The 170,205-nt window shown below is 61.2% G+C and carries 151 protein-coding genes, 4 tRNA genes and 4 pseudogenes; 66 read left to right on the top strand and 93 right to left on the bottom strand.

Features of this window, described 5'->3' with window-relative positions; genetic code table 11:
* Positions 1 to 570: 570 nt before the first annotated feature.
* Positions 571 to 817 (top strand): annotated as a pseudogene (locus HUS66_RS18115) (transposase); the annotation flags it as partial.
* A 249-nt stretch (positions 818 to 1,066) separates the two neighbouring features.
* Here HUS66_RS18115 and HUS66_RS10500 read toward each other — a convergent pair.
* From HUS66_RS10500 to HUS66_RS10490, 3 genes are read right to left on the bottom strand one after another with little or no spacing between them, the layout of a single operon-like run.
* On the bottom strand, positions 1,067 to 2,260 hold the full coding sequence (locus HUS66_RS10500) for a hypothetical protein (protein ID WP_175070859.1): 1,194 nt from the start codon (positions 2,258 to 2,260) through the stop codon (positions 1,067 to 1,069).
* Positions 2,253 to 3,164 carry a hypothetical protein gene (locus tag HUS66_RS10495; RefSeq protein ID WP_175070858.1) on the bottom strand — a complete coding sequence of 304 codons (912 nt, stop codon included), beginning with the start codon at positions 3,162 to 3,164 and terminating at the stop codon, positions 2,253 to 2,255. Before HUS66_RS10495 ends, HUS66_RS10500 begins: the two co-directional genes overlap by 8 nt.
* A complete protein-coding gene (locus HUS66_RS10490; RefSeq protein ID WP_175070857.1) occupies positions 3,164 to 3,946 on the bottom strand; it encodes a glycosyltransferase domain-containing protein in 783 nt (260 codons plus the stop codon). The genes HUS66_RS10495 and HUS66_RS10490 overlap by 1 nt, the downstream gene beginning before the upstream one ends.
* 198 nt (positions 3,947 to 4,144) lie before the next feature.
* Here HUS66_RS10490 and HUS66_RS17825 point away from each other — a divergent pair.
* Positions 4,145 to 4,355, top strand: a pseudogene (locus HUS66_RS17825) (IS481 family transposase); the annotation flags it as partial.
* 30 nt (positions 4,356 to 4,385) lie between these two features.
* On the opposite strand, the gene HUS66_RS10485 reads toward HUS66_RS17825, so the two are convergent.
* Positions 4,386 to 5,544, bottom strand: a protein-coding gene (locus tag HUS66_RS10485) for an IS3 family transposase (RefSeq protein ID WP_175070856.1) whose coding sequence is annotated in 2 segments (ribosomal slippage) — positions 4,386 to 5,280 and positions 5,279 to 5,544 — 1,161 coding nt in all. Because the reading frame shifts where the segments join, the coding sequence is not laid out codon by codon here.
* A gap of 90 nt (positions 5,545 to 5,634) precedes the next feature.
* Here HUS66_RS10485 and HUS66_RS10480 point away from each other — a divergent pair.
* Positions 5,635 to 5,970 (top strand): annotated as a pseudogene (locus tag HUS66_RS10480) (transposase); the annotation flags it as partial.
* On the opposite strand, the pseudogene HUS66_RS10475 reads toward HUS66_RS10480, so the two are convergent.
* From HUS66_RS10475 to HUS66_RS10390, 18 genes and pseudogenes are all read right to left on the bottom strand, one after another.
* Positions 5,967 to 6,956, bottom strand: a pseudogene (locus HUS66_RS10475) (DDE-type integrase/transposase/recombinase). The pseudogenes HUS66_RS10480 and HUS66_RS10475 sit on opposite strands and share 4 nt — an antisense overlap.
* Positions 6,957 to 7,068: 112 nt before the next feature.
* A complete protein-coding gene (locus tag HUS66_RS10470; protein ID WP_175070854.1) occupies positions 7,069 to 7,884 on the bottom strand; it encodes a sulfotransferase family 2 domain-containing protein in 816 nt (271 codons plus the stop codon).
* Positions 7,885 to 7,893: 9 nt separating this feature from the next.
* A complete protein-coding gene (locus tag HUS66_RS10465; protein ID WP_175070853.1) occupies positions 7,894 to 9,219 on the bottom strand; it encodes an oligosaccharide flippase family protein in 1,326 nt (441 codons plus the stop codon).
* Positions 9,216 to 9,764 carry a dTDP-4-dehydrorhamnose 3,5-epimerase gene (gene rfbC, locus HUS66_RS10460; protein ID WP_175070852.1) on the bottom strand — a complete coding sequence of 183 codons (549 nt, stop codon included), beginning with the start codon at positions 9,762 to 9,764 and terminating at the stop codon, positions 9,216 to 9,218. The genes HUS66_RS10465 and rfbC overlap by 4 nt, the downstream gene beginning before the upstream one ends.
* 5 nt (positions 9,765 to 9,769) lie before the next feature.
* Entirely contained in the window at positions 9,770 to 10,648 is an 879-nt protein-coding gene (gene rfbA / locus HUS66_RS10455; RefSeq protein ID WP_175070851.1) for a glucose-1-phosphate thymidylyltransferase RfbA, read from the bottom strand.
* Between the two features lie 13 nt (positions 10,649 to 10,661).
* Positions 10,662 to 11,558, bottom strand: a complete 897-nt coding sequence (gene rfbD / locus HUS66_RS10450; protein WP_175070850.1) for a dTDP-4-dehydrorhamnose reductase — start codon at positions 11,556 to 11,558, stop codon at positions 10,662 to 10,664.
* Positions 11,555 to 12,643 carry a dTDP-glucose 4,6-dehydratase gene (gene rfbB, locus HUS66_RS10445; RefSeq protein WP_175070849.1) on the bottom strand — a complete coding sequence of 363 codons (1,089 nt, stop codon included), beginning with the start codon at positions 12,641 to 12,643 and terminating at the stop codon, positions 11,555 to 11,557. Before rfbB ends, rfbD begins: the two co-directional genes overlap by 4 nt.
* A 208-nt stretch (positions 12,644 to 12,851) precedes the next feature.
* Entirely contained in the window at positions 12,852 to 13,631 is a 780-nt protein-coding gene (locus HUS66_RS10440) for a Wzz/FepE/Etk N-terminal domain-containing protein (protein WP_175070848.1), read from the bottom strand.
* Between the two features lie 274 nt (positions 13,632 to 13,905).
* Entirely contained in the window at positions 13,906 to 14,340 is a 435-nt protein-coding gene (locus tag HUS66_RS10435; protein ID WP_175070847.1) for a low molecular weight protein-tyrosine-phosphatase, read from the bottom strand.
* Positions 14,341 to 14,603: 263 nt separating this feature from the next.
* A complete protein-coding gene (sthA, locus tag HUS66_RS10430) occupies positions 14,604 to 15,995 on the bottom strand; it encodes a Si-specific NAD(P)(+) transhydrogenase (protein WP_175070846.1) in 1,392 nt (463 codons plus the stop codon).
* A gap of 64 nt (positions 15,996 to 16,059) precedes the next feature.
* A complete protein-coding gene (nqrM, locus tag HUS66_RS10425; protein WP_175070845.1) occupies positions 16,060 to 16,314 on the bottom strand; it encodes a (Na+)-NQR maturation NqrM in 255 nt (84 codons plus the stop codon).
* Positions 16,315 to 16,718: 404 nt separating this feature from the next.
* A complete protein-coding gene (nqrF, locus tag HUS66_RS10420; RefSeq protein ID WP_175070844.1) occupies positions 16,719 to 17,951 on the bottom strand; it encodes an NADH:ubiquinone reductase (Na(+)-transporting) subunit F in 1,233 nt (410 codons plus the stop codon).
* A gap of 38 nt (positions 17,952 to 17,989) precedes the next feature.
* Entirely contained in the window at positions 17,990 to 18,610 is a 621-nt protein-coding gene (nqrE, locus tag HUS66_RS10415; protein WP_175070843.1) for an NADH:ubiquinone reductase (Na(+)-transporting) subunit E, read from the bottom strand.
* Positions 18,611 to 19,279 (bottom strand): NADH:ubiquinone reductase (Na(+)-transporting) subunit D, encoded by a 669-nt coding sequence (locus HUS66_RS10410; RefSeq protein WP_175070842.1) that lies wholly within the window; start codon positions 19,277 to 19,279, stop codon positions 18,611 to 18,613. It abuts the gene before it with no gap.
* 3 nt (positions 19,280 to 19,282) lie between these two features.
* Complete coding sequence (locus tag HUS66_RS10405) at positions 19,283 to 20,062, bottom strand: Na(+)-translocating NADH-quinone reductase subunit C (protein ID WP_175070868.1); 780 nt, start codon at positions 20,060 to 20,062, stop codon at positions 19,283 to 19,285.
* Positions 20,059 to 21,285 (bottom strand): NADH:ubiquinone reductase (Na(+)-transporting) subunit B, encoded by a 1,227-nt coding sequence (locus tag HUS66_RS10400; RefSeq protein WP_175070841.1) that lies wholly within the window; start codon positions 21,283 to 21,285, stop codon positions 20,059 to 20,061. The genes HUS66_RS10405 and HUS66_RS10400 overlap by 4 nt, the downstream gene beginning before the upstream one ends.
* Positions 21,285 to 22,637 carry a Na(+)-translocating NADH-quinone reductase subunit A gene (locus tag HUS66_RS10395; RefSeq protein WP_175070840.1) on the bottom strand — a complete coding sequence of 451 codons (1,353 nt, stop codon included), beginning with the start codon at positions 22,635 to 22,637 and terminating at the stop codon, positions 21,285 to 21,287. The genes HUS66_RS10400 and HUS66_RS10395 overlap by 1 nt, the downstream gene beginning before the upstream one ends.
* 488 nt (positions 22,638 to 23,125) lie before the next feature.
* Complete coding sequence (locus tag HUS66_RS10390) at positions 23,126 to 24,589, bottom strand: glyceraldehyde-3-phosphate dehydrogenase (RefSeq protein WP_175070839.1); 1,464 nt, start codon at positions 24,587 to 24,589, stop codon at positions 23,126 to 23,128.
* A gap of 416 nt (positions 24,590 to 25,005) precedes the next feature.
* Here HUS66_RS10390 and mfd point away from each other — a divergent pair, with 416 nt between their 5' ends.
* Positions 25,006 to 28,452, top strand: a complete 3,447-nt coding sequence (gene mfd, locus HUS66_RS10385; protein ID WP_175070867.1) for a transcription-repair coupling factor — start codon at positions 25,006 to 25,008, stop codon at positions 28,450 to 28,452.
* A 40-nt stretch (positions 28,453 to 28,492) separates the two neighbouring features.
* Positions 28,493 to 29,632, top strand: a complete 1,140-nt coding sequence (locus HUS66_RS10380) for a L,D-transpeptidase family protein (protein ID WP_175070838.1) — start codon at positions 28,493 to 28,495, stop codon at positions 29,630 to 29,632.
* 171 nt (positions 29,633 to 29,803) lie between these two features.
* Here HUS66_RS10380 and HUS66_RS10375 read toward each other — a convergent pair whose 3' ends face one another.
* The 3 genes from HUS66_RS10375 to HUS66_RS10365 form a co-directional block, all read right to left on the bottom strand.
* Complete coding sequence (locus HUS66_RS10375; RefSeq protein ID WP_092524239.1) at positions 29,804 to 30,073, bottom strand: Lpp/OprI family alanine-zipper lipoprotein; 270 nt, start codon at positions 30,071 to 30,073, stop codon at positions 29,804 to 29,806.
* Between the two features lie 198 nt (positions 30,074 to 30,271).
* Entirely contained in the window at positions 30,272 to 30,850 is a 579-nt protein-coding gene (locus HUS66_RS10370) for a L,D-transpeptidase family protein (RefSeq protein WP_175070837.1), read from the bottom strand.
* A gap of 37 nt (positions 30,851 to 30,887) precedes the next feature.
* Positions 30,888 to 32,603: a putative bifunctional diguanylate cyclase/phosphodiesterase gene (locus HUS66_RS10365; RefSeq protein ID WP_175070836.1), complete on the bottom strand. Its 1,716-nt coding sequence runs from the start codon at positions 32,601 to 32,603 to the stop codon at positions 30,888 to 30,890.
* 205 nt (positions 32,604 to 32,808) lie between these two features.
* On the opposite strand from HUS66_RS10365, the gene HUS66_RS10360 reads away from it, so the two are divergent.
* Positions 32,809 to 33,282 carry a potassium channel family protein gene (locus HUS66_RS10360; protein WP_175070835.1) on the top strand — a complete coding sequence of 158 codons (474 nt, stop codon included), beginning with the start codon at positions 32,809 to 32,811 and terminating at the stop codon, positions 33,280 to 33,282.
* A gap of 204 nt (positions 33,283 to 33,486) precedes the next feature.
* Here HUS66_RS10360 and HUS66_RS10355 read toward each other — a convergent pair whose 3' ends face one another.
* The 4 genes from HUS66_RS10355 to topA all read right to left on the bottom strand — a co-directional run bounded on the left by HUS66_RS10355 (position 33,487) and on the right by topA (position 37,573).
* A complete protein-coding gene (locus HUS66_RS10355; protein WP_175070834.1) occupies positions 33,487 to 33,999 on the bottom strand; it encodes an NYN domain-containing protein in 513 nt (170 codons plus the stop codon).
* 23 nt (positions 34,000 to 34,022) lie between these two features.
* Positions 34,023 to 34,259 (bottom strand): hypothetical protein, encoded by a 237-nt coding sequence (locus HUS66_RS10350; protein WP_175070833.1) that lies wholly within the window; start codon positions 34,257 to 34,259, stop codon positions 34,023 to 34,025.
* A 213-nt stretch (positions 34,260 to 34,472) separates the two neighbouring features.
* On the bottom strand, positions 34,473 to 34,934 hold the full coding sequence (locus HUS66_RS10345) for a DUF6586 family protein (RefSeq protein ID WP_175070832.1): 462 nt from the start codon (positions 34,932 to 34,934) through the stop codon (positions 34,473 to 34,475).
* On the bottom strand, positions 34,931 to 37,573 hold the full coding sequence (gene topA, locus HUS66_RS10340; RefSeq protein WP_175070831.1) for a type I DNA topoisomerase: 2,643 nt from the start codon (positions 37,571 to 37,573) through the stop codon (positions 34,931 to 34,933). Before topA ends, HUS66_RS10345 begins: the two co-directional genes overlap by 4 nt.
* A 408-nt stretch (positions 37,574 to 37,981) precedes the next feature.
* Here topA and pyk point away from each other — a divergent pair, with 408 nt between their 5' ends.
* Entirely contained in the window at positions 37,982 to 39,439 is a 1,458-nt protein-coding gene (pyk, locus tag HUS66_RS10335) for a pyruvate kinase (protein ID WP_175070830.1), read from the top strand.
* Between the two features lie 104 nt (positions 39,440 to 39,543).
* Positions 39,544 to 40,023: a methylglyoxal synthase gene (locus HUS66_RS10330; RefSeq protein ID WP_175070829.1), complete on the top strand. Its 480-nt coding sequence runs from the start codon at positions 39,544 to 39,546 to the stop codon at positions 40,021 to 40,023.
* 89 nt (positions 40,024 to 40,112) lie between these two features.
* On the opposite strand, the gene HUS66_RS10325 is transcribed toward HUS66_RS10330, so the two are convergent.
* The 3 genes from HUS66_RS10325 to HUS66_RS10315 all read right to left on the bottom strand — a co-directional run bounded on the left by HUS66_RS10325 (position 40,113) and on the right by HUS66_RS10315 (position 46,103).
* The gene (locus HUS66_RS10325) at positions 40,113 to 42,506 is read right to left on the bottom strand and encodes a DUF3141 domain-containing protein (protein ID WP_175070828.1); all 2,394 of its coding nucleotides are present in this window, start codon (positions 42,504 to 42,506) and stop codon (positions 40,113 to 40,115) included.
* 335 nt (positions 42,507 to 42,841) lie between these two features.
* Complete coding sequence (oadA, locus tag HUS66_RS10320) at positions 42,842 to 44,677, bottom strand: sodium-extruding oxaloacetate decarboxylase subunit alpha (RefSeq protein ID WP_175070827.1); 1,836 nt, start codon at positions 44,675 to 44,677, stop codon at positions 42,842 to 42,844.
* Between the two features lie 10 nt (positions 44,678 to 44,687).
* Positions 44,688 to 46,103, bottom strand: a complete 1,416-nt coding sequence (locus tag HUS66_RS10315; RefSeq protein WP_175070826.1) for an acetyl-CoA carboxylase biotin carboxylase subunit — start codon at positions 46,101 to 46,103, stop codon at positions 44,688 to 44,690.
* Between the two features lie 235 nt (positions 46,104 to 46,338).
* On the opposite strand from HUS66_RS10315, the gene HUS66_RS10310 reads away from it, so the two are divergent.
* The gene (locus HUS66_RS10310; protein ID WP_175070825.1) at positions 46,339 to 47,334 is read left to right on the top strand and encodes a LysR family transcriptional regulator; all 996 of its coding nucleotides are present in this window, start codon (positions 46,339 to 46,341) and stop codon (positions 47,332 to 47,334) included.
* Between the two features lie 79 nt (positions 47,335 to 47,413).
* Here the strand turns inward: HUS66_RS10310 and dcd are convergent, their stop codons facing one another.
* Together dcd and apbC are read right to left on the bottom strand one after the other, a co-directional pair.
* Positions 47,414 to 47,980 carry a dCTP deaminase gene (gene dcd, locus HUS66_RS10305; RefSeq protein ID WP_092524265.1) on the bottom strand — a complete coding sequence of 189 codons (567 nt, stop codon included), beginning with the start codon at positions 47,978 to 47,980 and terminating at the stop codon, positions 47,414 to 47,416.
* A 142-nt stretch (positions 47,981 to 48,122) separates the two neighbouring features.
* Positions 48,123 to 48,944, bottom strand: a complete 822-nt coding sequence (gene apbC / locus HUS66_RS10300) for an iron-sulfur cluster carrier protein ApbC (protein WP_282848633.1) — start codon at positions 48,942 to 48,944, stop codon at positions 48,123 to 48,125.
* Between the two features lie 329 nt (positions 48,945 to 49,273).
* Between apbC and HUS66_RS10295 the strand changes: the two genes are divergently transcribed.
* Complete coding sequence (locus HUS66_RS10295) at positions 49,274 to 49,924, top strand: phosphoribosyltransferase (RefSeq protein ID WP_175070823.1); 651 nt, start codon at positions 49,274 to 49,276, stop codon at positions 49,922 to 49,924.
* A gap of 67 nt (positions 49,925 to 49,991) precedes the next feature.
* Positions 49,992 to 51,758, top strand: coding sequence for a chloride channel protein (locus HUS66_RS10290; RefSeq protein WP_175070822.1), 1,767 nt, complete (start codon positions 49,992 to 49,994; stop codon positions 51,756 to 51,758).
* A 251-nt stretch (positions 51,759 to 52,009) separates the two neighbouring features.
* Here HUS66_RS10290 and HUS66_RS10285 read toward each other — a convergent pair whose 3' ends face one another.
* The 4 genes from HUS66_RS10285 to HUS66_RS10270 all read right to left on the bottom strand — a co-directional run bounded on the left by HUS66_RS10285 (position 52,010) and on the right by HUS66_RS10270 (position 55,197).
* Complete coding sequence (locus HUS66_RS10285; protein WP_175070821.1) at positions 52,010 to 53,095, bottom strand: hypothetical protein; 1,086 nt, start codon at positions 53,093 to 53,095, stop codon at positions 52,010 to 52,012.
* A gap of 125 nt (positions 53,096 to 53,220) precedes the next feature.
* A complete protein-coding gene (gene arfB, locus HUS66_RS10280) occupies positions 53,221 to 53,646 on the bottom strand; it encodes an alternative ribosome rescue aminoacyl-tRNA hydrolase ArfB (RefSeq protein ID WP_175070820.1) in 426 nt (141 codons plus the stop codon).
* A gap of 89 nt (positions 53,647 to 53,735) precedes the next feature.
* Positions 53,736 to 54,701 carry a magnesium/cobalt transporter CorA gene (gene corA / locus HUS66_RS10275; RefSeq protein WP_175070819.1) on the bottom strand — a complete coding sequence of 322 codons (966 nt, stop codon included), beginning with the start codon at positions 54,699 to 54,701 and terminating at the stop codon, positions 53,736 to 53,738.
* Positions 54,702 to 54,768: 67 nt separating this feature from the next.
* Positions 54,769 to 55,197, bottom strand: coding sequence for a DCC1-like thiol-disulfide oxidoreductase family protein (locus HUS66_RS10270; protein ID WP_282848629.1), 429 nt, complete (start codon positions 55,195 to 55,197; stop codon positions 54,769 to 54,771).
* A 112-nt stretch (positions 55,198 to 55,309) separates the two neighbouring features.
* On the opposite strand from HUS66_RS10270, the gene HUS66_RS10265 reads away from it, so the two are divergent.
* Positions 55,310 to 56,224 (top strand): YihY/virulence factor BrkB family protein, encoded by a 915-nt coding sequence (locus tag HUS66_RS10265; protein ID WP_175070817.1) that lies wholly within the window; start codon positions 55,310 to 55,312, stop codon positions 56,222 to 56,224.
* Here the strand turns inward: HUS66_RS10265 and HUS66_RS10260 are convergent.
* The 6 genes from HUS66_RS10260 to HUS66_RS10235 all read right to left on the bottom strand — a co-directional run bounded on the left by HUS66_RS10260 (position 56,208) and on the right by HUS66_RS10235 (position 61,545).
* Positions 56,208 to 56,666, bottom strand: coding sequence for a TerB family tellurite resistance protein (locus HUS66_RS10260; protein ID WP_175070816.1), 459 nt, complete (start codon positions 56,664 to 56,666; stop codon positions 56,208 to 56,210). The genes HUS66_RS10265 and HUS66_RS10260 overlap by 17 nt on opposite strands.
* Positions 56,667 to 56,761: 95 nt before the next feature.
* Entirely contained in the window at positions 56,762 to 57,523 is a 762-nt protein-coding gene (locus tag HUS66_RS10255) for an ABC transporter permease (protein ID WP_175070815.1), read from the bottom strand.
* On the bottom strand, positions 57,520 to 58,446 hold the full coding sequence (locus HUS66_RS10250) for an ABC transporter ATP-binding protein (RefSeq protein WP_175070814.1): 927 nt from the start codon (positions 58,444 to 58,446) through the stop codon (positions 57,520 to 57,522). The genes HUS66_RS10255 and HUS66_RS10250 overlap by 4 nt, the downstream gene beginning before the upstream one ends.
* Before the next feature lie 109 nt (positions 58,447 to 58,555).
* Complete coding sequence (locus tag HUS66_RS10245) at positions 58,556 to 60,499, bottom strand: ABC transporter ATP-binding protein (protein ID WP_175070813.1); 1,944 nt, start codon at positions 60,497 to 60,499, stop codon at positions 58,556 to 58,558.
* A 43-nt stretch (positions 60,500 to 60,542) separates the two neighbouring features.
* Entirely contained in the window at positions 60,543 to 60,749 is a 207-nt protein-coding gene (locus tag HUS66_RS10240) for a DUF6494 family protein (RefSeq protein ID WP_175070812.1), read from the bottom strand.
* 517 nt (positions 60,750 to 61,266) lie between these two features.
* Complete coding sequence (locus tag HUS66_RS10235) at positions 61,267 to 61,545, bottom strand: peptidylprolyl isomerase (protein WP_175070811.1); 279 nt, start codon at positions 61,543 to 61,545, stop codon at positions 61,267 to 61,269.
* A 366-nt stretch (positions 61,546 to 61,911) separates the two neighbouring features.
* On the opposite strand from HUS66_RS10235, the gene HUS66_RS10230 reads away from it, so the two are divergent.
* A complete protein-coding gene (locus HUS66_RS10230; protein WP_175070810.1) occupies positions 61,912 to 65,055 on the top strand; it encodes a transglycosylase domain-containing protein in 3,144 nt (1,047 codons plus the stop codon).
* 55 nt (positions 65,056 to 65,110) lie between these two features.
* Here the strand turns inward: HUS66_RS10230 and HUS66_RS10225 are convergent, their stop codons facing one another.
* The 8 genes from HUS66_RS10225 to HUS66_RS10190 form a co-directional block, all read right to left on the bottom strand.
* A complete protein-coding gene (locus HUS66_RS10225) occupies positions 65,111 to 65,386 on the bottom strand; it encodes an amphi-Trp domain-containing protein (RefSeq protein WP_175070809.1) in 276 nt (91 codons plus the stop codon).
* Positions 65,387 to 65,451: 65 nt separating this feature from the next.
* Positions 65,452 to 66,807, bottom strand: a complete 1,356-nt coding sequence (locus tag HUS66_RS10220; protein ID WP_175070808.1) for a metallophosphoesterase family protein — start codon at positions 66,805 to 66,807, stop codon at positions 65,452 to 65,454.
* Positions 66,808 to 66,928: 121 nt separating this feature from the next.
* Positions 66,929 to 67,681, bottom strand: coding sequence for a histidine phosphatase family protein (locus tag HUS66_RS10215; RefSeq protein WP_175070807.1), 753 nt, complete (start codon positions 67,679 to 67,681; stop codon positions 66,929 to 66,931).
* Positions 67,678 to 68,667, bottom strand: coding sequence for an NUDIX domain-containing protein (locus tag HUS66_RS10210; protein WP_175070806.1), 990 nt, complete (start codon positions 68,665 to 68,667; stop codon positions 67,678 to 67,680). Before HUS66_RS10210 ends, HUS66_RS10215 begins: the two co-directional genes overlap by 4 nt.
* Before the next feature lie 26 nt (positions 68,668 to 68,693).
* Positions 68,694 to 69,860, bottom strand: coding sequence for an HprK-related kinase B (locus tag HUS66_RS10205; protein ID WP_175070805.1), 1,167 nt, complete (start codon positions 69,858 to 69,860; stop codon positions 68,694 to 68,696).
* Complete coding sequence (locus HUS66_RS10200; protein ID WP_175070804.1) at positions 69,857 to 70,741, bottom strand: GAK system ATP-grasp enzyme; 885 nt, start codon at positions 70,739 to 70,741, stop codon at positions 69,857 to 69,859. Before HUS66_RS10200 ends, HUS66_RS10205 begins: the two co-directional genes overlap by 4 nt.
* Positions 70,734 to 72,377: a phosphotransferase gene (locus tag HUS66_RS10195; protein ID WP_175070803.1), complete on the bottom strand. Its 1,644-nt coding sequence runs from the start codon at positions 72,375 to 72,377 to the stop codon at positions 70,734 to 70,736. The genes HUS66_RS10200 and HUS66_RS10195 overlap by 8 nt, the downstream gene beginning before the upstream one ends.
* Positions 72,358 to 72,858, bottom strand: a complete 501-nt coding sequence (locus HUS66_RS10190; RefSeq protein WP_175070802.1) for an NUDIX domain-containing protein — start codon at positions 72,856 to 72,858, stop codon at positions 72,358 to 72,360. Before HUS66_RS10190 ends, HUS66_RS10195 begins: the two co-directional genes overlap by 20 nt.
* A gap of 142 nt (positions 72,859 to 73,000) precedes the next feature.
* Between HUS66_RS10190 and HUS66_RS10185 the strand changes: the two genes are divergently transcribed.
* Positions 73,001 to 74,206, top strand: coding sequence for a GAK system CofD-like protein (locus HUS66_RS10185; protein WP_175070801.1), 1,206 nt, complete (start codon positions 73,001 to 73,003; stop codon positions 74,204 to 74,206).
* Positions 74,207 to 74,392: 186 nt separating this feature from the next.
* Here HUS66_RS10185 and HUS66_RS10180 read toward each other — a convergent pair whose 3' ends face one another.
* The gene (locus tag HUS66_RS10180; RefSeq protein WP_175070800.1) at positions 74,393 to 74,662 is read right to left on the bottom strand and encodes a hypothetical protein; all 270 of its coding nucleotides are present in this window, start codon (positions 74,660 to 74,662) and stop codon (positions 74,393 to 74,395) included.
* Between the two features lie 308 nt (positions 74,663 to 74,970).
* On the opposite strand from HUS66_RS10180, the gene metG reads away from it, so the two are divergent.
* The 10 genes from metG (at position 74,971) to HUS66_RS10130 (ending at position 86,154) form a co-directional block, all read left to right on the top strand.
* A complete protein-coding gene (gene metG / locus HUS66_RS10175; RefSeq protein WP_175070799.1) occupies positions 74,971 to 77,037 on the top strand; it encodes a methionine--tRNA ligase in 2,067 nt (688 codons plus the stop codon).
* 271 nt (positions 77,038 to 77,308) lie between these two features.
* Positions 77,309 to 78,874 (top strand): GGDEF domain-containing protein, encoded by a 1,566-nt coding sequence (locus HUS66_RS10170; RefSeq protein ID WP_175070798.1) that lies wholly within the window; start codon positions 77,309 to 77,311, stop codon positions 78,872 to 78,874.
* Positions 78,875 to 78,992: 118 nt separating this feature from the next.
* Positions 78,993 to 79,583, top strand: a complete 591-nt coding sequence (gene rsxA / locus HUS66_RS10165) for an electron transport complex subunit RsxA (RefSeq protein ID WP_175070797.1) — start codon at positions 78,993 to 78,995, stop codon at positions 79,581 to 79,583.
* A gap of 3 nt (positions 79,584 to 79,586) precedes the next feature.
* Positions 79,587 to 80,222, top strand: a complete 636-nt coding sequence (rsxB, locus tag HUS66_RS10160; protein WP_175070866.1) for an electron transport complex subunit RsxB — start codon at positions 79,587 to 79,589, stop codon at positions 80,220 to 80,222.
* Positions 80,215 to 82,035, top strand: coding sequence for an electron transport complex subunit RsxC (gene rsxC, locus HUS66_RS10155; protein ID WP_175070796.1), 1,821 nt, complete (start codon positions 80,215 to 80,217; stop codon positions 82,033 to 82,035). The genes rsxB and rsxC overlap by 8 nt, the downstream gene beginning before the upstream one ends.
* A complete protein-coding gene (locus HUS66_RS10150) occupies positions 82,032 to 83,114 on the top strand; it encodes an RnfABCDGE type electron transport complex subunit D (RefSeq protein ID WP_175070795.1) in 1,083 nt (360 codons plus the stop codon). The genes rsxC and HUS66_RS10150 overlap by 4 nt, the downstream gene beginning before the upstream one ends.
* The gene (gene rsxG, locus HUS66_RS10145) at positions 83,111 to 83,872 is read left to right on the top strand and encodes an electron transport complex subunit RsxG (protein WP_254628788.1); all 762 of its coding nucleotides are present in this window, start codon (positions 83,111 to 83,113) and stop codon (positions 83,870 to 83,872) included. Before HUS66_RS10150 ends, rsxG begins: the two co-directional genes overlap by 4 nt.
* The gene (locus tag HUS66_RS10140) at positions 83,869 to 84,573 is read left to right on the top strand and encodes an electron transport complex subunit E (protein WP_175070794.1); all 705 of its coding nucleotides are present in this window, start codon (positions 83,869 to 83,871) and stop codon (positions 84,571 to 84,573) included. The genes rsxG and HUS66_RS10140 overlap by 4 nt, the downstream gene beginning before the upstream one ends.
* Before the next feature lie 74 nt (positions 84,574 to 84,647).
* The gene (gene nth, locus HUS66_RS10135) at positions 84,648 to 85,286 is read left to right on the top strand and encodes an endonuclease III (RefSeq protein ID WP_175070793.1); all 639 of its coding nucleotides are present in this window, start codon (positions 84,648 to 84,650) and stop codon (positions 85,284 to 85,286) included.
* A 55-nt stretch (positions 85,287 to 85,341) separates the two neighbouring features.
* Positions 85,342 to 86,154, top strand: a complete 813-nt coding sequence (locus HUS66_RS10130) for a YdcF family protein (RefSeq protein WP_175070792.1) — start codon at positions 85,342 to 85,344, stop codon at positions 86,152 to 86,154.
* Here the strand turns inward: HUS66_RS10130 and HUS66_RS10125 are convergent.
* On the bottom strand, positions 86,151 to 86,894 hold the full coding sequence (locus HUS66_RS10125) for a GntR family transcriptional regulator (protein ID WP_175070791.1): 744 nt from the start codon (positions 86,892 to 86,894) through the stop codon (positions 86,151 to 86,153). The genes HUS66_RS10130 and HUS66_RS10125 overlap by 4 nt on opposite strands.
* Before the next feature lie 161 nt (positions 86,895 to 87,055).
* Positions 87,056 to 87,742, bottom strand: coding sequence for a TetR/AcrR family transcriptional regulator (locus HUS66_RS10120; RefSeq protein WP_175070790.1), 687 nt, complete (start codon positions 87,740 to 87,742; stop codon positions 87,056 to 87,058).
* 200 nt (positions 87,743 to 87,942) lie between these two features.
* On the opposite strand from HUS66_RS10120, the gene xdhA reads away from it, so the two are divergent.
* The 4 genes from xdhA (at position 87,943) to guaD (ending at position 94,236) form a co-directional block, all read left to right on the top strand.
* On the top strand, positions 87,943 to 89,448 hold the full coding sequence (xdhA, locus tag HUS66_RS10115; protein ID WP_175070789.1) for a xanthine dehydrogenase small subunit: 1,506 nt from the start codon (positions 87,943 to 87,945) through the stop codon (positions 89,446 to 89,448).
* Entirely contained in the window at positions 89,432 to 91,921 is a 2,490-nt protein-coding gene (xdhB, locus tag HUS66_RS10110; protein ID WP_175070788.1) for a xanthine dehydrogenase molybdopterin binding subunit, read from the top strand. The genes xdhA and xdhB overlap by 17 nt, the downstream gene beginning before the upstream one ends.
* Positions 91,908 to 92,807: a xanthine dehydrogenase accessory protein XdhC gene (gene xdhC, locus HUS66_RS10105; RefSeq protein WP_254628787.1), complete on the top strand. Its 900-nt coding sequence runs from the start codon at positions 91,908 to 91,910 to the stop codon at positions 92,805 to 92,807. Before xdhB ends, xdhC begins: the two co-directional genes overlap by 14 nt.
* An 85-nt stretch (positions 92,808 to 92,892) precedes the next feature.
* Complete coding sequence (gene guaD, locus HUS66_RS10100; RefSeq protein WP_175070787.1) at positions 92,893 to 94,236, top strand: guanine deaminase; 1,344 nt, start codon at positions 92,893 to 92,895, stop codon at positions 94,234 to 94,236.
* 28 nt (positions 94,237 to 94,264) lie between these two features.
* On the opposite strand, the gene HUS66_RS10095 is transcribed toward guaD, so the two are convergent.
* Positions 94,265 to 94,879 (bottom strand): hypothetical protein, encoded by a 615-nt coding sequence (locus HUS66_RS10095; protein ID WP_175070786.1) that lies wholly within the window; start codon positions 94,877 to 94,879, stop codon positions 94,265 to 94,267.
* Positions 94,880 to 95,043: 164 nt separating this feature from the next.
* A complete protein-coding gene (locus HUS66_RS10090; protein ID WP_175070785.1) occupies positions 95,044 to 95,703 on the bottom strand; it encodes a LysE family translocator in 660 nt (219 codons plus the stop codon).
* A 116-nt stretch (positions 95,704 to 95,819) separates the two neighbouring features.
* Between HUS66_RS10090 and HUS66_RS10085 the strand changes: the two genes are divergently transcribed.
* Positions 95,820 to 96,713, top strand: coding sequence for a LysR substrate-binding domain-containing protein (locus HUS66_RS10085; protein WP_254628786.1), 894 nt, complete (start codon positions 95,820 to 95,822; stop codon positions 96,711 to 96,713).
* A gap of 102 nt (positions 96,714 to 96,815) precedes the next feature.
* On the opposite strand, the gene HUS66_RS10080 is transcribed toward HUS66_RS10085, so the two are convergent.
* The 7 genes from HUS66_RS10080 to HUS66_RS10050 form a co-directional block, all read right to left on the bottom strand.
* Positions 96,816 to 97,700 carry a hypothetical protein gene (locus HUS66_RS10080; RefSeq protein ID WP_175070783.1) on the bottom strand — a complete coding sequence of 295 codons (885 nt, stop codon included), beginning with the start codon at positions 97,698 to 97,700 and terminating at the stop codon, positions 96,816 to 96,818.
* A 13-nt stretch (positions 97,701 to 97,713) separates the two neighbouring features.
* Positions 97,714 to 98,712, bottom strand: a complete 999-nt coding sequence (locus HUS66_RS10075) for an adenosine deaminase (RefSeq protein ID WP_175070782.1) — start codon at positions 98,710 to 98,712, stop codon at positions 97,714 to 97,716.
* Between the two features lie 106 nt (positions 98,713 to 98,818).
* A complete protein-coding gene (gene cydC, locus HUS66_RS10070) occupies positions 98,819 to 100,519 on the bottom strand; it encodes a thiol reductant ABC exporter subunit CydC (protein WP_175070781.1) in 1,701 nt (566 codons plus the stop codon).
* Positions 100,520 to 100,558: 39 nt separating this feature from the next.
* Entirely contained in the window at positions 100,559 to 102,247 is a 1,689-nt protein-coding gene (cydD, locus tag HUS66_RS10065) for a thiol reductant ABC exporter subunit CydD (protein WP_175070863.1), read from the bottom strand.
* Between the two features lie 4 nt (positions 102,248 to 102,251).
* Positions 102,252 to 103,253 (bottom strand): cytochrome d ubiquinol oxidase subunit II, encoded by a 1,002-nt coding sequence (gene cydB / locus HUS66_RS10060; protein ID WP_175070780.1) that lies wholly within the window; start codon positions 103,251 to 103,253, stop codon positions 102,252 to 102,254.
* A gap of 3 nt (positions 103,254 to 103,256) precedes the next feature.
* Complete coding sequence (locus HUS66_RS10055; protein ID WP_175070779.1) at positions 103,257 to 104,672, bottom strand: cytochrome ubiquinol oxidase subunit I; 1,416 nt, start codon at positions 104,670 to 104,672, stop codon at positions 103,257 to 103,259.
* A gap of 212 nt (positions 104,673 to 104,884) precedes the next feature.
* Positions 104,885 to 105,871: a calcium/sodium antiporter gene (locus tag HUS66_RS10050; RefSeq protein ID WP_175070778.1), complete on the bottom strand. Its 987-nt coding sequence runs from the start codon at positions 105,869 to 105,871 to the stop codon at positions 104,885 to 104,887.
* A 195-nt stretch (positions 105,872 to 106,066) separates the two neighbouring features.
* Between HUS66_RS10050 and HUS66_RS10045 the strand changes: the two genes are divergently transcribed.
* The 5 genes from HUS66_RS10045 to HUS66_RS10025 all read left to right on the top strand — a co-directional run bounded on the left by HUS66_RS10045 (position 106,067) and on the right by HUS66_RS10025 (position 112,566).
* Positions 106,067 to 107,401 (top strand): paraquat-inducible protein A, encoded by a 1,335-nt coding sequence (locus HUS66_RS10045; protein WP_254628790.1) that lies wholly within the window; start codon positions 106,067 to 106,069, stop codon positions 107,399 to 107,401.
* Positions 107,391 to 109,055, top strand: a complete 1,665-nt coding sequence (gene pqiB / locus HUS66_RS10040; protein ID WP_175070776.1) for an intermembrane transport protein PqiB — start codon at positions 107,391 to 107,393, stop codon at positions 109,053 to 109,055. Before HUS66_RS10045 ends, pqiB begins: the two co-directional genes overlap by 11 nt.
* Positions 109,056 to 109,072: 17 nt before the next feature.
* Positions 109,073 to 109,681 carry a PqiC family protein gene (locus HUS66_RS10035; RefSeq protein WP_175070775.1) on the top strand — a complete coding sequence of 203 codons (609 nt, stop codon included), beginning with the start codon at positions 109,073 to 109,075 and terminating at the stop codon, positions 109,679 to 109,681.
* A 171-nt stretch (positions 109,682 to 109,852) separates the two neighbouring features.
* Positions 109,853 to 111,193, top strand: a complete 1,341-nt coding sequence (locus HUS66_RS10030; RefSeq protein ID WP_175070774.1) for a DEAD/DEAH box helicase — start codon at positions 109,853 to 109,855, stop codon at positions 111,191 to 111,193.
* Positions 111,194 to 111,345: 152 nt separating this feature from the next.
* Positions 111,346 to 112,566, top strand: a complete 1,221-nt coding sequence (locus HUS66_RS10025; RefSeq protein WP_254628785.1) for an MFS transporter — start codon at positions 111,346 to 111,348, stop codon at positions 112,564 to 112,566.
* Between the two features lie 158 nt (positions 112,567 to 112,724).
* On the opposite strand, the gene HUS66_RS10020 is transcribed toward HUS66_RS10025, so the two are convergent.
* The 4 genes from HUS66_RS10020 to HUS66_RS10005 form a co-directional block, all read right to left on the bottom strand.
* A complete protein-coding gene (locus HUS66_RS10020; protein WP_175070773.1) occupies positions 112,725 to 112,919 on the bottom strand; it encodes a hypothetical protein in 195 nt (64 codons plus the stop codon).
* Between the two features lie 15 nt (positions 112,920 to 112,934).
* On the bottom strand, positions 112,935 to 114,143 hold the full coding sequence (locus HUS66_RS10015) for a YeeE/YedE family protein (RefSeq protein ID WP_175070772.1): 1,209 nt from the start codon (positions 114,141 to 114,143) through the stop codon (positions 112,935 to 112,937).
* Positions 114,144 to 114,218: 75 nt separating this feature from the next.
* Positions 114,219 to 115,175 carry a sulfurtransferase gene (locus HUS66_RS10010; RefSeq protein WP_175070771.1) on the bottom strand — a complete coding sequence of 319 codons (957 nt, stop codon included), beginning with the start codon at positions 115,173 to 115,175 and terminating at the stop codon, positions 114,219 to 114,221.
* A 149-nt stretch (positions 115,176 to 115,324) separates the two neighbouring features.
* Positions 115,325 to 116,002, bottom strand: coding sequence for a glutathione S-transferase family protein (locus HUS66_RS10005; RefSeq protein WP_175070770.1), 678 nt, complete (start codon positions 116,000 to 116,002; stop codon positions 115,325 to 115,327).
* A gap of 174 nt (positions 116,003 to 116,176) precedes the next feature.
* Here HUS66_RS10005 and HUS66_RS10000 point away from each other — a divergent pair, with 174 nt between their 5' ends.
* From HUS66_RS10000 to HUS66_RS09985, 4 genes are read left to right on the top strand one after another with little or no spacing between them, the layout of a single operon-like run.
* Complete coding sequence (locus tag HUS66_RS10000) at positions 116,177 to 116,551, top strand: response regulator transcription factor (RefSeq protein WP_175070769.1); 375 nt, start codon at positions 116,177 to 116,179, stop codon at positions 116,549 to 116,551.
* Complete coding sequence (locus HUS66_RS09995; RefSeq protein WP_175070768.1) at positions 116,548 to 118,707, top strand: 3'-5' exonuclease; 2,160 nt, start codon at positions 116,548 to 116,550, stop codon at positions 118,705 to 118,707. The genes HUS66_RS10000 and HUS66_RS09995 overlap by 4 nt, the downstream gene beginning before the upstream one ends.
* Positions 118,704 to 118,898 carry a hypothetical protein gene (locus HUS66_RS09990; RefSeq protein ID WP_175070767.1) on the top strand — a complete coding sequence of 65 codons (195 nt, stop codon included), beginning with the start codon at positions 118,704 to 118,706 and terminating at the stop codon, positions 118,896 to 118,898. The genes HUS66_RS09995 and HUS66_RS09990 overlap by 4 nt, the downstream gene beginning before the upstream one ends.
* A gap of 24 nt (positions 118,899 to 118,922) precedes the next feature.
* Positions 118,923 to 121,724: a sensor histidine kinase gene (locus HUS66_RS09985; protein ID WP_175070766.1), complete on the top strand. Its 2,802-nt coding sequence runs from the start codon at positions 118,923 to 118,925 to the stop codon at positions 121,722 to 121,724.
* Positions 121,725 to 121,763: 39 nt separating this feature from the next.
* On the opposite strand, the gene HUS66_RS09980 is transcribed toward HUS66_RS09985, so the two are convergent.
* The 3 genes from HUS66_RS09980 to HUS66_RS09970 all read right to left on the bottom strand — a co-directional run bounded on the left by HUS66_RS09980 (position 121,764) and on the right by HUS66_RS09970 (position 124,601).
* Complete coding sequence (locus HUS66_RS09980; RefSeq protein WP_175070765.1) at positions 121,764 to 122,909, bottom strand: DUF294 nucleotidyltransferase-like domain-containing protein; 1,146 nt, start codon at positions 122,907 to 122,909, stop codon at positions 121,764 to 121,766.
* 120 nt (positions 122,910 to 123,029) lie between these two features.
* Entirely contained in the window at positions 123,030 to 123,323 is a 294-nt protein-coding gene (locus HUS66_RS09975; RefSeq protein ID WP_175070764.1) for an HlyU family transcriptional regulator, read from the bottom strand.
* A gap of 57 nt (positions 123,324 to 123,380) precedes the next feature.
* The gene (locus HUS66_RS09970; RefSeq protein ID WP_175070763.1) at positions 123,381 to 124,601 is read right to left on the bottom strand and encodes an argininosuccinate synthase; all 1,221 of its coding nucleotides are present in this window, start codon (positions 124,599 to 124,601) and stop codon (positions 123,381 to 123,383) included.
* A gap of 206 nt (positions 124,602 to 124,807) precedes the next feature.
* Here HUS66_RS09970 and rnt point away from each other — a divergent pair, with 206 nt between their 5' ends.
* Positions 124,808 to 125,473: a ribonuclease T gene (gene rnt, locus HUS66_RS09965; RefSeq protein ID WP_175070762.1), complete on the top strand. Its 666-nt coding sequence runs from the start codon at positions 124,808 to 124,810 to the stop codon at positions 125,471 to 125,473.
* Between the two features lie 131 nt (positions 125,474 to 125,604).
* Here the strand turns inward: rnt and grxD are convergent, their stop codons facing one another.
* Complete coding sequence (gene grxD / locus HUS66_RS09960; RefSeq protein WP_175070761.1) at positions 125,605 to 125,955, bottom strand: Grx4 family monothiol glutaredoxin; 351 nt, start codon at positions 125,953 to 125,955, stop codon at positions 125,605 to 125,607.
* A gap of 152 nt (positions 125,956 to 126,107) precedes the next feature.
* Between grxD and argF the strand changes: the two genes are divergently transcribed.
* Positions 126,108 to 127,028 carry an ornithine carbamoyltransferase gene (argF, locus tag HUS66_RS09955; protein ID WP_175070760.1) on the top strand — a complete coding sequence of 307 codons (921 nt, stop codon included), beginning with the start codon at positions 126,108 to 126,110 and terminating at the stop codon, positions 127,026 to 127,028.
* A gap of 151 nt (positions 127,029 to 127,179) precedes the next feature.
* On the opposite strand, the gene HUS66_RS09950 is transcribed toward argF, so the two are convergent.
* Positions 127,180 to 127,255: transfer RNA gene (locus HUS66_RS09950), tRNA-Ala, on the bottom strand.
* A gap of 336 nt (positions 127,256 to 127,591) precedes the next feature.
* Between HUS66_RS09950 and uvrY the strand changes: the two genes are divergently transcribed.
* The 8 genes from uvrY to nadB all read left to right on the top strand — a co-directional run bounded on the left by uvrY (position 127,592) and on the right by nadB (position 134,186).
* Complete coding sequence (gene uvrY / locus HUS66_RS09945) at positions 127,592 to 128,239, top strand: UvrY/SirA/GacA family response regulator transcription factor (RefSeq protein ID WP_175070759.1); 648 nt, start codon at positions 127,592 to 127,594, stop codon at positions 128,237 to 128,239.
* Between the two features lie 58 nt (positions 128,240 to 128,297).
* Entirely contained in the window at positions 128,298 to 130,112 is a 1,815-nt protein-coding gene (gene uvrC / locus HUS66_RS09940) for an excinuclease ABC subunit UvrC (protein ID WP_175070758.1), read from the top strand.
* 62 nt (positions 130,113 to 130,174) lie between these two features.
* On the top strand, positions 130,175 to 130,723 hold the full coding sequence (gene pgsA / locus HUS66_RS09935) for a CDP-diacylglycerol--glycerol-3-phosphate 3-phosphatidyltransferase (RefSeq protein ID WP_175070757.1): 549 nt from the start codon (positions 130,175 to 130,177) through the stop codon (positions 130,721 to 130,723).
* Between the two features lie 75 nt (positions 130,724 to 130,798).
* Positions 130,799 to 130,873: transfer RNA gene (locus tag HUS66_RS09930), tRNA-Gly, on the top strand.
* Between the two features lie 28 nt (positions 130,874 to 130,901).
* A tRNA-Cys gene (locus tag HUS66_RS09925) sits at positions 130,902 to 130,975 on the top strand.
* A gap of 29 nt (positions 130,976 to 131,004) precedes the next feature.
* Positions 131,005 to 131,091: transfer RNA gene (locus HUS66_RS09920), tRNA-Leu, on the top strand.
* Positions 131,092 to 131,448: 357 nt separating this feature from the next.
* The gene (locus HUS66_RS09915; RefSeq protein WP_175070756.1) at positions 131,449 to 132,591 is read left to right on the top strand and encodes an FUSC family protein; all 1,143 of its coding nucleotides are present in this window, start codon (positions 131,449 to 131,451) and stop codon (positions 132,589 to 132,591) included.
* On the top strand, positions 132,588 to 134,186 hold the full coding sequence (nadB, locus tag HUS66_RS09910) for an L-aspartate oxidase (protein WP_175070755.1): 1,599 nt from the start codon (positions 132,588 to 132,590) through the stop codon (positions 134,184 to 134,186). Before HUS66_RS09915 ends, nadB begins: the two co-directional genes overlap by 4 nt.
* A 626-nt stretch (positions 134,187 to 134,812) precedes the next feature.
* Here nadB and HUS66_RS17820 read toward each other — a convergent pair.
* A complete protein-coding gene (locus HUS66_RS17820; RefSeq protein ID WP_282848605.1) occupies positions 134,813 to 135,106 on the bottom strand; it encodes a succinate dehydrogenase assembly factor 2 in 294 nt (97 codons plus the stop codon).
* A gap of 202 nt (positions 135,107 to 135,308) precedes the next feature.
* On the opposite strand from HUS66_RS17820, the gene HUS66_RS09900 reads away from it, so the two are divergent.
* Genes HUS66_RS09900 through lapB form a run of 3 tightly spaced genes read left to right on the top strand, consistent with a single transcriptional unit; the run spans position 135,309 to position 137,143 of the window.
* Positions 135,309 to 135,605 carry an integration host factor subunit beta gene (locus HUS66_RS09900; protein WP_112054876.1) on the top strand — a complete coding sequence of 99 codons (297 nt, stop codon included), beginning with the start codon at positions 135,309 to 135,311 and terminating at the stop codon, positions 135,603 to 135,605.
* Positions 135,606 to 135,655: 50 nt separating this feature from the next.
* Positions 135,656 to 135,961: a lipopolysaccharide assembly protein LapA domain-containing protein gene (locus HUS66_RS09895; protein ID WP_112054877.1), complete on the top strand. Its 306-nt coding sequence runs from the start codon at positions 135,656 to 135,658 to the stop codon at positions 135,959 to 135,961.
* Positions 135,962 to 137,143: a lipopolysaccharide assembly protein LapB gene (lapB, locus tag HUS66_RS09890; RefSeq protein ID WP_175070753.1), complete on the top strand. Its 1,182-nt coding sequence runs from the start codon at positions 135,962 to 135,964 to the stop codon at positions 137,141 to 137,143.
* A 4-nt stretch (positions 137,144 to 137,147) separates the two neighbouring features.
* Here lapB and pyrF read toward each other — a convergent pair whose 3' ends face one another.
* The gene (pyrF, locus tag HUS66_RS09885; protein WP_175070752.1) at positions 137,148 to 137,846 is read right to left on the bottom strand and encodes an orotidine-5'-phosphate decarboxylase; all 699 of its coding nucleotides are present in this window, start codon (positions 137,844 to 137,846) and stop codon (positions 137,148 to 137,150) included.
* A gap of 261 nt (positions 137,847 to 138,107) precedes the next feature.
* Between pyrF and HUS66_RS09880 the strand changes: the two genes are divergently transcribed.
* A complete protein-coding gene (locus HUS66_RS09880) occupies positions 138,108 to 138,389 on the top strand; it encodes a ComEA family DNA-binding protein (protein ID WP_175070751.1) in 282 nt (93 codons plus the stop codon).
* Between the two features lie 78 nt (positions 138,390 to 138,467).
* On the opposite strand, the gene HUS66_RS09875 is transcribed toward HUS66_RS09880, so the two are convergent.
* Positions 138,468 to 139,229, bottom strand: coding sequence for an SDR family oxidoreductase (locus HUS66_RS09875; RefSeq protein ID WP_175070750.1), 762 nt, complete (start codon positions 139,227 to 139,229; stop codon positions 138,468 to 138,470).
* Between the two features lie 342 nt (positions 139,230 to 139,571).
* Between HUS66_RS09875 and HUS66_RS09870 the strand changes: the two genes are divergently transcribed.
* From HUS66_RS09870 to HUS66_RS09855, 4 genes are all read left to right on the top strand, one after another.
* The gene (locus HUS66_RS09870; RefSeq protein WP_175070749.1) at positions 139,572 to 140,093 is read left to right on the top strand and encodes an FxsA family protein; all 522 of its coding nucleotides are present in this window, start codon (positions 139,572 to 139,574) and stop codon (positions 140,091 to 140,093) included.
* A gap of 230 nt (positions 140,094 to 140,323) precedes the next feature.
* Positions 140,324 to 140,617 carry a co-chaperone GroES gene (locus HUS66_RS09865; RefSeq protein WP_092524417.1) on the top strand — a complete coding sequence of 98 codons (294 nt, stop codon included), beginning with the start codon at positions 140,324 to 140,326 and terminating at the stop codon, positions 140,615 to 140,617.
* A gap of 71 nt (positions 140,618 to 140,688) precedes the next feature.
* Positions 140,689 to 142,335 carry a chaperonin GroEL gene (gene groL, locus HUS66_RS09860; RefSeq protein ID WP_175070748.1) on the top strand — a complete coding sequence of 549 codons (1,647 nt, stop codon included), beginning with the start codon at positions 140,689 to 140,691 and terminating at the stop codon, positions 142,333 to 142,335.
* 238 nt (positions 142,336 to 142,573) lie between these two features.
* Positions 142,574 to 143,323, top strand: a complete 750-nt coding sequence (locus tag HUS66_RS09855; RefSeq protein WP_175070747.1) for an RNA methyltransferase — start codon at positions 142,574 to 142,576, stop codon at positions 143,321 to 143,323.
* 178 nt (positions 143,324 to 143,501) lie between these two features.
* Here HUS66_RS09855 and HUS66_RS09850 read toward each other — a convergent pair whose 3' ends face one another.
* The gene (locus HUS66_RS09850; RefSeq protein ID WP_175070746.1) at positions 143,502 to 144,863 is read right to left on the bottom strand and encodes a Na+/H+ antiporter family protein; all 1,362 of its coding nucleotides are present in this window, start codon (positions 144,861 to 144,863) and stop codon (positions 143,502 to 143,504) included.
* 411 nt (positions 144,864 to 145,274) lie between these two features.
* Here HUS66_RS09850 and HUS66_RS09845 point away from each other — a divergent pair, with 411 nt between their 5' ends.
* Positions 145,275 to 145,736, top strand: coding sequence for a phosphate-starvation-inducible PsiE family protein (locus tag HUS66_RS09845; RefSeq protein ID WP_175070745.1), 462 nt, complete (start codon positions 145,275 to 145,277; stop codon positions 145,734 to 145,736).
* Positions 145,737 to 145,854: 118 nt separating this feature from the next.
* Here HUS66_RS09845 and HUS66_RS09840 read toward each other — a convergent pair whose 3' ends face one another.
* The 10 genes from HUS66_RS09840 to HUS66_RS09795 form a co-directional block, all read right to left on the bottom strand.
* Entirely contained in the window at positions 145,855 to 146,805 is a 951-nt protein-coding gene (locus HUS66_RS09840) for a branched-chain amino acid transaminase (RefSeq protein WP_175070744.1), read from the bottom strand.
* 76 nt (positions 146,806 to 146,881) lie between these two features.
* Positions 146,882 to 148,009, bottom strand: coding sequence for a class II histone deacetylase (locus tag HUS66_RS09835; RefSeq protein WP_175070743.1), 1,128 nt, complete (start codon positions 148,007 to 148,009; stop codon positions 146,882 to 146,884).
* Complete coding sequence (locus HUS66_RS09830; RefSeq protein WP_175070742.1) at positions 148,006 to 148,947, bottom strand: ornithine cyclodeaminase family protein; 942 nt, start codon at positions 148,945 to 148,947, stop codon at positions 148,006 to 148,008. The genes HUS66_RS09835 and HUS66_RS09830 overlap by 4 nt, the downstream gene beginning before the upstream one ends.
* Before the next feature lies 1 nt (position 148,948).
* Positions 148,949 to 149,305 (bottom strand): RidA family protein, encoded by a 357-nt coding sequence (locus HUS66_RS09825; protein ID WP_175070741.1) that lies wholly within the window; start codon positions 149,303 to 149,305, stop codon positions 148,949 to 148,951.
* A gap of 161 nt (positions 149,306 to 149,466) precedes the next feature.
* Positions 149,467 to 150,501: a histone deacetylase family protein gene (locus HUS66_RS09820; RefSeq protein WP_175070740.1), complete on the bottom strand. Its 1,035-nt coding sequence runs from the start codon at positions 150,499 to 150,501 to the stop codon at positions 149,467 to 149,469.
* 33 nt (positions 150,502 to 150,534) lie between these two features.
* Positions 150,535 to 151,812, bottom strand: coding sequence for a TRAP transporter large permease (locus tag HUS66_RS09815; RefSeq protein WP_175070739.1), 1,278 nt, complete (start codon positions 151,810 to 151,812; stop codon positions 150,535 to 150,537).
* Positions 151,809 to 152,381, bottom strand: coding sequence for a TRAP transporter small permease (locus tag HUS66_RS09810; RefSeq protein ID WP_175070738.1), 573 nt, complete (start codon positions 152,379 to 152,381; stop codon positions 151,809 to 151,811). The genes HUS66_RS09815 and HUS66_RS09810 overlap by 4 nt, the downstream gene beginning before the upstream one ends.
* A gap of 80 nt (positions 152,382 to 152,461) precedes the next feature.
* Positions 152,462 to 153,538: a TRAP transporter substrate-binding protein DctP gene (dctP, locus tag HUS66_RS09805; RefSeq protein WP_175070737.1), complete on the bottom strand. Its 1,077-nt coding sequence runs from the start codon at positions 153,536 to 153,538 to the stop codon at positions 152,462 to 152,464.
* A gap of 233 nt (positions 153,539 to 153,771) precedes the next feature.
* The gene (locus HUS66_RS09800; protein ID WP_175070736.1) at positions 153,772 to 154,554 is read right to left on the bottom strand and encodes an AraC family transcriptional regulator; all 783 of its coding nucleotides are present in this window, start codon (positions 154,552 to 154,554) and stop codon (positions 153,772 to 153,774) included.
* 87 nt (positions 154,555 to 154,641) lie between these two features.
* Positions 154,642 to 154,827: a hypothetical protein gene (locus HUS66_RS09795; RefSeq protein ID WP_175070735.1), complete on the bottom strand. Its 186-nt coding sequence runs from the start codon at positions 154,825 to 154,827 to the stop codon at positions 154,642 to 154,644.
* Between the two features lie 303 nt (positions 154,828 to 155,130).
* On the opposite strand from HUS66_RS09795, the gene HUS66_RS09790 reads away from it, so the two are divergent.
* Positions 155,131 to 156,078, top strand: a complete 948-nt coding sequence (locus HUS66_RS09790; protein ID WP_175070734.1) for a 2-dehydropantoate 2-reductase — start codon at positions 155,131 to 155,133, stop codon at positions 156,076 to 156,078.
* 23 nt (positions 156,079 to 156,101) lie between these two features.
* Here HUS66_RS09790 and HUS66_RS09785 read toward each other — a convergent pair whose 3' ends face one another.
* Positions 156,102 to 156,995 carry a helix-turn-helix transcriptional regulator gene (locus HUS66_RS09785; RefSeq protein ID WP_175070733.1) on the bottom strand — a complete coding sequence of 298 codons (894 nt, stop codon included), beginning with the start codon at positions 156,993 to 156,995 and terminating at the stop codon, positions 156,102 to 156,104.
* Between the two features lie 160 nt (positions 156,996 to 157,155).
* Between HUS66_RS09785 and HUS66_RS09780 the strand changes: the two genes are divergently transcribed.
* From HUS66_RS09780 to HUS66_RS09745, 8 genes are all read left to right on the top strand, one after another.
* Positions 157,156 to 157,887, top strand: coding sequence for an ABC transporter permease (locus HUS66_RS09780; protein ID WP_254628784.1), 732 nt, complete (start codon positions 157,156 to 157,158; stop codon positions 157,885 to 157,887).
* Positions 157,884 to 158,615 (top strand): ATP-binding cassette domain-containing protein, encoded by a 732-nt coding sequence (locus HUS66_RS09775; RefSeq protein ID WP_254628783.1) that lies wholly within the window; start codon positions 157,884 to 157,886, stop codon positions 158,613 to 158,615. Before HUS66_RS09780 ends, HUS66_RS09775 begins: the two co-directional genes overlap by 4 nt.
* A 49-nt stretch (positions 158,616 to 158,664) precedes the next feature.
* A complete protein-coding gene (locus HUS66_RS09770) occupies positions 158,665 to 159,489 on the top strand; it encodes a substrate-binding domain-containing protein (protein ID WP_175070732.1) in 825 nt (274 codons plus the stop codon).
* Between the two features lie 294 nt (positions 159,490 to 159,783).
* A complete protein-coding gene (locus HUS66_RS09765; protein WP_175070731.1) occupies positions 159,784 to 160,953 on the top strand; it encodes an isovaleryl-CoA dehydrogenase in 1,170 nt (389 codons plus the stop codon).
* 105 nt (positions 160,954 to 161,058) lie between these two features.
* Positions 161,059 to 162,681 carry a carboxyl transferase domain-containing protein gene (locus HUS66_RS09760; protein WP_175070730.1) on the top strand — a complete coding sequence of 541 codons (1,623 nt, stop codon included), beginning with the start codon at positions 161,059 to 161,061 and terminating at the stop codon, positions 162,679 to 162,681.
* A gap of 150 nt (positions 162,682 to 162,831) precedes the next feature.
* Positions 162,832 to 163,656, top strand: a complete 825-nt coding sequence (locus HUS66_RS09755; RefSeq protein WP_175070729.1) for an enoyl-CoA hydratase-related protein — start codon at positions 162,832 to 162,834, stop codon at positions 163,654 to 163,656.
* The gene (locus tag HUS66_RS09750) at positions 163,653 to 165,728 is read left to right on the top strand and encodes an acetyl/propionyl/methylcrotonyl-CoA carboxylase subunit alpha (RefSeq protein ID WP_175070728.1); all 2,076 of its coding nucleotides are present in this window, start codon (positions 163,653 to 163,655) and stop codon (positions 165,726 to 165,728) included. The genes HUS66_RS09755 and HUS66_RS09750 overlap by 4 nt, the downstream gene beginning before the upstream one ends.
* A gap of 147 nt (positions 165,729 to 165,875) precedes the next feature.
* On the top strand, positions 165,876 to 166,775 hold the full coding sequence (locus HUS66_RS09745) for a hydroxymethylglutaryl-CoA lyase (protein WP_175070727.1): 900 nt from the start codon (positions 165,876 to 165,878) through the stop codon (positions 166,773 to 166,775).
* 191 nt (positions 166,776 to 166,966) lie between these two features.
* Here HUS66_RS09745 and HUS66_RS09740 read toward each other — a convergent pair whose 3' ends face one another.
* From HUS66_RS09740 to HUS66_RS09720, 5 genes are all read right to left on the bottom strand, one after another.
* Positions 166,967 to 167,314, bottom strand: coding sequence for a DUF3024 domain-containing protein (locus HUS66_RS09740; RefSeq protein ID WP_175070726.1), 348 nt, complete (start codon positions 167,312 to 167,314; stop codon positions 166,967 to 166,969).
* A 71-nt stretch (positions 167,315 to 167,385) separates the two neighbouring features.
* Positions 167,386 to 167,844 (bottom strand): hypothetical protein, encoded by a 459-nt coding sequence (locus tag HUS66_RS09735; RefSeq protein WP_175070725.1) that lies wholly within the window; start codon positions 167,842 to 167,844, stop codon positions 167,386 to 167,388.
* Positions 167,837 to 168,517: a S1C family serine protease gene (locus HUS66_RS09730; protein ID WP_175070724.1), complete on the bottom strand. Its 681-nt coding sequence runs from the start codon at positions 168,515 to 168,517 to the stop codon at positions 167,837 to 167,839. The genes HUS66_RS09735 and HUS66_RS09730 overlap by 8 nt, the downstream gene beginning before the upstream one ends.
* Before the next feature lie 89 nt (positions 168,518 to 168,606).
* Positions 168,607 to 168,978, bottom strand: coding sequence for a hypothetical protein (locus HUS66_RS09725; RefSeq protein WP_175070723.1), 372 nt, complete (start codon positions 168,976 to 168,978; stop codon positions 168,607 to 168,609).
* Position 168,979: 1 nt separating this feature from the next.
* The gene (locus HUS66_RS09720) at positions 168,980 to 169,477 is read right to left on the bottom strand and encodes a hypothetical protein (protein WP_175070722.1); all 498 of its coding nucleotides are present in this window, start codon (positions 169,475 to 169,477) and stop codon (positions 168,980 to 168,982) included.
* Positions 169,478 to 170,205 lie beyond the last annotated feature (728 nt).

Below are 170,205 nucleotides of genomic sequence, written 5' to 3'. Positions count from 1 at the left end.
CCAACAAGGGAAGGCCATGCGGGTCGGGGGGACAATCTGTTTTGATGATTTACGGACTTATAGCTCCGGCGTCGACAGCCTAAACCTTGCCACCTGGCATCTTCATCTAAGCTTAGCCGCCTAGTTGCAGATGAGCATTCTATCAATGGCCCCCTGAACAGGTCTCGTGATCGCTGATAAACCGATTTCCGGGAGATCGGTGCATGCAGCTGTCGCATGAGACGATCTATCACAGTCGCTTCATTCAGGCGCCTTGCGTACTAATGAAGGAGCCGATGCGACACTTGAGGACCCGCCGAATGATACGCCGGTCCAGGTTGGCGAGTAGCCAGTCACGTGGCCAGATCAGAGAAGCCGTCTCCATACGAGCGAATACCAGAAGTGAAGGATCGAGCCATTCCGGGGCATGGGAAGGGCGACTTGATCACGGGCTCCAAGAACTCGCATATCGCCACATTGGTCGCGCGTCACTCCCGCATTACATTATTGGTCCAGATGGCCGGTAAGGACACGGGCAGCGTAATTGACTGTCTTGTGAGATAGGTCTCAAAGCTTCCCGATTCTCTAAAAAAGTCGCTGACATGGGATCATCGCGGTGCCCAGCTTGCTGATGACAAAACATTTACAGTGACGACCAGTATACAAATTTATTCTTGTGATGTTCAAAACCCATGGCAACGCGTGACCAGTGAAAATACGAACCGGATCTTGAGGCAGTATTACCCGAAAAGGACTGGGCCGCTCTGCCTTAACACAACAAGTCCTCAATTGGGTTGCAAGCAAGCAGAATGAGCGACCCAGGAAAGCTCTGGCTTAAGGACACCCGCAGAGGCCTTATCACTACCATTGCATTGATCGGCTGAGCGTAAGAGCTACAATCTACAGAAACAGACCCATGGCGACCTCAAGTTTAAAGGGCAAAGCTTTTGTAGAGTCCGCGGGCCGACCTAATATTGGGAAAGCGCAGGAAGATTGCTCAGAAACCCTGCAAGCAGATACTGAGCGCATCTCTTTAACATAAAGCGAGAGCCTGCAATAAAATACTTATATAATATAATATGCCGAGTTAAGAATATGCAGATTCACGCCTCCCCAAAGCCCCCTGGAGCATAAATAACAAAAGGACAAAAGGAACAAACCTCACATAAGTAAACACATAATAACCAACAGAAAAGGACAATAATGCCAAAATTATTAAAGAGCTTAAAAAATACCTAGAATCAATGTTTTTATACAAAAAATCAATGCATAGGAAATAAAAAACAACCGCCCCAAGAAAACCATACTTTAACAAAGAAAGAATATAGTCTGAGTCAGAGTAAAGAAACAAAGGGCTATAAGAAAAACCGATCCCTGACATTGGGCTTTCTAGGATATATTTTATATTATTTTCCAATGCCGAGGACGAATACCTGGAAATAACACCAGAGGTACTGCTCCCCACAACCTTTTCGAAGACAAAGTTAAACCAGCCAAAGAAAACCCCCAAAAAAACAAATGTAGATAGGCAAAAAAATACAAACAAATAAAGAAAAGATTTTGATTTAAAACGACTCGACAACCACACGTAAGAATAACTAACAAAGGATAGCATCAGAAAAAATGCAGAGGAAGCTGATTGTAAATTAGTCAAAAATACAATAACCGAAAACACAATAAAAATATTAATCAAGCGAGACCCTTGCATTTTAGCTTGGATATATACAGCCAACAAGCCAATTAAATAGAAATACATTGCCGCAATGGAATGAGAGCCGAATATTGAGACCGGCTTACCAAGCTCTATCATTCTCGGGACTAAATCCGCATAGCCGTAACTGTAAAAACCTACAACAAATTCAGTTAAAGGTTTTATTTTCAGCAAAATAGAGTATCCCAAGAAAATTACAAAAAAGGAAGCAATATAATAAACCCTCAAAACTCCAGACATCTTCAAGCTTATTTTCGAGCTAGTAGAAACCAGAAAAATTAGCGGAAGCAGATAGAATATCTGGCCCCATGCATAAGAATCAAATTCAGAAATAAGCGTATAAAACACTATCAACGAAAGAAGTAAAATAGAAAGAGACAATCTTGAGAGCAAGAACACCAGCTTACCCTTAGTAACTAGCATTAGCAGCAAAATAAGATTGACTAATGCAGCACCGGCCGGTAACAAAGGGTTAATATCACCCATGAGGGATGTTGGAAATAAAAAAGAAACCACCAGCAATAGATTAGTAAAGCAGCAAGAGGCCGGACATGCCAAAATTTTACTCATTCTCCAAAACCTTGTCCATCATTGATAACGGGGAGTAGCGTTCTAGCACGTGCTCTTCTACTGGCGGATATTCTTTTTCAACGAAGTTCCTCATCGCTTCTTTATCAAAAACATCATTTTCTATAACAAACACCCTTGCAGGATCATAAAAATCATAATTAATAACTTCCTTATTATTAGTAACCAACTTCTTGCTTAAAAAAATTGACTCCAAAGCTCTCATAGTCAACCCAGACTGACCCTCTTGGTTTATTTCCAAGATGATAGCACTATTGGTCACAGCTTTTACCACCTCTTCATATGGCATAGGTTTATTTACGTATAGCTTCGAATGCCGTACTGAAGTTTTATCCGGAACAACGAAAAATTTGGACTCAATTCCTAGAGACTCAAAAGACCGAGAAAGCTCTTCAACCAAGCTAATCCTACCCTTGTCTTTCCCAATAAAAAAACACCCCTCCCCTTGAACATCAGTGCCCAGCCCCTCCCCATAAACAAAAACCTGATCAAGCATCCCTATATTATATTTTTTACTTTGCATATGGTCAAAAGTATAAACTCTATCAAAAACGCATTTGGCTTCAGAGACAAAATCTTCACCTACAGTATTCCTAACAATCAATATCTTTTTTTGATCTCTTTTTTCTATAGACTCTATATAAGAAAAAAAGTTTGAATCTTTGCATATAATAACATCACCACTCGCACTCCCCCTCAACTTGATGCGAACATAAGTCTTAACCACCTCTCTCTTTAACCTGTGAAAAGAAAAATAATTTGCGACAAGGTAGACAATCTTAAGCCAAGAAGGAAGCACAATGTTATCCGCAAAATACTTTTCCCTAACCCCGTCTATCATTACTTTATCGTAATCACTACTCCATCCAACAAAAAAAACCTTCATCACCTCACACCTCTTCTCTTAAACCTTTTCACCACTATATATAGATTAGCGGCCTGACTTATCAAAACCGCAATTGGTAGCAAAAAAAGACGGGTAACTATTTTTTTAATGATTTTTTTTCTAGACTTTTTGTGGAATCTATAAGAATAATAACCACTTCCGGAGCGTGCCATAGACGGACTCAAGACATTATAAGAAACCGAAAACTTCCAAAGGGAATACATCAATGACAGCTGATCTCTTCTTATTCCGTTGCTATACTCTGATAGCCAAAACTCCATTGCTTTAGCGACATTAGAAACATTGTGATTTCGATAAATTATATTAGCCTCGACAAACGACTGATCAATATAGCCATCTTCTTCATACTTGATCTGCTGTTTGTAAAACTTGATCGCATCTGTAACACCAATTTTCGAATACTTAACCATCGGTGCAAATTCATCATAGACGGACGCTGCACGATGATGAGCATGAAGTGCCATATCCGACGATAACAATATATCAGAAACAAAACCACTAATCGGAAGTTTTATATCAATATTCCCATCTATATACACACTCATCTTATATTTAGAAAAAAACTCATGCGGAAGCATCTTGTAATATCTGTTTTCAGCCGAATCAGTAAGAAACTTTTTTTCAACTACCACAACCTCCCAACCCTCAGCTTCAATTGGTCGATCGGAGAAGAGAATATAATCGACATATTCATCCGATGCGACTTTAGGAGGCAAATCATAACCACCAAATATTGCTGTATATACCACAATATTATTCATTAAAAACAAAACCCAGGAAGTTGAAAACTAAAAAAACCCAATCAATGCCAAAAAAGCCTAGGTGTCGGCTCCAATGTGATTGACCACATGCTTGGTAAATAACTAGGTGTCGGGTCCCCGATGATCGAATCGCCTATAGAAGTTATCCTCTGCTAGCCGCCAGAAAGCTTCTTGAGCAATTCATTCGGGAGCAGGTTCATGGACATCAAGCTGCATAAACAAGCTACTACTACACCGAAGATCCGTGCCGAGATCTAGGAAGCCCCTCCAGCATCACAGATAGCGAGTTGGCCCGCCAATATGGCGTCGCCACCGCACCATCCGGCGCTGGCGGTACCGTGACGATGTCCAAGGCCGATCTCACACGCGGCACAACCTGCTGGCCACGCTTACGCCCGAGCAAGAGGAGTGGTCTTACCCAGCAAACGTGGACACCGATCTAAGCGATCATACAGGCCTCGAAGGCCTCTGGGCTGATCATCCCAATCGCACTATGCCGGCGCTGCCGATTGTAGTCTATCTCGATATACTCGAACACTTGCCGCCGCATGGCATTCCGGGTTTCGAAACGCTCACCATGGGTCGCCTCAACCTTCAGGCTATGGAAGAAAATCTCGGCACAGGCGTTATCGTAGCAATTGCCTTTGGCGCTCATGCTGCACGTGAGTTCATATTTCATGAGCAGTGTCTGGTACAGAGTCGAGCAATATTGGCTGCCACGATCGAAATGGGTGATCACTCCCTGGGGCGACTTTCGCCGAGACAATGCCATTTTGAGGGCGTCACCCGCCAGGTCCGCCGTCATCCGTTCACTCATGGCCCACCCGATCACTTTGCGCGAGTAAAGGTCGATCAGCACCGCCAAGTAGAGCCACCCCTCAGAGGTCGCTAGGTACGTGATGTCGCCGACCCATTTCTGGTTGGGCCCCTTGGCGGTAAAGTCTTGTTCCAGCAGGTTGGGTGCCACTGGAAGAGAGTGCCTCGAGTTCGTCGTCGCCTTGAACTTGCGTGCCTCCTTGGCACGAAGTCCCTGACGTTGCAGGCTAGCGGCGACCGTCTTGCGGTTCACGGACAGACCATCGTCAATGTGATCCAGTACCAACCTGGGAGCACCTGAGCGTCCTCTCCGCCGCTGGAAAACCTCCGCCACTCGCTGGTCGAGAACAGCCTGCTGACGGCGTCTTAGGGAGGGTGTGCCACCCCGTTTACACCAGCCATAGCAGCCACTGCGCGCGACGCCAAGCGCCTTGCAGATTAGCTGGATGTGGAGCGCATGACGATGGCCGTGGATGAAGGTGTACTTCACTTCAGGTTTTTCGCGAAGTACACCGCCGCTTTTTTATGATGGACATTTCCTCCGATATTTCAGCGAGTTGCCGGTTCATCCGGGCGTTTTCATCCGCTAGTGATTGCTCACGCTCAAACGAACTCTTTTTCTGCTGAACCTTGGCGCGCCACTGGTAAAGCTGGCTTTGTAAACCCAGCTCACGAGCAGCGGCGGTGACGCCTACGCGATCAGCGAGGGAAAGTGCCTCCTCGCGATAGGCATCGGAGTAATGGGTACGTTGTTTCTTCATCGGAGTAGCTTGCCTAGCCATAGGACACCTCGTTCAGTGTACTTCCTTAACGGGATGTCCACTGTTGCTGGGCAAGATCACTTCATCACCGCCATGGAACACTTTCATCTGCCTGGAAGCCGTGGCAGACCACGTAAACGCTGTCGCTACATTGTGGCGGACAAGGGCTATGTCAGCGATCCGCTTCGCCGCTACTGCGACCGGCACCGTATGAAGCCGGTCATTGCCCGGCGCAAGATGAAGCGAAAACCGCGTCCTGGCGCCTCTCGGGGCTTCGACAAGCCCCGTTATCGAGAGCGAAACATCATCGAGCGCTGTTTCGGGTGGATCAAGGAACTGCGCCGCGTCTGCACCCGCTACGACAAGTTGGCCAGCAGCTTCAGAGCGATGGTATGTCTGGCCTGCATAGATCGCTGCTTACGTGCCGACTTTCCAGACAGAACCTAGATGTCGGGTCCCGTGTGATTGACCACTCGCTTGGTAAATAACTCAGGGTGCTTGGTCTGCCATTCTTTCATCACCTCAATCGGCGATTGATGGTGCAGCGCCTTCTGCGGAATATGGTGACTGTACAGCCACGTATAGCGCTTCAGCGTCTGCTCCAGGTCCTCGCCTGAGGTATAGCGCCGAGTCGCCAGCACATCGCTGATACGGCCGTTGAAGCGCTCCACCATACCGTTTGTCTGCGGCCTTCCCGGCTTGATCAGACGGTGCTCGATGCCAAGGGCATGGCACTCCTGGTCAAACGGGTGGTTCCCGCTGGGCTTGCGCTCACCCGCTCGTGTGAAGCGATCGGTGAATGACTTGCCGTTGTCGGTTAGTACCGTCTGGACCTTGAAGGGAGCCTTCGCCTCCACCCGCTTCATGAACGCCCGCGCATCCTTCGCGGACTGGCTGCGTCTCACCTCCAGGTGGACCCAGCGCGTGGCGCGATCGATGGCGACGTACAGGTAGCGTTTTTGCTCCTCGTCGGGCATCTGGGGCAGGTGCTTGATGTCGATGTGCACGTAGCCCGGCTCATAGTCTTTGAAGGGCTTGTGCCGGGGCTTCTCATCATCGCCCGCGTCCCGTCGAGCCAGCTCTGCCAGTGTCGGCACCTCGCGCCGCTGGAGCATGCGATGCAGACCAGAACGCGACAATCCAGGATTGAGGAACTCGCGCGCCACGACGAGCAGATCATCCAGGCCGAGGCGCAGGAATTCGCGCGCGGCGATCAGAACCTCTTCCTGTTCGGAAGTGAGCGTGGCCAGCAAGTTGTGACGCGTGTGCGGTCGGTTTTTGACATCGTCACGGTACCGCCAGCGCCGGATGGTCGCGACGGCGACGCCGTACTGGCGTGCCAGCTCGCTGTCGCTGATGCTGGAAGGCGCTGCCTAGATCTCGGCTCGGATCTTCGGTGTGGTGGTCGCCTGTTTATGTAGCTTAATGTCCATATCCTTGCTCCCGGATGAACTGTTGAAGAAGCTCCTTGGCGGCCAGCAAAGGATAACTTCTATAGCTCACCTGATCATCCGGGACCCTACACCTAGATATCTTTATAAGGCTTCACCTGACCGTACTATTGACCTGAGTATACAGCGCAATATCTTTCGCGTAGTAGTCCCTAATAAAATCCTGCACGTAGCTCGAATCAAACAAGACATTCATTCGATGGTCTCTGTGCATGTATACTTGCTTACGGACCTGCTGCTTTACACCTTCAGGCAGCAACCGGCTGACCTGTTTGGACAACGGCCTTGACGTTTCGATCATCCAACGAAGAAAGTCGTTGCGAAAGACAAATGACTGGTTAGCCCGTCGCTGCACTCCTCGCGAGTGACGGTCCTTCCCCATTGAGTGGCCCACATGCTGGCCAACAGCTTCAAGCAGAAGATCAACATTATCAACCGTATATAGCGAGTCAATGATCTTTTCGCCGTCCAACTCAATGTAATCTATCTGCTTCTGAAAGTGGATATACTCCGGCGGTAAAAGGTGGTTACTCCTTGGCACTTGGGACAAATAGGCGATGCTCTCATCGACGGCCTTCCTAATATCATCGACACTACAACGGTGAATGGGCTGATCGCTGTACCTCTTCAAGCGCTGCGACACCGACGAGGAAAACCGAGCGAAGGGATCACGCACCACGGCGAAGGACCAGTAGTTTGTAACGGCTTTGAACTCTTCTTCGAAGTGCTCCCTGAGCGTAAACAACGGTATGTGAACATAATCCAGGTTACCCAATAACGGGTGGACGGCAACACGACCGGTATGTGCACCATTGCAGTCATCAAATTCCAGCAGAGGATTGCGAATTGTCGTTCCTGCGCACTTCGGGATATGGATAAAAGCGAAGCGATGTGTATTACTGATAATCATACTGTTCCTTTACAAAGCCGAGGGCCGGAACCCCATCCGCTGAATGAAGCGGATGGCGAGCACGGCATTCCACGTCACAAGGCCGATCGTCACCGCCAGCGCCGCGCCCACCGCACCAAAGGGGGGAGTCAGGGTAACGGCCGCCAACACAGTGGCTACCAGGGCGGTAACATGCCCGAGCAGGGTATCGCGCTCATATCCAGTCATGGTTAGGAACAAGCCCACCGACCCAAATGCCACGTTTACAAGCTGCCCCACTGCCAGGATCGCCAAAGGCCAGACCGCTACGTCGGTGTAGTCTTCACCAAAAATCAGATTGATAATCGGTTCCCCAAAGAAGATAAGCGGAATAGCAACCGGCAGCGCAGCGACCAACGCGGCCCGTGCTGACTGTCGTGAGAGATGCTGCAAGCGTGATATATCTTTGTCCCGGTTGGCTCGGGTGATGTGGGGTCCGAGCACCATGTTGACGATGGTCAGAGATAATGACACAAACATTGCGCCGTTCTGAGCAACCCTAAACGCCCCCACTTCGGTATCTGATCCAAGCCATCCCAACACCAGAATGCCAATCTGTGCATTGAAGGTACTGACTATTGCCAGAAAGGTGAAAGGCAATAGTGCCCCACCCCATTCACCATTCAAATACACTGGCTTCGCATCCGCAATCTGCCTTGGGCGGCATCTAAAGAATAACCACAACCCCAGAGCGAGCGACAAGGTAGTTACCACCACCTGGCTGGCCAGTGCGGTAGCGGGGTTAAGTAGTCCCGTTAATAAAAGCCCGCTCACTATGACCAGGTGCAAGCTAGGGCGTACAAGGAGTTCAGGAATCTGAGCGAAGATGATCTTACGCAATCCTCTCAGAATACTAGTCCTCAACGCATTAAGTCCCAGCAGTGGCAATAGCGGGCTAGCGAGGAACAGTAGTGTCCAGTGATCATTCACTACCCAGCTCGCATTTCGAGCGGCCAACATAGCGATGATCACCATCAACAGAATTGATCCAAGGATCACCCACTGGTGGGCACGCTTAAGCAGGCCCCGAAACAGCCCCCACTCTTCACCGTGATGAAACTTCGCCACTTCACGAGTCACCAGTTGACCGAGACCGGGGCCTACCGGCAGTACCAGTAGAGAGAGCACTGCCATGACAAATGAGTACTGGCCGTAGCTTTCCGGCCCCAGTCCACGAGCCAGCAAGACGGAAGCGACCAGCGTCAGCGGCAGCGAGAGCAACTTGAGCCCACCCACCCCCAAGGCACCGCGTACGAGTTGTGCCTTGAGAGCATTACCGCGGCCAAGGGCATACAGCCGCTGTAATGCGGCGGTCACTCGAAGCACTCCGCTTGGACAAAAGCGACACCTTGGCGATCCTTCTCCGAGACCAGAGGTTCAACGTTATCCGAAAGCGGCCAGGTAATGGCCAAGCCTCGGTCGTCCCAACGAATACAACGCTCAAACTCGGGAGCGTAGAAATCCGTGCACTTGTACTGGAAATCCGCAGTGTCACTAATTACGTAAAAGCCGTGGGCGAATCCGGGCGGCACCCAAAGCTGGTGTTGATTTTCTTCCGAGAGCACCTCCCCAACCCACTCGCCGAAGGTGGGCGAGCTCTTGCGCAGGTCCACCGCCACGTCGAACACCTCGCCGCGGGTGACGCGCACCAATTTGCCTTGGGGCTGTTTCATCTGGTAGTGCAAGCCGCGCAGGGTATGCTGCACCGAGCGGCTGTGGTTGTCTTGCACGAAGTTATCTTCGATGCCGGCCTCGGCAAATACTTGGGCGTTCCATGTTTCCATGAAAAAGCCGCGTTCATCACCGAACACCTTGGGTTTGATCAGTTTAACGTCGGGGATGCGAGTCTCGATCACGTCCATTCGACTCAGGCCTCCTGCTCGGCGATTTGCGTGAGATAGGCGCCGTAGCTGTTCTTCTTCAACTCATCGGCTTGGGCTAGCAACTGGTCGCGGTTGATGTATCCCATGCGGTAAGCCACTTCCTCCAGGCAGGCCACCTTCAAGCCCTGGCGCTTCTCCAGAGTCTCGATGAAGCTAGAAGCCTCGTGCAGGGAGTCGAAGGTGCCGGTATCCAGCCAGGCGTAGCCACGCCCCAGCAGCTCGACTCTAAGATCGCCGCGCTCCAGGTAGGCCTGGTTGACGCTGGTGATCTCAAGTTCGCCGCGGTGCGAGGGCTTGACCGCCTTGGCGATCTCGACGACCTCGTTGTCGTAGAAGTACAGGCCGGTCACCGCGTAACGCGATCTCGGCTTCTCCGGTTTCTCCTCGATGGAGACTGCACGCTTATCCTCATCGAATTCCACCACGCCGAAGCGCTCAGGGTCGGTGACCTGGTAACCAAACACCGTAGCGCCGCTAACCCGGGCGCTGGCCGCCTGCAACTGCTTGGAGAGGCCGGGGCCGTGGTAGATGTTGTCGCCGAGCACCAGACATACCGGATCGTCGCCGATGAACTCCTCACCAATTATAAAGGCCTGAGCCAGTCCGTCGGGGCTCGGCTGCACGGCGTAGCTGAGCGTGATGCCGAACTGGCTACCATCCCCCAGCAGCCGCTGGAAACCTTCCTGATCCTCAGGAGTGGTAATAATCAGGACCTCCTGTATACCAGCCAGCATCAGCACCGAAAGCGGGTAATAGACCATCGGCTTGTCGTACACCGGAAGCAGTTGTTTGGAGATGGCCTTGGTGATGGGATAGAGACGCGTGCCGGAGCCGCCGGCGAGGATAATGCCTTTGCGAGCCATATCGGGTCCTTACTTAACGCTGAGTTTCGAGAAGTACGCGGGCGGCGCCTTGCTGCCAAGTGGGCAGGGTGAGGCCGAAGGCGTTTTCCAACTTGCTAGTGTCGAGCCGAGAGTTGAGCGGACGCGTCGCGGGCGTGACCCATTCGCTGGTAGTGATAGGAGTAATTCGACCAGGGGTAGCCTGGATTTCGGCTCCCTGCCCTTGCAGCCACTCAGCGATGAAAGTGGCGAAACCGTGCCAGCTGGTCTCGCCGCCTGCCGCCAGATGATAAAGTCCCTGCTTTGAAGCATCACCAAGGGTCTGGTGTATGGCGTGGGCCGTCACATCAGCGATCAGCTCAGCGCCGGTGGGCGCCCCAACCTGGTCGTTGATCACCTTGAGGGCGTCGCGCTCGCGAATCAGCTTGCCCATGGTGGCCAGAAAGTTACTGCCAAGGGCGGCATAGACCCAGCTGGTGCGAAAGATCAGCTGCTGACAGCCGCAGGCCTGAATAGCCTTTTCACCGGCTAGCTTGCTGGCGCCGTAGTGATTTACAGGCCCCGTAGTGTCAGTTTCCCGCCAGGGGACATCGCCGCTGCCATCGAACACATAGTCGGTTGAGTAGTGCACAAGCAATGCATCCAGCGCCCACGCCTCCTCCGCTAGCACGCCGGGAGCCTCGCCATTGATACGACTAGCCAGTTCGTGCTCATTCTCGGCACGGTCTACGGTAGTATAGGCTGCGGCATTGATGATGACTTTAGGCTTAAATTCGCGCACAGTGCGGCGCAAGCCATCAATATCTGCCAGATCACCGGTTAGACCGTCGCGACCATAGCGATCTAAGGCAATGAACTCGCCCAGGGGCGCCAGGGATCGCTGGAGTTCCCAGCCCACCTGTCCGTGCTTGCCGAACAGCAACATCTTCATACTGAAATACCTGTTCCCAGCCTTTCGCGTTGATAGCTGCCGTCTTGGACACGCCGGCACCACGCGAGGTTATTTAGGTACCATTGCACCGTCTTGCGAATACCGCTCTCAAACGTTTCCTCGGGCCGCCAGCCAAGCTCACGCTCAATCTTGTCTGCGTCGATGGCATAGCGCAGGTCGTGGCCAGGCCTGTCAGCAACATAGGTAATCAGATCATGATAATGCGTGAGGCTAGGCACTTGCTGGGCAAGCGTACTACCCACCGGAGCCAGTTCGTCGAGAAGGCTGCAAATAGTATGCACAACCTCGATGTTCTGCTTCTCGTTGTGGCCGCCGATATTGTAAGTCTCCCCAACTCTTCCTTCCGTCACTACCTTGTAAAGTGCCCGAGCGTGGTCGTCTACGTATAACCAGTCGCGGATCTGCTCGCCCTTGCCATAGACAGGCAGTGCCTTGCCTTCCAACGCATTGAGGATCACCAGCGGGATCAGCTTCTCGGGGAAGTGATAGGGCCCGTAGTTGTTGGAACAGTTAGTGATCAGCGTGGGCATGCCATAGGTGCGCTGCCAGGCACGTACCAAGTGATCCGAACTAGCCTTACTGGCGGAATATGGCGAGCTGGGGGCATAGGAGGTTTCTTCGGTAAACAGTCCCTCCGGCCCCTCCAGGTCGCCATACACCTCATCGGTGGAGATATGGTGGAAGCGGAATGCTTGCTGACGTTCACTATCCAAGCCATTCCAGTAAGACCGCGTCACTTCCAGCAAGGTGTAGGTGCCGATGATATTGGTTTCGATGAACGCTGCTGGACCATCGATGGAACGGTCGACATGGCTCTCAGCGGCCAGGTGCATCACTGCATCTGGCTGGTGCTCACTGAATAGCCGCTCGAGCTCATCTCGGTCGCAGATATCCACCTGTTCAAATGCGTAGCGCTCACTGTCGCTGACCTCGGCCAGCGATTCCAAATTTCCGGCGTAGGTCAGCTTATCGACATTGACCACGCTGTCGGCAGTGTTAGTGATGATATGGCGAATCACAGCTGAGCCGATGAAGCCCGCGCCGCCGGTAACCAATAACTTCATAGCTTTCCTATTCATTAAAAACACTGGCTGAACAATCAAAAAATCACAAAAAAGTGAGCAGCCACCTGAGACACATCACATTTTTATCAATTTTTTATTTCGCCAAAACCGTCACATCTTTATAAAAAAGCCTCATATTTCTATGAGGCGATTCCCGTAACCTGCTGATTTTATTGACCACCACCGATAAGGGCGGTTATCAGTGGCATTAGAGTTCCTGTTGTTTAAGGCTGCTGCAGACAAGACCCGCAAACTGCATAAGGAAGACACCCATTACAGACAGCATTCCGCCCAGTACCAAGGCGAGTGCCATTATAAGCGTACGGCTTGTACCTGTTTTTTCTAGGCTCTGCTGTGCCGTCTGCGCGATTCGGCCATCCTTGAGTAAGCCAAGGCGATCCTTGGTCATCGCAATCTGCTCGGAATAGCTGGCCAGGAGATCTGCTGCACTAGGCGATGCAGATTGCTCGGCGGCTTCAAGTGAATCTTGCAGGCTTTCCAGGCGGCTCTCGAGGCTAGCACGCTGTCGGTCGACCAAGGCCTGCTGGTTGCTTGCGATGTTATCCAACAGAGCACTGTGCATCTTTTCTACCAAGGCCGAGTTGGCTTCTGAAGCCTGTGAGGTAATTTTCACTAGCTGAGTATCCTCAGGCGTCGACAGGTCCACAGCAAAAGGGAGCGATTCTAGCCCTGACTGCTGGAGGAGCTCACGCGTCACGGGAGCTACGGCGAGACTCTGTGCCTTGGCGATGACGGTGTTCGCCGACTCCAGCGCCCGTTCGGTACTCCCCTCCCCTACTGGGGCTTGCTCAGCCACATCGTAAACCGATACATAGCTATAGGTCGGTGTCATGGTCAGCACGTAGGCGAACGCTGCCAGCACTACCACCGCGAAGATAATGGCCATTGCCTTCCAGCGGCGCACCAGAATGGCCGCTAGGTCGACCAGGGATATTTCGTCATCGTAGGAAGAGCGCTGCTCTGTCATTGATCGGTTACTCGTTAATTAGCTATTTATTCATGCGGCGAGCAGGCACGCTACCGCCCGGGGATTACCTGGGCGTGTTCCCTAACCCTATGATTCATATTGGCTTGCGCAGACCTGCCGCAGTTTGCGCATTGTATGCTGATTGTCGATCAAGCTCTAGACGACAATGGTGAGAAAAGGTAGCGAATGGGGTTGCTAATCGGCGACATATGGCCGAAACATCAATCAGTTATGATTGTTATGTTACCTCTTGCCCTTCTACCACGGTTCTTGGCTAGAGCTTTTCGGCCCACGCTTGAGCGGCATGCCACAGCTGTCGGTGAACGTGCTGGAAGGCTTGCTCGCTCTTACGATAGGGGTCGGGGATCTCCGCTGCTTTGCTTTCCAACCAGTGCCCGAACAGCATCGTCTTGCCGAGCGCTGCCGGTGACAACTCGCCTACGGCTAGGCGCTGGCCATGGCTCATCACCAGCACTAGGTCGGCCTGTTGCAGCATTTCATGGGTTAGCTGGCAAGCCACATGGCCAGTCACGTCTAGCCCTACGGCCTCCGCCAGCTGCCTTGCCGTGGGATCTACGCCCTTGCCGACCATGGCCCCCAACCCCGCCGACTCAATACGCTTGCTTGGGCATAGCTGCTTGAGCATGGCGGCCGCCACCGGGCTACGGCAGATATTGCCGGTACATACCACCAGAATATGCTCGATCATGACCTGAACTCCCAGGCACTGTTAGATGAAGATACCGACACTCCCGGCACTTCCGTCAGTAATACTCCTGCAGACGGCCATGTCATGTCTGGATTATAGCGAGCCCGATGGGCCACTGTGTCGGCTTGAAGGCGGGCGAAAATCGAGACACCTGGAGAACGAAACCCAACTTGTGCTTTGCCCTGAACATGATGCATAAACCCCGGCTCTTGGGTCGGGGTTTATGCTTGAGCTCAGGTAGGGGTCTCGGTAATCGGCCTCGGTCAAAACAGGCGATTGAGACCGTTCTGCGCCGCTACCCGATAGGCCTCGGCCATAGTCGGGTAGTTGAAGGTGGTATTGATGAAGTACTTGAGGGTGTTGGCCTCGCCCTCCTGCTGCATGATCGCCTGGCCGATGTGTACGATCTCGGAGGCCTGGTCGCCGAAGCAGTGAATACCGAGAATCTCGAGGCTCTCGCGGTGGAAGAGGATCTTGAGCATGCCCACGGTGTCGCCGGTGATCTGCGCGCGGGCGGTGTCCTTGAAGAAGGCCTGCGCGACTTCGTAGGGCACCTTGGCGGCAGTCAGCTCGCGCTCGGTCTTGCCCACCGAGCTGATCTCGGGAATGGTGTAGATGCCGGTCGGCACGTCATCGACGAAGCGGAAGTCCTCATCCAGCAGGTCGTCGCTTGCGTTGCGGCCTTGGTCGTAGGCGGCACTGGCGAGGCTCGGCCAGCCGATCACGTCGCCCACCGCATAGATATGCGGAATGGCGGTACGGTAGTGGTTATCGACCTGCAACTGGCCGCGGCCGTTGGCTTCCAGGCCGATGTTCTCGAGCCCGAGTTGATCGGTGTTACCGGTGCGGCCGTTGGCCCACAGGAAGGCATCGGCACGCAGCTTCTTGCCGGACTTCAGATGCACGACGACGCCGGACTCATCGCCCTCTACCCGCTCATAGTCTTCGTTATGACGGATCAGCGCGCCGTGGTGGCGCAGATGGTAGGACAGCGCGTCGCTGATTTCGTCGTCGAGGAACGACAGCAGCCGGTCGCGGGAGTCGAGCAGGTCGACTTTGACGCCGAGGCCGGAGAAGATCGAGGCGTACTCGCTGCCGATCACGCCGGCACCGAAAATAATCAGGGTGCGTGGCGTGTGCGACAGCCCGAGCACGGTGTCCGAGCAGTAGATGCGCGGATGACGGAAGTCGATGTCTGCCGGGCGATAAGGTCGCGAGCCGGTCGCGATGACGATTTTCTGGGCGTTGATTTCCTCGACGCCTTCGTGGTTATCGCGCACCAGCAGGGTGTGCTCATCCTTGAAGCGAGCCAGGCCAAAGAACACATCGATGCGATTACGGGCATAGAAGGTAGTACGCATTTCGACCTGCTGGTCGATGGTCACCTGGGAACGCTGCAGCACCTTGGGAAACGAGAACCAACGCGGCTCACCGATATCGCGAAACATGCGGTTGGTGTTGAAGGCCATGATCTGCTTGACCTGATGGCGCAGCGCCTTGGAGGGGATGGTCCCCCAGTGGGTGCAGTTGCCACCCACGGACTGCTGCTTTTCGATGATCGCCACGCGTTTGCCATGCTTCGCGGCGTTGATCGCGGCGCTTTCGCCCGAGGGACCGGTACCGATCACCACCACGTCGTAATTATGAACTGCCATCGTTTCTCCTAACGCTGAGGGTCCCGTCTATATCTATCTTGTGCGACTGAATGCGGCCAGTGGCTCAGCGCCGGGTGGCGTCATAGCCAAGATCGGCGCCACGGCTCTCGTCGCTGGCACGGCGGGCACTGGTGGTCTTTTGGTTTTCTTCTTCGCAGACCTTGTCGTTGCCGCCGCAAATATCGCAGCCATTCTTGAGGCCCAGGTTATTGAGCCCGCCGCAGGAACCGGCAATCGGCTTGCGGCCGAGGATAACGCCGATCGCCATGGCGGCCATCAGTAGCAGCATGAAACCGAATACTAGAAGCCAGATCGTCATGAGAGTCTCCTTGGCTGCCTCTGGAGGTATCTGTCCAAAGCGAGGCAGGCGATGGGGAGTGAATGAATGTCACGAATGAAAGGACTGTCCCTACTGCTATCCCTATTACTATCCCTATTACTATCCCTGTATCACTGTGACCTCGGCTGGCGGCACATCATTCCTGTTGTCGTCAGGCGAGGTAACAGTCGGGCAAAGGGCGATAGGTGAAAAGAAGCAGGGCCGGCCCAGTGGGCCAGCCCTGTATCGCAATGGCCTATTTCATTGGCGTGGCGTTTACCGGCGGCAACGCTGCGCGAGGGCGCTGTTAACCCCTCCTTGGGCGCTACCTAGGCCATCCATGGCCAAGGACCCTCGCTGCGCCTTGCCCCCGGTACCCAGCCACCGAGTTTGGCGATGAATGCTTAGCCGCCGAAATCGTCCAATGCGATGTTCTCGGGTTCGACGCCCATATCCAGCAGCATCTTGATCACCGAGGCGTTCATCATGGGCGGCCCACACATGTAGTACTCGCAGTCCTCGGGAGCCGGATGGTCCTTGAGGTACTTTTCATAGAGCACGTTGTGGATGAAGCCGGTCGGGCCTTCCCAGTTGTCTTCGGGCAGCGGATCCGACAGCGCCAGGTGCCACTCGAAGTTGTCGTTCTCTTCGGCCAGTTGGTCGAACTCTTCGTTGTAGAAGGTCTCGCGCCAGGAGCGCGCACCGTACCAGAACGAGATCTTGCGCTTGGAGTTCAGGCGCTTGAGCTGGTCGAAGATGTGGCTGCGCATCGGTGCCATGCCGGCACCACCGCCAACGAAAACCATTTCGGCATCGGTGTCCTTGGCGAAGAACTCACCGAAGGGCCCCATCACCTGTACCTTGTCGCCCGGCTTCAGGTTGAAGACGTAGGTCGACATCAGGCCCGGCGGATGATCGGTGCCGGGCGGTGGCGTGGCGATACGGATGTTGAACTTGAGCAGGCCGTACTCTTCCGGGTAGTTGGCCATCGAGTAGGCGCGGATGACCTCTTCGTCGCTCTTGTGGGAGACCTTGAACAGCTCGAACTTCTCCCAATCGCCCCGGTACTCTTCTTCGATATCGAAGTCGGAGAACTTGATGTCATAGGGCGGCGCCACCAGCTGCACGTAACCACCGGCACGGAAGTCGACTTCCTCGCCTTCGGGCAGCTTGAGGTTGAGCTCCTTGATGAAGGTCGCGACGTTGGGGTTGGAGGTGACCTCGCACTCCCACTGCTTGACGCCGAAGACCTCTTCGGGGACCTCGATCTTCATGTCCTGCTTCACCGGCACCTGGCAAGAAAGGCGCCAGCCTTCCTTCTTTTCACGCATGGTAAACGCGGATTCTTCGGTTGGCAGGATCGCCCCGCCGCCGTCGGGCACACGGCACTTGCACTGGGCACAGGAGCCGCCACCGCCGCAGGCCGAAGACAGGAAAATGCCGTTGGCCGCCAGGGTTTGCAGCAGCTTGCCGCCCGCCTGGGTGCTCAGGGTGTACTCGGGATCGCCATTGATCTCGATGGTCACATCGCCGCTGCTGACGAGTCGGCTGCGCGCGGCGAGGATGATCCCCACCAGGCCGATAACGACCACGGTGAACATGACCACGCCGAGCAAGATGACAGTTGTATCAACCATGTCGGGTTCCTATTGGTGTTCGTTGCCTGAGGCGGGCCTCAGAGCTGGATACCGGAGAAGGACATGAAGCCTAGCGACATCAGACCCACGGTGATGAAGGTGATGCCCAGGCCCTGCAGACCCGCCGGCACATCGCTGTACTTGAGCTTCTCACGAATCCCGGCCAGGGCGGCGATGGCCAGCGCCCAGCCCATGCCTGCGCCGGCACCATAGATGACGGATTCGCCGAAGTTGTAGTTACGCTCGACCATGAACAGCGTGCCACCCAGGATGGCGCAGTTCACGGTGATCAGCGGCAGAAAGACGCCGAGAGCGTTGTAGAGCGACGGTACGAATTTATCGAGGAACATCTCGAGAATCTGCACCAGTGCGGCGATGACGCCGATATAGCTCAGCAGACCGAGGAACGACAGGTCGATGTTTTCGGCGCCGCTGATTCCGGTCCAGGACAGCGCCCCTTCCTCGAGCAGATAGGTAAGGATCAGGTTGTTGACCGGCACGGTGATCGCCAGTACCACGATCACCGCGATGCCCAGGCCAATCGCCGACGAGACCTTCTTGGACACGGCGAGGAAGGTACACATGCCCAGGAAGAAGGCTAGGGCCATGTTCTCGACGAAGACCGCCGAGATGAACAGGCTGAGATAATGTTCGAGCATTTACACGGCCTCCTTCGGTTGGGTGTTTTCCTTCATCTTGAACTCGTTTTCTTCAACCTGCTCCGGCTGTACGCTGCGCAGCACCCAGATGAACAGGCCAATGACGAAGAACGCGGAAGGCGGCAGCAACATCAGGCCGTTGGGCACGTACCAGCCACCGTCCTGGACGGGGGTCAGGATGGTAATGCCAAACAGGCTGCCCGAGCCCAGCAGTTCACGGAAGAAACCGACGATCAGCAGAATCACACCATAGCCCAGGCCGTTACCCACACCATCGAGGAACGACAGCACCGGGCCATTCTGCATGGCAAAGGCCTCGGCGCGGCCCATCACGATGCAGTTGGTGATGATCAGACCGACAAACACCGACAGCTGCTTGGACATCTCATAGGCATAAGCCTTGAGCACCTGATCGACCACGATCACCAGTGAGGCAATGATGGTCATCTGCACGATGATGCGGATCGAGGACGGAATATGGTTGCGGATCAGTGAGACGAACAGATTCGAGAACGCCGTGACCGCGATAACCGCCAGCGCCATGACCAGCGATACACTCATGCTGCTGGTCACCGCCAGCGCCGAGCAGATCCCGAGGATCTGCAGTGCGATCGGGTTATTCTTGAAGATCGGCGTGATCAGCACGCCTTTAGGGGTTGCGGCTGACATATCTTAGGCTCCTTCCGCTGAGTCACGGATCTTGGCGAGGTAGTTGCCGAAGCCGGCATCACTTAGCCAGAACTGCACCAGGTTGGTCACGCCCTTACTGGTGAGCGTAGCACCCGACAGGGCATCGACTTCTGTCGCGCCGCTGGCACCGCCCTTGACCAGGGCGATCTCTGGGGCACCCTCGCCCACATCACCATCGGCGTACACCTGCTTGCCTTCCCACTGAGCCTTCCACTTCGGGTTATCCACTTCACCGCCCAGCCCCGGTGTCTCGGAGTGGGAGTAGAAGGTAATGCCTTCAATGGTATTGGCATCGCCATGCAGCGCCAAGTAGCCACGCATCAGACCCCATAGGCCCTGACCACGTACCGGTATAATGATCTGCTCGGGATTTTGCGGATCCCCGACCAGATAAACCACCGAATAGTTTTCCTGACGCGACAGGCCGGCGATATCTTTCTCGCCAGACAGTGTGCGCGATTGGGCCGGGTCACGCGAAGCGGAGAACTGATCATAGGTCTCCGGATCCACCGCATCCGTGTATTCACCGGTGCGCAGGTCGACGGCACGCGCGGTCACCTGTTCGAACTGCTTGGTAACCGACTCGCCTGCCTCATAGAGGCCCGCTACCTGGAGGATGTTCGACTTGCGGTCGGCCTCCTGGTTGAACGCTTGCTGCGGGCGCAATGCGACCGCGGCAGTGGACACGATCACCGAGCAGACGATGCACAGCGCGAAGGCGACGATCAGCGTCTTCTTGATGGAGTTGTTACTCGCCATCAGGCACTCTCCTCAGCCATGGCACCAGTACGCTGCTGGCGGCGCTTGATGTTGGCCTGGACAAAGAAATGGTCAATCAGCGGGGCAAACAGGTTGGCGAACAGAATCGCCAGCATGATGCCCTCGGGGAAGGCCGGGTTCACGACACGGATCAGCACCGTCATCACGCCGATCAGTGCGCCAAAGGCCAAACGCCCCTTGTTGGTCATGGAGGCGGAGACCGGGTCGGTCGCCATGAACACCATGCCGAAGGCGAAGCCACCCACTACCAGGTGCCAGTACCAGGGCATGGCGAACATGGCATTGGTATCGGAGCCGATGGCATTGAACAGCGAGCTGGTCGCCACCATGCCGAGGAAAACGCCCAGCATGATGCGCCAGGAGGCGATGCGGGTCCAAAGCAGCACGGCGGCACCAATCAGGATCGCCAGCGTCGACGTTTCACCGATGGAACCCGGGATGTAACCCAGGAAGGCATCCATCCAGCTGAACTGAGTGGACAGCGCCGACATACCGCTCTGGTAAGCGGTGGACAGTGCCGTGGCACCGGTATAGCCATCGGCCGCGACCCAGACGCTGTCGCCCGAGATCTGCGCCGGATAGGCGAAATACAGGAAGGCACGACCGGTCAGTGCCGGGTTGAGGAAGTTCTTGCCGGTACCGCCGAAGATTTCCTTGCCGATCACGATGCCGAAGGTGATACCCAACGCCACCTGCCACAGCGGAATGGTCGCCGGCAGGATCAGCGCGAACAGCACCGAGGAGACGAAGAAGCCTTCGTTGACCTCATGGCCGCGCTTGATGGCGAACAGCACTTCCCAGAAGCCGCCCACCACGAAGGTCACCAGGTAGATCGGCAGGAAGTAGGTCGCACCCAGCACGAAGTTGGACCAGACGCTGCTTACATCATGGCCACCAGCCAGCAGCATCAGGATGGCTTCGCGCCAGCCGCCCATGGAAGCATAACCGTCGGCAATGGCGGCATTGGCCTGCCAGCCGGCATTCCACATGCCAAAGAACATCGCCGGGAAGGTGCACATCCAGACGGTGATCATGATGCGCTTCAGATCGACACCATCACGGACGTGAGCCGTGGTCTTGGTGACGCTGGGCGGCGCATAGAAAATCGTATCGACGGCTTCGAAGAGCGGATAGAACTGCTCGTACTTACCACCCTTGTGAAAGTGCGGCTCGAGATTATCGAGTGTCTGTCGGATTCCCATCATCAGGCCTCTTTCTCGATGGTAGTGAGGTTGTCACGCAGGATGGGACCGTACTCATATTTGCCCGGGCACACGTAGGTGCACAGCGCCAGGTCCTCTTCATCCAACTCCAGACACCCCAACTGCATGGCAGTTTCAATGTCGCCGACGATCAGCGAACGCAGCAGTTGGGTGGGCAGGATATCCAGCGGCATGACGGTCTCGTAATTGCCAACCGGCACCATGGCACGCTCGGAGCCATTGGTGGAGGTGTCGGGGGCATACTTCTTGAGGCCGAGAATCTTCGACAGATAGATACCCATGACCGAGTGCCGGTTGGCACCGGGCGACAGCCAGCCCATGAAGGCCCGCTTGTTGCCCTCTTCCAAAAGGCTCAGCTGGTTGTGGAAACGCCCCACATAGCGCAGGGCGCCCTCGGCGATAGAGCCGGCGAATACCGAGCCAGAGATCACGCGTGTATCGTCAGGCGACTTGACCTCGCCGGCCAGCAGCTCTTCGGTGCTGGCACCGATGCGAGTGCGCAGCAGGCGCGGGTTTTCGGCACGCGGACCGCCAATCGCGATCACGCGGCTGACGTCCAGCTTGCCCTCTGCGAACATCTTGCCGAAGGCGATCACGTCCTGATAGCCGATGTGCCAGACCTTCTTGTTCAGGGCCACCGGTGACAGGTAATGAATGTGGGTGCCCACCAAGCCGGCCGGGTGCGGACCGCCGAAACTCTCGACCTGCACCTGCTCGACGTTGCTGCCGGGCAGGTTGGCGTCAGGTGCCTGACAAAGAAAGACCTTGCCTTCGGTGAGCCTCGACAACACCTTGAGACCGTTCTCGAATGCCTCGGGCGCCTCATTGATGATGACGGCAGGATCCGGGCTTAGCGGATGGGTATCGACCGCAGTCACGAAGATGCTTTCCGGCACCCCATCGAGTGTCGGCGTACGTGAGAACGGGCGCGTGCGCAGTGCCGTCCAGAGACCCGACTCGACGAGCTGGTCCACCACCACCTGACGGTCGAGGCTGTCGAGCTTACCGGCGCCATGGGCGGTGAACTCGACGGCCTCTTCCTCATTTTCATCAACCTTGATCACCACGGACAGCAGCTTGCGCTTCTCCCCGCGATTGATCGCTACGACTTCACCCGCCGCCGGCGCGGTGAACCGCACGCCGTCGATCTTCTTATCGGTGAAGAGCAGCTGGCCTAGTTTGACGCTATCCCCCTCCCGGACCTCCATGGTCGGCTTCATGCCAACGTAGTCGGTGCCCAGGATGGCCACGTGACGAACCGGGCGCGCATCCTCGATGCGCTGCTCGGGCGCCCCCGCGATGGGGAGATCCAGGCCTCGTTTGACTTCGATCATAGACTCGCCCAGTTATCGGCTCTGATGTGTCAGGAAAGAGGTTCGAAACACGCGTTAGCCCAGGGCCAGTGGATTGGCGCCAAGGATTACGGTCACGGCGTTCGAATTCTTTTCTTATCAGAAGGTTGTCAGTTCGGCCCGCGACGCGCGGACCGCCCCTAAAATCTCGGTCATTATAATGACATGCGAAACGAAAGGCCACACGGCCTAAGGTAGCAGGCAGCCAGGGGGCAACAACGCAGACGCTCTTCAGGGAAGGAAAGAGAGCATTTTTATCAGATGGTTAGGAGAAATCGCCAGGGGAGAAAAATCTGCCGAGTATAGCCAGTCCAGTCACACAGACGAGCGAAACAGGCAAGCGAGGCGGGAAGAATAGCGAGCGTTAGTTGCCACGCGACGCAGGAATCACAAATGAGCACCGAGGAGGAAAGCGCCCGAGCCTTGGGCTCGGACGCACGATGCTGTCAGTAAATGCGGTCTCGGTGCGTTTAATCCCGGTTCATCGGGAAAGCCAGAAAGCTGACGTTGGACATGTGCTGCAGAATGCGTACCACCTGGCAGCTGTAGCCGAACTCGTTGTCGTACCACACATAGACAACGGCATTCTTGCCATCGGCGATGGTGGCTTTGGCATCGACGATCCCGGCATGACGATTGCCCACGAAGTCGGACGAGACCACTTCCGTGGAATCCACGAAGTCGATCTGCTTCTGCATCGGCGAGTGAATCGCCATGCGGCGCAGGTAATCGTTGAGCGCCTGAGCGTCGGTTGCCTGATGAAGATTCAGGTTCAGGATCGCCATCGAGACATTGGGGGTCGGCACACGAATGGCATTGCCGGTCAGCTTGCCAGACAGCTCCGGCAGTGCCTTGGCCACCGCTTTGGCGGCGCCGGTCTCGGTCAGCACCATATTGAGCGGCGCACTGCGGCCGCGACGATCACCCTTGTGATAATTGTCGATCAGGTTCTGATCGTTGGTGTAGGAGTGCACGGTCTCGACATGGCCATGCTCGATGCCAAACTTGTCGTTGAGCGCCTTGAGCACCGGCACGATGGCGTTAGTGGTACAGGACGCCGCGGACACGATGCGATCTTCACGCGCGATATCGGTGTGGTTGATGCCATATACCACGTTCTTGACATCGCCCTTGCCCGGCGCGGTCAGCAGCGCCTTGGACACGCCTTGGCAGGCCAGGTGCTGCCCCAACCCTTCTTCATCGCGCCACATGCCGGTGTTATCGACCACGATGGCATTGTCGATGCCATAGGCGGTGTAATCGATTTCGCTGGGCTGGTTGGCGTAAATCACCTTGATGTAGTTGCCATTGACGATCAGGGCGCTGCTGTCGTGATCGACGCTGATGGTACCGGAGAAGGGCCCGTGAACGGAGTCGCGACGCAAAAGGCTGGCCCGCTTCTCGAGATCCTTGGCCAGGTCGCCCCGCCCCCGCACCACAATGGCCCGCAGGCGCAGCAGATTACCGCCGCCGGCCTTCTCGACCAGGATGCGCGCCAGGATACGGCCGATGCGACCGAAGCCGTACAGCACCACGTCCTTGGGCTCGCCATTGCCCTTCACCTTGCAGTGAGCGCCGACGATCTCGGCAAGCTCCTGCTCGAGGAAGGCGCTGACATCATCGGTCTCGCTATGCTTGAAGGCCACGGCCAACTTGCCGATATCGACGTGAGCCGGCCCCAGGTTCAGCTCGGTCATCGCCTTGACCAGCGGGAAGGTATCCTGCACGGAAAGCTCGGTGCCCTCGACCTTCTTGACGAAGCGATGATCCTTGAGGATGCGAATTACCGACTGGTTGATCAGCGAACGGCCGAACAGCGAGGTAACGATGTTGTACTGACGATACAGCCGGCCCAGCAGCGGAATCATTTCCTCGGCCAGGGCTTCGTTGTTCTGCCATTCCTCAAAGACGGTATCGAGCATCTGCTGAGTCACGTAGGGCCTCTCTTGATGAGCATCGCGGTGAGATGGCGTTTTGCATGCCTCTCATCGCCGGTAGCCGTAGCTGTTTGTCGCGACGGTTGGGCTGCTTGTCGCTACTGATGGATAGCTGCCCATTGACGACGGCTATACAGCTACTGATGAATAGGTGGGCGAAGTGCCGATACGAAAGACGTATCGACATAAAAGTTGGAGGCATTATCCGAGTCGGTGGTAATGACCGCAATTACTGGATGGTCGCAGGCGCTGTAAGGTAATTACAGAAACGGCGACTTGACTACAAACCCGAAATCGGCGGGTCAACGGCTCCCCTTCCGAAGTCGCGCCTGGCCCGCTAGAGTGGAGCGCCTATGGACGCGTTCCACGCGCCCTCACCCATTCCGCTTCCCGGTTGCCATCAAGACGACACCATGCCGCATTTTTCACCGCTCGACCCGCCTCGCCCTCAAGGAGTGCGCGATACGCTCTATTGGCAGGCCCCGCAAGGCAGCGCCTCACCGCTTGCCCTGGCGCGGCTGGCCGATGATGCGCCCTTGATGATCATCACCGCCGACACCGCCAGTGCCCAGCGCCTGGAAGACGATCTGCGCTTCTTCGCCAAGGTGCCGGTCATGCCTTTCCCGGACTGGGAGACTTTGCCCTACGACAGCTTCTCCCCTCATCAGGACATCGTCTCGTCACGTCTTCGCACGCTGAGGAGCCTGCAGCAGGCCAGCGAAGGCATCGTGATCGTGCCGATCAACACCCTGATGCAGCGCCTGCCGCCCACCGAGTACATCGCCGGGCAGGTGCTGACGCTCAAGGTCGGCATGACGATCGATCGCGAGGCCTTTCGTGACACCCTGTCTCGGGCCGGTTATCGAGCGGTGGAAACCGTCTACGAGCCTGGCGAATATGCCCTGCGCGGCGCGCTGATCGACCTCTTCCCGATGGGCAGCGATGCACCGCTGCGCCTGGACCTGTTCGACAACGAACTCGATACCCTGCGTCACTTCAACCCGGACACTCAGCGTAGCGAGGATAAGGTCGGGGCCGTCGAGCTGCTGCCGGCCCACGAGTACCCGTTGACCCGCTCGGCCATTGCCTGCTTCCGCGAAGGCTTCGAGACGCTGTTCGACGTCGACCCGCGTCAGTGCCCGCTCTACAACGATGCCCTCAAGGCGATTCCGTCTCCCGGCCTCGAGCAATACCTGCCGCTGTTCTTCGAAGAGACCGCCACCCTCTTCGACCATATGGTAGAAGGCACGCGGGTTGCCCTGCTGCCCGACGTCTTCGAAGCCGCCGAGCATCACTGGGCGTCGATCGAGAGCCGCTACGAGAACCTAGGGGTCGACCCAACGCGGCCGCTGCTTCCACCGCACCGGGCGTTCGTCCCGGTGGCCGAGGTCTTCGCGGCCATCAAGCAGTCGCCGCGTGTGCAACTGGTCAGCGCAGAGCATCCGCATGCGCGGCTCAGCAACACCTCGCCTCCCCCCGCGGTGACCGTCAATGCGCGCACCCAGCAGCCGCTGGCCGCCCTGTCACGCTACCTGGAGGCTGAACCGCTGACACGGGTGCTGTTCGTTGCCGAGTCCCGTGGCCGTCGCGAAGCACTGGAGGAGACCCTTGCCCCCCTGGGGCTACACCTGCCTCATGTCGATGGCTGGCAAGACTTCCTGGCCAGCGATCATCAGCGAGCGATTACTGAAGGCGCCCTGGATGCAGGCCTCGCCATCAATGAGCCGGGCATTGCGGTCATCACCGAAACCGAACTCTATGGCGAGGTGGTACGCCAGAGTCGTCGCCGCGAAAAGGCCACCGACGACAGCGAACTGGCCATACGTCATCTCTCCGAACTGCACCCCGGCTCCCCGGTGGTTCACCGTGCGCATGGCGTCGGTCGCTACCTGGGGCTGGAGACGATCGAGGCCGGCGGCCAGGCCGCGGAGTTCGTGGCGCTCGAGTACGCCGATGGTGCCCGCCTCTATGTGCCGGTCGACAGTCTGCATCTGATCTCCCGCTATGCCGGCGCCAGCGATGAGCTGGCCCCGCTGCACAAGCTGGGTTCCGACCAGTGGGAAAAGGCCCGAAAGAAGGCCGCCGAGAAGGTCCGCGACACTGCCGCAGAGCTGCTCGACGTCTATGCGCGTCGCGAAGCGCGGGAAGGGTTCGCCTGCGATCTGCCGGAAGCCGAATATGCCCGCTTTGCCGCCAGCTTCCCTTTCGAGGAAACCCCGGATCAGCGGGCCGCCATCGAGGCGGTGATCGGCGACATGACAGCCCCACGCCCGATGGATCGCGTGGTCTGCGGCGATGTTGGCTTTGGCAAGACCGAAGTCGCCATGCGCGCCGCCTTCCTGGCCGTCAATGCGGGGCGCCAGGTGGTGGTACTGGTGCCCACCACCCTGCTCGCCCAGCAGCACTACGACAACTTCCGCGACCGCTTCGCCGATACGGCAGTGCAGATCGAACTGATCTCTCGCTTTACCGGCGGCAAGAGCCAGGACAAGACCCTGGAGCGCATTCAGGAAGGACGCGCCGATATCGTGATCGGAACCCACAAACTGCTGTCCAAGAGCATGAAGCTTCCCAAGATGGGGCTGCTGGTCATCGACGAGGAGCATCGTTTCGGGGTATCCCAAAAGGAGCGCCTCAAGAGCCTGCGCGCCGAGGTCGATATCCTGACGCTCACCGCCACCCCCATTCCACGGACACTCAACATGGCCATGAGCGGCATGCGCGACCTGTCGATCATCGCCACACCGCCGGCCAAGCGCCTGTCGGTGAAGACCTTCGTCCAGCAGCGTAACGAGCCGGTGATCAAGGAAGCCATCCTGCGCGAGATCCTGCGCGGCGGTCAGGTTTATGTCCTGCACAATGAGGTCAAGACCATCGAGACCACCGCCGAGCAGGTCCGCGAACTGGTGCCCGAGGCGCGGGTCGGCGTTGCGCACGGCCAGCTGCCCGAGCGCAGCCTGGAGCGGGTCATGTCGGATTTCTACCACAAGCGCTTCAATGTGCTGGTCTGCTCGACCATCATCGAGACCGGCATCGATGTGCCCAGCGCCAATACCATCGTCATCGAACGGGCCGACAAGTTCGGCCTGGCGCAGCTGCACCAGCTGCGCGGCCGCGTCGGACGCAGCCACCACCAAGCCTACGCCTACCTGCTGACGCCGCCTCCGCGCAACATGACCAAGGATGCGATCAAGCGACTGGAAGCGATCAGCGAAGCGGAGGATCTGGGAGCAGGCTTTACGCTGGCCAGTCACGACATGGAGATTCGCGGTGCGGGCGAACTGCTCGGCGATGAGCAGAGCGGCCAGATCGAGACCATCGGCTACAGCCTCTATATGCAGATGCTGGACCGAGCAGTGAAGGCCATTCGCGCCGGCAAGACCCCCAACATCGAGGCGCCACTGGACGAAGGCGTGGAGATCAAGCTCAATCTGCCGGCACTGATTCCCGATGACTACCTGCATGATGTGCAGCAGCGCCTGGTGATGTATAAACGCATCGCCAGCGCCGAAAGCGCCGCCGAACTCAAGGAACTTCAGGTAGAACTGATCGACCGCTTCGGCTTGCTGCCGGCACCGCTCAAGACCCTGCTACGCCAGACGCGTTTGCGTCATCGAGCGGAACAGCTTGGCATCACCCGGCTTGAGGCCGGAGAACAACGTGGGCGAGTCGTCTTTGGCTCGGGTACCGCGGTCGACCCGATGACCCTGGTCTCGCTGATCCAGAAGGATCCCGTCCACTATCGCCTCGATGGCGCCGACACCCTGCGCTTCGAGGCCGACATGGCCAATGAGGAGGCCCGCTTCCAGGCGGTGGAAGGCCTTCTCGAACGACTCAACCGCAAGACTGAGGCGGCCTAGGCACTCCTGCCCGGCCGAAATCATGATGAGCAACGTAACGATGGCAAGATCACACCCCCCCGGCGCCGCAGGATCCGAGCGCACCTCCCGCTGGCGATTGACCATGGCAGGCTTGTTGCTGGCGCTACCGCTGTCGCTGCTGGCATTTGACGCCCAGGGCGCGGACGAGCCCGCCGCGAGCGAAGAGGCAGCCACCGAGGCCGAATGGCCCCAGGGCCACTATCCGCTGCCCGAAGAGGGCGACATTATCGGTGAGACCACCACTGTCATCACCAAGGCGTCCGACACCCTGCTCGACATTGGGCGGCAACACGGCATCGGCTATGAAGAAATGCGCCGCGCCAATCCGGACGTCAACGTCTGGTACCCCGGAGAAGGCACCGAGCTGGTGATCCCCTCACGCTTCATCCTGCCCCCCGGTCCCCGGGAAGGTGTCGTGGTGAACGTGGCCGAAATGCGCATCTACTTCTTCCCGGAGCCCAAGGATGGCGAAACGCCTCATGTCGAAACCTATCCGGTTAGCGTAGGCCGCATGGACTGGAAGACGCCGCTGGGCACCACCTCGATCACCCAGATGGTCAAGAACCCGGCCTGGTATCCCCCCCAGTCCATCATCAAGGAACATGCCGAGGACGGCCGCGGCAAACTGCCCAGCGTGGTACCTGCAGGCCCTGACAATCCCTTGGGGTCGCGCAAGATGCGTCTCAATATCCCGGGCTATCTGATCCACGGCACCAACCGTCCAGACGGTATTGGCATGCGCGTCACCCATGGTTGCATTCGCATGCTGCCGGAAGATGTGGAAGCGCTCTTCGAAAAGGTCGGCGTCGGCACCAAGGTCCGCCTGATCAACGAACCCTTCAAGCTGGGCTGGTCCGATGGCACGCTTTACGTTCAGGCCTACCCGTATCTGGATGAAGAGGATGGCACCACCGTCGAACGCATCACCAATGCGCTGGCTCAGGTAGACGAAGCCGTGGAAGGGCTCGACTACCCGGTTGACTATGCCCGCCTGCGCGACGTGGTCGAAGTACCCGGCGGCCTGCCGGTGGCGCTTGAATACACGGCTCCTCCCGAGCATGAGCGCAGCCCGAAGACGCTCTACGACCGCCTGGAGCTGATTGCGACCGAGACGACCGTCAATGTGCAAGCGGCACACGCCCTGATCGATCAGAGCTGAACGTCATACTAACGCCATACTAACGTCATACTAAGGCCGCCAGAAGGCGGCCGACTGCCGACGGATGCTGAGGGCGTTGCTCGCCCATAAACGACAAAGGCCCTGCCAGATGGCAGGGCCTTTGCGTTGCGACCCGAGCTGCCTAAGCGACTCGGGTCTGCGACTGCATGCTTATTTGCGCATGTTGCGCTCGAACATGCGGTCCATAGCCTGACGGTTTTCCTGGGCCATTTGCATGGCTGCCTGGGCGTCGCGCTGGGCTTGGTTGGCAGTGTTCAGGGCACGGTTAGCAGTGCTGTTGGCCTGAGCGGCATCTGCCTTGGCTTCCTGCGCAGTCGTGCGGACTTCTTCCAGAGCACCGGTAGAGGCACAACCGGCCAGCACGGCCAGAGAGGCAGCAGCGGCAGTCAGCTTCAGGGTGTTAGTGATGGACTTCGACATGGTGTTCTCCTTGAGGGTCTTCCTTGGTTCGATCGGGCATACCTGATGTGACTCAGGCCCCTGCTCGTTTCTGTTTCGATGCAGGGCGCTGCCGCGACAGGTCGACTTTGGCAAGCCAGAGCCGCTAGGTCAATCGCCATTTCATTATAGACACAACTTGTTGTCTATACAGAAGAACAGCGACATCCGACCTGAAGATTAGCGGATCACTACGCGCGTGCCAATCGTCACCATGTCGGCAAGGTGATCAATTTGCGAATTGGTGACCGCCACACAGCCCTGCGTCCAGTTGAAGCGGCGATGAATCTCGGGATCCGCCTCCCCAAGGCCATGGATACCGATATAGCCGCCCAACACCGTATCCTGCGGCGGCGCTCCCGTTCGACGAAGATCGCTCATGAAGTCACCATATTCACGCGCCGTCATCATACCGGCCTCCCATGCTTCACGGGCATGCTCTGCGGTGGGAAAGTCAATCCCCAGGAAAATGTGAAAATCACTGTCAAACTTGACGCGGTTGATGCGGAACACACCTGACGGGGTCGAGCTGTCGCCCTGGCGACGAAGCCGCTTCACGCCGCCACGCCCCACCGACACCGGCGCGAAGCGCTCGAGCATCCGCTCGCCGCGATAGATGCGTAGACTCGACGAAGATTGATCGATCAGCAGCCAAAGTTCATGTGGCCCGGGGTTAAGAAATGCCGGGCTCTGCACGGCCCCCAAGGCGGTACCGAGCGGCAGCAGCATCAGAACGAGGAGCAAAATCAATCGGGGCATAAGGAGGCTCGTGATACGAATGGCTGAAGAACCGGAATCAGAGGGTTCTACCGGATTCTACCGCCGATGACAACGCCCACCGCTGGCTATGCATGAAATCGCCACACCAGCTCTCATAATCGCCAATGGCCAGTGCCGGCGAATACAGGAACCCCTGAGCCTGATCGCAACCCAGCTGGACAAGAATGTCGTGCTGCCCACGGGTTTCCACGCCTTCCGCCGTTACCACCAACCCCAGGGCATGGCCCATATCGATCATGCAGCCCAACAACTTTCGCGCATGGACGTCATTTTCCAGGTCCATCACAAAAACACGATCGAGCTTTAAACCGCTCAGTGGCAGGTGACGCAGATACTGGAAAGAAGAAAAGCCAGTTCCGAAGTCATCGATACTAACGCCCACGCCCAAGTCACGGATGGCGCGGATCGCCCTGCTACCATCCTTTATGTCGGCCATGAGGGCACTCTCGGTGATCTCGACTTCCAATCGCGAGGCCGGCGCCGCTTCTTGATTGATCAGCACCCTCAGCATTTCGATCAAGTCGTTATCGAGCAGGTTTCGCGCTGACACATTGATGCTGACCCCGCCTGGTACCTGAGTCGCCATGGTCAGCGCCTGCTCGGTGACAAAGCGTGTTACCGGCGTGATCAAGGTGGTTTTCTCGACCTTGGGCATGAAATGTCCAGGATAGATCAGTTGTCCATCCTCTTGCCTCCAGCGAATCAGCCCCTCGCAGCCACAGACGCTATTATCCGCCAGCGATATCTTGGGCTGAAAGTGAAGCTCGAACTGGTTGTTTTCCAGACCCTGACGCACCCGAGAGATCAGCCATATCGCCTGCATCGTCCGCTTGCGGTAGGCCGGCACATAGGCGCTGTAACTGCGCTGCTGATTGGAGGCCTCAAACATGGCCACCCGCGCTTCATGAATCAACTGACGCGCATCCTGGGTGTCCGGCACCGACAGTGTATATCCGAGTATTAACTGCGCTCGCATTGGCATCTGCTGAATGACCAGGTTCTCCTCTCCCGCACTCAGCACGTCTTGCGCCACTTTCTCGAGCGCTTCGTGGCCTACATTGGTGAGAAGCAGCATCAGCTCAGGCCCGTTGAACCGATAGATTCGAGCCTGGGCATTCAACACAAGATCCAGTCGCTGCCCGATCGCCGACACCAGTTCATCGGAAGCATCGGCACCGAGCGTCTCCAGCAGATCGACGATGTCGGTGATCCTTACCACCATCAAGCCGAGGGGCTCGCCCGCACTATCCTCCAGCTCTTTGCTCAAGTCCTCTTCAAGGGCCAGATAGTTGGGCAGTCCGGAGCGCGAATCGATGTAAGACGCTTGCAGGGAATGTCGCTTGACCGCATGCAGCCGCTCGAACAAACCGCCCGCCACCCCACCCAACAACAGGTAGAGCCCCAGACGAACCAGCCAGTTCGTGGCCGGCTGGAGCTCACCGGTGGCGACATTCAATGGCATCAACGCCATCAGTAAACCGACTAAACAGGCACTCAACAGAGCGCCAGCCAGCTGATACCAGGCCGCCGCCAGGATCACCGGGATTAGCATCAGATAAGGGTAAGCGTAGGCCGTGCCACCGGTGAAATAGACAATCAGCCACCCCACAGCGACCAATACCGCCAAGGCCGTCAGCCGAAGAGTATGCTGTGCTGTGGCCGACAATTTGAGCCATTGCTTATGGATACTGGCTGGACGAATCATCTGACGGGGCAGTATTGATTGAGACATTCCTTGTCGCTCTTTTGGCCCGGAACGGCCCCCCACCCGGCAACGACTGGCCACCAAACATGAGAGGGTAATATTGGATATCGACAACTTCCAATCTGAACTTTAATCACGGCACGCCTCGTGATCCGACATTGGCCACAGATCGTGCCTGAAGCATCCAGGGTGTAGGCTATAGCCTTTTCCAAGCACCTGGCCCGGAGAAGGGATGGAGTTCACCTTGCTGGATGCCTTACTTGCCCCTGGACACCTGATGGTGGTGCTGGCGACCCTGCTGACCGTCGTGCTTTGCGTGCTGCTGCACTATGAGGTATCGATGGCCCTGAGCCGGCGGATGGAGCGCTCCACCCGCTCGCAGCGCCAGCGTTTCCTGACGCTGATCTTTGGCCTTATGTTGACGCACATTGCCGAGATATGGACCTTCGCCGCCACCATGAGCCTACTGCTGGAGGTTCCCGGCAGCGGCGACGTGATCGGCATCAAGGCCCCACGGTTCCTGGATTTCGTCTACCTTTCGGCGACCAATTTCACCACCCTGGGCTATGGCGACATGGTCCCTACCGGCCCCATCCGCTTCGTAATGGGCACAGAGGCGCTCACCGGCTTCGTACTGATCACCTGGTCGGCCTCACTGACGTTTTTGGAAATGCAGAAGCACTGGCGCACCAACCGTAACGACTAGGGCGCTACGGCCAACTGGCTCTCGGCCCGCCGCTTACAGCAGCCTGCAAGGGCGCCGCATGTGCAGTATAGCCACTGATAAGGAGTCATTAGCGGATGACGTCTTAGGGGGCGGGTTCTTGCTGGGTGGGTTCTTGCTGGGTGGGTTCTTGCTGGGCGGGTTCTTGATAGGCGAGCTCTTGCACAAGAGACCTTGCAGATCTGCTCAATTCGATCCCGGGGCGCCCAGCAGCAGATCGCTATCGATAGCCACGAAGGTTGTGGCGGCCTGGATCAGTGTATCCGCCGTCAAGGCTGGCACGCCGTAGACATCGACGCTCACGCCGTGACGCTCGCGCATGCGGCTGACCAGCAGATCGAAGTCGCCGTCACCGGACACCAGCACGACATGATCGACGTCGGCGGCCGCTTCGATGGCGTCGAGCGCCATGCCCACGTCCCAATCACCCTTGGCAGAACCATCTCGACGCTGAATGAAGGGCTTGAGTTTCACCTCGAAACCGATGTTGCGCAGGATGTCCTGAAACTGGCGCTGTCGGGGATCGCCACGATCCACCGCATAGGCGTTGGCCACTACCACCTCGCCAAGCGCGGTGAGCCGCGCCCAGAAGGCGTGATAGTCGAAGTGGCGCCCGAAGGCTTGGCGAGTGGTGTAATAGACGTTTTGCACGTCGACGAACACGGCGACGCGGGGTGCGTCGCCTGGCGATGTGGCCATTGGCGGCCCTCATTGTGCAGTGCTCAGTGCATGGTGGCGGGGACTTCCGGCTCGTCGCTCTCTTCCTGCCACAGCTTGCTACGGGTAATGGCATGGTCGATCATCTCCCGCGCCACTTCGAAACGGCTCTGGCGCAAGAGCTCGCCGGCTTCCTCGGAGAAGTTGATGCGCAGCAGCGGCTCGCCTTCGCCCTCGGCGTGGCGTAGTACGATCTCACCGTCGTTAAGTTCGACGATTTCCAGAACAGCGGTCTCTGACATTCTGGATGAACCCTCCAGCTGATGGGGCAATAAAAAACGACCACGGCGATCATCCATGGTCGTTGTCGATAGTGCTAGACTACCATTATAGGGGCCGAGACGTCATCTGAGATTCCGCCTGGCGCGCTGATGTACTGAGCCAAGAAGCGACGTATAAGAAGCGACGTATAAGCAGCGCCGCTTATCCAGCGGATGAGCGCCACGGCGAGGCCGCTACCACTCGACGCTGGTTTCCCGCAGCCGCGCCAAGGTGGCCTTGAACTCGGCGAGACAGCCAGCGAGCGCCTCCCCCAGGGGGCGCTGCCCGGCCACGGCGATGGTCATCGGACCTGCTTCCTCGCGCCGGGCCGCGCCATCCACGCCGTGCAGCGCCTCGAAGCGACCCAGCAGCCAGGCAAGCCAGCTATCCGGCTGGGCCGCAAGCTCGGCAAGCTGGGTAAGCTCCGCCACTGGCCGGGCATCGCCAACCAATAGCGTCTGCCAGTCATGACGGGCCAGCCGTGCATGTTCGGTCAACTCACGCAGCGCCGAGTTCAGGGCCAGTTCCAGCAGGGCTAGCGCCCCCTCTTCACTGGCCAAGCGACGCGACAGGGCGTGCTCGTCATCTCCCGCCGGCACTGCCAATAGCAGTTCGGCCTGGTATAACAGTTGATTCGTGCGTCCGCTCGGGGTCATTTGCGCTTGTCCTCGACCTGCCACTTGCCTGCATCGAAGGTTGCCTTCCAACCGGTAGCCTTGCCCTCCTCGTCGGTCATCACGAACTGCGACTTGGTCTTGCGCGAGAAGCGAATCTGGGTCGGGCGACCGTCCGGGTCCTCGCTCGGCGCCTTGAGCAGGAAGTGATACTTCTCGGGCAGCTCCTCGGCATGGGCTTTGAGTTCGCGCACCAGCGGTGGGCGTGTCTCGCGATTCTTGGGAAACTGGCTGGCGGCCAGGAAGAGCCCGCTGGCCCCGTCGCGCAGCACATAATGGTCCTCGACCTTTTGACAAGCCAGCTCCGGCATGGGGATCGGGTCCATCTTGGGCGGCGCCACTTCACCGCTGCGCAACAGCTTGCGGGTATTCTTGCAGGTATCGCTGGTACAGCCGAAGTACTTGCCGAACCGCCCGCTCTTGAGCTGCATCTCGGCGCCGCACTTGTCGCACTCGATGACCGGACCTTCGTAGCCCTTGATCTTGAAGTGGCCCTGCTCGATCTCATAGCCGCCACAGTCGGGGCTGTTGCCGCAGATGTGCAGCTTGCGCGTCTCGTCGATCAGGTAGCTGTCCATGGCCGTGCCACAGATATCGCAGCGATGCTTGGCACGCAGGGCATCGGTTTCGGCCTCTTCGCCGGCATCGGCGGCCACGGCCTCATCGCCAGGAATCAGGTCGATGGTGGTCTTGCAGCGCTCCTTGGGCGGCAGATTGTAGCCTGAGCAACCCAGGAAGACGCCGGTCGAGGCGGTGCGAATCTGCATCTTGCGTCCGCAGGTCGGGCAGTCGATATCGGTGGGCACCGGCTGGTTGGGCCGCATACCCTCTTCGCTCTCGGCCACCTCGAGTTCTTTACGAAACTCGCGGTAGAAGGCATCGAGCAACTCGCGCCAGTTGCGTTCGCCTTCGGCCACCTCATCGAGGTTGTCTTCCATGCGCGCCGTGAAGGAAAAGTCCATCAGATCCGGGAAGGACTCGCTGAGCCGCTCGGTGACGATGTCGCCAAGCTTCTCGGCGTAGAAGCGCCGGCTTTCGAGCTTGACGTAGCCGCGATCCTGAATGGTCGAGATGATGGCAGCATAGGTCGAGGGGCGGCCGATGCCGCGCTTCTCGAGCTCCTTGACCAGGCTTGCCTCGGTGAAACGAGCGGGCGGCTTGGTGAAGTGCTGCTGGGGATCGAGCGCCTCGAGGTGCATCGGCGTGCCTTCGGCCAGATCGGGAAGCGACTGATCCTCTTCCTTCTTGCCGGCAGGCTTCATGACCCGGGTATAGCCGTCGAACTTGAGCACTCGGCCCTTGGCCCTGAGCTCATAGCCATCGACTTCAACCGTCAAGGTGCTCGACAGGTATTCCGCCGGGGTCATCTGACAGGCCACGAACTGGCGCCAAATCAGCTCATAGAGGCGCTCCGCGTCGCGTTCCATGCCCACCAGATCGGTCGCCTTGTAGGCCACGTTGGAGGGACGAATGGCCTCGTGCGCTTCCTGGGCCCCCTCCTTGCTCGAATAGCGATTGGGCGACTCGGGCAGATAGCGCGCGCCGAACTCCTCATCGATATGGCCACGCACCGCCTCGATGGCATCCTTCGACAGGTTGGTCGAGTCGGTACGCATGTAGGTGATGTAGCCCGCCTCATAAAGGCGCTGGGCCATGGTCATGGTCTTCTTCACCGAGAAGCCCAGGCGGCCGCTGGCGGCCTGCTGCAGGGTCGAGGTGATGAAGGGCGCATTGGGCTTGGAGCGCGTCGGCTTGTCTTCGCGACCCGTAATGGCAAGGGAGGACTTCCTGAGCGCCGCAATGCGATCCATGGTCTCGGCTTCGCTGGTAGGACGAAATGCCTTGCCATCCTGACGCACCAGCTCGAAGCGAATCGGCTCTCCGCCTTCCTTCACACCACTGGCCGTGAGATCGGCATGCACGTCCCAGAACTCTTCTGGGACGAAGGCGCGAATTTCACGCTCGCGCTCGACGATCAGGCGAACCGCCACCGACTGGACACGACCGGCGGACAGGCCGCGAGCGACCTTGCTCCATAGAAGTGGCGAGAGCATGAAGCCCACCACCCGATCGAGGAAACGCCGCGCCTGCTGCGCCTCGACCCGTGGAATGTTGAGCTGGCCCGGGTCCTGGAAGGCTTCCTGGATGGCGTTCTTGGTGATCTCGTTGAAGACCACACGCTTATAGCGCCCGGCATCGCCACCGATGGTTTCCTGCAGGTGCCAGGCAATGGCTTCCCCTTCGCGGTCCAAGTCGGTCGCGAGATAGACGGCATCGGCTTTTTCGGCATGCTTCTTGAGCTCGGCGACCACCTTTTCCTTGCCGGGAAGGATGTCGTAGTTCGCTTCCCAATCATTCTCGGGGTCGATACCCATCCGTCGGATCAGCTGATCCCAGGCCTTGCGCTTCTTATAGACTGCCTTTTCGTCCGGGGACATCTTGCGGGTCGCGGCCGCCTGGCGAGCGCGCTCCTTGGGATCGCTGGATGCCTTACCCGAGCCGCTGGTCGGCAGGTCGCGAATATGACCCACGCTCGACTTCACGATGAAATCGTTGCCGAGATACTTGTTGATCGTCTTCGCCTTGGCTGGCGACTCGACGATGACCAGTGACTTGCCCATAGTACTCCAAAGTAGTGTCAGCCCGGGCCCGGAGCCCCGAGGCAATATCCGTATGCCAACATCTATTAGCGGCTTAAAAATGCGCCTACCCTACCCCAGCGCTTGGTGCGGCGCCAGTCATCTGGCCGACTCGTCATTTGACCCTAGACCGCGCTTCAGGGCCTCGGCAAGGTTTCGCTCGTCTTTATCAAGGCTACTCGAGCTGTCATCTTGACGAGGTAGGCTGTAGAAAACCTGTTTGGACAGCGAAGAAATGTCAACGCATCCACCAGGCTTTTCAGCCGGCCGGGAGCATGGTGTACTATGATGTAGTAAAATCACTACATGGCAATTCGCCACTAGTATCCAGCCCCGCTTCACGGTCGCCATCGAGCACCGTAAGCCAAGCTAACTCGTCAGGAGAGACGCATGTCGAATGCCCTTAACGGCCCTATCCGCCGCACCAAGATCGTCGCCACGCTGGGCCCCGCCAGCGACCGCGAAGGCGTGCTCGAGGAGATGATCGCTGCCGGTGTCGACGTCGTACGACTGAACTTCTCCCACGGTTCGGCCGATGATCATCGCCAGCGCCTGAGCCGTGTCCGCGAGATTGCCAATCGACTCGGCAAGAGCGTTGCAGCCCTTGGCGACCTGCAAGGTCCGAAGATTCGCATTGCCCGATTCGCCGACGGCGCCGTCAACCTGGAAGAAGGCCAGCCCTTCGTGCTGGACGTTTCCATGGACAGCAACGCTGGCGATGCCCAGCGAGTCGGTTGCGACTACAAGTCGCTTGCTGAGGATGTGGCCGCCGGCGACATGCTGCTGCTGGATGACGGCCGCCTGGTGCTTGAAGTGGAAAAGGTCAGCGCTCCCGAGGTGCACACCAAGGTGGTGGTGGGCGGCAAGCTTTCCAACAACAAGGGCATCAACAAGCAGGGGGGCGGCCTCTCTGCCGCGGCCCTGACCGACAAGGACAAGGCCGACCTCAAGACCGCCATCGATATCGGCGTTGACTACTTGGCGGTTTCCTTCCCCCGCTCTGCCGCCGACATGCTCGAAGCCCGCGAGCTGTTGGGCGACGCCGGCAAGGAAATCGGCCTGGTCGCCAAGGTAGAGCGCGCCGAAGCCGTCGCCGATGACGAAACCCTGGACGGCATCATCCTGGCCTCCGAGGCGGTCATGGTGGCGCGTGGTGACCTGGGCGTCGAGATCGGCGATGCCCAGTTGATCGGCGTGCAGAAGCGCATGATCAAGCGCGCGCGCAGCCTCAACCGCGCCGTGATCACCGCTACTCAGATGATGGAGTCGATGATCTCTGCCCCACTGCCGACCCGCGCCGAAGTCTTCGACGTGGCCAACGCCGTGCTCGACGGCACCGACGCAGTGATGCTCTCGGCAGAAACCGCCGCTGGCGACTACCCGGTCGAGACCATCGAGGCGATGAATCGCCTGTGCCTCGGCGCAGAGCGCGAGCGTAGCGCCCAGGAATCTGGGCACCGCATCCACGAAGGCTTCAGCAAGACCGACGAGACCGTGGCGCTGTCGGCGATGTATGCCGCCAACCATCTCAAGGGCGTCGCCGCTATCGCCTGCATGACCGCCACCGGCTATACCCCGCTGATCGCGTCGCGCATCCGCTCGGGGCTGCCGATCATCGGCTTTGCGCACAGCCCCATCGCTCAGCGCCGCATGGCGCTATATCGCGGTGTGGTCTCGCTCTATTTCAACTCGGACGGCATGAATCCCAGCGAGCTGAACGCGGCGGCGATCAAGGAGCTGACCGATCGCGGCATCGCCCAGAGTGGTGATTACGCTATCCTGACCCGCGGCGAGCATATGAATGCTCACGGCGGCACCAACACCATGCAGATCCTGGAAGTTCAGTAACGGTCGCCAGCCGTCGATAGCCCAACAAGAGCGACCGGCTAGAACTGGCAGCGGAACGGTCAAGAGAACGGCCAAGAAAGCGTGGCCAACAGAGGAAAGGACCCATGAGCGAGCAACGCCCTGGACAGCAGACGACCCGCACCCTGCCGCGACGCAAGCGTATCGCCCTGATCGCCCACGATGGCAAGAAGGATGAGCTGCTCGTCTGGGCGAGGCGCTGGCAGGACACCCTGGCTGACCACCAACTGGTGGGCACGGGCACCACCGCCAAACGGGTGTCGAAAGAGCTGGGGCTCGAGGTCGAAGGCCTGATGAGCGGCCCGCTGGGGGGCGACCAACAGATCGGCGCCCGCATCACCGAACAGGGCCTGGATCTGCTGATCTTCTTCTGGGACCCCTTCGCGCCGATGCCCCATGACCCGGACGTCAAGGCACTGCTTCGCTTGGCGGCACTCTGGAACATCCCGGTGGCCTGCAACGCTGCCAGCGCGGACTTCCTGATCAGCTCGCCCTACGTGGGGGAAGCGTTCGACATCGGCATCCCGGATGCTGGAGGCTGGGTATCGGCCCGTGTCGACAGCTAGCCCAGCTGATATTCCGGCTCCATTCGACCCGAATCGCCCTCAACGCAAAAGCGCCGCCACATGGGGCGGCGCTTTTGTCTAGCGGGTGTTCAATCTGTTCCCTGGGGCTTCTCTGCATCCTTGGCGGCTTTCGACGCTGTCGAGCCCTGCGACTTGGCGCCGGTCTGCTGTTCGGCTTTGGCAGACGACGCTGAGCTGGCCTGCGGCTCGCGCTTCTCCTGCTCGGGCGCCGGCCGCTCGCCGGTGACAGACTCGGAGCCGACAGGCTCTGCCTTTGCCACTGGTGATGAAACCGGGCGCGCCTGGTCAAAGCACTCACGGATGGTCTCCAGGCGCTTCGCCGCTCGCTCGCCCGGTGTGCCGCTGGCCGTCAACACATGCTCGATATGCGCCAGATGCGCGTCGATTTCCTGGTTCGTGGCGCCTGCCAACATGTCAGGCAGCACCTTCAACGCCTGGTGACGGTCGAGCTTGAGAATGAAGAACTGCTCACGCACTAGGGCCTTGAATTCGGCGATCTTGAGATTCGGCTCGAGCTCTTCGCGACTTGCCCGCAGGCGCTTGAAATTTCGTTCGTCGGTGGCGGGAGCGCCGCCCAGGACATAAATCATCGAGCGCATCACCGCGGCATGGGGACCACCCTGATCGACACGCCCCTGCAGCTCTGCCTTGCGGCTGGCAACGAAACGCTGGTGCTCGGGTTCGATGCCCGGACGCCGCCGCACCGGCTCAACGTCCACGCCCAGTCCTACCATGGTTTGCAGCCAGCGCTGGCCATAGAGCTCTTGAAACAAGCGCTCAGTGGACTGGTCGCGCACCTGCTGATAGGCCTGCAGAGACGCCTCGACCTGATCGGACAGCGTAAATTCCATCTGCCGCCAGGTGTTATCGCTTCCTACCTGATGACGATCGGCCCTGATGCGTTCAGCCAGTACCGGGACCGGCACCATCAAGGGGTTGCGGTCGGAAAACAGCTTGTAGCCCAGGCGTATCGGGTGCATGCGACGAATCCAACGAGCGGCAGAGGGAGTCATCACCGCCCGCAGCCAGGGCTGCACCAGCATCTGGTAGATGCCAAGGTTGATCTCAGATACCCGCGCCACGGTAGCGAAACGGCGCTCGTCCTCGGCATGCGGCTTCACGATGGCATTGATGTCATCGATGCCGCGCTGGCTGAACTCGAGCAGGTAATCGCCGTCGACATGCACCGCCTCGGCGGCACCGCGCGACGCGGTCTCCGTCACCGTGGTCTCGTAGAGCCCCGGGGGCAGCACATCGATATAGTCCATGTTGGCGGTGAATTCGGCATGCTCCTTGCGCGACACGCTGCCCGACACGAAGATCCCCAGATGACCGGTGGTGTCATGCTGGCAATAGACGATGGTCTGACCGTTGGCAACGATATCGTCGGCATCGCCATAGAGGTCGCTGATCCAACCCAGTGCCTGAGGCGGCGGCGTGATGTCATCCCCCTTAGAGCAGAACACCACGATCGGTGAGCGTACATTGCGCAGATCGATACGCCGGCCATCCCTAGTGGTCAGGCGCGCATTGCTCAGCCGGTTGCCGACGAACAGGTTATCGACGATGTACTGGATCTCCTCGGATCCCAGCACCACATGCCCACCCCACCAGCGCTCGAACTGCAGGTAGCGCTCGGCTTCACTATCGATATTGGCATAAAGGCGGTACTGCTTGGTCCAGAGAGTGTTGGCCGGATTGAGCTTCTCGAAATTCTGGACCAGCAGCGCTCCATCGAAGAGTCCGGCGCCCAGATCACCAGCCAGCGCCGTCGTCCAGCTGCCACCGTTCATGCCGCCGGCATAGCGCATGGGGGCCTTGCCCCGCTCACCGGCCCAGTAGGACAGCGGAGCGCCAGCGATCAGAATCGGGCCGAAGCAATCGGGCTCCAGGGCGGCAGCCATCATGATCTGCCAGCCGGCCTGACAATTGCCGACCACCATCGGTTTCTCGGTCAGGTGGTCATGGCGCGCGATCACTTCCCACAGGAAGGCGATCTCGGCATCCACCACGTCCTCGACCGTCTGCCCGGGTACCGGAAATGGCAAGAAACCGATGAAGTAGCAAGGATGCCCGGCACGCAGCGCGACACCCAGCTCGCTGTCAGGCTTGAAGCCACCGATGCCCGGGCCATGGCCGGCGCGGGGATCGACGACCACGAAGGGCCGCATATCCGGATCGATATCGACTCCTGCCGGCGGCAGGATGCGCATCAGTTCGTAGTTCACCGGCCGCGGTAGATCGCGACCGTCCATGATCAACTCTGACTCGAAACCCAACACATTGGGTTTGGTCTGCTCCATGTGCTCGAGATACTGGTTGCCTCGCTCACGCATGACATCCAGGAACAGCACCTGTCGCTCGACGGTGTCGCGCCAATAATCCATGGCGCTCCGCCCGAACCCCAGCGGATCGAAAAAAGATAAAGCCGTGTTAGTCATGGCGTTATAGGCAGCAAGCATACGGTTCTCCCGATAGTCGTTGGGATGCAGGCCGTTCAAGGCCATGCTGCGATGCAAAATAGACTAGCGCGAATGCCTGCCACCTGTCACTGACTGGCGGCAGGCATACTGCAGCAGCAAGACTCTCATCTTCGATGACGCCACCACGCTTGCTATCGACAACGGCTACCGACTGGTCAAGTACGAGCTGGCCAAGTGCTTATTCCTACTGACCTTTGCCGCCGCCATCCCGGCCAACGTCTCCGCTGGCTCGGCTTGCGACTATTGGCCCTCTATTGTCCGGCTCTTTACTGCACGGCCCTCTGCTACACGCCCCCCTGCGACGGGGGTCGGCATCACTCGATCTCGATCAGCACCTCGCCCGGCGTCACTCGGTCACCCTTGGCTACGTGAATCGCCACCACGCTGCCGGCCTGGCGGGCGTGTACCTCGGTCTCCATTTTCATGGCTTCACTGATCAGCACCGGCTGGCCGGCCTCGACGCTATCGCCAACGGCCACCAGCACCTCGACGATATTGCCCGGCATGGCGGTGGTCACGTGCCCCTTGCCGGTAGCGCGAGCACGACCGCCTTTCCCACCGGCGCCAGCGTCATAGCTGTCGCGGGCTTCGAAAACCACCGACTCCGGCATGCCGTCCAGTGTCAGGTAGACCTGACGCTTGCCGCCAGCATCGCTGCCCACGCCGGTGATCTGCACCTCGTAGGACTCGCCGTGCACATCGATCACGAACTCGGTCGGCGTGGCCTCGGTGACCGGGCGCTGGGCATCGCTCGCCACCGGTGCCGGCATCGGCTCGGGCACCAGGCTGCCATCGCGACGTCCCTTCAGAAAATCGCGCCCCAGGTCCGGGAACATGGCATAGGTCAGCACGTCCTCTTCACCTTCGGCGAGCTCGCCGATATCGGCGGTGAGTCGCGCCATTTCCGGCCCCAGCTGGTCGGCCGGACGCCCTTCCTCGACCTGTTGGTTGCCGACGGCACGCTTGCGCAGTGCCTCATCCACCGCTGCCGGCGGCTGGCCATAGCCGCCCAGCAGGTAGCGTTTGACCTCGTTGGTGATCGACTTGTAGCGACTGCCAGTGAGCACGTTCATCACCGCCTGAGTGCCGACGATCTGCGACGTCGGGGTGACCAGCGGTGGATAGCCCAGGTCGGCGCGCACCCGCGGAATCTCGGCGAACACCTCGCGGATCTGCGACAGGGCGTTCTGCTCCTTCAACTGGTTGGCCAGGTTGGACATCATGCCGCCGGGCACCTGATTGATCTGCACCGCCACATCCTCGCGGGTGAACTCGCTCTCGTAGCCCGCATACTTCTTGCGCACTTCGCGGAAGTAGTCGCCGATATCCTTGAGTGCTTCCAGATCCAGCCCCGTGTCGTAGGGGGTGTCCTTGAACGCTGCCACCATGGCCTCGGTGGACGGATGACTGGTGCCGCCGGCAAAGGCCGAGTTACAGGTATCGATATGCCGACAGCCGGCCTCGACCGCCTTGAGGTGACACTGGGCCGACAGCCCCGAGGTGGCATGGGCATGCAGATGCACCGGCACCTCGACGGCCTCGACCAGCGCTGCCACCAGGTCATAGGTGGCATAGGGCGTGAGCACCCCCGCCATGTCCTTGATGGCGATGGAGTCGGCCCCCATTTCGACCAGCCGACGTGCATCCGCCACATAGCGCTCCAGGGTATGGACCGGACTGACCGTGTAGCACAGCGTACCCTGGGCATGCTTGCCACTGGCCTTGACGGCGCGCATCGCGGTCTCGAGATTGCGCAGATCGTTCAAGGCGTCGAAGACGCGGAAGATATCGACGCCGTTGTCGGCAGACTTGGCGACGAAGCGTTCCACTACGTCGTCGGCATAATGGCGGTAGCCAAGCAGGTTCTGACCGCGCAACAGCATCTGCAGCGGGGTGTTGGGCATCAAATCCTTGAAGGCACTCAGCCGTTGCCAGGGGTCTTCCTTGAGAAACCGCACGCAGGCATCGAAGGTCGCCCCGCCCCAGACTTCCAGGGAATGGAAGCCGATAGCATCGAGAGACGCGCAGATCGGCAACATATCCTCGGTGCGCAGGCGTGTGGCGATCAGCGATTGATGGCCATCGCGCAGCACCACATCGGTGAGGTTGACGGCATCGGCGGCGGCAGAGGAAGCAGTTGTCGTCGTCATGAGATTCTCCTTAGAGGCCGGCGTGGGCGGCGATGGCGGCGGCAATCACCAGGGCCGCCTCTTCGGGGTTGCGCTTGACCGAGTACTGCAAGAGCTCGGGATGGGCCGGCACGAAACCGGTATCGAAATGTCCGCTACGAAAGTCCGCGTGGCGCAGGATTTCCTCGTAGTAAGGCGCCGTGGTCTTGACGCCCTGCAGACGCATGTCATTGAGCGCGCGGATGCCTCGGTCGAGGGTCTCTTCCCAGCTCAACCCCCAGACCACCAGCTTCAGGCACAGCGAGTCGAAATAAGGGGGGATCTGGTAGCCGGTATAGATGGCAGTATCGGTGCGCACCCCGGGACCACCGGGCGCGTAGTAGCGCGTGATGCGCCCGAAAGAGGGCAGAAAATCGTTCTTGGGGTCTTCGGCGTTGATACGAAACTGGATCGCATAGCCGTGGTAACGAATGTCTTCCTGGCGAAACGACAACTTGTGGCCACTGGCGATACGCAGCTGCTCACGGACGATATCCACCCCGGTGATGGCTTCGGTAATGGTGTGCTCGACCTGGACCCGAGTATTCATCTCCATGAAGTAGATTTCATTGCCCTTGACCAGGAACTCCACGGTACCGGCGTTTTCATAGCCCACGGCCTTGGCCGCGCGCACGCCCAGCTCGCCGACATAGGCGCGCTGCTCTGGCGTCAACTGAGGACTTGGCGCGATCTCGATCAGCTTCTGGTTACGCCGCTGAATGGAGCAGTCGCGCTCGAAGAGATGGATCACGCTGCCATGCTTGTCGGCAAGGATCTGCACCTCGATGTGATGCGGGTCGACCACGCACTTCTCGAGAAACACATCGGCAGAGCCGAAGGCCTTGGTGGCCTCGGATACCACTCGCTCCCAGGCCTGCTCGAGCTGTTCCGCGCTGTCGCAGCGGCGAATGCCTCGGCCACCGCCGCCGGAGGTCGCCTTGAGCATGACGGGATAGCCGATGCGATCGGCCTCCTTGAGAGCAGCGGCACAGTCTGCCAGGTTGCCCTCTGAGCCAGGAGTAACCGGCACTCCCGCATCGCGCATGGCCCGCCGGGCGGCGGTCTTGTCGCCCATGCGGGCAATGACTTCGGAGCTCGGACCGACAAAGGCGATGCCGGCTTGCTCACAGATGCGGGCAAACTCGTCGTTTTCGGATAGAAATCCATAGCCGGGATGGATGGCATCACAACCGGTCTCGCGGGCAAGGTCGACTAGACGCCGTGGGTCAAGGTAGCCCTCTAGGGGATCATCGCCGACCTGATAAGCCTCGTCGGCCCGCTTGACGTGCAGGGCAAAGCGGTCGGGTTCAGTGTAAATAGCCACCGAACGAATGCCCAGCTCAGCACAGGCCCGCTCGATGCGCACGGCAATCTCGCCGCGGTTAGCAATCAATAGTTTCTGGAACACGGGTCGAACCTCCAGGGTTACGGGTTGCGTCCTGAGCGGGCCTGCGAAACACTCGAAAGCCCCCGGAAGGTCGACATTCTCCCTCCCATGTCGCTTCCAGCGGCTCACGGGTGTCCAGCCACCCCCGTTGCAGGACGTTTTTTCACGCTACCGGGTGTCGAACCAATAGAAAAATTGATATTTTTTTGCCAACCTATAAGCTATACCTTATAGCTAGACCTTTGCGGGAATGCCGATGACTCGACCCAGTCTGCTCAATCGCCTGACGTTTCGTCAGTTGCAGGTCTTTCAGGCCGTGCATCGCCAGCAGTCTTACTCCCGGGCCGCCGAGCAGCTAGGCCTCACCCAGCCCGCGGTGAGCGCCCAGATCCGACAGCTCGAGCAGGCGCTGGAGCAGCCGCTGTTCAAGTATGCCGGCAAGACCCTGCACGTACTGCCAGCCGCCGATGCGCTGGCCGCCTCAGTGACCTCGATCTTCGGCCAGGTGTCGAGCCTCCAGATGGAGCTCTCCGAGATCGCCGGCACCATTCGCGGCGAGCTCAACCTGGCCGCGGTATCCACCGCCCAGTACGCGGTGCCTCATATTCTGGCCCGGTTTCGCGCCCGCTACCCGGAAGTCACCATTCGACTGCGCGTCTGCAACCGCAGCCAGGCCCTCGAGCGTCTGGCCGAACGGCGCGACGACCTGGTGATCATGGGCATGGTGCCCCAAGATGCCCAACTGGCCTTCATGCCGATACTGGACAACGAGATGATCCCGGTCGTCTGGCCAGGCCATCCGCTGCTGACGGCCGACAAGCCGAGCCTCGAGGACTTTGCGCGCCACTATGTGCTAATGCGCGAACCCGGTTCCGGGACGCGGACCGCCTTCGAGGAGTTCGCCGCCAGGGAGCGGGTGTCGCTGCCGCATACCATCGAGCTGGGTACCAACGAGGCGATCAAGCAGGGCATCATGGCGCACCTGGGCGTCGCGGTATTGCCGCGATTGGCCGTGCAGCTGGAAATCGCTTCCGGACTGCTGGCATCGCCCAAGCTGCCCGGCTTTCCGCTCAAGCGCTCCTGGTGCACCGTCTACCCCAAGGACCGGCCGCCCTCGCCGGTCACTGAGCTTTTCCTGCGCTGCGTGCGAGAGCTGCTGCCCGAGCTCAATCGCCACTTTAGCGGGCCTCTCGAACCCATGCCGGGCCACGGTGTGGTCTGTCTACCGGCGGTGGATAGCCAGCAGTTCTAATCTGCCCCTTGCAGACATCAAAAAGCCGGGCTTCAAAAGCCCGGCCTTGCTGTGTCGTCATGCAGTCCGTGTTGGCGTATCAGGTCCGCGGCAGGGTGACACCGCGCTGCCCCATGTATTTGCCGCCCCGATCCTTGTAGGAGGTCTCGCAGACCTCATCGGATTCCAGGAACAGCATCTGCGCGACACCCTCGTTGGCGTAGATCTTGGCCGGCAGATTGGTGGTGTTGGAGAATTCGAGCGTCACGTGCCCTTCCCATTCCGGCTCCAGGGGTGTGACGTTGACGATGATGCCACAGCGGGCGTAAGTGGACTTGCCGAGGCAAATGGTCAGCACATTGCGCGGTATGCGGAAGTACTCCACGGTGCGAGCCAGGGCAAAGGAGTTGGGCGGGATCACGCAGACATCCCCTTTGACGTCGACGAAGCTCTTCTCGTCGAAGGCTTTCGGGTCGACGACCGCCGAATGGATGTTGGTGAAGACCTTGAATTCATCGGAGCAGCGCACGTCGTAGCCGTAGCTGGACGTGCCGTAGGAGATCACCCGCTGCTCGTTGACGTAGCGCACCTGATCCTCCATGAACGGTTCGATCATGGCGTCACTGGCGGCCATGCGACGGATCCAGTTATCGGACTTGATGCTCATCGGGGATTCCTTGAGGTGCGTCGAGGGTGAAGGGCAAAAAACAGGGCCGTAATCATAACGGCCCTGACGGCGTTCCAAAAGACTTGGCTGCAGCAAGCCCTTATGACCAGGTAACGCTAAAGCGTTTCTGGCCTGAGCAGACCTAGTCGCCGAAGGAGATGTTCGGCCCCTCGGCTTGCTGGGCGGTAACGCCCTCGACCACGGCTCGCGCCACCTTGCGGAAGGTTTGCGCCACCTCGCCCTCGGGCTCGGCGACCACGGTAGGACGGCCGCCATCCGCCTGCTCGCGGATGCCAAGGCTCAACGGCAACTGACCCAGCAGCGTTGTCTCGTACTGTGAGGCAATGCGCTCGCCACCGCCAGCGCCAAAGATCGGCTCCTGGTGGCCACACTCCGAGCAGACATGCAGGCTCATGTTTTCGACGATTCCCAGCACCGGCACATTGACCTTGCGGAACATCTCGATGCCCTTGCGCGCGTCCAACAGTGCGATGTCCTGCGGAGTCGTGACGATCACCGCTCCATCGACCTCGACCTTCTGGGCCAGCGTCAGCTGGATGTCACCGGTACCCGGCGGCATGTCGATGAACAGATAGTCGAGATCGTCCCAGGCGGTCTGGTTGAGCATCTGCTGGAAGGCACCGGCAACCATGGGCCCGCGCCATACCATCGGCTCTGTGATATCGACCAGGAAGGCCATCGACATCGCCTGGATGCCATGAGCCTCGAGAGGGGCGAATTGGTTATCCCCTACCTGGTGCGGCCTCACGCCCTCACCGATGCCCAGCATCTGCGCCTGGCTGGGACCATAGATATCGGCATCCAGCAGGCCGACTCGATAGCCTTCGGCCGCCATAGCCAACGCCAGGTTGGCGGTCACAGTGGACTTGCCAACGCCGCCCTTGCCCGACGCCACGGCGACGATATGCTTTACACCCTCCATTACGATCTTCTCCTGTGTCATTGATCGTCGGCATCGCATGCCGCCATGGGGCGAGTATAACCCGCGTGCCCCGGCCAATCCCAAGCAGACTAGTCAACTTTTCGCCTGCGGATTTCTACGCAAGGCACGGCACGTAAACGAGCCCGCTTGATCGCCAGTTTCGGATCCAAGCCCTTATCCAAGACCTTATCCAAGACCTTGGCAAAACCCTGGCTTGGCCTCTGCCCCAACCCGCTGATCGAAACGTTGGCCTAAACGCTGACCTAAACCCTGTCCTAAACCCTGACCTGCGCTTTGTTCTATGCCATTTGTCCTATGCTGATGGGGACACCCAGCGAGACGGCTATGACATGCTCTTCCGGGACCGCCAAGATGCCGGTTGGCAGCTCGCCAACGCTCTACATGACTATCACCAACCACTGGTGCTTGGCCTGCCTCGCGGCGGTGTGCCGGTGGCATTCGAGGTGGCGCAGGCATTGGGCGGCGAACTCGATGTACTGGTAGTGCGCAAGCTGGGCGTGCCCTGGCACCCGGAGCTTGCCATGGGCGCCATTGCCGGCAACGGCATCTGCATCCTGAATCACGAGCTGATCGCGCGTCTCGGCATCGGCAAGGAGCGGCTCAACGCCATCATTGCCGATGAAACCCGCGAGCTGCAACGACGCGAGCTGGCCTATAGAGGTCACCGACCGCCACCTCGCATCACCGGGCGCAGCGTCATCGTGGTCGATGACGGCCTGGCCACCGGGGCGACCATGCAGGCTGCCGTGGAAGCCGTGCGAAAAGATGCACCTGGAGAGCTGGTGGTGGCGGTGCCGGTGGCGGCTGCCGACAGCCTGGCCGCGATCGACAGATTCGCCGATCGAGTCGTCTGCCTGCATGCGCCACGGGATTTCATGGCGGTTGGCCAGTGGTACCAGACCTTCGGGCAAACCAGTGATGAAGAGGTGATTGCGCTGCTGGCCCGGGCGGCCTTGCCTCGGTCATCACCGCCTCCCTAGCCCCGGCTGCGACCATCGCGAGGCTCAGCCGCTTGCCGGATGCCCGGGGGCGACCTACACCTTGTAGATGAACACCTCCTCTGCCGGCCGCCCCAGCCGCCCCAGCCGCCCCGTGCGGCTGGTGCACTTCCTGGGCCTGGTACTGCTCGGCGGGCTGATCGGAGCCACCGCCGCTCTGTTGGCCATGGCCTTCGTTGCCGGCGTGCTGTGGCTAAACGATCTGCTGTGGATCTCAGCGGACAGTCGGCGTCATGCCGCCTCTTCGGCAGTGCTCGTCATCGCCACCCTCACCGTCCCCACCCTTGGCGGCCTGCTCGTCGGCCAGTTTCACCGTCTGCTGGCCGAGCGCCGCGCCCAGGGGCCGAGTGACGTGATTGCCGCCGTTCAGACCCGCCGCGGCCGGCTGCCGATCCGCGCCAGCATTCTCTCGACCCTCAGCGCCCTGTTGGCATTGGGCAGCGGCGCGTCCGTTGGGCAGTACGGGCCACTGGTGCACCTGGGGGGCACGCTGGGCTCTCTGGCGGCGCGGCTGCTGCGACTCTCCCGGGTCGGGGACAACATCGGTATCGCCTGCGGGGTCGCCGCCGCCATAGCCGCGACCTTCAATGCCCCGCTGGCCGGCATCGTCTTCGCCCATGAGGTGGTGCTGCGCCACTATGCCCTGCGCGCCTTCGCTCCCATCGCCGCCGCCGCCATCGTCGCCCATGTCCTGGCCAACAGCCTGCAGGCCAGCGGCCCATTGCTACGGATCGGCGAAACGGCCATTCCCCATGCCTGGGAATATGCGGCCTTCCTGGTGCTCGGCGGCCTCGGTGCACTGGTCGCCGGCGCCTATATGGGCGCCATCCTTGCCGTGGAACGCCAGGCCAGCCGTCTGCCGGTGCCTGTTTCGCTGCGCCCGGCGCTTGCCGGCGCGATGCTCGGCGTGACCGCCCTCTGGGTACCGCAGATCCTCGGCATCGGCCAGGAAACCCTGCGGCTGGCCACCGTCGCAGGCGCCTACGCCCTCGACGATCTCGCGCTCCTGCTCATCCTCAAGCTCGCCGCCACGGCGCTGTGCCTGGGGCTGGGGTTCAGCGGCGGCGTGTTCAGCCCCGCCCTGCTGATCGGCACCCTGTTCGGTGCCCTTTATGGCCATGTGACACTGATGGTGGTGGGCGCCAGCCAGGAGACCTTCGTGTTCTATGCCGTCTGCGGCATGCTGGCGGTCACCGCCCCGGTGATCGGTGCACCATTGGCGAGCCTGCTGATCGTCTTCGAGCTCACCGGCAACTACGCACTGACTACCGCGGCGCTGGCCAGCGTGACCCTGGCCAGCCCGATCAGCGCCCAGTTGTTTGGCCGCTCGCTGTTCGACATCCAGCTCGCCAGGCGCGGGCTGGACCTGTCGGCCGGACGCAGCCGAGCCATGCTCAAACAGGCCAGGGTCGATGTTCATCTGACCCGTGACTGCGTGACCCTGTCGCCACAGACATCGGTGGTCGTGGCGGTGAGACATATCTGCCATGCCGACCACGCCGAGGCCCAACTAGCCGATGCCGACGGCCGCCATTGCGGCAGCGTGACGCTCGCCAGCCTGGAAGCTGCCCGGGAGGATGGCCATGGCGATGTACCGGTGGCCGACTTCATCAGCCCAGCCCGCCCCACGCTGGCCCCCGACGATTCGCTTTGGGATGCCATGGCCGCCCTGGAACACTTCAGTGGTGAAGCGCTGGCCATGGTCGATCATGAGGCCGACGGCATCTTTCTCGGCGTGGTCTACGAGGACTCCATCGCCCGCGCCTTCATGCGCTCCAGCAACGAGCTCCGCGACGAGGAGAACAGCCATGGCTGACCATCAGCAACGACCGTCAGTGCCCATCGCCTAGGCGTGCCGCCCGTCGGGCGAGACAAGCCCAGGCACCAGACACGACACGGCCCCCTGGAACAGGAGGCCGTGTGTCTTTCGATGAGTGCTTCAAGCACAGATACTTCGATCACTTGTGCTCAAAGCTCGCTCGGTGCACGTTCGAGTGCTGGATGCATCGGCGTTAAAGGCGAGAGGGCGTTAAAGGCGAGAGAGCACCAAATGCGGTGCTGCCCAGCTCACTGTTCGGCCTCAGGCTCCTGCTCGATTTCCGTCTGATTGCTCTTCGTTTCCGCTTCTTCCGCCTGAGCCGCCTCCTGCTTCGTGGCACCCTCTGCACCCTCTGCGGAGGACGTCTCAGCGGAGGATGTCTCTGTGGAGGACGCCTCTGTGGAGGACGCCTCTGTGGAGGACGCCTCTGCGGAAGATGTCTCTGAGGAAGGCGTCGCTTCCTGCGCAGCAGCCTCGTCCGAGGCCTCGCGCTTCTGGGCGTCCTGTGCCGAGGAACCCACAGAGACCTGGCTTAGCTCATCACGCCATTCGGCGAGCTGCGCCTCGAGACGATCCAGCTGATTCCGTCGCGCATCTGCCTGATCGCTCAGCTCGGCAATCTGCGTTTGCAGGCTGTCGCGCTTCTGCTGAGTAGCGTCGAGCTCATTGAGGGCCTGGGTCAGGTTTTCATCGACATGGGCAAAGGACTGCTCGGCAGCCGCGATCTTGCCCTCTAGCGCGGCGGACTGCTCTTCGCGGCTGGCAATTTCTTGCTCGAGAGCGTCGCGACGTTCTTGCAGAGACGCAATGTTGCTTTCGAGCTCTGCCTGGCGCCCTTCAGCATCGGCAATGGCACTGCGGCTCTCTTCGAGGGTCGCCTGGGCCTGATCGCGTTCCTTGACGGCCTGCTCTACCTGATCGGAAAGGGTTTCGTACTCGGCCTGACGCGAGGCGATCGTGGCGTCCAGTTCATCGATCTGCGCCTGGCGTTCCTCGAGGGTCGACGTCATGGCATCCTGACGGGACTGCGCTTCGCTGACGCTTTCCTCGAGGTTTGCCAGACGCGTCTTGGCGGCTTCAACCTGGCTATTCAGGTCCGAAAGGGCCGCCTCTGCAGCGTCAATGGAATCATAGGTCTCGCTGAAGGAGGCGACACGGTCGCTCAGTGTCTGCCGTTCGCTTTCAAGCTCTGCCACTCTGGCCTCGAGCCGCTCACGCTCGCTGCTGGCACTGGAGCTGGCATAGAAGGCATAGAGCACCACCAGCACCAGCAGCACGACCAGCGCCTTGACCCGGTTGTCTTTCAGTAGATCACCTACCGATTGATCCGCCATCTTATCGTCTCCTGTCAGCCCCACTGATTATTGATCAGCAAGGCAAATGAAACATCGCAGTCCCGTGGGCCACGGGCCGAGCCTACAAGATAGGGGATACCAGCGTTGACTGCCATGCGGCGGAATCAGTCGATGGCCTGGCGGCTCACTTTGCCACGCAGGGCCTTGTGCTTGCCACGCTGCTTTTTTTGCTCGATGCGTCGCTTCTTGGCCCCCTTGCTGGGCCGAGTGGGCACACGTTTCTTGGGGGCGTAGAGCACGCGTTTGATCAGTGACTTGAGACGCGCCAGCGCCTCCTGGCGGTTACGTTCCTGGGTACGGTGCTCCTGAGCCTTGATGATCACCACGCCGTCGCGGCTGATGCGCTTGTCCCGAAGTGCCAGCAGCTGCTCCTTGACGCCTTCCGGCAGTTGAGAGGCACGAATATCGAAACGCAGATGAATCGCCGAAGCGACCTTGTTGACGTTCTGCCCGCCGGCGCCCTGGGCGCGAACGGCCTGCAGCTCCAGCTCATCGTCGTTGATCACAATCTGTCGCGATACTTCCAGCATTAACATGAGTCCTTATAGCCGGCGTGTTTATCCAGACGCGTACGCCCAGCGTGGTTATCCGCCGCTGATGTATTGATGCTCCCGTCGACCTAGAGCCAACCTGCCCGACGAAATCGCCAGTGCAGGCCCCCGCAGGCAAGCCCCATGATCGACAGAGCGAGGGGGTAGCCGAGTCGCCAGTCCAGCTCTGGCATATGCTGGAAGTTCATTCCCCATATACCGGCCAGAATGGTTGCCACGGCGAATATTGCCGCCCAGGCGGCAAGCCGCTTGTGCACCTCGCTTTCATCGATGGCCACCATCGACAGGTTGACCTGGATGGCCGTGATGATGGTTTCGCGGATGGTGTCGACCCCGACCTCGATACGGTGCAGGTGATCATACACGTCGCGGAAGTATTCGCGGGTATTGAGGCACAGTGCAGGCACACGACCGCCGGTCAGATGAGCCGTGGCCTCGGCTAGGGGCGTTACGGCGTGCTTCAACAGCATGGTGCGACGCTTGAGTTGGTAAAGACGCTCGAGGCTCATGCGCGCCGTTCCCCGGGTGAATATCTGATCCTCGATATTCTCGAGTTCATTTTCCAGCGACTCGACCACCGGGAAGTAGCGATCCACCACGGCATCAAGCAGCGCGTAGAGCACGAAGGCAGGCCCCTGCTTGAGCAGGTGGGGCTCCCTTTCGCAGCGTTCTCGCACACCAAGGAAACCTTGGGAGGCATGCTGTCGAACCGACAGCACAAAACGCTCGCCGAGGAACACCGCCACCTCACCCTCATCGAATTCACCATCGACCAGGGTAATCGGCCGCATGATGCAAAAAAGTGCCCTGCCATATTCCTCGATCTTGGGGCGCTGCTGGCCATGCAGGGCATCTTCGACGGCCAGCTCATGCAAGTCGAAGATCTGCTCGAATCGCCGGAACTCCTCGGGGTCCGGATCATGCAAGGCGACCCACACGAAGCAGTTGGAGTGCTGCATGGCCTCGGCGATATCATCGGTATGGATATCCCGCTGGCGATGCCCGTGTTCATAGGCGACACAGTTGACGATCATCGGCTAGCTCCTGGCTGGATCCTGAATAGACCACGGCATAGACACCAATAAGGCAATGGCCCCACGCTTACCCATCATCTTCTCCGCCCCGACAGGGGCTCGAGACGCGTTGCGAACGTCGCAGCGATGGGCGTCGCAGCAGCCAAAGAGCAAGTCGACGCAAGCCGCGCAGCAATGGATACCAGCCCCTGGCACGCCACCGGCCGCTAAAAAGGTGACGATTCAGTCGATTGAAGGCGCCCACCGGGCTGCTCAACATGGCCAGCACCCGCAGCGCCTCGGCGCCGTGATACCACTGACTCTCAAGGCGCAGCACCATGCCCTGATCGAGGTCGAAGCCGAGGGCTCGCACCTCGTCGATCACCGGGTCATCGCCACGGGCATCGACCAGGCGCATTTCGCCCACGGTGTCTTTCAACCGCATCCAGCAAACATAGCGGGTGCAAAAGGGGCACTGGCCATCGTAGACCAGCAGGTTGGGGGTATCGGCTGCCACGTATTTTCCTCCTGACACAGCTGGCAGCGGTCGCTCGGATGGCCGTCGGCGTGCCGCTGCGCTTATGATGGCATTGATCGCTCCACTCGCCGACCTCACAAGGACGTTGTGCATGCCGAGTCACCTCGCCGCCCTGCCCCGCCTGATTTCTCGCTTGGCGCATTTCGCCCGGCGAGTGCTGATGGCTTTCTTTCGTAACCGGGGCATCCTGCTGGCCGGCGGCGTGGGCTACAATATCCTGCTGTCGATCGTGCCACTCTTTGCGCTTCTCTGCGTGCTGCTGACTCATGTGGCCGACGAGCAGCATCTGCTCGAAGTGCTGTCGATCCAGGCGCGTCACCTGACACCGGCGCATGCCAGCGTCCTGCTCGATGCAGTGCAGGCGCTGCTGGAATCGCGGGATGCCATCGGGCTATTCGGCATTCCGGTGCTGCTGATTTTCAGCTCCTTCGCCTTTCGCATGCTGGAGGACTGCATGGCGATCATCTTCCATCACCCGGACTATCAGGAGAAACGCAGCGTCTGGGTGTCCGTGCTGCTGCCCTATGCCTTTATTCTGGTGCTAGGCACCGGGCTTCTGGCCCTTACCCTGCTGGTATCGATGATCGGCGCCCTCAACAATGCCATGCTGGCGATCTTCGGCGTCAGCCTGCCGCTAGCAAGCCTTTCGGAGCCGGCCCTCAACCTGATCAGCTTCCTGGGCCTGTTTGCCATGTTCAGCGCCATCTACAAGGTGCTGCCGGTGGTGCATATCGCACTGCGCAGGGCTCTGGTCGGCGGCTTTGTGGCGGCGTTGCTCTGGGAGGGAGTCCGCCAGCTGCTGGTGGTCTATTTCGCCAGCCTGTCGCTGGTCAATGCGGTTTATGGCTCGCTTGCCACCATCGTCATCGTGCTGCTGAGCCTCGAGGTCGGCGCCATTATCCTGCTGCTGGGTGGGCAGGTGATCGCCGAGCTCGAGCGCAATGACCGCGCCGACTTGCCTTGGTACCAGGACCCGCCCCGAGACGCCGTCAGTGCGTCCCGCTGAGGGCCTCCTGCACACTGAGTTTGGCGCGGATGAAATCGCTGTGCCTGACGTACAGCAGATCGGCCAGGCGCCGAATACGGTGCTCCTCTAGCGGGCTCAGCTCACCATCAGCATAGGCCAGCTGCCACATCAAACGGATCAACTCCGCCCGCTGTTCATAGCCATAGCGATCCTTGATCAGGCTGACGAACTGATAGTGATCGACCGCATGCTCGACTTCCTGCCGAGCCAGTGTCATCAACTCGTCCACGGCAGCTTCGTCGAGCGAGAAATGACGCAGCAGCATACCGCGAAGGGCATCGAGCTCACGGCGATCATGGTGGTAGTCGGCACGGACCACTTCGCACAGCAGTGCGGCGGTTGCGAGCTCCAGGGTCGGCCCTTCCTGCTCAGCTGAGCTAGCCAAGGTGCGGTTAAAGAACTGCTGAATGGCCTCAAGCATGGGCTAGTCTCCTAGGATTGATAAGAGGGCTTCATCGCGCCCTTCACGATTGCGACCGGCAGCCCGGCGGGGAAGTTCAGAAACCGGCCAGCCGCCTAGGGCTTGAGCCGGTAACCACTGCGAAACATCCAGCTGACCACCGCGAGACTGACGGCGAGGAAGGCCACCACCACCGCGAGGCTCGCCGCCAGGCTGACATCGCCGACGCCATAAAAGCTCCAGCGAAAGCCGCTGACCAGATAAACGACCGGATTGAGTAGCGTTACGCCTTGCCAGAACGGCGGCAGCATGTCGATGGAATAGAAAGTGCCGCCAAGGAAGGTCAGCGGCGTGATCACCAAGAGCGGCACCAGTTGCAGCCGGTCAAAGCCTTCGGCCCAGATGCCGATGATGAAACCGAGCAGACTGAAGGTAAACGCCGTCAGCACCAGAAACAGCAGCATCCAGAATGGGTGAGCGATCTGGAGCGGGACGAAGAGCCCCGCCGTGCCCAGAATGATCAGCCCCAGGAGAATCGACTTGCTGGCTGCGGCTCCTACGTAGCCCATCACGATTTCCATATAGGACACCGGCGCCGAGAGCAGCTCGTAGATGCTGCCCGAGAAGCGCGGAAAAAAGATCCCGAAGGAGGCATTCGAGACGCTCTGGGTCAGCAGCATCAGCATGATCAGGCCCGGCACGATGAAGGCGCCGTAACTGATCCCTGCCACTTCGGTGATCCGCGAGCCGATCGCCGAGCCGAACACCACGAAATAAAGAGACGTCGAGAGCACCGGCGAGACGATACTCTGCAGCAGCGTGCGCCGGGTGCGGGCCATTTCCGAGCGGTAAATGGCCGCCATGCCGCGAAGATTCATGGGTTCTCCCTTACCAGGCTGACGAAGATGTCCTCGAGCGAGCTCTGCTCGGTATGCAGGTCCTTGAACTGAATGCCGGCCTTCCTGAGTTCCTCGAGCATGCCAGCGATGCCGGTATGCTCCTGCTGAGTGTCATAGCGGTAGACCAGCTCATGGCCGTCGTCGGAAAGCGTCAGCGGATAGTCAGACAATGCATTGGGCAGCGAGACCAGCGGCTCGAGCAGTTCCAGGGTCAGTTGCTTGCGTCCAAGGCTGCGCATCAGGGTCTGCTTGTCCTCGACCAGGATGATCTCACCGCGTTGGATCACGCCGATGCGATCAGCCATCTCCTCGGCTTCTTCGATGTAATGGGTGGTGAGGATAATGGTCACCCCGCTCTCGCGCAGGCCACGCACCACCTCCCACATTTCGCGTCGTAGCTCGACATCGACACCCGCAGTGGGTTCGTCGAGGAACAGGATCTTCGGCTCATGCGACAGTGCCTTGGCGATCAACACTCGCCGCTTCATGCCCCCGGAAAGCGTGATCAAGCGGTTGTTGCGCTTTTCCCACAGCGCCAGCGAGCGCAGCACCCGCTCGATATGAGCGGGATCGGGCGCCTTGCCAAAGAGCCCACGGCTGAAACTTACCGAATTCCACACCGTCTCGAAGGCCTCGTTGGTCAGTTCCTGAGGCACCAGGCCGATCCTCGCCCGGGCCGCCCGATAGTCGCGGATATTGTCATGGCCATCGACCAGCACCGCCCCCGACGTGGGGTTGACCAGGCCGCAGATAACGCTGATCAGCGTGGTCTTGCCGGCACCATTGGGGCCTAACAGGGCAAATATCTCCCCGGCCTTTACGTCGAGGTTGACACCGGTAAGCGCCTGGAACCCTGAGGCATAGGTCTTGGACAGGCCGGTGACGCTGATCGCCGACGGCATGGCAGCATTCTGCTCTGAAGGTAAGGACGAGGATGCAGGTCGGGGTGAAGTCAATGGGTGCGGCTCTCCTTGGCGGCTGGTTGAATCCATGTTGAGGCGTTATCTCCACTCAGTCAGGGTCCGTCGACAGCTCGGCGGCTGTCGCATCGCCGGTGCTGGGCGGTGCGGCCTCTGTGGGGGCATCGAGCCCCAGAAAACCACCTGACTGGCGTTGCCAGAGGCCGGCATAGGTACCGCCATGGGCGAGTAGCTCGTGATGAGTACCAGACTCGACGATACGCCCCTGTTCCATGACCACCAGCCGATCGAGCATGGCGATGGTCGAGAGTCGATGGGCGATGGCGATCACCGTCTTGCCCTCCATCAGTGCATAGAGCTGTTCTTGAATCGCCGCCTCGACCTCTGAGTCGAGCGCCGAGGTGGCCTCGTCGAGCACCAGAATCGGCGCATCCTTGAGCAGTACTCGAGCGATGGCGATGCGCTGACGCTGACCGCCGGACAGCTTGACACCGCGCTCGCCGACATGGGCGTCGTAGCCGGTGCGGCCCTGAGGATCGGAGGCCTGACGGATGAAGGTATCCGCATGGGCGCGCCTGGCCGCGTCGATGATCTCTTCCTCGCTGGCATCCGGACGACCGTAGCGAATGTTGTCGCGAATCGAGCGATGCAATAGCGAGGTGTCCTGGGTCACCATGCCGATCTGACGGCGCAGCGAGGCCTGGGTTATCCCGGCGATATTCTGACCGTCTATCAGAATGCGCCCTGCATCAATGTCGAAGAAGCGCAGCAACAGGTTGACCAGAGTCGACTTGCCCGCACCGGATGATCCCACCAGCCCCACTCGTTCTCCCGGGCGAAGCGTCAACGATAGCTCGTCGAAGACGGCGGCTTCCCGGGCGGCGCCCTGGGTCGCGTTGACACTGGCGACCTGAGGGCCATGACCATAGGCGAAGGTCACCTTGTCGAAGCGGACCTCGCCCCGCTCAACGCTCAGCTCCGGCGCACCGGGAGCGTCGCTGACGGCCTGGGCCTGGGCAATGGTGTTGATGCCGTCCTGCACGGTGCCGAGATTCTCGAACAAGCCGGCGACTTCCCATAGAATCCAGTCGGACATCATGCGCAGGCGCATCACCAGGCCGATGGCAACGGCGATGGCCCCCAGCGAGATCAGCGACTGGTGCCACGCCAGAATGGCGACCCCTGCCATGGACACCAGCAGCAACGAATTCAGGGTCTGCAGGGTGACCGTCAACTGGGTGACCAGCCGCATCTGGCGATGAACCGTGGCCATGAAGCCGTCCATGGCACCGCGCGCATAGGCCTGCTCAGCCTGGGTATGGGCGAACAGCTTGAGGGTCTGGATGTTGGTATAGCTGTCAACGATGCGGCCGGTCATCTGGGCCCGGGCATCGGCCTGAGCCATTGAGATATGCTTGAGACGTGGCACGAAAACGCGCATCAGTACCAGATAGCCGCAAAGCCAGATGACCAGCGGGGCCATCAGCCAGGCTTCGCTGCGCCCTACCAGTATCAGGGCGCCGGTGAAATAGACCACCACATAGACGAAGACGTCCATCAGCTTGACCACCGTCTCGCGGATGGCGAGTGCGGTCTGCATGACCTTTTGCGAGACCCGTCCGGCGAATTCGTCCTGAAAGAACGGCAGGCTCTGCTCAAGCAGGTAGCGATGGGCCAGCCATCGCACCCGCATCGGGTAATTGCCGAACAGGCTCTGGTGGGTGACCAGCGACTTGCCGAGCACCAATAGCGGGAAGGCCACCAGCGCCAGTGCCGCCATGCCCAGCAGGCGCCCGCCATGGTCGGCGAAGAAGCTCGCCCGGTCCGCCTGAGCCAGCCAGTCGACGAGCTCGCCCATGAAAGCGAAGAACACCACCTCGACGACGGACACCAGCGCGGCGAGCAGCGTCATCGCCAGCAGCAGCGGCAACAGTGGTCGCGAATAGTGAAACAGAAAGGCCAACAGTCGCCGGGGTGGCGTCTCCGGCACGGCCCCGGGATAGGGGTCGATCAGCGACTCGAAAAAACGAAACATGGCTCCCCTCGACGGTTGGCCGTGATTGGCGCGTTAGCGCACGTCACTCCAGCGTGATCTGGCCGTCCACATCGACCTTCAGCTTGAGGCCGGCGATCTCGAGCGTCGCCTTGGCCGCGAAGGTCTCGTTGCCCTGGATGCGCCCCTCGGCAATGGCCTGATCCACGGCCTGCTCGATCTCGCGCTGAGAGTTGATGCCGACCTGCTTGAGAAACTTGCGAACACTGAGATTGAAGGTTTCTTCGTTCATGATGCGCTTCCTGAGTGATGGACCACAAGGCAAGGCGAGACCATCGCTGGTCAATGCGCTTCGCCAGCTCGACTGACGCTGTTGCATGGCGCTGATCCAGAAATGCCACGCTGGCCAGATAAGCCACTGCCGTTATAGCACGCCCCATGGTGTCGCGCCTGGCCAACCAGGTTGGGCTACTATCCACGCTCATCGTCGCTATTCATCACCAACGGTCATCACCAACGATTCATCACCACCATCGATCATCGCCGAGACGTAGCGTCAGCGCTTCGGCGTCGGACAAGCGCCTAGCAGGTCGACAGCCCGGCCGCCTCCACCAGCCGGTGCTACCAGTAGCGGGCAGTTGTTGCCATCACCCTCTTCATTGCGACCCTTGGCTGAGTCATTGTCAGTACGGCTCCCTCTGGTCGATTGCCCTATCGTCATTCACTCATGGCATTCGAGAGACCAGACACAAAGAAGCCGTGCGTGGATAGGCTCCGCGCACGGCTTCTTGTCACTTATCCCGCGCCAATCAACTGCGGCTGGTGACTTCCAGCAGGTGATACCCGAACTGGGTCTTGACCGGGCCGTGCACCTTGTTCAATTCGCCGCTGAACACCACCTTGTCGAACTCAGGCACCATCTGGCCGGGGCCGAAGGACCCCAGGTCACCGCCCTGGCGGCTCGACGGACAGCTGGAATTTTCCTTGGCGACTTCGGCGAAATCGCGACCGCCTTCGATCTCAGCCTTCAGAGCCTCACACTTCTCTTCACTGTCGACCAGAATATGCCGCGCCGTGGCTTTTGCCATCTTCGTTTCTCCTGTTTTTGCCGCTTGGCAGTGGTTGGTATCCCGACAAGAATACCATCATGACACCACTTAGGCGCCTCCCGAGTCAGCACACCGGCTCATCGCCCGCTTCGCGCTTCATCGAATGAATCACCACCGATCCAGACACCACCGGTCCAGACGCCATATGTCCGGGCCACAGATGGCTAGGCGCGATAAAAAAGCGCCGCCGTGGCTCCGGCCTGTCGCGCTATCTCCATTGTTGCCAGGAAACATTGTTTTGGTATCAAAATGTAGTCTGCTCACTCCACGCCAACTACGCTTATAGCAGTAGCTACTCAGGAATGCGATGAAAGACAAGGACGCCGCCTCGCCAGGAGTTGGCCAATGGGAGACCGTCATGCACCATCCCACCCGCATCGTGATATTTTCCTGCACGAGGCGTCACTGATTCCCTTGCCGACATCCCCTGAGCCCAGAATCCACTGGTTTCGCTGGCTATGGCTGCTGACCACGCTAGTCGCCTTGACGATCATGACCCTGATGCTGGTCAACGAGGCACGCTCATCGCGTTGGCAGGCCCGGGAGATTTCCGAATACGCTCAGCGGCTTGGCTACACCCTGGCGGATGGTTCCAGCGACCGCCTTGTTTTTCCCCGTCATGGTCCCTTCGACGAGCGCCTGGGCTACACCCGTCTGCCGCACTGGCAGCAACGCCTGGAAGAACGCGGCTTCGAGGTCAGTCAGCAAGTGCGCATGTCGCCGGCATTGCTCGACTATGCCAACCGCGGCTTCTTCGTGCCCTACCGCGAGAAAACCCAGGCAGGGCTCGCGCTCACGGAGTGTCGTGGCGAGACGATGCACCACTTTGCCAATCCGCAGCGCCACTTCGCCCATTTCGAAGAGGTGCCTGAACTGGTGCTCAAGAGCCTCTTGTTCATCGAAAACCGGGATCTACTCGACAACGAATATCGCTACGCCAATCCGGCCGTGGACTGGCCACGCTTTGTCCGCGCCGCCGTTTCTCAGGTCGGTGAAGCGATCAATTTGCCGGGCCAGTCGTCGGGTGGCAGCACCCTCGCCACCCAGCTCGAGAAGTACCGCCACTCCCCAGGCGGCCTGACGATGTCAGCCCAGGAGAAGCTGAGACAGATGGTATCCGCCAGCGTGCGTGCCTACCGTCAAGGCCCCGAGACACTGACCGCCCGTCAGGACGTGGCGCTGGACTACCTCAACTCGGTGCCGCTATCCGCCGCACCGGGCTATGGAGAAGTGCTTGGCCTGGGCGATGGTCTCTGGGTATGGTTCGGCGCCGAGCTCGATGACGTCATCCTGGCACTGGCATCGAATGAGACTGGCGCCGCGGCTCTGGCCGCCCGCGGCCAGGCCCTTCGGCAAGTGGTGGCCCTGATGATCGCCCAGCGGCGCCCATCACACTACTTGCGGGCAGGCCATGACGACCTGGCCGAACTGAGCGCTTCCTACCTGCGCCTGATGGCCGAGCAAGGGCTCATCGACCCCGAGCTGCGCGATGCAGCCCTTGCCCAGTCGCTCGATTTCCGCGACTTCCAGTCAGCCCCCGTCTCGCTGCGGGTCGATACCGATAAGGGGCTGCGCCTGGCTCGCGGGCGGCTGGCTTCCTTGCTCGATGTCTCACTGTACGAGCTTGATCGGCTTGACCTGAGAGCCTCCACGACCCTCAACGCCGACCTTCAGCACAGGGTCAGCGCATACCTACAGCGGCTCGAAGATCCCTCGGCTGCGGCCGAGGCGGGTCTTTTCGGCCATCATCTACTCGATCGACCCGAGACCGCCGCCGGGGTGCGCTACAGCTTCACGCTCTTCGAGCGCAGCGATGAGGGCTTTCAGGTGCGCGTGCAGACCGACACCAACGGCACCGCCTTTGACATCAATCAGGACAGCAAGCTGGAATTGGGCTCAACGGCGAAGCTGAGAGTACTGGCGAGCTATCTCGAGATCATTGCCGAGCTGCATGAACGCTATAGCGGGCAGCCTCGAGAGGCGCTTCTCCGCGTCGACGTCGATCGCCGTGATGCTCTGCTGCGCTGGGTGGTGGACCAACTGATCCGCGACCCGGATCTGCCGCTGAAGACACTGCTCGAGGCGGCCATGCAGCGTCGTTACTCGGCGAGCCCTTACGAGCGTTTCATCACCGGCGGGGGAATTCATACCTTCACGAATTTCCGCCGCGAGGACAATGGCCGACGCCCCACCCTCGAGCATGCGCTGCACCAGTCCATCAACCTGCCCTTCGTGCGACTGCTGCGTGACCTGGTCAACCATCACGTCTATGCCAATCCGGACAACCGACGCCTGCTGGAAGATGATAGCGACCCACGTCGTGACCTCTATATCTCGCGCTTCGCCGACCAGGAGGGACGGATATTCCTCGACCGCTTCTGGCAGCGCTATCACACGCTTGATGCCAAGGCCCGCTTGGTGCGGTTGTTTCGTCACATTCATACCACCCCGGTGCGGCTGGCCGCAGCGTATCGCTACCTGATGCCCGAGCAAACTGCCGATGAATTTCGCCGTTTGCTGCGCGAGACATTATCGGCCGACAGTGCGGATAATCAGGTCTTGGATGACAAGAAGCTGGACGCGCTCTACTGGCAGTACGCCCCCGACCGTTACTCCCTTAACGACCGCGCCTATTTAAGCCGTGTCCATCCGCTGGAGCTATGGCTGCTAGCTTATTTAGGCACTCACCCCGATGCCAGCCGCGAAGAGGTGATGCTGGCCAGCATCGAGGAGCGCCAGCAGAGCTATGCCTGGCTGGTCCGCACCCGACACCGCCAGGCACGGGACAGCCGCATCCGGCGCATGCTGGAAGTGGAAGCCTTCGATGACCTGCACCGGCGCTGGGCCCTGCTCGGCTATCCCTTCGAACAGCTGGTACCTTCGCTTGCTACCGCCATCGGCAGCTCAGGGGACCGCCCGGCGGCGCTCGCCGAACTGATGGGGATCATCCTCAATGAAGGAGTGCGCAAACCCACGATACGCATCGACGGCCTGCACTTCGCCACCGACACCCCTTTCGAGACGCGCTTCTCCCGCTCGACACCCGGCGTCAGGGTGATGGCACCGGAAGTGGCTGCCGTGCTGCGTGACGGCATCATCGGCGTGGTCGAGGCGGGTACCGCCCGGCGACTGGCCGGCACCTTCCTCCTGCCGGATGGCAGCCCCATGACGGTAGGTGGCAAGACCGGCACCGGCGACAACCGTATAGAAACGGTGACTCGAACCGGTCAGGTGACCGACTCCCGAGCACGCAACCGCACCGCGACCTTCGTGTTCTTTCTGGGCGACCGCCACTTCGGCACCCTCACCGCCTATGTATTGGGCGGCCAGGCAGAGGACTACCGCTTCACCTCATCGCTACCGGTTCAGGTGCTCAAGAGCATGCAGCCAATGCTGGCTGCTTATCTGATGCCCGCGGGTTCTCAGGGCTGTCGCCCAACGCCTGCACCGCTGATGATGGCGGGGGAGCTTAGCCGGAAAGATGCCTGAACGAGGAATCGAACCAGGCGCTGCGTTTTGGCCGCAAAGGTTAGTGAAGGCCTTGTTACTTTCGGTCGTGGCCGACCTGGAGCTGCTTCTTGCCCTGCGGTCTAGCGTCCTGCCAGGAGATGCGGATATCCAAGCGGTGATGACTGTCTTCCTTGCGCACCGTCACCTTGAGATTGAGCAGTCCCTTGGGCATCAGATGAATCTCACCTTCTTCGTCGGAAAATGACAGGACGCCCTTGGCCAGCCCCTTGGTGATCGACTTCAGGATCTCCTGAAGTCCCTTGATGCTCTGCAGGGATTCATGTCTGAACGTAGTCTTCTCAGTGTCCATGGAGTGAATCGATTCCTTGCGATGAATGAGGCGGGGTCCAAGATACCGAGGCCAAGTAAAGCTCGTCAGGCATCCAGCATCGCTGCTGGTGAGAGGTGGCGAGCCGGCTCAAACACCTTGGCGTGGGGATGGTCGTTGCTGATGCCGATAATCTTGCCATCGGGATGAATGATGGTGACGCCCATGCCGTGACCCTCGAGGCCTTCCTTGCGTCGCGAATTCCGATCCAGGGTGATGTCACCCTGGATATGCATCATGCCCTGCCTGAGCATGATCTGCTGCCCGGTGGTGCGATTGATATGACCATGCACGATGGCATGTACTCCCAGCCGGAAGGCGCGGTCTACGCCCTGGCGGGTCAGCGGCAAGTCGACCTTACGGTACTTGGTGCGCATGGTGTTAGCCAACGTGCCGTAGTAGAACTCGAAAAGGTCATGCTTGATCTGATCATCGTACATCCGGTTCAGGTACTCGACGCTTTCGTTCTCGATCACTTCAGTGATGCCATCGTCGAGGCCGGCGTGGATGAACAGAAAGGAGCCTTCGCGATGGGCCAACTGCATGGCCCGGAAGAACCAGGCGAAATCCCCCTTGGGGTGCATGAACTGGGCCTTTGCCTCCAGGGCCGTGGCATAGACCTCACGCATGGAAAGCCCCGCCTTTTGGCAGGCCTCTTCGAAGGAGTCGACCTTCTTGCGCATCCGCGAGAGCTCACGTTCGATGTTTCGCTCGAGCATCAGCCGGCCGGCCTGAGGGGGAAACGTCTCGAACCAGTTATCCGAGGGAAACAGCCGCCGCCGACATTCCTCAGCGCTCGGGATGCCTTTCAACGGCTTCTTGCGATCCTTGAGGTAGGTATCGTGTATCTCGCGCAATAACGGTACCACCTTGCTGCCCATGCGCACGAAGAGGTGTTCGGTCTGGGGTGAGCGAGGCTCCTCGAGGGCACGCAAGCCCATCAGCAGGCGCACGTCGTGATTGCCGGCCAGCAGTTTGACCCGCGCCCCACTGTCGAAGAGCGCCTTGACGCTACGCAGCAGTTCGAGGTTGCTTGGCCCCTTGTCGAGACAGTCGCCGCCAATCACGAACAGGCCCTTGCGGCCGCGCTTGGTCAGCTTGAAATCATTATCCTCGGGGCCGGTCTTCTTCACCCCGCCGGACGCCACCAGAGAGGCGGTAAAGGCAGCGGCATCCGCATGGGGGTCCGAGACAAAGTAGACGGGACGCTTCGGCCACTTCAAGGGGCTCATTGAAGCCGCATGGGCCATCACTTGCGAGAAATCGTGCCGATGGCGGTGCACATCGCTTGCCGCACGTTCGCCGCCAAGCAGCCAGGGTTCAGCCGTGCTGGGCAACCCCTCGGGAATCCAGCGCTTGCCCTTATAGCGTGGAAGCACTGCGTCAGCGTATTGATTCGCCATGATCCGGCTCCCATTTGAAAATGCCATCAAGGGTATGACGCGCTTATGACATAGGCATGACGCCAGCCATCAGCCAGCACGGCCATGCTCACGATCTGCCAGAAGCCCAGAACAGCCAGGCTCAATCACGGAACTGCGCGTGCTGTCGACGCACCTTCCACTCGCCTGCGATATGACGCCAGCCCTGTTCCTGACGATATTCCAGCAGGACCGGCCGGCCATGGTGCATGCTCAATCGGGCAATATCATCGAAGGCAAGCACCCCCAAATGATGGGCCGCATGGCGAAACGCCGCGCCGTGACCCACGAATATCTTCAGCACATCAGCTTCTCCGTGACCTTCTCTGTGACCTTCGCCGTGTCGTAGCAACGCCTGTATCTGCGCCGTCAAGTGGCTTGCGACCCGCTCCCCGGCGTCCATCAGCGATTCCGCCCCCTGCAGGGGCAAGCGAAAATGGCTGTCCGACTTCCAGTTGGCCGGCAAGCATGAAAAGCGTGGGTCCTCGGCGATGACCGCTTCGATCCGCGCGGCACTTAGATTGGCGGCACTGCCCAAACCACGTTCGGCCAGAGCATCGAAGCCGTGAACCGATACGCCGTGCCGCCCCTCTGCCAGGACCGATTGAATCAGGCTGGCCGTCTGCCAGGCTCGCAGCAGATTCGAGCTGTCGATCTGTGGCGCCAGGTCACAGCCGAAGGTATCCAGCATGTCACGCAGCTCGCCCCCTGCTCGCGTGGCCTGCTCACGCCCGTCCGACGTCAGGGGGAAAGGCTGGTGAGCGCTGGGGGTGTCGGGAAGCTGATGGTAGTCACCGTGGCGTACCAAGGCGGCCAACAGTCGGGGTGGCCGGTGACTGGATCGGCGCTGAGTCATGATGAGGGCCTCTTGGCCGGGGATGCTTCAGCAGCGGCTGAAGCAAGACGGCTCGACAGCTCGTGCACCATGGCACCGAGGCTTGGCTGGCGAAGGCATTCGGCCGCCTGCTCGGCCGGCATCCATTGCCGCGCCCGTTGCGGTTCTTGAAGTGCCTGGTCGGCCAATTCCCGAGTGACGCGCATGGGAAAGACGGTAACCTCGCAGCACCCGCCCCATTTCCGGTAATGATAGTAACCCAGCGCCGCAGCATCGATGTCTCCCTCGATGCCGGCCTCTTCCAGGGCCTCCTTGCGGGCAGAGGCTTCCAGGCTCAGCCCCGGCTCGGCAATGCCCTTGGGAAGACTCCAATGGCGGTTGCTGCTCGAGCCAATCACCAGCACCTCGAGCCGTCCCTGGTGCACCCGATAGGGCACGACCGCCGACTGGACATAGTAATAGGCTGGACGCTCACGACGCTCGGGGCCATCGGGAAATGGAAAGGGAAAGTGCCTGGGAAGCTCCCGCGCCCGACGTATATCCAACAATCGAGCGGCACCCGGGGCGAGCTGCGACCAGGAACCATCGATCGCGAGACGGACGAGACTGGCGGTAGGCAATAGCTTGCCGTCACTTGCCAGCGCCGGTGGCTCGGGCAACAGATAGTGCAGCAAATCTTCAAGATCCGGCTTATGTCCCACCAGCATGAGGCGCTGGATGGTGTCCGGCGTGCGGGCGATGCGCGCCACCAGCGTTTCTGGCGCTCCATGGTAGAGGGCCGGATCCATTTCCAGGCCATCGGTCGTCTCGCCCATGGCCTTGAGGCATTTCTCGGCACTGACCCTGGCCCGCAGCGCCGGGGAGGCCAGCACCGCCTCGGGCACTTGCGCCTGCTGGGCCAGCCAGGCGCCCATGCGCTGGACACCGAGCTTGCCACGCTTCTTCAAGGGCCGCTGCTCATCCGCTACCGGCTGCGACCAGTCCGACTTGCCGTGCCGCAGCAGCATGAGCTCTCGATGTATCGGTTGCCGGCTCATGGCGCTCTGCCTTCTTCTCGCTCTGCCCTCTCTGGCGACTCGTCCCCCTTCAGGCCCAGCAAGGCCGGCAGGTGGTGGTCGGCCAACAGATCGAAGTCGACCGTGCCACTGACTTCGTAGACGGGCACTTCACCCAGCGCCGCCAGATAGGGCTCAGGGTCAAGCGGCACCTGGTCACTCAGGAATCGTCCATGAGCATCCTGATAGAAGGGCCCTGGGGATTTCATCAGTGCGTCCAGCAGTTCAGGTCGCTGGTTGAGGTCCACCCGCTCACAGCGCAACGGCTGTTGGCCGTCGCGCCGCCAGTTGAGAATCACCACCGCCGCCAACCGGGCCTCGCGTCGCATACGCTCGGCTCCATACAGCTCGTCGATCATCACATCGTACTTTTCCTCAAGATCCCACAGCGCCTGCCTCGGCATGGCAAGCCAATGCTCGCGCTGCGCCGCAGAAACCAGCGGTGACAGGCGCTCACTATGCACGATGGTGCCAGGATTGATGCGCGGCAGCTTGGGAATACCCGCGGCCTGCACGCCCTGCTCGTCTTGGCGAATAAACAGCCGGTCGTTGGTCAAATAATCGAGCGAAGGATGCTCCATGGCACGCAGCATGACCGTCGACTTGCCGCCGCCGGAAAAGCCGGCAACGGCCACCGCGCGCTCGCCACGCACCAGCCCCGCAGCATGGCAGATCAGCCAGTCATGCCGCTGCAGGTCATTCATGTACTGGGCATTGATGAAGTTGATGACCTGATTGTCGTTGGCCTCACAAGGGCCAGCGGCAATGCGCCAGGTATCACTCTGCAGGAACACCATGCCGGTGCGCACCTTGCGTAACAGTCGCCCGCCCAACAGGTCGACATAGCTGTCCTTACGGCCCGTCTTGCCGGGCTCGCGAGCCCAGTCGATGAAGTTCAGCGACATGGCCGGCGGTGTGCCCTCGATGGCCAGCACCTCGATATCAGGCACGCCGTCCGGTGCGAGGTAGGCGGCAAAGTAGCGGCGCAGGGAGTCGAGCAAGGTGCGCGAATTGGAGCGAATGGCTAGAATGCGGCGCCCAACATCCATCATCAGGGGCGTCTCGAGCAGGCTGACATCGCCGCAAAGCGCCTGGGCGGCCTCCTCCACGCTGATTAGACGGCCATTGTTGATCGTATCGTTCATAGTGAGGCCAACACATGGTCGGTGTAGGCTGCCGCCGCATCGATGCCAGCTCCTTCGAGGGCTCCGCGAAAACCACCGAATGCCGATACCTCGAAAACGACCGGCCCTTCCGCTGTCTCGGCCACATCGACGGTGGTGAAATCCATGCCAAACGGTGCCTGGGCTCGCCGAGCCAACTCGATCATCGACTCGGGTGGCTCATAGGCAGCATAGCGGCCACCACTGTGAATGGTGGTATTCCAGGTATCGCTCTGGGAAACCCGTGCGTAGGTCCCCAGATAGCGCCCGGCGAGGAACACCATCCCCAGGTCGCGGCCCGGCAGTGCAACCTTGCGTTGCAGATACATCATCGGATTGTGGCGACGAAATGCCTCAATATCCCGGCGCAGCTCGCGCTTGGGCTGATCGGCCTTGATCACGCACATGCCGCGGGCCTTGGTGGAAAACAGCGGCTTGAACACTGCCTCCCCATACTCGCGAACCGCCGCCGCGGCCTGGTCGACATCTTCGGTGACCAGCGTTTCCGGCATCGGAATGCCGGCCTTGCGCAAGCTGATGGTGCAGCTCAGCCGATTGATCAGGCGCAGGATATTCTCAGCACCACTGAAGACCTTGACCCCTCTAGCTTCGGCCATGCGCAGTAACTCCAGCCGGTCGAGCGTATTGGGACTGTACTCGCCGCCGATCTTCTTGACGATCAGGGCATCCAGCTCAGCGAGGTCTTGACCCTGGAAGTGCAAGGCGCCACTACTCAGGTCCAGGGCGACCTTGGCCATGTCGATCACCAGGCGGTTACCGGTTCGCGCTTCCACGGCATCGGCCAGCACCTCGGTGGACCACTTGCCCGGAATACCGACCACACCAATGTTGGGGTTAGTCAACGAAGATCTCCTTCAGAGGGATTCTAAACTTGTCGGCCTTGCCGATGTCCGCCGCCAGCACCATCTCGATCAGAAAACGCGCTCGCAGGAACATGCTGCGGGCCAGTGACTTATCCAGGATGAAGCGGGTAGAGGTCGCAAATGAACGCGCCAACCCCAGCGCAAGGCGCAGTTCAAAGGTCGTGTCCTGCTGTCGGTTGGCGTGGCGGCGCGCCACCCGATAAATCTCCATGGCCACCCGCATGATGCGCTGACGCAGCGGGGCATCCATGATCTGCAGCCGGTAGTTGGAGACCATGAATACCGAGATGTCCTGTACATAATCCATGTAGCTGGAGCGGTGCAGATCGATAAAGTTGATTCGCTTCTCCAGCGGATCATAGATGATATTGTCGACGTTGAAGTCGCCATGGATATACACCGCAAAAGGCGCCACCAGCGATGCTTCGCGCGCCTTGGCCTGCTCGACCAGAGTGTCAAAAGCGGGCAGGTCGACGCCGCACAGGCGCAAGTCGCCGCGGTGAAACTCAGGATGAATCTTGTAAACGTCGTCCAGGCGCTTTTGAAGCTGTTGCATATGGCGTGCGGCCACGCTCTTGGGGGTAAAGGTCTCCTGCCATACCGAGCGCAGCGTGCGAGTCAAATAGGTCACTGCCTCATCGACCAGGTCGGACGACTCATTGAGCAGCAAGTGCTCGAACGTCAGGCCGGGTAGATGCTCGATCAGCAGGGCCGCGGACTGCCCCCGCTTCTGATAGGACAGAATCTTCGGCGCCAGGCCCGGATAGATCTCGTGCCAGCTTTCGACGCCCTGACGCTCTTCCTTCACCTTGCGCTTGACGCCGTCCTTGAAGATAGCGACATAGCCGTTGTTCTGGTCATTCGGCGAGCGAATACCGGAGATCCCACTGCCCGAGCGCGTCTCAGCCAGCGGCTCGATGCGCAGCGCCTCATCCGGGGTATCAATGTCATCAATCAGCGACTGCAGGGAGTGATAGCGCTCGAAGTTGACCGGCTGGCCGAGGTTGGCCGAGATAATCACTTCGCTGATGTGCATAAGCGTCGCCGCCATCTGGCGAATGGCATGAGCGACGAAGAGGCCCCGCGTCAGCTCCTCGGTATTGTCCTTCTTCTTCAGGGCAGCAACATAGCTGGCTAGACGCTGGCGATAGGCTTCCTCGAGGCCGTTCTGCAACTGCCCAAGCCGCAGGGCCAAGGGCGTATCGTTCTCGCCGATCGCCGGCTCGACGAGCTGAATGCCGCTGCGAATGCTTTGCACCATGGCGCGCAGCGCCTGCGGTTCGAGCCCTGCCAGATCGTCTATCTCCTGCAACTGCCTGATGCAGTCCCGCGTAAGCTCGGTGAGGCGTTCGAGATCGGTGGCAATGAGTTCGATACTGCGAAGCATCTGCGGCAGACTGCTCCGCCGGTGCTTCTTGGCCGACAACCGCTTCATGCAGTCGTTATGGATGCGCATCTTGAGGTTATAGGCATAGCCACGGCGATCGAGAAGCCGGTGAACAATGGCTGTGGTGGGCGTCTGCAGAAACTGTTCGAAACTGGCCAACTGCGAGTCCACTTCAACACACAGGAAGCGCAGGTTGTCCTGGATACTTTTAGGCGGTCGGGTCGTCATGAAAAGCGCCAGCATAAGCCACAGTGGTTGAGCCCTGTTCGGCGGCGCAAACCAGCGACGGCAACCAGGTGGAGAGATATTCAGGGGTAAACGTAAGCTCGGGGAGCGCTGCTACATCGACCCAGCGCACGTCCAACTGACGCTTGTCCGGCTGAGGCCCGTTGCCGGCGATATAGTCGGCGGGCAGCAGACAGAGAAAAATGAAATCCACCAAGTGGCGCCGGCTGGGCGGCACGGTGTCTTTGCGCTTGAACACATCGCATACCGTCACCAGTCTCGGTGCATCGACATGGGTACCAATTTCTTCAAGGCACTCTCGCTGCAAGGCATCTTCAAGCGTTTCCCCCGTGTCCTGTGCGCCTCCAGGCAGGGCATAGCGCTCGTCCTGTTTGAGCAGTAGCAACACCTGATGATCACGCAGAATCAGGGCGCGCGCCGTGTTGCGCACCTCAGGTAGCAAGTCGGTTTGTCGGTAGGGCATAGGATCCTTGCTGCGCACGATTCAGATATGTGCAAAATCATACCATCAACTCCATGAACCGCTGGTTACAGTCATTGACTTGACAGATATGGCGTGGATGATCGTTGAAACTCAGCGAAGCGCCACTCTTCAGGACGCCAAGATGATCAATGTCAGGGTCACACGCAGTGCCCAGGTGCCGGACCCGTTGCGGATCCGACGCTGCCAAAAGACGCCCGAACTCGGTCCACGCTTGCTCTTCTTCAGCGGGGGGTCAGCACTCAACGGCCTGTCTAAGAATCTGCAGCACTACACCCACAACTCGATTCACCTGGTCACACCATTCGACTCCGGCGGCAGCTCCGCCAAGCTGCGCGATGCGTTTCGCATGCCGGCCATCGGTGACCTGCGCAGTCGCCTGATGGCACTGGCCGATGACTCGATACTTGGGCATCCCGAGGTATACCGCCTATTTCAATATCGCCTGCCCAAGGACCAGTCACCTACAGAGCTGGAGCGGATGCTGTCGGCACTGGCCGATGGCAGCGACCCGCTGATGCGCGACATCGCCAACCCCATGCGCAAGCTGATTCGCCACCAGCTAGGCTATTTCTGCGCCGCCAAGCCGGACGACTTCGACCTGCGCGGGGCCAGTATCGGCAACCTGATCCTGGCCGGCGGTTACCTCAACAATCATCAGCACCTGGACCCGATCATCTTCCTATTTTCCAAGCTGGTGCATGTGCGCGGCACGGTTCGGGCCATCGTCAACCGGGATTATCACTTGGCGGCCAAACTGGAAAACGGCGAGACCCTGCTTGGACAACACCGCCTCACCGGCAAGGAGGTGGTACCGCTCAGCTCGCCGATCGTCGGCCTCGGGCTATCCCGACAGCCGGAGGCTCATGTGCCCGTCACCGCCAAACTGCGCGAGAAGAACCGCCGACTGATCGCGTCGGCAGAGCTGATCTGCTTTCCACCCGGCAGTTTCTACTCGAGCCTGATCGCCAACCTGCTGCCGGCAGGCGTGGGTCAGGCAATCCGCGACAATGCCAGCCCCAAGGTATTCATTCCCAATACCGGGGTCGATCCCGAGCAGCTCGGCATGAGTCTCGAGCGCCAGCTCGATACGTTGCTGGACCAGTTGCGCCTGGATGCCGGCGAAACCGCCACGACCGACGAGCTGCTGAACTTCGTGCTCCTCGATAGCCGGCGCGGCGACTATGCATTGGAGCTCACAATCGAGGAACTGGCCGCCCGCTGGGCCGAGCGGGGCATCACGATGATCGATACTCGGCTGATCAGCGAAGACAGTGCGCCCTATTACGATAATGACCTGCTGACCTGCGCCCTGCTGTCACTGGTTTGACTAGCCTAGCGGGACATGTGATAGCCCATAGCACGGAAGGCATTGCAACGTGCCGGAACGGCAAACGCTCAGGCAAGACACCTGAAAAGGAGCTCTACTACCGGGCACCTACAAAAAACCCGCGGCGCATTGCGCCGCGGGTCCTCGATCATGATAGCGGATTGATGGATAGCGACCCGACGGGGCTCAGTTACAGGGCACCACGTTACGCTGGGTGTCCAGCGCCCACAGCGTCTTACCGTCCGGCGTCTTGCCCTGCTCGCTCCAGGTCTCGGTGACCTTGACGCAGTAGGAGCCGAGGTTTTCGGTCTTGACCTGTGGATCCGCCGGGCGCTCGTTGCCGATGCGCATGATATCGGGGTTCTGGCTGGTGTAGTTGGGCGCGATGGCGCCGCCGGCACAGCCGGCGACCAGAGTAGTCAGCGCCAGCAGGGCAAGGATAGGAGTGAAACGCATACGAATTTACCTCATGTGAAGGATCACTGAGCCATGCGTGACGTTAGCGCGATGAGTTTGCCGGGCACGACCTGAATCCATGGGCGCCGCCTCAGGCAACGTGGAAGGACTCTACCCCCTTGCATGAGGCAGGCCAAACGTCGCCCTTCACCGACACCGGCGGCGGATGCAGGCAGCGGCGAAAATGCTACAATCTTTTGCTGATTTCATGGTCATCACGTCAGGGACGATGCCCGGCAGCGGCGGTTGCTGCCTAGACGAGGCCTCTTCGTCCCTCACGCACTACGTTACGGGAACCCCGCGCCACTATGTCGAACTCCGCGTCGAACTCCGCAAGCCATTCACGCAAGATCCTGGTCACCAGCGCCCTGCCCTACGCCAACGGTGCGATCCACCTCGGCCATCTGCTGGAATACATTCAGACCGATATCTGGGTGCGCTTTCAGAAAAGTCGCGGGCACCAGTGCCACTATGTCTGCGCCGACGATGCCCATGGCACCGCCATCATGCTGCGCGCCGAACAGGAAGGCATCACGTCTGAGGCCCTGATCGAGCGCGTTTCCCGCGACCACCAGGACGACTTCGCCCGCTTCGGCGTGGGGTTCGACAACTATCACTCGACTCACTCAGCGGAGAACCGCCATTTCAGCGAGCTGATCTATACCCGGCTTCGCGACAAGGGACATATCGCGACCCGTGACATCGAGCAGATGTATGACCCGGTCAAGGGCCTGTTTCTTGCTGACCGATTCATCAAGGGCACCTGCCCAAAGTGCAAGACCGATGATCAATACGGCGATAACTGTGAAGCTTGCGGCGCGACCTACACGCCAGCAGAGCTGATCGACCCGGTCTCGGCCATCTCCGGCGCCACCCCCGAGGTGAGGAGCTCCACCCACTATTTCTTCAAGCTGCCTGACTTCGCCGATTTCATGCAGGGGTGGATCAATGACGGCCATGTGCAGCCGCAGATCCGCAACAAGCTGCTGGAATGGTTCGAATCCGGCTTCAACGAGTGGGATATCTCCCGCGATGCCCCCTATTTCGGCTTCGAGATCCCCGGTGCACCGGGCAAGTACTTCTACGTATGGCTCGATGCGCCGATCGGCTACCTGGCCAGCTTCCAGAATCTCTGCGAGCGCGAAGGTCTGGATTTCGACAGCTACTGGCAGCCGGATTCCGACGCCGAGATCTATCACTTCATCGGCAAGGACATCGTCTACTTCCACGCCCTGTTCTGGCCGGCCATGCTGCACGGCGCCGACTTCCGCACGCCGACGGCGGTCAACTGCCACGGTTTCGTCACCGTCAACGGCGCCAAGATGTCCAAGTCCCGTGGCACCTTCATCAAGGCCGCCACCTATGCCGACTACCTGAACCCTGAGTATCTGCGTTACTACTTCGCCGCCAAGCTGACCGCCGGGGTCGATGACCTGGATCTCAACCTCGAAGACTTCGCCGCTCGGGTCAACGCCGACCTGGTGGGCAAGGTGGTCAATATCGCCAGCCGCTGTGCCGGCTTCGTCAAGAAGCTCGGCGGCGGGCAGCTAAGCGCCCACTGCGCGGAGCCCCAGCTAGTGGCTCGTTTCATCGCCGCCGGCGATGCCATCGCCGAGGAGTTCGAGGCCCGCGAATTCGGCCGCGCCATGCGCCGCATCATGGAGCTCGCCGACGAGGCCAACACCTATATCGCCGAGGCCGAGCCCTGGGTGCTTGCCAAGCAGGAAGGCCGCGAACAAGAAGTGCTCGACATCTGCTCGGTGGGCATCAATCTGTTCCGTCAGCTGATGGTCTATCTCGCCCCGGTGGTGCCCGGTATGGCCGATGATGCCAAGGCCTTCCTGCAGCTCGAGTTGCTTAACTGGGAAAGCCGCCGCGAGGTATTGCTGGATCACCAGATTGCCAAGTTCAAGCCGCTGATGACGCGCATCGAACGCGACAAGATCGATGGCATGATCGAGGCCTCCAAGGAAGACCTCGCCGAGGAGAAAAAAATGAAAGAGACCGCCAAGGGGCCGCTGGCCGATGACCCCATTGCCGAAGAAATCGGCTTCGCGGACTTCAGCAAGGTCGACCTGCGCATCGCCCGCATCGCCAAGGCCGAGTATGTCGAAGGCGCCGACAAGCTACTCAAGCTGACCCTGGATCTGGGCGGCGAGACCCGCACCGTCTTTTCCGGCATACGCAGCGCCTATGCACCGGAAGCTCTCGAGGGGCACCTGACCGTCATGGTCGCCAACCTGGCGCCGCGCAAGATGCGCTTCGGCATCTCGGAAGGCATGGTGCTGGCGGCCGGCACGCCCTCTGACAAGAACGCGGGCATCTACCTGCTAGAACCCCATGCCGGGGCCGAGCCAGGACAGCGTGTGACCTGAAGCACGACCTATACTTTATAGCCTGTACTTTATGACCTGTTCCATATGGTGACCTGTACAACATGACCGAGACGACATGACCGGGACGACGGACGCGTCCTATCCATGAATCAATGCGCGCAGCCAAGGCTGCGCGTTTTTCATTCCCACCATCAGGCATTCAAGCAAAGGCCTCGTCAGCCGATACACGGATATCTACCCAAGCATCCATTGATCACTCAGGCGACATGACAGGCTCCCAGCGCCTGGACGCCAACCTGGTGGAATACTCATGCTCTCAGCACTGCATTCTCTGCGTTACCGTTTTGTCTTCGCCTTGCTTGGGTTGTTGATCATGGCGCTGGTGGTCCTGGTCGCTTTCACCCGCTTCACCCTCATGCCGGAGTTACTCGAGGATGAGTCCACTCAGGCCCATGAGGCCCTCGATAGAGCACAGCGCGCCATCGACAATGAAATGCTCCACCTGGAATTGCTCAGCATGGACTGGGCCAGCTGGGATGACAGCTACCAGTTCATGCGCGACGGCAACCAGCACTTTCTGGCCTCCAATCTAGGCGATACCTCCATCTTCCAAGATGCCGACCTCAGCATGATCGCTTTCATGAAGCCATCGGGACAGCTCTACTGGTTGAGCGGCATTGATCCGATGAGTGGGGAAGCGCAGGGGTGCGCCGCCCTCGATACGCAATGCCAGTGGGCCCGCCCCTTCCTCGAAACCCTGAGGACACGCATTGCGAGCAGTGCAGCACAAGAGGGCCTTACCTGGCTGCAGGCATCTCCTCAGAAGGCCTTGGTCAGCGTTCAGCCCATCCTGCACAGTGACGGCAGCGGCCCCCTCAGGGGGTGGCTCGCCATGGTGCGCCCGATGAGCGAAGAATGGCTAACCAAGCTACGCAACAGCACGGGGCTGGCAATCAAGGTGCAACACTCGACCGATGGAGCGCAGCCGCACAAGCTGGAACGCCTCGACGACGAGACCATGCGTGCCAGCCGGCTCATTTCGGCGGCCCCAAGAGGCGAGCAACTCTCCATTGATGTCGACTTGCCGCGCCAGCGCCTCAACAGTCGCATCGAAGCGATGAACCTCGGGCTCTCCTGGACCCTGAGCCTGGTGGTACTACTGCTGCTTTTGGTGCTGTGGATGCTCGAGCGCATGGTGCTGAACCCGCTTCGACTGTTCGCGATCTTTACCCGTCAAGTTCGGCGCCCGGAGCGTACCGATGTCCCCGCGTCACTCCTGAAGCGGCGCGACGAAATAGGCATTCTGGCTCGTCAATTCCAGCAACTGCTCGAGTTTCAACGTCAGCAGAGGGCTGAACTGGTCGAGCTCTCCGAGCGCGACCCGCTTACCGGCCTGGCCAACCGGCGTCGCTTCGATGACCACCTGACAACGTCGATGAAGATGAATAAGCGACGCAAGCAGCCGACAGCCCTGATGGTCATTGACATCGATCACTACAAGGCTTTCAACGATCAGTATGGCCACCCGGCTGGCGATGCCTGTCTGCAGGCGCTAGCCAAGGTGATGAGCGCACATTTCCATCATCCCAAACAACTGATAGCACGCACCGGCGGCGAGGAATTCATGGCGGTGCTGCCCAACACCTCTCTGCAAGCCGCCGTCGAGTCGGCCAATCGTCTGCGGGCTGACATCGAGGCACTGGGGATTCCACACTCGGGAAAAGTAGTGACCATCAGCGCCGGCGTTGCCTGCAGTACTCCTGCCGAGACTCTGAGCGCCGAGCAGCTGATCGAGGCCGGCGACCAAGCGCTCTACGCCGCCAAGGATTCAGGACGCAACCAGGTCATAGCGTCCAAGGATCTTGACTGGGCATAAGGCTGACGGGCGGCCCGGTATGACGCGTCCTCCCGCCGCGCTATAATTCTCGCTTTGACGTCGTCGTTGCTCGACGGCGCCCATCATGGTTATCCACTTCTCGCTGCATGGGCGGGCTATGACCCACTATTTCCTGATCCTGGTCAGCACGGCGCTGGTCAACAATTTCGTGCTGGTGCAGTTTCTCGGTCTCTGTCCCTTCATGGGCGTCTCCAACAAGCTGGAGTCCGCGATGGGCATGTCGCTGGCCACCACCTTCGTGCTGACGCTGTCCTCGGTGGCAAGCTATCTGACCTTTCATTATCTGCTGGCACCGCTGGGGCTCGAGTACCTGCGCACCATTGCCTTCATCATGGTGATCGCCGTGATCGTGCAGTTCACCGAACTGATGGTGAAGAAGGTAAGCCCGCTGCTTTATCAGGTGCTGGGCATTTTCCTGCCGCTGATCACCACCAACTGCGCGGTGCTCGGCGTGGCGCTGCTGTCACTCAACCGTCAGTCGAGCTTCATGGAAGCCGCTCTCTACGGCTTCGGCGCGGCATTGGGCTTCTCATTGGTGTTGGTGCTGTTCGCCGCCATGCGCGAACGCCTGGCGGTGGCCGATGTCCCCCGCCCCTTCCACGGCGCCGCTATCGCCATGATCACGGCGAGCTTGATGTCGCTGGCCTTCATGGGTTTCTCGGGGCTCGTGCAGGTAGGGCAGGGCTGAATGATGCTGGAATGGATCAATGACCACGGCATGCTTGCCGCCATCTTCGCGCTCGCCGGCCTGTCGGTGGCCTTCGGCGCTCTGCTGGGCTACGCAGGCGAGCGCTTTCGCGTCGAAGATGACCCGGTGGTTGAGCGCATCGACGCTCTGCTGCCCCAGACTCAGTGTGGCCAGTGTGGCTACCCCGGCTGCAAGCCTTACGCCGAGGCCATCAGCCAAGGCGATGTAATTAACAAATGCCCACCCGGCGGCGACGCCACCATCGCCGCTCTGGCCGATCTGCTGGGCCGTGAGGCCACACCGCTGGACGGTGAGGCGCAGGATGCGCCGCGGGTCGCCTATATTCGCGAAGACGAGTGCATTGGCTGCACCAAGTGCATTCAGGCCTGTCCGGTCGATGCGATTCTCGGCGCCGCCAAGCACATGCACACCGTGATCGCCGACGAGTGCACCGGCTGCGACCTCTGCCTTGACCCCTGCCCGGTGGACTGCATCGACATGATTCCTCGCGACGACGACGTCGACGCCTGGCGGCCACCGTTGCCGGCGGGTCCCGGCCATCGCCCGACTGCCTTGCTGATTGCCAGTGACCGGGCTCAGCCATCGCACACAACCCGCCAGGAGGCCTCCCATGGTTAAGGCCTTCGACTTCCCCGGTGGGATTCATCCTCCGGCGCGCAAGGCAGCCTCCACCCAGCACCCCATCGCGACGGCCGCCCTGCCCCGTCGGGTGATGCTGCCGCTGGGCCAGCACGTCGGCCAGCCTGCCGAGCCCTGCGTGGCAGTGGGCCAGCGGGTCGCCACCGGGACCCGGGTGGCCCGAGCACAGGGCCTGATCAGCGCCGATGTGCATGCCAGCATCACCGGCGAAGTCATCGCCATAGAGCCTTACCCGGTACCTCACCCCGCCGGCCTCAATGAGCTCTGCATCGTGATCGAGGGCGACGGCATCCGCGACGACTGGGCGCTGCTGCCATCACTCGACTGGCACAGCGCCGCTGACGACACCCTGTACGCCCGCCTCAACGCCTCCGGCGTGGTGGGCCTGGGTGGCGCGGGCTTCCCCACCCAGGTGAAGGCTCGGGTGCGCGAGCGTCACGCCATCGACACCCTGATCGTCAATGCCGCCGAGTGTGAGCCCTATATCAGCGCCGATGACATGACCCTGCGCGAGCATGCCGCCGACGTGCTGGAAGGCGCCCGGCTGATAGCAAGGCTGAGCGGCGCTCAGCGCATCATCATCGGCATCGAAAATGACAAGCCCGAGGCGATCTCAGCCTTGAACAGGGCCATCGCGGCCGCCAACACGGAAACCGTCGAGGTCACCCTCAAGGATTTCCCTGCCCGCTATCCTAGCGGCGGCGAAAAACAGCTGATCAAGCGGCTGCTCGGTCGCGAGGTGCCGAGTCGCGGCCTGCCGGCTGATGTCGGCGTGCTGTGCCACAACCCCGGTACCCTGCGTGCCGCTCTGCAGGCAGTACGCGACGGGCGCCCGCTGGTGTCGCGCATTGTCACCCTGACCGGTGAGGCCCTGACACGCCCCGGCAACGTCGAGGCGCGTCTGGGTACGCCCATGATTGAGCTACTTGCCGCCGCCGGTCTCGATGAGGCCCGCCTCGCCCGGCTGGTGATGGGCGGGCCGATGATGGGCATCGAGCTCTCGCGCCTCGAGCTACCCTTGGTCAAATCCAGCAACTGCCTGATCGCCGCCACTCTCGATGAGCTGCCACCGCCACCCGTCGAGCAGCCCTGCATCCGCTGCGGCGCTTGCGAGGACGCCTGCCCCGCCGGCCTGCTACCTCAGCAGCTCTATTGGTTCGCCAAGTCCCGGGAACACGACAAGGCAGAACTGTTCAATCTCTTCGACTGCATCGAATGCGGCGCCTGCAGCTTCGTCTGCCCGAGCCACATTCCGCTGGTGGATTACTATCGTGCCGCCAAGAGCGAGATTCGCGCCCAGGCCTTCGAGGCTCGCAAGGCCGAGCATGCCAAGCATCGCTTCGAGTTTCGCCAAGCCCGCATCGAGCGTGAAGCAGCCGAAAAGGAAGCGAGGCGCCAGGCGCGAGCCCAGGCCGCTAAACGCCCCAGTGGCATCGCCGCCAATTCCACCACACCCGTTCCCGGCTCAACGGGGCGCGGCCATGACCAGCCGGCGGCAGCGGATACCGACCTCAAGTCCCTGCGCATCGCCCAGGCCGCGGCCAAGGCCGCCGTACGCAAGGCCGAAAAGGTCCTCGCCCGGGTCAGCCAGTCGACGGGCAGCAAGGGGCAGCAGCAAGGACAGAGTGATGGCGAAATCGAAGATCTCGAGGTGCAGCTTGCCACCGCCCGGGAGAATCTCGCCGCCATCGAAGCGCGTCTGGCCGCGGCCAAGGATGCTGCGGCAGACGCCACCCAAGAGCCGGCCCCACAAAGGCGATCACCGGACACCGATCAGGAGCGCACCCCATGAGCCTGATGCACCAGAGCCAGGTGAGCCGACAGCCCACCGACACCGGCCGGGTCATGACCTGGCTGCTGCTGGCCACCCTGCCCGGCATCGCGACCCTCACCTGGCACTTTGGCCTGGGCGTGCTTTCCAACGTGCTGCTGGCCGGTGCCTTTGCTGCCGGCCTGGAGGCACTGGTACTGCGCCTGCGCCGCCGCACGGTTCGCCCGGTGCTCGCCGACAATAGCGCCCTGGTGACCGGCGTCTTACTCGGCGCTTCACTGCCACCGGGCACCAGCCTATGGCTGATCCTGGTCGGCATGGTGGCGGCCATCGTCGTCGCCAAGCAGCTCTACGGCGGCCTTGGCCAGAACCCCTTCAACCCGGCGATGGTGGGCTACGCGCTACTGCTGATCAGCTTTCCGGCGGCCATGACACAGTGGGCCGCCCCCCATGGGCTGCTAAGCCCGGACGGTCTGTCATTGGGCGAGCTGCTGGCCCGCGTCACTGGCACGAGCTCTGGCATGAACAGCGGCACCGGCGTTGATGCCTGGAGTGGCGCCACACCACTGGACGCCTTCAAGCACAAGCCCGATGCCCTGCTCGCCAGCGAGTTCTGGGCCTCGAATCCCTTGCCCGACGGCACCCAGGCGGCCTGGCGAAACGTGGCCCTGGCCTGGCTCGCCGGCGGTGCGCTGCTGCTCTACAAGCGCCTGATCGGTTGGCAGATCCCGCTGTCGATGCTCGCTGCCATGGGCGTGCTGGCCAGTTTCCTGTATGCCGTCGACCCCAGTCACCATGGCTCGCCGGCCTTTCACTGGCTGAACGGCGCCGCCGTGTTCGGCGCCTTCTTTATCGCCACCGATCCGGTCAGTGCGGCAACCAGCCGCAAGGGCAAGCTCTACTACGGCGCCGGCATTGGCGTGCTGGTGATGCTGATCCGTGAAACCGGCGCCTACCCGGATGCGGTGGCCTTCGCCGTGCTGCTGATGAACTTCACCGTGCCCTTCATCGACTACTACACCCAGCCCCGCACTCAGGGCCATGCCCGGCCCAATCGCGGCATCAAGGTCACCAGGCTCGACGACGAGGAGGCTTCATGAGCACGCCCTCTCATCGCCAGGATGCGCCGCAAGACGATGCCTCCCGTTCCCAGACTCGCCCCAGTGCGCCAATGCGTCGCGCCATTCTCAGAGCCGCCGTGGGCCTGGGGCTCTTTGCCATGCTCACCGCAGGCATCGTCGCCGGTACACGCGCCTTGACCGCCGAACGCATCGCGGATAATCGCCAGGCAAGCCAACACGACCAGCTTATAGAGGTATTGCCTGAGGCCCTGGCCGGCCTCGAGATCCAGCGCCTTGTCGACTCCGCCTTCACGCTGCCGGCGAGTCCTGTGCTAGGCCAGACGGCTCCCTTCACCGCATGGCGAGCACCCGGGAAAGCCCGCCAAGAGCAAAGCAGCCAGGACGCCGCCGTGGTGCTGCCGGTGATCGCCCCCAACGGCTACAGCGGTGACATCGCCCTGCTGGTAGGCATCACCGCGTCGGGTACCATCAGCGGGGTGCGGGTGACTCGCCACCAGGAAACGCCTGGACTGGGCGATGCCATCGAGTCACGCAAGAGCGACTGGATCGAAGACTTCACCGGTCGCAGCCTCAGCGACCCCGGGCCCGGCGGTTGGGCGGTGACCAAGGACGGCGGCGATTTCGACGCCTTTACCGGCGCCACCATCACCCCTCGCGCCGTCATAGAAGCCGTGCATCGCAGCCTTGGCTATGTGCGCGACCACCATGAGCGCCTGTTTGGCGACATGCCCGACACACCAGCCCCCGACGCCGAACAGCAGGAAGCAACCCCATGAGCCAGTTCAATGAACTCGCCCGCAACGGCCTATGGTCCAACAACCCGGCGTTGGTGCAGCTGCTGGGCCTGTGTCCGCTGCTCGCGGTCAGCGGCAGCGTCGTCAATGCCCTGGGCCTGGGGCTCGCCACTCTGCTGGTACTGGTCGGCTCCAATGTCTCGGTGTCGCTGATCCGCCATCATGTGCCCGAGACGGTGCGTCTGCCGGCGTTCGTGATGATCATCGCCGCCTTCGTCACCTGCGCCGACCTGCTGATGCAGGCCTACACCTATCAGCTGCATCAGATACTCGGCATCTTCATTCCACTGATCGTCACCAACTGCGCAATCCTTGGCCGTGCCGACGGCTTTGCGGCCAAGAACCCGGTACTGCCGGCGGCCACCGACGGCCTGATGATGGGGCTCGGCTTCGCCGCCGTACTGGTCGTACTGGGCGCGGTGCGCGAGCTTTTTGGCCAGGGCACCCTCTTCACCCAGATGGACCTGCTGCTAGGGCCTATTGCCGCCGATTGGGGCATCACCGTTTTCCCCCATTACGACTTCCTGTTCCTGGTGCTGCCGCCGGGGGCCTTTTTCGCCACGGGACTGCTGATCGCCCTGAAAAATCTGGTCGATGATCGCAAGGCGCGCCTTCGTGCGACGCACCAGCCACAGAGCCCCTCCGAGAGTCGGCGAGTCAGAGTCACCGGCACCATCCGCTGAGCCTCACCCGACATCACAACGACAGACGCCGCGACGACAGCCACTACCCTCGGGAATAGCAAAACGGAACCCTCATGAACGCCCATAAACGCCACGAGATATTCACCCGCCTGCGCAAGCACATGCCCGAACCGACCACCGAGCTGAACTGGAGTACGCCCTTCGAGCTGCTCGCCGCGGTGCTGCTGTCGGCTCAGGCCACGGATGTCGGCGTCAACAAGGCCACTGCGCGACTTTTCCCGGAGGCCAACACTCCCGAGGCGATCCTCGCGCTGGGACTTGATGGCCTCAAGGAACACATCAAGACCATCGGGCTATACAACACCAAGGCCGAGAATCTGATGAAGACCTGCCAACTGCTGGTCGAGCGTCACGGCGGCGAGGTACCGACCACCCGCAAGGCCCTGGAAGCCTTGCCGGGTGTCGGGCGCAAGACCGCCAACGTCATCCTCAATACCGCCTTTGGTCAGCCCACTATTGCCGTCGACACCCATATCTTCCGGGTCTCGAACCGAACCGGCATCGCGCCCGGCAAGGACGTGCTCGAAGTCGAGAAGAAACTGCTGCGCCATGTGCCACGGGAGTTTCGCCAGGATGCCCACCACTGGCTGATCCTGCACGGTCGCTATACCTGCGTGGCACGCAAACCGCGCTGTGGCAGCTGCGTGATCGAGGACTTATGCGAGTTTGCTGATAAAGTAGATATCGGTTGAGTCGTCGTACTTCCTGGCGGCGCGTCATTCACCAACATGATCCCTAGGGACGCCCATGACCTGGCTCAAGTACCTGCTCTTGCCCCCCGTCATCAACGTACTGCTGGGCGTTTTGGGGCTGATCTTCTGGCGCCGCCTGCCCTGGCTGGGGGGCATCCTGCTACTTCTCGGCGTGGGCGGCCTGTTGTGGCTTGCCACCCCCACCGCCAGCCATTGGCTGCGGGCCAGCCTGGAACCCTACCCGGTAGTGACGCAGGAGGAGCTGGAGTCGACCCAGGCCATTGTGGTGCTGGGCGGTGGCCGTGACTACCAGAGCCCCGAGTTCGGCTGGGGCGATACGCCCAACAACGCTACCTGGCGACGCCTCGCCTATGCCGCACGCCTGCACCGGCTCAGTGGCCTGCCCCTGATGGTCAGTGGTGGGCGGGTACATGGCGAGGCACGTGCCGAGGCCACACTGATGAAACGGGCATTAAGGGACAGTTTTGGGATCGAGACCACCTGGGTGGAAACCCAGAGCCGAAATACGGCGGAAAATGCTCGCTTCAGCGCGGCAATGCTGCAACAGGAAGGGATTCATCGGGTGGCGCTGGTGTCCCAGGCCTGGCATTTGCCACGGGCCGTGCGCGAATTCGAGGCCGCGGGGCTAAGCGTCCTGCCCGCCCCTACCGAATTTGCCAGCCCGCCGCCAGACAGCCTCTGGGCCTGGCTGCCCCGCGCCTACCATCTACGCCAGAGCACCCAGGCGCTTCATGAGTGGCTTGGCCGGGGCGTGTTCGAGATTCGCGACTGGCTGGCAAATGATGTCGCAGGACTACGCGACGAGATCATCAGCGGCTGGACCGAGACAGCGTCAACCGACGCCTAGGCGCCCCGGCTGAGCGAGTGGTTGCGACCGAACAGGGCGCTAAGGTCGATGGCGCCGCTGGGGGCATGAAGATCGAGCAGCGCCTCGAGGCAGCTCAGGTGCGTCTGCACCCTGGCGCGGGCGGCATCGGGCTGCCCTGCGACCAGCGTTGCCAACAGGTCGTCATGATCGCCTTCTAGGTAGCAGGACGCCAGGTCCGACGGCTTGTAAAGCGCGATGACGATAGAGGTTCTCAAGATCAGCTCGCGAAGCATGGCACCCAGGGTGCGGTTGGGGGAGTGCTCAGCCAGGCAATGATGGAAGGCCAGCGACTCCTCGATGCGCCGCTCTTCGTCTCCTTGGATGAAGGCGGCCTTCTCCGCCTCGACCAAAGCCGCGAGACGCTGCCGCACCGTCGGGGGCAAGGACCCGGTCAGTAGCGCCACCACCTCACCCTCGATCAGGCGACGCGCGGCGAATATCTCGCGAGTCTCGTCGACATCGGGAGACGCCACCCGCGCCACCTGATTGGGCCGCTGTACCACGACATGGTTGGCGACCAGTCGGGTCAGCGCCTTGCGCACCACCGATCGACTGACACCGAAGGCCTCGCCCAACGCCACCTCGGGCAACCGAGTGCCCGGCGGCAGGCGCTGCATCAACACCGCCCGACGGATCTGTTCGACGATTTGTTCATCGCTGACGCGACTGCCTACCCAGGTATTGCTGCCATAAACTTCGCGTTGCCAACTACCGCTCATACTCGCCGTCCGTCTGGGTCACGCCCCGCTAAAAGCGCGCCACTGTCTCATACTGTCTAATGTGAAAACCTAAACGTAACAACGTCCAAGTGAACTGAAGTGGCCTGGGCGGCCACCTGACCGGGCGGCCATTGTATACCGACGCTGTATAACGAGTCAGCTTAGCGACAAATCCCGCAACCCTTGAGAATCAGCCGGCACAGGAAGTCGGTGATTTCTTGGTAGTCCTGTTCGCCCAAGGCATCGCGCCCGGTGATACCCAGCACCTGGGGTTCGAAATCGGCATAGTGCTGTGTCGCCGACCAGATCAAAAAAATCAGCCATACCGGGTCCACCGGGTCCATCAGCCCACGCTCGGCCCATTGATCGAAGACCCTGGCCCGCGCCTGCACCCAGTCGCGCAACTCGCCGCGCAGGTAATCCTGCAGGAAGGGCGCACCGCCGAGCACCTCGGCGGCGAACAGTCGCGAGCCACGAGGATGCGCCCGGGTCAGCGCCATCTTGCTGCGGATGAAGGCTTCCAGCACCTCGGCCGGATCGTCATCGACGCTGATATCGTCAAGCATGGCATTCCAGCGCGCCATCATGCGCTCGAGCAACGCCACATAGAGGCGCCGCTTGCTACCCACGTAGTAAAGCACATTGGACTTGGGCAGCCCCGCCGCCTCGGCAATCGCCTGCACGCTTCCGCCCCGATAGCCATGCTGGGCAAAGACCGCCTCGGCGGCCTCGAGAATCGTCTCCTCGTTGCGTTGGCGAATCGCCGAGGCCTCGCTGTCCCCGGCGCTGGATCTTGAACTGGCACTGGAGCTGATCGGCGCACTGCCGACCTCGGAAATCACCGTCATCGCAGGTCTCACGGTAGTGATCAGGAAACTATCGGCCAAGCAAGCATCAGCCAGGACCGGGCGCTCAGCTTGCCGCAGCCAGTGAAAGCCGGCAACGGCCACATCTGAGCCCTTGCACTGTCGGACGCTTTGCGCCAACCTTTTATTATCTTGACCATTTGGTCAAGAGCGTTCCAACAATAACAACCGGGAACCGCGTGATGATCGATTTCCATCTCAATGGCGAACCCCAGTCGCTTGACGGCCTCCCCCCGGACACCAGCGTGCTGGAGTTGCTTCGCACGCGCCTTGACGCAACCGGCACCAAGGAAGGCTGCGCCTCCGGCGATTGCGGTGCCTGCACCGTGGCGATCGGCGAGCCAGACGGACATGGCAACCTTCGCTATCACAGTGCCAATGCCTGCATTCTGCCGGCCCATCAGCTCAAGGGCTGTCACCTGGTCACCGTCGAGGGCCTGGCCAAGGGCGATGTCCTGCATCCCGCCCAGGCCGCGATGGTCGACTGTCATGCCAGCCAATGCGGCTTCTGCACCCCAGGCATCGTGATGTCGCTGTTTACCCTGTATGAGGCCAGCTCCCATGAGTCCGGTAGCCAACCAGCCACGCTTGCCCCCTATTCTCAAGCACGCCTCGAGGCCGCCCTGGGCGGCAACCTGTGTCGTTGCACCGGTTACCGGCCCATCCGCGACGCCGCTCAAGCCATGCTGGCTTACCCGGCCGATCAGCGCTGCGTTACTTGGGACGCAAGTGAACATCTGGCCGCCCGGGTGGCGGAAAGCGCTCAGGACAGCCCGGTCGACGGCAGCCTCTATCATCGCCCCAAAAGCCTTGCCGAGCTGTTCGCCCTGCGCCGAGACCACCCCAGTGCACGTCTGGTGGCCGGTGCCACCGACCTGTGGCTCGAGCGCACCCAGCAGCTCAAGGTACTGCCGGAGCTAATCGACCTGCGCAACCTAGCCGAGCTTCAGGTGCTCGAAGAACACGACCAGGGGCTGCATATCGGCGCCGCCGTGACCTACGCCCGGTTCGAGCCGGTGTTCGAGGCGCACTTCCCGGCCTTCTCCCGGCTGCTGCACCGCTTCGCTTCCTCGCAGATTCGTCATCGCGCCACCCTGGGTGGCAACGTCGCCAACGCTTCCCCCATTGGTGACGGCCCCCCGGTACTCTTGGCCCTGGATGCCAGCTTGGTGCTCGAGGGGCCCGAGGGCGCCCGCGAGCTGCCGGCTCAGGAATTTTTCCTCGACTACCGGCAGACGGCGCTGGGAGCTCAGGAAGTCCTGGGTGAGATCCGGCTGCCCTGGCTGCCCGAAGGGCGCCAGCTCAAGGTATGGAAGCTCTCCAAACGCCGCGAGGACGACATTTCCGCCGTTCTCGGCGCCTTCAGTTGGCAGCTAGAGGAGGGTCGACTGCGCAACGTCCGGCTGGCCTTCGGCGGTATGGCAGCGATTCCGGCCCGTGCCCGAGGCGCCGAGGCCGCGTTGGAAGATCAGCCACCCTCCCCGGCAGCCTTCGCCGCCGCCAGGCAAGCCCTCGATAACGACTTCAAGCCCTTGAGCGACGTACGCGGCTCGAGCGCGTATCGCCGCCTCGCCGCCGCCAATCTGCTCGAGCGATTGCGGCTCAAGATCGTCACCTCCACCTCACAAGGCGCGAACACGCCAAACACTCCGGCCATGGAGGTGACGCTCGATGCGTACGCTGACTAAGCTATCTGTTGCTGCTTCTTCGCCCGACATGGCTAGCGAGGCGTCATCTGTCGATGCCAATAGCGCCGATAGCAAAAGCGCCGATGGCAAGCGCGTCGATGGCAAGCGCGTAGATAACAAGGCGGCGCAGCAACATGAGAGCGCCATCAAGCACGTTACCGGGCGCGCCACCTATATCGACGACCTGCCGGCACCGGCCAAGGCACTGCATATTGCGCTTGGCCTGTCGCCGGTGGCCCATGGCCGTCTTGAGCGGCTCGATCTCGATCCAGTTCGGGCCATGCCGGGCGTGGTCGATGTCATCACCTTCCATGACGTACCGGGCCACACCGACATCGGCCCGGTCTTTCCCGGCGACCCGCTCTTCGTCGAAAATGAGATCAGCTACGCCGGCCAGTGCCTGTTCGCCGTAGCCGCCGAAAGCCACGACGCCGCCCGCCGCGCCGCCAAGGCCGCGATCATCGAGATCGACGAGCAGCCGGCGAGCCTGGACCCGGTAGCCGCTGCCGAAAAGAATGACCTGGTGCGCCCCACCCACGTTCAGCAGTCCGGTGACTGGCAGCAGTCGCTGGATAACGCCCGGCATATCGTCTCGGGAGAGCAGTTCATCGGCGGCCAGGAGCATTTCTACCTGGAAGGTCAGGCCTGTCTGGTCACCCCCAGCGAGGACGAAGGTGTGGTGGTGCATACTTCGAACCAGCACCCCAGCGAGACCCAGAAGCTGGTCGCCGAGGTGCTGGGCATTGCCTTCCATGCGGTGACCGTGGAAGTACGTCGGATGGGTGGTGGCTTTGGTGGCAAGGAGACCCAGGCCTCTCCCTGGGCCTGCATCGCCGCGCTGATTGCCCGTCGCACCCAACGCCCGGCTCGGCTGCGGCTGTCCCGGGGCGACGACATGCGCCTTACCGGCAAGCGCCACCCCTTCCATAGCCGCTACCGGCTGGGAGTCGATGACAACGGCGTCATTCAGGGCGGCGACATGACCCTGATCGGGGACTGCGGCTACTCGCCGGATCTTTCCGAGGCGATCGTCGACCGCGCCATGTTCCACGCCGACAACGCCTATTTCCTGGGCGCGGCGCGCGTCACCGGACACCGGGCGCGCACCCATACCGCCTCCAATACCGCCTTCCGCGGCTTCGGGGGTCCCCAGGGCATGATGCTGATCGAGCAGGCAATGGACGATATCGCCCACCGCCTGGGCGAAGACCCGCTGACCATTCGCAAGCGCAACCTCTACCGCCCGGGGCGTGCAACGACCCACTACGGCCAAGAGGTGGAACAGCTCGACCTGCTGCATACCCTGATCGGCCAACTCGAATCGAGCAGCGACTACTGGGTGCGCCGCGACGAGATCAGCGCCTACAATGCCCGAAGCCCGATCATCCGGCGCGGCCTGGCGCTGACGCCGGTGAAGTTCGGCATTTCCTTCACCGCCAAGCACCTCAACCAGGCCGGCGCCCTGCTGCACGTCTATACCGACGGTAGCGTGATGATCAATCACGGCGGTACCGAGATGGGCCAGGGACTACACACCAAGGTCTGCCAGGTAGTGGCCCGCGAACTGGGGCTCGCTCTGTCATCTGTGCGCATCAGCGCCACCCGCACCGACAAGGTGCCCAACACCTCGCCCACCGCCGCCTCCAGCGGCGCCGACCTCAACGGCCAGGCGGCCCGGGACGCGGCGCTCACGCTACGCGAGCGGCTGTTCGCCTTTGCCCTGGAGAACCTGTGGCCACAGGCCGGGCTGAAGCTTGACGACCTGCAGCTGAAAGACGGCATGCTGATGGCGGGCAGCGGCGAAGAAAGCTACCGCATCACCTGGGGCGAGCTGGTCCAGGCGGCCTACATCGGCCGCGTCTCGCTCTCGGCCCAGGGCTTCTATTCGACGCCGCTCATCCACTACGACCGGGAGGCCGCCAAGGGCCGGCCCTTCTACTACTTCGCCTATGGCGCGGCGGTCAGTGAGGTTGCCGTGGACAGCCTGTCCGGCGAGTACCAGGTAACGCGGGTGGATATCCTGCACGACGTCGGCGACTCCCTGAACCCGGCGATCGATATCGGCCAGATCGAGGGCGGTTTCATTCAAGGCATGGGCTGGCTGACCAGCGAGGAGCTCAAGTGGAATGACGCCGGGCGCCTGCTCAGCGACGGCCCCGCCACCTACAAGATTCCCGCCTTCGGTGACCTGCCGGCGACCTTCAACGTCGAGTTGCTCAAGGGACACCCTAACTCTCAGGCGAGTATCTATCGTTCCAAGGCCGTGGGCGAGCCGCCCTTCATGCTGGCGATTTCGGTCTGGTCGGCGCTGCGCGATGCGCTTGCGAGCCTTGCCCCCGGCGGGCAATGTCCGCGGCTGGATACGCCGGCCACCCCGGAACGGGTGTTGATGGCCATAGCGGCAATGCAAGACCATGGTGACAAGCACCCTGCGGGCAACTCCCGGGAGGACGATGCCCATGTCCAGGCCTGAGGCCGACGCCGGTCGCTTCCAGATGGCCAGCCACTGGCATGCCGCCCTGCACCGGCTTCAGGAAGACGCCCAGCCCCATGTGCTGGCGACCCTGGTCGGTGCTGCGGGTTCAACGCCCCGTGAGCCCGGCACCAAGATGGTCATCACGCCAGAGGCCAGCTTCGACACCCTGGGCGGCGGCACCTTCGAGTTCCAGGTGATCGCCGCCGCTCGGCAAGCCCTGACCCGAGGCGACACGGCACCAAGCCTCGAGGCCTTTCCGTTAGGCGGCCGCTCCGGCCAATGCTGCGGTGGCTATGTGCATGTGCTGATCGAACCCTTCGCCGGTGCCGAGCGACGTATCGCCCTGTTCGGCGCCGGCCATGTCGGCCAGGCCCTGGCGAGTCTGATCGCCCCACTGCCCTGGCGCCTGGACTGGTTCGACAGCCGCCCGGATGCCTTCCCGCCATGGGCCGCGTGCGAGCCGGGACCAGCACGCCTGCGGCTTCATTCAAGTGGGGCCGAGCCGGCGGCGATCTCAGCCGCCGCGCACTCGCTGTCGCCGGGCAGCGATATTCTGGTGATGACCCATGACCACGGCCAGGACCTGGCGCTCATCGAGGCCTTGCTGGAGCGTCACGACCTGGCCTCGATCGGCCTGATCGGCTCCGCCAGCAAGTGGGCAAGCTTCAAGCGCCGGCTCACCGAGGCCGGCCATGATGCTGACGCCATCGCGCGCGTGCGTTGCCCGATCGGCATTGCCGGCGCCGACGGCAAGCGCCCCTACGAGATCGCCCTTGCCGTGGTAGCCGAGTTGATGACGCTGGCCTCTGCCCGACCAGATGCGCCGGATAGACGCGGCATTGCCCCCGATACACTGCGCCAGGCCTTCGGCCCGGACCGCTAAGTGCTCAGATCGCCAGGCACTGACTTTAACTCTCGATAACCCCCTGGCCCGCTACATCTTTGACTACCGCTGGAGATGATTCCTCATGACCGACCCCCGCCCCACCATGCGCGTGCTGCGAGGCCCCCTGGTGCGCTTTCTCGACGACCCTGGCGAAGACGACCAGCCGGCGCCGGGCAGCCTGTCCTATCTTCAGGACGGCGCCCTCTGGCTCGAGGATGGCCGGGTGCGGGCCGTGGCAAGCTATCACGAGCTGGCACCCCAGCTGCCGACCGGCATCGAGGTGGTGGACTACGCCGGCAAGCTGATGATGCCGGGCTTCATCGATACTCACGTCCATTATGTGCAGCTCGACATCCTGGCCTCCTACGGCCGCCAGCTGCTCGACTGGCTCAACGATTACACCTTCCCGGAGGAGTGCCGTTTCGCCCAGCGCACCCACGGTGAAGCCGTGGCCGAGGTCTTCCTCGATGAGCAGTTGCGAGCCGGCACCACCACCGCACAGGTATTCTGCAGCTCGCACCCCCAGTCGGTGGAGGCCTTCTTCACCGCCGCTCAGCGCCGTGGGCTGCGCATGCTGGCCGGCAAGGTGCTGATGGATCGCAACGCCCCGGCGGCACTCACTGACACCGTCGCCAGCGGTGTGGCCGACAGCGAACGGCTGATCGCTGACTGGCACGGCAATGACCGGCTCGGCTATTCACTGACCCCGCGTTTCGCACCCACCTCAACGGCCGCCCAGCTAGAGGCAACCGGCGCTATTCTCAGGGCCGCTCCGGACCTGCACCTGCAGACGCATCTGGCCGAGAATGCCGGTGAAGTTGCCTGGGTGGCCGAGCTGTTCCCCGAACAAAAAGACTATCTCGGGGTCTATGAGCGCTATGGTCTGGTCGGCCCCACCAGTACCTTCGCCCATGGCATTCACCTGGATCAGGCGATGCGCGAACGACTGGCCGGAGCCGGTGCCAATATCGCCTTCTGCCCCACCTCGAACCTCTTCCTCGGTAGCGGCCTCTTCGACCGGCTGGCATGCCGAGAGGCGGGGCTTGCCACCAGCCTTGCCAGTGACGTCGGCGGTGGCACGGACCTTTGCGGTTTCGCCACTCTCAAGGCCGCCTATCAGGTCGGCCAACTGCTCGGCCAGCCGCTGACCGCCTGGCAGGGCTTCTACCGCCTGACGCTTGGCAATGCCCGGGCGCTGCATCTCGACCGCCACATCGGCGCCCTGCAAGCCGGCCAGGAAGCCGATATCGTGGTGCTCGACCCGGCGGCCACGCCGTTGCTGGAACGCCGCACGGCACGTATCGGCAATACAGCAAGCCTGGAGCCATCGAGCCTCGGGGAGCTTCTTTTCGCCCTGATGATGCTCGGCGATGATCGCAGCGTCTTCGCCACCTGGAGCGGCGGCGAGTGCGTGCATAGGCGCTAGGCAAATAGCCAGGGGCTAGGATCTAGGGCTACAGCTGCTGCATCCACTGCCTGATGCGGTGACGTTGGCGCCGGCTGGAAAGCCGCTGCGTGTCCAGGCCATTGGGGGTGAGCTGAGGATCATCGCCCTCTAGGTCGAGGCGAAAGCTCCTCCTCGCGCCGACAGGATTGTCCTCGGAACCATAGATGGCGACGACCCTGATTTCGAGGGTTTGATAGCTGCTAGGTGGTAGGTCACCTCGACCATCGGCATCGAGACCATGCTGGGCAGTGAGATGCTCGAGAATATTCCTGAAGCTGCCAACGTGCAGGTAGTCGCCCGAATCGAGTGGCCCCTGGTGGCTGCGATAGTGTTGCTGCTCGCGCTCGGACTGCTGATAGTCAACGAGGTCGAGCTGCCTTTCCCCCTCATCGGTCTTAAGCACCGCAATGATATGCTGAACGAAAATCGCTTCCGCGCTCATGTTGCTGATCAGGCAAAGGGAAGACAGCTTCTTGCCGCTGCCACGGTTGATGATGATCCGCGGGCGCCGCTGGCGAACATAGCCGTTGTAGAGCAGTTGCGCATAGAAGACCCAGATCAGTAATGTCAGGATGCCGGTAACGGCACTGATCGCGCCGGAATTCTGGGTGAGCCACTCCATTTAACCCCCATCTCCCTGGCAAGTTTCCGCTGCGCTTGCGACAGCGCACGCTAGGTAACGACTCTGGCCTGCGCTGGCCGAGCCCTCGGACAGCTCTCCTTGCCCCGCTAACAACCTTCGCCTGATTTCTTGCCTGGCCATCGCTCGCCAAATGGCACAGCCGTTCAACCGCTGGCCAGCAACTTGACCCCAAGTCCCGACAGGCAGATGCCGACGACTCTCTCGATCCACCGCCGGGTCCTGCGTATACGTGCCTGGATGACAGGTAATGTGAGGAAGACGGCCACCACGGAGAACCAAGCCATGTGACAAACAATGACATAGAGACCATAACCAAGCTCGGCACCCAACGTCGTTTGTGGCGAGACGACCTGACTGAACAAGGAAACGATAAACAACATGGTCTTGGGATTGAGGGCATTACAAGCAAAGCCCATCCAGAATGCGGAGCCACCATCGGGCTGCTCCGCCAACACGGCTTCACCGCCGCCACCCGTGCTCTGATTGGCATGCCCCGACAGGCGGGCCTTGATATCGGGCCAGAACGCCGAAAAGCCCAACCAGATCAAGTAACCGGCCCCCAGGTAGCGCAGTGTCGTCAGCAGCCAAGCCTCCCCAGCGAATACCACGCCCAACCCGAACAGGGTATAAGTCAGGTGGACCGAAACACCGCAGCCAATGCCGATCGCGCACCATACGCCAGCACGCCGCCCACGTATCACCGCGATGCGCGTAACCATAGCAAAATCGGGGCCTGGACTGAGAACAGCCAAACAGGTGATCACTGCAACAGCAAGAATCTCGGTCTGGGCAAAGTTGAACATGTCTCTTCCCTTGTGTGGCCTTCGGGACGAGTATGAAATAGACCCGGTATGCGAAAAATCGAAAATAACTCGGACACGTTGTGAGCGATCTTCACAGAAAGAGACACCTGCCTCCCTTGGCACCATTACCCGCCTTCGAAGCGGCCGCCCGTCATCAGAGCTTCTCGCGCGCCGCCGAAGAGTTGCACCTGACCCATGGAGCGATTAGCCGAGCCGTTGCCCAACTCGAGCAGCGCTTGGGAGTTCAGCTCTTCGTCCGCCGCCACCGCAGGGTATACCTAACCCTCGCGGGAGAACGGTTCCAGCGGGTTGCAAGTGAGGTGCTCGATCGCCTCGACGAGACGGCCGAAGCACTACGCCGGCATGAGGGCAGCTCACCCATTCTGACCATCTCCTGTGAACCCAGCCTGGGAATGCGTTGGCTAATGCCCCGACTGGGAGCATTTCGCACACTGAACCCCGATCTCAATATCGACCTACGGCTGGCGGGCGGCCCTATCGACTTGCTCGCAGACGGATGTGACGCCGCGATTCGCCACACCAACTTCGTCTTGCCTGAAGAGAATACCGTCACCCGACTATGGGCCGAGTACGCCGGACCGGTTTGCGCCCCCGACTGCTGGGAAACGGTCATTGGCCGCGACCTTTCTCGGGCGAGATGGCTGCACAGCCGCACTCGGCCAGAGGCGTGGCGAGAGTGGCAACGGGAAAGCGGTTATTGCGGTTCGCCATCCAGCGAGCAGTTCTTCGATCACTTCTTCTTCGCCTTGCAGGCGGCAGTGGACCGCTTAGGGACCGCGATCGGCCCGCTACCACTGGTCAACGATGACCTGCAGGCAGAAAGACTCATCGCGCCTCTGGGCATGGTGGCGACGGGGTATGACTACGTGCTGCTCACCAAGGACTCGCCCGACACGGATCCCCGCATCGTGCGCTTCTCCAACTGGTTGATACAGCAGGCAAAGGATCTCTCGACTGGGACAGGTCGACTCCCTTCCGCCCCTCCTTGACGGAGCCTTCTAGACCACTGCCACACCCCGAGCCGACTTTCGGTGTGCCCGCCGTCGAGGCACCAAACGCTTAGGCAGGAGATCCGCAGCAATGAAGGCCTATCATACCTGCGTCAGCGCAGGTGGTTGCCGCGGTGCCTGAGTGATGCCAGCGGCAAGGTAGCGTGCGCCACGATAGCTGAGATAGAGAAAGCCCAGCGGCAGAAGCATGGTCTGGACGAGAAACAGCATGGTCAGCTCGACGAGACTCTGGGTCATGGCATCGAAACGATCCATGGCGGCCTGAACCCGGTCTTTGACACCACTGCCCAGTCGCTCCTTGAGGCCCTGCCACCAGCCCAGATCCTCGTCTTGCGCATCATCGGCGGCGACCACCTCATCGTCGGGTGCCGTTTGATCGGCGATTCGCTCGAGCACCGCTTTATCCTGCTCGAGCTCGCTGTATAGGGCCTCACGAGTGTCGGTGATATACAGCGTTTCGACGCCGGCACTGGCCAGGGCCACGGCAATCACCGCGAAGCGCAGGAAGGCGGCGATAATCAAGAGCCGCCCGGCAACCCCTTGCCAACGAGGCTTGCCCAGCTGCAGCACCGTCAACATGGCCACACAGCAAAGCGATAGCGCCGCCTTGACCGGCACGCTGCCGGCGATACCCAACAGCAGCTTCTGAAAGGCCAGCGACACGGTGGAGGCAAACATCACCCAGGAGAAACGCTCGACCATGTCATTGGCCGGGTCGAGCACCTCGCCAAACTGAATCTGCACCAGCAGGGCATCCCCGGTGACCGACTGCAGCACCGAAATCACCGCATTCAACGCCTTGGCCAGGGCAAAGCTCTGGAAGGCGCTGGCCAGGGTGGCATCGAGAGTGCTGGCTGCCAGCGCTTCGGGTAGCGGCAGCCAAGCCAGCGCCGCCAGCACCAGGAGCCCCAGGCTCGCCAGAGTCCGGCGCGGCGATAGAGCGACCTGCCGGGATGACACCGTCATGGTGCAAGGCCCATTAGCCGGCCATCGCCGCAAGACGCTTGAGCAGCTCGGCACGACGCGTCTCGCTCATGAAGGCGGCCTCGATGGCGTTTCTGGCCAAGCCAACGAAGGTCTCCTCCGACCAGCCGAAGGCACGCTGGCAGGCCTGGAAGTTCTCGAGCATGCCGCCACCGAAGTAGGCCGGGTCATCCGAGTTCAGGGTCAGCGTCAGGCCCGCCTCGAGCAACGCCGGCAGCGGATGCTGGTCCAGCCGTTCGACGACCTTGAGGCGCACATTCGATAGCGGGCATATGGTCAACGGCAAGCGACGCTCGACTAGCTCGGCCACCAGCGCCGGGTCCTCGAGGCAGCGCACACCGTGGTCGATACGGCAGACATCGAGCTGCTCCATGGCCTCGCGAATATAGCTCGCCGGCCCCTCTTCACCCGCATGGGCTACCCGGGGCAACCCGAGCGCCTTGGCGCGTTCGAAGACGGCGGCAAACTTGGACGGTGGATGGCCGAGCTCGGCGCTGTCGAGCCCTACTGCGTCGATCATCTCCCAGTAAGGGGCGGCTTGATCGAGCACCTCCATGGCTTCGGCGGCGGAACGGTCGCGCAGGAAGCTCATGATCAACGCCGAGGTCAGGCCCAGTTCACGCTCGGCCAGGCGCATGGCTTTGGTCAGCCCCTCTATCTGCGCGTCCAATCGAATGCCGCGGCTAAGGTGCGCCTGGGGGTCGAAGGATAGCTCGACGTGTACCACCCCCTCGTCATGGGCGCGGCGAAAGTAATCCATGGCCAGGTCAAAGAAGTCTTCAGCGTTACGCAGCACCGCCATGCCCTGATAATAGAGGTTCAGGAAAGATTGCAGGTCGTCGAAGTCGTAGGCGGCCCGCACCTCTTCCACTGAGGCATAGGGCAACGCCACGCCGTTGCGCTGAGCCAGGGAGAACATCAGTTCAGGTTCTAGGGAACCCTCTATATGCAGATGCAGCTCGGCTTTCGGCAGGCGGGTAAGGAAGTCTTGCATGGCGCTCTCCATTCAGTCTTGCCCTATCGTGGGGCATGTCTGGCATCCACGCAAAGTCTTTGCACATGGCTGACCGCGCAGGCGCTACAGGCCGAGTTTGCTCGCATCAGCCAAGCCGACCGTCGCGCAGGGTCAAAGAACGATTGATGCCTGGCGGGTCGCTGCCATCGTGACGCAGCTGATGCACCAGATAGAGCACGGTGCGACCGCAAAGCCAGATATCCAGACGCTTGGCGATGCGTGCCGCCATGGGACGGTCCAGCCCGGAGAAAGGCTCATCGAGGATCACCAGCGGTGCGTCCAGCAGCAGCACGCGCGCCAGCACCAGGCGACGCGCCTGACCGCCGGAAAGCTGCCGCCCGCCTTCGCCAACCCGGGTCTCGAGCCCTTGAGACAGTTCGCGGGCCCAATCGGCCAGCTCAACGACGTCGAGAGCATGCCACAGCGCGACCTCACTGGCCTCGGGGTCTGCCAGACGCAGATTGGCGGCGATGCTGTCATCGAATAACTCACTGTGCTGGGTGAGGTAAGCCGTGCGGGTGCGCAATTGATCGAGCGCCAAAGTGTGGAGCGCGACGCCATCACGCTCTACCTCGCCCTGATCCGGATCGAGCAGGCGCACCAGCAGCGCCGCCACGCTGGACTTGCCGGCACCCGACGCCCCCAGCAGCGCCAGCCGCTGGCCAGGCTCGAGGCTGAGATCGAGCCCATCCAGCGCCGGTGTCAAAGCACCGGGGTAGGTAAGGGTGACATTCTGTAGCCGCAGCGCTGGCGCACCTGCGACCGGCACTCCCGGCGTCTCGGATTCGCTGAGCACGCTGCGTGAGCGACCCAGGGCATTGAGGCGCCGCGCCGCGGCGCGGGTCGCCCCCAGCGCGGTGAATGAGGCCGGCAGCGCCCCCAAGGCCTCGCCCATGGCCAGCACCGCCAGCGGCATCATCACCATCAGTGGCCCTGACAGCGCCTCGGCACGATAGGCCTCGGCAGCGAGCCACAGCGCCAGCACGGCTGCCAGGCTGACGCCCAGGCCCACCAAGGCGTTACCCAGGGAAGCTATCCGTCCCAAGTGCCACTGATCGGCATAGAGCGCGGCCTGATCCGCGTCGATACATGCCCGATGATGATTCAGCGTGTTGTAACTCTTAAGCTCGGCAAGGCCCTGCAGGGTTTCGAGGATGCGCCCCCGCAGTTGATCGAGGGTGGCCACGCGACGAGTGCTGGCCGCCATGCCCAAGGACGCCTGGCCCACTACCAGCCAGGCCCAGAGCGCGAGCAGCACACCGCCGACCGCCAGGCCCGCCGGCAACAAGAAGATCCCCAACAGGACGCTCACCAGGGCGATAGCGATCAAGGCCACCAGGGGCGGCGCCAATAAGCGCAGATAGAGGCTATCCAGGGTATCGATATCAGCGGTCAAGCGATTGAGCCATTCGCTGGCCCGCCGCTGGCCCAGCGCTCGGGCATCGAGCCGGGCCAGGACCGCGAACATGCCGCTACGTAGCTCGGCGAGCAGCCGCAGCACGCTGTCATGGTTATAGATTCGTTCCAGATAGCGGGCCACCGTGCGCAACACGGCGAAGAACCGGATGCCGGCGCCCGGCGCATAGACATCGAGACTTGCCGTTACGCCAGCGGCCAGCAGCGCGCCGGTCAGCGCGGTGGCGGTGATAAACCAGCCGGATAGCGCCAGCAGACCGATCGCCGCCCCTACCGTCAGCGCCAGCAGTAACGCCCCCAGCGCCATGCGCGAGCGACGCCGCGCCAGCAGCTTGAGCCAGGGGCGCAGTTCGCTTATCAAAGTGCTCATATCAGGAGTCTCATATCCGGGCTATCGGTGTCAGCACTCTCATACTGTCGTCTCCTCGACTCGCTGACCTGCCACTATATGCACGACCCGATGGGCCATCGCTATCAACGCCGGGTGATGGGTCGCAATGACCAGGGTCCGTCCCTCCTCGACCAGCCGTACAAGCGACGCGGCGACTTCAGCCTCGCTGGCTTCATCGAGGCTGGCGGTGGGCTCATCGAGCAACACCAGCGACGCATCGCTCAAGAACACCCGGGCCAGCGCCAGTCGCTGAGTCTGGCCACCGGACAGCCCAGCCCCTCGTTCGCCGACCGACGTGTCGAGACCTTCTGGCAGGCGTGACAGCAAGCCGGCCAGCCCGGCCTGCTCGAGCGCCGCGCGCATGGCGACATCACTCGCCTGCGTATCGGCGAGGTGCAGGTTGTCGGCGATTGTGCCCTGGATCACCAGCGGACGCTGATCCATCCAGGCCGGCCGACGGTCGCTCATCACCTCGACGCTGCCGTCACTTGGCGCCACGAAGCCGGCGATCAGTTGCAGTAACGTCGATTTACCGGCCCCCGAGGGTCCCGTCAGGGCAATGACCTCGCCGCGCGATACCTCGAGGGACACAGGCCCCAACACTTGGCCGCGTCCGGCATGTTCGACGCAGACATCGGTCAGTCGCACCACCGGGGCGCCACCATTGGTGCGGCCCTCGAACGTCGCCTTAGCCGCCGCTGGCGGTGTCTCGTTGAGGATGCCCACCAGCGCCTCGGCCGCCCCAAGAGCTGCGGCACGGTCGTGGTAGTGCTGCGAAAGGCTACGCAGTGGCTGGAAGAACTCCGGTGCCAGCAGCAGAATGGTCAGGCCGCTGAACAGGGTCAGCGACGACGAGGGGCCATAGGTGATATAGCCCAACAGGCCGAAGCCCACGTAGATGGCAATCACCGCGATGGCCACCGAAGCGAAGAACTCGAGTACCGCCGAGGACAGAAAGGCGATGCGCAGGGTCTTCATGCTGCGCGCGCGATAATCGTCGGCGGCACTGAATACTTCAGCGGCAGCAGTGGCCGTTCGCCCGAACAGTTGCAGGGTGGTAATGCCACGTACCCGATCGAGGAAATGGCCGGACAGGCGAGTCACGGCGGCAAATTGCGCCTGATTGAGGCGCTGTGCCCCCATGCCCACCAGAGCCATGAACAGCGGAATCAGCGGTGCGGCGAGCAGCAGAAAGGCCGCCGCCAGCCAGTCGAGGCCCAGCACGATGGCAAAGATCACCAGCGGCAGCGCCGTGGCTAGCCGCAGCTGCGGCAAGAAACGCGCGAAATAGCCGTCCAGCGCTTCGACCTGCTCGACCAGCTGACTGCCGAGGCCTGCCGAGTGGCGGGAAGACAGCTGCACCGGGCCCAGGGCTGTCAGTTGATCGAGCAGCGCCGCTCGCGCACGGGCACGGATCGCAAGGCTGGCCGCTTGCGCAGTGGTTTCTTGAGCCCACTGCGCCAGAGCACGAACCCCAAGCACACCGATCAAGGCCGCAAAGAAAACGCCAACCGGCGCCTCGGGGGCGCCGGTCAGCAGGCGGTCAATGATGATGGCCAGCAGTAACATCTGCACGATGGTGCAAAGCCCTACTCCCAGGCCGGCAATGGTGGCGAGCGTCAGTCGGCGGCGCTCGCCGTCGGCCAGATCCTGGAGCCAGCGCTTGGAGGTGAGAGGCTCCTGGTTCTGCGCATCACGGGACGCCATGGTGTCAGTGATAGCCTTCACCGGTGCGCACCTTGCCGCGGAACACCCAGTAGGTCCAGGCGGTGTAGGTCAGCACGATCGGGATCACGAACAGCATGCCAAGCAGCAGGAAGAGCTGGGATTCCGGCGCCGAGGCGGCGTCCCAGATGGTGTGATCCGGCGGTACGATCACCGGCCACTTGCTCGCCACCAGCCCCAGATAGGTGAAGATGAACATGCCGAGCGTCGCCAGGAAGGGCATGCCTTCACGGCGGTGACTCACCCAGCGATAGATGCCGTAGGCACAGATCATCGCCAGCAGAGGCAGCAGCCAGATAAAGGAGACTTCGCTGAACCAGCGCTCACGAACCCCACCGTCGACGAAGGGCGTCCAGGCGCTGATGATGGCAAACACCACGAGTACCGCGGCCAGAAGCTTCGGCGTGATGCGATAGGCCCACTCCTGCACGTGACCTTCCGACTTCAAGATCAACCAGGTGGCACCCAGCAACGAGTAGCCCGCCATCATGCCAAGGCCGGTGAGCACGGTGAACGGCGTCAGCCAGTCCAGTGCACCACCGACGTAGACGAAGCCTTCGGTCTCGAAGCCCTGAATGTAGGTACCGACCACCGCCCCTTGGGCGAAGGTGGCGACTGCAGAGCCCCAGCAGAAGGCACGATTCCACCAATGGCGATTACGCTTGGACTTGAAGCGAAACTCGAAGGCCACGCCACGGAAGATCAACCCGGCAAGCATCAGGAAGACGCCTATATAGAGCGCCGGCAGAAATACCGAGTAGACCAGCGGGAAGGCTCCCAGCAGCCCCGCCCCCCCCAGCACCAGCCAGGTTTCATTGCCGTCCCAGATCGGCGCCACGGAGTTCATCATCACATCTCGCGCGTCTTCGTCCGGAGCGAAGGGAAAGAGGATGCCGAGGCCCAGATCGAAGCCGTCCATCAGCACGTACATGATGACCCCGAAACCGATGATCGCGGCCCAGATCAATGACAAGTCGAAGGTTTGCATGGCTTAGCTCCTGACCGGATGACCGGCGTCATCGTCGAAGGGAATGTGAGTGGCGGACAGCGGGCGCTTGGCACGCTCGATGTCATCGACCACCATTTCCTGATCGTGGGGCAGCATGCCCTGGCGAATGACGCGCAGCAGATAGTAGATGCCGGACCAGAAGACCACGGCATAGACCGCGATATAACCGATCAAGGTAAATAGCGCCATGCCGCCGGTCAGCGAGGGTGTGAGTGCCTCAGCCTGCGTCATCAAACCGTAGACCAGCCAGGGTGAGCGCCCCGCCTCGGTCACGATCCAGCCGGCCAGGACGGCGATGAAGGGCGTCACCCCCATGGCGACCAGCACCTTGAGGTAGCGCTCGTTGTGATATACCCGGCCGCCGCGACGCAGCACCAGGCCGGTCACCGCCACCGCGATCATCGCAAGGCCCAGCGCCACCATCACGCGGAACGACCAGAACACCAGGCCCACCACCGGCTGCTCGTCAACCGGCGCCTCCTTGAGTCCCGGTACCACGCCATCGGTGCTGTGAGTCAGAATCAGGCTGGCAAGGCTCGGAATACCGATCTCGACCAGGTTCTCCTGGGCCTCCTTGTCGGGAATCGCGAACAGCAGCAGCGGCGTATGGGACTGGGTTTCCCAGTTACCCTCCATGGCCGCCACCTTGGTCGGCTGGTGCTCCAACGTGTTGAGGCCGTGGAAATCCCCGACCACCGCCTGTGCCGGTGCCAGCACCAGCAGCAGCCACAGACACATGGAAAGCGCCTTCTTGTTGGCAGCCACATCGCGCCCCCGCAGCAGGAACCAGGCGCTGACGGCCGCGACGACGAAGCCGCCAGTCAGGAAGGAGGCCATGCCCATGTGCACGAAGCGGTACCCGAAGGACGGATTGAACAGCGCCTCGCTCCAGGACGTCACGTGGAAGGCACCATCGATCAGCTCGACCCCAGCCGGGGTCTGCATCCAGCTATTGGCGGCGAGGATCCAAAACGAGGAGATGAAGGTGCCCACGGCGACCATGATGGCTGCAAAAAGATGAACCCCCTGAGGGACCTTGCCGCGACCGAACAGCAGCACACCGAGGAAGCCCGCCTCGAGGAAGAATGCCGTTACCACCTCATAGCTGAGCACCGGCCCGAGGAAGTTGGCGGTGGCCTGGGCGAAATTGCTCCAGTTGGTGCCGAACTGGAAGGACATCACGATGCCTGACACCACCCCCATGCCAAACACCACCGCGAACACCTTGGTCCAAAAGACCGCCAGGCGTTCCCAGGCAGGATTGCCGTTGGCAAAGAAAAGACCGTTCAGCAAGGCGATGTAGGACGCCAGGCCGATCGTGAAGACCGGAAAGATGGCGTGAAAGCACACCACGAACGCGAACTGAAAACGCGATAAGATGAGTGGATCAAGCTCCATAAGAGCCTCCCTAGACCTTGGATGATGGCAAGACCGCTAGTGGCATTCCTTGCCAAGCGTTGAGGTTACGACCAACGTCGCCAATGCTACGCTGCACCCCGCATATAAGTCGCTACTTAACGTGTGTCGCGATGCCGCACTCAACCCCGTAAAGGGCGTGGTCTTTTGCCGCACACCCGATTCACAGGCTAGCTAGGGGCTATTCCAGTAAATCAAGCGTCGGCCAGCAAGACGACGCGGATCAGATAGAAGCTATAGCCGACGAACAGGGCCAGTAACAGCCCGCCCTCGAGGCGATTGATGCGGCCGCCGCGCCCCTTGAGTCCGATGGCAAATACCGTCATCGCCAGGGTCATCACCGCCATCACCGGCCAGTCCCGCATCATGACCTCGCCGCCTACCTGAATAGGCGTAATCACGCCGGCAAGTCCCACCACCCCCAGGGTGTTGAAGAGGTTCGAGCCGACCACATTGCCCAGCACCAGATCGTGCTCACCACGCCTCAGTGCGCTTAATGAAGAGGCCAGCTCCGGCAACGAGGTACCGATCGCCACGACCGTCAGACCGATGATCAGGTCACTGACACCAAACGTCTGCGCAATGGCCACCGCGCCCCAGACCAGCAGACGAGAGCTCGCCACCAGCAGCGCCAACCCCACCAGCGTCCAGAGCACGCTGACTTTAAGCGACATAGGATGGCTATCGAGACTGTGGTCGGTCTCGCTTGCCAAAGTGTCGCTGGCGGCCTCCTTCTGGCGGCCCTGCCAAATACTCGCGCCGATAAAAATCGCCAGGGCCAACAGCAGCACGACCGCCTCCAAGGTGCTGATCACTCCATCGCGCAGCTGCCAGGCGCCCAAAAGCGTAGCACCGCAGAGAATGGGTAACTCCCGCCGCAGCACGCCGGACTGCACCGCCAAGGGTGCGATCAGCGCCACCAGTCCGAGAATCAACCCAATATTGGTGATGTTGGAGCCATAGGCATTGCCCAACGCCAGACCAGGATTGTCCTGAGCCGCCGCCAGTGCCGAGACCATCAGTTCCGGGGCCGAGGTGCCAAAGCCAATCACCAGCATGCCAATCAGCAGAGGAGATAGCCCCAGATAGCGGGAGGTCGCTGCCGCCCCGTCGACAAATCGCTCGGCGCTCCATACCAGAAGCGCCAGTCCTGCGACGACCGCCAATATTGGCAAGCCCATATCTTCTTTTCCTTTTGAGTCATTGAGTGGTCATGACTATCGGCGTTTTGCCGCCGCACTGTAGCATCGTCAACCATCATGATTGTATGTATTCGACCAGCCGTCATAATGGGGGAAAGAAGGAACTTGGCCTTGATCGATACGCTGACCCCAGATCCCCGCCTTCCCGCGCAGGAAGGCCCTCCCGAGGCGCACATGTCTCGGCGCCGACTGCGCGCCTGTCATGAATGCGACTGGTTGGTACGCCTGCCCCCCCTCCACCATGGCCAGAGCGCCGACTGCCCGCGCTGTGGCCATACGCTATCGACGCGTCATTATCGTCCAGCTGAGCGCAGCCTGGCGCTGGCCATTGCTGCCCTGATCGCCCTGATCATGGCCGTCAGCCTGCCCTTCGTCAGCTTCCAGATCAGTGGCATTGGCAATCGCATCGTTTTGACCCAAACCGCCACCAGCCTGATTGGCATGCATCAACCCCTGGTGGCGATCGGCGTGGTACTGACCACTATCGTCTTGCCGATGGTCTACCTGCTCAGCGTTATCTGGCTGCAGATCGGCCTGCTAAGACGCACCTTGCTGCCGGCCAGTCGCGATATTGCCAGGGCCCTGTCTCACCTGCACCCATGGATGATGGCGGATGTCTTCATCATTGGCGCCCTGGTCAGCCTGATAAAGATTGCCGGCATGGCCGAGGTATCGCTTGGCCTGGCCTTCTGGGCCTTCTGTTGCTTTGCCCTGCTGTTACTGCTGACGACCCAATCGCTGGATGCCGACTGGATGTGGTTCTCGCTGGTCGGCGAGCCTGCCGCTCCTGAGGGTGTCGTGACGGGAGCCCGGGCCTCGCCACAGGGCCTGACCGGGTGCCCTACCTGTGGTCTGGTCAATCGCCTGGACGCGGACGGCCACGGACGCTGTCAGCGCTGCGGCGAGCGTTTGCATGCGCGACTGCCTCATAGCCTGCAGCGCACCTGGGCCCTGCTGGCGGCAGCAACCCTGCTTTACCTGCCCGCCAACCTATATCCGATCATGATCACCACCTCCCTGGGCCACACGGACCCCTCGACAATCATCGGCGGAGTCATCACGCTATGGCAGCATGGCTCCTATCCGATTGCCGCCATCATCTTCATCGCCAGCATCCTGGTGCCGGTGAGCAAACTTATCGCCATGGCGTGGCTGTGTCTGAGGGTGCCTCATAGCGATGACCTGCAGGGCGTATCACGTACGCGCCTGTACCGCATTACCGAGTTTATCGGTCGATGGTCGATGGTCGATGTGTTCGTGGTGGCCATCCTGGTGGCGCTGATTCGCGCCGGCAACCTGATGTCCATTGCCCCGGGGCCCGCCGCTCTGGCCTTCGGCGCTGTGGTGGTACTGACCATGCTTTCGGCCATGGCCTTCGACCCGCGGCTGATATGGGATCCTCCCCTGCCCCGATCCGGCCAGCGCGATACCGGGCATAGCGACGACCTGCCGCTCCCTTCTTCTGACCACAAGGCTTCTGACCACAAGGACGTTGCCCATGACCAATGAGCCACATGGCCAGGACACGCCGTCTAACCGCGCCAAGATCAGCCGGCATTCTCGGCTATCACCGATCTGGATCGTCCCGCTGGTCGCGATGCTGATCGGCGCATGGCTGCTATATGACGATTACGTCAGCCGCGGGCCACAGATCACGCTGATCATGAGCAACGCCGAGGGCATCGAGGCCGGTAGCACCCTGATCAAGACCCGTAACGTCGAGATCGGCCGAGTCGAGCAGGTACGGCTGTCCAGCGACTTGAGTCACATCCGCGTGATTGCGCGCATGAGTCCTGATGTGGAGCCCATGCTGGTCGAAGACACCCGATTCTGGGTCGTCAAGCCACGCATTGGCCGGGAAGGCATCAGCGGTCTCAACACCGTGCTGTCAGGCGCCTACATCCAGCTGCAACCCGGCAGCAGCGACGAGACGAGTAACCGTTTCGAGGTACTCGACCAACCTCCGGTGGCGCCCGCCGATGCCAAGGGCATCCGCGTCAATTTAGTGGGCCAACTCGGCAATTCGCTGAGCGTCGGCGACCCCGTCACCTACCAGGGCTTCACCGTCGGCCGGGTCGAGGAGGCTCGCTTCGACCCCGACACTCGCCAGATGCGCCACCGCGCCTTCATCGAAACGCCCTATGACGTGCTGGTCACCGACAGCACTCGGTTCTGGCCCGCCAGCGGCATCGACCTCAAGCTCGACTCCGAAGGCGTAAGCGTCAACGTCGAATCCCTGGAAGCCCTGCTTGGCGGCGGCGTGACCTTCGGCGTGCCCGAGGATGTGCCCCTTGGCCAACCGGTATCAGAGGACACGGCCTTTACGCTCTATGAGGATGCCGAAAGTGCTCGCCAGGGGACGTTCAACCACTACCTGGAATATGTCCTGCTGGTCGATGACACCGTGCGCGGCCTATCCAAGGGGGCCCCGGTGGAATTCCGCGGGGTGCGTGTCGGCACCGTGGCAAGCGTTCCCTGGGAGTTCAGCATCGATCAACGCTCGCGTCGCTCGGGTTTCGCGATTCCCGTGCTGATTCGCATTGAGCCACAGCGGCTCGGCGAGGATCTGGAAAGCCTGGATATCGAGACCTGGCGAAAGCGCTTCGAGGGCTGGTTCGAGAACGGCCTGCGAGCCTCGCTGAAGGCCGGCAACCTGCTCACTGGCGCCCTCTATGTCGACCTCAACTTCCAGCGCCCTGCCGCCACCGAATATCTGGCCGACAGCTACCAGGATCGCCCAGTGTTCCCCACTACACCGGCAGGGCTTGCGCAGATCGAACAGAAGGTCTCGAGCCTGCTCGACAAACTCAATGGTCTCGAGGTAGAGCCCGTGCTCGATGGCCTGAACCGCAACCTGGCTACCTCTCAGACCATGCTCGAGGAAGTGCGCGCGCTGACCGAAAGCGTCAGAAGCCTGACCGACAACCCCGATACCCAGAACCTTCCGGGCACCCTCAACACGACCCTGGAAGAGCTCAGGACCACCCTGGAGGGACTGTCACCGGGCTCCACGGCCTACGACGAGCTTACCGGCAGCCTTGAGCGTTTCGACGCCCTGATGCGTGATCTGGAGCCGGTCGCCAGGACTCTGAGCGAGCAGCCCAATGCCTTGATCTTCGATCGCCCTCGCGGCGAGGATCCTCAACCGCGAGCCCCCCGATGAACGGCAAGGAGAGCCCGATGACCGTGATCCGTACACTGGCCCTGCTGGGCCTGTTGAGTTGGCTCGGCGGCTGTGCCACCAACGCCGCGCCGACCCGCCATTATGGCCTGCCGCCCGATCAGATGGCCGCCTCTGGAATCGGCACCAGCGAGACGGACGGCCAGCGAAGTGCCCCCCGGGTGCTGGTCGTTCGCCCCCTGGCCATGGCGAGTTTTCTCGAGCAGCAAGGCATCGTGCTGCAGCTCGACGACATCACCTTGAACCCGGCCCGAGACCATCTCTGGGCCGAGGAGCTGGGCCCGATGCTCGAGCGCGGCCTGCGTCGCCGCCTGGCCCATCGCCTACCCAGCACTCGCATACTGGCAGAAGCCAACCCGGCGGCACCGCCCAGGGCCATGACCCTGCGTCTGGAAATCGAGCGTTTCCAGGGCCGTTACGATGGCCGGGCAGTGGCGGCCGGGCAGTGGCAATTGCGTGATGCCGAGGGCGAACTGCTGACCCTTGATACCTTCGAGGTCGAAACGCCGCTGGATGCCGATGGCTACCCGGCCCTGGTGCGCGCCCTCGGTCAGAGCTGGGATACGCTTGCCGACCGACTCGCCGAACGTATCCGTGGATTACGCTGAGCGGTGAGGCGCCATAAAGCTGCGCCCAGCAGATTTTTCTGTCATCATGCACATCCGCGGCACTTTATGGTCCCTTCTGCCGCGTCTGTCACCGATTTTTTCCTCACGGCACCGCCCGGGACTCGCGCCACCTCACCGGCGAGCGGCGGTGGCGTGTTATCCGGAGTTTGCATGAGCTTTTCCGACCTTGGCCTGCGTAGCGAATTGCTGCGCGCGGTCGAAGAACAAGGCTATACCGTTCCCACCCCCATCCAGCGCAAGGCCATTCCGGCCGTGCTCGAGGGTGGTGACCTCCTCGCCAGTGCCCAGACCGGCACCGGCAAGACCGCCGGCTTTACCCTGCCGCTGCTGCAGCGCCTCGCCGACGGCCCGCGCCCCAAGGCCCGACAGATTCGCGCCCTGGTGCTGACCCCGACCCGTGAGCTTGCCGCCCAGATCGGCGACAACGTGACCGGCTATGGCCGTCACCTGAACCTGACCTCCAAGGTGATCTTCGGTGGTGTCGGCCAGCAGCCCCAGGTGGATGCCATCCGTCCGGGCCTCGATATCCTCATCGCCACCCCGGGTCGCCTCTTGGATCTGCATCAGCAGCGCCACATCGACCTTTCCCAGGTCGAGACCCTGGTGCTCGATGAAGCCGACCGCATGCTCGACATGGGCTTCATCCACGACATCAAGAAACTCCTGCGCCTGCTCCCGGCGAAACGTCAGAACCTGCTGTTCTCGGCGACCTTCTCCAACGAGATCCAGACGCTGGCCAATCAGTTGCTCGACAACCCGACGATGATCGAAGTGGCGCGGCGCAACACCACCGCCGAGACCGTCGATCAGGCCATCTACAAGGTCGACCGGGAGAAGAAGCGCGAGCTGTTGGCCCACCTGATCACCGAGCACCAGTGGTATCAGGTGCTGGTCTTCACCCGGACCAAGCACGGCGCCAACCGTCTGGCCGAGCAGCTCTCGAAGCAGAACATTCCGTCGATGGCGATCCACGGCAACAAGAGCCAGTCTGCACGTACCAAGGCGCTGGCGGCCTTCAAGTCGGGCGACCTGCAAGTGCTGGTGGCCACCGACATCGCCGCCCGTGGCCTGGATATCAGCGAGCTGCCCCATGTGGTGAACTTCGAGCTGCCCAATGTGGCAGAAGACTACGTTCACCGTATCGGCCGCACCGGTCGCGCCGGCAGCGAAGGCCAGGCGGTCTCGCTGGTCTGCGTCGACGAACATGGTCTGCTCAAGGGCATCGAGCGGCTGATCAAACGCGACCTCGAGAAGCGCATCGAGCCGGGCTTCGAACCTGACCCCAACGCCAAGCCGGAGCCCATCGAGAACGGTCGCGGCAAGGGCGGCGGTCGCGGACGTGCTGGCAACGGCCGCGGTGGCAACGGCCGTGGTGGAGACAGTCGCAATGCGAACGGCAATGGCCGCAGCGGCAATGCCGGCAACGGCCAGCGCCGACAGGATGAGGCTCGTGCCCCCCGCCGCCGCGCTAGACGCCCCCAACAGGCCTGATGACGCCGGGTGCCCGAGACGCTTTCACCCGCAGGAACCCTTTCGATGCCGCCGCCGGCGGCATCGTCTCATCAGGGTGACGCAAGGATGCGCCGCATCATGACCCGCGACTCTCGATACTGAGCGCGCTTTTCCTTCTAGACATTGCTGCCATGACCAACACCACCACGCCTCGCACACCGCTGTTGGGTTTTCTGCTGCTGATGATCCTGGTCGGTATCAACCTGCGACCGGCGCTATCGTCGCTGGCTCCGGTTCTGTCCCGTATTCAGGCCGATACGGGGCTTTCCCCGACCAGCATCGGCGCGCTGACCACCCTGCCCGTCGTCTGCCTGGGGCTCTTCGCGCCGCTAGCGCCCTGGCTTGCCAAACGAGTCGGACCGGAGCGCGCCCTATCTCTGGCACTGGTGCTGCTGGCACTGGCGTTGGCGCTGCGGGCATCTGCCCTTACCTGGCTCCTGTTCCTCGGCACCTTGCTGGCGGGCGGCGCCATCGGCATTGCCGGCAGCCTGCTGCCTGCCCTGGTCAAGCGCGAGCTGCCCCAGGGCGCCGACCTGATGACCGGCGTCTACACCATGGCTCTGTGCCTGGGAGGAGCACTGGGAGCCGGCCTGAGCATTCCCTTGGCCGATGCTCTTGGCAGTTGGCGGCTGGCACTGGGCAGCTGGGCCTTGATCGCCGTGTTGGCCCTGGTGGGCTGGCGTTGGCGCATGCCACACCCCTGGCCGGATCGCCAAGCGGCTTCCTCGCCCGCCCCCAAGGCTCGACTACTGACCAGCCCACTGGCCTGGCAGGTCACGCTATTGATGGGTTCGATGTCGTCGCTTGCCTACATCGTCTTTGGCTGGCTGCCGGTGCTACTCCAGCGCCGTGGCCTCAGCGAACAGGAAGCCGGCTGGCTGCTGGCCATATCGGTCATGTTCCAACTGGTATCGGCCATCGGCGCCCCCTGGCTTGCCCGGCTCGGCCGCGACCAACGACCTGCCCTGCTGCTGATGCTTGCGGCCAACGGCGCCGGCATGATGCTACTGCTGCTCGGTCCGGTGGAGTATCGCTGGCCGGGCGTGGTGTTACTGGGCCTCGGCCAGGGTGGCTGCTTCAGCATGGCCCTGACCCTAGTAGTACTGCGCAGCGGCGACTCACGGCTTGCCGGCAAGCTGTCGGGCATGGCCCAGGGAATCGGCTACTGCCTGGCAGCCCTGGGGCCACTGGGCATCGGCATCCTGCTGGACCGCGGTGCCTCCTTGGATCAGGTCTGCATGATGCTGGGCGCCATCCTGACGCTTGCGGTGGTCTTCGCCCTATTCGCCGGTCGTAACCGTCGACTGGAGTTCGATGGGGCCGGGCAGTTGGTCACGGAGCATCGCCCTTGAGCCCTTCAGCCAAAGACGGTCTTTGGACTGCCTCCAAGCATCGTCTCTGACTACCAGCGAAACACCGCGCACCATGAAGAAGGCCGCCGAGCATGCTCGGCGGCCTTCTTGGTTTTATGTCGTACGCCCCATCGGCTCGGCAAGGTGTCACACAAAGCCTAGTCGCGAGAGGACGGACAGGGCGCCCCACAGGGAGCACAGGCGGTACTATCGCGTTGATTGAGCGTGGTTTCGACGTTGCCATTGCCCATATTGAAGGCGAATGTCGGGCTGTTCAGGTGATCGACCAGCACCAGCCCAAGAATCGCGGCCAGTACCAGAATCACCCGATAACGCTTGTAGGCGGCTTGCATGTCAGGCTCCTTGCATCAGTTGGGCAGGCGAAACCAGGGCCGCAGGCGAATACCGATCAGCGAGCCGAGGAAGGCCGAGACAAACCAGATCCAGGCATGCAGGCTGGCAGAACCAATCCCCGAGAACAGCGCGCCGATATTGCAGCCAAAGCCCAGGCGGGCACCGTAGCCCAGCAGCAGGCCACCAATGACCGCCGCCAGGAACGGCCGGCCTTCCGGCCGCTTGCGGCTGGCCTCGTTGAAACGATTGGCAAGCCCCGCGGCCAACATGGCACCCAACAACAGACCGAAGTTCATCACCGAGGTGATGTTGACCAGCACCGAATCCTTGAGCGCCATGGCCGGATAGTCCCAGGTCCAGAACTCGAACTGGCTCATGTCGACGCCGAGCGCCTGCAGCGCCTTGGCACCCCATAGATTGAAGGCGAAGGTGATGCCCCAGGGAGACCCGCCGACGACCAGCGTCATGACGTTGCCCAACGCCAGTGCCAGAATCGCCCAGGCGAAAGGCCAGCGACCGCTGATCAGGGTGCGCAATACCCCATGCTCGCCCCCCGTCACGAGCAGCTCGCTACGCTCGATACTGCCATGCGTGCGCCGCTCGCGGCGATCGATCCATACCCAGAGCCCCGCCAGTGCGACCAGCTGAATGCCGACGGCGCCAGCAATGCCGAAGCCATCGATCAGGCTCACCGGATCAAACCCCGGCAAATCGAGCCACCAGGGCAGGTGCAGGGAGCCAAGCACGGCCCCGATGATGAAGAACAACAGGGTCACGGCCATGCGCAGGTTGCCCGCTCCCACCGTAAACAGCGTGCCGGAGCCGCAGCCGCCTCCCAGCTGCATTCCCAGGCCGAACATGAAGGAGCCCACCACCAACGAGGTGCCGACCGGCGCCACGGCACCGATCAGCTCACCTTGGTCGCTGCCCAGGATCGGCACCATCAGCACGGCGGTCAGGCCAAACAGCAGCAGCTGGGCTCGCATGCCGCCACCGCGATGCTTGACCACCAAGTTGCGCCAACCGGCGGTGAAGCCGAAAGCACCGTGATAGAGCGCCACCCCGAGCAGGGCCCCGATGGCGAACAGCGCCAGCAGGAAAGGCGCGGTCTCGAGCCAGATCAACCCACCCAACATCAGCAGGCCGACGAGTGCCGCGCCAACCACGAAACGATCGACCCGCCAGCCATCGCTGGCGGTCGATGAAGAACTTGCTTGTTGCATGATGCATCCCGTCCAGTCAGAAAAACGGGCGACAGCCGCCGCCATCGCCCGCGTAACAGGGTGACTCGCGGCCCGTTATTCGAAGAACTCGATGAGCTTGCCAATGCCGCGTTTCGCGACGGCGACCGGGCGGCTATCGCCTTGGGTCCACTCGGACATGGAACCGTCGTATAGCGCCACCTTGTCAAAACCCGCGATTTCGCTGAGCACGAACCAGTCGGTGGCGGCCCAGTGGCCAGTGTTGCAGAAGGCGACAGTCTGCGTATCGCGCTCGAGTTCTGCGCCATTGATCCGCGATTGAAGGCCGCTGGTGTCCAGATAGTAGGCACTGTCGCGGCTGGTGAGCAACGAAGAGTGCGGCAGATTGCGAGCACCGGGAATAGTGCCTGGCGCGCTGGCCGCCGGCGACTGATTATCGCCGCTGAAATAGTCTTCCGGGCGGGCGTCGACCAACTGCGCCTGGCCCTCACGGGCGGACTCGACTTCCTCGGTGGTGGCGATCAGGTCTTCCTGCAGAGTGGCCTTGAAGTCGGTAATGGCACCGGGCTCGGACGGACCGCTGGCCACTTCGAAGCCCTGCTCTTGCCAGCCGGCAAAGCCGCCGTCGAGGATGCCGACCGCATCGTGGCCGAGCACCTTGAAGGTCCAATAGACGCGAGCCGCACTGCCGAAGTCGGTGGCGCCGGTGCCGGCCGGCACGATCACCACGCTATCGTCATTGTCGATGCCGAGCCCGCCGATCAGACGCTCCATGCGCGACGCCGGCGGCAGCAGGCCCGTTACGCCATCACGACTCTCCCGCCAGCCATCGCCGGTGTAGCTGCTGTAGATGCTGCCTGGAATATGCGCCGCTTCGAAACTCGAGCGATCGCCTCCGTTGTCGATGCTGGAGCGTACGTCGAGCACCACCAGGTCTTCATCGCCCAACCTATCGGCCAGCCAGTCGGCCTCAACCAGAGGCGTGATATCAGCTGCAGACGCCTGAGCCGCTACCAGGACCATCGAGGCCCCCATCAGCCATGACTTGATCATGAAAATCCGACCTCATTACTAGGGTATTTAGGCGCTATTATGCGACCAATCAACGCAAGATCAATATGCGTCACAAGAATGAATGCGAACCAACTCACAGCTGACAGGAATAAGCAGCAACACCACTACTCAGACATCGAACATTCCCCCTACTCGGACATCGAAAACTCACCCCCCTTTGCAACCGCACGCTGATAGGCTTGGCGCTCGCGCATTCGCGACAGCACATCCGTCAGCCGAGGGTAGTCGCCGAGCCTGCCCTGCCCCTCGAGGGCCAGCAGCGGGAAGCTCATCTGGATGTCGGCAGCGCTGAAGGCCTCGCCCGCAAGCCAGGCATGCTCGCCACACTCGCTTTCCCAGAACGCCAGCAGATCGCGAATCTGCGGATCGAGAAACTTGGCCTTGACCCCATTCGCCAGCAGCCGGGCGATGGGGCGAATCAACGCCGGCACCGGTGGCTTGTCCAGTCGCGAGAACACCAGCGACATCACCAGGGGCGGCATCGCCGAGCCCTCGGCATGGTGCAGCCAGAAACGGTAACGCCGCCGCTCAGGCGTGCCCGACGACGGCAGCAGCCGGTCGTCATCGAAGCGCTCCAGCAGGTACTCGATAATCGCGCCGGACTCGGCCACTACCTCACCATCGCGGTCGGTATCGACGATCACCGGCGACTTGCCCAGCGGGTGAACCTGCTTGAGCGACTCAGGCGCCAGCATCGTCTTGGGATCACGCTGATAAGTGATCACCTCATAGTCGGCGGCAAGCTCCTCCAGCAACCAGATAACACGCTGAGAGCGGGAGTTCTCCAGATGGTGCACTTCTATCATCGTCGTCTCCTGACAAGGAAATAGGCGTCATGGCGCTACGCCGTCGTTTGGGCGGGGGTGTCAAACGAGCGTTCCAGTAGCCTATCAGCTCCTGCCAAGGTCGTCTTTCGGTCTCTGTCGCGACCGCTAGACTCATAAGTGGCAGCACAACCTTGATCACAGGGAGGCATCACGATGGCCAAGGTGCTGGTAGTGGATGACGAGCCGAATATCGTCCTGTCACTTGAGTTCCTGATGCAGCAGGCAGGTTTCGAGGTGGTCACTGCCGAAGACGGCGAAAGCGCCTTGACCCGGGTCGCCGCGGCGACTCCGGACCTGGTATTGCTAGACATCAGCCTGCCGGACATCAGCGGCTTCGACGTGCTGGAACGGCTGCGCGCCATGCCGGCCTTAACGCGCCTGCCCATCATCATGCTCACCGCCCACGGTCGCGAAGTCGAACGCGAGAAAGGATTGGCGCTGGGCGCCGATGACTACATCACCAAGCCCTTCTCGACCCAGGCGCTAGTCGATAAGGTCAAGGCTTTGCTAGACGAGTCCGCCGCATGAGCCCGCCCCCTCGCCAGCACCTGATCGGCGCCTGGCTTTTGCTCAGCGGCCTGAGCCTGTTTGGCGGCGCCTTCCTGGCACTTTGGCTCGATAGCCGCTTGGCGCCGACCGGCGCCGAACGTATTGCCCTGTGGGGCGGGTGCTTGGTTGGTGCCGGCTTGGTGTTCCTGTTGGGTCTGTTACTGGAGCGTCGGCTGTTTGCGCCTCTGCGTCATCTGCAGGTTCAGGTAGCACGCATGGTGGCAAGTCCCGACGCTCGCGACGACTATCGCCCCGAGGGCTGGCTAAGCGGCCTGGGCCCAGACCTCCTGAGGCTACGCGAGCACTGGCGACAGGACCGCTCGCAGCTGGCCGGGGCCCATGCCGAAGGAGCCAGGAGCGCCGCCCGCATTCGCCAGGAGCTCGAGGCCCTGCTGCAAGTGCTGGACACCCCGCTGCTGCTCTGCGACCGTCACCGCCGCCTGCTGCTGTTCAACCAGGCCGCCGAGGCACTGTTCTCGGAGCATCCGGGGTTCGGGCTGGGCAAGCGCCTGGAAGGCCTCTTTGCCCTTGCCAGCCTGTCGGAGGCCCTCGACCATCTGCCCAGCGACGGTTCTCCCCGGGAGCTGTTGATTCCGCTAGAGGATCGCTGGCTTCACGGCTGCCTACGCCGGGTGCCCAATAGCGATCGCGAGACCTTGATCACCCTGACCGACAGCACCGCCGCCTGGCACTGCGAGATGGGCACCAGAGCGAGCCTCGCCGAAGCCCTCGTGGCCGTCCGCCGCCATGGCGCCGGGCTTTCAAGCGCCGCCGAGGCTCTCAGCCAGCTGCACTCGTCCAATCATCCGGCAAGCAACGCAACGGATGACGCCCATGATCAAGAAACGCTGATGCCCGACACTCCTTCGACACCTGCCCCCAAAAAACGGCCGGCAGCATCACTGGGCAGCCACGAGACTCCTCTGGCCAGGCGCCTCGCCGGCATCATCGGCCAAGAAAGCCAGGACCTGGGTCAGGCAATGGACCGGCTCGGCAAGACGCTGGAGGCCCTCCAGCGCCAGGGCGAACGGCTGGCACCGCTGTGGTCGAACGATCTCTGGCAGGCCCTCAACGACCGACTAGCCGGTTCGGCGCTGACGCTTACCCCGGTCGGCATGCCAGCCTGGTTCAAGGCCGATGCCCCGATCTTGCTGGTGATGCTAGAGGCTCTGACCAACCGTCTCGGTGACCTGGCCGACGTGCGCCATCTTGATGCTGAAGCTTGCCTGGGCAACAGGCGCGTCTACCTGGACCTGATCTGGCTGGGCACGCCGCTGACCCAACACCAGCTGGCCAGGTGGAAGACCCTACGGCTCGACGCCTTGCCGTTATCCCCCCGTATAGAGGACCTGCTGCGCCAGCATGACAGTGACCTTTGGAGCCTTCAGGACGCTGATGGCCGTCATGCCCGGCTGCGATTCCCGCTACCAGCAGTGGAGCGGGTGGGTGCCCCGCTGATTCGTCCGTCGCCCCGCCCCGAGTTCCACGACTTCGGCATTGCTGACCTGCCGCCCCCCGAGGCCGAGCTGGCCGCCTGTCCGCTGGCTCAGCTCGAGGTAGTGGCTTTCGATACCGAGACCACCGGGCTGGCCCTGCGCCAGAACGACCGGGTGATCAGCATCGGCGCCTGCCGCATCGTCAACGGGCGGTTGCTAGCCGATGACACCTTCGACGTGCGGATCGATCCTGGGCGCCCGATCCCCCCGGCCAGTACCGCCATTCACGGCCTGACAGATAGTGATGTGCTGGGCGCCCCGCCCCTGAGTCAGGTACTGCCACGCTTTCGCGACTACTTGGGAGATGCGGTGATTCTCGCCCATAACGCCGCTTTCGACCTCCTGGCGCTGCAGTTACCGGGAGCCGGAGTGAGCCTCAACATGCCGGTGCTCGATACCCTGCTGCTGTCTCGTGCCCTGGACCCATCGCTCGACGGCCACGACCTGGACAGTCTGGCCGATCGCTACGCGTTGAGCTTTGCCGCAGGCACCCGCCACACGGCGCTGGGCGATGCCCGGGTCACCGCCGAGCTGTGGTTGGCCATGCGCACACGCCTGGAGGCGCGCGGCATTCATACCCTGGCCGATGCCCTGGCACTGCAGTCAAGCGCCTTCGACCGGCAGGATGCCAGCGCATGATGGCGCCGCGACGTACAGAACGCTTGGTGGTGCTGGTCATACTGGCCGCGCTGCTGTTCACGCCACCACTGATCCTGCTCGCCGACCGTCCGGCCGGCGGCCTATCCTGGCTCGCCGCCTACCTGTTCGTGGCCTGGGCCCTGGTGATTGGCCTGGCGGCCTGGCTACTGGAGAGGGGCCCCAGGGAATGAGCATCGCATGCGAAAGCCGCTGGTATGGACAGTGAACTGAGCGTCATCGTGGCGGCGTTTGGTTACCTGGCGCTGCTGTTCGTGATTGCGGCCTGGGCCGACCGTCGCGCCAGACAGGGACGTTCGGTCATTGCCTCCCCCTTCGTCTATACACTATCGATCGCTGTCTACTGCACTGCCTGGACCTTCTACGGCAGCGTGGGGCGCGCTGCCGACGCCGGCCCCAGCTTCCTGCTGATCTACCTGGGGCCGACGCTTGCCATGCTCTCCGGCCCGCTGATCATCCGCAAGATGGTGCGCATCGCCAGGGCTCAGCGCATTACCTCCATCGCCGACTTCATCAGCGCTCGCTATGGCAAGAGCAGCCGCCTTGGCGCGCTGGTGGCCCTGGTCGCCTTGATCGGCATTACGCCCTACATCGCCCTGCAGCTCAAGGCCATCACGCTTAGCCACGCGGTGCTGATGCACCACCCGGTGGCTCCCTCCGGTGTCACGTCGGCAGCGAGCTTTCTGAGCGACAAGTCCTTCTGGGTGGCGCTGGTACTGGCGGTGTTCATCATGCTTTTCGGCACTCGACACCTGGATGCCAGCGAGCGCCATGAAGGCATGGTCGCCGCCATCGCCGTGGAGTCACTGGTCAAGCTGGTGGCCTTCCTAGTGGTAGGCCTCTTCACCGTTTTCATGCTCTTCGACGGCCCTGCCGATCTATTCGCCAGGGCCGCCGCCCAGCCACAGCTACAGCATGCACTGGGCCTGTCGGCGGTGCCGGGCGGTGCGCTAGGGTGGATCGGCACGCTGCTGCTGGCCTTTCTGGCCTTTCTCACCCTGCCCCGCCAGTTTCAGGTGCTGGTGGTGGAAAACGTGGACGAGCGCCACCTGCTAAGGGCCAGTTGGCTATTCCCTCTCTATCTGCTGATCATCAACCTGATGGTCATTCCCATCGCCCTGGCCGGCCTGCTGCTGAGCGGCACCGGCAGCGATCCGGACAGCTTCGTGCTGACCCTGCCACTCTCCGCCGGCCAAGAGGGCCTGTCGCTGTTCGTGTTTATCGGCGGGCTATCCGCGGCCACCGGCATGGTGATCGTTGAGACCATCGCCCTCTCGACCATGGTCAGCAACCAGCTGGTGATGCCTGTGCTGCTGCGGGCAACATCGCTATCTCGACGCCTGCGTGGCGATCTCTCGGGTTGGCTGCTGGGCATCCGCCGGATCGCCATCGCGCTGATCCTGCTGCTGGGTTACCTCTACCATGCCCTGATTGGCGACGCCTACAGCCTGGTGACCATCGGCCTGGTGTCCTTCGCCGCCGTCAGCCAGTTTGCCCCGGCCCTGCTGCTGGGCCTCTACTGGCGGGGGGCCTGCGGCCTCGGTGCCGGGCTCGGCATACTGGTTGGCATCGCCGTCTGGAGTTACACCCTGCTGTTACCGGGATTCGCCCAGTCGGGCTGGTTGCCCATGAGCTTTGTCGAGCAAGGCCTTTACCACCTGTCCTGGCTGCGCCCCTATGCCCTGTTCGGGCTCGATGACTTGGACATCTACAGCCATTCGCTGCTGTGGAGTCTTATGGCCAACATTGGCGTACTGGTGGGCGTCTCGCTGTTCACCCACCAGAATCGACTCGAACAGACACAGGCGGCGCTCTTCACCGGGGCTCTGACCGAAGGCATCGATACCGCTCCGCTATGGCAGGGACAGACGACCCGCGGCGCCCTTCGCGACCTGCTCAAGCGCTATCTGGGCAGCACCGCGACTAGCCGTGTGCTGGCAGAAGCAAACGCTACCGATAACATCACCAGCATAGAGGCCAGCGTGGCTACCACTGACGGTGAGAACGCGGCCGCCATGGACGCCTCTGCCTCGCCGCAGCTGATCGCCCGGGCCGAGCAGGCGCTGGCGGGGGCACTGGGCAGCGCCTCGGCCCGGGTCTTGATCAATTCCGTGGTACGCGGTGAGGCACTGGATATGCAAGCGGTACTGCGCATCCTCGACAGCACCTCCCAAACGCTTGAGTACAACCGCCGTTTGGAGCAGAAGTCGCGGGAGCTGGCACGTATCGGCGAAGAACTGCGCGGCGCCAACGAACGGCTGCGCGAACTCGACCGGCTCAAGGACGAGTTCGTCGCCATGGTCAGTCATGAACTGCGCACGCCGTTGACCTCGATTCGCGCCTTCGCCGAAATCCTGCGCGACAGCCAGGACATGCCCGAAGACAAGCGCGCTCAGTTCCTGGAGGTGGTGGTACTCGAGAGTCAGCGCCTGTCGCGACTGATCGAGGAGATTCTCGACCTGGCACGGCTCGAGTCCGGACGCCTGACCCTGCATCCAAAGCCGCTGGACCTAGTCGCCCTGACTCGCCAGAGCCTGGCCGCCGTGCAACATCCGATCGAAGAGCGCGGTGTCCACCTCGAGGCGATCATCGACCTCGACGAGGCCCAAGTGGTTGGCGATCCGGACCGCCTGGAGCAGGTGATCATCAACCTGATCGACAATGCCGCCAAGTTTGCCGCCGACCAGGCACCACGCGTGCTACTGCGCCTTGAGCGTCATCGCGGCCACATCCGGCTGAGCGTGGAAGACAACGGGCCCGGCATCGCCGCCGATGAGCGCGAACGGGTCTTCGAGAAATTCCATCAGCTAGCGCAACAGAGTCCCGCCAGCGGCCACACCCGCGGTCGCCCCCGGGGCAGCGGTCTTGGACTGCCCATTAGCCGCGGCATCGTGTCCCAGCTCGGCGGACGGCTGTGGGTCGAGGATGCCGACACCCTGGATGGCGCCAGCCTGATCATGGAGCTCCCCGATGCGCCAAGGGAAATGCAGGCATCATGATGTCACGGGGCAGGAGTCAAGAGCCGCGAACCACAAAGCCTAGCGCGAGGTGGCACCGACCAGCGCCGACGCCCGCCCCATCAGGCGACGGATGGCCTTCAGGTCAAGGCGCAGCAGCATATGCTCCGCCTCGTCGAGATCGGCAAGCAGGATCCAACCATCGGCCAAGCCTCCCGCGCGCAGCTGGCGAGACTGGGAAACCAGCAGCAGTGCCTGAAGCCGACTCATGGCCGCGTGCAGCGCCATTGCCTCCCGCACGTCCAGCGCATCCGCACAGACCAGTTCTGTGAGGCGCAGACGAGTATCCACTCCGCGACAGCCGTACAGTACGCTCATCAGGCGCACGGCATTCTGCAGCGGTATCAGTCCCTGGCGCTTTAGATTCACCGCACCGCTCTGAGGCGCTTCCTTGTCATCACCATGCAGGCGCCCTAGCAGGTCCAAGGCGACCGGTGTCTCCTCCAGCAGACTGGCCATCTCGTCGAGAAAGCCACCGGCGCGGGCCAATCGCGCAAGGGCCCGGTCACGCAGGGCATCGGCCAGGTCCGCGTCGCCGAAGACCGGCGAGAAGTCGAGCAGAATATTGGTCTGCTGCACGCGCTTGACTCGCCGCTCGGCACTCCAGATGGCCAACTGAGCGTCCCACTCAGAGAGCCGTTTGCGCCACATCGGCCAGCGGGCCATGACATGGCCCTGACACAATGGCAGACCAGCGGCGGCCAAACGGTCGGTGAAGCGCTCTCCCAGCGCCTGGAAGTAGCCATCGATCTCAGTATGGCGCGCATCCGGGTAGTCGCCGATGATCATGGCATTATCCTGATCCGGCGACAGCAGGCTCTCGTGGCGTGCGATGGAGCCCAGCACCAGCACGCAGAACGCTCGCGGTGGCGGCCCCCACCCCGTGGCCCGCATCTCCTCGAGGGACGCCGCGATGGCCTGCCGATAGAGCCATTGATCGTGATCGCTGATCAATTGACTGATGCGCCAAGCCGGCAGGTCCAGGCGTGTGAGCGCCTCGACCAGCTCGAGCTGCCAGGTCTTGGCCGCCGCTAGGCTTGGTGTGGCCCCCAGGCGCTCCAGCGCATCCACCAGCGGCGTCAATGCTGACGAAAGCCCGGCGGGCTCGGGTAAGGTCTCTCCGGCGAACAGCGCGCGCCACGGCGAGTGTCGGTACAGAAAGGTCATAGGGGCTCCCTGTCAGCCTCCCTAAACCTGGAGTGTAGTGCCTTCCCGCAAACGACGACGCCGCCGCCCGAAGGCAGCGGCGTCGTCGCCAATCACCGAGAAATCTCGCTCAGCGAGGCATCAGCGCGGCGTGAACATGTCGTCACCGACATCGTCGATAAAGCGCTCGGCCTTGCGAACCATCAGTTCATCGCAGGCCTCGCGCCCCGACACGACGTCAGAGCGCTCGAAGCGGTGCTCGAGGGTTTCGCCGCCGGCTACTGGCTTACGAATGAAACCGCTGACGCGATACTGGCCGCCGGTGTCCTGGGGGTCTGACGAAATCAGGTATCCCTGATACTCGACGGGTTCAGCCTCACGAGATTTGGCGGATTCTCCGGCCCCAAAGAGTCCGGGGAAGAGTTTCTTCAGCATCCTGCCCTCCTTTTCGCCTCGCCGCGCCAGGGCCCACATGAACCCTGGCGATCAGCATCAGCTTTGGTCGCGCCCCTTGCCGGCGGCGATACGCAGTCGCAGGGCGTTGAGCTTGATGAAGCCTTCGGCATCTTTCTGATCGTAGGCGCCGGCGTCGTCCTCGAAGGTCGCGATGGACTCGTCGAAAAGCGACTGTTCGGACTTGCGGCCAACGACGGTAGCGCTGCCCTTGTAGAGCTTCAGGCGTACCACGCCGGAGACGTTTTTCTGGGTCTCGTCGATGGCGGCCTGCAGCATCTTGCGCTCCGGGCTCCACCAGTAGCCGTTGTAGATGACCTCGGCGTACTTGGGCATCAACTCGTCCTTGAGGTGGGCCGCTTCGCGGTCCAGGGTCAGGGACTCGATAGCCCGATGGGCACGCAGCATGATGGTGCCGCCCGGTGTTTCGTAGCAGCCGCGGGATTTCATGCCCACGTAGCGGTTCTCGACGATATCGAGACGACCGATACCGTTGTCGCCGCCCAGCTGGTTGAGCTTGGACAGGACTTCATGCGGTTTGAGGGTCTCGCCGTCGATGGCGACGATATCGCCTCGATCATAGGTCAGCTCGATGTAGGTCGGAGTATCCGGCGCGGCCTCAGGAGAAACGCTCCAGCGCCACATGTCTTCTTCTGCTTCTTCCCACGGATCCTCCAGGTTGCCGCCCTCGTAGGAGATGTGCAGCAGGTTGGCATCCATGGAGTACGGAGACTTCTTCTTCTTGGTGGAGAAATCGACCGGAATCTCGTGCTGCTCGCAGTAGGCCATCAGCTTCTCGCGAGAGTTGAGGTCCCACTCACGCCACGGCGCGATAACCTTGACACCCGGCTTCAGCGCATAGGCGCCGAGCTCGAAGCGCACCTGATCATTGCCCTTGCCCGTCGCACCGTGAGAGATAGCGTCGGCGCCGGTCTTGTTGGCGATATCGATCAACCGCTTGGCGATCAGCGGGCGAGCGATGGAGGTGCCCAGCAGATATTCACCCTCGTAGATGGTATTGGCACGGAACATCGGATAGACGTAGTCGCGCACATACTCTTCACGCAGGTCCTCGATGTAGATTTCCTTGACGCCGAGTGCCTCTGCCTTGGCGCGCGCCGGCTCGACTTCCTCACCCTGGCCGATGTCGGCCGTGAAGGTCACCACCTCACAGTCGTAGGTCTCTTGCAGCCATTTGACGATAACGGACGTGTCCAGGCCGCCGGAATAGGCGAGAACGACCTTCTTGACATCGGACATTCTGGGCTCCTTCGCTTGCAGTGTGTAAAGGCACGACACCGTGGCGCCGTGCCCCTTAACATTCAGAGATAGCCTTCAAGTATAGCGCCGATGAGCGCTGGAGAATACCGCCGGGGCGGGGCGCATGGCTGACAAAGATGGTAGACTCTCGCCCATTCGTCAGCCGATGCCGACGCAGTTTTTCATTTTTGGTTAGGGAGAGGTGCATGAGCGAGGCGAGCGCCCAAGGCCTGATGGCTCAGCGATTTCGCAGCTTTCTGCCGGTGGTGGTGGACCTGGAAACCGGCGGTTTTGACGCCAAAGGTGACGCGATCCTCGAGATCGCCGCGGTAACGCTGAGCATGGATCCGGACGGCAACCTGATTCCGGACGCAACCTATGCCTTCCATGTCACGCCCTTCGAGGGAGCAAACGTCGAGCAGTCGGCGCTGGATTTCACCGGCATCAACCTCGATGACGCGCTGCGCAAGCGGGTAGCGCTGAGCGAGTCGGAGGCCATGAACGAGATATTCCGGCCCGTGCGCAAGGCGATCAAGGCTCACAACTGTACTCGCGCCATTCTGGTCGGGCACAACGCAGCCTTCGACCATGGCTTCCTGAACGCCGCAGTCAACCGCTGCAATATCAAGCGCAACCCCTTCCACCCGTTCTCGAGCTTCGACACCGCCAGCCTGTCGGGCCTGGTATACGGCCAAACGGTACTGGCAAGAGCCTGCCGCGCAGCCGGCATCGAGTTCGACAACACCGAGGCCCACTCGGCCCGCTATGATACCGAGCGGACCGCCGAGCTGTTCTGCTCGATCGTCAACCGCTTCAAGGACCTTGGCGGCTGGAACCTGGCCCAACGCGAGCAGGGCATGGACGAACTCTAGCGCTAGCCCCGACTCCGAACCGCACCAGCCCAGGCGCCATCCATGGCGACGCCTAACAGGCCTGAACAGAAAAAACCCTCGCCAGCCCAGCTGACGAGGGTTTTGCTTTTAAGCAACTGTTGCGACAGCGCTTATTCGCTAGCGTTTTCTTCGTTCGCCTTGGCGCGCTCAGCAGCGGCTTTTACCAGCGTCTCGAGCTCGCCGTTCTGGTGCATTTCAACGACGATGTCGCAGCCACCGACCAGCTCGCCTTCGACCCACAGCTGCGGGAAGGTCGGCCAGTTGGCGACTTTGGGCAGCTCGGCACGGATATCCGGGTTGTCGAGCACGTTGACGAAGGCAAAGCGCTCGCCGCAGGACATCAGGGCCTGGACGGTCTGGGCAGAGAAACCGCATTGCGGCAGCTGAGGCGTGCCCTTCATGTAGATCAAGATCGCGTTTTCGCTAATCTGCTGCTGGATGTTCTCGACGGTCGTGCTCATGACGAATTCCTTCTAATGAATGCTTAGTGTCCTGACCATTCTACTGATGCCAGCAAGACGAATATAGCCCCGCCACTGGCTTCCCCATCGCATCGCGTTGCGTGATGCTCAGCGGCTGGCTAGGATGGGGTTTTTGCGCGCGGAGTAACCTCATGGCGACACGCCATTTCCTGACCCTGCTTGACCTCTCTCCCGAGGAACTGACGCACTTGGTGCGTCGCGCCATCACCATCAAGAATGGCCTCAAGACCCACGGCCCAACCTATACGCCGTTCGCCAACCGCACCTTGGCGATGATCTTCGAGAAGTCCTCGACCCGCACCCGGGTATCCTTCGAGACGGCCATGGCTCAGTTCGGCGGTCACGCCCTCTTCCTGTCCCCACGCGACACTCAGTTAGGGCGCGGCGAGCCGATCGGTGACACTGCACGCGTACTCTCGGAAATGGTCGATGCGGTCATGATCCGAACCTTCGCCCACTCAGGGCTCGAGGAGTTCGCGGCCGCCAGCAGCGTGCCAGTCATCAATGCCCTTAGCGACGATTATCATCCCTGCCAGCTGCTGGCCGATGTCATGACATGGAGTGAACTACGCGGCAACATACGCGGCAAGACCGCGGTATGGATCGGCGACGGCAATAACATGTGCCATTCATGGATCAATGCCGCTCGCCAATTCGGTTTCAAGCTGCGCATCTGCTGCCCCGAGGGTTATGATCCCGACCCGACGATAGTGGCCGCTGCTGGCGACCAAGTGAGCATCCTGCGCGACCCTCAGGCAGCGGTGGCAGATGCAGACCTGGTGACGACCGACGTCTGGGCCTCAATGGGCCAGGAAGAGGAACAGGCCAAGCGCGAAGCGGACTTTGCTGGCTTCCAGGTCACCGAAGCGATGCTCGACCTGGCAGCCCATGACGTGCTCTTCCTGCACTGCCTACCGGCACATCGTGGCGAAGAAATCAGCACCACTCTGCTCGATGATCCACGCGCAGCAGTCTGGCAAGAAGCCGGCAACCGCCTGCATGCCCAGAAAGCACTGCTCGAGTTTCTGTTGCTGGGGCGCGTCGAAAACTGAGATCGATGCCGGTATCGCCCTCAGTGGGCGATACCGGCCCGCCTACCCGATCCAACGCCGACGCGCGCTCGGCACTTCACTCACGAGCATAAAAAAGTTATAGACATAAAAACGCCGCGAACCTGAGTCCGCGGCGTTTATAATAGTCGGTTGGTGGAGCCTAGCGGGATCGAACCGCTGACCTCAACACTGCCAGTGTTGCGCTCTCCCAGCTGAGCTAAGGCCCCACTATTGCTGCTTACCCGCCAGCTTGCGCATCACAAGAATGTGACTCTTGGCATAGCTTGAACGTTAACAGCATGGAAAACGAGGGCTACCCCCGAAGACGAGATGCATAATATACAATGGGTTAGATATCGTCAACCCCTTTCCCCAGCCCCCGAGTTTGCCATAACGTTGCCGCCGCCTGACTCGAGTCACCATCGACGCCGCCCGACCGAAACATGGCTACCATGAGCGTCGCTGCACCCAGTAAATTAATGTAATCTAATCCTTAAATGGCGGCATCATCCACGCCTTGCCGAGAATGACCACTCACCGCCGAAGGATCCACAGGAGGCATCTTGATCAAGGTTCTCATCGCCGACGACCACCACCTGGTCAGAACCAGCATTGCCCATCTGCTCGACGCGGAAAAAGGCATCAAGGTGGTAGGTGAAGCAGCCGATGGCGAAGATGCCGTGACTCTGGCTCGTAAGCTACGCCCCGATATCGTGTTGATGGATATCCGCATGCCAGGCATCGGCGGCCTGGAGGCAACACGCAAGATTGCCAAGACCATAGACGACTGTCGCGTTCTGGTGCTGACGGCCTTCCTGGAGGAAACCTTCGCCCAGCGCTTGTTAGACGCGGGTGCCTGCGGCTTCATCGGCAAGGGCGCCGAGCCACCGGAAATGGTTCAGGCCATCCGTGCCGTATTCGACGGCCAGCGCTACGTCAGCCCGGTCATTGCTCAACGCCTGGTGTTGTCTAAGCTCGACACTCCAGAAAACCCCTTCGACAATCTGTCGCAACGCGAGCTTCAGGTCGCCATGATGATCGTCAACTGCCAGAGGGTCAGCGATATATCGGACAGCCTCTTCCTGAGCCCCAAGACCGTCAACACTTATCGTTACCGCATCTTCGAGAAACTCGGGGTGCACTCGGACGTCGAAATGACGCACCTGGGACTGCGCTACGGACTGGTGGACGGCTACCAGCACGACGCCTGAACCGCCCCGACTGCGGGTTCTGGTATGCTGGCACTTCACTCGTGAAGCACTAAGCCCCATGACCTTCGACGCCAAGCACTTCCTCAAAACCGTCAGCCAATCCCCCGGCGTCTATCGCATGTTCGACGCCAAGGGCGACACCCTGTATATCGGCAAGGCCAAACGGCTCAATGCGCGCTTGGCGAGCTATTTTCGCGGCGCCCTCAACACCAAGACTCAGGCGCTGGTAGTCCGTATCGCCGATATCCAGGTGACCGTTACCCACAGCGAAACCGAGGCCCTGCTGCTCGAGCAGACGCTGATCAAGGAACTGCGGCCGCCTTACAACATCCTGCTACGTGACGACAAGTCCTATCCCTTCGTCTTCGTCAGCGACCGCCACCCTTACCCTGCTCTCGAATACAAGCGTGCTCGCAGCCGGCGTGACGATGGCCGCTACCTAGGCCCCTACCCGAGCAGCGGCGCAGTCCGCGAGAGCCTGTCGCTGATGCAAAGGATCTTCCGCATCCGCAACTGTGAGGACAGCGTATTTTCCCATCGTACGCGCCCCTGCCTGCAATATCAGATCCAGCGCTGCAGTGCACCCTGCGTCGACTACATCAGCGAAGCGGACTATCGGCGCGACCTTGAGCACGCCGTGATGTGCCTGCAGGGCAAAAGCGAGCAGGTGACCGAACAACTGACCCGCCAGATGGAGGCCGCCAGCGAGACCCTGGAATTCGAGGAGGCCGCCCGGCTTCGCGATCAGATTCAGCAGCTGCGCAGCCTTCAGCGTCAGCAATATGTCGATACCGACGGCGGTGACGCCGACATCTTCGCCCTGGCCCAGCGGCCAGGCGCACTCTGCGTCTCGGTGCTGACCGTGCGTGAGGGGCGCATGCTCGGTGCACGCCACCACACGCCCGACAACGGCCTCGACCTGGGGCCTGAAGCGCTGCTCACCGAGTTCATCAGCCAATACTACTTAGGCCAGGTCCATGAGCCCGTCGCCGAGATCATCACCTCGCACCCGCTGGCTGACACCGAGCTTCTGCAGGGCGTCCTGTCCGAACAAGCCGGACGCCAGGTCCGCCTGACGCATCGAGTGCGCGGCCACCGCGCTCAATGGCAGCAGCTCGCCCAGACCAACGCCGAACAGCACCTGGCCACACAGCTGGCCAACCAGACGCAACTGGCGAAACGCTTCGAAGCCCTGCGCGACGCGCTGGGCCTGGCCGAAGTGCCCAAGCGCCTGGAGTGCTTTGACATCAGTCACAGTCACGGCGAAGCCACCGTGGCATCCTGCGTGGTGTTCGACCATGACGGCCCGGTAAAGTCCGACTATCGGCGCTTCAATATCGAAGGCGTGGCAGCCGGCGACGACTATGCCGCCATGCAGCAGGCGCTGACCCGGCGCTTCAAGCGCCTCGCCGAGGGCGAAGGCAAGCGTCCGGACCTGCTGTTCGTCGACGGTGGCAAGGGGCAGTTGAACATGGCCCGCGAGGTCTTCGCCGAACTCGGCGTGACCGGTGTAGGGCTGGTCGGCGTGGCCAAGGGCACCACCCGCAAGCCAGGTCTCGAGACCCTGTTCGTCGAAACCATCGACCACAGCCTGAGCCTCGAAGGCAGCTCCCCGGCCCTGCATCTGGTTCAGCATATCCGCGACGAATCGCACCGCTTCGCGATCGCGGGCCACCGGGCGCGTCGTGACAAAGTCAGGCGCACCTCGACCCTCCAAGACATCCCCGGCGTGGGCCCCAAACGTCGCCGTGAGCTGCTGCGCTTCTTTGGCGGACTCCAGGGGGTACGCCAGGCCAGCCGCGAAGAGCTCGCCCGAGTTCCCGGCATCAGTGACAGCATGGCGAGGGCGATTCATCAGGCGCTGCATGGATGATAGCGCGACGGCCATATAGAATGGTGGCCCTCAGACTTCAGGCAAGGACAAGCGGCGCTCAGATGAACATCCCCAACATTCTTACCCTCGCCAGAATCGCCTTCATTCCGCTGTTGGTGGTCATCTTCTACCTGCCTTATGGCTGGAGCATGCTTGTGGCGGCGGCGCTGTTCGGGCTGGCTGCCATTACCGATTGGCTCGATGGCTACCTGGCCAGGCGCTGGAACCAGAGCACCCCCTTCGGCGCCTTCCTCGACCCGGTCGCCGACAAGCTGATGGTCGCTGTCGCCCTGGCCTTGCTGATCGAACGCTACGATGCAGCCTGGCTGACCCTGCCGGCACTGGTGATCATTGGCCGTGAGATCGTCATTTCGGCCCTTCGCGAGTGGATGGCCGAAATGGGCAAACGGGGAACCGTGGCGGTGTCTTCGATCGGAAAGATCAAGACCACGCTGCAAATGGTCGCCCTGCTGCTACTGCTCGGCTTCCCAGCGGACAGCCTGATCGCCCAAGTCGGTATTGCCACCCTGTACCTGGCGGCAGCGCTGACGCTGTGGTCCATGCAGCAATACCTGCGCGCTGCCTGGCCTCATCTTTCTCGCTCGATGTAGCCCTGACAGAACAATGAGATGCGCATAAGCGCTTGACACTTACGCACTTATGCGTATAATTCGTCCTCGAGTCAGGCGGGAATAGCTCAGTGGTAGAGCATCGCCTTGCCAAGGCGAGGGTCGCGAGTTCGAATCTCGTTTCCCGCTCCATCATCGCGATGGTTGACTGACTCAGTGAGGCTGGATGGCAGAGTGGTTATGCAGCGGACTGCAACTCCGTGTACGCCGGTTCGATTCCGACTCCAGCCTCCATTTCTGATTTGCCCCGCTCGAACCTCCCCGCCCGGATGGCGAAATTGGTAGACGCAAGAGACTTAAAATCTCTCGGTGGTAACACCGTGCCGGTTCGAGCCCGGCTCCGGGCACCAGCTCATTGAACCCTCTCCTGTTGTTATTTCTGATCACTCACAGCATGGTGCGTGTTCTTTTTGCGTGTCTTTGCTGTCGATCCTTCATGCAAATACGCATCAGACAACCCCATGACAAAGCCCATGACGCTGTCATTTCCGCCTTGCCCCGTGGTCTGAACGTGAGACCGATCTCAAGACCATTCTTGCAACAACCCTTGGGAATAGCGTCTGCCATGCCGCCAAGGCACATGATACCCTAAGCACCTTCCTAGCAACGGGCGGTGCATACTGCGGCCCTGACGCCCCCAATGCTCACCCCCGTTATTTCGCCGCCAAACCGGCCACATCAGCAAGTACATCGACAAGTACATCGACATGCCCCTTCCTCGCCTTCGCGACCCCTATATCAATTACCGCAATCGCCATCTGTTGCACGTGATGCGGGTCACCCTGGCACTGACGATCACTTTTGCCTTCATCGATATCTTCAAGGTTCCCCACGCCAGTTGGGCGCTGGTGAGCACCGTGATGGTGATGGGTAACCTGCCCCATATTGGCGGCGTGCTGGACAAGGGGCGCCAGCGACTGATCGGCACCGTTCTGGGCGCCGCCTGGGGCATTCTCATTACGCTGGCACCCAATCCGCCTCCCTTGGTGGTACCAATCTGGACACTGGCCGGCATTGCCGCCGCTACCTACGTGACATTCAAAGGCCGCTACGGCTACAGCGGCCTGATGTTTGCCATCAGCTTGCTGCTGGTGGTCGGCGATGGCACGCAAGAGCTGGGCACGGCACTATGGCGGTCATTCAACGTGCTGGTCGGCACCCTCATCGGCATCCTGGTTACCGCTTTTGCCATGCCGCAGAAGGCCACCGACGTGCAGCGCTTCCTGCTGGCCGAGACCCTCGACAAGCTGGCCCGGCTGTATCATGCCTACACCAGCTCTACCGGCTCCCAGGATCTCGATACTCAGCCGCTCTTGAAGTCATCGAGCAGCCTGGTAATCAAGCAGCGAGGCCTTGTCGATGCGATCCACCGCGAACGTCGCCTGAGACGCGAAGAGCTCGACACCATCATCTCTCTCGAGCGGCGGATGCTTTCGACCATCGAGCTGCTGCTCGAAACCCACTGGACGACCCGTGACGGCCATGATCATATCGCCGCCATGGAGGGCCTGCGCGATCAGCAGCATCGCCTGGCTCGCGACCTGGGCACCCTGGCCTTCCAGGTACGTACCGGCCAGCCTATCGACGTCGAACTGGCTCCCTTCGACCTCGAGCGCTATGCAACCAATGCCCGCCAGGCCACGGCGACCAGTGGTCGAGCGCTGTTCAGTCCGGCCGGCTATCTATGGCTCAACCGGGAGCTGGCCCGCCTCACCCAGGAACTGGTCGACACCCTCAGCGAATTGAGGCGCTTGCCTAGCCAGCGACTGCGCAAACGGGCCAAACATCACGTACTGACCACGCACACGACCTTACCCGACGACAGCAACCCGCAAGGACCCGCCTCATGACGCGCGCTTCGCATCCGCAAGACGTTCTGATTCTCGGCGGCGGCGCGGCCGGTCTCGCCCTGGCGCTGGAGCTGGCGGATAGCCGTCCGGTCACTCTGTTGCGCCCGGCCAGCGACGATCACGGCGCCAGCCGCTGGGCCCAGGGCGGGATCGCCGCCGTACTATCCCCTCAGGACAACGTCGAAGCCCATGTCCAGGACACCCTGGTTGCCGGTGACGGCCTGTGTGATGAAAAGGCGGTTCGCTTTACTGTGGAGCATGGTCGCAGTGCCATCGAATGGCTGCTCTCGCTGGGGGTTCCTTTCACGCCGGATGCCCGGGAAGACGCGCCCTACCCCTTCCACCTGACCCGGGAGGGCGGTCACGGGGCACGGCGCATCATCCATGCTGCCGATGCGACCGGCCAGGCGCTGATCGAAACCCTGCTCGAGCATGCCCGCCGCCATCCTGCGATTACACTGCGCGACGACCTGGGCGCCATCAGCCTGTTGCAAGATGCCAACGGCGCCTGCCAGGGCGCACGCTGCCTCGACGGACAAGGCCGCATCGAGGACATTGCGGCCGCCGAGACGGTGCTCGCCACCGGCGGCGCCAGTGGGCTCTGGCGTCATACCACCAGCCCGCTACCGGCCTGCGGAGAAGGCATGGCGATGGCCGCCGAACTGGGGGCAAAACTGATGAACCTTGAGTTCCAGCAATTTCACCCCACCTGCCTGTACGACCCGGAGGGCACGCCTTTCCTGATCAGCGAGGCCGTGCGCGGTGAGGGCGGCATTCTTACCACGCTCGACGGCCACCGCTTCATGCTTGATATCGACTCGCGGGCCGAGCTGGCGCCTCGGGATATCGTGGCTCGAGCCATTGACGCCAAAATGCAGGAAACCGGCGCCAGTCATGTACTGCTGGACATCAGCCACCTTCCAGCGGCCACCCTCCAGGCACACTTCCCAACCATCCTTGCCCACTGCCTGCGCCGAGGGATCGACATCACCCGACAGCCGATTCCGGTGGTGCCCGCCGCCCACTATAGCTGCGGCGGCGTGGCCACCGACCTCGACGGCCGCACCGGTGTAGAGGGCCTATTTGCCATTGGCGAGGCGGCTTGCACCGGCCTGCACGGCGCCAACCGCATGGCCAGCAATTCACTACTGGAGTGCTTGGTATTCGCACGAGCCGTCGCCGAGGTTCTCAAAACCACGTCGACAGAGCCCCCTTCTCGAATACGACAGCCAGTCGATTTGCCTGCCGACAACCGCACAGAGGCCCCGCGGCAACATGTCGACAGGTTGTTCCAGCGACTGCGGGCGATCATGAGTCGACGTGTCGGCATCGTACGAGACGATACCGGGCTTGGCCGTGCCGAGGAAGATATTGCAAAGCTCATCGAGGAAAGCCGCGCACTGTGTCTGGCCCATGCCCCCGCCCGCCAGCTCGCCAGCCTATGGCATGCCGTACGGCTGGCGGGCATGACCGTCCAGGCGGCCCAAGGGCGCGGTGAGTCTCGCGGCCTGCACTTCAACCGCGACCACCCGCACCAAGAACACGGCACAGCGCTTGCCTCGAGCCTTCAATTACCCGCGCGATGGCGAATCTAGGTATCAGGTAGCGTAGCGTCAATGGGCGCGCGCCAGGTGGCAAATGGCCAGGCGCCAGGCGTGCAGGAAGACACTTAACAACAGGCCCAGCGGCCTATGCGGGCTGCGGGCTGCGTGCGGGCTGTGGGCTGTGGGCTGCGAGCTGTGGGCTGTGGGCTGCGGGCTGTGGGCTGCGGGCTGCGGGCTGCGGAACCTGAGATACAAGTGCGGCCAGGGAGCACTAATGGTCGGCCTTCCCCGCCACCAACAACCTGCGCAGGGCTCGGCTATCCTCTTTGCTCAGACTGTCCGGCCACAGCCAATATGACTCATCGGCCAGCGTAAGCCCTACCAAGCAGGGACCGAGATAACCACAGTCAACAGAGCAGCGTGTCCAACCAGCCTCATCGGCAAACCGCACTTGCCACTCTCCGCCACCTTTCCGCTCCACCCCTAAAGGTCTCTCTGCCCCCGTGGCGCCATGGTCCACGAAGCGAAGCTGCCAGCTTCCTTGGCGCCGGCGGACATAACCCCACAGCACCAGCGCCAACCATAACGCCGCCGCAGCGGAAAGCCACGGCGGCGCATAGACCATACTCGTCAGCAGGGCTACCAGGGCCATGCCCAGATGGAGCCCGACGGCCAGTCTAGAGGGTACGATACTGATCGTTACCGGTGCTTTCGGCATAGTCCACAATCATCTGCACCACGCGGCGACGCTGCGGATCCACGGGCCACTCGCGGCGCATCAGCCACACGAAAAGATCCTGGTCTTCCTCGGCGATCAAATCTCGATAGGTTTGCTTGTCGGCATCATCCAGGGCATCGAAGCGATGCTCAAGGAAGGGGATCAACAGCAGGTCAAGCTCCCACATGCCACGACGGGAATGCCAGTAGAGCCGCTTGCGATCAATCTCATCGACGGTTTGCTGTTCGTTCAAGGTCAGCCTCGAAACTCTTACGGAATGTGCACACAGTATACGCTTGGCGACGCCGGGCGCCATGGGTCTGGAACCGCATCCGGCCGTGCCAAGGAAGACTCTTGCTAGTTCGTTGTTTTATCTCGGTTTGCACAGTATGCTGAACCAAACAATAGCGCTGAGATGTTGCCAATCTGCTGGCACCACTGCACGGAGTAAGTCGATGACCAAATCCGAGTTGATCGAACAGATAGCCATGCGGCAGCCCGAGCTGTCAGTCAAGGATGTGGAAGCCGCTGTCCGCATCATTCTCGACGATGTAACCGATGCCCTGGCAGATGGGGGCCGTGTGGAGATTCGCGGCTTCGGCAGCTTCTCGTTGCACTATCGCGAACCTCGAACCGGACGCAACCCCAAGACCGGCGACCCGGTCGAACTCGAGGGAAAGTTCGTGCCTCACTTCAAGCCGGGCAAGGAACTTCGCGAACAGGTCAATGCCAGCAGAGCGCTGGGCTACTAGAATAGCGGCTTGCCCATCCGCCCCTTGTTGGCTTCACAAAGGACACTATCATGCGTTGGCTAAAAGGCGTTTTCCTGGGGATCATACTGCTACTGGTGTTGCTGGTCGGCATTTTGTTTGCCGTCAACAATCAACAGACCGTGCCTCTCAACCTGATCTGGACAGAGCTCCCACCCGCCTCTTTGTCTCTGTGGCTGCTGGGTTCACTGACCGCTGGCGTCCTTCTGGGGATGCTCGCCATGACCGGTGTCTACATGCGGCTTCGTGCCCTATTAACCCGGGCCCAACGACACAATCAGCAGCAGCGCAAGGAGCTCGACCGCCTGCGAATTCAGGAGCTCAAGGAAGTCGCCTAAATGCATGACCTCCTGCTGCTGGCCCTGTTGTTGGCAGCAGTCGCCATTGGCTGGTGGCTGGGCCGACGCGACCGTCAGGGCACTGCCGATCAACCGGGACAGCACACGCTGTCCCGGGATTATTTCGTAGGGCTAAATTATCTGCTCAACGAACAGCCCGACCGTGCCATTGAGACCTTCGTCGCCGCTCTCGAAGTCAATAGCGATACCATCGAGACCCACATTGCCCTCGGCAACCTCTTCCGGTCGCGTGGGGAGACGGATCGTGCGGTCAAGATTCACCAGAACCTGCTGGCTCGCCCCGCGCTCACACCCGCGCAAGGCAGCCTAGTGCAAATCGAGCTATCCCGCGACTTCCTCAACCTTGGCCTACTCGATCGCGCCGAGAAGCTGCTCGAAAACCTGATCCATGACAGCGGCGATGAAAGCCAGCGCCAGCAGGCCAAGCTGCTGCTGGTCGATCTGCTGGAGCGCGAGAAAGAGTGGCAGGCGGCCCTCGATGTCGCACAGCCTAGCCTTATTCGGCAGTATGACAATATACAGCGGGCCGCCGCTCACTGGCTCTGCGAGCTTGCCGAGCGCGACCTCGAGTCAGCCAGCCCATCGCTTGCCAGAAAGAAACTTCGTCAGGCACTCAATATCGACGGCCACTGCGTCAGGGCCACCCTGCTGCTGGCTCGCATGGAACATGATACCGGCCACTACAAGGCCGAACTCAAGTTGCTGAAGCGAATTCCCGACCAGGACGCCAACTCAGCCGCGCTGATTCTTGAGCCGCTGCGGGATGCGTATCGGCTGCTGAATGATGAAGAAGGCCTGGAGAAGGCACTTCAGAAGCTGAACGAAAAGGTGCCGATGACCTCTACCGTCATCATGCTCGCCGAATGCGTTCAACGTCGAGCCGGCCACCAAGAAGCCGCCGAGTTGATCCAGGCACAGATGGAGCGCGCACCCAGTCTGCGCGGGCTTGATTACCTGCTTCATCTCTATCAGCAGGATGCGACCGCCGAGGAACAACGCTTTCTCGCGCCCCTCAACCATCACTCCCGCGCCCTGCTCGACGCCCGCCCGCGCTTTCGCTGTGGTCAGTGCGGCTTTTCGGGAACCGAATTGCATTGGCAGTGCCCCAGTTGCCGACAGTGGGGCACTACACGGCCGATGACGGGCCGCAAGAGCGACTAGCCGCTTAGCCCACAAGCTCACTTTCGATGGCCGCCAGAGCCGCCATGGGGTCTACCGCCTGCGTCACTGGACGACCCACGACCAGATGGGTGCTGCCGGCCGCCATTGCAGCGCCGGGAGTCAGCACCCGGCGCTGATCATCGGCCGCAGCCGAGGCGGGACGGATACCCGGCGTGACCTTGAGAAAATCTTCTCCACACAGATCGCGCAGCGCCGTGGCCTCCTGGGCCGAGCATACCACCCCGTCCATGCCGCTTTGCTGGGCCAAGCCCGCCAGCCTGGCCACCTGCTCGGCCGGCGACAGCGTCACCCCCACTTCGGCCAGATCCCCCGCACTCATGCTGGTCAGCACGGTCACCGCGATCAGCTGTGTCGACAGCGCCTGGCGGTCCAGGCGCTCCCTCGCTGCCTCCATCATACGGCGCCCGCCGCTGGCATGAACATTGACCATCCACACGCCCTGCTCTGCGGCAGCCTGCACGGCACCGGCAACAGTATTGGGGATGTCATGGAATTTGAGATCGAGAAATACCTCGAAACCGCGGCCATGCAGAGCTTCGAGCACATCAGGCCCGCTGCGGGTGTAGAGTTCCTTGCCGACCTTGACCCGACAACGCGTCGGGTCGAGCTGGTCAGCCATACAAAGAGCAGCATCCAGGGAAGGGTAATCGAGGGCTATGATCAGCGGGGACGCAGATGACATCGGGCAACGCACTCTAGGCAAAGAATTCGCGCGCAGTATATCAGGCAGACACTGCCTTCAGGGCCCTTACCTCGAACGGCGCCGCTCACGACAGGTTTAAAAACTGCCAAGCCCCAGGTCATAGCGACTCCATGCACTGCAGTATCAGATTTTTCTGACTAAAAGAGTCGGCAATCTCTGACACACAGCGTGCAGGTTGGCGACTAGGCTGAATCAGGACACATGGAGTGTCGATCTTCACCGTTAGCGGAGAATTCGCCCATGCAACGTCTCAGCCAAAGTATCGCCTTGTCGTGTCTGCTCTTAGCCGCCATGCCGGCCCTTGCACAGGAAGCATCAAGCGCGGAACAGCCCGCGATCAACATCAATTCCGCCAGCGCCGAACAACTCGAGACCCTGCCGGGTATCGGCACCGCGCGAGCCGCCGACATCATCGCCGACCGGGAAGCACATGGTGACTACAGCAGTGCCGAAGATCTGATGCGCGTTAACGGCATCGGGGAAGCCACTGTAGACGGGATGCGCGATCGGCTAAGCTTCTAGGCCTTCAAAAGCCATGCCGTCGCATGCAGACTGCCGGGCAAGTGCCCGACAGTCTGCTCTGTTAGCGCGCGACAGACGCTAGACTCGCAGGCCGCCATCACACTCGATAACCCGCCCGCTGAAATAGTCGTTTGCAAAGATATAGGCCACGCTCTGGGCGATATCATCCGGCTGCCCCAGCTTCCCCAAGGGTATGCCCTTGGTGATCTTCTCCAGAACATCAGGACGGATCGATGCCGTCATCTCGGTCTCGATGAAGCCGGGCGCCACAGCCCCCACCCGAATGCCGCTGCGTGCCAGCTCCTTGGCCCAGGTCACGGTCAGTGCTGCGACACCCGCCTTGGCAGCAGAATAGTTACTCTGCCCCATATTACCGGCCCGCGAGATGCTGGATATATTGACGATCACCCCACCTTCGCCGGCCTCTACCATCCGGTAGGCCGCTTCCTGACCGCATAGGAAGACCCCGGTCAGATTGACGTCGATGACTTGTTGCCATTCCTTGAGGCTCAACCCCTTCTCGACCTTACCGTCCTTGACCTTGACCAGCAGCCCGTCCCGAGTGATGCCCGCATTGTTGACCAGGCCCTTGAGCGGCCCCATGTCGGCGACAATGGCCGAGAAGGCCTCACTGACCGAGGCCTGATCCGCGACGTCAAGTTCATAGGCCCGAGCCTCTATGCCTTGATCCAGAAGGGCATTCACGGCCTGGTCCAGGGTGTCGCGCTCCAGATCCAGAAGCGCCAGGCGAGCGCCCTGCTGGCCCAGATGCCGCGCCATGGCCAGTCCCAATCCACGCGCACCGCCGGTAATGGCAATTACCGCTCCTTTCATCTGCATGTCGACTCCCCTTCCTTAACCGAAGCTAGTTTTAATGAACCTGTACCTAATTGAACCCTGCTTGATTGCCTCTGCCTAGCTGAACCTTTGGTACGCTTTCCCTAAGTACTCCTGTGTTACGTAATCCAGGTTTTCGCGTGATTCAAGATACCCGCACCATTTGTGCGGTGCAGCATAAATAAATCTAGCATGTCTTGCCTCCATACGCTCAACTCAATAGCCGCACTCCACTCACTTGCCAAGCCCCTTCACAACAGCACAACACAGGCCGGATAGCCGAAGGTGCCTTGAAAAAGGCCATCCCGCCGCCATTATTCGTTTGTCACCGAATATGGAGTCATCATGCCCCTGCTCTTGTTTTTCAGTCTGTTTGCATTGCTCGATTTCGTCATCTTGTTCTCCATCGGCAGCGAAATCGGCCTGTTGACCACCCTGCTGCTGGTTCTGGCCACTGGCTTCATCGGCCTTCACCTGATCCGTCGTGAAGGTACAGCTACGTTGGCGAGAGCCCAGCAGCGCTTTGCTCAGGGCGAGATACCCTCGAGTGAGCTCATGACCGGCGCGGCCCTTATCTTCGGTGGCGCCCTTCTTATGGCACCGGGCTTCCTATCTGATGGCCTGGGCCTAATGTGCCTGATACCCGATGCGCGACGCCTGCTTGGCAAGCTGCTGACCCGTATCGGTTTCAAGGGTCAAATTCTGGGCGCGACCAGCGCAGGCTCGCGGGGCGTACCTCCCGACGGCTGGGAAGACGCCAGCGGCGTCAAGCGTGAAGGGCGCCAGGGTGATGGCGCTTCGTCTCACTCGAGTGAGCAAGCGCCCCTGGAAGGGGATTTCATCTCCCGAGATGAGCCACGTCGCTGAACATGAACCTAAAATTTTTGCCTGTGAGCCCTTGAAAGGCCTTCGCCAGCCCCCACTCATGGCGTAGTGCTGAAAAGAAAGCTCAGCACCCCGTTTCGGCGGCCGAGCCAAGGCCCGGCTGCCATCGACAAAGAAGGCGCGAGCCTTCGCTTCGAAACCTCGGTTTCGAGGGTGATATGGACCCGCCAGGGGCACCCCTGGCACCGCTAAACTTCAGGAGAACGTGAGCAATGAACATCCGTCCCTTGCACGATCGCGTCATCGTCCGTCGCGTGGAAGAAGAACAGAAAACTGCTGGCGGTATCGTGCTTCCGGGCAGCGCCCAGGAAAAGCCGACGCGTGGTGAAGTCCTCGCCGTCGGTAATGGCCGGATTCTCGACAGCGGCGAAGTCCGCCCGCTGGACGTCAAGGTCGGCAATACCGTCATCTTCAAGGACGGCTTCGGCGTCGAGAAAGAGAAGATCGACGGTGAAGAAGTCCTGATCATGAGCGAGAGCGACATCCTCGCCGTGGTCGAAGGCTGATTTCAGCTCACAGACACTTGCTCGTACATACTTGCTCAAGTTTCACGAACATCAAGTAGGAAGATCCAACAATGGCAGCGAAACAGGTTAAGTTCTCCGACGACGCCCGCAAAAAAATGTCTCGTGGCGTTGATATTCTCGCCAACGCCGTCAAGGCGACGCTGGGCCCGAAAGGCCGTAATGTCGTGCTCGAAAAGTCTTTCGGCGCGCCGACCGTCACCAAGGACGGCGTTTCCGTCGCCAAGGAAATCGAGCTGAAGGACAAGTTCGAGAACATGGGCGCACAGATGGTCAAGGAAGTCGCTTCCAAGACCTCTGACGTCGCCGGTGACGGCACGACCACCGCTACCGTGCTGGCTCAGGCCATCGTCACCGAGGGCATGAAGGGCGTGACCGCCGGCATGAACCCGATGGACCTGAAGCGCGGCATCGACAAGGCCGTGGCGGAAGCCGTCAAGCAGGTGCGTGAACTGTCCGTGCCCTGCACCGAGCCGAAGTCCATCGCCCAGGTCGGCACCATCTCCGCCAACGGCGACGCCAACATCGGTGAGATCATCGCTGATGCCATGCAGAAAGTCGGCAAGGAAGGCGTCATCACCGTCGATGAAGGTCGCGGCCTGGAAGACGAGCTGGAAGTGGTCGAAGGCATGCAGTTCGACCGCGGCTACCTCTCGCCGTACTTCGTGACCAATCAGGACACCATGGCGGTAGAGCTTGAAGACCCGTACCTGCTGCTGGTCGACAAGAAGATCTCCAACATCCGCGAGCTGCTGCCGGTGCTGGAAGCCGTCGCCAAGGCAGGCAAGCCGCTGGCCATCATCGCCGAAGACATCGAAGGCGAAGCCCTGGCGACCCTGGTGGTCAACACCATGCGCGGTATCGTCAAGGTCGCAGCCGCCAAGGCGCCTGGCTTCGGCGACCGTCGCAAGGCCATGCTGCAGGATATCGCTATCCTGACCAATGGCACCGTGATCTCCGAGGAAGTCGGTCTGACCCTCGAGCAGGCCAACCTGGATCATCTGGGCAGCGCCAAGCGCATTACCATGTCCAAGGAAAACACCACCATCATCGATGGTTCTGGTGAAGAGGCCGACATCGAAGCGCGCGTCAGCCAGATCCGCGCCCAGATCGAAGACACCTCCTCCGACTACGATCGCGAGAAGCTCCAGGAGCGCGTTGCCAAGCTGGCCGGCGGTGTCGCCGTGATCCGCGTCGGTGCTGCTACCGAAGTGGAGATGAAGGAGAAGAAGGCGCGCGTCGAAGACGCCCTGCACTCCACTCGCGCCGCCGTCGAGGAAGGCGTGGTACCGGGTGGCGGTACCGCCCTGGTTCGCGTGCTGACCATGATGCAGGAACTCCAGGGCGACAACGAAGACCAGACCCACGGCATCAAGCTGGCTCTGCGTGCCATGGAAGCCCCGCTGCGTCAGATCGTCACCAATGCTGGCCAGGAAGCGTCCGTGATCCTGAACCGCGTCAAGGAAGGTGAAGGCAACTTCGGCTACAACGCCCAGACCGGCGAGTTCGGCGACCTGTTCGAAATGGGTGTGCTGGACCCGGCCAAGGTCACGCGTAGCGCCCTGCAGTCTGCCGGTTCCATCGCTGGCCTCATGATCACCACCGAGTGCATGATCGCCGACGACCCGGAAGAGAAAGAAGCCGGTGCTCCCGACATGGGTGGCATGGGCGGAATGGGTGGCATGGGCGGCATGATGTAAGCCAGCCCAGTTTCCTCGGGTCCTCGTCAGGCCTTGCTGCACTATAAGGCCTGACGGCAAAGACCTGAAAAGCTCTGATTAAAAAACCCACCGGCCAACGCCGGTGGGTTTTTTTATGTCGTCCTGCCAGCCATCTAGCTGCCCCTTCCCCAACACCCCGCGATCATCTTTCAGGGCAGGCATCCGCGCAGCGGCTCGCGTAAACTAGGCGCCCCACTTTCCCAACGCCAGAACCGTAATGCTTTCCAACGTCCGAATCGTCCTCGTCCAGACTTTCCATCCCGGCAATATCGGCCAGGCCGCCCGCGCCATGAAAACCATGGGGCTCGATGACCTGGTACTGGTCAACCCACGCAGCTTTCCCGACCCGGAAGCCACTCGATTAGCCGCCGGAGCCGAGGATTTGGTCGAGTCGGCTCGCGTGGTGGGAAGCCTCAAGGAAGCCGTCGGCGACTGCGTGCAGGTAGTCGGCGCCAGCGCCCGGCTGCGCAGCCTACCGCTGCCGCATTTCGATGAGCCCGACGAGATGGCCAAGGAGCTCACCGAACATGCCATGGGCGCACCGGTGGCGCTGGTCTTCGGCCGCGAGCGCTCGGGGCTGACCAACGACGAGATCGGCCACTGCACCCACCAGGTCAGCATTCCGGCCAACCCGGACTACGGCATTCTCAATCTCGCCCAGGCCGTGCAAGTACTGGCCTATGAGGTCAATCGCGCCTGGCGGCGCCGGCCGGACAGCGGCTATCACCCAACCCGGCCGACTGGCGAAAAGCTGCCCAGCCGCGAGCAGCTCGACCACTTCCACGCGCACCTAGGTCGCGTCATGCAGGCCAGCGGCTTCCTGACCCAACCCCATGCCCGTACCGAGGCACAGCTTCAGGCCTTATTCGCCCGGGCCCAGCCGACCCGACGCGAACTGTCACTGCTGCGCGGATTGCTCAGCGCCCTCGAGCCAAAGGATCATACGCCCAGCAACGATCAAGCTTGATTGCCCCTCCCGTGCGCAAGCAGCTTCCACGCGCTGGTTCTAGCCATGACGCTCCCATCAAGCGCCTTTCCGATTAAGCGACTTTCCGATTAAGCGACTTTCCTGACACAAAGACGGCGCCCCGCCGAGGGGCGCCGTCTTTGTGATCGCAATATGACGGTGGACCGGCTCTGTCTGCCTAGAACGTCATGGCTGCCAACCAGCCAAAGGCAATCAACGGAATATTGTAGTGCAGGAAGGTCGGCACCACGCTGTCCCAGATATGATCGTGCTGACGGTCGACGTTGAGCCCCGAGGTCGGCCCGAGGGTCGAATCGGACGCCGGCGAACCGGCATCCCCCAGCGCCGCCGCAGTACCCACCAGCGCCACGGTCGCCAGGTCGGAGAAGCCGAACTGCACAGACAACGGCACGAAAATGGTGGCGATGATCGGGATGGTCGAGAACGATGAGCCGATTCCCAGGGTGATAAAGAGCCCCACCACCAGCATCAGCAACGCCGCCAGGCCCTGATTGTCACCGATCATGTCGAAGGAGCTCTGTACCAGAGTGTCGACCTCACCGGTCGCTTCCATCACCGCAGCGAAGCCCGAAGCAGATATCATGATAAAGCCGATAAGCGCCATCATGCGCATGCCGCTGGTGAATAGATCATCCGCCTCGCGCCATTTGAAGATGCCGCCCACCGAGAGCAAGGCGAAACCGACCAGGCCCCCCAGCACCATCGAACCGCTATAGAGCTGAATGCCAAGAGCGGCCAGGATCGCCACGCCCGACATCACCAGTCCCGACGTGCTGACCGCCGGCGCATGATCATTATCATGGGCCGGGTAATGCGGCTGGTTGCTGGTGACCAGCTCGCTGTCGGCGTAGTTGCGCGGTTTACGGTAACTGAAAGCGATAGCGACCACCAAGCCAAGTGCCATGCCAGCCACCGGCACACCCATGGCCAACGGCACCATCCCGCGGGAGACCTCGAGGCCCAGCGCCTCGCCAGCGCTATTGATATTGGCGAGCAGGATGTCGTTGAGAAAAATGGCACCAAACCCTACTGGCAACAGCATGTAGGGCGCCGTGAGACCAAAGGTCAGCGCACAGGCCACGGCGCGACGGTCCAGACGCAGCTGGTTCATGACCTTGAGCAGCGGCGGAATCAGAATCGGAATGAAGGCGATATGGACCGGAATCAGGTTCTGGGAAGAGATCGCCACTAGCAGCACCGAGCCCAACAACAGATACTTTACTGCTCGCTGGCGACGGTGGGTCGCATCCTGGCCTAGCAACCGAATCAGCTTCTGGGCCAGCAAATCAGGCAGTCCAGACCGTGAGATGGCCACAGCAAATGCGCCCAGGGTGGCATAGGCCAAGGCCACCTTGGCGCCACCTCCTACCCCATCGTTGAAGGCGGCAAGCGTGCTTTCAAGAGATAGCCCGCCGACCAGCCCGCCGACCAAAGCGCCGACCACCAGCGCGAAGACCACCGACACACGGGCCAGCGACAGACCCACCATGACTAATACCGCCAGAATTACCGCATTCATGCCTTTTTTCCACCGAAAGATATGTATCAGGACGCGAAAGGCGGCGATTCTAGCAGAAAAGATCGAGTTGCGGGGCGGTTCATGAGCATGATGACCTGCGTGACCGACACCCAAATGTCACTTTTATGTTATCTTAATGTCACAAAATGTCTCTATATACTAACCTGAGGTGAGCAGGGAGTTGAGGGCAAGCAACACCCTGCCGCATAAAGGCAAGGGACACTGTCGATTAAGCGCCACGGATGCGACAGCACAGGGAGTGCTTAAGGAAAAGGCTGGACGCCTAGACACCCGGAGCGGTGTTCAGGGAGGTCAGCATGCCGCCATGGAGCCAATTCGCTCCATGGCGTTTTTGTATGCATCGAAGGTGTAGTAAATATGTGCTGAACAGGCCCGTAGGAGAGCCCGGTCATGGCGGAAGAGCAACCACGCAAGCTGCTGCACAATGAACTGCCGGAGGAGCACAGCGACCCGCTGATCCAGTCCCTGCACAGGATCATCCGCGTGGCCGTGCGGGTATTGGCAGTGCTGATGGTGTTCGTGATCATCTGGGGCATCGGCGATGTACTTTATGTGCTCTATCAGCGCCTGATGGCGCCCCCCTTCCTACTGCTTGATATCAACGATATCTTCCAGACCTTCGGCGCCTTCATGGCGGTGCTGATCGCCATCGAAATATTCATCAATATCCGACTGTACCTCGGCACCAACATCATCCCGATTCAACTGGTCATCGCCACTGCCCTGATGGCCATCGCGCGAAAGGTCATCGTCCTCGACCTGGACCAGGTCACGGCCATGGAAATTCTGGGCATCGCCGCCGTGGTCATCGCCCTTGGCATTACCCATTGGCTGGTCAGCCTTCGCTGCTGAAAACACCGCCCTTGCTCAACCGCCGGTCTTACAGCCCTTTGCCAAGGGCTGTTCTTCAAAGCGCTGGCCACGGCAAGGTCGCAACAGCACGGTCGCCATAGCACCTTCGAAAGAGCGCTCAGGCAGGCGTCAGCCATTTCTGATAGGCCACCAGGTCATCACCCAAATCACCTCGAGTGACGCGACGATAGAGCCCCTGAAGCCGAGCGGTCACAGAGTCCGGGGCGATCTCTGGCCCACTCGCCCCGATGCGGCGGCCATCGAGCTCACGCAGTGGCAGCAGCTCGGCAGCGGTGCCGCTCAAAAAGGCCTCGTCGGCCGTATAGAGTTCATCGCGAGTGATACGCCGTTCCTGGACTTCGAGTCCGAGCACTTCACGGGCCAGGTGGATCACGCTGTCACGCGTGATGCCTTGCAGACAGGACGTCACCTCTGGAGTGTGCAGCACGCCATCGCGCAGCAGGAAGACGTTAGCCGCCGAGGCCTCGGCCACATAGCCTTCCGGGTCAAGCATCAGGGTCTCGTCGAAGCCTGCCTTCACCGCGGTGTTCAGGGCCAGGATCGAATTGACGTAATGGCCGTTGGTCTTGGCCCGGCACAGGCTGATGTTGACGTGGTGACGCGCCCAGGAGGATGTCAGGGCCCGCAGTCCTTCACGAGACGCCGTCGCCGAGACGTAGTCTCCCAGATCCCAGGCGGCCACCATCACATTGGTCGTCAGCCCTTTGGCGCGCAGCCCCAGACCTTCGGCGCCGAAATAGACGGTGGGCTTCAGATAAGCGTTGACCAGGCCGTTGCGGCCCAAGCACTCCCGCTGTACCTCGATCAACTGGGCGGCAGAAAAAGATAACGGTATATCCAGAGAATGGGCGCTGTCGCAAAGCCGTCGGGTATGTTCGGCAACCCGAAAAAGGTGCGTGCCGTTGGGACCGTCGTAGGCACGCACGCCCTCGAAGCAGCCCATTCCATAGTGCAGGGTATGAGTCAGCAGGTGGGTGGTGGCCTCGCGCCAAGGCAACCATTCACCGTTATGCCAGATGAAACCGTCGCGATCATATAGGGGTGTCATCGCCGCCCTCTCAAGGTCAGATAGCGGAACAGGCGTTCAGGGCCGTGGAGCCGCTATCGAAAATATCGTTGTTTGATCAGCCATCTCGCCAATCGCGGGTCCAGCCATCGATCAGTTGTCCCTGGTGCGGCTGCAGATCCTGGTACGCCCAGGCGGCGATCTCGTCATCCTGGGGGTCGTGCACATGAATCTCGCTGCCGGAAAGGGCCGCAATCACCGCATGACCGCAGAGCGGCACGTAACCTTCGCTGTAGCCGCCTTCGTGAATCATCACCAAACGCCCTTCACAGACACGCCCTGCCAACGCCTTGATGCGCGATGTCATCTCGGCAAAGGCGCTGCTGTTGAGCAGCATCTTGCCCAGCGGATCCTTGGCGCAGGCGTCATAGCCGCAGGCGATCACGATCATCTCGGGCGCAAAGGCTTCCAGGGCCGGCAGTATCAATTGCTCGAATGCATAGCGATAAGCGCCGATTCCGGCCCCCGGCGGCATCGGCAGATTGAGGTTGGCCCCCTTACCGGCCCCGCGCCCGCGCTCTTCAACGAAGCCGCTATCCAGCGGAAAATTGCCGGCCTGATGGATCGAGACCGTGAACACCTCAGCATCCTCATAGAAGGCATCCTGCTGGCCGTTACCGTGATGCACGTCCCAATCGAGGATGGCCACCCGCCCGACATGGCCCAAGGCGCGAGCGCGCTTCACTGCCACGGGAATATTGCCCAGCAGGCAGAAGCCACGCCCGCGATCCGCCTCGGCGTGATGTCCCGGCGGCCGGCACAGCGCATAGGCATTGTTCAATCGCCCGCTGGCAACCGCCTCGACAGCGGCTATGGCGAGCCCCGCGGACTGGTAGGCGGCTGCCACGCTACCTGGGCGAAAGGGAGCACAATCACCGGCATCGCCCCCGCCGGCCTTTTCTGCCGCGGTGAGGGCATCAAGGTAGGCCGGGGTATGGAAATACTCGAGATCCTCGCGACGGGCAGGTGCAGGCTTTTCCACCTGAAGCTCGTCGATCAGCCCCGAGACCTCGAGCAGATTCTTGAGTCGCCGTTTGCTCTCCGGGCTTTCCGAGGCCGGCTGCGGCTGCAGGTACTCGCCGGGCGAAGAGAAAACGCCTATCGCCCCCGGGTCATGCCAGAAGCAGCGCTCATGCCAGAAGAAGCCGGTCCGGCCCTGAGACCGGTCCGGTTTGGCGAGGCTCATGCCGCCCCCTCGAGCTGTTCCCAGACCTCAATGGCGGCGGCCAGGTCCTCGAGCGAGGCGCCCACCGACTTGAAGACGGTGATGGCCTCGTCGCTGGAGCGCCCGCTGCGCTCGCCGCGCAACAGCTCGGCCAGATCGGCACGAATCTCATCGAAGGCAAAGGCACCCTCCTCGATCGCCTGATGCACATCACCGGCCTCGCCCTGGGCGCCGGCATAGGTATCCACGAACACCTCGCCGCGCCTGAAGCAATCGCCGTCGCTTTCGCGCATGCTGTGACGAAAGGCGCCGACCAGGTCCAGATGGACACCGGGCTTGAGCCAGGCACCCTTGACCAGCGCCTGAGTCGATAGGGTCGCGCAGCTGACGATATCGGCCTCGCCGACCGCCGCCTCCAGATCCGAGACGGCCTCGGTCGTGAAGCGATCCGCATAATCATTGGCCAGTTGCTCGGCCTTGGCATACTTGCGCCCCCAGATCTTGACCCTTTTGATCGGGCGGACCGCCGCATGGGCTTCGATCAGCATCGGCGCCAGCTTGCCGGTGCCCACGATCACCAGGGTTTCGGCGTCTTCACGGGCCAGCTGCCCGGCCGCTAACGCCGAGGAAGCAGCGGTGCGCCGGCGCGTCAGTTCGCTGCCTTCCAGGCAGGCCAGCGGCTGCCCGTGGCGACCCTCGCTGAGAAAGTAGACGCCGGCAATCGCCGGCAGCCCCTGGTCGGCATTCTGCGGAAAGACATTGACCATCTTCACGCCGATATACCCGGCAGGCTCCCAGGCCGGCATCAGCAGCATGGTGGCCTCGCCGTCCGGGCGATGCATGGCGTGATGGTGACGCGGCGGCGCCTCGACGCCCTCACGAAAGACCTTGCCCAGTCGCTGAATAAGCGCGGTCCAGGGCAGGCCCTGGGCCACCTCATCGCCGTTGATCATGCGCATATCAGGCTCCCGGCAGCGCCGCCACGACCATGATCTCGACCTTCCACTCGGGCTTGGCCAGCTTGGCCTCTACCGCCGCCCGCACCGGCGGGCGACCCGGCACGACCCAGGCGTCCCAGGCTTCGTTCATCGCCGCGAACTCGTCCATGCTGGTCACCCAGATCTGCGCCGAGATCAGGTGCTCCTTGGAGGTGCCGGCCTGCTCGAGCAGGCTCTCGACGCGCGCCAGCACCTGCTCGGTCTGGCCCTTCATGTCGGCGCTTGCATCCTGGGGAACCTGGCCTGCCAGGTAGACGGTTTGGTTATGCACGGCGATCTGGCTCATACGAGCATTGCTGTCTTGATAGGTAACGGTCATGAGATTTTCCTTTGGTGAATGGACGGCCTATGGCAGCCGTCGAAAATCAATAAGCCTACGCAGCCTGTCATCAGCCACCGCGAAGCCATTGAGAAAGCCTTTGAAACAGTCCTTAAGAAAGGACTTGAGACCTTAAAAAAGAACTTGAGAAAGCTCTTCATCTAGCGCTTGAGAAAACCTTCGAGAAAGGCGGACAGGTTGGCGCCCAGAGCCTCGGTCGGGTAGCCGCCTTCCTGAATCAGCACCATCGGCACAGAAAGCTGACTCAGGCGAGCGCCGATCCTGCGAAAATCCTCGGTCTCGAGCGACAGCCCGGCCAGCGGATCATCCTTGTGGGCGTCGAGCCCCAGCGCGACCACCACGGCCTCTGGGGCGAAGTCGTCAAGGCGCGACAGCAGCGTTTCCACGGCGTCGAGAAATACCTGGCCATCGCTGCCCAGCGGTAGCGGCAGATTGACGTTGGCCCCCTGCCCTTCGCCGCTGCCGGTCTCGTCGGCACCGCCCCAGAAGAAGGGATAGAACGCATCGGTATCGGCATGCACCGACCCGGTCCAGACATCGCCCCGGGCATAGAAGATGTCCTGGGTGCCGTTACCGTGGTGCAGGTCGACATCGACGATAGCCACCCGACCATAACGCTCGCGCAGCACGCTGGCCGCCAGCGCCGAATTGTTCAGAAAGCAGAAGCCACCGGCTCGCTCCGGCCCGGCATGATGACCCGGCGGCCGGCACAGGGCATAGGCGCTGGCCTCCCCCTCGCACACGCTCATCGCCGCGGCTTCGGCACTGGCCGCGCTGGCCAGTATGCCGGCGAAACTGTCGGCACCGATCGGACAGGCCATGTCATGCAGGTGCCAGCCAGCCTGGCCCACCGGGTGGCTAGGGTATTGATAGCCACCACCACAGGGGTGCACGTTGGGCGCGACCAGCGCCGACGCGCCCGGCATCGCCTGCCAACGGGCATGGATGGTCTCCAGAAAAGTCACATAGCGCGGGGTATGAATGCGCAATAGGCGCTCCCGCAGGCGCGGCGAATCCACCTCGGCGGGAGCGTCTAAGGTCAGCCCAAGCTCACCGATGGCGTCAGCGAGGCGCACGGCCCGTTCGGGGCGCTCCGGCGACGGGGCCGGTTGGCCCCGGAGCAGAAACGTCTCGGGCGCATGGCTATCCTGGGTGGCGGAGTAGAAGAGTTTCATCAGGCTCGGTCCAAAAGGCTTAATCAAGAAGGCTTAATCAAGAAGGCTGGGAATCCAGGTCGACAGCGCAGGGAAAGCGGCTAACAGCACGATGACGGCCAGGAAGGAAAAATAGAACGGCAGTGAGGCGATGATGGCCCGCTCGTAGGGCACCTCGGCGATGCGTGCCGCCGTCATCAACGTCATCCCTACCGGTGGCGTCACGTTGGAGATATTCAGCACCACGATCATCAGGATCGCGAAGTGCAGCGGATCAAAGCCAAGCTGCATCATCGCCGGCACGATCACCGGCGCCACCACCACCAGTGCCGGCAGCACATCCATCACCGTACCGATGATGATCAGCAGCAGACAGACCATCATTAGCTGCACGAAGGCGACATCACTGAACGTCGTGATGATCGAGGCGGCGTCCCGCGCAATCCCCGAGCGCGTCACGAACCAGCCAAGCACCGCCGAAGTCGCCAGCAAGAAGAAAACCACCCCTGAAAAACGCACCGTGACTACCAGCGCGTGCCAGATCTTGGCCAACGTCAGGCTGCGATAGACCAGTACTCCGATCAGGATGGCGTAGACCGCCGCGAACCCCGATGCCTCAGTGATGGTAGTCAACCCCGAGAGGATGCCGCCAAGAATGATCAGCGGGACCACCAATGCCGGTAACGCGGCCAGGAAGGAAAAGATCGCCATCTTGAAGGGTGTCGGCGCCTGCTTCGGGTAACCGCGTTTCCAGGCGAGAATCATGCTGGTCACCAGCAAGGCGGCGGCCAGCAGAATGCCCGGAATGATACCGCCGGCGAACAGGTCAATGACCGAGATATCACGCAGCAGGGTGGCGTACACCACCATCACCACGCTTGGCGGGATGATCGGGCCGATGATCGACGAACAGGCGGTAATTGCCGCGGCATATTCGGCGTCATAGCCCTGCGCCTTCATCTCCGGGATCATGATCTTGCCGATCGCCACGGTGTCGGTGATGGCGGCCCCGGTGAGGCCCGCAAAGAACACCGAGACCGTGACGTTGACATGCGATAACGCCCCACGAACGCGACCAAAGAGCGCATTATTGAAAGCGATCAGCTTATGGGTCAGGCCGCCCTGATTCATCAGCTCCGCCGTAAAGATAAAGTACGGCACGGCAATCAGCAGAAAGCCGGAAACGCCTGAAAACATCCGGTCGGCGATGATGCCCAGCATGCGCTCGCCACCGAGGGCGAAGCCACCGGCGAGGCCCGACATGGCCATCACCACTGCGACTGGGGCGCCGATCAGCAACAGCACCACGAACATCAGAATGGCAGGGGTCATGAGGGAGTCTCCGCATCACGATGGTGGCTAGACGAATCGCTATCAGTGGTCTCAATCAGTTCATCTATGAACGACTGGTCGTCGATGAAGTGCTCAAGCAGATCGAAGCCGTGCACCAGGTGCAGCAGGATGATCAGCCCCGAGAGCGGCACCACGATCGCCGTGAAGCGGTTGGAGATCTGGATATTGTCCGAGACCATGTACATCTGGGTGGCATTGAGGAAGAAGTCCCAGCCGTACCAGACCAGCATCAGCGCAAATATCGCGATGACAGCAAGGCAGGCCACGGCGGCCGCTTTCAGCAACACCCTTGGCAGGCTCCTGACCAGCAGCGTCATCGCCACATGCTCGCCGTAGCGCAGTGAAATGGTCATCGACAGAAAGCCGATCCAGGGCAGAAAGAGGCGCGCCAGGGAGTAGGTCCAGCTCAGGGTCGACCCGGTCGCCAGCTTGTAGACAAACGCCGTGAAAGAGATACCCAGCATCAACAGGATACAGGCCACGCAAACGGCGATGGCCACCCGATTGACGGCTTCACTGACACGGCGCAGGGGCTCGAGAATCGCCATCACAATAGCTTCCGCATAGGATTGCAGCGACAGGCAAACAGGCAGTCAGGGGACTGCCTGTTTGCAACGGTTGGAGAGCGTTACTGGCCGTAGCGGGCAATATCCTGCTCGGCGGTCTCGTCACCTACCCGAGCCACCTCGGTGAGCATGTCGTCGACCAGCGACTCGTCCATGCCGTAGTCGTTGACGATCCAGTCCTGCCAGGCCGGCCGAGCGATCTCAGCCATCCGCTCCCGCTCGGCGGTGGGCATGATGTAGCACTCCTCGAAGCGCTCGCAGGACTCCTGCCAGCTGGCCGTGGCCAGCGCCCCGGACATGCCGTGGCTCATGGTGATGGCCTCGCGAGCGGAGGTCACGACCGCATCCTGATAGTCCTCCGGCAGCTCCTGGAACCAGCTCTCGCTGACCACCCAGGGGGCACTGTTGTACACATGCCCGGTCAAGGTGGTGTAGTCGGTGACGGCATCGAAGTTGAAGGTGGTATTGAGGACCGGGGCGTTGAACTGGCCATCGGCGAGACCGGTTTCCAGCGCCGTGATCAGCTCGCCCCAGGGCAGCGGCGTCGCCGATGCGCCCAGCGACTGCATGATCGCCACATGCGCCGGGTTTTCCTCGGTGCGAATGTTCATGCCGTCCAGATCTTCCACGGTCTTGATCAAATGCTTGTTGTTGGTGAAGGCCACGAAGCCGCCGCCGTCATCGAAGGTGCCGAGATAGCGCATGTCGGACGCCTCGACGGTGCCTTTCATGAAGTCGGCGAACCAGGGGCCATCGAAGAAGGCCCAGGCCTGACGCCAGTTGGAAAACAGAAAAGGCGCGGTGACCAGCTGATAATCACCGTAGAAGGAAGACATGGCGCCCGACGACATGATGGTCGACTGCAGGGTGCGACCGCCGGCCTGTACCTCGGAGCCGTTCTCGACCTCAGAGCCCAACTGGCCACCGCCGAAGATCGATACGGTCAAGTCGCCGTCGGTGCGGGTCTCGACAAGATCCTTGAAGTGCACCAGCGCCGGGTAGATGGCGTTATTGCTCATGTTCTCGGGGATCTGAGTGGCAATAACCATCTCAAAGGATTGGGCCTGGGCCTGAGCAGCGGCCATTGCCAGTGGTAGCGCGGCCAGGGCCAGGGTCTTTGGCAAGCGTAGGGTAGGCATAAGTCGTCTCTTTCCATGTGTTGTGGTTGTTGGGGAAAGGGAACCGCACGGCTTGGGGTGAAACGGCCAGGCCCCAAGGGGCTTTGTGCGATTTCTGACTTCAGCCTATGTCGAAGAGGCGCATCGCGCTTGCCCGATCATCGGAAAGATTTGCCCGACACTCAGATATTGCCAAGGCGCAGGCTGAAAACGGCAATAAGACGCCAGTCTCAAGGGAAGGAGAAAAGGACGAATCAGCGCGCGAGGCGCCGGTACTCGCTGGGCGTATGCTGGAAGGTGCGACGATAGGCGCGGGAAAAGCTGCCCTGATCGCAAAAGCCGATGCGCTCGGCGATCTGGCCCAGGGTGAAGTCGCTTTCCTGAAGAAGGGTCTGTGCCAGCGCGAGGCGGCGGCGCTGCACGAAGTGAAGCGGGGTCTCACCGGTCGCCTCGCGGAAGCAGGCATGGAAATGGCCGGGGCTCAGGGCACAGAGGCCGGCCAGATCATCGACATGGATGGCCTCGGACAAGTGGCGATCAATGTAGGCTTCGACGCGCGCCAGGTCGAGCCGCTCGCGATGTAACGATCGCTCGGCCGATGTCTGGGTTTCCGGGAGTACTCGCCCATGGAGGCTAAGATAGATGGCACGCAGGATGAGGGTGGCGATCTCACTCTGAAGGGTCGGCGAGGCTTCGACCTCGCCCATCAGGGTCTGGGCCAGGGTCTGTAACCGCGGAGTCACGGAGAAAAAGCGTGGCGACTCGAAGAGCCGTTTCACCTCATCGCCGCAGCTTAATCTTGGCAAGTGCGCCAGGGGCACATCGAGCACCAGGGTCCGGTTGCGTCCGTCGCCCAGATACTCGTGGTGATAGGTGGAAGGAATCAGGCAGCCGCGCTCTCGGGTGATGCGCTCGCCACGTCCTTCGATACTCAGCTCGGTCACGCCCGACGTCGCCAGAATCAGCTGATGAAAGCCGTGCTCATGGGCGACCGGTTGCTCAATCAGCGTACAGGTTTTCAAGCTGAAGAAAGACATGGCGCAGGCAAGGGTCCGGTATCAACGAATCTTTGTAAGCCTACGCCAGGCTGCCCGTAACACCAAGTCGGGTCTTGAGCTCAGGGCTTAGCAGCGCCCCTTCTTGGCCTGACCCGGCGGGCAGAAGTCACCGCCGCCGTGGTGACGATCATGATGGCCACCATCGCCGATCTCGATGATCGGCTCTGGATCGATACGGGCAGGCTGATAGCTGCAGCCGGCCAAGGTCAGAGCGGCAGCAACGACCGTCAGGGCGAGGATGGTCAATTTCATTTAAGGCTCCTTCCCGATAGATCAGGAAATTAAGCTAAAAGGATCACTGACGTTGAGTTTATAAGCCCTGGCTCAAGGCCCCAAGTGTCGCCTAAGCGAGACATCCAACCATTCTCGCCCCTTGTTCCTGCTAAACAGTTCTTGCTAAACAGTTCTTGCTAAACAGTTCTTGCTAAACAGTTCTTGCTAAACAGCTCTTGCTGGAGAGGCCTTGCTGGACAGGCCTTGGCTTATAAAGGTAAACCTTGCGGTGCTCGATCTTCTTGATCCATTCATCGCCCATCCATTCATTGAGGACTCAGCATGCGATTTGCCATCTATGGAAGCGGCGGCGTGGGCGGCTATTTTGGCGCCCGTCTCGCCGATGCCGGTGAAGACGTCACCTTCATCGCCCGTGGCGACCACCTGGCAGCGATCCAGCGCGACGGCCTGACCGTCAAAAGCATCAACGGCGATCTTCATCTCGACAAGGCACAGGCCAGCGACGACCCGGCGACCATCGGCGTGGTGGATGTAGTGATCGTGGCGGTGAAGGCCTGGCAGGTCGAAGAGATCGCCAAGACGATGGCCCCCTTGATCGGCCCCGACACCCTGGTGCTGCCGCTGGAGAACGGCGTAGAGGCCACCGACGTGCTCGGCGACGCCGTGGGGCATGACAAAGTACTGCGTGGGCTTTGCGGCATCCTCGCCTACCGCGAAGCGCCGGGAGTGATTCGCCATGCAGGCGTCGAGCCGTTCGTGCGTTTCGGTGAGGCCGACAATCGCCAGAGCGAGCGCACGCAGCGCGTGAAGGCCGCCTTCGACAAGGCCACTGGCGTCACCGCCGAAATACCCGACGACATTCAGGTCGCGGTGTGGAGCAAGTTCCTGTTCATCTGCGCCATGAGCGGTGTCGGCGCCGTGACGCGCGCGCCGATGGGCGTTAGCCGCCAGCTAGCGGAGAGTCGCCGTTTGCTGGAAGAGGTCATGGAAGAGATCACGGCGGTCGGCCGCGCCCGCGGCGTGGCGCTGCCCGATGATGCGGTGGCCAAGGCGCTCAAGTTCATCGACACCCTCCCCGAGAACAGTACCGCCTCGATGCAGCGCGACATCATGGACGGCCTACCTTCCGAGCTCGAGTCGCAAAATGGCGCCGTGGTGCGCCTGGGCAAGGCCGCCGGCGTCGCGACGCCGATCAATGCCGCTATCTACGCCGCCCTGCTTCCTCAGGAGGCGAGAGCTCGCGGGCAGATCGTATTCGACGACCGCTGAGCCAGCCACCGCCGGCGCCACCTTCAGGCGTTATAGACGACCTTGCCGAGCCCGGTAAGGTCGTAGCCCTGCATCATCGCGGCGCGCTCGGCGAAACGCGCCTCCTGGGCGAAGGCCAGCAGATGCTGGACCGGCCGCTCGAAATAGCTGCGCCGGCGCATCGCCAGATCGAAGCACTCCTGCTGCAGCGGCACAAAGTCGAGGCCATGACGATGCGCCGCTGCTTCGACGCCCAGTCCCACATCCGCCTGCCCTTGATGCACCGCCAGAGCCAGGTCGTCCTCACTGAGCATCGTGTCTGGCGCCAGCCGAAGGTCTTCAAGGGTCAGGTCGTGGCGTTTCAGCAGGAAGCGTAACAGCCGGTCGGCCCCGGCGCCGGGCTGACGCCTCGCCACCAGCGGCGCATCTCGCCCGTTACTTTTTGCCAGTGCCGCCAGCGAATGAATTCCCCTCGGGTTGCCCGACGGCAGCATCAAGCCCTGGCGACGTCGTGCCCAGCGGATCATCACCAGATCACGCACCCCGCCAAGCCCCAGCGACTCGGGGTGGTTATAGCCGCCCGCATCGTCAATCACATGGATGCCCGCCAACAGGGCATCGCCATCCAGCAGCCGGCGAACTCCATCGCCGCTGCCCTGGCAGAGCATCGCCAGTTCCGAGCCGCTTTCACGCAGGCTCCACTCGAGCAGCGGGTCCTGGCTGCCGGCCAACACCCTCGGCACCGGCCGATGTCCGGGCTGCCCCCCCTCCAGGTGACTCATCAGCCACAGATCAATGCTCTGGCGAGGAAAAAGCAGCTTGCCGGTCACCTTGGTGCAAGGAATCTCCCCCTGGCGAACCAGATCGTAGACTTTGCGCTCCTTGAGCCGCAGATAATCAGCCGCTTCGGCGGTGGTCAGGTAAGTATGGCGACACATCGGTGGTGAATCATCTCCAGGCATAAGACATATCCGCGCGGGTCATTATTGTCGTTTATAGATCTTTCGCTGCATATTTTTCAGTATAGGATGCACTCAAGACACTTACACCACATGCTGCATGCATCACACATGCTGCAAGCACTATCAGGAGAGTGCCATGTCGACCAGCGGGATGACAGCCAGCGCCCTGCACAGCGACAGTGCCCTGTATACGGCCCTGGCCCTGGTCATCGACATGGACCCGGCGCTGGTAGATATCGTCGGCCTGTCGCTGCGGGTGTCGCTGAGTGCGGTGCTGACCGCCGCACTCATTGGCCTGCCACTAGGGGCCGCCCTGGCACTCTGGCGCCTGCCAGGTCGCGGAATGGTGATCGTGGCCCTCAACGCGCTCATGGGCCTGCCACCGGTGGTGGCCGGGCTTGGCGTCTACCTGCTGCTGTCCCGAGCCGGCCCGCTAGGAGAGTTGGGGCTGCTGTTCACCCCCAGCGCCATGATCATTGCGCAGGTGGTGCTGGTGCTGCCGATCATCGCCGCCCTGGCCCGCCAACTGGTCGAGGAGCTTTGGGGCGAGTACCGGGAACAGCTTACCTCTTTCGGACTAAGCAGGGCCTGCGCCATCCCGACCCTGCTGTGGGATGCGCGCTTCGGCCTGATCACCGTCGTACTGGCCGGTTTCGGCCGCGCCAGTGCCGAGGTCGGCGCGGTGTTGATTGTCGGCGGCAACATCGATGGGGTAACGCGGGTGATGACCACCGCCATTGCCCTCGAGACCAGCAAGGGCAATCTGCCGCTGGCCCTGGGGTTGGGGATCGTGCTGCTGAGCCTGGTGGCACTGGTCAACGGCGCCGCCTACGTCATCGGTGAAGCCGCCAGGAGACGATTGGGATGACCGACATGAGCATGGCCGTGGACATCCAGGAGGCACCCGCCAGCCTGAGGCTCGACGCAGTGAGCTTCGAGCATCGCGGCCAAACCCTGCTCGAAGACGTGAGCCTCACGCTCTCGACCACCGGCAAGACCCTGATCATGGGGCCCAACGGGGCCGGCAAAAGCCTTCTGATGCGCCTGGCCCACGGGCTGCTGCAACCCAGCCGCGGCCAAGTGCAATGGCCAGCGGGTCAGCCGCGCCAGGCCATGGTCTTCCAGCGCCCGGTGCTGCTGCGTCGCTCGGCGCTCGCCAACCTGACCTACACCCTGAAGATCAACGCAGTGCCTCGTGCCAAGCGTCGCGCCCTCGCCCAGGAGGCACTGGAGCACTTCGGCCTTGCCGCCATGGCCAAACGCCCGGCAAGGGTGCTGTCCGGCGGCGAACAGCAGCGCCTGGCGCTGGCCCGGGCCTGGCTGATCAGTCCCGAGGTGCTGTTTCTGGATGAGCCGACCGCGGCGCTGGACCCCGCCGCCATCAAGGCGGTGGAAGACGCCATCGCGGACTTCCACCATCGGGGCACGCGCATCGTCATGACCAGCCACGACCTTCACCAGGCGCGTCGCCTGGCCGATGAGGTGATCTTTCTGTGTAACGGCCGACTGGTCGAACACAGCAAGGCCGAGACCTTCTTCTCGGCTGCTCGCAGCGCGGAGGCCCGAGCCTTCGTGAAAGGAGAACTGGTGTGGTGACTCGCTCGCTCGAGCCGCACCAAATGCCATTACTATAAGGAAAGCTCGTATGCGCTATCGGATCCTCAGCCTCGCCGCCCTCGGCCTGATCGGCAGCACCCTTTCTGCTGCCGCCCTGGCCCAGGACGATGCTCCCTTCATCACCCTGGCATCGACCACATCCACCGAGCAGTCGGGCCTGTTCGACTCGATCCTGCCCAAGTTCAAGGAAGAGAGCGGCATCGACGTCCGCGTGGTCGCGGTAGGTACCGGCCAGGCCTTCGAGATCGCTCGCCGTGGCGACGCCGACAGCCTGCTGGTGCATGACACCGCCGGCGAAAAACGCTTCGTCGCCGAAGGCTATGGCAGCGAACGCCAGAACGTCATGTACAACGACTTCGTGATTCTGGGGCCGGACAGCGACCCCGCCGGCGTGCGTGGTGCAGAAAACGTCGAGGAAGCCCTGACCCGAATCGCAGACGCCGAGGCGCCCTTCGCCTCACGCGGTGATGACAGCGGCACCAATCGCGCCGAACTGCGCCTATGGGAAGCCGCCGACATCCAACCGAGCGGCGAATGGTACCGCGAGTTGGGCAGCGGCATGGGGCCCACTCTCAATACCGCAGCCGGCATGGACGCCTATGTGATGTCCGACCGCGCCACCTGGGTCGCCTTCCAGAACCCGCAGAACCTGGCCATCGTCTTCGAAGGCGACGAAGCCCTGTTCAACCAGTACGGCAGCATCCTGATCAGCGAGGAACGTTTCCCGGACCTCAAGCACGACCTGGCCAAGCAGTGGCATGAGTGGCTGCTGTCGCAAGACGGTCAGGAAGCGATCGCCGATTACCGCGTCGATGGCCAGCAGCTGTTCTTCCCCAACGCCGACGGCTCCTGATGACCAAGGCCTTACATGGCAACCGGGTAAAGGCTGGCTAACGGTTCGGCTCAAGGCCTGACATGACAATATGTGAAACACCCATTATCGGGCGCCCTGCGAGGCGCCCGATGTCTTTTCAGGGCCTCGGGGTGCAACCTTGGTCTACCCGCCGCAAGCTTCACTTTACGTTAACGTCAACCAGCCCTAGGCTAGTCCTATCAATCGACACGCGATATCCAATCAAGCGCCGCGCGGTGGCCTGTCGATCTTTCTCACCACCGCCTGGCAACGGACCTGTCCGGGAGCCACGCCATGCATACCCCCTATCAGCCCCTCGACTTCGGCCTCGATGAGACGATGGTCATGCTGCGCGACCAGGTAAACGCCTTCGCCCGCGACGAGATCGCCCCACGCGCCGCCGAGATCGATGAAAAGAATGAGTTCCCCAACGATCTGTGGCAGAAATTCGGCGACATGGGCCTGCTCGGTATCACCGTGCCCGACCAGGAAGGCGGCAGCGGCATGGGCTATCTCGCGCACTGCATCGCCATGGAGGAGATCTCCCGGGCCAGCGCCTCGGTGGGCCTCTCCTACGGCGCCCACTCCAACCTGTGCGTCAACCAGTTGAAGATCAACGGCAATGCCGAGCAGAAGGCCAAGTACTTGCCCAAACTGATCAGCGGCGAGCACGTCGGCGCACTGGCCATGTCCGAGCCGGGTGCAGGATCGGATGTGGTGTCGATGAAGCTGCGCGCCCGCCGTGACGGCGACCACTACGTGCTCAACGGCAACAAGATGTGGATCACCAACGGCCCCGACGCCAATGTACTGGTGGTCTACGCCAAGACCGACCCGGACGCCGGGTCCAAGGGCATCACCGCCTTCATCATCGAGAAGGACTTTCCCGGTTTCTCGACCGCCCAGAAGCTCGACAAGCTCGGCATGCGCGGCTCCAACACCTGCGAGCTGGTGTTCCAGGACTGCCGCGTGCCGGCCGAGAACGTGCTGGGCGAGGAAGGCCGTGGCACAAAGGTGCTGATGAGCGGGCTGGATTATGAGCGCACCGTGCTGGCCGCCGGCCCCATCGGCATCATGCAGGCGGCTCTCGACGTGGTGGTGCCCTATGTCCACGAGCGCAAGCAGTTCGACCAAGCCATCGGTGAGTTCCAGCTGGTACAGGGCAAGATCGCCGACATGTACACCACCCTGAGTGCCTGCCGCGCCTATCTGTATGCCGTGGCCGCCGGCTGCGATCGCGGCCAGACCTCGCGCAAGGATGCCGCCGGGGTGATCCTCTACTGTGCCGAGAAGGCCACTCAGGTGGCGCTGGATGCCATCCAACTGCTCGGTGGCAATGGCTATATCAACGAATACCCCACCGGGCGCCTGCTGCGCGACGCCAAGCTGTACGAGATCGGCGCCGGCACCAGCGAGATTCGGCGCATGTTGATCGGCCGCGAGATCTTCAACGAATCAAAATAAGCTGAAAGCTGAAAGCGTGAAGCTGGAAGAGTTTAAGCCCTTGATTGAGTGGTTTTTCTTCAAGCTTCCGGCTTCAAGCTTCAAGCTTTTATCCCGGAGGGATAAATGAGCGTTCTGACATCCCAGATCAATCCGCGCAGCGAGGCCTTCCAGGCCAACGAGGCGGCGATGCGCGAGACGGTCACTTCCCTCAAGGAACTGACCGCGACCCTGGCCCAGGGCGGCGGCGACAAGGCCCGGGCCCGACACGAATCCCGTGGCAAGCTGTACGTGCGCGATCGCATCGATCACCTGCTCGACGAGGGTTCGCCCTTCCTCGAGCTTTCCGCACTGGCCGCCTACGACGTCTACGACACCCCGCTGCCCGCCGCCGGTGTGATTACCGGCATCGGCCGGGTCAGCGGCGTCGAGTGCGTGATCGTCGCCAACGACGCTACCGTCAAGGGCGGCACCTATCACCCGCTGACCGTCAAGAAGCACCTGCGCGCCCAGGAAGTGGCCCGCAAGCATCGCCTGCCCTGCATCTATCTCGTCGACTCCGGCGGCGCCTATCTGCCCGAGCAGGACGAGGTCTTCCCCGACCGCGACGACTTCGGGCGCATCTTCTACAACCAGGCCACCCTCTCCGCCGCCGGCATTCCGCAGATCGCGGTGGTAATGGGCTCCTGCACCGCCGGCGGCGCCTATGTGCCGGCGATGGCCGACGAGTCGATCATCGTCAAGGGCCAGGGCACCATCTTCCTCGGCGGCCCGCCGCTGGTGAAGGCGGCCACCGGCGAGACCATCAGCGCCGAAGACCTGGGCGGCGCCGACGTGCACTGCAAGGTCAGCGGCGTGGCCGATCACTATGCCGACAACGACGCCCATGCGCTGCAAATCGCGCGCCGCGCCGTCTCGCGGCTCAACTGGCAGAAGCGCGGCCAGCTCGCGCTCAGGGAGTCCCGCCCACCGCGGCTCGATCCCCCCGAGCTCTATGGCATCGTCGGCACCGACCTCAAGAAGCCCTATGACGTACGCGAGGTCATAGGACGGCTGGTCGACGACTCCGACTTCGACGAATTCAAGCGCTACTACGGCGACACCCTGGTCACTGGTTTTGCCCACCTGCACGGCCATCCGGTGGGCATCGTCGCCAACAACGGCGTGCTGTTCTCGGAATCCGCCGTCAAGGGCGCCCACTTCATCGAGCTGTGCGCCCAGCGCAAGATTCCGCTGGTGTTCCTGCAGAACATCACCGGCTTCATGGTCGGCTCCAAGTACGAGCAGGAAGGCATCGCCAAGCACGGTGCCAAGCTGGTCACCGCAGTGGCTTGTGCTCAGGTGCCCAAGTTCACCGTGCTGATCGGCGGCAGCTTCGGCGCCGGCAACTACGGCATGTGCGGCCGCGCCTATGATCCCAACCTGCTGTTCATGTGGCCCAATGCACGCATCTCGGTGATGGGCGGCGAGCAGGCCGCCAACGTGCTGGCCCAAGTGCGAAGAGATCAGCTCAAGCGCGACCAGTCCGAGCAGGACAGCCACGAGTGGAGCAAGGATGAGGAAGAGGCCTTCAAGGCCCCCATCCGCGAGCAGTACGAGCACCAGGGCCACCCCTATTACGCCAGCGCCCGGCTGTGGGACGACGGCGTGATCGACCCGCTGCAGACCCGCGACGTGCTCGGCCTGGCACTGGCCGCGGCCATGAATGCCGAGATCGACGACACCCGCTTCGGTGTTTTCAGGATGTAGGCCCCTTGCTACGCAAGGGAGCCGGAAGCTTGAAGCTCTAAGCTGGAAGTCTCTTCCCAACGCTTCGGCTACAGGTTATCGGAAGTTCTTCCAGCTTCCAGGCGCGAAGCGCCGCTCTTCCAGCTTCAAGCTTTGTTAACGAGGCCCCAAATGTCAGATATCACCTCCTACTCAAGACTCGAGATCGATGCCCGCGGCGTGGCCTGGCTGACGCTGGACCGCCCCGAAGTACTCAATGCCTTCGACGACCACCTGATCGGCGAACTCAACGCGCATCTCGACAGGGTCGCGATCGCCGCCGAACGCAGCGAGATCCGCGCCCTGGTGCTGCGCTCAGAGGGCAAGCATTTCTCGGCCGGCGCCGATCTTGGCTGGATGAAGCGTATGGTCGACTATTCGCTGGAAGATAACCTAACGGACTCCTGCGAGCTCTCGCGACTGATGCATGGCCTCGATACCCTGCCCTGCCCCACGCTCTGCCGGGTGCAAGGTGCCGCCTTCGGTGGTGCCGTGGGTCTCGCTGCCTGCTGCGACCTGGTGATCGCCTCCGAGAAGGCCAAGTTCTGCCTCTCCGAGGTCAAGATCGGCCTGGCGCCAGCGGTGATCAGCCCCTATGTGCAGCGGGCCATCGGCGCACGCCAGATGCGCCGCTACGCCTTGACCGCCGAGGTCATGCCGGCCGATACAGCCGAGCGGCTGGGTCTCGTCCACCAGGTCACCGAGCCGGAGGCCCTGGACGACGCCGTGTCGGCGATGCTCGACACCCTGCTCACCGCCTCGCCCCAGGCGCAGCGCGCCACCAAGGCGCTGCTGGCAACGGTTGGCCGCGACCCCGACAGTGACACCACCCGCGAGCGCTGCTGCCGCGTGATCGGCCAGTTGCGGGTCAGCGATGAAGGCCAGGAAGGCCTCGCCGCCTTCTTCGACAAGCGCGCGCCGCGCTGGGCCCATCTCTCCAAGGATTCGACGTCATGAGCTCTCTCACGCCCCACCAGAGCACACCCTTTTCCAAGGTCCTGATTGCCAACCGTGGCGAGATCGCCTGCCGAGTGATGCGCAGCGCCCGCGCCATGGGAATCGCCACCGTAGCCGTCTACTCCGACGCCGATGCCAACGCTCGACACGTGCGCGAGGCCGACGAGGCCGTGCGCATCGGCCCGGCGGCCGCCCGCGACAGCTACCTGAAGGTGGATGCCGTACTGGACGCCGCCAAGCGCACCGGCGCCGGTGCCATCCACCCGGGCTACGGCTTTCTGTCCGAGAACGCCGATTTCGTCACCGCCTGCGCCGAGGCCGGCATCATTTTCATCGGCCCGCCCGCCGCCGCCATCTCGGCGATGGGGGATAAATCCGCCGCCAAGGCCCGCATGCACCAGGCCGGCGTGCCGCTGGTGCCCGGCTATCATGGCGACGACCAAGGCGATGAACTGCTGCGCGCCGAGGCCGACCAGATCGGCTATCCGGTGCTGCTCAAGGCCAGCGCCGGCGGTGGCGGCAAGGGCATGCGAGTGGTGGAATCCAGTGACGGCTTTCAAGCCGCCCTGGACGGCTGCCGCCGCGAATCCCAGGCCGCCTTCGGCGACCAGCGCATGCTGATCGAGAAATACCTGACCCAGCCACGCCACGTCGAAGTACAGGTGTTCTGCGACCGCCACGGCAATGGCGTCTACCTCTTCGAGCGCGACTGCAGCGTGCAGCGCCGCCACCAGAAAGTACTGGAGGAAGCCCCCGCACCGGGCATGAGCGAAGCCCTACGCCGCGAGATGGGCGAGGCCGCCGTGCGCGCCGCCCAGGAGATCGGCTACGTCGGCGCCGGCACCGTCGAGTTTCTGCTGGACGCGTCACAGAGTTCTTCAAAAGAACAAGACGGCCGCTTCTACTTCATGGAGATGAACACCCGTTTACAGGTCGAGCACCCGGTCACCGAGATGATCACCGGTCAGGACCTGGTCGCCTGGCAGCTCAAGGTGGCCATGGGCGAGACCCTGCCCTGCACCCAGGGCGAGCTTGCCATTCACGGCCACAGCTTCGAGGCGCGCCTGTACGCCGAAGACCCGGCGCAGGACTTCCTGCCCGCCACCGGTCACCTCGAGCACTTCGGGCTGGACCTGGTCGGCGCCGGCCTCGACCCCGTACAGGTGCGGCTGGATAGCGGCGTGGAGAGCGGCGACGAAGTCTCGATGCACTACGACCCCATGCTCGCCAAGCTGATCGTGCATGGCGACGACCGCGCCCAGGCGCTGGCCACCCTAAACCGGGCGCTGGCCGCGCTGGACGTGCGCGGCGTGGTCACCAATCGCGCCTTCCTGCAGCGGCTGGCGAGCCACCCGGCCTTCCGGGCCGCCAAGCTCGATACCCGCTTCATCGAACACCACCACGACGACCTGTTCGAGGTACGCGAACCCAGCGCCGAGGACTACGCCAGCGCCGCCCTGGTGGCACTGGACCAACTGGGTCGCGAGAGCGCGAGCGACTCGCCCTGGGACCGCCATGATGGCTTTCGCCTCAACGCCGACCAGCGCATCCGCGTGGCCTTCAGTGTCGCCAAAGCGACCGGCCCCGCATCGACCGAATCAGAACCGGTCGTCGTCGACGGCAGCCGCCCCCATGACGCAGCCCCCTGGCGGCTTAGCGTCCAGGGCAAGACGCTTTCGGCCAGCCTGCAGCGGCTCGACGGCGATGCCGTGGCGGTGACGCTAGACGGCCACCGCCGTCGCCTGCTGGCTAGGCTCGATGGCAACGCCATCGTGCTCGCCGATACCCAGGGCGAGACTCGCCTCGACTGGCTGCGCGCCGATGCCGTCGATCACGGCCAGCACGAAGCCGAATCGACCCTCACCGCCCCCATGCACGGCACCGTGGTGGCGCTACTGGTGGAGCCCGGCGCCCCGGTCGAGAAAGGCATGCCGCTGATGGTGATGGAAGCCATGAAGATGGAGCACACCCTGAGTGCCCCCGCGAATGGCCAGGTGGCCAGCTTCCACTTCGCCGCCGGCGACACCGTCGGCCAGGGCGAGGTACTGCTCGAATTCGCCGCCGACGAATAACCGTCACGCGCCATGGCGAGGCACCGACGACAGGTCGAAGCGGAGGTCCTCTGCCAGGGTGGCAGAGGTGGCACCCTGGGAAGGGTTCACCGCGCCTGCGCCGAGATCTGGCGCTGGGCCAGTCGCGACCACGACAGGAGAGAACAGATGGCATTCCCCCAATCCGTGCGACTGGTCGAGGTCGGCGCTCGCGACGGCCTGCAGAATGAGCCAGAACCGGTCAGCACCGAAACCAAGTTCGAACTGATTGATCGGCTCGGCGCCGCCGGCCTTCGCCATATCGAGGCGGCCAGCTTCGTCTCGCCCAAATGGGTGCCGCAAATGGCCGACCACCGCGAGGTAATGACCGGCCTCAAACGCCGCGAGGGCGTCGTTTACTCGGCGCTTACGCCTAATCTAAAAGGACTGGAAGCGGCGCTCGAGTGCGGCGCAGACGAGGTCGCGGTGTTCGGCGCCGCCTCAGAGGCCTTCTCGCAGAAGAACATCAACTGCTCGGTAAGTGAGTCGCTCGAGCGCTTCGCCCCGGTACTCGAGCGCGCGAAAGCCGCGAAGGTGCGCGTGCGCGGCTATGTCTCCTGCGTGCTTGGCTGCCCCTACGAAGGCGAGATCGCCCCCGCCAAGGTCTCCGAGGTGGCAAAAGCACTTTATGAGATGGGGTGCTACGAGGTGTCGCTTGGTGACACCATCGGCACCGGCACCCCGCTCAAGGCCAAGCGCATGCTCGAGGCCGTGGCGCGGGACATCCCCATGGAGAAGCTCGGCGCCCACTTCCACGACACCTACGGCCAGGCGCTCGCCAATCTCTATGCCGTACTCGAAGAAGGCATCGCCGTAATCGACAGCTCCGTGGCCGGCCTCGGCGGTTGCCCTTATGCCAAGGGCGCCTCCGGAAACGTCGCAAGCGAAGACGTGATCTACCTACTCAACGGCCTGGGGATCGACAGCGGCATCGACCTCGATGCCCTCGCCGCGACCGGCACCTGGATCACTCAAACCATTGGCCGCCCCAATCGCTCCAAGGTCGGTGTCGCCATCGCCGCTCAGTGACCAAAGCGGCGTCACAACAGCTCAGAAAACGAAAAAGCCCCCGAGCCAGTTCATTTGCTGGCTTGGGGGCTTTGCGTTGTGACAGCTATGTATCCTTGGTAGAGAATTACCACCGTATTAAGTGGCGCCGAACTAGGGTATTCCGTGAACAGCCGCCAGGACCGAAACGAACTAGAATGATGGACTACGTGCTACCCGAAGAAACAGCCATTCTCGTCAGCACTCACGATAGCAAAGAATTCCTCAATGGAGCGTGACTCAGGTGCTGGCGTATACGAATGCCACTTTAGATCGCTGCGCATCCAGTAGATTTTCCAGCGTTGAGACTTCTTGACATAGGTCGCCTTTGCTACTGGCGACTCAATATTCGTGGACGGCTCCTGGAAATGGGAGCGAGTTTCGACAATCTGGACGCTTTGACCAGAAATCCGAACGGCTAGATCCAATTTGGGCCGTATCTCGACTGGTGGCCTATGAGCTTCTAAAAATTTAGCAACGGCCCGCTCAACGTTCTTTTCTTCTAACTCACTAAATGCCATGTCAATCCTCTATGGAAACGCCTACATAACGCCGCAATCACGCGCTCGTCGCGTGCATTGCTTTGTTAGCACTACAATTCCTCAGCTGGCCTGTTCATCTCACACCAAGCATTTTTCCCGATTTTCAAAGCACTAAGAACCGCAATTGTTACTGCCCCTGTCACTACCCCAACCGCAACATTAAAGCTAGAAGCTACAGCTGTTGCTAAAATCATAATTAGATTTTTTACTGAAATGCCAGCCTCTTTTCTCTCTTTAGAATACTTTCTAGATTTGGTGCAAAGGTAATCATAGACTTCTCCTTTAATGGCACCCCAGATGCTTCCATCTGATCCGTTTTGAGCAGACGTGGGAACAACCAAACCTGAATCTCTTGTTTCACCAGTTAATTTTAAACCGATTTGATCAAAATCAGATTCATCCATATCTTTATTATTTATTGCAGATACAACTTTATTTCTCTGAAAATCTGGGACCAACTCATTTGCAGCGTCTAGAAATTCTTGTGTATCAAAAACCAGTTCAGACATTGAGATTCTCGCTTTTTATGAGTTCTAACCCATAATCTATTGTTGTTGCGTAAGAAATAGTGCTTTCAGTTCCTAGAGCATGATTACCAATACGAATGCTGCCGCCATCACCTGTAGGGCTAAACCTGCCGCTAATAACTCCGATAACTTGATTAGTAGCCAGATCAACAAGAGGGCCACCACTATTCCCTTCATGAACCATGGCATCCAACTGAAACTGTCTTGTTCCACTTTGGGATACTACCTTGGAGCTAATGATGCTATGAGAAACTTTCAGCGTATGCAGCCCTGACTGCCCAAACGGAAACCCAAGATAACCTACCGAAGAGCCTACAATAATCTTGTCTTCGTCACCAAATATGTTGTCAGGGACTGAAAGTGGAGGCGGATTATTTATCTTGAGCAAGGCCATGTCGTTTTCTGCATCGAACTGTGCAACTGACACATCTATTACGTTAACCCTATCCATGGTCATTGGATTAAATTTTTGGATAGGCTGTGGAGAGATGACAGAAAGTTTGTCTGTTAAGTTAATTGTGTGAGCACAAGTCAGGATGTATCCCTTGCTATGGCATAAGAATCCACTTCCTACAAATTCCACGCCCTGATCATCTTGACGCCTGACAATCATCAGGCATCCACCACCATGGTGTTGCGCCATATTTTTGTACATTAATATCCCCAGTGGTTAATTTGCAGTGCTAACGCCTCAAACACCGGCGCAGCTTCGCTGCGTCCGTGTGATTTGATTTGTTAGGTGCGTCACTTGTTGCTCTTTCCAATTTCAGGAAAAAACAGCTCATCAATCACCTGATCTGCTGAGTTTTTAACATCCATTGATGGCTCAGGATCTAGTTTAGATTCAATGGAGTCTATTTCATCCATCCACTGAATATACTCTTCATCATTGAATTCAAGAGCTTTTTTTTCAGATTTTTCTTCAATAAAACTTATAAGCGAGAAGGTTAAATTCTTCGCTATCTCGGATGGCACGCTGTGATAGTCATCCTCAAAGAAGTCTTTTTCATATTCTTCAAAATAATCAGCCTGCTTTAAATATCTGCTCAAATAGTAAAAAGCAGCTCTAACATCTGATATTTCAAAGCCTTTAATTAAATCTTTTAGATTTCTCATCTTAACCAATCCTAATAATATCAAATGCTGACTGAGGCAAATCCGACAAAATGTATTCATGCGACAGAGGATTAGCTCTATCTTTGACATCAACCGTTTGATAGTAAGGCACAGCCTCAAGGCGAGAAATCACACACAAAAGAGGTTTAAAGTGCTGATCTTTGGATTTTTTTGAAATATATACAATCTCATCGTGAGCATCTTGGCTTATTTTTCCAAGCTTTAACATTATTGACGCTCCCTTGCGAATCCCTCTTCTGTTAAGGTCAATTTTCGTGTTGTGATGATCAGCTCCATCGACCTCTTTCTTCAAAGTGTTATATATTTCCACAGGAGATGAGCTAGGAGGGACAGTAAAATGCGGTGATTCGAAATCCGAACCAAAATATGGGGTACACCACATATAGTGCTTATCGCCATAATATTTTTTATTAATGTTATAGGCTAGTGTCGTCATAGCCGAATACAAAATCGGATGAGTTATATCTTTCAACGACATTTAATTTCCTTGTGAATTACCATTACTGTATAGCCCCTAACGCCGCTAAGCACGCGCGGTTACGGAATGGAGGCGAAGCCGCAATGTAGTAAACGTCGCCGTGACTTGCCTGGTTAGGCAGATGATCTATCAAAGTGCTCCGGCCCCAATCGCTTTCCACACTGTGGGCATTTCGGTTTTAGTGCCTCAAATACCCCTGGCCACTCTTCAAACCCATCGACTCTATAACTGCCGCCAATAAGGTTTTCGAGAGAATAACTCTCATACATTTTGGAGTAAGGCTGGTCATTCTCGCTCATCTTTACAGCACCTTTATGGCCACAATCACAGGTCATTGGGTACGTGCTTCGCATGGTCATAAAAGTTCACCTTCGATTTGGTGCGGGGAGGAGGAATCGAACCCCCTCTCGTTTCTCTTGGACAGGCAAGCAAATCCACCGATGCTAATCTCTCGTTTGGGTTGGAAGTGTCCCAAGCCAGGCCCGCAGAAACGCCACTCCGCACCAAACGCATGTAAACAAGACGAATGAGTTTTTCATAAGCACCTCCACTAACGATTGAATCATTGCTTTAACGCTCACTTCCAACCCAAACAAGATCCTCACATCGAATTCAAAGCTCACCCTCATTTCCAAGACTTTTGTTTTGCCTAACTGTTCAGCATTTCTTCGCCGTGCGGAGCATGGCGTATAAATGCCTGTTGGACTAAGCCGCCCATCAGGCTGCTA

The sequence above is a fragment of the Onishia taeanensis genome (assembly GCF_013349955.1).
GTDB classification, from domain to species: Bacteria; Pseudomonadota; Gammaproteobacteria; order Pseudomonadales; family Halomonadaceae; genus Onishia; species Onishia taeanensis_B.
This window is presented reverse-complemented; position numbering and strand designations above follow the sequence as displayed.

Coding starts and splice junctions, on each gene's coding strand:
- HUS66_RS10500 (WP_175070859.1), bottom strand. CDS start 2,260: ATGAGTAAAATTTTGGCATGTCCGGCCTCTTGCTGCTTTACTAATCTA.
- HUS66_RS10495 (WP_175070858.1), bottom strand. CDS start 3,164: ATGAAGGTTTTTTTTGTTGGATGGAGTAGTGATTACGATAAAGTAATG.
- HUS66_RS10490 (WP_175070857.1), bottom strand. CDS start 3,946: ATGAATAATATTGTGGTATATACAGCAATATTTGGTGGTTATGATTTG.
- HUS66_RS10470 (WP_175070854.1), bottom strand. CDS start 7,884: ATGATTATCAGTAATACACATCGCTTCGCTTTTATCCATATCCCGAAG.
- rfbC (WP_175070852.1), bottom strand. CDS start 9,764: ATGGACGTGATCGAGACTCGCATCCCCGACGTTAAACTGATCAAACCC.
- rfbA (WP_175070851.1), bottom strand. CDS start 10,648: ATGGCTCGCAAAGGCATTATCCTCGCCGGCGGCTCCGGCACGCGTCTC.
- rfbD (WP_175070850.1), bottom strand. CDS start 11,558: ATGAAGATGTTGCTGTTCGGCAAGCACGGACAGGTGGGCTGGGAACTC.
- rfbB (WP_175070849.1), bottom strand. CDS start 12,643: ATGAAGTTATTGGTTACCGGCGGCGCGGGCTTCATCGGCTCAGCTGTG.
- HUS66_RS10440 (WP_175070848.1), bottom strand. CDS start 13,631: ATGACAGAGCAGCGCTCTTCCTACGATGACGAAATATCCCTGGTCGAC.
- HUS66_RS10435 (WP_175070847.1), bottom strand. CDS start 14,340: ATGATCGAGCATATTCTGGTGGTATGTACCGGCAATATCTGCCGTAGC.
- sthA (WP_175070846.1), bottom strand. CDS start 15,995: ATGGCAGTTCATAATTACGACGTGGTGGTGATCGGTACCGGTCCCTCG.
- nqrM (WP_175070845.1), bottom strand. CDS start 16,314: ATGACGATCTGGCTTCTAGTATTCGGTTTCATGCTGCTACTGATGGCC.
- nqrF (WP_175070844.1), bottom strand. CDS start 17,951: ATGGTTGATACAACTGTCATCTTGCTCGGCGTGGTCATGTTCACCGTG.
- nqrE (WP_175070843.1), bottom strand. CDS start 18,610: ATGCTCGAACATTATCTCAGCCTGTTCATCTCGGCGGTCTTCGTCGAG.
- HUS66_RS10410 (WP_175070842.1), bottom strand. CDS start 19,279: ATGTCAGCCGCAACCCCTAAAGGCGTGCTGATCACGCCGATCTTCAAG.
- HUS66_RS10400 (WP_175070841.1), bottom strand. CDS start 21,285: ATGATGGGAATCCGACAGACACTCGATAATCTCGAGCCGCACTTTCAC.
- HUS66_RS10395 (WP_175070840.1), bottom strand. CDS start 22,637: ATGATCGAAGTCAAACGAGGCCTGGATCTCCCCATCGCGGGGGCGCCC.
- mfd (WP_175070867.1), top strand. CDS start 25,006: ATGCCGCATTTTTCACCGCTCGACCCGCCTCGCCCTCAAGGAGTGCGC.
- HUS66_RS10380 (WP_175070838.1), top strand. CDS start 28,493: ATGGCAAGATCACACCCCCCCGGCGCCGCAGGATCCGAGCGCACCTCC.
- HUS66_RS10375 (WP_092524239.1), bottom strand. CDS start 30,073: ATGTCGAAGTCCATCACTAACACCCTGAAGCTGACTGCCGCTGCTGCC.
- HUS66_RS10370 (WP_175070837.1), bottom strand. CDS start 30,850: ATGCCCCGATTGATTTTGCTCCTCGTTCTGATGCTGCTGCCGCTCGGT.
- HUS66_RS10365 (WP_175070836.1), bottom strand. CDS start 32,603: ATGTCTCAATCAATACTGCCCCGTCAGATGATTCGTCCAGCCAGTATC.
- HUS66_RS10360 (WP_175070835.1), top strand. CDS start 32,809: ATGGAGTTCACCTTGCTGGATGCCTTACTTGCCCCTGGACACCTGATG.
- HUS66_RS10355 (WP_175070834.1), bottom strand. CDS start 33,999: ATGGCCACATCGCCAGGCGACGCACCCCGCGTCGCCGTGTTCGTCGAC.
- HUS66_RS10350 (WP_175070833.1), bottom strand. CDS start 34,259: ATGTCAGAGACCGCTGTTCTGGAAATCGTCGAACTTAACGACGGTGAG.
- HUS66_RS10345 (WP_175070832.1), bottom strand. CDS start 34,934: ATGACCCCGAGCGGACGCACGAATCAACTGTTATACCAGGCCGAACTG.
- topA (WP_175070831.1), bottom strand. CDS start 37,573: ATGGGCAAGTCACTGGTCATCGTCGAGTCGCCAGCCAAGGCGAAGACG.
- pyk (WP_175070830.1), top strand. CDS start 37,982: ATGTCGAATGCCCTTAACGGCCCTATCCGCCGCACCAAGATCGTCGCC.
- HUS66_RS10330 (WP_175070829.1), top strand. CDS start 39,544: ATGAGCGAGCAACGCCCTGGACAGCAGACGACCCGCACCCTGCCGCGA.
- HUS66_RS10325 (WP_175070828.1), bottom strand. CDS start 42,506: ATGCTTGCTGCCTATAACGCCATGACTAACACGGCTTTATCTTTTTTC.
- oadA (WP_175070827.1), bottom strand. CDS start 44,677: ATGACGACGACAACTGCTTCCTCTGCCGCCGCCGATGCCGTCAACCTC.
- HUS66_RS10310 (WP_175070825.1), top strand. CDS start 46,339: ATGACTCGACCCAGTCTGCTCAATCGCCTGACGTTTCGTCAGTTGCAG.
- dcd (WP_092524265.1), bottom strand. CDS start 47,980: ATGAGCATCAAGTCCGATAACTGGATCCGTCGCATGGCCGCCAGTGAC.
- apbC (WP_282848633.1), bottom strand. CDS start 48,944: ATGACACAGGAGAAGATCGTAATGGAGGGTGTAAAGCATATCGTCGCC.
- HUS66_RS10295 (WP_175070823.1), top strand. CDS start 49,274: ATGCTCTTCCGGGACCGCCAAGATGCCGGTTGGCAGCTCGCCAACGCT.
- HUS66_RS10290 (WP_175070822.1), top strand. CDS start 49,992: ATGAACACCTCCTCTGCCGGCCGCCCCAGCCGCCCCAGCCGCCCCGTG.
- HUS66_RS10285 (WP_175070821.1), bottom strand. CDS start 53,095: ATGGCGGATCAATCGGTAGGTGATCTACTGAAAGACAACCGGGTCAAG.
- arfB (WP_175070820.1), bottom strand. CDS start 53,646: ATGCTGGAAGTATCGCGACAGATTGTGATCAACGACGATGAGCTGGAG.
- corA (WP_175070819.1), bottom strand. CDS start 54,701: ATGATCGTCAACTGTGTCGCCTATGAACACGGGCATCGCCAGCGGGAT.
- HUS66_RS10265 (WP_175070817.1), top strand. CDS start 55,310: ATGCCGAGTCACCTCGCCGCCCTGCCCCGCCTGATTTCTCGCTTGGCG.
- HUS66_RS10260 (WP_175070816.1), bottom strand. CDS start 56,666: ATGCTTGAGGCCATTCAGCAGTTCTTTAACCGCACCTTGGCTAGCTCA.
- HUS66_RS10255 (WP_175070815.1), bottom strand. CDS start 57,523: ATGAATCTTCGCGGCATGGCGGCCATTTACCGCTCGGAAATGGCCCGC.
- HUS66_RS10250 (WP_175070814.1), bottom strand. CDS start 58,446: ATGCCGTCGGCGATCAGCGTCACCGGCCTGTCCAAGACCTATGCCTCA.
- HUS66_RS10245 (WP_175070813.1), bottom strand. CDS start 60,499: ATGTTTCGTTTTTTCGAGTCGCTGATCGACCCCTATCCCGGGGCCGTG.
- HUS66_RS10240 (WP_175070812.1), bottom strand. CDS start 60,749: ATGAACGAAGAAACCTTCAATCTCAGTGTTCGCAAGTTTCTCAAGCAG.
- HUS66_RS10235 (WP_175070811.1), bottom strand. CDS start 61,545: ATGGCAAAAGCCACGGCGCGGCATATTCTGGTCGACAGTGAAGAGAAG.
- HUS66_RS10230 (WP_175070810.1), top strand. CDS start 61,912: ATGGGAGACCGTCATGCACCATCCCACCCGCATCGTGATATTTTCCTG.
- HUS66_RS10225 (WP_175070809.1), bottom strand. CDS start 65,386: ATGGACACTGAGAAGACTACGTTCAGACATGAATCCCTGCAGAGCATC.
- HUS66_RS10220 (WP_175070808.1), bottom strand. CDS start 66,807: ATGGCGAATCAATACGCTGACGCAGTGCTTCCACGCTATAAGGGCAAG.
- HUS66_RS10215 (WP_175070807.1), bottom strand. CDS start 67,681: ATGACTCAGCGCCGATCCAGTCACCGGCCACCCCGACTGTTGGCCGCC.
- HUS66_RS10210 (WP_175070806.1), bottom strand. CDS start 68,667: ATGCTGCTGCGGCACGGCAAGTCGGACTGGTCGCAGCCGGTAGCGGAT.
- HUS66_RS10205 (WP_175070805.1), bottom strand. CDS start 69,860: ATGAACGATACGATCAACAATGGCCGTCTAATCAGCGTGGAGGAGGCC.
- HUS66_RS10195 (WP_175070803.1), bottom strand. CDS start 72,377: ATGACGACCCGACCGCCTAAAAGTATCCAGGACAACCTGCGCTTCCTG.
- HUS66_RS10190 (WP_175070802.1), bottom strand. CDS start 72,858: ATGCCCTACCGACAAACCGACTTGCTACCTGAGGTGCGCAACACGGCG.
- HUS66_RS10185 (WP_175070801.1), top strand. CDS start 73,001: ATGATCAATGTCAGGGTCACACGCAGTGCCCAGGTGCCGGACCCGTTG.
- HUS66_RS10180 (WP_175070800.1), bottom strand. CDS start 74,662: ATGCGTTTCACTCCTATCCTTGCCCTGCTGGCGCTGACTACTCTGGTC.
- metG (WP_175070799.1), top strand. CDS start 74,971: ATGTCGAACTCCGCGTCGAACTCCGCAAGCCATTCACGCAAGATCCTG.
- HUS66_RS10170 (WP_175070798.1), top strand. CDS start 77,309: ATGCTCTCAGCACTGCATTCTCTGCGTTACCGTTTTGTCTTCGCCTTG.
- rsxA (WP_175070797.1), top strand. CDS start 78,993: ATGACCCACTATTTCCTGATCCTGGTCAGCACGGCGCTGGTCAACAAT.
- rsxB (WP_175070866.1), top strand. CDS start 79,587: ATGCTGGAATGGATCAATGACCACGGCATGCTTGCCGCCATCTTCGCG.
- rsxC (WP_175070796.1), top strand. CDS start 80,215: ATGGTTAAGGCCTTCGACTTCCCCGGTGGGATTCATCCTCCGGCGCGC.
- HUS66_RS10150 (WP_175070795.1), top strand. CDS start 82,032: ATGAGCCTGATGCACCAGAGCCAGGTGAGCCGACAGCCCACCGACACC.
- rsxG (WP_254628788.1), top strand. CDS start 83,111: ATGAGCACGCCCTCTCATCGCCAGGATGCGCCGCAAGACGATGCCTCC.
- HUS66_RS10140 (WP_175070794.1), top strand. CDS start 83,869: ATGAGCCAGTTCAATGAACTCGCCCGCAACGGCCTATGGTCCAACAAC.
- nth (WP_175070793.1), top strand. CDS start 84,648: ATGAACGCCCATAAACGCCACGAGATATTCACCCGCCTGCGCAAGCAC.
- HUS66_RS10130 (WP_175070792.1), top strand. CDS start 85,342: ATGACCTGGCTCAAGTACCTGCTCTTGCCCCCCGTCATCAACGTACTG.
- HUS66_RS10125 (WP_175070791.1), bottom strand. CDS start 86,894: ATGAGCGGTAGTTGGCAACGCGAAGTTTATGGCAGCAATACCTGGGTA.
- HUS66_RS10120 (WP_175070790.1), bottom strand. CDS start 87,742: ATGACGGTGATTTCCGAGGTCGGCAGTGCGCCGATCAGCTCCAGTGCC.
- xdhA (WP_175070789.1), top strand. CDS start 87,943: ATGATCGATTTCCATCTCAATGGCGAACCCCAGTCGCTTGACGGCCTC.
- xdhB (WP_175070788.1), top strand. CDS start 89,432: ATGCGTACGCTGACTAAGCTATCTGTTGCTGCTTCTTCGCCCGACATG.
- xdhC (WP_254628787.1), top strand. CDS start 91,908: ATGTCCAGGCCTGAGGCCGACGCCGGTCGCTTCCAGATGGCCAGCCAC.
- guaD (WP_175070787.1), top strand. CDS start 92,893: ATGACCGACCCCCGCCCCACCATGCGCGTGCTGCGAGGCCCCCTGGTG.
- HUS66_RS10095 (WP_175070786.1), bottom strand. CDS start 94,879: ATGGAGTGGCTCACCCAGAATTCCGGCGCGATCAGTGCCGTTACCGGC.
- HUS66_RS10090 (WP_175070785.1), bottom strand. CDS start 95,703: ATGTTCAACTTTGCCCAGACCGAGATTCTTGCTGTTGCAGTGATCACC.
- HUS66_RS10080 (WP_175070783.1), bottom strand. CDS start 97,700: ATGACGGTGTCATCCCGGCAGGTCGCTCTATCGCCGCGCCGGACTCTG.
- HUS66_RS10075 (WP_175070782.1), bottom strand. CDS start 98,712: ATGCAAGACTTCCTTACCCGCCTGCCGAAAGCCGAGCTGCATCTGCAT.
- cydC (WP_175070781.1), bottom strand. CDS start 100,519: ATGAGCACTTTGATAAGCGAACTGCGCCCCTGGCTCAAGCTGCTGGCG.
- cydD (WP_175070863.1), bottom strand. CDS start 102,247: ATGGCGTCCCGTGATGCGCAGAACCAGGAGCCTCTCACCTCCAAGCGC.
- cydB (WP_175070780.1), bottom strand. CDS start 103,253: ATGCAAACCTTCGACTTGTCATTGATCTGGGCCGCGATCATCGGTTTC.
- HUS66_RS10055 (WP_175070779.1), bottom strand. CDS start 104,672: ATGGAGCTTGATCCACTCATCTTATCGCGTTTTCAGTTCGCGTTCGTG.
- HUS66_RS10050 (WP_175070778.1), bottom strand. CDS start 105,871: ATGGGCTTGCCAATATTGGCGGTCGTCGCAGGACTGGCGCTTCTGGTA.
- HUS66_RS10045 (WP_254628790.1), top strand. CDS start 106,067: ATGTCTCGGCGCCGACTGCGCGCCTGTCATGAATGCGACTGGTTGGTA.
- pqiB (WP_175070776.1), top strand. CDS start 107,391: ATGACCAATGAGCCACATGGCCAGGACACGCCGTCTAACCGCGCCAAG.
- HUS66_RS10035 (WP_175070775.1), top strand. CDS start 109,073: ATGACCGTGATCCGTACACTGGCCCTGCTGGGCCTGTTGAGTTGGCTC.
- HUS66_RS10030 (WP_175070774.1), top strand. CDS start 109,853: ATGAGCTTTTCCGACCTTGGCCTGCGTAGCGAATTGCTGCGCGCGGTC.
- HUS66_RS10025 (WP_254628785.1), top strand. CDS start 111,346: ATGACCAACACCACCACGCCTCGCACACCGCTGTTGGGTTTTCTGCTG.
- HUS66_RS10020 (WP_175070773.1), bottom strand. CDS start 112,919: ATGCAAGCCGCCTACAAGCGTTATCGGGTGATTCTGGTACTGGCCGCG.
- HUS66_RS10015 (WP_175070772.1), bottom strand. CDS start 114,143: ATGCAACAAGCAAGTTCTTCATCGACCGCCAGCGATGGCTGGCGGGTC.
- HUS66_RS10010 (WP_175070771.1), bottom strand. CDS start 115,175: ATGATCAAGTCATGGCTGATGGGGGCCTCGATGGTCCTGGTAGCGGCT.
- HUS66_RS10005 (WP_175070770.1), bottom strand. CDS start 116,002: ATGATAGAAGTGCACCATCTGGAGAACTCCCGCTCTCAGCGTGTTATC.
- HUS66_RS10000 (WP_175070769.1), top strand. CDS start 116,177: ATGGCCAAGGTGCTGGTAGTGGATGACGAGCCGAATATCGTCCTGTCA.
- HUS66_RS09995 (WP_175070768.1), top strand. CDS start 116,548: ATGAGCCCGCCCCCTCGCCAGCACCTGATCGGCGCCTGGCTTTTGCTC.
- HUS66_RS09990 (WP_175070767.1), top strand. CDS start 118,704: ATGATGGCGCCGCGACGTACAGAACGCTTGGTGGTGCTGGTCATACTG.
- HUS66_RS09985 (WP_175070766.1), top strand. CDS start 118,923: ATGGACAGTGAACTGAGCGTCATCGTGGCGGCGTTTGGTTACCTGGCG.
- HUS66_RS09980 (WP_175070765.1), bottom strand. CDS start 122,909: ATGACCTTTCTGTACCGACACTCGCCGTGGCGCGCGCTGTTCGCCGGA.
- HUS66_RS09975 (WP_175070764.1), bottom strand. CDS start 123,323: ATGCTGAAGAAACTCTTCCCCGGACTCTTTGGGGCCGGAGAATCCGCC.
- HUS66_RS09970 (WP_175070763.1), bottom strand. CDS start 124,601: ATGTCCGATGTCAAGAAGGTCGTTCTCGCCTATTCCGGCGGCCTGGAC.
- rnt (WP_175070762.1), top strand. CDS start 124,808: ATGAGCGAGGCGAGCGCCCAAGGCCTGATGGCTCAGCGATTTCGCAGC.
- grxD (WP_175070761.1), bottom strand. CDS start 125,955: ATGAGCACGACCGTCGAGAACATCCAGCAGCAGATTAGCGAAAACGCG.
- argF (WP_175070760.1), top strand. CDS start 126,108: ATGGCGACACGCCATTTCCTGACCCTGCTTGACCTCTCTCCCGAGGAA.
- uvrC (WP_175070758.1), top strand. CDS start 128,298: ATGACCTTCGACGCCAAGCACTTCCTCAAAACCGTCAGCCAATCCCCC.
- pgsA (WP_175070757.1), top strand. CDS start 130,175: ATGAACATCCCCAACATTCTTACCCTCGCCAGAATCGCCTTCATTCCG.
- HUS66_RS09915 (WP_175070756.1), top strand. CDS start 131,449: ATGCCCCTTCCTCGCCTTCGCGACCCCTATATCAATTACCGCAATCGC.
- nadB (WP_175070755.1), top strand. CDS start 132,588: ATGACGCGCGCTTCGCATCCGCAAGACGTTCTGATTCTCGGCGGCGGC.
- HUS66_RS09900 (WP_112054876.1), top strand. CDS start 135,309: ATGACCAAATCCGAGTTGATCGAACAGATAGCCATGCGGCAGCCCGAG.
- HUS66_RS09895 (WP_112054877.1), top strand. CDS start 135,656: ATGCGTTGGCTAAAAGGCGTTTTCCTGGGGATCATACTGCTACTGGTG.
- lapB (WP_175070753.1), top strand. CDS start 135,962: ATGCATGACCTCCTGCTGCTGGCCCTGTTGTTGGCAGCAGTCGCCATT.
- pyrF (WP_175070752.1), bottom strand. CDS start 137,846: ATGTCATCTGCGTCCCCGCTGATCATAGCCCTCGATTACCCTTCCCTG.
- HUS66_RS09880 (WP_175070751.1), top strand. CDS start 138,108: ATGCAACGTCTCAGCCAAAGTATCGCCTTGTCGTGTCTGCTCTTAGCC.
- HUS66_RS09875 (WP_175070750.1), bottom strand. CDS start 139,229: ATGCAGATGAAAGGAGCGGTAATTGCCATTACCGGCGGTGCGCGTGGA.
- HUS66_RS09870 (WP_175070749.1), top strand. CDS start 139,572: ATGCCCCTGCTCTTGTTTTTCAGTCTGTTTGCATTGCTCGATTTCGTC.
- HUS66_RS09865 (WP_092524417.1), top strand. CDS start 140,324: ATGAACATCCGTCCCTTGCACGATCGCGTCATCGTCCGTCGCGTGGAA.
- groL (WP_175070748.1), top strand. CDS start 140,689: ATGGCAGCGAAACAGGTTAAGTTCTCCGACGACGCCCGCAAAAAAATG.
- HUS66_RS09855 (WP_175070747.1), top strand. CDS start 142,574: ATGCTTTCCAACGTCCGAATCGTCCTCGTCCAGACTTTCCATCCCGGC.
- HUS66_RS09850 (WP_175070746.1), bottom strand. CDS start 144,863: ATGAATGCGGTAATTCTGGCGGTATTAGTCATGGTGGGTCTGTCGCTG.
- HUS66_RS09845 (WP_175070745.1), top strand. CDS start 145,275: ATGGCGGAAGAGCAACCACGCAAGCTGCTGCACAATGAACTGCCGGAG.
- HUS66_RS09840 (WP_175070744.1), bottom strand. CDS start 146,805: ATGACACCCCTATATGATCGCGACGGTTTCATCTGGCATAACGGTGAA.
- HUS66_RS09835 (WP_175070743.1), bottom strand. CDS start 148,009: ATGAGCCTCGCCAAACCGGACCGGTCTCAGGGCCGGACCGGCTTCTTC.
- HUS66_RS09830 (WP_175070742.1), bottom strand. CDS start 148,947: ATGCGCATGATCAACGGCGATGAGGTGGCCCAGGGCCTGCCCTGGACC.
- HUS66_RS09825 (WP_175070741.1), bottom strand. CDS start 149,305: ATGACCGTTACCTATCAAGACAGCAATGCTCGTATGAGCCAGATCGCC.
- HUS66_RS09820 (WP_175070740.1), bottom strand. CDS start 150,501: ATGAAACTCTTCTACTCCGCCACCCAGGATAGCCATGCGCCCGAGACG.
- HUS66_RS09815 (WP_175070739.1), bottom strand. CDS start 151,812: ATGACCCCTGCCATTCTGATGTTCGTGGTGCTGTTGCTGATCGGCGCC.
- HUS66_RS09810 (WP_175070738.1), bottom strand. CDS start 152,381: ATGGCGATTCTCGAGCCCCTGCGCCGTGTCAGTGAAGCCGTCAATCGG.
- dctP (WP_175070737.1), bottom strand. CDS start 153,538: ATGCCTACCCTACGCTTGCCAAAGACCCTGGCCCTGGCCGCGCTACCA.
- HUS66_RS09800 (WP_175070736.1), bottom strand. CDS start 154,554: ATGTCTTTCTTCAGCTTGAAAACCTGTACGCTGATTGAGCAACCGGTC.
- HUS66_RS09795 (WP_175070735.1), bottom strand. CDS start 154,827: ATGAAATTGACCATCCTCGCCCTGACGGTCGTTGCTGCCGCTCTGACC.
- HUS66_RS09790 (WP_175070734.1), top strand. CDS start 155,131: ATGCGATTTGCCATCTATGGAAGCGGCGGCGTGGGCGGCTATTTTGGC.
- HUS66_RS09785 (WP_175070733.1), bottom strand. CDS start 156,995: ATGTGTCGCCATACTTACCTGACCACCGCCGAAGCGGCTGATTATCTG.
- HUS66_RS09780 (WP_254628784.1), top strand. CDS start 157,156: ATGTCGACCAGCGGGATGACAGCCAGCGCCCTGCACAGCGACAGTGCC.
- HUS66_RS09775 (WP_254628783.1), top strand. CDS start 157,884: ATGACCGACATGAGCATGGCCGTGGACATCCAGGAGGCACCCGCCAGC.
- HUS66_RS09770 (WP_175070732.1), top strand. CDS start 158,665: ATGCGCTATCGGATCCTCAGCCTCGCCGCCCTCGGCCTGATCGGCAGC.
- HUS66_RS09765 (WP_175070731.1), top strand. CDS start 159,784: ATGCATACCCCCTATCAGCCCCTCGACTTCGGCCTCGATGAGACGATG.
- HUS66_RS09760 (WP_175070730.1), top strand. CDS start 161,059: ATGAGCGTTCTGACATCCCAGATCAATCCGCGCAGCGAGGCCTTCCAG.
- HUS66_RS09755 (WP_175070729.1), top strand. CDS start 162,832: ATGTCAGATATCACCTCCTACTCAAGACTCGAGATCGATGCCCGCGGC.
- HUS66_RS09750 (WP_175070728.1), top strand. CDS start 163,653: ATGAGCTCTCTCACGCCCCACCAGAGCACACCCTTTTCCAAGGTCCTG.
- HUS66_RS09745 (WP_175070727.1), top strand. CDS start 165,876: ATGGCATTCCCCCAATCCGTGCGACTGGTCGAGGTCGGCGCTCGCGAC.
- HUS66_RS09740 (WP_175070726.1), bottom strand. CDS start 167,314: ATGGCATTTAGTGAGTTAGAAGAAAAGAACGTTGAGCGGGCCGTTGCT.
- HUS66_RS09735 (WP_175070725.1), bottom strand. CDS start 167,844: ATGTCTGAACTGGTTTTTGATACACAAGAATTTCTAGACGCTGCAAAT.
- HUS66_RS09730 (WP_175070724.1), bottom strand. CDS start 168,517: ATGTACAAAAATATGGCGCAACACCATGGTGGTGGATGCCTGATGATT.
- HUS66_RS09725 (WP_175070723.1), bottom strand. CDS start 168,978: ATGAGAAATCTAAAAGATTTAATTAAAGGCTTTGAAATATCAGATGTT.
- HUS66_RS09720 (WP_175070722.1), bottom strand. CDS start 169,477: ATGTCGTTGAAAGATATAACTCATCCGATTTTGTATTCGGCTATGACG.